Origin of the sequence: Winogradskyella sp. J14-2, assembly GCF_001971725.1 — a bacterium.
GTDB lineage: Bacteria > Bacteroidota > Bacteroidia > Flavobacteriales > Flavobacteriaceae > Winogradskyella.
Window position 1 is genome coordinate 576,714 of sequence record NZ_CP019388.1, and the last position, 230,686, is coordinate 807,399.

Annotated in this window: 222 protein-coding genes, 4 tRNA genes and 1 other RNA gene (1 of these 227 running past the window's edge); 96 read left to right on the plus strand and 131 right to left on the minus strand. The window is 33.9% G+C overall.

Going from position 1 to position 230,686, the window contains the following annotated elements; all coding sequences use genetic code 11:
- Nucleotides 1-584 carry the final stretch of an imidazolonepropionase gene (gene hutI / locus BWZ20_RS02680; protein WP_076615890.1) on the plus strand. 685 nt of this gene lie to the left of the window's left edge, so 584 of the gene's 1,269 nt are visible here — the last part of the coding sequence; the start codon falls outside the window, past its left edge; its stop codon occupies nucleotides 582-584.
- Between the two features lie 26 nt (nucleotides 585-610).
- On the opposite strand, the gene BWZ20_RS02685 is transcribed toward hutI, so the two are convergent.
- Nucleotides 611-1,498: a chromosome partitioning protein ParA gene (locus tag BWZ20_RS02685; protein WP_076615893.1), complete on the minus strand. Its 888-nt coding sequence runs from the start codon at nucleotides 1,496-1,498 to the stop codon at nucleotides 611-613.
- A gap of 111 nt (nucleotides 1,499-1,609) precedes the next feature.
- Here BWZ20_RS02685 and BWZ20_RS02690 point away from each other — a divergent pair, with 111 nt between their 5' ends.
- Complete coding sequence (locus BWZ20_RS02690; RefSeq protein ID WP_076615896.1) at nucleotides 1,610-2,623, plus strand: formimidoylglutamase; 1,014 nt, start codon at nucleotides 1,610-1,612, stop codon at nucleotides 2,621-2,623.
- Nucleotides 2,613-3,077 (plus strand): GNAT family N-acetyltransferase, encoded by a 465-nt coding sequence (locus BWZ20_RS02695; RefSeq protein WP_076615899.1) that lies wholly within the window; start codon nucleotides 2,613-2,615, stop codon nucleotides 3,075-3,077. Before BWZ20_RS02690 ends, BWZ20_RS02695 begins: the two co-directional genes overlap by 11 nt.
- On the opposite strand, the gene BWZ20_RS02700 is transcribed toward BWZ20_RS02695, so the two are convergent.
- The 12 genes from BWZ20_RS02700 to BWZ20_RS02760 all read right to left on the minus strand — a co-directional run bounded on the left by BWZ20_RS02700 (nucleotide 3,074) and on the right by BWZ20_RS02760 (nucleotide 16,116).
- Nucleotides 3,074-4,729: a SulP family inorganic anion transporter gene (locus BWZ20_RS02700; protein WP_076615902.1), complete on the minus strand. Its 1,656-nt coding sequence runs from the start codon at nucleotides 4,727-4,729 to the stop codon at nucleotides 3,074-3,076. The genes BWZ20_RS02695 and BWZ20_RS02700 overlap by 4 nt on opposite strands.
- A gap of 84 nt (nucleotides 4,730-4,813) precedes the next feature.
- A complete protein-coding gene (locus tag BWZ20_RS02705; RefSeq protein WP_157358305.1) occupies nucleotides 4,814-5,680 on the minus strand; it encodes a hypothetical protein in 867 nt (288 codons plus the stop codon).
- 24 nt (nucleotides 5,681-5,704) lie between these two features.
- Entirely contained in the window at nucleotides 5,705-7,402 is a 1,698-nt protein-coding gene (locus BWZ20_RS02710) for a hypothetical protein (protein ID WP_076615908.1), read from the minus strand.
- Between the two features lie 90 nt (nucleotides 7,403-7,492).
- Nucleotides 7,493-8,041 (minus strand): hypothetical protein, encoded by a 549-nt coding sequence (locus BWZ20_RS02715; protein WP_076615911.1) that lies wholly within the window; start codon nucleotides 8,039-8,041, stop codon nucleotides 7,493-7,495.
- 65 nt (nucleotides 8,042-8,106) lie between these two features.
- The gene (locus BWZ20_RS02720; protein ID WP_232217133.1) at nucleotides 8,107-8,418 is read right to left on the minus strand and encodes a four helix bundle protein; all 312 of its coding nucleotides are present in this window, start codon (nucleotides 8,416-8,418) and stop codon (nucleotides 8,107-8,109) included.
- Between the two features lie 122 nt (nucleotides 8,419-8,540).
- Nucleotides 8,541-9,776, minus strand: a complete 1,236-nt coding sequence (locus BWZ20_RS02725) for a DUF6638 family protein (protein WP_076615914.1) — start codon at nucleotides 9,774-9,776, stop codon at nucleotides 8,541-8,543.
- A gap of 49 nt (nucleotides 9,777-9,825) precedes the next feature.
- Nucleotides 9,826-10,416 carry an NUDIX domain-containing protein gene (locus BWZ20_RS02730; RefSeq protein ID WP_076615917.1) on the minus strand — a complete coding sequence of 197 codons (591 nt, stop codon included), beginning with the start codon at nucleotides 10,414-10,416 and terminating at the stop codon, nucleotides 9,826-9,828.
- Complete coding sequence (locus BWZ20_RS02735; protein ID WP_076615921.1) at nucleotides 10,409-11,053, minus strand: hypothetical protein; 645 nt, start codon at nucleotides 11,051-11,053, stop codon at nucleotides 10,409-10,411. The genes BWZ20_RS02730 and BWZ20_RS02735 overlap by 8 nt, the downstream gene beginning before the upstream one ends.
- 3 nt (nucleotides 11,054-11,056) lie before the next feature.
- Entirely contained in the window at nucleotides 11,057-13,018 is a 1,962-nt protein-coding gene (locus tag BWZ20_RS02740; protein WP_076615924.1) for an AAA family ATPase, read from the minus strand.
- Nucleotides 13,019-13,112: 94 nt separating this feature from the next.
- Complete coding sequence (locus BWZ20_RS02745; RefSeq protein WP_076615940.1) at nucleotides 13,113-13,475, minus strand: four helix bundle protein; 363 nt, start codon at nucleotides 13,473-13,475, stop codon at nucleotides 13,113-13,115.
- 62 nt (nucleotides 13,476-13,537) lie between these two features.
- On the minus strand, nucleotides 13,538-14,584 hold the full coding sequence (locus BWZ20_RS02750; protein ID WP_076615943.1) for a hypothetical protein: 1,047 nt from the start codon (nucleotides 14,582-14,584) through the stop codon (nucleotides 13,538-13,540).
- Nucleotides 14,585-14,775: 191 nt separating this feature from the next.
- Nucleotides 14,776-16,116, minus strand: a complete 1,341-nt coding sequence (locus tag BWZ20_RS02760) for a microtubule-binding protein (RefSeq protein ID WP_076615951.1) — start codon at nucleotides 16,114-16,116, stop codon at nucleotides 14,776-14,778.
- A 166-nt stretch (nucleotides 16,117-16,282) separates the two neighbouring features.
- Between BWZ20_RS02760 and BWZ20_RS02765 the strand changes: the two genes are divergently transcribed.
- Both BWZ20_RS02765 and BWZ20_RS15250 read left to right on the plus strand, forming a co-directional pair.
- Nucleotides 16,283-17,050: an MBL fold metallo-hydrolase gene (locus BWZ20_RS02765; RefSeq protein WP_076615954.1), complete on the plus strand. Its 768-nt coding sequence runs from the start codon at nucleotides 16,283-16,285 to the stop codon at nucleotides 17,048-17,050.
- A gap of 208 nt (nucleotides 17,051-17,258) precedes the next feature.
- A complete protein-coding gene (locus tag BWZ20_RS15250; protein ID WP_076615957.1) occupies nucleotides 17,259-17,486 on the plus strand; it encodes a hypothetical protein in 228 nt (75 codons plus the stop codon).
- Between the two features lie 74 nt (nucleotides 17,487-17,560).
- Here the strand turns inward: BWZ20_RS15250 and ettA are convergent, their stop codons facing one another.
- The 6 genes from ettA to BWZ20_RS02800 all read right to left on the minus strand — a co-directional run bounded on the left by ettA (nucleotide 17,561) and on the right by BWZ20_RS02800 (nucleotide 21,577).
- Nucleotides 17,561-19,252, minus strand: a complete 1,692-nt coding sequence (gene ettA / locus BWZ20_RS02775; RefSeq protein WP_076615960.1) for an energy-dependent translational throttle protein EttA — start codon at nucleotides 19,250-19,252, stop codon at nucleotides 17,561-17,563.
- 2 nt (nucleotides 19,253-19,254) lie between these two features.
- Entirely contained in the window at nucleotides 19,255-19,431 is a 177-nt protein-coding gene (locus tag BWZ20_RS02780; protein ID WP_171032479.1) for a CAL67264 family membrane protein, read from the minus strand.
- Between the two features lie 107 nt (nucleotides 19,432-19,538).
- Nucleotides 19,539-20,264, minus strand: coding sequence for a pirin family protein (locus BWZ20_RS02785; RefSeq protein ID WP_076615967.1), 726 nt, complete (start codon nucleotides 20,262-20,264; stop codon nucleotides 19,539-19,541).
- 24 nt (nucleotides 20,265-20,288) lie between these two features.
- Entirely contained in the window at nucleotides 20,289-20,726 is a 438-nt protein-coding gene (locus BWZ20_RS02790) for a MarR family winged helix-turn-helix transcriptional regulator (protein ID WP_076615970.1), read from the minus strand.
- A 35-nt stretch (nucleotides 20,727-20,761) separates the two neighbouring features.
- Nucleotides 20,762-21,043, minus strand: a complete 282-nt coding sequence (locus tag BWZ20_RS02795; RefSeq protein WP_076615973.1) for a GNAT family N-acetyltransferase — start codon at nucleotides 21,041-21,043, stop codon at nucleotides 20,762-20,764.
- Between the two features lie 3 nt (nucleotides 21,044-21,046).
- Complete coding sequence (locus tag BWZ20_RS02800; RefSeq protein WP_076615975.1) at nucleotides 21,047-21,577, minus strand: NADPH-dependent FMN reductase; 531 nt, start codon at nucleotides 21,575-21,577, stop codon at nucleotides 21,047-21,049.
- Between the two features lie 187 nt (nucleotides 21,578-21,764).
- On the opposite strand from BWZ20_RS02800, the gene BWZ20_RS02805 reads away from it, so the two are divergent.
- Entirely contained in the window at nucleotides 21,765-23,408 is a 1,644-nt protein-coding gene (locus tag BWZ20_RS02805) for an acyl-CoA carboxylase subunit beta (protein WP_076615978.1), read from the plus strand.
- Between the two features lie 71 nt (nucleotides 23,409-23,479).
- Here the strand turns inward: BWZ20_RS02805 and BWZ20_RS02810 are convergent, their stop codons facing one another.
- The 6 genes from BWZ20_RS02810 to BWZ20_RS02835 form a co-directional block, all read right to left on the minus strand.
- Nucleotides 23,480-23,662: a hypothetical protein gene (locus tag BWZ20_RS02810; protein ID WP_076615981.1), complete on the minus strand. Its 183-nt coding sequence runs from the start codon at nucleotides 23,660-23,662 to the stop codon at nucleotides 23,480-23,482.
- Between the two features lie 104 nt (nucleotides 23,663-23,766).
- Nucleotides 23,767-24,129: a methylglyoxal synthase gene (locus tag BWZ20_RS02815; protein WP_076615985.1), complete on the minus strand. Its 363-nt coding sequence runs from the start codon at nucleotides 24,127-24,129 to the stop codon at nucleotides 23,767-23,769.
- Complete coding sequence (locus tag BWZ20_RS02820; RefSeq protein WP_076615988.1) at nucleotides 24,130-24,993, minus strand: N-acetylglucosamine kinase; 864 nt, start codon at nucleotides 24,991-24,993, stop codon at nucleotides 24,130-24,132.
- Nucleotides 24,994-25,070: 77 nt separating this feature from the next.
- Nucleotides 25,071-26,072: a type I glyceraldehyde-3-phosphate dehydrogenase gene (gap, locus tag BWZ20_RS02825; RefSeq protein WP_076615991.1), complete on the minus strand. Its 1,002-nt coding sequence runs from the start codon at nucleotides 26,070-26,072 to the stop codon at nucleotides 25,071-25,073.
- 12 nt (nucleotides 26,073-26,084) lie between these two features.
- Nucleotides 26,085-27,071, minus strand: coding sequence for a 6-phosphofructokinase (gene pfkA, locus BWZ20_RS02830; protein ID WP_076615994.1), 987 nt, complete (start codon nucleotides 27,069-27,071; stop codon nucleotides 26,085-26,087).
- A 135-nt stretch (nucleotides 27,072-27,206) separates the two neighbouring features.
- Nucleotides 27,207-31,610 (minus strand): translocation/assembly module TamB domain-containing protein, encoded by a 4,404-nt coding sequence (locus BWZ20_RS02835; protein WP_232217134.1) that lies wholly within the window; start codon nucleotides 31,608-31,610, stop codon nucleotides 27,207-27,209.
- Between the two features lie 170 nt (nucleotides 31,611-31,780).
- Between BWZ20_RS02835 and tsaD the strand changes: the two genes are divergently transcribed.
- From tsaD to BWZ20_RS02870, 7 genes are all read left to right on the plus strand, one after another.
- A complete protein-coding gene (tsaD, locus tag BWZ20_RS02840) occupies nucleotides 31,781-32,803 on the plus strand; it encodes a tRNA (adenosine(37)-N6)-threonylcarbamoyltransferase complex transferase subunit TsaD (RefSeq protein WP_076616000.1) in 1,023 nt (340 codons plus the stop codon).
- A gap of 103 nt (nucleotides 32,804-32,906) precedes the next feature.
- Nucleotides 32,907-33,536: a peptidylprolyl isomerase gene (locus BWZ20_RS02845; RefSeq protein WP_076616003.1), complete on the plus strand. Its 630-nt coding sequence runs from the start codon at nucleotides 32,907-32,909 to the stop codon at nucleotides 33,534-33,536.
- Entirely contained in the window at nucleotides 33,536-34,240 is a 705-nt protein-coding gene (locus BWZ20_RS02850) for a 16S rRNA (uracil(1498)-N(3))-methyltransferase (protein WP_076616006.1), read from the plus strand. The genes BWZ20_RS02845 and BWZ20_RS02850 overlap by 1 nt, the downstream gene beginning before the upstream one ends.
- Before the next feature lies 1 nt (nucleotide 34,241).
- The gene (locus tag BWZ20_RS02855) at nucleotides 34,242-34,883 is read left to right on the plus strand and encodes a DUF4159 domain-containing protein (RefSeq protein WP_076621238.1); all 642 of its coding nucleotides are present in this window, start codon (nucleotides 34,242-34,244) and stop codon (nucleotides 34,881-34,883) included.
- A gap of 92 nt (nucleotides 34,884-34,975) precedes the next feature.
- Nucleotides 34,976-35,419, plus strand: coding sequence for a TrmH family RNA methyltransferase (locus tag BWZ20_RS02860; protein ID WP_317041690.1), 444 nt, complete (start codon nucleotides 34,976-34,978; stop codon nucleotides 35,417-35,419).
- 148 nt (nucleotides 35,420-35,567) lie between these two features.
- Complete coding sequence (locus BWZ20_RS02865; protein WP_076616012.1) at nucleotides 35,568-36,662, plus strand: AI-2E family transporter; 1,095 nt, start codon at nucleotides 35,568-35,570, stop codon at nucleotides 36,660-36,662.
- Between the two features lie 8 nt (nucleotides 36,663-36,670).
- Complete coding sequence (locus BWZ20_RS02870) at nucleotides 36,671-37,852, plus strand: THUMP-like domain-containing protein (protein ID WP_076616015.1); 1,182 nt, start codon at nucleotides 36,671-36,673, stop codon at nucleotides 37,850-37,852.
- Here the strand turns inward: BWZ20_RS02870 and BWZ20_RS02875 are convergent.
- The 8 genes from BWZ20_RS02875 to BWZ20_RS02910 all read right to left on the minus strand — a co-directional run bounded on the left by BWZ20_RS02875 (nucleotide 37,839) and on the right by BWZ20_RS02910 (nucleotide 45,580).
- The gene (locus BWZ20_RS02875; protein WP_076616018.1) at nucleotides 37,839-38,252 is read right to left on the minus strand and encodes a hypothetical protein; all 414 of its coding nucleotides are present in this window, start codon (nucleotides 38,250-38,252) and stop codon (nucleotides 37,839-37,841) included. The two genes, BWZ20_RS02870 and BWZ20_RS02875, sit on opposite strands and share 14 nt — an antisense overlap.
- A 121-nt stretch (nucleotides 38,253-38,373) precedes the next feature.
- Nucleotides 38,374-39,021: a ligase-associated DNA damage response endonuclease PdeM gene (gene pdeM / locus BWZ20_RS02880; RefSeq protein WP_076616021.1), complete on the minus strand. Its 648-nt coding sequence runs from the start codon at nucleotides 39,019-39,021 to the stop codon at nucleotides 38,374-38,376.
- Nucleotides 39,022-41,427, minus strand: coding sequence for a ligase-associated DNA damage response DEXH box helicase (locus BWZ20_RS02885; RefSeq protein ID WP_076621239.1), 2,406 nt, complete (start codon nucleotides 41,425-41,427; stop codon nucleotides 39,022-39,024).
- A gap of 190 nt (nucleotides 41,428-41,617) precedes the next feature.
- Nucleotides 41,618-41,905, minus strand: coding sequence for a type II toxin-antitoxin system RelE/ParE family toxin (locus BWZ20_RS02890; protein WP_076616023.1), 288 nt, complete (start codon nucleotides 41,903-41,905; stop codon nucleotides 41,618-41,620).
- Entirely contained in the window at nucleotides 41,898-42,137 is a 240-nt protein-coding gene (locus tag BWZ20_RS02895) for a type II toxin-antitoxin system ParD family antitoxin (RefSeq protein ID WP_076616026.1), read from the minus strand. The genes BWZ20_RS02890 and BWZ20_RS02895 overlap by 8 nt, the downstream gene beginning before the upstream one ends.
- Nucleotides 42,138-42,185: 48 nt before the next feature.
- Entirely contained in the window at nucleotides 42,186-43,775 is a 1,590-nt protein-coding gene (locus tag BWZ20_RS02900; protein ID WP_076616029.1) for an ATP-dependent DNA ligase, read from the minus strand.
- 121 nt (nucleotides 43,776-43,896) lie between these two features.
- A complete protein-coding gene (locus BWZ20_RS02905) occupies nucleotides 43,897-44,925 on the minus strand; it encodes a ligase-associated DNA damage response exonuclease (protein WP_076616032.1) in 1,029 nt (342 codons plus the stop codon).
- A gap of 61 nt (nucleotides 44,926-44,986) precedes the next feature.
- Nucleotides 44,987-45,580 (minus strand): hypothetical protein, encoded by a 594-nt coding sequence (locus tag BWZ20_RS02910; RefSeq protein ID WP_076616036.1) that lies wholly within the window; start codon nucleotides 45,578-45,580, stop codon nucleotides 44,987-44,989.
- A gap of 146 nt (nucleotides 45,581-45,726) precedes the next feature.
- On the opposite strand from BWZ20_RS02910, the gene BWZ20_RS02915 reads away from it, so the two are divergent.
- The 4 genes from BWZ20_RS02915 (at nucleotide 45,727) to BWZ20_RS02930 (ending at nucleotide 46,103) form a co-directional block, all read left to right on the plus strand.
- Nucleotides 45,727-45,810: transfer RNA gene (locus tag BWZ20_RS02915), tRNA-Ser, on the plus strand.
- A 17-nt stretch (nucleotides 45,811-45,827) separates the two neighbouring features.
- Nucleotides 45,828-45,902 (plus strand) — tRNA-Pro (locus tag BWZ20_RS02920).
- Nucleotides 45,903-45,908: 6 nt separating this feature from the next.
- Nucleotides 45,909-45,982, plus strand: a tRNA-Arg gene (locus BWZ20_RS02925).
- A 47-nt stretch (nucleotides 45,983-46,029) separates the two neighbouring features.
- Nucleotides 46,030-46,103 (plus strand) — tRNA-Pro (locus tag BWZ20_RS02930).
- A gap of 6 nt (nucleotides 46,104-46,109) precedes the next feature.
- Here the strand turns inward: BWZ20_RS02930 and BWZ20_RS02935 are convergent.
- On the minus strand, nucleotides 46,110-48,152 hold the full coding sequence (locus tag BWZ20_RS02935) for an HD family phosphohydrolase (protein WP_076616039.1): 2,043 nt from the start codon (nucleotides 48,150-48,152) through the stop codon (nucleotides 46,110-46,112).
- A 197-nt stretch (nucleotides 48,153-48,349) separates the two neighbouring features.
- Between BWZ20_RS02935 and BWZ20_RS02940 the strand changes: the two genes are divergently transcribed.
- Nucleotides 48,350-49,528, plus strand: coding sequence for an acetyl-CoA C-acyltransferase (locus BWZ20_RS02940; RefSeq protein ID WP_076616041.1), 1,179 nt, complete (start codon nucleotides 48,350-48,352; stop codon nucleotides 49,526-49,528).
- 9 nt (nucleotides 49,529-49,537) lie between these two features.
- Nucleotides 49,538-50,287 carry a C40 family peptidase gene (locus BWZ20_RS02945; RefSeq protein ID WP_076616043.1) on the plus strand — a complete coding sequence of 250 codons (750 nt, stop codon included), beginning with the start codon at nucleotides 49,538-49,540 and terminating at the stop codon, nucleotides 50,285-50,287.
- A gap of 59 nt (nucleotides 50,288-50,346) precedes the next feature.
- On the opposite strand, the gene BWZ20_RS02950 is transcribed toward BWZ20_RS02945, so the two are convergent.
- Together BWZ20_RS02950 and gyrA are read right to left on the minus strand one after the other, a co-directional pair.
- A complete protein-coding gene (locus tag BWZ20_RS02950; RefSeq protein ID WP_076616046.1) occupies nucleotides 50,347-51,633 on the minus strand; it encodes a tetratricopeptide repeat protein in 1,287 nt (428 codons plus the stop codon).
- Between the two features lie 29 nt (nucleotides 51,634-51,662).
- Nucleotides 51,663-54,200, minus strand: a complete 2,538-nt coding sequence (gene gyrA / locus BWZ20_RS02955) for a DNA gyrase subunit A (RefSeq protein WP_076616049.1) — start codon at nucleotides 54,198-54,200, stop codon at nucleotides 51,663-51,665.
- 261 nt (nucleotides 54,201-54,461) lie between these two features.
- Between gyrA and BWZ20_RS02960 the strand changes: the two genes are divergently transcribed.
- Both BWZ20_RS02960 and BWZ20_RS02965 read left to right on the plus strand, forming a co-directional pair.
- Nucleotides 54,462-57,014, plus strand: coding sequence for an ATP-dependent Clp protease ATP-binding subunit (locus BWZ20_RS02960; protein WP_076616052.1), 2,553 nt, complete (start codon nucleotides 54,462-54,464; stop codon nucleotides 57,012-57,014).
- A gap of 76 nt (nucleotides 57,015-57,090) precedes the next feature.
- Complete coding sequence (locus BWZ20_RS02965; protein WP_076616055.1) at nucleotides 57,091-57,462, plus strand: hypothetical protein; 372 nt, start codon at nucleotides 57,091-57,093, stop codon at nucleotides 57,460-57,462.
- Nucleotides 57,463-57,474: 12 nt separating this feature from the next.
- Here the strand turns inward: BWZ20_RS02965 and hutH are convergent, their stop codons facing one another.
- Together hutH and BWZ20_RS02975 are read right to left on the minus strand one after the other, a co-directional pair.
- Nucleotides 57,475-59,010 carry a histidine ammonia-lyase gene (hutH, locus tag BWZ20_RS02970; RefSeq protein WP_076616058.1) on the minus strand — a complete coding sequence of 512 codons (1,536 nt, stop codon included), beginning with the start codon at nucleotides 59,008-59,010 and terminating at the stop codon, nucleotides 57,475-57,477.
- A gap of 6 nt (nucleotides 59,011-59,016) precedes the next feature.
- Entirely contained in the window at nucleotides 59,017-60,576 is a 1,560-nt protein-coding gene (locus tag BWZ20_RS02975; RefSeq protein WP_076616061.1) for a bifunctional ADP-dependent NAD(P)H-hydrate dehydratase/NAD(P)H-hydrate epimerase, read from the minus strand.
- A 96-nt stretch (nucleotides 60,577-60,672) separates the two neighbouring features.
- On the opposite strand from BWZ20_RS02975, the gene BWZ20_RS02980 reads away from it, so the two are divergent.
- Nucleotides 60,673-61,185 carry a GNAT family N-acetyltransferase gene (locus tag BWZ20_RS02980; protein WP_076616064.1) on the plus strand — a complete coding sequence of 171 codons (513 nt, stop codon included), beginning with the start codon at nucleotides 60,673-60,675 and terminating at the stop codon, nucleotides 61,183-61,185.
- An 83-nt stretch (nucleotides 61,186-61,268) separates the two neighbouring features.
- Nucleotides 61,269-62,360, plus strand: coding sequence for a T9SS type A sorting domain-containing protein (locus BWZ20_RS02985; RefSeq protein ID WP_076616067.1), 1,092 nt, complete (start codon nucleotides 61,269-61,271; stop codon nucleotides 62,358-62,360).
- Here the strand turns inward: BWZ20_RS02985 and holA are convergent, their stop codons facing one another.
- A complete protein-coding gene (gene holA / locus BWZ20_RS02990) occupies nucleotides 62,361-63,368 on the minus strand; it encodes a DNA polymerase III subunit delta (RefSeq protein WP_076616070.1) in 1,008 nt (335 codons plus the stop codon).
- 48 nt (nucleotides 63,369-63,416) lie between these two features.
- On the opposite strand from holA, the gene BWZ20_RS02995 reads away from it, so the two are divergent.
- The 3 genes from BWZ20_RS02995 to BWZ20_RS03005 all read left to right on the plus strand — a co-directional run bounded on the left by BWZ20_RS02995 (nucleotide 63,417) and on the right by BWZ20_RS03005 (nucleotide 65,822).
- Nucleotides 63,417-63,866: a type I restriction enzyme HsdR N-terminal domain-containing protein gene (locus tag BWZ20_RS02995; RefSeq protein ID WP_076616073.1), complete on the plus strand. Its 450-nt coding sequence runs from the start codon at nucleotides 63,417-63,419 to the stop codon at nucleotides 63,864-63,866.
- Complete coding sequence (locus BWZ20_RS03000; RefSeq protein ID WP_076616076.1) at nucleotides 63,867-64,859, plus strand: glycosyltransferase family 2 protein; 993 nt, start codon at nucleotides 63,867-63,869, stop codon at nucleotides 64,857-64,859.
- 105 nt (nucleotides 64,860-64,964) lie between these two features.
- Nucleotides 64,965-65,822, plus strand: a complete 858-nt coding sequence (locus tag BWZ20_RS03005; protein ID WP_076616079.1) for a flagellar motor protein MotB — start codon at nucleotides 64,965-64,967, stop codon at nucleotides 65,820-65,822.
- Between the two features lie 93 nt (nucleotides 65,823-65,915).
- On the opposite strand, the gene BWZ20_RS03010 is transcribed toward BWZ20_RS03005, so the two are convergent.
- The 4 genes from BWZ20_RS03010 to BWZ20_RS03025 are packed head-to-tail and all read right to left on the minus strand — an operon-like array spanning nucleotide 65,916 to nucleotide 69,638.
- Nucleotides 65,916-66,998: an AMP-binding protein gene (locus BWZ20_RS03010; protein WP_076616083.1), complete on the minus strand. Its 1,083-nt coding sequence runs from the start codon at nucleotides 66,996-66,998 to the stop codon at nucleotides 65,916-65,918.
- Between the two features lie 3 nt (nucleotides 66,999-67,001).
- Nucleotides 67,002-67,940, minus strand: a complete 939-nt coding sequence (locus tag BWZ20_RS03015; RefSeq protein ID WP_076616085.1) for a CPBP family intramembrane glutamic endopeptidase — start codon at nucleotides 67,938-67,940, stop codon at nucleotides 67,002-67,004.
- Nucleotides 67,937-68,977: an o-succinylbenzoate synthase gene (locus tag BWZ20_RS03020; protein WP_076616088.1), complete on the minus strand. Its 1,041-nt coding sequence runs from the start codon at nucleotides 68,975-68,977 to the stop codon at nucleotides 67,937-67,939. The genes BWZ20_RS03015 and BWZ20_RS03020 overlap by 4 nt, the downstream gene beginning before the upstream one ends.
- Nucleotides 68,978-68,990: 13 nt before the next feature.
- Nucleotides 68,991-69,638, minus strand: coding sequence for a DUF2490 domain-containing protein (locus BWZ20_RS03025; protein ID WP_232217135.1), 648 nt, complete (start codon nucleotides 69,636-69,638; stop codon nucleotides 68,991-68,993).
- A 129-nt stretch (nucleotides 69,639-69,767) separates the two neighbouring features.
- Here BWZ20_RS03025 and BWZ20_RS03030 point away from each other — a divergent pair, with 129 nt between their 5' ends.
- The gene (locus BWZ20_RS03030; protein ID WP_076616095.1) at nucleotides 69,768-70,670 is read left to right on the plus strand and encodes a sterol desaturase family protein; all 903 of its coding nucleotides are present in this window, start codon (nucleotides 69,768-69,770) and stop codon (nucleotides 70,668-70,670) included.
- A 138-nt stretch (nucleotides 70,671-70,808) separates the two neighbouring features.
- Here BWZ20_RS03030 and BWZ20_RS03035 read toward each other — a convergent pair whose 3' ends face one another.
- From BWZ20_RS03035 to BWZ20_RS03045, 3 genes are read right to left on the minus strand one after another with little or no spacing between them, the layout of a single operon-like run.
- Complete coding sequence (locus BWZ20_RS03035) at nucleotides 70,809-71,405, minus strand: hypothetical protein (protein WP_076616098.1); 597 nt, start codon at nucleotides 71,403-71,405, stop codon at nucleotides 70,809-70,811.
- Nucleotides 71,406-71,408: 3 nt separating this feature from the next.
- Nucleotides 71,409-72,059, minus strand: a complete 651-nt coding sequence (locus BWZ20_RS03040) for a YceI family protein (protein WP_083677143.1) — start codon at nucleotides 72,057-72,059, stop codon at nucleotides 71,409-71,411.
- 12 nt (nucleotides 72,060-72,071) lie between these two features.
- Nucleotides 72,072-73,784 (minus strand): S41 family peptidase, encoded by a 1,713-nt coding sequence (locus BWZ20_RS03045; protein ID WP_076616102.1) that lies wholly within the window; start codon nucleotides 73,782-73,784, stop codon nucleotides 72,072-72,074.
- Between the two features lie 113 nt (nucleotides 73,785-73,897).
- Here BWZ20_RS03045 and BWZ20_RS03050 point away from each other — a divergent pair, with 113 nt between their 5' ends.
- Nucleotides 73,898-74,740: a winged helix-turn-helix domain-containing protein gene (locus BWZ20_RS03050; RefSeq protein WP_198034967.1), complete on the plus strand. Its 843-nt coding sequence runs from the start codon at nucleotides 73,898-73,900 to the stop codon at nucleotides 74,738-74,740.
- Here BWZ20_RS03050 and BWZ20_RS03055 read toward each other — a convergent pair whose 3' ends face one another.
- Genes BWZ20_RS03055 through BWZ20_RS03065 form a run of 3 tightly spaced genes read right to left on the minus strand, consistent with a single transcriptional unit; the run spans nucleotide 74,741 to nucleotide 77,213 of the window.
- Nucleotides 74,741-75,418: a metal-dependent hydrolase gene (locus BWZ20_RS03055; RefSeq protein ID WP_076616108.1), complete on the minus strand. Its 678-nt coding sequence runs from the start codon at nucleotides 75,416-75,418 to the stop codon at nucleotides 74,741-74,743. It abuts the gene before it with no gap.
- A gap of 35 nt (nucleotides 75,419-75,453) precedes the next feature.
- Complete coding sequence (gene menA / locus BWZ20_RS03060; RefSeq protein WP_076616110.1) at nucleotides 75,454-76,362, minus strand: 1,4-dihydroxy-2-naphthoate octaprenyltransferase; 909 nt, start codon at nucleotides 76,360-76,362, stop codon at nucleotides 75,454-75,456.
- Between the two features lie 11 nt (nucleotides 76,363-76,373).
- The gene (locus BWZ20_RS03065) at nucleotides 76,374-77,213 is read right to left on the minus strand and encodes a 1,4-dihydroxy-2-naphthoyl-CoA synthase (RefSeq protein ID WP_076616113.1); all 840 of its coding nucleotides are present in this window, start codon (nucleotides 77,211-77,213) and stop codon (nucleotides 76,374-76,376) included.
- A gap of 117 nt (nucleotides 77,214-77,330) precedes the next feature.
- Between BWZ20_RS03065 and BWZ20_RS03070 the strand changes: the two genes are divergently transcribed.
- Both BWZ20_RS03070 and BWZ20_RS03075 read left to right on the plus strand, forming a co-directional pair.
- Nucleotides 77,331-77,738 carry a hypothetical protein gene (locus BWZ20_RS03070; protein ID WP_157358306.1) on the plus strand — a complete coding sequence of 136 codons (408 nt, stop codon included), beginning with the start codon at nucleotides 77,331-77,333 and terminating at the stop codon, nucleotides 77,736-77,738.
- Nucleotides 77,739-77,887: 149 nt separating this feature from the next.
- Complete coding sequence (locus tag BWZ20_RS03075) at nucleotides 77,888-78,316, plus strand: hypothetical protein (RefSeq protein WP_076616119.1); 429 nt, start codon at nucleotides 77,888-77,890, stop codon at nucleotides 78,314-78,316.
- Here BWZ20_RS03075 and BWZ20_RS03080 read toward each other — a convergent pair.
- From BWZ20_RS03080 to BWZ20_RS03100, 5 genes are all read right to left on the minus strand, one after another.
- The gene (locus tag BWZ20_RS03080; protein WP_076616121.1) at nucleotides 78,308-79,138 is read right to left on the minus strand and encodes a S1 RNA-binding domain-containing protein; all 831 of its coding nucleotides are present in this window, start codon (nucleotides 79,136-79,138) and stop codon (nucleotides 78,308-78,310) included. The two genes, BWZ20_RS03075 and BWZ20_RS03080, sit on opposite strands and share 9 nt — an antisense overlap.
- 103 nt (nucleotides 79,139-79,241) lie before the next feature.
- Nucleotides 79,242-79,580, minus strand: a complete 339-nt coding sequence (locus BWZ20_RS03085; RefSeq protein ID WP_076616124.1) for a DUF2853 family protein — start codon at nucleotides 79,578-79,580, stop codon at nucleotides 79,242-79,244.
- Nucleotides 79,581-79,682: 102 nt separating this feature from the next.
- A complete protein-coding gene (menD, locus tag BWZ20_RS03090; protein ID WP_076616128.1) occupies nucleotides 79,683-81,443 on the minus strand; it encodes a 2-succinyl-5-enolpyruvyl-6-hydroxy-3-cyclohexene-1-carboxylate synthase in 1,761 nt (586 codons plus the stop codon).
- Between the two features lie 30 nt (nucleotides 81,444-81,473).
- Nucleotides 81,474-82,589, minus strand: a complete 1,116-nt coding sequence (locus tag BWZ20_RS03095; protein ID WP_076616131.1) for a chorismate-binding protein — start codon at nucleotides 82,587-82,589, stop codon at nucleotides 81,474-81,476.
- A 3-nt stretch (nucleotides 82,590-82,592) separates the two neighbouring features.
- Complete coding sequence (locus tag BWZ20_RS03100) at nucleotides 82,593-83,018, minus strand: PaaI family thioesterase (RefSeq protein WP_076616135.1); 426 nt, start codon at nucleotides 83,016-83,018, stop codon at nucleotides 82,593-82,595.
- A gap of 149 nt (nucleotides 83,019-83,167) precedes the next feature.
- On the opposite strand from BWZ20_RS03100, the gene BWZ20_RS03105 reads away from it, so the two are divergent.
- Nucleotides 83,168-83,806 (plus strand): alpha/beta hydrolase, encoded by a 639-nt coding sequence (locus BWZ20_RS03105; protein ID WP_076616139.1) that lies wholly within the window; start codon nucleotides 83,168-83,170, stop codon nucleotides 83,804-83,806.
- A gap of 273 nt (nucleotides 83,807-84,079) precedes the next feature.
- Here the strand turns inward: BWZ20_RS03105 and BWZ20_RS03110 are convergent, their stop codons facing one another.
- From BWZ20_RS03110 to BWZ20_RS03125, 4 genes are all read right to left on the minus strand, one after another.
- Nucleotides 84,080-84,403 carry a YtxH domain-containing protein gene (locus BWZ20_RS03110; protein WP_076616142.1) on the minus strand — a complete coding sequence of 108 codons (324 nt, stop codon included), beginning with the start codon at nucleotides 84,401-84,403 and terminating at the stop codon, nucleotides 84,080-84,082.
- Between the two features lie 92 nt (nucleotides 84,404-84,495).
- The gene (locus BWZ20_RS03115; protein ID WP_083677144.1) at nucleotides 84,496-85,029 is read right to left on the minus strand and encodes a RidA family protein; all 534 of its coding nucleotides are present in this window, start codon (nucleotides 85,027-85,029) and stop codon (nucleotides 84,496-84,498) included.
- A gap of 211 nt (nucleotides 85,030-85,240) precedes the next feature.
- The gene (locus BWZ20_RS03120; protein ID WP_076616147.1) at nucleotides 85,241-86,818 is read right to left on the minus strand and encodes a tetratricopeptide repeat protein; all 1,578 of its coding nucleotides are present in this window, start codon (nucleotides 86,816-86,818) and stop codon (nucleotides 85,241-85,243) included.
- Between the two features lie 133 nt (nucleotides 86,819-86,951).
- Nucleotides 86,952-87,593: a YiiX/YebB-like N1pC/P60 family cysteine hydrolase gene (locus BWZ20_RS03125; RefSeq protein WP_157358307.1), complete on the minus strand. Its 642-nt coding sequence runs from the start codon at nucleotides 87,591-87,593 to the stop codon at nucleotides 86,952-86,954.
- Nucleotides 87,594-87,722: 129 nt separating this feature from the next.
- On the opposite strand from BWZ20_RS03125, the gene BWZ20_RS03130 reads away from it, so the two are divergent.
- Nucleotides 87,723-88,091 carry a hypothetical protein gene (locus tag BWZ20_RS03130; protein WP_076616154.1) on the plus strand — a complete coding sequence of 123 codons (369 nt, stop codon included), beginning with the start codon at nucleotides 87,723-87,725 and terminating at the stop codon, nucleotides 88,089-88,091.
- Between the two features lie 90 nt (nucleotides 88,092-88,181).
- On the opposite strand, the gene BWZ20_RS03135 is transcribed toward BWZ20_RS03130, so the two are convergent.
- From BWZ20_RS03135 to dnaK, 4 genes are all read right to left on the minus strand, one after another.
- The gene (locus tag BWZ20_RS03135; protein WP_076616158.1) at nucleotides 88,182-89,129 is read right to left on the minus strand and encodes an NAD(P)H-dependent flavin oxidoreductase; all 948 of its coding nucleotides are present in this window, start codon (nucleotides 89,127-89,129) and stop codon (nucleotides 88,182-88,184) included.
- A 50-nt stretch (nucleotides 89,130-89,179) separates the two neighbouring features.
- Nucleotides 89,180-90,391, minus strand: coding sequence for a class I SAM-dependent rRNA methyltransferase (locus tag BWZ20_RS03140; protein ID WP_076616161.1), 1,212 nt, complete (start codon nucleotides 90,389-90,391; stop codon nucleotides 89,180-89,182).
- 224 nt (nucleotides 90,392-90,615) lie between these two features.
- A complete protein-coding gene (locus BWZ20_RS03145; RefSeq protein WP_076616163.1) occupies nucleotides 90,616-91,800 on the minus strand; it encodes a T9SS type A sorting domain-containing protein in 1,185 nt (394 codons plus the stop codon).
- Between the two features lie 172 nt (nucleotides 91,801-91,972).
- Entirely contained in the window at nucleotides 91,973-93,880 is a 1,908-nt protein-coding gene (dnaK, locus tag BWZ20_RS03150; RefSeq protein ID WP_076616166.1) for a molecular chaperone DnaK, read from the minus strand.
- 175 nt (nucleotides 93,881-94,055) lie between these two features.
- Here dnaK and BWZ20_RS03155 point away from each other — a divergent pair, with 175 nt between their 5' ends.
- Both BWZ20_RS03155 and BWZ20_RS03160 read left to right on the plus strand, forming a co-directional pair.
- Nucleotides 94,056-94,559: a hypothetical protein gene (locus tag BWZ20_RS03155; protein WP_076616169.1), complete on the plus strand. Its 504-nt coding sequence runs from the start codon at nucleotides 94,056-94,058 to the stop codon at nucleotides 94,557-94,559.
- Nucleotides 94,560-94,666: 107 nt separating this feature from the next.
- Complete coding sequence (locus BWZ20_RS03160; protein WP_076616172.1) at nucleotides 94,667-96,091, plus strand: L-serine ammonia-lyase; 1,425 nt, start codon at nucleotides 94,667-94,669, stop codon at nucleotides 96,089-96,091.
- A gap of 167 nt (nucleotides 96,092-96,258) precedes the next feature.
- Here the strand turns inward: BWZ20_RS03160 and BWZ20_RS03165 are convergent, their stop codons facing one another.
- Nucleotides 96,259-96,714, minus strand: a complete 456-nt coding sequence (locus BWZ20_RS03165) for a nuclear transport factor 2 family protein (RefSeq protein WP_076621242.1) — start codon at nucleotides 96,712-96,714, stop codon at nucleotides 96,259-96,261.
- Nucleotides 96,715-96,821: 107 nt separating this feature from the next.
- Here BWZ20_RS03165 and panB point away from each other — a divergent pair, with 107 nt between their 5' ends.
- A complete protein-coding gene (gene panB / locus BWZ20_RS03170; RefSeq protein WP_076616175.1) occupies nucleotides 96,822-97,640 on the plus strand; it encodes a 3-methyl-2-oxobutanoate hydroxymethyltransferase in 819 nt (272 codons plus the stop codon).
- A 39-nt stretch (nucleotides 97,641-97,679) separates the two neighbouring features.
- On the plus strand, nucleotides 97,680-98,378 hold the full coding sequence (locus tag BWZ20_RS03175; protein ID WP_076616177.1) for an RluA family pseudouridine synthase: 699 nt from the start codon (nucleotides 97,680-97,682) through the stop codon (nucleotides 98,376-98,378).
- On the opposite strand, the gene BWZ20_RS03180 is transcribed toward BWZ20_RS03175, so the two are convergent.
- The 13 genes from BWZ20_RS03180 to tilS form a co-directional block, all read right to left on the minus strand.
- Entirely contained in the window at nucleotides 98,375-99,043 is a 669-nt protein-coding gene (locus BWZ20_RS03180) for a sensor histidine kinase (RefSeq protein WP_232217136.1), read from the minus strand. The genes BWZ20_RS03175 and BWZ20_RS03180 overlap by 4 nt on opposite strands.
- 92 nt (nucleotides 99,044-99,135) lie before the next feature.
- On the minus strand, nucleotides 99,136-99,846 hold the full coding sequence (locus BWZ20_RS15365; protein ID WP_076616185.1) for a hypothetical protein: 711 nt from the start codon (nucleotides 99,844-99,846) through the stop codon (nucleotides 99,136-99,138).
- Complete coding sequence (locus tag BWZ20_RS03190; protein WP_076616188.1) at nucleotides 99,847-100,341, minus strand: hypothetical protein; 495 nt, start codon at nucleotides 100,339-100,341, stop codon at nucleotides 99,847-99,849.
- A gap of 85 nt (nucleotides 100,342-100,426) precedes the next feature.
- Entirely contained in the window at nucleotides 100,427-101,272 is an 846-nt protein-coding gene (locus BWZ20_RS03195; RefSeq protein WP_076616193.1) for a biotin-dependent carboxyltransferase family protein, read from the minus strand.
- Nucleotides 101,265-101,993 carry a 5-oxoprolinase subunit PxpB gene (gene pxpB, locus BWZ20_RS03200; protein WP_076616196.1) on the minus strand — a complete coding sequence of 243 codons (729 nt, stop codon included), beginning with the start codon at nucleotides 101,991-101,993 and terminating at the stop codon, nucleotides 101,265-101,267. The genes BWZ20_RS03195 and pxpB overlap by 8 nt, the downstream gene beginning before the upstream one ends.
- Nucleotides 101,994-101,998: 5 nt before the next feature.
- Nucleotides 101,999-102,739: a 5-oxoprolinase subunit PxpA gene (gene pxpA / locus BWZ20_RS03205; protein WP_076616199.1), complete on the minus strand. Its 741-nt coding sequence runs from the start codon at nucleotides 102,737-102,739 to the stop codon at nucleotides 101,999-102,001.
- Entirely contained in the window at nucleotides 102,736-103,959 is a 1,224-nt protein-coding gene (locus BWZ20_RS03210) for an Nramp family divalent metal transporter (RefSeq protein WP_076616202.1), read from the minus strand. The genes pxpA and BWZ20_RS03210 overlap by 4 nt, the downstream gene beginning before the upstream one ends.
- Nucleotides 103,959-105,068: a DUF2891 domain-containing protein gene (locus tag BWZ20_RS03215; RefSeq protein ID WP_076616205.1), complete on the minus strand. Its 1,110-nt coding sequence runs from the start codon at nucleotides 105,066-105,068 to the stop codon at nucleotides 103,959-103,961. Before BWZ20_RS03215 ends, BWZ20_RS03210 begins: the two co-directional genes overlap by 1 nt.
- A 46-nt stretch (nucleotides 105,069-105,114) precedes the next feature.
- Nucleotides 105,115-106,653, minus strand: coding sequence for a YifB family Mg chelatase-like AAA ATPase (locus tag BWZ20_RS03220; RefSeq protein ID WP_076616209.1), 1,539 nt, complete (start codon nucleotides 106,651-106,653; stop codon nucleotides 105,115-105,117).
- Between the two features lie 28 nt (nucleotides 106,654-106,681).
- Nucleotides 106,682-107,641 (minus strand): YheT family hydrolase, encoded by a 960-nt coding sequence (locus BWZ20_RS03225; protein WP_076616213.1) that lies wholly within the window; start codon nucleotides 107,639-107,641, stop codon nucleotides 106,682-106,684.
- A 139-nt stretch (nucleotides 107,642-107,780) separates the two neighbouring features.
- Entirely contained in the window at nucleotides 107,781-109,664 is a 1,884-nt protein-coding gene (locus BWZ20_RS03230; RefSeq protein WP_076616217.1) for a CocE/NonD family hydrolase, read from the minus strand.
- A gap of 89 nt (nucleotides 109,665-109,753) precedes the next feature.
- Complete coding sequence (gene ade / locus BWZ20_RS03235; RefSeq protein WP_076616220.1) at nucleotides 109,754-111,433, minus strand: adenine deaminase; 1,680 nt, start codon at nucleotides 111,431-111,433, stop codon at nucleotides 109,754-109,756.
- Nucleotides 111,434-111,477: 44 nt separating this feature from the next.
- A complete protein-coding gene (gene tilS / locus BWZ20_RS03240) occupies nucleotides 111,478-112,812 on the minus strand; it encodes a tRNA lysidine(34) synthetase TilS (protein WP_076616225.1) in 1,335 nt (444 codons plus the stop codon).
- Nucleotides 112,813-112,924: 112 nt separating this feature from the next.
- Between tilS and BWZ20_RS03245 the strand changes: the two genes are divergently transcribed.
- Nucleotides 112,925-113,614, plus strand: coding sequence for a hypothetical protein (locus BWZ20_RS03245; RefSeq protein WP_157358308.1), 690 nt, complete (start codon nucleotides 112,925-112,927; stop codon nucleotides 113,612-113,614).
- Between the two features lie 106 nt (nucleotides 113,615-113,720).
- Here the strand turns inward: BWZ20_RS03245 and BWZ20_RS03250 are convergent, their stop codons facing one another.
- The gene (locus BWZ20_RS03250) at nucleotides 113,721-115,022 is read right to left on the minus strand and encodes an anthranilate synthase component I family protein (protein WP_076616231.1); all 1,302 of its coding nucleotides are present in this window, start codon (nucleotides 115,020-115,022) and stop codon (nucleotides 113,721-113,723) included.
- Nucleotides 115,023-115,296: 274 nt separating this feature from the next.
- Between BWZ20_RS03250 and BWZ20_RS03255 the strand changes: the two genes are divergently transcribed.
- Nucleotides 115,297-116,187 (plus strand): aldose 1-epimerase family protein, encoded by an 891-nt coding sequence (locus BWZ20_RS03255; RefSeq protein WP_076621243.1) that lies wholly within the window; start codon nucleotides 115,297-115,299, stop codon nucleotides 116,185-116,187.
- A 40-nt stretch (nucleotides 116,188-116,227) separates the two neighbouring features.
- Nucleotides 116,228-117,583 (plus strand): DEAD/DEAH box helicase, encoded by a 1,356-nt coding sequence (locus BWZ20_RS03260; protein WP_076616233.1) that lies wholly within the window; start codon nucleotides 116,228-116,230, stop codon nucleotides 117,581-117,583.
- Nucleotides 117,584-117,680: 97 nt separating this feature from the next.
- Here the strand turns inward: BWZ20_RS03260 and BWZ20_RS03265 are convergent, their stop codons facing one another.
- The 4 genes from BWZ20_RS03265 to BWZ20_RS03275 all read right to left on the minus strand — a co-directional run bounded on the left by BWZ20_RS03265 (nucleotide 117,681) and on the right by BWZ20_RS03275 (nucleotide 119,787).
- A complete protein-coding gene (locus BWZ20_RS03265) occupies nucleotides 117,681-118,514 on the minus strand; it encodes a mechanosensitive ion channel family protein (protein WP_076616236.1) in 834 nt (277 codons plus the stop codon).
- A 29-nt stretch (nucleotides 118,515-118,543) separates the two neighbouring features.
- The gene (locus tag BWZ20_RS15370; protein WP_171032484.1) at nucleotides 118,544-118,717 is read right to left on the minus strand and encodes a hypothetical protein; all 174 of its coding nucleotides are present in this window, start codon (nucleotides 118,715-118,717) and stop codon (nucleotides 118,544-118,546) included.
- Complete coding sequence (locus BWZ20_RS03270; protein WP_076616239.1) at nucleotides 118,701-119,294, minus strand: RNA polymerase sigma factor; 594 nt, start codon at nucleotides 119,292-119,294, stop codon at nucleotides 118,701-118,703. The genes BWZ20_RS15370 and BWZ20_RS03270 overlap by 17 nt, the downstream gene beginning before the upstream one ends.
- An 88-nt stretch (nucleotides 119,295-119,382) precedes the next feature.
- Nucleotides 119,383-119,787: a DUF2721 domain-containing protein gene (locus BWZ20_RS03275; protein WP_076616242.1), complete on the minus strand. Its 405-nt coding sequence runs from the start codon at nucleotides 119,785-119,787 to the stop codon at nucleotides 119,383-119,385.
- 212 nt (nucleotides 119,788-119,999) lie between these two features.
- Between BWZ20_RS03275 and BWZ20_RS03280 the strand changes: the two genes are divergently transcribed.
- Nucleotides 120,000-120,590 (plus strand): hypothetical protein, encoded by a 591-nt coding sequence (locus tag BWZ20_RS03280; protein WP_076616245.1) that lies wholly within the window; start codon nucleotides 120,000-120,002, stop codon nucleotides 120,588-120,590.
- Here the strand turns inward: BWZ20_RS03280 and BWZ20_RS03285 are convergent.
- The 5 genes from BWZ20_RS03285 to BWZ20_RS03305 form a co-directional block, all read right to left on the minus strand.
- Nucleotides 120,587-121,423, minus strand: coding sequence for a hypothetical protein (locus BWZ20_RS03285; RefSeq protein ID WP_076616248.1), 837 nt, complete (start codon nucleotides 121,421-121,423; stop codon nucleotides 120,587-120,589). The genes BWZ20_RS03280 and BWZ20_RS03285 overlap by 4 nt on opposite strands.
- A gap of 78 nt (nucleotides 121,424-121,501) precedes the next feature.
- Nucleotides 121,502-122,902 carry a dihydrolipoyl dehydrogenase gene (gene lpdA / locus BWZ20_RS03290; protein ID WP_076616252.1) on the minus strand — a complete coding sequence of 467 codons (1,401 nt, stop codon included), beginning with the start codon at nucleotides 122,900-122,902 and terminating at the stop codon, nucleotides 121,502-121,504.
- A 4-nt stretch (nucleotides 122,903-122,906) separates the two neighbouring features.
- The gene (locus BWZ20_RS03295; protein ID WP_076616256.1) at nucleotides 122,907-123,461 is read right to left on the minus strand and encodes a porin family protein; all 555 of its coding nucleotides are present in this window, start codon (nucleotides 123,459-123,461) and stop codon (nucleotides 122,907-122,909) included.
- Between the two features lie 68 nt (nucleotides 123,462-123,529).
- Complete coding sequence (locus tag BWZ20_RS15440; RefSeq protein WP_232217137.1) at nucleotides 123,530-123,874, minus strand: CPBP family intramembrane glutamic endopeptidase; 345 nt, start codon at nucleotides 123,872-123,874, stop codon at nucleotides 123,530-123,532.
- A gap of 283 nt (nucleotides 123,875-124,157) precedes the next feature.
- On the minus strand, nucleotides 124,158-124,613 hold the full coding sequence (locus BWZ20_RS03305; protein ID WP_076616264.1) for an Lrp/AsnC family transcriptional regulator: 456 nt from the start codon (nucleotides 124,611-124,613) through the stop codon (nucleotides 124,158-124,160).
- Between the two features lie 162 nt (nucleotides 124,614-124,775).
- Between BWZ20_RS03305 and BWZ20_RS03310 the strand changes: the two genes are divergently transcribed.
- Complete coding sequence (locus BWZ20_RS03310; protein ID WP_076616267.1) at nucleotides 124,776-125,990, plus strand: aminotransferase class I/II-fold pyridoxal phosphate-dependent enzyme; 1,215 nt, start codon at nucleotides 124,776-124,778, stop codon at nucleotides 125,988-125,990.
- 40 nt (nucleotides 125,991-126,030) lie between these two features.
- Here BWZ20_RS03310 and BWZ20_RS03315 read toward each other — a convergent pair whose 3' ends face one another.
- Nucleotides 126,031-127,053: a metal-dependent hydrolase gene (locus BWZ20_RS03315; protein WP_076616271.1), complete on the minus strand. Its 1,023-nt coding sequence runs from the start codon at nucleotides 127,051-127,053 to the stop codon at nucleotides 126,031-126,033.
- A gap of 95 nt (nucleotides 127,054-127,148) precedes the next feature.
- Between BWZ20_RS03315 and BWZ20_RS03320 the strand changes: the two genes are divergently transcribed.
- The 4 genes from BWZ20_RS03320 (at nucleotide 127,149) to BWZ20_RS03335 (ending at nucleotide 130,244) form a co-directional block, all read left to right on the plus strand.
- The gene (locus BWZ20_RS03320; RefSeq protein WP_076616275.1) at nucleotides 127,149-128,810 is read left to right on the plus strand and encodes a Na+/H+ antiporter NhaC family protein; all 1,662 of its coding nucleotides are present in this window, start codon (nucleotides 127,149-127,151) and stop codon (nucleotides 128,808-128,810) included.
- A 211-nt stretch (nucleotides 128,811-129,021) separates the two neighbouring features.
- Nucleotides 129,022-129,666 (plus strand): peroxiredoxin, encoded by a 645-nt coding sequence (locus BWZ20_RS03325; RefSeq protein WP_076616278.1) that lies wholly within the window; start codon nucleotides 129,022-129,024, stop codon nucleotides 129,664-129,666.
- Between the two features lie 9 nt (nucleotides 129,667-129,675).
- Entirely contained in the window at nucleotides 129,676-129,984 is a 309-nt protein-coding gene (locus BWZ20_RS03330) for a thioredoxin family protein (RefSeq protein WP_076616282.1), read from the plus strand.
- A gap of 2 nt (nucleotides 129,985-129,986) precedes the next feature.
- Nucleotides 129,987-130,244 (plus strand): DUF6952 family protein, encoded by a 258-nt coding sequence (locus BWZ20_RS03335; RefSeq protein WP_076616286.1) that lies wholly within the window; start codon nucleotides 129,987-129,989, stop codon nucleotides 130,242-130,244.
- 62 nt (nucleotides 130,245-130,306) lie between these two features.
- Here the strand turns inward: BWZ20_RS03335 and BWZ20_RS03340 are convergent, their stop codons facing one another.
- Nucleotides 130,307-130,840 carry an ankyrin repeat domain-containing protein gene (locus BWZ20_RS03340; RefSeq protein WP_232217138.1) on the minus strand — a complete coding sequence of 178 codons (534 nt, stop codon included), beginning with the start codon at nucleotides 130,838-130,840 and terminating at the stop codon, nucleotides 130,307-130,309.
- Between the two features lie 15 nt (nucleotides 130,841-130,855).
- On the minus strand, nucleotides 130,856-133,081 hold the full coding sequence (gene katG, locus BWZ20_RS03345) for a catalase/peroxidase HPI (RefSeq protein WP_076616289.1): 2,226 nt from the start codon (nucleotides 133,079-133,081) through the stop codon (nucleotides 130,856-130,858).
- Between the two features lie 265 nt (nucleotides 133,082-133,346).
- Between katG and BWZ20_RS03350 the strand changes: the two genes are divergently transcribed.
- Nucleotides 133,347-134,066: a hypothetical protein gene (locus tag BWZ20_RS03350; RefSeq protein WP_076616292.1), complete on the plus strand. Its 720-nt coding sequence runs from the start codon at nucleotides 133,347-133,349 to the stop codon at nucleotides 134,064-134,066.
- A 57-nt stretch (nucleotides 134,067-134,123) separates the two neighbouring features.
- Complete coding sequence (locus BWZ20_RS03355) at nucleotides 134,124-134,366, plus strand: putative signal transducing protein (protein WP_076616295.1); 243 nt, start codon at nucleotides 134,124-134,126, stop codon at nucleotides 134,364-134,366.
- A 48-nt stretch (nucleotides 134,367-134,414) separates the two neighbouring features.
- On the opposite strand, the gene BWZ20_RS03360 is transcribed toward BWZ20_RS03355, so the two are convergent.
- On the minus strand, nucleotides 134,415-136,040 hold the full coding sequence (locus BWZ20_RS03360; RefSeq protein ID WP_076616298.1) for an ABC-F family ATP-binding cassette domain-containing protein: 1,626 nt from the start codon (nucleotides 136,038-136,040) through the stop codon (nucleotides 134,415-134,417).
- A gap of 181 nt (nucleotides 136,041-136,221) precedes the next feature.
- Between BWZ20_RS03360 and BWZ20_RS03365 the strand changes: the two genes are divergently transcribed.
- Nucleotides 136,222-137,670 (plus strand): TlpA family protein disulfide reductase, encoded by a 1,449-nt coding sequence (locus BWZ20_RS03365; RefSeq protein WP_083677145.1) that lies wholly within the window; start codon nucleotides 136,222-136,224, stop codon nucleotides 137,668-137,670.
- A 33-nt stretch (nucleotides 137,671-137,703) separates the two neighbouring features.
- Here BWZ20_RS03365 and fsa read toward each other — a convergent pair whose 3' ends face one another.
- The 4 genes from fsa to ffs all read right to left on the minus strand — a co-directional run bounded on the left by fsa (nucleotide 137,704) and on the right by ffs (nucleotide 139,907).
- Complete coding sequence (fsa, locus tag BWZ20_RS03370) at nucleotides 137,704-138,357, minus strand: fructose-6-phosphate aldolase (RefSeq protein WP_076616302.1); 654 nt, start codon at nucleotides 138,355-138,357, stop codon at nucleotides 137,704-137,706.
- A 117-nt stretch (nucleotides 138,358-138,474) separates the two neighbouring features.
- Nucleotides 138,475-138,876: a hypothetical protein gene (locus BWZ20_RS03375; RefSeq protein ID WP_076616305.1), complete on the minus strand. Its 402-nt coding sequence runs from the start codon at nucleotides 138,874-138,876 to the stop codon at nucleotides 138,475-138,477.
- Between the two features lie 45 nt (nucleotides 138,877-138,921).
- Nucleotides 138,922-139,725, minus strand: a complete 804-nt coding sequence (locus tag BWZ20_RS03380; RefSeq protein WP_076616308.1) for an SDR family oxidoreductase — start codon at nucleotides 139,723-139,725, stop codon at nucleotides 138,922-138,924.
- Between the two features lie 83 nt (nucleotides 139,726-139,808).
- An RNA gene (gene ffs, locus BWZ20_RS03385) (signal recognition particle sRNA small type) lies at nucleotides 139,809-139,907 on the minus strand.
- An 89-nt stretch (nucleotides 139,908-139,996) separates the two neighbouring features.
- Here ffs and BWZ20_RS03390 point away from each other — a divergent pair.
- The 4 genes from BWZ20_RS03390 to BWZ20_RS03405 all read left to right on the plus strand — a co-directional run bounded on the left by BWZ20_RS03390 (nucleotide 139,997) and on the right by BWZ20_RS03405 (nucleotide 144,023).
- On the plus strand, nucleotides 139,997-141,025 hold the full coding sequence (locus tag BWZ20_RS03390; RefSeq protein WP_076616310.1) for a glutaminyl-peptide cyclotransferase: 1,029 nt from the start codon (nucleotides 139,997-139,999) through the stop codon (nucleotides 141,023-141,025).
- Nucleotides 141,026-141,032: 7 nt separating this feature from the next.
- Complete coding sequence (locus BWZ20_RS03395) at nucleotides 141,033-141,422, plus strand: acyl-CoA thioesterase (protein WP_076616313.1); 390 nt, start codon at nucleotides 141,033-141,035, stop codon at nucleotides 141,420-141,422.
- A gap of 82 nt (nucleotides 141,423-141,504) precedes the next feature.
- Complete coding sequence (locus BWZ20_RS03400; protein WP_157358309.1) at nucleotides 141,505-142,266, plus strand: hypothetical protein; 762 nt, start codon at nucleotides 141,505-141,507, stop codon at nucleotides 142,264-142,266.
- A 182-nt stretch (nucleotides 142,267-142,448) separates the two neighbouring features.
- Nucleotides 142,449-144,023 carry a hypothetical protein gene (locus BWZ20_RS03405; RefSeq protein ID WP_076616319.1) on the plus strand — a complete coding sequence of 525 codons (1,575 nt, stop codon included), beginning with the start codon at nucleotides 142,449-142,451 and terminating at the stop codon, nucleotides 144,021-144,023.
- 163 nt (nucleotides 144,024-144,186) lie between these two features.
- On the opposite strand, the gene glyA is transcribed toward BWZ20_RS03405, so the two are convergent.
- On the minus strand, nucleotides 144,187-145,461 hold the full coding sequence (gene glyA, locus BWZ20_RS03410; protein ID WP_076616322.1) for a serine hydroxymethyltransferase: 1,275 nt from the start codon (nucleotides 145,459-145,461) through the stop codon (nucleotides 144,187-144,189).
- Between the two features lie 112 nt (nucleotides 145,462-145,573).
- Between glyA and fahA the strand changes: the two genes are divergently transcribed.
- Nucleotides 145,574-146,866: a fumarylacetoacetase gene (gene fahA / locus BWZ20_RS03415; RefSeq protein ID WP_076616326.1), complete on the plus strand. Its 1,293-nt coding sequence runs from the start codon at nucleotides 145,574-145,576 to the stop codon at nucleotides 146,864-146,866.
- Between the two features lie 170 nt (nucleotides 146,867-147,036).
- On the plus strand, nucleotides 147,037-148,218 hold the full coding sequence (locus BWZ20_RS03420) for a hypothetical protein (protein ID WP_076616329.1): 1,182 nt from the start codon (nucleotides 147,037-147,039) through the stop codon (nucleotides 148,216-148,218).
- 227 nt (nucleotides 148,219-148,445) lie between these two features.
- Here the strand turns inward: BWZ20_RS03420 and BWZ20_RS03425 are convergent, their stop codons facing one another.
- The 4 genes from BWZ20_RS03425 to ytxJ all read right to left on the minus strand — a co-directional run bounded on the left by BWZ20_RS03425 (nucleotide 148,446) and on the right by ytxJ (nucleotide 152,774).
- The gene (locus tag BWZ20_RS03425) at nucleotides 148,446-151,115 is read right to left on the minus strand and encodes a hypothetical protein (protein WP_076616333.1); all 2,670 of its coding nucleotides are present in this window, start codon (nucleotides 151,113-151,115) and stop codon (nucleotides 148,446-148,448) included.
- Nucleotides 151,078-151,800, minus strand: coding sequence for a GLPGLI family protein (locus BWZ20_RS03430; protein ID WP_076616336.1), 723 nt, complete (start codon nucleotides 151,798-151,800; stop codon nucleotides 151,078-151,080). Before BWZ20_RS03430 ends, BWZ20_RS03425 begins: the two co-directional genes overlap by 38 nt.
- A 74-nt stretch (nucleotides 151,801-151,874) precedes the next feature.
- Complete coding sequence (locus BWZ20_RS03435) at nucleotides 151,875-152,099, minus strand: hypothetical protein (protein ID WP_076616339.1); 225 nt, start codon at nucleotides 152,097-152,099, stop codon at nucleotides 151,875-151,877.
- 297 nt (nucleotides 152,100-152,396) lie between these two features.
- Nucleotides 152,397-152,774, minus strand: a complete 378-nt coding sequence (gene ytxJ / locus BWZ20_RS03440) for a bacillithiol system redox-active protein YtxJ (RefSeq protein WP_076616342.1) — start codon at nucleotides 152,772-152,774, stop codon at nucleotides 152,397-152,399.
- Between the two features lie 387 nt (nucleotides 152,775-153,161).
- Here ytxJ and clpB point away from each other — a divergent pair, with 387 nt between their 5' ends.
- Nucleotides 153,162-155,768: an ATP-dependent chaperone ClpB gene (gene clpB / locus BWZ20_RS03445; RefSeq protein WP_076616345.1), complete on the plus strand. Its 2,607-nt coding sequence runs from the start codon at nucleotides 153,162-153,164 to the stop codon at nucleotides 155,766-155,768.
- A gap of 230 nt (nucleotides 155,769-155,998) precedes the next feature.
- Here clpB and BWZ20_RS03450 read toward each other — a convergent pair whose 3' ends face one another.
- Complete coding sequence (locus BWZ20_RS03450; RefSeq protein WP_076616348.1) at nucleotides 155,999-156,619, minus strand: OmpW/AlkL family protein; 621 nt, start codon at nucleotides 156,617-156,619, stop codon at nucleotides 155,999-156,001.
- Nucleotides 156,620-156,949: 330 nt separating this feature from the next.
- Here BWZ20_RS03450 and deoC point away from each other — a divergent pair, with 330 nt between their 5' ends.
- The 8 genes from deoC (at nucleotide 156,950) to BWZ20_RS03490 (ending at nucleotide 164,410) form a co-directional block, all read left to right on the plus strand.
- A complete protein-coding gene (gene deoC / locus BWZ20_RS03455; protein ID WP_076616350.1) occupies nucleotides 156,950-157,612 on the plus strand; it encodes a deoxyribose-phosphate aldolase in 663 nt (220 codons plus the stop codon).
- A gap of 28 nt (nucleotides 157,613-157,640) precedes the next feature.
- Entirely contained in the window at nucleotides 157,641-158,339 is a 699-nt protein-coding gene (gene deoD, locus BWZ20_RS03460; protein WP_076616354.1) for a purine-nucleoside phosphorylase, read from the plus strand.
- Between the two features lie 80 nt (nucleotides 158,340-158,419).
- Nucleotides 158,420-159,310, plus strand: coding sequence for a histidine phosphatase family protein (locus BWZ20_RS03465; protein WP_083677146.1), 891 nt, complete (start codon nucleotides 158,420-158,422; stop codon nucleotides 159,308-159,310).
- Between the two features lie 143 nt (nucleotides 159,311-159,453).
- On the plus strand, nucleotides 159,454-160,200 hold the full coding sequence (locus BWZ20_RS03470) for an SDR family NAD(P)-dependent oxidoreductase (RefSeq protein ID WP_076616358.1): 747 nt from the start codon (nucleotides 159,454-159,456) through the stop codon (nucleotides 160,198-160,200).
- A gap of 10 nt (nucleotides 160,201-160,210) precedes the next feature.
- Complete coding sequence (locus BWZ20_RS03475; RefSeq protein ID WP_076616361.1) at nucleotides 160,211-161,038, plus strand: SMP-30/gluconolactonase/LRE family protein; 828 nt, start codon at nucleotides 160,211-160,213, stop codon at nucleotides 161,036-161,038.
- Between the two features lie 2 nt (nucleotides 161,039-161,040).
- Complete coding sequence (locus tag BWZ20_RS03480) at nucleotides 161,041-162,300, plus strand: glycosyltransferase family 2 protein (protein WP_076616363.1); 1,260 nt, start codon at nucleotides 161,041-161,043, stop codon at nucleotides 162,298-162,300.
- 17 nt (nucleotides 162,301-162,317) lie between these two features.
- Complete coding sequence (locus tag BWZ20_RS03485; protein WP_076616366.1) at nucleotides 162,318-163,607, plus strand: carbamoyl-phosphate-synthetase; 1,290 nt, start codon at nucleotides 162,318-162,320, stop codon at nucleotides 163,605-163,607.
- A gap of 29 nt (nucleotides 163,608-163,636) precedes the next feature.
- Nucleotides 163,637-164,410, plus strand: coding sequence for an SDR family oxidoreductase (locus BWZ20_RS03490; protein WP_076616369.1), 774 nt, complete (start codon nucleotides 163,637-163,639; stop codon nucleotides 164,408-164,410).
- Between the two features lie 156 nt (nucleotides 164,411-164,566).
- Here BWZ20_RS03490 and BWZ20_RS03495 read toward each other — a convergent pair whose 3' ends face one another.
- Entirely contained in the window at nucleotides 164,567-165,322 is a 756-nt protein-coding gene (locus BWZ20_RS03495) for a DUF6503 family protein (protein WP_076616372.1), read from the minus strand.
- Between the two features lie 111 nt (nucleotides 165,323-165,433).
- On the opposite strand from BWZ20_RS03495, the gene smpB reads away from it, so the two are divergent.
- The 4 genes from smpB (at nucleotide 165,434) to BWZ20_RS03520 (ending at nucleotide 171,502) form a co-directional block, all read left to right on the plus strand.
- Nucleotides 165,434-165,892, plus strand: a complete 459-nt coding sequence (smpB, locus tag BWZ20_RS03500) for an SsrA-binding protein SmpB (protein ID WP_076616374.1) — start codon at nucleotides 165,434-165,436, stop codon at nucleotides 165,890-165,892.
- Between the two features lie 154 nt (nucleotides 165,893-166,046).
- Nucleotides 166,047-168,509 carry a DUF5686 and carboxypeptidase regulatory-like domain-containing protein gene (locus BWZ20_RS03505; RefSeq protein WP_076621247.1) on the plus strand — a complete coding sequence of 821 codons (2,463 nt, stop codon included), beginning with the start codon at nucleotides 166,047-166,049 and terminating at the stop codon, nucleotides 168,507-168,509.
- A gap of 594 nt (nucleotides 168,510-169,103) precedes the next feature.
- Nucleotides 169,104-169,625 (plus strand): hypothetical protein, encoded by a 522-nt coding sequence (locus BWZ20_RS03515; protein WP_076616380.1) that lies wholly within the window; start codon nucleotides 169,104-169,106, stop codon nucleotides 169,623-169,625.
- A 32-nt stretch (nucleotides 169,626-169,657) separates the two neighbouring features.
- Nucleotides 169,658-171,502, plus strand: a complete 1,845-nt coding sequence (locus BWZ20_RS03520) for a Xaa-Pro dipeptidyl-peptidase (protein ID WP_076616383.1) — start codon at nucleotides 169,658-169,660, stop codon at nucleotides 171,500-171,502.
- Here the strand turns inward: BWZ20_RS03520 and BWZ20_RS03525 are convergent.
- Both BWZ20_RS03525 and BWZ20_RS03530 read right to left on the minus strand, forming a co-directional pair.
- Nucleotides 171,499-172,782, minus strand: a complete 1,284-nt coding sequence (locus BWZ20_RS03525; RefSeq protein WP_076616386.1) for a cyanophycinase — start codon at nucleotides 172,780-172,782, stop codon at nucleotides 171,499-171,501. The genes BWZ20_RS03520 and BWZ20_RS03525 overlap by 4 nt on opposite strands.
- A gap of 3 nt (nucleotides 172,783-172,785) precedes the next feature.
- Nucleotides 172,786-173,427 carry a protein-L-isoaspartate(D-aspartate) O-methyltransferase gene (locus BWZ20_RS03530; protein ID WP_076616389.1) on the minus strand — a complete coding sequence of 214 codons (642 nt, stop codon included), beginning with the start codon at nucleotides 173,425-173,427 and terminating at the stop codon, nucleotides 172,786-172,788.
- Nucleotides 173,428-173,570: 143 nt separating this feature from the next.
- On the opposite strand from BWZ20_RS03530, the gene BWZ20_RS03535 reads away from it, so the two are divergent.
- From BWZ20_RS03535 to miaA, 8 genes are all read left to right on the plus strand, one after another.
- Nucleotides 173,571-174,530, plus strand: coding sequence for a Gfo/Idh/MocA family protein (locus BWZ20_RS03535; RefSeq protein WP_076616392.1), 960 nt, complete (start codon nucleotides 173,571-173,573; stop codon nucleotides 174,528-174,530).
- A 158-nt stretch (nucleotides 174,531-174,688) separates the two neighbouring features.
- Nucleotides 174,689-175,576 (plus strand): 3-hydroxybutyryl-CoA dehydrogenase, encoded by an 888-nt coding sequence (locus BWZ20_RS03540; RefSeq protein WP_076621248.1) that lies wholly within the window; start codon nucleotides 174,689-174,691, stop codon nucleotides 175,574-175,576.
- Nucleotides 175,577-175,598: 22 nt separating this feature from the next.
- Nucleotides 175,599-175,973, plus strand: a complete 375-nt coding sequence (locus tag BWZ20_RS03545) for a four helix bundle protein (RefSeq protein ID WP_076616395.1) — start codon at nucleotides 175,599-175,601, stop codon at nucleotides 175,971-175,973.
- A gap of 73 nt (nucleotides 175,974-176,046) precedes the next feature.
- Complete coding sequence (locus BWZ20_RS03550) at nucleotides 176,047-177,285, plus strand: DUF1015 domain-containing protein (RefSeq protein WP_076616398.1); 1,239 nt, start codon at nucleotides 176,047-176,049, stop codon at nucleotides 177,283-177,285.
- A complete protein-coding gene (locus BWZ20_RS03555; RefSeq protein ID WP_076616401.1) occupies nucleotides 177,275-177,934 on the plus strand; it encodes a YggS family pyridoxal phosphate-dependent enzyme in 660 nt (219 codons plus the stop codon). Before BWZ20_RS03550 ends, BWZ20_RS03555 begins: the two co-directional genes overlap by 11 nt.
- A 99-nt stretch (nucleotides 177,935-178,033) precedes the next feature.
- Nucleotides 178,034-179,395 carry a 3'-5' exonuclease family protein gene (locus BWZ20_RS03560; RefSeq protein ID WP_076616404.1) on the plus strand — a complete coding sequence of 454 codons (1,362 nt, stop codon included), beginning with the start codon at nucleotides 178,034-178,036 and terminating at the stop codon, nucleotides 179,393-179,395.
- A 30-nt stretch (nucleotides 179,396-179,425) separates the two neighbouring features.
- Entirely contained in the window at nucleotides 179,426-180,310 is an 885-nt protein-coding gene (locus tag BWZ20_RS03565) for an ion transporter (RefSeq protein WP_076616407.1), read from the plus strand.
- On the plus strand, nucleotides 180,303-181,205 hold the full coding sequence (gene miaA, locus BWZ20_RS03570; protein WP_076616410.1) for a tRNA (adenosine(37)-N6)-dimethylallyltransferase MiaA: 903 nt from the start codon (nucleotides 180,303-180,305) through the stop codon (nucleotides 181,203-181,205). The genes BWZ20_RS03565 and miaA overlap by 8 nt, the downstream gene beginning before the upstream one ends.
- A 42-nt stretch (nucleotides 181,206-181,247) precedes the next feature.
- On the opposite strand, the gene BWZ20_RS03575 is transcribed toward miaA, so the two are convergent.
- From BWZ20_RS03575 to BWZ20_RS03645, 15 genes are all read right to left on the minus strand, one after another.
- Entirely contained in the window at nucleotides 181,248-181,961 is a 714-nt protein-coding gene (locus BWZ20_RS03575; protein WP_076616413.1) for a response regulator transcription factor, read from the minus strand.
- Nucleotides 181,962-181,970: 9 nt separating this feature from the next.
- Nucleotides 181,971-183,539, minus strand: coding sequence for a sensor histidine kinase (locus tag BWZ20_RS03580; protein WP_076616416.1), 1,569 nt, complete (start codon nucleotides 183,537-183,539; stop codon nucleotides 181,971-181,973).
- 66 nt (nucleotides 183,540-183,605) lie between these two features.
- Nucleotides 183,606-184,199, minus strand: a complete 594-nt coding sequence (coaE, locus tag BWZ20_RS03585) for a dephospho-CoA kinase (RefSeq protein WP_076616419.1) — start codon at nucleotides 184,197-184,199, stop codon at nucleotides 183,606-183,608.
- A 1-nt stretch (nucleotide 184,200) separates the two neighbouring features.
- Nucleotides 184,201-185,157: a hypothetical protein gene (locus BWZ20_RS03590; protein WP_076616422.1), complete on the minus strand. Its 957-nt coding sequence runs from the start codon at nucleotides 185,155-185,157 to the stop codon at nucleotides 184,201-184,203.
- A 1-nt stretch (nucleotide 185,158) separates the two neighbouring features.
- On the minus strand, nucleotides 185,159-186,163 hold the full coding sequence (locus tag BWZ20_RS03595) for a glycosyltransferase (RefSeq protein ID WP_076616425.1): 1,005 nt from the start codon (nucleotides 186,161-186,163) through the stop codon (nucleotides 185,159-185,161).
- 76 nt (nucleotides 186,164-186,239) lie between these two features.
- Nucleotides 186,240-189,194, minus strand: coding sequence for a T9SS type A sorting domain-containing protein (locus tag BWZ20_RS03600; RefSeq protein WP_076616429.1), 2,955 nt, complete (start codon nucleotides 189,192-189,194; stop codon nucleotides 186,240-186,242).
- 143 nt (nucleotides 189,195-189,337) lie between these two features.
- A complete protein-coding gene (locus tag BWZ20_RS03605; RefSeq protein ID WP_076616432.1) occupies nucleotides 189,338-191,041 on the minus strand; it encodes an FG-GAP-like repeat-containing protein in 1,704 nt (567 codons plus the stop codon).
- 132 nt (nucleotides 191,042-191,173) lie between these two features.
- Complete coding sequence (locus BWZ20_RS03610; RefSeq protein ID WP_076616436.1) at nucleotides 191,174-191,983, minus strand: enoyl-ACP reductase; 810 nt, start codon at nucleotides 191,981-191,983, stop codon at nucleotides 191,174-191,176.
- Between the two features lie 41 nt (nucleotides 191,984-192,024).
- Nucleotides 192,025-193,677 (minus strand): DNA repair protein RecN, encoded by a 1,653-nt coding sequence (recN, locus tag BWZ20_RS03615; protein ID WP_076616439.1) that lies wholly within the window; start codon nucleotides 193,675-193,677, stop codon nucleotides 192,025-192,027.
- 77 nt (nucleotides 193,678-193,754) lie between these two features.
- Nucleotides 193,755-194,642 (minus strand): DUF4835 family protein, encoded by an 888-nt coding sequence (locus BWZ20_RS03620; RefSeq protein WP_076616441.1) that lies wholly within the window; start codon nucleotides 194,640-194,642, stop codon nucleotides 193,755-193,757.
- Nucleotides 194,635-195,846: a bifunctional phosphopantothenoylcysteine decarboxylase/phosphopantothenate--cysteine ligase CoaBC gene (gene coaBC, locus BWZ20_RS03625; RefSeq protein ID WP_076616444.1), complete on the minus strand. Its 1,212-nt coding sequence runs from the start codon at nucleotides 195,844-195,846 to the stop codon at nucleotides 194,635-194,637. Before coaBC ends, BWZ20_RS03620 begins: the two co-directional genes overlap by 8 nt.
- Nucleotides 195,847-195,853: 7 nt before the next feature.
- Nucleotides 195,854-196,180 (minus strand): DNA-directed RNA polymerase subunit omega, encoded by a 327-nt coding sequence (locus tag BWZ20_RS03630; RefSeq protein ID WP_076616447.1) that lies wholly within the window; start codon nucleotides 196,178-196,180, stop codon nucleotides 195,854-195,856.
- Nucleotides 196,181-196,192: 12 nt separating this feature from the next.
- Nucleotides 196,193-196,990: an outer membrane protein assembly factor BamD gene (locus BWZ20_RS03635; RefSeq protein WP_076621249.1), complete on the minus strand. Its 798-nt coding sequence runs from the start codon at nucleotides 196,988-196,990 to the stop codon at nucleotides 196,193-196,195.
- Nucleotides 196,991-197,098: 108 nt separating this feature from the next.
- Nucleotides 197,099-197,983, minus strand: a complete 885-nt coding sequence (gene dapA / locus BWZ20_RS03640; protein ID WP_076616449.1) for a 4-hydroxy-tetrahydrodipicolinate synthase — start codon at nucleotides 197,981-197,983, stop codon at nucleotides 197,099-197,101.
- The gene (locus tag BWZ20_RS03645; RefSeq protein WP_076616452.1) at nucleotides 197,983-198,501 is read right to left on the minus strand and encodes a DUF6913 domain-containing protein; all 519 of its coding nucleotides are present in this window, start codon (nucleotides 198,499-198,501) and stop codon (nucleotides 197,983-197,985) included. Before BWZ20_RS03645 ends, dapA begins: the two co-directional genes overlap by 1 nt.
- A 63-nt stretch (nucleotides 198,502-198,564) precedes the next feature.
- Between BWZ20_RS03645 and BWZ20_RS03650 the strand changes: the two genes are divergently transcribed.
- From BWZ20_RS03650 to BWZ20_RS03660, 3 genes are read left to right on the plus strand one after another with little or no spacing between them, the layout of a single operon-like run.
- Nucleotides 198,565-199,323, plus strand: coding sequence for a 5'-nucleotidase C-terminal domain-containing protein (locus BWZ20_RS03650; protein ID WP_076616455.1), 759 nt, complete (start codon nucleotides 198,565-198,567; stop codon nucleotides 199,321-199,323).
- Nucleotides 199,323-200,234, plus strand: coding sequence for a bifunctional metallophosphatase/5'-nucleotidase (locus tag BWZ20_RS03655; RefSeq protein ID WP_076616458.1), 912 nt, complete (start codon nucleotides 199,323-199,325; stop codon nucleotides 200,232-200,234). The genes BWZ20_RS03650 and BWZ20_RS03655 overlap by 1 nt, the downstream gene beginning before the upstream one ends.
- A gap of 58 nt (nucleotides 200,235-200,292) precedes the next feature.
- A complete protein-coding gene (locus tag BWZ20_RS03660; RefSeq protein ID WP_076621250.1) occupies nucleotides 200,293-200,685 on the plus strand; it encodes a DoxX family membrane protein in 393 nt (130 codons plus the stop codon).
- Here BWZ20_RS03660 and BWZ20_RS03665 read toward each other — a convergent pair.
- The 6 genes from BWZ20_RS03665 to BWZ20_RS03690 all read right to left on the minus strand — a co-directional run bounded on the left by BWZ20_RS03665 (nucleotide 200,674) and on the right by BWZ20_RS03690 (nucleotide 205,924).
- Entirely contained in the window at nucleotides 200,674-201,417 is a 744-nt protein-coding gene (locus BWZ20_RS03665; RefSeq protein ID WP_076616460.1) for a hypothetical protein, read from the minus strand. The two genes, BWZ20_RS03660 and BWZ20_RS03665, sit on opposite strands and share 12 nt — an antisense overlap.
- Before the next feature lie 99 nt (nucleotides 201,418-201,516).
- Nucleotides 201,517-203,511 (minus strand): NAD-dependent DNA ligase LigA, encoded by a 1,995-nt coding sequence (gene ligA, locus BWZ20_RS03670; protein ID WP_076616463.1) that lies wholly within the window; start codon nucleotides 203,509-203,511, stop codon nucleotides 201,517-201,519.
- Between the two features lie 7 nt (nucleotides 203,512-203,518).
- Nucleotides 203,519-203,923, minus strand: a complete 405-nt coding sequence (locus tag BWZ20_RS03675; RefSeq protein ID WP_076616467.1) for a hypothetical protein — start codon at nucleotides 203,921-203,923, stop codon at nucleotides 203,519-203,521.
- Nucleotides 203,924-203,965: 42 nt separating this feature from the next.
- The gene (locus BWZ20_RS15375; RefSeq protein ID WP_076616472.1) at nucleotides 203,966-204,547 is read right to left on the minus strand and encodes a TIGR00730 family Rossman fold protein; all 582 of its coding nucleotides are present in this window, start codon (nucleotides 204,545-204,547) and stop codon (nucleotides 203,966-203,968) included.
- 1 nt (nucleotide 204,548) lies between these two features.
- The gene (gene prmC / locus BWZ20_RS15380) at nucleotides 204,549-205,430 is read right to left on the minus strand and encodes a peptide chain release factor N(5)-glutamine methyltransferase (protein WP_076616477.1); all 882 of its coding nucleotides are present in this window, start codon (nucleotides 205,428-205,430) and stop codon (nucleotides 204,549-204,551) included.
- Between the two features lie 2 nt (nucleotides 205,431-205,432).
- Nucleotides 205,433-205,924 carry a GNAT family N-acetyltransferase gene (locus tag BWZ20_RS03690; protein ID WP_076616480.1) on the minus strand — a complete coding sequence of 164 codons (492 nt, stop codon included), beginning with the start codon at nucleotides 205,922-205,924 and terminating at the stop codon, nucleotides 205,433-205,435.
- Between the two features lie 60 nt (nucleotides 205,925-205,984).
- On the opposite strand from BWZ20_RS03690, the gene BWZ20_RS03695 reads away from it, so the two are divergent.
- The 4 genes from BWZ20_RS03695 to BWZ20_RS03710 are packed head-to-tail and all read left to right on the plus strand — an operon-like array spanning nucleotide 205,985 to nucleotide 208,897.
- On the plus strand, nucleotides 205,985-206,443 hold the full coding sequence (locus tag BWZ20_RS03695) for an LEA type 2 family protein (protein WP_076616483.1): 459 nt from the start codon (nucleotides 205,985-205,987) through the stop codon (nucleotides 206,441-206,443).
- Entirely contained in the window at nucleotides 206,444-207,448 is a 1,005-nt protein-coding gene (ribD, locus tag BWZ20_RS03700) for a bifunctional diaminohydroxyphosphoribosylaminopyrimidine deaminase/5-amino-6-(5-phosphoribosylamino)uracil reductase RibD (RefSeq protein ID WP_076616486.1), read from the plus strand. It abuts the gene before it with no gap.
- On the plus strand, nucleotides 207,441-208,052 hold the full coding sequence (locus BWZ20_RS03705) for an HAD-IA family hydrolase (protein ID WP_076616489.1): 612 nt from the start codon (nucleotides 207,441-207,443) through the stop codon (nucleotides 208,050-208,052). Before ribD ends, BWZ20_RS03705 begins: the two co-directional genes overlap by 8 nt.
- Nucleotides 208,049-208,897: a hypothetical protein gene (locus BWZ20_RS03710; protein WP_076616492.1), complete on the plus strand. Its 849-nt coding sequence runs from the start codon at nucleotides 208,049-208,051 to the stop codon at nucleotides 208,895-208,897. The genes BWZ20_RS03705 and BWZ20_RS03710 overlap by 4 nt, the downstream gene beginning before the upstream one ends.
- A 55-nt stretch (nucleotides 208,898-208,952) precedes the next feature.
- Here the strand turns inward: BWZ20_RS03710 and BWZ20_RS03715 are convergent, their stop codons facing one another.
- The gene (locus BWZ20_RS03715; protein WP_076616496.1) at nucleotides 208,953-210,548 is read right to left on the minus strand and encodes an aryl-sulfate sulfotransferase; all 1,596 of its coding nucleotides are present in this window, start codon (nucleotides 210,546-210,548) and stop codon (nucleotides 208,953-208,955) included.
- A 169-nt stretch (nucleotides 210,549-210,717) separates the two neighbouring features.
- Here BWZ20_RS03715 and BWZ20_RS03720 point away from each other — a divergent pair, with 169 nt between their 5' ends.
- Nucleotides 210,718-211,326 carry an IMPACT family protein gene (locus tag BWZ20_RS03720; RefSeq protein WP_076616499.1) on the plus strand — a complete coding sequence of 203 codons (609 nt, stop codon included), beginning with the start codon at nucleotides 210,718-210,720 and terminating at the stop codon, nucleotides 211,324-211,326.
- Here BWZ20_RS03720 and BWZ20_RS03725 read toward each other — a convergent pair.
- Nucleotides 211,321-211,728, minus strand: a complete 408-nt coding sequence (locus BWZ20_RS03725) for an acyl-CoA thioesterase (protein WP_076616502.1) — start codon at nucleotides 211,726-211,728, stop codon at nucleotides 211,321-211,323. The two genes, BWZ20_RS03720 and BWZ20_RS03725, sit on opposite strands and share 6 nt — an antisense overlap.
- A gap of 199 nt (nucleotides 211,729-211,927) precedes the next feature.
- Between BWZ20_RS03725 and dnaA the strand changes: the two genes are divergently transcribed.
- The 4 genes from dnaA to BWZ20_RS03745 all read left to right on the plus strand — a co-directional run bounded on the left by dnaA (nucleotide 211,928) and on the right by BWZ20_RS03745 (nucleotide 216,004).
- Nucleotides 211,928-213,355: a chromosomal replication initiator protein DnaA gene (gene dnaA / locus BWZ20_RS03730; protein ID WP_076616506.1), complete on the plus strand. Its 1,428-nt coding sequence runs from the start codon at nucleotides 211,928-211,930 to the stop codon at nucleotides 213,353-213,355.
- A 12-nt stretch (nucleotides 213,356-213,367) separates the two neighbouring features.
- Complete coding sequence (locus BWZ20_RS03735) at nucleotides 213,368-213,829, plus strand: low molecular weight protein-tyrosine-phosphatase (protein ID WP_076616510.1); 462 nt, start codon at nucleotides 213,368-213,370, stop codon at nucleotides 213,827-213,829.
- Nucleotides 213,830-213,895: 66 nt separating this feature from the next.
- On the plus strand, nucleotides 213,896-215,287 hold the full coding sequence (locus BWZ20_RS03740; RefSeq protein ID WP_076616513.1) for a PQQ-dependent sugar dehydrogenase: 1,392 nt from the start codon (nucleotides 213,896-213,898) through the stop codon (nucleotides 215,285-215,287).
- Nucleotides 215,288-216,004, plus strand: coding sequence for an SAM-dependent methyltransferase (locus BWZ20_RS03745; RefSeq protein WP_076616517.1), 717 nt, complete (start codon nucleotides 215,288-215,290; stop codon nucleotides 216,002-216,004).
- On the opposite strand, the gene BWZ20_RS03750 is transcribed toward BWZ20_RS03745, so the two are convergent.
- The 5 genes from BWZ20_RS03750 to dapF form a co-directional block, all read right to left on the minus strand.
- A complete protein-coding gene (locus tag BWZ20_RS03750; RefSeq protein WP_076616520.1) occupies nucleotides 216,001-216,657 on the minus strand; it encodes a peptidoglycan-binding protein LysM in 657 nt (218 codons plus the stop codon). The two genes, BWZ20_RS03745 and BWZ20_RS03750, sit on opposite strands and share 4 nt — an antisense overlap.
- 117 nt (nucleotides 216,658-216,774) lie before the next feature.
- Entirely contained in the window at nucleotides 216,775-217,656 is an 882-nt protein-coding gene (locus tag BWZ20_RS03755) for a DUF2279 domain-containing protein (protein WP_076616524.1), read from the minus strand.
- Nucleotides 217,657-217,683: 27 nt separating this feature from the next.
- Nucleotides 217,684-218,727: an endolytic transglycosylase MltG gene (gene mltG / locus BWZ20_RS03760; protein ID WP_076616528.1), complete on the minus strand. Its 1,044-nt coding sequence runs from the start codon at nucleotides 218,725-218,727 to the stop codon at nucleotides 217,684-217,686.
- Nucleotides 218,728-218,730: 3 nt separating this feature from the next.
- Nucleotides 218,731-219,255, minus strand: coding sequence for a GNAT family N-acetyltransferase (locus BWZ20_RS03765; RefSeq protein ID WP_076616531.1), 525 nt, complete (start codon nucleotides 219,253-219,255; stop codon nucleotides 218,731-218,733).
- On the minus strand, nucleotides 219,249-220,028 hold the full coding sequence (gene dapF, locus BWZ20_RS03770; protein ID WP_076616534.1) for a diaminopimelate epimerase: 780 nt from the start codon (nucleotides 220,026-220,028) through the stop codon (nucleotides 219,249-219,251). The genes BWZ20_RS03765 and dapF overlap by 7 nt, the downstream gene beginning before the upstream one ends.
- Before the next feature lie 150 nt (nucleotides 220,029-220,178).
- On the opposite strand from dapF, the gene BWZ20_RS03775 reads away from it, so the two are divergent.
- From BWZ20_RS03775 to BWZ20_RS03815, 9 genes are all read left to right on the plus strand, one after another.
- Nucleotides 220,179-221,585: a S1C family serine protease gene (locus BWZ20_RS03775; protein ID WP_198034968.1), complete on the plus strand. Its 1,407-nt coding sequence runs from the start codon at nucleotides 220,179-220,181 to the stop codon at nucleotides 221,583-221,585.
- Between the two features lie 136 nt (nucleotides 221,586-221,721).
- Nucleotides 221,722-223,170: a glyceraldehyde-3-phosphate dehydrogenase gene (locus BWZ20_RS03780; RefSeq protein ID WP_076616539.1), complete on the plus strand. Its 1,449-nt coding sequence runs from the start codon at nucleotides 221,722-221,724 to the stop codon at nucleotides 223,168-223,170.
- Nucleotides 223,171-223,314: 144 nt separating this feature from the next.
- A complete protein-coding gene (locus BWZ20_RS03785) occupies nucleotides 223,315-223,836 on the plus strand; it encodes a hypothetical protein (protein WP_076616542.1) in 522 nt (173 codons plus the stop codon).
- A gap of 5 nt (nucleotides 223,837-223,841) precedes the next feature.
- The gene (locus tag BWZ20_RS03790) at nucleotides 223,842-224,585 is read left to right on the plus strand and encodes an LVIVD repeat-containing protein (protein WP_076621251.1); all 744 of its coding nucleotides are present in this window, start codon (nucleotides 223,842-223,844) and stop codon (nucleotides 224,583-224,585) included.
- A 136-nt stretch (nucleotides 224,586-224,721) separates the two neighbouring features.
- A complete protein-coding gene (locus tag BWZ20_RS03795; protein ID WP_076616545.1) occupies nucleotides 224,722-225,348 on the plus strand; it encodes a tRNA (guanine-N1)-methyltransferase in 627 nt (208 codons plus the stop codon).
- 121 nt (nucleotides 225,349-225,469) lie between these two features.
- On the plus strand, nucleotides 225,470-226,150 hold the full coding sequence (trmD, locus tag BWZ20_RS03800; protein WP_076616548.1) for a tRNA (guanosine(37)-N1)-methyltransferase TrmD: 681 nt from the start codon (nucleotides 225,470-225,472) through the stop codon (nucleotides 226,148-226,150).
- A gap of 182 nt (nucleotides 226,151-226,332) precedes the next feature.
- Entirely contained in the window at nucleotides 226,333-226,683 is a 351-nt protein-coding gene (rplS, locus tag BWZ20_RS03805; protein ID WP_076616552.1) for a 50S ribosomal protein L19, read from the plus strand.
- A 992-nt stretch (nucleotides 226,684-227,675) separates the two neighbouring features.
- The gene (locus tag BWZ20_RS03810) at nucleotides 227,676-228,248 is read left to right on the plus strand and encodes a pentapeptide repeat-containing protein (RefSeq protein ID WP_076616556.1); all 573 of its coding nucleotides are present in this window, start codon (nucleotides 227,676-227,678) and stop codon (nucleotides 228,246-228,248) included.
- Between the two features lie 151 nt (nucleotides 228,249-228,399).
- A complete protein-coding gene (locus BWZ20_RS03815; protein ID WP_076616559.1) occupies nucleotides 228,400-230,619 on the plus strand; it encodes an NADP-dependent isocitrate dehydrogenase in 2,220 nt (739 codons plus the stop codon).
- Nucleotides 230,620-230,686: the final 67 nt, after the last annotated feature.

Sequence of the window (230,686 nt, forward strand, 5' to 3'; positions counted from 1 at the left end):
ATGATACAGAAGCTATTCTTAAAACTGCTGCAAAATATAACATGCGACCAAAAATTCATGTCAACCAATTTAATATACTTGGTGGTGTTGGTCTTGGCGTAAAATACAATGCCTTGTCTGTAGATCATCTTGAAGAATTGAATGATGATGACATAAAAGTTCTAAAGAAATCTGAAACTATGCCTGTTGCATTACCTGGTTGTTCTTATTTTCTAAGTATTCCTTATACTCCTGCTCGACAAATTATTGATGCAGGTTTACCATTGGCAATAGCCACAGATTATAATCCTGGCTCTGCGCCTAGTGGAAATATGAATTTTATTGTGAGTGCTGCTTGTGTAAAGTTAAGAATGACTCCAGAAGAGGCTATCAATGCTGCAACCATTAATGGTGCTTATGCTATGGGAATAAGTAACATGTACGGTAGCATTACCAGAGGGAAAAAAGCAAATCTCATTATTACAAAACCATTAAGCGACTATAGCGAAATACCATATGCTTTTGCTCACGATCCTGTTGAGCAGGTCGTTATTAATGGGCAATTAAAGGATATAAAAAATCCGGAAGAAACCTTCCGGATTTAACTATCAATCAATCAATGTTTGAAATCTTATTTCAGAGTAAACTCTGATGTAGAAATCAATTCTTTATCGTTAAAAACGTTAACTTGGTAACGTCCTTTTTCAAATTTTTCATCTTCCGGTTGCGCAATATATTCACAAATGTTTAGATTTCTGTTTTCGTAATTAAAGCGGCTTATTAAGCTGTAATTTAGTACTTGATCCTCAAATTGTACTTGCTCATTAGTTCCTAAAACATTATTTTTTGGATCTATAACCTGTACGTATAACTCCTTGTCTCCTGATTCTGTTAATGTGTTCTTTGCAACAGTAAAACAGATTTTAATTTTATCGCTTCGTCCTGCTCTTTCTGTTGGAATTTGTCTTCCGCTACGTCTTTCAATAACTCCCATACCTTTTAAACCAACAGTCTGTAAAGCAGCTGCATCTTCAACAACGCTAGCTAATTCTGTATTTTGTACTAACAAAGAATCTGTAAATACTGTACGCTCCGCTAATTGCACTTGTGTACTATCTAATGAAGTTGCTAAATATTCGTTTTCCACTTTTAAACGATCATTTTCTGCTAACAACTCATCCATTTCTTCCTGTAGCGCCAAGAACTTCTTTTTGTATCTCCATAAAGAGTTAACACTATTTTGAGATACTTTTAAAGAGTCCATTAAGCCTTGTATACGCTCTCTTGCTTCAATTAAATCTTGATCTTTAATTTCACTAGCTGCAATGGCTTCGTCGTATTGTTTTGCCATATTACTTAAATCGTTCATTACTTGTTGTTTTTCAGTAATGAGCTCTTTTTCTTTTTCTTTTCCTTCTGAGTAATACTTAGAAGCAATAAAAGCTGAGCCTAAAAATAGAACTAAAAGGATTCCGATTCCTACTTTAAGACCAACATTTGATTTTTGTGAACCTTCCATAAAATTTTGTGTTTAAATAATTTGTTAATTCTTGTATTTTTTATCTAATGTAGAGATTAAATTTTTTAAATAAAGCTGTACTTTTATTACAAACTTTAATTAAACATCCTAATGCAAAATCTCGTTTTATTCACTTCAAAAGATCACGAAAAACTTTTAAAGCTTCGTAAAGGAGAATCGAAATTTGGAGAACATATTCAGTTAATATCTAACCTCACTAACATATACGATGACATTGTTAATTTAGACGTCGACTATGTCATTTTTGGTATTGTAGAAGATATTGGAGTCTACGCAAACTACGGTAAAACCGGGACTTACAAAGCCTGGGAGGCGACATTAAAAATTTTGTTAAATATTCAAAACAATAACTTTACCAACCCTAAACGTGTTTTAATTTTGGGGCATTTAGAATATGAGGAAGAAAGAAAAATGGTGAAAGAAAAACTATCAAAAAAGAATATTTCTAAAGCTAGAGATTTTGTTGAAGAGATTGATAAAGATGTGACATATTTAGTTTCTACAATTATAAAAGCAGGAAAAACACCAATAATAATAGGTGGCGGACACAATAACGCATACGGAAACATTAAAGGCTTGGCATTGGCAACAAATGATGCGGTGAATGTTATAAATTTTGATGCACATACAGATTTTAGAGCCGAGGAAGGACGACATAGCGGAAATGGTTTTAGCTATACCTACGCTGAAGGATTTTTGAAGAATTACTTTATTTTTGGTTTACACGAAAATTATACATCAGACAAGCTATATAAAACCTTAAATAAGGTAAAATCTATTAAGTACAATACATACGAATCGCTTGAAATTAGAAATGAATTAGACTATAAAGCTGAGTTAGAACGTGGTCTTGAGCATATTGCCTCTAGGCCTTACGGAATAGAAATAGACTGTGATGCTATAGAAAACATACCCAGTAGTGCTGCAACTCCAAGTGGGTTTAGTATAAAACAAACGAGACAATTTGTGAATTATTTTGCCAAGCATGAAAACGCAAGATATCTGCATATTTGTGAAGCTGCGCCAACAAAAAAAACTGAAACTAAAGTAGGTAAACTCATTGCATATTTAATTACTGACTTTATTAGAGCCAATGGACATTAGAATTGTTGCGTATAAATCTGATTATGCCAAGAGTTTTTACGATTTAAATATAGAATGGTTAAAAACCTTTTTTTATGTAGAGCCTTTTGACGAAGAAGTCCTTAGTAAACCAGAACAATATATTATTAATAAGGGTGGTTACATTTTCTTTGCGTTAAAAAACGAAACCATTTTGGGCACTGTGGCATTAATGCCGACAGAAGAATCTAATATTTTAGAATTGACAAAAATGGCAGTACTACCAGAAATGCGTGGCCATAAAATAGGGCAAAGACTTTTACAACATTGTATCGATTTTGCCAAACAGCAAAACCTAAAAGCACTACTACTCTACTCTAACACCAAGTTAGAAAATGCCATTTACCTTTATAAAAAATACGGATTTAAAGAACTAAAATTAGAATCTAATAGTCCTTATGCACGTTCGGATATAAAAATGTTATTAGAATTTTAAAGTTTAAAATGCGATTTCAAATAATCGAATGCACCACTAATGTTTCCAAAAATATGTTCTTCTGAAATTAAATCTGGTACTATGTCTATAGAGACTAATTTATCTTTTGGCTGCTCTTGGATAGCGGTTAATAAAACTTGCACTCCTCTTTGTTCTAAATCCAAAACGGCATTTTCCAACGCATACAGCCCAGACTGGTCTATGTATGGCACACGATCCATACGTATAATTAATGCTTTTATTTCCTTTGGTATTTTCTTTATTTCATCTTGAAAGTGAGATGTAAATCCAAAAAACAAAGGGCCATAAAGATGCTTTATATAAACTTTGTCCTTGTATTCTTCGTAGAATTCAACTTCGTCTTGCCAAGGTTTTTCACCATCAAAACCAGCAATAGTTCCAACTTCCATACCTTCTTCGCTAATGTCACCTGCTCGTTTCATAAACAACAAACAAGCTAAAAGTAGTCCCATACCTACAGCTTGAATAAGGCTCCCAAATGTAGTTACAAGTAGCACTACAACGAGAACAAACGCATCTGCTCTGGGTACAACTAACAAGTGCTTTAAGCCTTTGAGATCTATAATCTTAAAGGCTATAGGAATTAACAAACCTGCTAGAACAGACAGTGGTATATACGCTGCCAGCTTACCCAAACCTAATAAAACAGCTAATAAAAACAAGCCATGTATTGCGCCAGAAACTCTCGTGCGTCCACCAGAATTGATATTAATTACTGTACCTTTTGTTGCACCTGCGCCTGGAATTCCACCAAAAATTGCTGCAATAGAGTTTCCTATTCCTTGACCAATTAATTCTCTATTACTATTATGTTTAGTTTTGGTCATATTATCTGCAATTACTGAGGTTAATAAAGAATCGATAGATCCTAAAACAGCCAATACTGTAGCATATTCACCTATGAGGATATAAGTGCTAGAATCTACAGAAAAAATACCATCTAACTTTAGCGAAGGTAAACCCGACGGAATATCACCTATAATTGGTACATCCCATTTTAAAAAGAAACTCGCAACAGATGCTAAAACTAATGCTACTAAAGCACTCGGAATAGCCTTGGTTATATAGGGAAATACCAAATAAACAACGACCGTAAATATACCTAAAGTCATAGCTTGCCAATTAAACTCTGAAAATAATCGTGGTAAATCTTGCATCACCAACCAAGTTGATTTTTCTGAATCCAAGCCTACGAATGGGAAAATTTGAAGAATGATAATGATAAGCCCTACACCACTCATAAAACCAGAAACCACAGGATATGGAAAATATTTTACATAACCTGCAATATTTATAAGTCCAAATACAATTTGAAGAACACCACCCAATAAGAATGTAAGAATAATAATAGGCATAGCGGCTTCAAGACTGCCTGTAATTTCAATAGCTGCTGCAACCAATGCAGCAGATACAACAGTCATTGGTCCTGTTGGTCCACTGGCTTGTGTTGCTGTACCGCCAAAAATGGCAGCAAAAATACCAACAGCAATAGCACCATAAAGACCTGCAATGGCGCCTAAACCAGATTGCACACCAAATGCCAAGGCTAATGGCAAGGCTACAACACCAGCAACTAAGCCACCTGTTAAATCTCCTTTTAAATTTTTAAAATCGTAGAATTTTGAACTCATAGGTTGGGTTTACTTTGAATTATAAAGATAAAATAATCGAGTAATAATTAAAAAGAATGATAGAGTTAAAGTCAATAACACTAACTAACCTTTACTTTCATGTTTTTTATGCATTTGAGATCTATAAAACATAGAATTAAAAAAGTTTAAATCTTTAATTTCTGAGACTTTATATGATTTTGTTATTGTAGAATCCTTGAAATATATAAAGACATATTCACTAGTTCTTCCTACATACACAATATTTTTTTCTTTTGATGATAATTTTATTCCTTTATATACAAACTCTACAATTTCTAACTCTTCATAATACATACTCTTTCCAGCATCTAAAGTGGCTACAATACCTGAAATATAAAAGACTGTTAAAGCCAGTACATACAATTTCAATTTAGAGATACCTAGCTTAAGTTTTTTCAACAAATCAGAATATTTTTTGATAAGAATAAGATTCATTTTACAGCTTACTATGATAATAAATATCATCATGAACCGAGAAAAAAGTTCAATACCATTATAGAATTCGCCCCTAGGGTTTAAAGCAAATGGAAATGCATAAATCGTTGTATGAGTGTAAAATATTGAAAAAGGAATTAAGTTAATAATTATTACCTCTAAATGACTTACCTTTTTAGATTTAGAACTTTCTTCTTCTAATTGGTCATTGTTTTTCTTTTTAAATATCTCGGCAATTTTTCTAATTATATTAAAAACACCAAACATTAAAAAAAATATAAAAAAGAGAAATACAAAAAAATAAATAAGACTTGGAATTAAATCTATAAGCAGAACATATAAGTCAGAAATAGAGACAAAAGTTGTTATATCTACGTTGAAAGCTTTAAAGTACGCATAATTATATAATAAGACCAATGATACAAAGTATAATGCTAAATACGTAAAAGGGACTTTCCTGAACTCTTTTAATATCTCTACAATTTCCTTTATCAAACTATTAATTTTCTATTTAATGAATTAATCATTTCCAATAGCCTTCAAAGAATCTATTTGACGTTGCAAGGCATCAATCATTTCTGAGTTTTCATTAACCTGTGGAATGGTTTTTAGTGAGTCTATCTGCATTTGCATTACATCTTCATCTTTTGGTTGTTCTTTATAATAATAGCCAATACCTTCGCTAGATCTCCAGGCTTCGTTTAACTGATTATATACGGTTTCGTCCCAGGTACTTGGATGTTTTACATCTATCCAAATCACATCGCGATATTCGCTATCAATTAAAACTAAATCTGGTGTTGCAGAACCATCAAATTGTTGCGAATTTGTAGCACTTATCGATGAAATTGTTCCTAAAAAGAACATGCGTTTTCTACCAGCAATATCTTTTATATAAGGTCTAAACTCAACTGGTGTACTCGCATTCCAATCGTATTCTTTACGCGATTCTTTTACCTTTAATGGCATTGCAGAAACGCCTGCATACCCTTGCTTTTTAGTGGCATGGTCGTAATAATACAATTTGTCTGTACCATCTGCTGGCACAAACACACTATAGCTTAAACTGGTACGCTCCTCACCTACTGGTTCTAAACCAAACCAATGGTATAAGCCACTGTAAGCATCTGAGTTACTTCCTGCAAAATCAAAATCTGTTACATAAGGTTGCTGATTCTGATCTTTTGGCATCAATGGAATTTTTACCGCAGTTTCCATATTCCAAGGTAATGGATCGCTAAAGCCTCCTAAAAACTTTAAAGATTCTGCTTGTAATTGCGATACACTTTCGGCTAAGGTATTCTGTTTTTGTAAAAACTTGTAATTCTTAATTTTATCTGGACTCACAAATGTGCCTTTACCAATTGTAATTCGCTCTATATAGTCATTAAAATCGTGTTCACCACTTTCAATAATCATTACACCACCAAAGGTTGGATATGGGAAAAAGAAGCCTTTCCACTTTATTAAACTGACCACTTGCACCCAAGCTCCTTTATCGTTTTTCATGTAAAACGTGTCGCTAGGCTCGTAATTAAACAACATCCAAGGGTTAAAACGCTGTACAACCGCATTGTAAGTATTTCTACTAAACTTTAAAGATTCTCCTATTGAAAAGGTAACATCGATTCTATTTTCGTTTGAAAATCTTGGAAATGGTGTTGTGCTGCTTACAGAAAAAACCTCTTCCGTATTATCGCTAATGCGTTGCATAATGTACTTTTTACTAGGCTGAATGGCCATAGTCCATTTATTCTCTGTACCAATTCTTACCAAGTGTGGTAATGATACGTCCTTAGTTTCGCCAACACTTTCGTTAGCCATTGAGAATATGTTTCGTAATGGTTGAATGCGTTCGTTTTGTGTCAATGGTAATTCATCAATTTCAACCTTATTAAGACTGTTGAATACATTGTATGTCTTCATGTAATCGTAAAGGCCTTGATTCCAACCCAAAAAATACAGCAACCCAAAAAACACAATTAAAATGCCTAAAATTCCTAATCGGCCACCAATATTTGGGGTTTTTCTAAACTTTCTTAAACCAAAAATTAAAATGAAAATGCTTAATAGAACTACAAAAATGTATTTTCTAAAAAATAATAATACAGGTTGGTAATCGTCTCTAAAAAAGAACAATAAAATTAAGAGCAATAATCCTAAAAATACAGTAATTCGCTTTTGCTTTGCGCCTTTATTCCAATAGTTTTTTATCATGATTTTCCCATTCCTGCGAAAGCAGGAATCTCTTTTTTATTTATTCTACTTTATTCTTTTTATGAGATTCCTGCTTTTGCAGGAATACTGTTACATAAGACCCTTATCCTTCAATCGGTCACGTGCAGATTTTTGTTCTGCCTCTGGTTCTGGATCTTTTGCAATTTCTTTTTTGGCTTCTTCTACTACTTTATTGTCTTTGTTTTTTAAATCTTCGATAAGATCTTTACCCTTTTCCATGGCATCGTCTACAAAATCACTTAAAGAATCACTTTTTTCTTCTACCACTTCTGTGGTTTTAATTACAAAATTAGCGAGGTATGTACCTATTAAAGTTCCTGTTGCGAAGGTAGCAAAACCAGATAAAGCAAAGTAATTTGAAAAGATTTCGATTGGTGTTAAAAACTGTAATATCAATCCTACCACTAACATCGTAATAACTACAAATAGTAATCTTGGAATAAACGGTTGCTTATAAATAAATCCTTTTGGATTATCTGCACTCATTTGTAACTCTTTGCTGTTCATTACTTTATTAATGAAACGGTACGCACCATTTCCATTAGACTCTCTCCAATACAGAAAAATGCCAAATAAAATGGCTGAAACGAAAATGATGATGTCTATTCCTAGTCCCATGTTATAATTTAGTTTGAGCACGAAGTTAGAAGATTGAAGCTCTATCTTTATGCTATATTATTATATTATTTCACTTTATTTCTAAAAGCAATCGTCATATTCATTAAATCAAAACAATCTTTATAAAAACCGTCAAAAACTTCTTGACTAATATAACTTCTTCGTTTGGCTTTATGCAAACAAGTTACGACTTCTGCAATTGAACGAATTGAATATCCTAAAAACTTTCTGAATTCAGCACCAGATTGCAATATTGAACCTTCAGTAATATTTAGTGCTACTGAATCTGAAGCTCTTCGTATTTGAGATGATAAATTATAAATTTCTTTTTCAGGAAACAACTCTGTTAGCTTATCCATATTATCACCTAAGTCCATTGCCTTTTGTCAAATTAATAAGCTTTCAAATTTAAACTTCATGCTATTAGTCTATTTATATGTAAAATTGTTACTTCAAGCTTTTAACTCCGTACTTCCTGCTTCAAGCTTCCAACTTCCATCTATATATTGTTACTAATCGTCTCAATCACCCAGTCCTGAAAGGATGCATCCCAAGTCTCATAATTTTTGTAAAACTGCTCTTTATCGTACCAGTACAAAAACAGAATATCTTTTGGTGAAATATTTACTAATAATTTATGTATTAAATCACGGTGCTCTGCCGACAATGACGAATGTGGTTGATGCAATGCAAAATACATAGACTCATCTACCATATCTTCAATTTTATAAGCGTTGCTGCGTTCTAATTTTTCTAAATACAACTCAACTCCCATCACTTGTTTTCGAGCTGCTATATCGATCTTATTTAAGTAGCTTTTAAAAAGTGCTTTACTATCTAAAATCTCTTTTATTGCATGTTCAGTGTCTTTAAGTTTACTGAATAATTCAAACTTTTTAATACGATCGTAATTAGGTGTTTTTACCATGTATTCTAAATCACACTCAATAATGATATGACTTTTCAGTTTGTCGACCAATTCTGGCTGACTGATATGATAAATCAACACATCGTGAATGGTATCTTTAATAGCTTCTTTATAGGAATCCTCATTTTCGAAAACCAAAATGGTTTGAATAAAATCTCGCAACAAGTACACACCACCAAAGGCACGTGTATAAAATGAACCTGTGGTATAATGTAACGCATGAAGGTTTAAATCTCTACTTCGTAGATCTCCGTAAGTTTTTGCAGATTCTAGTAATGCGTTATGAATGTCTTCATCAATAAAGTTATTACCTGTTCTAAACTTGTCTACCAGTCGAAGTTGTTCTTTTTGTCGTTCTTCTAGGTTATCTATAAGTCTAAAACTAATACTTACATCGTCGTATTTTAAAATGTCTAAAGGCTCATAAAACACATCTATATCCTGATCAAAATCGATGCAAATCGCTGAATCTCTGGTGATATCGTTTATTTTGCTTCCATGTGTTCTAAAGATATGTTGCATCATATCTCTATCAAAAGAATGAAACGGCAAATACACTGGTTTTCCTTTTTGTAAAGGTGAAATAATGATACCATGCGGATTGGCATCACCATGATTTAGGTAATGTACATCGTTCTTTTCTTCTGCTACTTCTGGACTCCAGCCAACACCATCTATAGAAAAGGAAGTGAGTTTGGTTTCTTTAAAACCAAGTGTTTTTAAACATTTATTATAGCGCTCTACCAGTTTACCACTTACTGGTATAAGTTCGCTTCTGTATAGGTTTGCTTGTTTTAGTTTGTTCATAAAAGCCTATCCTAAATCCTTTCCAGAGAAAAGGACTTTTAATCGATTATTATTGTAATAGTTTTTTTATCTGCACATGTTGCAATAACATAATCGTTTTTGCATCGATTATATCTCCATTTACCATCATCGCAATGGCTTTTGTAAATGGTATTTCTAAAATTTCTATGTCTTCATTTTCGGTATCTAAACCTCCTCCGTCATTGGTTTTCATTTTATCACTATATTCACCAACAAAACACGAAAATCGTTCTGTACTACATCCTGGTGTGGCAAACGCACTATAAATCTCTGTTAGTTTTGGGATGTTATACCCTGTTTCTTCAAGCAACTCTCTTCTTATGGCTTCTGCTGCGGAAGAATCATCATCTTCTAACATTCCTGCTGGTACTTCTAATAAAAAACCACCTTCTACACCATTCATATAAGCTGGTAAACGAAATTGCTTAACCAAAATAACGGTTTGCTTTTCCGTATTGTACAGCAAGGCTGCTACTGCATTACCACGTTCTAAAACTTCCCATTTGTTTTCAACCCAATTTCCGTCTTTTAACTGATAATTGAATTTTACCTGAGATAAGGTAAAAAACTTATCTGAAAGAATGGTTCGGTTGATGTTTTTGATGCGTTTTTTAGTCATAAACAAAAGTTTCTTCTTGTTTTGACACCTTAAGGCTATATTCCTTCCATTCACTCATAGAAATAGGCAATAATTTTCTTGATTTTGAAAAATCAATAGCTTTCAAAATATCATCTCGCATATAATTATACTTATGCTTTGAAAATCTTTTTTTCTCATATAATTTGTATATGGAATCAATGAAAAATGTAGCTTTTTCTCTCTTCAAAGAGTTATTAAATACTTCATATTCATCTTTTCTAATCAATCTACCATAAGACATTGGGTTAAACAAAACTCTAAAGTAAAAATTAGGCCTCTTATCAAATTTACTCCACTCTATACCAACACAGATTATATAACCTCTAATGTTACCTACCAGTTCACTATCTTCCATAATAAACCCTTTTCTTCTAAAGTTACTAAAAGGACTAGAGTTAATCTTTTTCTTTATCCAAAAAGGTTTATAATACTCCTCAATAATATAATCTTTAGTTGAAAAAAATAAAACTCCTAATACGAAGAATAAGCTTATATATTTTATGGATAGAAACTCTTCCTCTGTCTTAGCTGAAATTGAAATAATAGAAATTAAAATCAGTAAAAAGACAAATGAAAACAAATAGTATTCTTTAAATATGTACCAAGCTTTTTTCAAAAATTATTCTTGTTTTCCAAAACGCTCTCTAGCTTCCGTTTCGATGTTTAACTGATTGATTCTGGCATCAACTTTACGTTTAAAGTCGGTATCTGCAATCGTTGCTACATTATCTAAATAACGTACCACTTCTTGTCGCCTAATGTCGCTAAAATCGAGACCTTTCATATTGGCTCGCATGAGTTCTTGAAGCATACCAAACTTGGTGTCGTAATCTTTTTTGAAATACACTTCTGGATTATTGAACCAATCCTCTTCTAAATCGAAATCCGTTAAACGTAACGACACTGCCTTTTGAATATTGCGCACATCACGCGATGAAAAGAATGGAAATATCTTCTGTATTTCTGTATATAAATGCGCATAGAACATATGCTCATTGTCCTTGTATTTGCTCGACACTTTATCGAACGTATCCAATACACGCTCTTCGGTTGGCTTATCTATTTTTTCTAAGATGTCGCCTAAATTCTTCGCTACTTTTTGTGCATCGAGATAGTTATAATCGTTAGGATTGCTCATGTTTATAAAATCTGGCATGGTATCTTCGAGCTTTTTCCACCAGAGATAATCCTGATCTACAAAGTCCTTTTCATTACGAGCTCCATCAATTTTAAAACGCCCTTGCACACGCGAAATCACAGCCTTGTCCAGCATTTCTGGTAAGTTGGTAAATAAGCCTATAGAACTGTTACCATAGTTGACCGCATAAGCACCTTCGGTATATCTTAGAAACACACCAATCACTTCCTTAACACCAGCGGACACACCTTGCGTTGTACGCTCTTGTAGGTTATTCTCTGCATCATCTATTGGTGCAAAAATGAGACGTGTTGGGTCTTGCAAAGGTTTCATCCACTCCACCATTTTCTCTGCAGAACCACCTTGAAATGTTGAAATCAACGTATCTGGCATGGGATGGAATAAAAATGGAATATTTAAGTTTTCGCTATGCTCTTTTAATCGTGTTGCTATTGCTGCGATAAGCATACTTTTTCCAGTGCCTGGTATTCCATAACCCATAAATACTGGCATAAAACCACCAAGCTCTTGAAATGGATTATTTTTTGCTTCAAAATCGTAGCTTAATAATCGTTCTGTTAATCTTCTGGCAAAGTGCTTAGCATCTTTGTTGCCTACAATTTGTTCAAACTGAATTTTATTAAACTCTACACTTACTGCTGTTCCTGCAAAAACATTGTTCCAGCCATCAATTACAAAGTCTGAGTTTTCTAGCTTATACGAACGGTCTTCAATCGTATCAGTATATTCTAATGTGCTTTTTCTGAGTTGAATTTCATCAATAAGGGCTTCAAAATAAACCACCGTAAAATCAATAACATCTTTGTCGGTTTTGATAATGTCCGGATGTCCTAAGTACTTATCATAGTAGAATAATTGACACGAAATTCCTTTTAAAGGCGATAAAAACGACACTTCTGGGATGCCTGCAAACTTCTGTTTCATTACCGATAAATCGTCGGATGCATGTGGTTTTAAATCGTGTAGAATTTTATAGGCAGTAGCAAATAGCATAAAGGCTGTTGCTGTAAGCATTTTGCTTTCGTACTCACGCTTTCCGGAGTTATCTAAAGCCGATTTGTTTTCACTTAACGTCGATAATCCCGAGGCATCATAGTAACTATCTTTAATCCAAATACCAAGTGTAATGCCTTCTTGAACCGCATATAATGTTTGATTAAGAAACAACGGAATTGCAACCGACTCTGGTAATAATTTCTTTTTTAAAGCTAAAATAGTTTTAGAAACTGAGGTTACAGATACATTACTGCCATTATTAGCTCGTGATAGATACAACAAAATGGATTCGTCCTTACCATCATTATCTCTATTTTTGGCGCGCTGACTTTGCTCCCACTGAATAGACTTTAGGTAAGACGTTGCTTCGTCTCGAAGCATATTGAGTTCATTTTGTTTTATAGGAAAAGTTGAGTTGTGTTGCATGGTTATAGTTTTCAGTAGGCAATTTTCAGTAGGCAGTCTTCAGTAGGCAGTCTTCAGTAGGCAGTTTTAGACATCGTGACTTATTTTTTAGTTTTTATAATCCAAATTTACTAGGATTGTTCATCATATAATTAATCAGTTTTCCAACTTCTTGACTTTTGTTCATTAGCTCGTTATACTTATTCTTTTCAATGTAAGCGCAAGCCAAAGCAAATTCCAGCCATAATTGAGTTTCGGAATTTTCACTATTAGCATCAGACATTTTACTTTTAAAATGCTTTTCATATTGACGTTTACGATAACCTTCAGAAATATTAGAGCATACAGACCTACTAGACCTAATTATTTGAGAGGTTAATCCAAACATTTCAATTTTTGGAGAACTCTTAGCTGAATGGAAAATTTCCATTGCCAAATCAAATCCTTTTTGATATGCTAGTAAAGTTTTAAAAGACATCTTTTATCTTCATTTATTCCTACTGCCTACTGCAGACTGCAGACTGTAGACTATTTACTTATTTATTTTTTAATTTTTAAATCAGAAACCTGAACTGGCGGAATTGCCAACTTATTCATTATTTCTGGTGTTTTGTTATATAGTAATTGTATGATGCGATGTGGTGCAAAAACATAACGCTGTCTAAACGGACTTGCCCATTTCTGAAAGGTTTGCTTGCTAAAAAAACTACCTTCCTTAAATTCACTTTTAGAGACAAGTTCATCTACTTTAAATGAAACTACAAATGATTCTAAGGGTATATTTTTCTTAGCAATACCATCTAAAATGGCATGTGTTATTTCGTTTTCATCTTTTGCAAACACGTTATGAATTGGCCCTAAATCGATACGTTTTATGAGTTTTGGTAATACCTTTGGCAAGCGCTTATCTATGGCATAAGCCATGGTATCTAAATTCATCTCGCGATCTGATGTATTCTTTAAAACAGAATAAATCTCATCTTTGTATGCATTAACATCTCTCCCATCGTAATTAAAATACATGTAGCAAATAAACGGTCTGTTGTGCGTTACATCATAAAAACTCCAGCTTACTAAATGTTCTGCTGGTGAGCCTTGCGGTGCAGCAATAATCTTACCTTGCACAAAACGATTGAAGATATACTCTTTCTTAGCAGATGTATAATACACAATAGATGCTGCCTGAAACAATTTACGTTTAGAAATAGGTTGTTTCTTTCGCATTAACGTGTCTAGAAATTCATCTTTTAGGATATCAATATCTGTGAGTTTGGTTAAAAACTCTTCACGCAATTCTAGATCGTTAAAGAGATATCTGAATTCTAAATAATTTGGAAAACTAGAATCTGTAAGATCTACCTTCATATTTTCTTCATCGTCATACATGTATTTTACACGCATGGCTTCAATAGAATACAACAGTAAATCCGTGTACTGCTTAAACAGCAATATTTCTTGTTGCTTAAGTATTTGCTTAGCTTGTACAGCTGTAATTAGTTCTTTGAGTGTAAAATCTATCATTTTGTGATAAAACACATACTGCTCTTTAGAATCTAATACTGCGGAATCTAATGGTGTAACTATCATCTATTTGAATCTTCTTTAGTTTCGTTAAATGATGCATGAATGGCGAATAATGCAATGCCTAAAATAAATCCAAATAAAATGGAACCTAAATAGTCATTGTTTCCATGAACAAAATAAATAACAATACTAAAAACCAAAGAGTAAGCTAGAAATATTTTTAGAGATTTAATTGTTAAGAACTTCTTCAAAACCTATCCTAATAAATCATCTTCATTAGCTTCTGGCTTTGGTTCTCCAGCTGGCTCTCCATCACCTGAAGGTGCATTAGGATCTGCGCTGTAGTATTCATCAAAAATTTCTTTCATATCAATACCATAACGGTCGGCAAAGTTTTTCTGAATTTCAGCATCTTTAGATCTAATGTCTTTTAGTGCCTCAGCGTAACTACCATAAATACCTTGCATCACTTTTTCGTGCACTGGAATATTATCCATCATTTCCTGACGTGCTTTAGCACTTGCTGTATGCATTGCTGCTAAAGTTTCTCCAATATGCTCATCGGTTTTAACACCTAAGTGCTCTAAAATCGCTGCGAACTCTTGGTCTGTACGTGCTTTTAATGCTACTACGTAACCATCGTAATACTTTAAACGCTCATCAGTATCTGATTTTAATTTCGCGCGATGCGTTTGTAGATTACTGCGTAAAGATGTTAATACTTTAATAGTTAAGTTATGCTTGTGCACAAAACTGTCTTTTGACGCTGCTAACGTAGTATAGGCATTTTTTAGACCTTCTAATTCTTCTACTTTTTGTTCGAGTTGGGTTACTTTTTCAAGAGCTTCTGAATATTCAGGTGACTGTTTGTCGGCCACTTCTTCTAACGCTTGTCTGGCTTGTTTGAGTAGAGCATATTGTTCTTCGAGCTGCGTTTCTACTTCTTTTTTCTTTTCTAGAGCTTTGGTATGGTTGTTACTTGCTTCTACAATTGCAGATTTTAAGCTCTCTTCAACCTCTTTAATTTCGAGTTCTCTGTCTTTTAATCGTTTTATAGCCGCTTGACTCTTAAATGATAATTCATTTAACAATGTCTGCACATCTGCAGTTTCTATACGTTGCTGAAACATTGCTTTAGCTTTATTGTCTGCACCATCGCGTTGTTTTTGAGCATTTTGAAGCTCTTGCTCAGCATCTTTAATTTTGCTTTTGCGTCCCCAAAGGTTATTCCACCACGTGTCTGGTTTTGCCTTTGCCTCTTCAAGCTCAACCTTTGCACGCTCTAATCGCTTTACAGCGTCATCAATGATTTTTTGTTCGGCAGCATTTAAGGCCGAAAAGCCTTCGAACATAATACCAACTTCATCCTGATAATCTGTTAAATCCTTAATAGCATCCAGAAGTGTACTTCTGTCCTTCTCTGCCATATCCACAACATTATCTAATGTGGCGTTTAATATTTTCTGACGACTTTCGGGATCATCCTCTTGCGCCAGTTTAGATTTCATCTGGTCTATGGCTTTTCCCCAGTTTACATCTACTTTTTCTGGTTTTTGTTGTGAATTGGTTTCTAATAAATCAAAATCATCAGACATATGGTAAGGTGTTATTAAGTTGAACAAATTTTAGGATAACAATTTCGGTAAATTTTTAAGACTATAAAAACTTTACCATCAAATTATAGGTAGTAAATATTATAAAAATGTTACAAAATTTTACTTAGCGCCATTTGTTGAATATCTTTATAAAAAAACAACTCTTATGAAACTTTTTAAAACTATAATTGCCTTAGCGCTAGTGTATACATTTACAAATTGTAAAGATCAAACCTCAAAGCTCACACAAGAAACAGCAATTAACACCAGTACAGAAGAAAACGTAAAAGTTATACCTATATCTCATGGAACATTGATTTTAGAAACGGAAGAAGAGGTCATTTATATAGATCCTACGGGTGGATCTGAAGCTTTTAAAAATCAGAAAACGCCAACTTTAGTATTAATTACAGATATTCATGGAGACCACTTAAGTACGGCGACGTTAGAAGCTTTGCAACTAAAAAATATAAAAATTATTGCCCCAAAGGCAGTTACTGATAAAATACCAAGTACAATAGGTGCTAATGTTATTACCTTAAGAAATGATAAAACATTAAAACATAATGCTATTAATATTAAAGCCATACCTATGTATAATCTAAGAGAGGAGGCCTTAAAGTTTCATCCTAAAGGCAGAGGAAACGGCTATGTATTAACTATTAATGATGAACGTATTTATATTTCTGGTGATACAGAAGATATTCCAGAAATGCGCAGCTTAAAAAATATAGACAAAGCCTTTGTCTGCATGAACCTTCCTTATACTATGCCAGTTGAAAGTGCTGCCAGTGCCGTTATAGACTTTGAGCCTAGGGTTGTTTACCCTTATCATTACAGAGGAACCTCAGAACTAAGTGATATAAATTTATTTAAAGAAATCGTGAATAAAGCAAATAATTCTATCGAAGTAAAGCTTTTGGATTGGTATTAGTGAAATTAAAATGTTAAATTTTTCACTTGTTAACAACTTACAAAATACTTAATTTCACCCGAAAACACTGTAGTTAGTCGAGTATTTATGTTGTTTTAACGATATATTTGTTAATAATAAAGGCGTAAAATATTTAATATTAGGTATTTGTAGAAGTTTTTTTTTCTATATTAGCACCATAGAACCCAAATCTAAACCATATTAACTCATGCTTAGCAAACTGATTTCCAAGTCTTTATTAGTTACCACGACGCAGCTCACAATGATTCTTATTGCTGTTGCCTCTATATTTATTGTTTTTATAATAATAGCAATAATTAAGATGTATAAGTTAAAAGCAGAAAACAGGAAATTGATGGAGACCAACGCATTTAAGGATATAGATGATGAATCTTATAAAGACTTTACCAGTGGACATCTTTATGGTGATAATTAAAACCACTAAGACACAGATAAACAAAAAGCCAGCAAATGCTGGCTTTTTTTTATTAATAATTTATTAGCAGAGCACTACCTTACTAGCTTTTTGTATTTAATTCGTTTTGGCATTAAATCACCACCAAGTCGCTTTTTCTTATTCTCTTCATAATCGCTAAATCCGCCCTCAAAGAAGTAAACTTGAGAATCTCCTTCAAAAGCTAAAATATGCGTACAAATACGGTCTAAGAACCATCTATCGTGACTAATAACTACTGCACAACCAGCAAAGTTTTCTAAACCTTCCTCTAGCGCTCGTAATGTATTAACATCAAGGTCGTTAGTTGGCTCATCTAAAAGTAAAACATTACCTTCCTCTTTTAATGTCATTGCTAAGTGAAGACGGTTTCTTTCTCCACCAGAAAGCAACTTAACTTTTTTATTTTGCTCACTTCCTGAGAAATTAAAACGACTTAAATATGCTCTAGAATTAACTTGGCGTCCTCCCATCATCACTAATTCTTGCTCATCACTAAAGTTTTGCCAGATTGTTTTTTCAGGATCTATATTAGAATGGCTTTGGTCTACGTAAGCTATTTTAGCAGTATCACCTACCTTAAATTCACCTTTATCTGGTGTTTCTTCTCCCATAATCATCCTAAAGATGGTGGTTTTACCAGCACCATTGGGTCCTATTACACCAACAATACCTGCTTGAGGTAAATTGAAGTTTAAATCTTCATAAAGTAATTTATCATCATATGCTTTACTTACTCCAACAGCTTCAATGACATTTGTACCTAGACGTGGACCGTTTGGTATGTAGATTTCTAGCTTTTCATCAAGCTGTTTTTGATCTTGACTTAAGAGTTTATCGTAATTCTTAAGACGCGCTTTTTGTTTTATTTGGCGTCCTTTAGCTCCTTGACGCACCCACTCTAATTCTCGCTCCAAAGTTTTTTGGCGCTTAGAGGCCGATTTGCTCTCTTGAGCTAGTCGTTTAGATTTTTGATCTAACCAAGAGGAGTAATTCCCTTTCCAAGGGATACCTTCACCTCTATCGAGTTCTAAAATCCAACCAGCAACGTTGTCTAAGAAATACCTATCGTGTGTTACAGCAATAACAGTACCTTTATATTGCGACAAGTGATGCTCTAACCAATGTACAGATTCGGCATCTAGGTGGTTGGTAGGCTCATCTAAGAGTAATACATCTGGTTCTTGTAAAAGTAGACGGCAAAGCGCAACTCTACGACGCTCACCACCAGATAGTACACCTATTTTTTTGTTTCCGTCTGGAGTACGTAAAGCATCCATTGCTATTTCTAATTTGGTATCTAGTTCCCAGGCATTTGTAGCATCGATTTGATCTTGTAACTCAGCCTGACGGTTCATGAGTTTTTCCATTTTATCAGGATTACTGTAAACCTCTTCTAAACCAAACTGATCATTGATACTGTTATACTCATCAAGGATTGCTACCACTTCTGCCGCTCCTTCCTTAACCACTTCCATAACGGTTTTTTCGTCGTCTAGTTGTGGCTCTTGTTCAAGATAACCAACGGTATAACCTGGTTTAAAAACCACATCTCCCTGGTAATTTTTATCTACACCTGCAATAATTTTTAACAATGTTGATTTACCAGAACCGTTAAGCCCTAGGATACCTATTTTGGCACCATAGAAAAAACTTAGATATATATTTTTTAAAACTGGTGTATTAGCAGACTGAAAGGTCTTTGTAACACCAGACATTGAGAAGATGATTTGTTTATCGTCGCTCATAATTATACTCTTCCTTTTAATGCATTAAACACCCAAGCAATTGCAAAGAAACCTACACCTACAGAGGCAAAGCCATAGCCAGCAACTTCCTGATATTTAAAAGCTCCCAGTGCAATTAAACCTAATCCAACAATAATCATAATAGTTGTGGCCCAAGCCAAAACCGTGTTTTTATTCATCGCCATAATCTTATTCTAAATTTTAGATAGTTAGTTAAAACAAATATCGTTATTTTAAAATAAAAAAACACCACAAATTGTGGTGCTTCTTCAATAACTTAAATACTTTATAAGCTAATCATTGGCACTTCAATGAATAATAATTCTGTGTTTTCAGTTGCATTAATTTGAAAATTTGAAGTTTCGGAAATACCCAAAGCATCTCTAGTATTTAAAGTAATATCTGAAATTGAAATACCTCCACTTATATTCATAACATAGACTCCATGATTTTCATTTTTTAAGTTATAAGTAAATGTGTCTCCTTCATTTAGATCAATACGAGATAACGTTGCATCTTGATGGATTTTTAAACTCTTCTCGTCATCATCGTTAAAAGAAGTTACTAAAGTTTGCAGCTTTCCTTTTCTATCCTCTTTATTAAATGTTTTTTGATCATATCGAGGTTTTACACTTCGCTCATTTGGAATAATCCAAATTTGAAACAAGCTTAAATATTCATCAACAGAACCATTAATTTCTGAATGCTGCACACCAGTACCTGCAGACATTACCTGAACTTCCTCTGGAAGTACTGGTATCCATTCATCGCTCATATTATCGCGATGCTTCAACACGCCTTTTAATGGAATAGTTATAATTTCCATATTATCATGTGGATGCGTACCAAAACCCATTTTTGGTGCAATAATATCATCATTTAAAACTCTTAAGGCCCCAAAATGAACTTTTTCGGGATTGTACCAACTTGCAAAACTAAAGGAATGATTAGCTTGTAACCATCCGTGATTGGCAAATCCTCTATCTTCTGCTTTGTGAATTATTGTTTTCATTTTTCCTTTCCTTTCTTAATTTAATTATCTTAATTTATCTAGTAAATCACTCAATTGAGCGGCTTCATCTTCCTTAATAGCTCCCATCCAATCTTCATTAAAATCATCCGAAATTTCTTTTAGTAGTTCTAAACCTTTTTTAGTAATTTGAATATTTACTACACGTCTATCATTCTTTGAAGGTATACGTTCTATCAACTCCTTAGCACATAACTTATCGGTAAGTCTGGTAGCATTGGGCGCACGTTCTATCATTCTACCCTTTACAATTTGCATAGACAACGGTTTATTTGCTCCTCGTAGAATTCTAAGAATGTTGTATTGTTGAGGAGAAATTCCAAATTCTGCAAAAAATGTATTTTGTTTTGCCGTAATCCAATTGGCTGTATATAAAATATTTATTAAGGCTTTGGTTTTATTATCCTTGAATTTTGAATTGACATCTTTTGCTATATCTCCCATGTTTATTGTCGCTTAGTTTTAAACAGTATTTTATTTTAATATAAAACGTCTTTGTATTCGGTCTTCTTCTTAAATACTGCATTAGCAAATGGACATAACGGCATAATCTTAAGACCTTGCTCTCTGGCAAAGACAACCGAGGCTTCAACCAATTTATAACCTACACCTTGACCCTTCAATGACGGATCAACTTCTGTATGGTCAATAATTATTTTATCATCACCAGCGTAACTATAAGTCATACTCGCCATTTTATTGCTATTAATCTCAAGGTAGAACTCACCTTTTTTACCATTATCTTTATGCTGAATTGTCACAACCTATATACTTTTTTTAAATTGTTCCACTTCTTCTAGTAGTTCGTTATTCATTTCGTCATTAATAATTTTTCCATCCGAAAAGTTATTATGAAAGCTAGGTAAAGAAAATTTCCCAACAATATTAGCGTCATGTCTAGGAAAACGATCAGATGCCATACCCAAAACTGAAAGTCCGCCTCTTTGGCCTGGAGAGGTTGCCATTAATAACATAGGTTTTCCAAAAAAAGTTTTTGGTTCTACTCGCGATGCCCAATCAAAAATATTTTTGAATGCGCCAGAGTATGCACCATTATATTCGGCTAATGAAATTATAATCCCATCTGAATTCTTTATTTGCTCAACAAAGTCAATGGCTTTTTGAGGATGACCAGATATGCTTTCTCTATCAGAACTATAAATTGGCATTTCATAATCATTAAGGTCTAAAATGTTTACTTGTACGTCTTCAACTAAACTAGACGCGTACGTTACCAACCGCTTATTTATAGATGTGCTGCTGTTACTTCCTGCAAAGGCTAATATTTTTTTCATTTTATTTGTTTTTATGGTACAAATTTAAAAATAATTATTTTATTTTCCAAGGAAAATATTTCCAAGGAAATTTAATTAACCTTTCTTTAAGAAAACTTAAATTATAATATAAAACATTATTGTTTTGTAAATTCGTAACATAAAAAATTAGAATACCTAAACTAAGTACAACTACATATTTCTATAAATGGATATAAAATTTAATAAAAACGAGGATCACAACAAACTTCTACTTTCAGATTTAAAAAAACGTCTAGCAAAAGTGAAGCTCGGTGGTGGTGAAAAAAGTATTACCAAACACCATAGCAAAGGAAAAATGACAGCTAGAGAACGTATAGATTATTTATTAGATCCGAAATCCAAGTCTATAGAAATCGGTGCATTTGCTGGTGAAGATATGTATCCCGAATATGGTGGTTGCCCATCTGGTGGAGTAGTTGTAAAAATTGGTTATGTAAAAGGAAAACAATGTATAGTTGTAGCGAATGATGCAACTGTTAAAGCAGGTGCTTGGTTTCCTATTACGGGAAAAAAGAATCTTAGAGCGCAAGAAATTGCTATAGAAAACAAACTACCTATTATATATCTTGTAGATAGTGCTGGTGTATTCTTACCTATGCAAGATGAAATATTCCCAGACAAAGAACATTTTGGTCGCATTTTTAGAAATAATGCTGTAATGAGTAGTATGGGAATTACTCAGATAGCTGCCGTTATGGGAAGCTGTGTAGCTGGTGGAGCTTATCTACCTATCATGAGTGATGAAGCACTTATTGTTGATAAAACTGGAAGTATTTTCTTAGCCGGAAGCTACTTGGTGAAAGCAGCCATTGGTGAAACAATAGACAACGAAACTTTAGGAGGCGCTACGACACACTGCGAAATATCTGGTGTTACAGATTATAAAGCTAAAGATGATAAAGATGCTCTAGACACCATAAAAAATATTGTAGATAAAATAGGTGATTTTGATAAAGCCGGTTTTAATAGAGCCAAACCTGCCAAACCTGCTGAAAACCCAGATGATATCTATGGCATACTACCTAAAAGCAGATCAGATCAATATGATATGAACGAGATTATTAAACGCTTGGTTGATAATTCAGAATTTGAAGAATATAAAGCAGGTTATGGTCAAACCATAATTACAGGTTATGCTCGCATAGATGGTTGGGCAGTTGGTATTGTTGCCAACCAAAGACAAATTGTAAAGACTAAAGGAGCAAAAACAAAACCAAGCGAAATGCAGTTTGGAGGTGTTATATACAACGATTCTGCAGATAAGGCAACTCGTTTTATTGCCAATTGCAATCAGAAGAAAATTCCACTTGTCTTTTTACAAGATGTTACTGGCTTTATGGTTGGCAGTAAATCTGAACATGGTGGCATTATTAAAGACGGTGCAAAAATGGTAAATGCTGTTAGTAATTCTGTCGTACCAAAATTTACCATTGTCATTGGCAATAGTTATGGAGCAGGCAACTACGCCATGTGCGGAAAGGCCTACGACCCAAGACTTATTGTGGCTTGGCCTAGTGCAGAGTTGGCTGTGATGAGCGGTAAATCTGCTGCTAAAGTTTTACTTCAAATCGAAACCGCATCTTTAAAAAAGAAAGGAGAAACCATAACAAAGGAAAAAGAAGAAGAACTGTTTAACAAAATAAAATCGAGATACGATAACCAAGTATCACCATATTACGCTGCCGCAAGATTATGGACAGATGCTATTATAGACCCTTTAGATACTAGGACTTGGATTAGCATGGGCATAGAAGCCGCTAACCACGCTCCTATTGAGAAACCTTTTAATTTAGGTGTGTTGCAGGTTTAAGGAATTCATAAAATATTATAAATAAAAAAGAGCGCCATTAGCGCTCTTTTTTTATTTATATAATTAACTGATTAGTGAGTTAAACTCTCTCTTTCAGCCTTCTTTTCTTCTCTAATTTCTTTTAAACGCTCAATTGCTGAACCAAATACCCAGTAAGGAATTACAAATGTTAAAAGGAAAATCATTAACCAAAATCCTATTGTTAAAATGGTTAAAAAAGCTAAAAATCCTAAATATTGGTCAAATTCAAACATAATTGCGTTTTGTTTATTTTAAAGATATTACAAAGATATAACCAAAATATAAGTTTTACAATAGACATCTTTAGATTTATTAACACAAAATGAACAACTAAAAGTTAAACAGCCTTTATTAATAACTCTGCAGTTGCTGGGTTTGTGGCCAAGGGTACATCATGGACATCGCACAAACGCATTAGCATAAGAATATCTGGTTCATGTGGGTGCTTATCTAAAGGATCTCTAAAAAACAATACCATGTGGCATTTACCTTCTGCAACCCTAGCTGCAATTTGAGCATCACCTCCTAGAGGCCCAGATAAAAGTGCATGGACTTCAAACCCAGCTTTTTTAACCTTTTCTCCAGTTGTGCCTGTAGAAACCAGGTTTATTTTTTTTTGATGTAAAATCGCTTTATGCTCATTTAAAAATTGTACCATTTCGGCTTTTTTTCCATCATGAGCAATTATTGCTATCTCCATTTAAATATTTTTAACGTGATAATCTACCAAACCTTCAATTGGTCTTCTTACAAAATTACCAACATTAAACCCAAGTTCTTCTGCAACTTGTTTAATTTCATCTTTTCCGAAAAAAGCTATAGATCCTGCAAAATGAACCGGAATGCCTTTGCTTAATTCTTCTTTATATTGAAGGATCATATTCTCAGCAAATAAACGAATACCCTTAATAATTAAATTTTTAATATATTTTGAATCTTTATTGATGAATATAAACTCTGCATGATCTGCCAGATAAGCGCTAGGATTTGTTTGTTTGTATAAATTATATTTTATGAAATCAGCATCGAGATTATGCTTGTGAGCAAATGCTACCCTAATGGTATCTGGCATCTTATTAAAGTAATAATCTCTTATTAATTGTTTGCCAAAATAATTTCCGCTAGCATCATCCATTAAAATGAAACCAAGACTAGAAACACGCTGATGTAGGTTTTTGCCATCGTAATAACTACAGTTAGACCCAGTGCCCAAAATACAAACCACTGCAGCTTCACTATTAGTATTTATACAAGCCCTTACAGCGGCATAAGTATCTTCTTTTACTTCTACTAAAGCATTAGGAAAGTATAATTCTAGAATTTCCTTTAATAGAAGTCTAGGTTTTTCAGTACCGCAACCGGCTCCATAAAAGTAAACATGCGTAACTTTATCGGCGATTGCCATAAGTTCTTCACTTCCGCTAATTGTCTTTTTTAATTTCTTTTCTGCAACGATTGCAGGATTTAAACCTTTGGTTCTTATTTTGTCTGCAGCTTGCTTACCGCTATTATCTATAGCAATCCAATCGCATTTAGTAGAACCTCCATCTGTTATTAAAATCATGGTGATATTTATATACAAAAATTCCGTAGCCTATGCATAAACATAATCCTACGGAATCTAGAATTTATGTTATAAAACTAAAGGCTATTTACCTTTTGTGCTAAGTCTACTAATTTATTAGAGTACCCAAACTCATTATCGTACCAAGATACTAATTTAAAAAATGTGGAGTTTAGCTCAATTGCAGCTTCTGCATCAAAAATACTTGTGCGTTCATCGCTAACAAAGTCTTGAGAAACCACTAATTCTTCTGTATAGCCTAGTACGCCTTTCATAGCTCCTTCTGAGGCTTTTTTAAAGGCTGCTTTTATTTCTTCTAAAGATGTTTCTTTTTTGGTTTTTACAGTTAAATCTACAACAGAGACGTCTGCAGTTGGCACTCTAAACGCCATACCTGTTAATTTTCCATCTAGTTTTGGAATTACTTTTCCGACAGCTTTTGCGGCACCTGTTGATGCAGGTATAATATTTAGTAATGCACTACGACCTCCTCTAAAGTCTTTCTTTGAAGGTCCATCTACTGTTAACTGCGTCGCTGTAGTGGCGTGGACTGTAGTCATTAAAGCTTCCTCTATTCCAAAATTATCGTCTACAACTTTAGCAAGTGGAGCCAAACAGTTGGTAGTACAAGACGCATTTGAAACAATCTTATGGTCTGCATTCAACTCATTATCATTAACACCCATTACAAACATTGGTGCATCTTTACTGGGTGCAGAAATCACTACTTTTTTGGCACCAGCATCAATATGGTATTGTGCTGTTTCTAAAGTTGTAAAAATACCTGTACACTCTGCAACTACATCTGTGCCTACCTCATCCCATTTTAAGTTTTTTGGGTCGCGTTCTGCAGTAACCCTAACGGTTTTGCCATCCACTACTAAATGACCATCTTTTACTTCTACGGTACCATCAAAACGGCCATGTACAGAATCGTATTTTAATAAATATGCTAAATGCTCTACATCTAATAAATCATTAATTGCAACGACATCAACGTCTGGACGCTTTACTGTTGCTCTAAATACTATTCTTCCTATTCTACCGAATCCGTTTATTCCTAATTTTAAGTTTGACATTTTTCCTTGTTTTTAAATTGTCATTATATCTGAAACTCGAAGGAGTTCCATGTTAATTTTTGATTTTCCTTTTACTGCTTGGTCAAATGGTGTTAAGTCCATGATATCATTTTTTAGACCAACCATATAATTACTTTTCCCTGTGATAAGACTTTCTACAGCTTTTACGCCCATTCTGCTTGCTAAAACACGGTCAAAACACGATGGACTTCCTCCACGTTGCATATGTCCTAAAACGGATACACGCACTTCATATTCTGACATATGCTCATCTACATAATCTTTAAGCTCAAAAACATTTTTACCTATTTTATCACCTTCTGCAACAACCACTACACTCGAAGACTTACCCGATTGTTTGCTTCGTCGTAAAGATTCTAATAATCGATCTAGACCTAGATCTTCTTCTGGGATTAAAATTTCTTCTGCACCTGCTCCAACACCAACATTGAGCGCTATATGACCGACATCTCTTCCCATAACCTCAACAAAAAACAATCTGTTATGAGAACTGGCTGTATCTCTAATTTTATCGATAGCTTCAACAACTGTATTTAAAGCTGTATCGTATCCTAAAGTATGCGTTGTACCAAAAATATCATTATCAATAGTGCCTGGAATTCCCATTACAGGGAAACCAAATTCTTGGTTAAAAACCATGGCTCCAGTAAAGCTACCATCGCCACCAATAACCACAAAAGCATCTATTTCAGCCTTTCTTAGAGCATCATAAGCTTTTTGCCTGCCTTCTTTAGTTCTAAACTCTTCAGAACGTGCGGACTTTAGCATGGTTCCACCTTTATTAATAATGCCCTTTACACTACGAGCATCCATTTTCTCAAAGTCACCCTCTATCATTCCTTGGTAACCTCTATAAACGCCATAACATTCTAGGCCATGAAACACACAAGTTCTAACTACGGATCTAATGGCAGCATTCATCCCTGGAGAATCTCCACCAGATGTTAAAACGGCAACTTTTTTTATAGTATGTAGCATATATATCTTATTGAATACAGTAAAATTAATAAACAATAGACGGAATAATGTGACTATTGTCATAAAAAAATGTTACGAAAATCAATTCAAACGTTTTCGTTAATAAGTATTTTAATAAAATATAAAAAAGTGAGGTTAGGACTTCGATTTGGTCTTCGTTTTCTTCATCGTCATGTAGTCTGGCATGAAGTCATTTTGGTCTTTTTTTTCGCTGTCTTTATTGGGAGTATTCTTTTTGTCTTTTCGGTTTTTGCCAGAAAATATAATATCTAGTAATTCTTTAAAAGTGTCGAACTCTACACTGTAAGACATACCGATACCTTGAGTATATCCAATTTCTTCACCAAAGTTTCTAATTGTATTTTCTCTATTAAATACTTTAGCACGGAGTGTTCCATCCTCATTGAGCAACCAATCTATTTGAACATCGCCAGTTATGGTGGTTTGTTGTGCACTGCCAAACGGTACGCCAACCTTACCATTAACCAAGACCTTTTCTGATATTTTTGTTTGAAGCGTTAATCCAAACCTATTGTCTGTCTGTAGATCTGGTGTATTTTCGCCTAATTCTACGTCTATACCTACATTTAAATTTTCATTACCACCACCAAGTATGTTATTTACAATGCCTGACAGACGCTCTGAAATGGTACCCGTAAAATTAATACCTCTTATTCCGTTTGAAAAACCGCCAGTTCCCAATAGTGTTAGTGCTTGATTATTTCTTTCATCTTTTGATGATAATCTATAATCTAGTTCTGATTTAACGGTTGAGGATACATTTGGAAAGCGTAAATCGAAATCTGGTTGCGGTTGCTCTAAATCTCCTGTTAAATAAATATCTACCTCAACAGGAATTCTTTGAGTTATAGGGTTATCTAAAAGTACTGATGGGTTTGCTGTAGTTTTATAAATGGCTTTAAGGTTAATTTCGGCACCCATGGGATCTCCTTCCCAAACGATGGTTCCGCCTTGTTCTACCTCAAACTTTTTTTCAACCAATCCACTATATTTAAAATTATACACTCCTTCATAAACTGTAAAATCTCCCCACATATTAAAAGTTCCGTTAGTATTAATAAAAAACCCTAAGTATCCCTTCCCTTTTCCTTTTATAGTGCTACCTGCTTCTTTGTCTATAACTATTTCTATAGTGGCGTTGGTATTAACATCTAAATCAAAATTAAGTTCTAACCCTTTTACTTCGATTGCTTCGGTAACTTCGCCATTAAGCCTGGCTTGTTTTTCTTCTGGACTTAAAAAATGAATAAACGAGTTATCTCCAAAACTCTCAGAATCATTTAACGGAATATTAAAAACTGTTCCTGAGGCTGTACTCCCTTCTACATCTATAATTAACTGGTCTGTTGGTCCACTGATTTTAGCTTCTCCAGAGACAAAAGCCGTACCGTAGTATAGTTCGTCTTCGGACTCTTCTGTATTTAGCACCAACAAACGGTCTGTGCTTAAATCTAGACCTAATTCCCAATCAGAAAAATTATTATGTTCTATGTAACCATTTAAATACCCTTGAGAAAAATACTTTGAGTCTGTCATTGCTACATTGTTAAAGATAAATCGTTGGTTGCGCAAGGATACCTTTGAGTCGAAATCGAAACCATAATCTACATTGAGATATGGAATAGACAGACCTGCTCTATCTAGCAATAGTTCTCCGTCAATTCTCGGTTTGTTAAGGCTTCCCGTTACTCTGGCTTCACCAGAAACCAAACCTCTAATGTTACTAATAACACCTTCACCAAGAGGGTTTAATGGGTCTATTAAAAATTCTTCAAAGCTTACGTCTAAATCTATAGTAGGTCTCCTTTCTGCTACGTCTATAGTACCTTTCGCTAAAAATGAGGTAAGGTTATCATTAACTAAAGCTATGTCAACTTTATAATTGGTAATGGAGTTATTTCCTTCTACATCTGCTGTTAGGTTTCCTAAGTCATAATCATTTACAAAAAGATTGTTTATTTCTAAATTAGATTTAGGGAGGTATGTGCCGTCTTGCTGCACGAGGTCTAGTTTTCCGTTTACCACACCTGCCAGATCTAAACTATCTATTCTTGGTGTAATTTTAACCAGTTCTACATCTTTAAAGTCTACCCTCAGATTTTTATTAATACTATCACTAATAATTCCTGAAACTTCTATAATCTCGTTACCTTGGTTTATGGTAATAGGAAAAATATCAAAAGCAGATAGTGTTCTATCAAACCTTATTTTATTGAAATTGTTTTTTTCAGAATTGATAAACCACTCGTAACCTTTAAATATGATATCAGACTTTCTAAAACCAACAACAGACTTATTAGCGTCGTCTATGGTGTAAAAAAGATTTAGATTAAATTCATCATTATTATTTTTACCACCTTTAAATTCGGTTTTTACTAAAAGTGTATCGCGTTTGGTAACATTTATCAATGTGAAATCTGAGGCATTATAAACACCAGCACTGAGCGAATCTATTTCAATAAAGGTATTGTAAAGTGGGTTACTGTTATCTACACTAAGGTTAATATTATTTGCAAAATAATCTTTAAACTTAATTTCTGGTGAATTAAAAGTAAGTTCAAATCCTTTTGCATCAGTTTCTATTCTTCCCTCAATAAAGGTGTTTTTACCTAGATATAAATCCTTAAAAAAGACAGCTGCAATTTTAGAATAGATATTAAATTTAAAGTCTAGATACTGCCCTTTGTTAATTTTAAAAGGCACGTAATTGGTGTATATGCTACCAATTGAGTTCTCAACCAGTTTTAAAATGTCGTCAGTTTTAAATTTACCTTTAATACTTCCGGTAATGATGTCTGGGGAATTTACAACGATGTTACGCTCATCTCCTTCAAAGGACGATACGATAGCAAAATCTTCAAACCTGTATCTACTATCTTGGTTTTTGTAGCTTGTATTTTTAATATTTATCTCACCGGAAATATCATCAAAAGTAGATCCTGTTGCCGTCATGTTTACAAGTCCTCTAAATTCTGATATACTATCTCTATTTACGAAATTGAGCACCTTAAGATTAGCGTAGCCAACATTGGCATCAAAGTCGAACTTCTTTTTTTCTTCTACAAAGTCTACTAACCCATTAAAATTTAATTGAAGGTTAGGATCGTCTACCACTAGCTTTCCGTTAAAGATTTTGTTACCAAGATTTCCCAAAACCGTAATGCCATTATAAGCGTAGTTGTTATATTCTAAGCTAAAAACATCGCCTTTTATGTCTGAACGCAAATTATCTAGCGTAAAACCTTTACCATCTACATCGAGATTTGCTGATACAAGTTTGGCATTAGGGTCGTTAATGAGCTTTCCTATATCAAACGCGTCAAAAACAATATTACCAATGTAACTCGCTCTATCAATATCGTCAATCTCCGTAAGCTCTAAATCAGATTTTATAAATCCTAAATCCGTATCTATTGCAATATTTGCATTGATGCGTTTAGTGGTAATTTGCGATGTGCCTGTAACTTTAAAATTACCAACTTTTGAAAGAACGGTCGGTATGGCGTTGCCCAAAATTCTCGGCAAAAGCGCTGTTAAATCGTTATAATTAGATGCTAAATTTTTAAATTTACCGTCTAGAGCAAACGAATCGTCTTCGTTAGAAAAGAGGTTGTTAAAAGTAATATCGCCAATAATCCGCGTGTTTCTGGTAGTGCTAACGTTAAGGTTTTTGGCTTCTAGGTTGTTTAATGTTCCTGTTAAATCTGCATTAAAATCTGCCCGTTGATCAACACCAAACTCATCAAAAAACACATTCAATTCTGTTAATGATATTTCAGAATCTCTAAAACTGGCTGTAACATTAACTTTGTTTGTAAAATCTTTTAGGTCCTCTCGTTTGTAATCAAACCTTAGATCTCCTTTTAATTCAGACTTTTCGGTTTCAATACTCAAGCCAGCAAAATTCATATGGTCTAAGGTGTATTCAAAATTAGCTTTTAAGTTCTCTACCATTATACCTCTACTATCCTTAAAACTAAATTTGTTTATACGAGAGCTAACCTCTGGGCCGTTAATTAAAAAATTGGTTGTATTGGCATTAAGTTGTGTTAGCTCAAAAACTCTTGGTGCCTCAAGATTTTCGTCTGTTAATCTAAACAAACCATTTTCTATAGATAAATCGCTTGATGAAAACAAAAATTCACTCGGACCTTGCCTAGGGTTATCGTCTTCAAACTTATCTACAAAAACATCGAGATTTGTGTCTTCTTCTCCTTTGTAAGTTTTTAGATTAAACACTAAATCCTGAATGTCTATATCTCCTAAATTAAATTTGCTGTCATACAGGTTTTTAAAACTAATAATAGAACTATTTAACTCACCGATGCTAACAAGTGTGTCTTTTTTGTAATCTCTAATCAAAATTTCTTTTAACTCTATATCACCATTGAGCTGAAGACCAATTTTACCAATATTAATATTGGTTTTAAATTCTTCATTTAATTTTTTTGTAGCGTATTTTCCTAATTTGGTTTGTACAGCAGGAATACCCAAAATTAAAAATACAATAAGAAACAAGAGCAGAATGATACCTGCTATTTTACCTATTATTTTGAATATTCTTTTGATACAGCGTATTAATTACTTGTTGATGAAATCTTCACTACATTTGCACTAACAATACGTTGGCAAGTGGAGTCTTAGACTATATTTGGTAAAATTAACAATTATTGTGCCCTTTTTAGTTAATGAAAAAAGAAAATATTTATATCCTAGGCATTGAATCTTCTTGTGATGATACATCTGCTGCGGTACTATGTAACGATACCATTTTAAGCAATGTTGTGGCTGACCAAAAAATACATGCCGAATATGGTGGAGTTGTGCCAGAATTAGCCTCTAGAGCACACCAGCAAAACATTGTTCCGGTAGTGAATCAGGCCATTGAGCACGCTGGTATTTCTAAAGAACAGTTAAGTGCTATTGCCTTTACACGCGGACCAGGTTTAATGGGCTCTTTGCTCGTTGGCACCTCTTTTGCAAAGTCTCTGGCTTTTGGTTTAAATATCCCTCTCATTGATGTTAACCACATGCAAGCGCATATTTTAGCGCATTTTATTGAAGAAGAAGGACACCATAAACCACCTTTTCCATTTTTGGCGATGACCATCTCTGGTGGTCATACACAAATAGTAAAAGTTACTAAGTATTTTGAAATGGAAGTCCTTGGCGAAACAATTGATGATGCTGTTGGTGAGGCCTACGATAAAAGTGGTAAAATTTTAGGACTAGGCTATCCTGCTGGTTCAGAAATAGACAAGCGTGCACAATTAGGAAACCCTAAAGCTTATAAATTTACCAAACCAAAAGTAGATGGACTTAATTTTAGTTTCTCTGGCTTAAAAACAGCTATTCTTTACTTTGTACAACGCGAAACTAAAGCCAACCCAAATTTTGTTGAAGAGCACTTAAACGACATCTGTGCTTCTATTCAATATACTATTATTGGTATTTTGATGGATAAACTGAAACTTGCTGTAAAACAAACAGGCATAAAACACATTGCTATTGGTGGTGGAGTTTCTGCAAATTCTGGCATTAGAAAAGCTCTTAAAGATGCTGAAAAAAAACATGGTTGGGCAACTTACATCCCTAAGTTTGAATATACAACAGACAATGCTGCTATGATTGCTATTGTTGGGTATTTAAAATATTTGGAAAAAGACTTTTCAGATTTTGATGTTATGGCTTCTGCTAGGTTGAAGATATAAATTGTTAAAACATCTGTTGATAACAGATAGTGTAGAGCTTTAAATACATTTTAAAATTTAGTTGTTTTGTAAATACCCTAAATCAAACGAAATCAATTACACAATGAAACAGCTATTTCTTCTATTTCTCAGTATTCCTTTTTTAAGTTTTTCACAAGACGCTTTAGAAACCGAACTCGATTCTATTAGTTCTATTGAAGATGCTAAAACCTTTGCTAAAACACATAAAAAATCTAATAAAAGTAAAGTCTTCACGTTCAATAAGGAAAAGCACAAAACACGCTTGGCAGATGATCTTTTCAAACTCTCTAAAGGTGGAAAAAAAGTTGTGCAAGGCGAATATAAAAAGACCTATTATAAAGTAATTGAAAAAGAAAAAACCTTGCATTATAGAGCGAGCTATATCTTTTTTGATGGAAGTAAAATGAGCTTAGAAGAGATTAATGAAAAGCGCGACAAAATTGTCTCTCAATACCAACAAGGTTATAAATTTGATAAGTTAGCACAATTACACTCTATGGATTTAAATGCCAAAAGAGGTGGTGACTTAGGGTGGTTTCCTGAAGGACAAATGCATCAAATATTTGAAGACGCAGTAAAAGACCACGATACTAATGAAATTTTCACTTTAGACATTGAAGATAGAAACTGGTATTATGTTGTTCTAAAAACGCACAACTCTAAAACCATTGAAGAAATTACGGTTTTGCAATACTCAGAAGCCATAGATTAATGCAATTATTCTACAATCCAAATATCTCAGAAGGAGATGCAACGTTTAATTTTAACAAAGACGAAAGCAGACACATCGTAAAAGTGCTTCGTAAAAAAGTTGGTGACCAATTGCATATAACCAACGGCAAAGGTTGGTTATTTACTGCAGAACTCACCTTATCAGATGCTAAGCATTGTGCGGTAAAAGTTTTATCTCAAAACCTACAACCAAAACGTCCTTTTAACTTGCATCTTGCTGTTGCGCCAACTAAAATGAACGACAGATACGAGTGGTTCTTAGAGAAAGCTACAGAAATTGGCATTGAAGAAATTACACCAATTATATGTGAAAACAGCGAGCGTAAAGTGGTAAAACTAGAGCGTTTTGAAAAAATCCTACAGTCTGCTATGAAACAATCTCTGCAATGCCATTTACCAAAGCTAAATGAACCGGTTTTTTATAAAGATTTTGTAGACACTTCTTTTTCCGCAACAAAGTTTATAGCACATTGTGAAGAAACCGATAAAAAATCTTTAAAGTCTCAGTTAAAGAATAACGATGATACTTTGATACTTATTGGACCTGAAGGTGATTTTAGCGTTAAAGAAATCGAAATGGCTTTGGCTGCTGATTTTATTGCTGTAACTTTGGGTAACACACGTTTGCGTACTGAAACTGCTGCTATTGCGGCATGTCATTCAGTGGCTTTTGTAAATGAATAACATGAAAAAATTAATAGTTCTATTCCTTTCACTCTTTGCGTTTTCACTTTTTGCTCAAGATGTTGCTGTATTAAAGTATAAAGGCGGTGGCGATTGGTATAGCAATCCTACAGCGCTTCCTAATTTAGTAAAGTTTTGTAACGATAATATTGACACTAATATCAATGAAAACATACAAACTGTAGAAGTTGGTAGCACAGACATTTTTCAGTATCCGTTTTTACACATGACAGGTCATGGCAATGTGTTCTTTAGTGAAGATGATGCAGAAAACTTAAGAAAATATCTCATCTCTGGTGGTTTTCTACATATTGATGATAACTATGGTATGGAGCCATACATTACCAAAGAACTAAAAAAGGTTTTTCCTAATAGCGCTTTGAAAGAAATACCAAAAGATCACAAAATATTTAGTACTGCTTTTGAGTTTTCTAATGGTTTACCAAAAATCCATGAGCATGATGGTAATGCACCACAAGCTTTCGGTATTTTTCATGAAGATAGATTAGTTTTACTCTTTACCTTTGAAAGCGATTTGGGTGATGGCTGGGAAGACCCTGAAGTGCACAATGATCCGGAGGAGGTACGTGAAAAAGCTCTAAAAATGGGAGCAAATATTTTGAAATATGCTTTTGAGAATTAACTAATTACTATTTACTAACGACTAATTACTAATTCTTGCAGCTCACCCACTACACATCAAACTTCAAAAAACAAAAACATCCTATAATTCTTGTGTGCGACAATATAACCAATGCACCAAATATTGGAAGCTTATTTCGTATTGCAGATGCGTTTAATATTGAAGAACTTATTTTTTGTGGAAATAATATTCCTATTGGGAGACGTATGACCAAAACATCCCGTTCTACCGAAAAGTATGTAAATTATAAAATTGAGGAAAAGATTGATGATATTATTCTAAAGCTAAAAGAAACATATCAAATCATCGCTTTAGAAATCACCGAAAGTAGCACAGAGCTAAGCACCTTTAAACTTGAAGCTAACAAACCAATAGTTCTAATCCTTGGTGATGAAAACTTTGGAGTTTCAGAATTTATTTTAAAACAGTGCGATGCTATTATTCATATTAACATGTACGGAAATAATAGTAGTATGAATGTTGCTCAATCTACTAGCATTGCACTTTATGAGTTTACCAAACAACTCAACTCTTAAATTTCGCCTTTAAGAAATTACAAAATTTAGTCTCATATCTGTAACCATTTCATTTATACATGTATTTTTATATTTAATTTTTGATGATTATGAATCATAAAATTGATATACTTTTGTCTTGCTTAATTTATTTCAACATCTTTGAGATATGAATCAGAACTCTAAAATTATAGCAAACGGTATATTAAGGGCTTTAGGTATTCTTTTGGGAATCGCCTTGGTTTTGTTCTTTCTGTACAAAATACAATCTGTAATAGTTTACATAGCCATTGCTGCTGTAATATCTTTAGTGGGCAGACCTATTGTACTATTTCTTAGGAGAAAATTAAAGTTTAAAAATACTTTTGCTGTTGTAGCAACCATGTTGTTATTTATTGGATTGTTGGGCGGATTAATAGGTATGTTTATTCCTTTAATTACCGACCAAGGTAAAAATCTTGCACTTTTAGATTTTGATCAATTAGAAAAAAATCTTAATAATCTATATCAGCAAATTGTTACTTATTTTGAATTTAATAATATCGATGTACAAGAATCAATTAAAGAGTCTAATATCTTATCTAAGCTCGATTTTTCTTTAATCCCTAACTTCTTTAATAGTTTAGTCAGTGGATTGGGTAGCTTTAGTGTAGGCTTGTTTTCTGTATTATTTATATCATTCTTCTTTTTAAAAGACAGTAAACTTTTAGAAGACGGTATGATGATTTTTATACCAGAAGGTAACGAAAAACGCTCTCTGCGTTCTTGGACAAAGATTAAAGATTTATTATCGAGATACTTTGTAGGCTTAATTTTTCAGATTATAATTCTATTTGTTATATATACCGTTGTATTGCTCGTTTTTAATATAGAAAATGCTGTTGTTATTGCTTTTCTCTGTGCACTTTTAAATTTGGTTCCTTATGTAGGTCCGCTAGTTGGTGGTTTTTTAATGTTAATACTTAGCATGTCGAGTAATCTTGGTGAGAGTTTTAGCGAGGTCATTTTACCAAAAACTATGTATGTAATGATTGGCTTTATTGTTGCACAGCTCGTAGATAATTTTTTTAGTCAACCGTTTATTTTCTCTAAAAGTGTAAAATCGCATCCTTTAGAAATATTCTTAATCATTATAATTGCTGGTATTTTGTTTGGTATTATAGGAATGATCGTAGCTGTACCGGCTTACACCGCTATTAAAGTTATTCTAAAAGAGTTTTTGTCTGGCCATAAATTCGTAGAGAAACTTACAAAAGGCCTTTAGGCACTGGTTTGAATTTAGTTATACTACATACTATAGTACAAGATTATATAAACTCTAATTTAGACGCTAACACTTCAGACCTGCTACTCAAAGGAATACCTTTAAAAGATATAAGCCAAAAGCTTGTAATAGAACAAATTGAAGCTAAAAAACGATGCAAAAAGAAACTTCCAACATGGTTTGGCTCTAAAAATATTTATTACCCAAATAAACTTAATATTGAGCAAACATCCTCTGAATTTACAGCTAGTTATAAAGCAACTTTAGTTTCTGGTAAATCTTTAATAGATCTTACAGGTGGCTTTGGCGTTGATGCCTACTATTTTTCAAAAAAGGTTGAAACAGTGATGTACTGTGAAATAAACTCAGAACTTTCTGAAATTGTAAAACATAATTATAAGGTTCTTCAATCAAAAAATATTGATTGTCTTAATGAAAACGGAATTGACACTTTAAAATCTATTGACAAACCTTTTGACTGGATTTACATAGATCCATCTCGACGAGACCATACTAAAAACAAAGTTTTTTTACTTTCAGATTGCACACCCAATGTCAAAACCTTTCAAGGGTTGTTTTTTAAATATGCCAAAAATGTGATGGTAAAAACATCTCCTTTATTAGATATATCTGCCACAAAAAAAGATTTAAAATATGTAAAACAACTTCATATCGTTGCTGTAAATAACGAAGTTAAAGAACTTCTTTGGATTTTAGAACGGAATTTTAATGGCAAACTAGAGATTAAAACCGTCAATCTTAAAACGGATAAAAATGAGATTTTTCAGTTTATCTATAATGATGAGTCTACGGCACTAGCTACCCATTCTGAACCGCTCACCTATTTATACGAGCCCAATTCTGCAATATTAAAAGCCGGAGCGTTCAACATTGTTGCTCATACGCTTAAAGTAAATAAACTACACAAACATTCTCATTTATATACCTCTAATGAATTGATAACGTTTCCTGGAAGACGATTTAAGGTAGAAAAAGTCATCCCTTTCAACAAAAAGGAATTTGCTAAACTAGGTATAAAAAAGGCTAATGTTACCACACGTAATTTTCCACTTTCTGTAGGTGATATTAGAAAAAAATTAAAAATAAAAGATGGTGGCACCGCATATCTGTTCTTTACTACAGATAAAAATGGTACTAAAATTATAATCTTATGTTCTAAAGAAAAGTAGGTAAATAAGATATAATCTCATTATTGTTGTTAATCTCAATCTCGTAAGCCATACAAGACTCCATCGTTAGTATAATCTTATCGTCACTAACTAAGGTTGCATTACTATCTATTGAAAATAACACGTCTCCCTCCTGAAAACTAGCCCATGATGTTGTTGTATTAGCTGGTATATTCGGAATATCAACTAACACCACACCATCGGTATCAATAACTTTAAAGTCAACAGCAACAGTGCCATTGTTTATAACCCTTGTAATAGGATTTTGTGCTACACAAGGATCATTAAGCTGATTAGATGTTAAATCGTCGGAAAGATCATTTTCGCTTGGGTCTGCAGTACATGTAAATAGCAGCAAAGCTGTACACGCTAAAAGTGTACTTTTAAGTAGGTTTTTCATTGGTTAATAGTTTCGCTGCTAAAGCATTGAGCCTTAACAGTCAATTTGGGACTACAAACATAGAAAAGATTTTTGATTTATCGACAAAAAGCGTAATTTATTCGATGAAATACACTTATTCTTAAAATTTAAATATTGATGTGTCTGTAAACGCATAGCAAACAGCACCCTTTGGTAAGGCTTTAGTATTAAGGCCTGTAAAGCGACTAAAGGCTGGTAAGACCAGTTCCCAAGGGGTAACTTGATAGCATGGCAACTTTAAGCGTTGTCGGCCTTTGCCTTTTAGTAATACACCAGGATGCGTATGCCCAGATATTATAAACCCTACAGAATTTTGCCCTAAGTTATCATGTATAAAAGTAAACATATCTAAAGTAAGACTAGATGTAACTTTTATATTTAATTCTTCCATTAAATGACCGGACTGTCTATCGTGGTTACCTTGTACAAGGATCCACTCCAAATCTAAGAACTGCCTTAACCATATTTTAAAGATTTCTACATCAGTATTTCTTTCGGCATGAAACAAGTCTCCGACTACAATTATTTTTTTTGCATTAAAATGCTGTATTAATTGTTTTAATCGGTTTAAATCATTGTGAAGTATATCATCTGGCACTGCAATGCCGTGCTTTCGAAAATGTGCAGTTTTACCAATGTGGATGTCGGACAAAATTAAAGCTCCTTGTGCCTTCCAGAAGATCGCCCGTTGGTTAGTTAAGATTAAGTCCACATTTTTTATTTCGATATTTTGGATTGCTATTGTCAATTAATCGATTTTAAAAGTTTGTTCTTTTATTCGTTGTATACGTTTGTCTAAATTCTCATTACTCATTGTACCTCTTAAGCTATCTACTTTTAAGGGAAAACTTAAAGGTGTAAATGATTTAGCACGTTTTATAATTATTTTACTTTTTGAAATTCGCTCAAAAGCCTCTTGCAACCTAGCTTCTTCTAGTTGGTGATTAAACACCTCAGTATAGGCCTGTCTTAATAATAAATTATCTGGTTCGTAATCCTCTAGTACTCTAAATATTAAACCAGATGACGACTGTAAACTCTTATTGTTTTTCCGTGTTCCTGGTTGCGATTGTACTACCAATCCTGCTATAACAGCAATATCTCTAAACTTGCGTGATGCCATTTCTGAAGCGTTTATGCTTGCAACAACATCATCCATCAAGTTTTCTTTGCTCAATAAATCCTCTATATTATTGGCATCTAAAGGAATTGGTTGATCGCTAAGTAGCTCAAAACCATAATCGTTCATAGCAATTGTAAAGGTCATCTGCTTTAACTGGCTAATGCGATAAGCTATTAATGCAGAAAATACTTCGTGTACTAAACGTCCTTCAAAAGGATACATGAATAAATGATAACCATCTTTAGTGTCTATTAACTCTACCAAAAACTCATCAGATTTAGGTATGTGCGAATGTTGATGCTGACGACTTACCAAGGGGTTTAAAAACCGTAACTCTTTTTCTAATCGTCCTGGTTGCAGGGCATCAGACAATTTTAAACGTAAATAATGACTTAAGTGAGATGTTAAAGGCAAACGACCACCCAACCAACTCGGCGACACTGCTTTTTTCGCCTTGCTTTTTCTAACCAAAACGGTCATGTCTTTAATCTGCACCAGCTCTAAAACACGACCTGCTAAAATGAAGCTATCGCCAGGTTTTAATTTTGAAATAAAAAATTCTTCAATCATGCCAATATAGCCTCCGGAGATAAACTTTACCATCATATTCACTTCACTTACAATAGCACCAATATTCATACGATGCAGCATACTTATTCTTCGGCTTTTAACCCTGTAATTGCCGTCTTCATCTAAAATAACTTTATGGAATTCTTCATAAGAAGTTAATGTTTTTCCACCTTTAGTAATAAAGTTTATGCACCAATGCCAGTCGTCTTTTGTGATATATTGAAAAGCATGTATGTTTTGAATACGTTGCAATAAGTCTTTTGAGTTAAACCCCTCTCCAACAGCCAGCGTTACCATAAATTGTACTAACACATCGAATGTTAATACCATAGGATCTCGTGTTTCTACCTGTTTATCTTTCACGGCTTCTTTCAACGCTGAAACTTCAACAAGCTCTAATGAGTGTGTGGGTACAAAATATATTTTAGACCTCTCAAATGGCGAATGCCCACTTCTACCAGCACGTTGCATAAATCTGGCTACGCCTTTAACCGAGCCAATTTGAATAACACAATCTACAGGCTTAAAGTCTACACCTAAATCCAAAGACGACGTACAAACCACAGCCTTTAAATAACCAGAAGCGATATTATCTTCTATCCAATTACGTAGTTTTTTATCTATAGATCCGTGATGTATGGCTAAAAGGCCTGCTAAATCTGGTTGTGCATTTAGCAATAGCTGATACCATAATTCTGCTTGCCCTCTTGTGTTGGTAAATATTAAAGTTGTGGTATTAGAATTAATAATTGGCAAAATTTTATTGACCATTTTGGCTCCTAGGTGACCTGCCCAAGGCAATACTTCAATTTCATCTGGTAGTACAGATATAATGTCTAACTTCTTTTTTTGCCTTGCTGTTACTTGTGTAACTTTTAAGTTGGTATAAGGTAAGAGTACATTTTTGGCTTCATTAAGATTTCCTACGGTTGCCGTAATTCCCCAAATACGCAGTTTTGGTGAATAATGTCTCAATTGAGATATTGCTAGTTCTGTTAATACACCACGTTTGTTTCCAATAAGTTCGTGCCACTCGTCAATAGCTACGCACTTTACATTTTTAAACCATCTCGCATTCTTTTTTTGCGAAAACAAAAGGTGCATCGTTTCTGGTGTCGTCAATAGTACGTCTGGCATTAAACGTTCTTGCTTACGTCTTACTGCAGTTGGAGTATCACCATTTCTTACCTGTACAGACCAGTCTAAACCAATATCATCCACAGCTTCTGTCATGGCCTTAGCTAAGTCCTTAGCCAAAGAGCGTAATGGACTAATCCAAAGTAATTTTAAGCCTTTTGGATACTTATCTGGATGATTCAAATAATCAATTACTACCCCTAAAAAAACAGAAAAGGTTTTTCCAAAACCAGTTGGTGCGACCACCATACCAGAATAACCGTTGGCATAGCGTTGCCAAGTCTGTAATTGAAAGGGAAAAGGTGCATGACCTTTTTCTGCCATCCAGTTATTTATTATGCGTAGGCCTTCGCTTTCTTTGAAATTCAAATTACTTTTTTGTTTCTTTAATTTCACCTCGGCATTACTTGTAAGCAAAATACATTTTGATAAAAGTACTTTGCGAAGCAAAACGAGAGGTAAATGATTTTATTTTTCAAATAGGTCTCGACTGCGCTCGACCTGCCAGGGTTCATTACAAAATATTTTCCAAATCCTGCCTTCCAATAATTGCCATGATTTCAACCTGATGATTTTTAATCCTGAAAAATATGCTGTCTACACCACAAACGCAACGTCTGTAGCCTTTTCGGATATAGTCTACAGACTCAAATGAAAATGGATTCTTTGCAATTAATTCGAAATACTCAAAAAAAGCATCGAAATATTCATCTGCTTGGGTTACACCAAACTTTTTAATGCCATAATGATGAATGCGAATTAAATCTTCTTTGGCTTGCTCGCTTAATTTATAATTAGCCATTGTAACGCTCTTTGGACTCAGCTAAAATATCGGCTTTACTTTTATTAGTGAAACCGCTTTTTTCAGCTTTTTTCAGCTTTTCAGCTATCCAATCTATTCGAGCTTGTTGCTGTCGCGCTTGACGAATAAGGTCATTGACCAATTCACTTTTACTTGAATATTCTTCGCTTTCAACCTGGGCTTTTAACCATTCGTCATTCGGTTTTGTAAATGATATACTTTGCCTTCCCATAATTATTCTTTTGATGTAAATATACATCAATTCAACACCATCTTCAAGTTAATTCGTATTTATTAGCGCTTTCACCGATTCAATGGTATCGATGTCATCCACAGGCTTATCTTTTCTCCATCTGGCAATTCGTGGGAATCTTAAGGCAACACCTGATTTATGGCGATTACTTAGCGCAATGCCTTCAAAAGCTATTTCAAAAACTAATTCTGGTTTTACTGTTCTTACAGGTCCAAATTTTTCTATTGCATTTTTGTTAACCCACTGCGAGATTTCGGTGATTTCCTTATCTGTTAATCCAGAATATGCTTTTGCTACTGTAACTAGAGCATCATCTTTTTTAACGGCAAAGGTATAATCTGTATATTTTGAACTACGGCGACCACTGCCCTTTTGAGCATATATCATAACAGCATCTATAGTTAGTGGATCTACTTTCCATTTCCACCAATCTCCTTTTTTTCTACCTGTATGGTATGGGGAATGTTTTTGCTTTAACATTAATCCTTCGCTATTTAAGGTCCTGGAATTATTTCTGATTTGGTGTAATTCTTCCCATTTATTAAATTTAACTAAAAAGGATAATTTAATATGTTCTGGCAAAGCAACAGAATTAAAAATGAATTCTAGTTGTCTTCTTCTTTCTATAAATGGTTTTTCTCTAATATCTACTCCTTCAAACTCCAATAGATCGTATGCAAAAAAACCTATTGGCACCTCTTTTAATAGTTTTTTGGTAACATTTTTACGGTTAAGTCGTTTTTGCAGATCGTTAAAAAGTAAAACATCATTGTCCTTCATGGCTAGTATTTCGCCGTCTAAAACAATATCTTCTTTAAAATTTTGCATCGCTTCTACAAGTTCTGGAAACTGTTTTGTCACCAATTCTTCGCCTCGAGACCAAATGTAAATTTCATTGTTTCGCTTTACGATCTGCCCTCGTATACCATCCCATTTTTGCTCAACCGTCCATTCTTTAGAGTCTCCAAGTTCTGCCAAATCTTTCTCTAGGGCGTACGCTAAACAAAAAGGGTATGGTTTAGAATTATCGTAATTTATATGACTTCCGCGTATTAAGTCTTCAAATGAAATTGAATCCACCTCCCAATTACCTATTATACTATGCATCAATTTATTAGGATCTATATTGGTGAGCTTAGCCAATGCGTTTACTAAGGTTTTTTTTGAAACGCCAATTCTAAAACTCCCACCTATTAATTTATTAAAAATGAGACGTTCTTGCTTGTCTAGTCCAGACCAAGCGTTTAGTACAAAATTTTTTTTCTCTACTTCAGGTTTTGGTTTTAATGCTTTTAACTCAGTCATCCATTCATGTAAGGATAAGTCTAATTTATAGCTCGGTTGTGGAAGTAATAATGCCATGGTTTCGCCTAGATCTCCTACCGTACTATAGCTTTCTAAAAACAACCATTCTGGTAAATCTACAATCTCGATGCACCATGCTTTCATCAGTGATGTTTTTACTGGTCTCGACGGTCTTTTTCCTGTAAATAAAGCGATTAGCCAAAGTTTGTCTTTGTCTGGTGCTGTTTTAAAATATTGGACTAATGCTTCAATCTTAGCATTAGTTTTATTTGTAATTTCTATGGCACTTATTAATTCTGAAAACAACTTCATCTTATTGTAATAATAGTGGGAGTCTTTTTTCTTTTGCTTTAAAATTTGTATTGTTTAAATTAAATACAATTAGCATTAAAATTTCTTTAAGCTAATCTCATCAATTATCTTTCATTTTATTTTAAGTTTCGATATTATCTTTTTCGGCTTTTGCCAAGGCCTCATCGCCGTATTCGGTTTTAAGTTCATTTGCTTTAATACCTATTTCATTTAAATATTTTGAAAACACAGCCTGAGAACCATGAGTAACATAAACTTGCTCTGCTTCTGAGGCTTTTACAGCTGCAATTAAACCATTCCAATCTGCATGATCGCTTACTGCAAAACCGGCATCAACGGCTTGCCAACGTCTATTGCCTCTTATTTGCATCCAACCAGAACAAATGGCGGTGGCAGGGTTTGGCAGCCGCTTTAACATACGAGAACCCAATAATGCAGGCGGCGCGATAACAATTTTGTTTTGAAGTATTTTCTTATTTAATTCTGCTGACCATAATTTAGCTTCAGGTAGTTTAATTCCAGAAGTTGATATGGCTTGATTGATATTATATATAGAGCGATGTGCATATATATCATCGCATCCATCTAAAAGAGACAATAATCGCTGTGCTTTACCTAAAGAATAACCCAAAAACACAGAAGTTCTATTGTTAGACTGATTAGTTTTTACCCAATTCCATAGTTCTTTTTGTAAAATCGTTTCTTTTTTCCAATTGTAAATGGGCAAACCAAAAGTACTTTCTGTAATTAGAGTATTACATTTTATAGGTTCATATGGTGTAGTAATAAAGTCTGGTTGGGTTTTATAATCTCCAGTAAAAACAACAATATAACCTTTGTATTCTAACCTGATTTGGGCAGAGCCTATGACATGACCAGCCGGATGAAAACTAACTTTTACACCATTTATGTCTATATGCTTGTTATAAGGAATACTTTTAACATTAATATCAGCCCCTAACCGATGTTTTAATATAGCTTTAGAATTATCCGTACATAGATAATTCTTCATTCCCCATCGCGCATGATCTGCATGACCATGAGAAATAACAGCATAATCAACAGGATACCAAGGGTCTAGATAAAATTTTCCTTGAGGGCAATATATTCCTTTTTTGGTAAATTTAATGAGTCGTTTTTCGGCTAGCATAGCCTAACGAAGCTATTGAAAAAGTTAGAGTTTTTATAGTAAAATTTCGTTAAATTTAGTTTTACAGAAAACCATCTTGAGCTATAAGCATATCTGTTCCCCATAATTTTACTAAATACGAAATATCTATTGGAAAAAAAGATGATGAGCCATCTGAATTATACTTTACAGGACATTCTATACGATTGCCGTCAATTATTTTACATTTGTTTCTGCCGTTGTCTGAAATATATATTTTCTTTTCATCTAACTTTTGGTACACTTTTTTTAAATCGATAATAGCATACTTAATAAATGATGAAGCTTTTTCTGTCTCGTCTTTAGCACTATCAATTATTCCATAAGTGAAATAGTGCGCTTTCATTTTGTAATATTCTGACTCATGCCTATCGCTTATTTTATTTGAGTCTCTTCGGTATCTAATTGTAAAATCTGTGAAATCTTTATATCGTTTTTCTCTAAAGCGTTCTTGGACACTCATAATGGAGTTACCGTTTCTAAACACATAATCTATACCGTCCATCATATCTATATATTTTAAATAATCCTTTCTTAGCTGTACTTCGGACCAATTTAACGGATTATAAATTAGAGGTATGGCCAAATTTGTATGGACATAATTAGTAAAGGCTCTATCTTTATAATATTTAGACATGTAACCATAAAAGTAAATATATTCTATACGCTTTCAAAGTATTAGACGATTTGAATTAAAAAACTCAAAAAAATTGTTGCGATAATTAATATGATAAGTTACATTTGCATCCGCATTTTTAAGGAATGTTCTTAATTTAATTAATTGGAGAGGTGCCAGAGTGGTAATGGAGCAGATTGCTAATCTGTCAACGCGTAAGTGTTGCCCGGGTTCGAATCCCGGTCTCTCCGCAAAAGATAATCGTTTTCGGGGTGTAGCGTAGCCCGGTTATCGCGCCGCGTTTGGGACGCGGAGGTCGCAGGTTCGAATCCTGCCACCCCGACTTAATGGTCGCGTAGCTCAGCTGGATAGAGCATCTGCCTTCTAAGCAGACGGTCACAGGTTCGAATCCTGTCGCGATCACAAAGAGCCATTTCTTAGCCGAAGTGGCTTTTTTGTTTGCAAAAGTGCGGGATGTAGCGCAGCCTGGTAGCGTACTAGCATGGGGTGCTAGGGGTCGCTGGTTCAAATCCAGTCATCCCGACTTTTTTTATTCTGGGTACTCTATCCTTAAGTGATAGATATTGGCAAGTTTGTGTTTTATTACCTTTTTTATAGCTTGTATTTCTTTAAAGGTAATATTGGCGTTTAAGAATTGACCGCTTTCCATTTGCTTGTTAATGATGTTTTCAACAAAATCATTAATCTTAGTTGTTGTTGGCTCCTTTAAACTTTTTGATGCGGCTTCAACACTATCGCACATCATTAAAATAGCAGTTTCTTTACTAAACGGTTTTGGCCCAGAGTAAGAAAAATCTTCAATATCTAAAGTATCATTTTCTGCCTTCTCTTTCATGTAAAAATAATATACAACACTTGTACCGTGATGGGTTCTAATAAAGTCAATAACACGATCTGGTAAATTGTATTTTTTTGCTATTTCAATACCATGTAATACGTGATCTACGATAATCATAGCGCTTTCTCTACTCGACAATTCATCGTGAGGATTAATACCATTACTTTGATTTTCTGTAAAATAGGTAGGATTCTTCATTTTGCCTATATCGTGATACAATGCTCCTACCCTAACCAACATAGCATTTGCACCAATCTCATTTGCTGAGGCTTCGGCCAAATTGGCAACATTTAATGAATGATGAAATGTCCCTGGTGCTTTGTTAGATAATTTTTTTAAAAGCTTTGTATTGGTGTCTGATAACTCTAAAAGCGACACGTCCGAAACTAGACCAAAAATCTTCTCATAAATATAGATAAGTGGCTGAACGAAAAGTGTTGCTAAACCACACAGAATAAATAGTCCGAATGTATCCCACTTTAAAGTAGTTATTTGTCCTTCGTGGATTACAAAAAAGGCGAAATAAGCGATTATGTATATTAATGTTATCTGGCCTACTGATATAAAAAGGTTAGCACGTTTATATAATTCTGAAACTGTTAATATCGTTACGATTCCGGCTATAATTTGAAGAAACATGTATTCGTAACTGTTGGGTACAATAAAGCCTAAAAGAAGTACAGTCAGTACATGAGCAAACAATCCTAATCTGGCATCAAAAAAGGCTTTTAAAACTAAAGGCAAAATACACAGAGGGACTACATAGATGTACTGTGAATTATAGTTAATTACCAAAGTAGTTAGCAATATCATCAACGCAATGTTAAAAAATATAAAGGTTACTTTGGTATTGTTCTGAAACACTTCAAATCTGTATTTCTGTAAAAACAGTAGCAACATTAAAAGTGCTAATGCGACTAATAATGTATAGGCTACGAGAACCCAATTGTAATTAGCAGTATTCCAAACCTGAGATTCATATTCAGACTTTAGTGACTTTAAAATATTGTATTCCTCATCTTCAACTACTTGCCCTTTAGAAATAATCAACTGATCTTTATCTACGCTACCACGAGTTAATGAAATTTTGGACAGTGCTTCTTCTAAGGTTGTCTTTGTTAGGGTTTCATTTAAAGTTACATTAGGTTTAATAATATCAAAAAATAGAGATATCATCCTATTTTTATTCTCAGAAGAAGTTGAATTAGCTAAATAACTCTCTAATCGATCTCGAAGTTGATTTATTTCAATTAGTCCTTTGTACTCTAAACGCTTTTCAACCGTATTAGAAGCTACTAAAACAACAGGTTTGTCATTTGCATACGGATAGTCAGTATCTAAAATTCCTTTTTCATACAAAGTCTCAATTATGTTGGCACCTTTCTTGAATAAATCCTTTTTAGACGCTGTAGAGTCACTAAAAACTTCATTAAATTTTGTTAGATAATTCAGCTTTACGGTCTCAGGAATTTCTAGATCAATATCGAAATAAACGGAAGCGTTATTTTCAATTTCCAGCTGTTCTTCATTAATTTCTTCTTGAGTTTTTTGAATCGCAAAATTAAAAGGAGCATATAAATTTTCTGACTGCCAAGGTTTACCTTTTTCAAAGGAATATTTAAACTTACCTGTCTTAGGAAATAAATAAACTATAAACAAGGTAGTCAATAAAAACAGTAGTATTTTGTATACTAATGCATGATTTTTATACCATTTATTCAGAAGTTCCTTCATATAAAATCAAAAATACATTAAATTTTTGTTTGTAAATTCATTTAAATCAATCAAAAATTAATGACACAAGGCAGTTCTTAATAACAAAAAAATGAATTTTTATCAATTAAATTTAAAACATCTATAATCTTTAATACATTCCTAAATATCTTAAAAAATCATTAATTTCGCAGGAATTAACTATAAACAAAATAATAATGAACAAGGACGTAGTAATTGTATCTGCCGTTAGAACACCTATAGGAAGTTTTTTAGGAAATTTATCTAGTGTACCAGCCCCTAAACTCGGAGCTGCAGCTATTAAAGGAGCATTAGAAAAGATAAATCTAAAACCAGAAATGGTAGATGAAGTACTAATGGGTAATGTAGTGCAAGCTGGTACAGGACAAGCACCAGCAAGACAAGCGGCTATTTTTGCTGGTATTCCAAATACCGTTCCTTGTACAACGATAAATAAAGTGTGTTCTTCTGGTATGAAAGCTGTAATGCAAGCTGCCCAAGCCATTAGTCTTGGCGATGCTGATGTTATAGTTGCTGGGGGAATGGAAAATATGAGTGCTATACCACACTATTATCATGCTCGTAGTGCTACAAAGTTTGGTCCTGCCACTTTAGTAGATGGCATGCAAAAAGATGGATTAGTTGATGCATACGATAACAATGCTATGGGTGTTTGTGCTGACGCTTGTGCTGTAGAGTACAGCTTTAGCAGAGAGGACCAAGATAAATTTGCAATACAGTCTTATGAGCGCTCTAAAGCTGCTTGGGATGCTGGTAAGTTTAATGATGAAGTTATTCCTGTTGAAGTTCCTCAACGTCGAGGTGATGCTATAGTTGTTGATAAAGATGAAGAATATACTAACGTGAAAATGGAAAAAATTCCAGCCTTGCGTCCTGCCTTTACTAAAGATGGTACAGTAACGGCTGCTAATGCTTCAACTATTAATGATGGTGCAGCGGCTTTAGTACTTATGAGTAAAGATAAAGCTGAAGAATTAGGTTTAAAACCGCTTGCGACTATAAAAAGTTATGCAGACGCAGCCCAAGAACCAGAGTGGTTTACTACTGCTCCTGCAAAAGCATTACCAAAAGCATTAGCAAAAGCCAATGTAGAATTAAGTGATGTAGATTTCTTTGAATTTAATGAAGCGTTTTCTGTTGTTGGCTTAGCTAATATGAAAATTTTAGGGTTATCTGACGATAAAGTTAACGTAAATGGTGGTGCAGTTTCTTTAGGCCATCCACTTGGCTGTTCTGGCGCCCGAATCTTAGTAACATTATTAAATGTCTTACAACAAAACGATGCAAAAATTGGTGCAGCTGCTATTTGTAATGGTGGTGGTGGTGCTTCGGCTATGGTATTAGAACGTTCTTAAATTTCTTCTATGCAATACGGAGTTTGCAATCTAGGTATTGTACCTATTCGATTAGAGCCTACTGATACTAGTGAAATGGTAACTCAGGCATTGTATGGTGACTTTTTTAAAGTGCTAGAACAGCGTAAAAAATGGAGTCGTATTCGTTTTGCATATGATAAATATGAGGGTTGGATTGATAATAAGCAATATGTTGAAATAGAAGAAGAGCAATACAACCAATTGGATAATTCTGATGTTTTTCTATCAAAAGATTTAATACAATATGTCTCAGACACATCAAATAGTTTATATCCTATTCCATTAGGCTCTGACCTAAACTGCCTGAGTCTATTAAATCAAAAGTTTGAAGGCAATAAAATTTCTGGTAAAAGCAAAAAAACTAATATTATAGAGACCGCTTTCTTGTATCTCAATGCGCCGTATCTGTGGGGAGGAAAATCTCCATTTGGCATCGATTGTTCTGGCTTTACCCAGATGGTCTATAAACTCAATGGGTATCATTTACTGCGAGATGCATCACAACAATCGACACAAGGAACTGCATTGAGTTTTATAGAAGAAAGTGAACCGGGAGATTTAGCCTTTTTTGATAATGCCGAAGGAGATATTATTCATGTAGGAATTATTATGAAAGATAACTATATTATACATGCTCATGGTAAAGTTAGAATTGATCGTTTAGACCACAGTGGTATTTATAATATTGACAAAAACACGCATACACACAGACTACGTGTCATCAAAAAAATCATTTAAAAAAAACGCGACTCTTAAAATTAAAAGTCGCGTTTTGTAATGTATTAATAAGAATTGACTTAATTATCTGATCCGTTAGATTTAGCCATCTCTTTATAAGTTTTGTACTTATCCATTTCACCCAATGCGCTATAGATATTTGCCAGTTGGTTATATATATCAGCATTGTTTAGGTTGGGATTATTTGCTACAAATTTCTCTAAAATCTCTGCACCTGCTTTAAACAAATCATTTTTTTGTGATTTAAGTTCATCGTAACGTTTATTGTCTGCAGCAGAATTCCCTAAAGTATTCATTTCGTCATTCATAGCATTACCCTTATTAACCTCTAAAAATGAAAGATTTAATGCTGCGTTAGCATAATCTGGTTTAAGTTTAAGGGTTTGTTCAAATGCAGATTTTGCAACATCATACTGCTCAACTTCCATAGCGGTAATACCAACGTTGTAGTTAAGGTCTGGATTGTCTGGTTCTTTTTTCAATGCCTCTCTAAATAGCTCAAAAGCTTTTTCGTTATTTCCAACCTTAATCTGAATTGTAGCTTCAGTTAAAATTAAGTTATTATCCTCAGGAAACTCGTCTCTGGCATCTTTAATTGCACCAAGTGCTTTTTCGTTATTTCCTTGAGATACATAGATGAACGCTATATTCTTTACAATATTAGCGCGTTTAGATTCTTCTAATCTGTCCTCTGGCTTAATATGAGTTTTCAATGTCTTTACAGCGAAGTCTCTATTGGATTTTTCAGGGAAAAATTCTTCGCCACCAGTCTCTTTGTTTGTAGCTACATAATTCATTTTTATACCTGTAAACCCTAAATTTTTTAGCTCAATAAAATATTCTAAAGATGTGTTGTAATCGTTATTCTGAGCTGCTAATAAAGCCGCATTGTATAGGTAAACAGTATCTTTTGGAGATATTTTATAAATATTGGCATATGCTTTTGACGCTACTCCTAAATCTTTACTGTTAAAGGCTTCGTTGGCTTTTTTTAGAAAAGAATTATAAATTTCGGTCTTCATTTCATTGGCATCTTCTGTGTAACGCAACTTTCCAATAGAGGATTCATGGCTTTTTAGTTCGCCTAAAGTAGATATTGCTTTATCTATATCGCTATCTGATGCAGCTCCATTTGCATAAAGTGCCTGCGCCTTTAGGAATAAAAACTTAGCTTTCATCTTGTCATCCATGTTACTCATCAATCCTTCTGCTGCTGCTACAGCAGATTTGGCATCAGCAAAATTTGAATTTTTTAGTGCTTTCTCTATAGCCTTTACCTCATCCTTTTGGGCAAAAGACATAGTAGTAACAGTAAAAATCAGCACTAATGTCATTAATTTTTTCATTTGTTATAAATAGTTTATGTTGTTAATTTTTAGTTTTCGGTTTCATTAGTATCAATAGCCGTGCCATCTTCGTTTGTTGTTTGGTCTTCTGGGTTTTCTATCTCTAATTCACCAGCAGTTTCGTCTTCATCATCCTTCATAACTTTTGCTACTGCCGCTATGGAGTCGTTGCCCTTTAAATTAATGAGTTTTACACCTTGTGTAGCTCTTCCCATTACGCGTAAATCGGCAACTTCCATACGAATTGCAATTCCAGATTTATTAATAATCATTAAATCATCCTCGTCTGAAACATTTTTTATGGCTACTAAATTACCTGTTTTTTCTGTGATAGAAATGGTTTTCACACCCTTTCCGCCTCTGTTGGTAATTCTATAATCGTCTAAGCTAGAGCGTTTGCCATATCCGTTTTCTGAGACTACTAAGATATTGCTTTCAAAATCATCTACAGCGATCATACCTATTACCTCATCGTTATCATTTGCTAAAGTGATACCTCTAACACCTGATGCATTACGGCCCATTGGTCTTGTTTTTGCTTCTTCAAAACGAATGGCTTTACCAGACCTTAGCGCTAGCATTACCTGACTTTCGCCTGTGGTTAGCTTAGCTTCTAGCAATTCATCATCTTCTTTAATGGTAATAGCGTTAATACCATTGGTACGTGGTCTAGAGTATTGTTCTAAGGATGTTTTCTTAACCTGACCTTTTTTCGTAGCCATTATGACATAATGACTGTTTATATATTCTTCATCTTTAAGATCTTGAGTACAGATAAACGCCATTACTTTATCGTCTTGTTCTATATTGATGAGGTTTTGAATTGCTCTACCTTTTGAAGTTTTAGAGCCCTCTGGTATTTCATAAACACGCATCCAGAAACACTTCCCTTTTTGGGTGAAGAACAGCATATACTGATGATTAGTGCCAACAAATAGATGCTCTAAAAAATCTTCATTACGCGTCGTTGAAGCTTTCTGACCTACACCGCCTCTATGTTGTGTTTTGTATTCAGTAAGTGAGGTACGTTTAATGTATCCGGCATGAGATATGGTAATTACAACTTTTTCATCTGGAATCATATCTTCAATACTCAAATCCCCTCCAGCATATTCTATTATAGATCGACGCTCGTCACCATACTTATCTCTTATAACTTCTAGTTCTTGCTTAATAATATCCATTCGACGCTCTTTTTTATCTAGGATATCTTTAAGGTCTTCTATGGTTTTCATTAACTCTTCATACTCTGCTCTTAACTTGTCTTGTTCTAGACCCGTTAACTGACGTAATCGCATTTCTACGATAGCCTTAGCTTGTATTTCGGTAAGCTCAAAACGAGCTATCAATTTTTCTCTAGCTTCTTCAGCATTTGCAGATGCTCTTATAAGTGCAATAACTTCATCGATATTATCTGAAGCTATAATTAACCCTTCTAAAATGTGGGCTCGCTCTTCTGCTTTACGCAATTCGTATCTTGTGCGCCTTACTACTACCTCGTGTCTGTGTTCTACGAAATAGTGAATTAAATCCTTAAGATTTAAAAGTTGAGGGCGACCTTTTACTAAGGCAATATTATTTACACTAAAAGAAGACTGTAACGCTGTGTACTTGTATAACTTGTTAAGTACTATATTTGGAATAGCATCGCGTTTTAAAACGTAAACGATACGCATTCCCTTCCTGTCAGACTCATCTCTTATGGTAGAAATACCTTCTAGTTTTTTATCATTAATTAAATCGGCAGTTTTCTTAATCATGTCTGCCTTGTTGACTTGATATGGTATCTCATTAACAATGATGCATTCTCTACCGTTTACTTCCTCGATGTTGGCTTTACCTCGCATTACTATTCTACCACGACCAGTGTGAAATGCTTCCTTTACTCCATCATAACCATAGATAGTCCCACCAGTAGGAAAATCTGGTGCTTTAATATGCTGCATCAATTCATCAACGTCAATATCTGTGTTATCTATATAAGCAATAGTACCATTTACAACTTCGGTTAGGTTGTGAGGTGGCATATTGGTTGCCATACCAACGGCTATACCAGAAGCACCATTAACTAATAAACCAGGTATACGTGTAGGCAACACTGTTGGTTCTTCTAAGGTATCATCAAAATTTAGTTTATGGTCAACTGTTTCCTTATCTATATCTGCCAACATTTCTTCAGATATTTTCTGCATTCTGGCCTCAGTGTAACGCATTGCTGCCGGACTATCACCATCTACAGACCCAAAGTTACCTTGACCATCTATTAGCATGTATCGCAAACTCCATTCCTGAGCCATACGTACCATTGTATCGTAAACCGAAGTATCGCCATGTGGATGGTATTTACCCAATACCTCACCTACAATTCTTGCTGATTTTTTGTGGGCTGTGTTTGCTCTAACACCTAGCTCGTGCATACCGTAAAGTACACGTCTATGAACAGGTTTTAAGCCATCTCTTACATCTGGTAACGCACGTGACACAATGACCGACATTGAATAATCAATGTAGGCTGATTTCATTTCATCTTCAATGTTAATCGGAATGAGTTTTTCTCCTTCTGCCATATATAAAATTATTAGATTTTTTATAAGTTTTCAAAACGTGCTAATATAAGCATTTTAGCAGTGTTTGAAGTGTTTTTGAAAGCTATTTTTAGCAGTTTTTATTAACAATTTTTGATATCTTTTTCGTTAATAAGTATCGTAAAATTTGCTTTGATTTAAAATGCTTTTTTAGTCTATTCGTTAAACCATTTTATTTAAGGTATGGTTTTTGCCTTATACATAATATGTTTTTACTATTTTTAATGCAGAAAGGAATTTACTATGGATGATAATTTTTCCCCAAGAGTTAAAGATGTTATAGCGTTTAGCAAAGAAGAAGCTTTGCGGTTAGGACACGATTTTATTGGTACGGAGCACTTAATGCTAGGCCTTCTTAGGGATGGTAACGGAAAAGCTATTGATATTTTGAGCGCCTTAGATGTTGACCTAAACCACCTGAGACGTAAAGTCGAAATCTTAAGTCCGGCTAACCCTAATATTGCGGCAACCTCTAACGAAAAGAAAAACTTGCACCTCACAAGGCAAGCTGAACGTGCCTTAAAAACAACATTTTTAGAAGCAAAGTTGTTTCAAAGCACCTCAATAAACACAGCACATTTATTATTGTGTATACTAAGAAATGAAAATGACCCAACTACTAAGTTATTAAATAAACTTAAAGTTGATTATGATAATGTAAAAGACGAATTTAAATCTATGATTACAAGTGAAGATGATTACCTAGATGAACCAAAAGCAGAATCATACTCTGATGACGATATTAATGAAGAAGACGATGCCAAACAAACCCCTTTTGGCGGAAGTCAATCTAACAAAACAAATAAAAAATCTAAAACCCCTGTTTTAGATAACTTTGGTAGAGACCTAACCATCCTTGCAGAAGAAGGGAAATTAGACCCTGTAGTAGGTCGTGAAAAAGAAATACAACGTGTGTCACAAATATTAAGCAGACGTAAAAAAAATAATCCGCTTTTAATTGGTGAACCTGGTGTTGGTAAATCTGCCATTGCCGAAGGATTAGCACTACGAATTGTTAAGCGTAAAGTATCCAGAACACTATTTAATAAACGTGTTGTTACATTAGACCTTGCAAGTTTAGTCGCTGGCACAAAGTACAGAGGACAATTTGAAGAGCGTATGAAAGCCGTAATGAATGAACTTGAAAAAAACGATGATATTATTCTGTTTATTGATGAGATTCATACTATTGTAGGTGCAGGTGGAGCTACAGGAAGTTTAGATGCTTCTAATATGTTTAAACCTGCTCTAGCAAGAGGCGAAATTCAATGCATAGGTGCAACCACCTTAGATGAGTACAGACAATATATTGAAAAAGATGGTGCTCTAGAACGTCGTTTTCAAAAAGTAATTGTGGAACCTACCTCGGTAGAAGAAACCATAGAAATACTCAATAATATTAAAGGCAAATACGAAGAGCATCATAATGTAGACTATACTCCTGAAGCTATTGAGGCTTGTGTAAAGTTAACAAATAGATACATGACAGAGCGTTTCTTACCAGATAAGGCTATCGATGCTTTGGATGAAGCAGGTTCTAGAGTGCACATAACAAATATTGATGTTCCAAAACAAATTATTGAATTAGAAAAACAACTTGAAGAGGTCAAGGAAACTAAAAACAGTGTTGTTAAGAAGCAAAAGTACGAAGAAGCTGCTAAACTAAGAGATGACGAAAAACGACTTGAAAAAGAGTTAGCAACCGCTCAAGAAAAATGGGAAGAAGAAACTAAACAACATAGAGAAATAGTAACAGAAGACAATGTTGCCGACGTTATTTCTATGATGACAGGTATACCTGTAAATAAGATAGCGCAAACTGAACTAAATAAATTAGCAAAACTCCCCGAACTCATCAAAGGACGTGTCATTGGGCAAGATACCGCTGTTGCTAAGATAGTAAAAGCAATTCAGCGCAACAGGGCTGGTCTTAAAGATCCAAATAAACCTATCGGTTCTTTTATCTTTTTAGGGCAGACTGGTGTTGGTAAAACTCAACTAGCCAAAGTTTTAGCCAGCGAATTATTTGACAGTAATGATGCTCTTGTACGCATAGATATGAGTGAATATATGGAAAAATTTGCTGTATCTAGACTTATTGGTGCACCTCCTGGATATGTTGGTTACGAAGAAGGCGGTCAGCTTACAGAAAAGATTAGACGCAAGCCTTACGCTGTTGTCCTCTTGGATGAAATTGAAAAAGCACATCCAGATGTTTTCAATATGCTTTTACAAGTTTTAGATGATGGTTATTTGACTGACAGCCTTGGTCGCAAAATCGATTTTAGAAATACCATAATTATTATGACATCTAATATAGGTGCCCGTAAGCTTAAAGATTTTGGTACTGGTGTTGGTTTTGGTACTTCTGCCAGAGAAGCCCAAGAGTCAGAATATGCTAAAGGTGTTATAGAAAACGCTCTTAAAAAAGCCTTTGCGCCCGAGTTTTTAAACAGAATTGACGATGTTATTGTATTTAATGCTCTAGAAAAAGAAGACATTAATAAAATCATTGATATAGAGCTTATTAAGCTTGTAAAACGTATTAAAGAGATAGGCTATAATTTAGTGCTTACTGATAAAGCAAAGGACTATATTGCTGACAAAGGTTTTGATAAACAATATGGTGCAAGACCATTGAACAGAGCAATTCAAAAGTATGTTGAAGACGCATTGGCTGAAGAAATCATTAATTCTAAAATACAAGAAGGTGATACAATAACAATGGATTTAGATACCAAAAAAGATGAGCTAAAAATTAAAGTTAAGAGCTCTAGTAAACCTACCGAATCTTAATCGTTTTTCAATATTTTAAAGTAAAACTCCCCAAAATTTGGGGAGTTTTTTTATATTAAAGGGAAATGTATGAAGCATGCAAGAAATTGTTGTAAAATTAAGATTTTGTACACTTTCTTTTTACGATGAATACGTTATAGCAAAAATTAACGAAGGTGTACACTTAGATCATGACCATAATGAAGTCTTAATTAAGGTCATAGAAGATCATTATAGCAAACCATTTGTATACATTACACATAGAGAAAATTCATATTCTGTTGACCCCAATGTATACCCTAGAGCTACTAAAGTTGAATATTTAAAAGGGTTCGCCGTAGTGTCTAACAAATATCAGGCAAAAATTAATGCACAAATTGAAAAGATGTTTTTTGGAAAACCTTTTGAAATCTTTGCCAACATTAATGATGCTGTTAATTGGGCAAAAGAACTAATTGCTAAGGGTTAATTGTAATAATCTTTAATGTTTTTCAACATCATAATTATTTAAAAACAGTTCTTCTACCTCAATATCTACATCCTTTAAAAATTGAATAGAGGCTTCTATATCGTCATGTAATACTTCGTCTTCTTTTATAAAAGGCACTACTTTTCTATAATGCTCTAAAAAAGACTCGAGTAATGGAGACGTTTTCATGGGTCTTCTAAACTCTAATGCTTGCGAAGCATTCATCAACTCTATAGCAATAACACGCTCTACATTTCTAATAAGATTATAAGCTTGAGTTGCTGCATTGGCTCCCATACTTACATGGTCCTCTTGCCCATTACTAGACACTATACTATCTATACTTGCCGGTGATGCTAATTGCTTATTAGCACTTACAATACTTGCCGCTGTATATTGCGGAATCATAAAGCCTGAATTTAATCCTGGATTGTCTACTAAAAATGCTGGTAAACCTCGTAAACCCGATACCAATTGAAATATTCTACGTTCAGAAATATTGCCTATTTCTGCCATAGCTATTTTTAAATAATCTAGAGCTAAAGCCAAAGGTTGCCCGTGAAAATTTCCTCCCGAAATAATTAAATCTTCATCTGAAAAAATATTTGGATTATCGGTTACCGCATTAATTTCAGTCAAAATTACTTTTTCCACAAAATCTAAAGTATCTTTTGTTGCACCATGAACTTGCGGAATACATCTAAACGAGTATGGATCTTGAACGTGTTCTTTCTCTCTATTAATTAATTCACTGCCTTTTAGAAGCTCGTTAAAACGTTTGGCTACTTTACGCTGACCTGGATGTGGTCTTACATCGTGTACCAAATCATGAAAAGGATCTAATCTACCATCAAACGCATCTAAAGATATTGCTGAGATTATATCTGCCAAATAAGAGGTTTTATGAGACATTAAGAGCAAATACACACCATAAGCACTCATAAACTGCGTTCCATTCAATAAAGCCAAGCCTTCTTTAGCTTCCAATTTTATCGGTTGCCAATTAAATTTTTCTAACAATTCTGAAGCTTCATAATTCTCACCTCCATGGACAACACTTCCTTTTCCTAAAAGTGGTAATGCCAGATGTGCCAAAGGTGCTAAATCACCAGAAGCTCCTAAAGAGCCCTGTGTAAATACAAATGGAAAAATATCATTATTAAAAAAGTCTATTAATCGCTCAACAGTTTTTAGCTGCACACCACTATGACCATAGCTTAAGGATTGTATTTTTAACAATAACATTACTTTAACTATAGACTCTGGAACACGATCGCCTGTTCCGCAAGCATGAGACATTACCAAATTTTCTTGCAACTTGGTTAAGTCCTTATCTGAAATCTTAACATTGTATAACGAGCCAAAACCTGTATTGATTCCATACATCGGTTTTTTGTTGTTGGCCAATTTGTTATCTAAATAAGATTTACAGGCCTTAATTTTTGTTATAGAGTCTTCTGAAAGTTTTAACTTTTTGTTATCCTTAAAAATGTTGTATATCGTCACAATGTCTAGTGCATCAGACGAAATAATATGATAGTTATTCATAATTACCTATTGCGCTTCTTGTTGTTCTTGTTGCTGCTGTTCTTGTTCTGGTTGTTTAAATAAATCTATGTAAGCTTCGCCTAAAGTTTCAATAATATGGCTCGCTATTAAACTCTGATATCCATAATCTTCTAAAGAAATATCGGCAGATTTTCCGTGTAAATACACTCCAAAAATAGTTGCTGCCAAAGGCTCATAACCCTGAGCAATTAAACCCGTTATTATTCCTGTTAAAACATCACCAGTTCCTGCTGTTGCCATGCCTGGATTACCTGTTGTATTTATATAAAGCTTGTCGCCAAAAACTGTTATTGTATTTGCGCCTTTTATAACGACGATGACTTTATATGCTTTTGAAAATTCTTTCGTTTTACTAAGCTTATCAAAATCATCTGTCCACTCACCTACTAATCGTTCAAGTTCTTTTGGGTGCGGTGTTAAAACTGTTTGTTCTGGTAATACCTTTAGTAGTTCTTTATTTTTAGACAAGATATTTAGTCCATCTGCATCTATAACAAGCGATGTTTTATTAGCATTCAAAAACAGCTCTAAAGCTTTGATTGTTTTATCAGCCGTTCCTAATCCCACACCAATACCAACGCCACTAGGTTCTATATCAAAAGAAATATTAGTGATTTGCTCTTCATCTTTATCAGTAATTACCATGGCCTCCGGAAAAGAAGCTTGCATACTATGGTATCCACATTTAGGAATATACGCAGTAACTAAACCTGCTCCTGCACTTAATGCTGCCCTACTTGCCAAATTAACTGCACCTATTTTACCGTAACTACCACCTACTATTAAGGCATGCCCAAAATCTCCTTTGTGCGAAAACTTTTCTCTTGGTTTGTATAAGGGTAAAACTTCATGTTTTGAAATCAATTCAGCTTCGGTTTGCGTTTGCATTAAATAATCGCGGTCTATACCTATATCTAAAACTTCCCATTGTACAGTAAATTTTGAGGTTTCTGGCAAGAAGAAAACTAACTTTGGTGACTGAAAACTAATCGTGTAATTAGCATGGACTACAGCATTTTCGTCTTCTACGGCTTTGTCAGTATATAAACCCGAAGGTATATCTACAGACAAGGTAAATGCTTTAGATGCTCTCCAGTTCTGAAACAATTCTTGCACCCATTTGTTCGGTGGTCTGTTAAGACCTATACCAAACACAGCATCTACGATAATATCTCTCTCTTCTATAGCAATATCAGAAAAATCAGCACCACAACTTAGCATTACTGGCCAGTCTTTGGTGACTGTTTTAATTCTGTCGTAATTAATTAAAAAATCTTTAGAACGCTTATCACTACAGTTTACTATATATGTGACCACATTATATCCATGAGTTAATAAATGTCTTGCTAACACCAATCCGTCGCCACCATTATTGCCAATACCACAAAACACGTGAATTGGTACTTGTGCGCCTTGCATACGCATATGAATCCAATTAAAAATCTGGGTTCCTGCGCGCTCCATAAGATCAGTAGAGGAAATATTTTGACGTTCGGTTGTGAGTTTATCGCCTTCGTATATTTGTTCTTTAGAGAATAACTTCATGTATAAATTCTGTATATTGAAAAAACTTTATTAAGGAAGTAAAAATAAGATTTTCCAAGCCAATAGAATAATAATGTATTTAGTATTAATCTTATTGTGAAAAATTCATTCGAAACACAAAGACTTCGTGTTAGACCAATAACTCTAGAAGACGCACCATTTATTTTAGAATTAATGAATACTCCAAAATGGGTAAAATTTATTGGCGACAGAAATGTAAAAAGCATTGAAGCTGCAGAAGCTTATATTACAGAAAAAGCATTACCGCAAATAGCTACTCACGGTTATGGCAACAATGTTATTATTAGAAAATCTGATAACGTAAAACTCGGTACTTGCGGAGTTTACCATAGAGAAGGTATAGAAATACCAGATATTGGCTTTGCGTTTTTACCATCTAACGAAGGAAAAGATTACGCGTTCGAAGCAGCATCAAAACTTGTAGAAATAATTAAAGACAATTATAGTCTGGCAGAACTAAGTGCCTATACTTTAGAAGAAAATCTATCCTCAAGAAAACTGCTAGAGCGTTTAGGCTTTACACTAAAAGGCATCGGAACATTGCCTACTTCTGATGAAGAATTGTTGCATTATTACAGGAAACTATAGTTTTAACCCAAATAAAGGTGAATCATATGTTTTTTTGCACACAAAACTTTTAGTTATGTACATTTAAATTTTAAATATCAAATATGAGACGTTCGCGCTGTTTTATTCTGCTTTTGGCTTTATCTTTTTTAGGTATCAATGCGCAACAGTTTACTTTAGAAACTTCATTAGACGCAACCGTCAATGAAACCTCAGGATTATTGTACATTAACAATATATTGATTACGCATAACGACAGTGCAAATACCAATCAACTTTTTGATATAGATATTTCTACAGGAAATGTAACCCGAACAGTAACCATTACCAATGCTACGAATGTTGATTGGGAAGATCTTACGCAAGATGGTACCTACATTTATATTGGCGATTTTGGTAATTACCAAGGGGACAGAGCTGATTTGAAGGTATACAGAATTGCTATTTCAGATTATTTGAATAACACGTCTATTACTGCAGATGTCATTAACTTTAGCTATGCAGACCAAACAGATTTTACAACAAGTCCGTTTGCTACCAATTTTGATGCAGAAAGTTTAATACATTATAATAACAGTCTTTATGTATTTACCAGAAATTGGCTAGATGGCAACACCAACATTTACCAATTACCTAAAACACCTGGCTCACATAGCATTTCTATGGTTGATAGTATTACAGCTGGCGGTTTGGTATCTGGTGCAACATTCAACGCAACAAGTAACGAAATTATTATGACTGGATTTGATGGTAATGGCGCATTTTTAATTGAATTAAGCGGATTTAACTCTGGGCTATTTTCTAACGGAACAGTTACAAAAACATCTATTGCTGTACCAGAAAATTATTCGTTTCAGATTGAAGGTATATATCCTCTTAACGCAAACGAGTATTTCATAACAGCTGAAGAAACTGGTGCACTTCAATCAGCTTTGTATAGTTTTAATACCTCTACCCTTTCTTTAGATGAAACTGAATTAACACCAATTTCATTTTATCCAAATCCGGCTAGAACACAAATTACATTGAGCGAGGATAGTCTTCAAACTAAAATTTATAATATAACTGGTCAATTGGTAAAAACATCAAACAAAAAAAACATTGATGTTTCAGATTTAACTTCTGGAATATATCTTATAACTATTGAAGCTGCTTTTGAAAAAAATACAATAAGAAGCCGTTTGCTAATAGAGTAATTAACCCATTATTCTTACCAATAACTCTTTAAGTAAGTCGCCTTGTGGTACTGCATTGGCACCAACACCTTTGCCTTTAACGTCAAATTCCCTAAGTAAAGCAACCACTGCACTTACTTTTTTCATTGGGTAATTGCGAGCTGCTGTAAGGTACTCATTAACAAAATAAGGATTAACCCTTAATGCCGAAGCTACACTTCTTGGATTTTTGTCTGTCATGCCGTGAAGATGTAACAACTGTGAAAAGAAATTAAACAACAGCCCTACAGTTACCACCATAGGATTGTCCTTAGGATTATCACCAAAATACTTTGCAATACGCTGTGCTTTAACAATATCTCTGGCACCCACAGCTTTCCGAAGTTCAAAATTATTATAATCTTTACTTATTCCTATATTTTCTTCAATATGCTCTGGTGTAATCTGTGTGCCTTTTGGTAAAACAATTTTTAGCTTATTGAGCTCATTATTTACTTTACTTAAATCGGTTCCTAAAAACTCAACCAGCATTTGCGCTGCTTTTGGCGAAATATCATAACCTTGTCCTTTTAGAACACGTCTTATCCAATCCGGAACCTGATTATCATAGAGTTTTTTGCTTTCAAAAACTACACTACCGTTTTTGTTTATTGCCTTGTATAACGCTTTGCGTTTATCAATTTTTTTATACTTATAATTAATAACCAAAACCGTTGTTGGTTGTGGGTTTTCGGCATACGATGCTAGCTTTTCTATGGTACGACTAAGGTCTTGCGCTTCTTTAACAATAACTACTTGACGCTCTGCCATCATAGGATAACGCTTGGCATTACTTACGATATCGTCTATAGTAACATCTCTTCCATAAAGCACCATTTGGTTAAACCCTTTTTCGGCTTCATCCAAAAGATTATCTTCAATAAAATCTGAAATCTTATCAATGTAGTATGCCTCCTCACCCATTAAAAAATAGATGGGTTTAATTTGTCCTTTTTTTATGTCTGCTACTAATGCTTTTACCTCGTCCAATCTCTTATTTTGTTTGTGTGATTGCTATTATAATTTTAATTTTGTGAAGTGCAAAAACTCAACTTTCCACAGTTTGAATACCGATTCAAAAGTACAGAAAATAAAATTTCTATTTTTGATGTCATTCGGAAAAAATTTATCATTCTTCAACCAGAAGAATGGGTAAGGCAGCATTGTGTACATTATCTCATCAACGAAAAGAAATACCCTAAATCTTTGATTAATGTTGAAAAGGAGTTAAACATTAATGGCTTAAAGAAACGCTACGATATTGTAATTTTTAATCCCGATGGTAGTATTCTTCTTATTGTTGAATGCAAATCGCACGACATTACCATAAATCAAAATACTTTTGACCAAATTGCACGTTATAATTTAGCGTTAAATGCCGAATTCCTCATGGTAACAAATGGCATAAATCATTATTATTGCCAAATGGATACTGAAGCGGAGCGTTATCAGTTTTTAAGAGATATTCCTAACTATAAAAAGGCATAAATGTACAGCGACAAGGATATAGCAATTGTTATTTTAAACTGGAATGGAAAAGCGCTACTAGAGCAATTTTTACCTTCGGTTTTGAAATATTCTGAAGATGCTAAAATTTATGTTGCAGATAATGCCTCTACCGATAATTCTGTTGAATTTTTAAAAACGTCTTTTCCAGAGGTTAGTATTATTCAAAATTCTGAAAATAGCGGTTATGCCAAAGGTTATAACGACGCTTTAAAACATGTTTCTGAACCACTACTCTGCCTTCTAAATAGCGATATCGAAGTTACTGAGAATTGGCTCAATGGAATTCTAACAGCTTTCAATTCTGAAGTAAAACCAGACATCCTTCAACCAAAAATATTAGACTACAAAAACAAGTCTAAATTTGAATATGCTGGTGCTGCAGGTGGCTTCATAGACAAATATGGTTATCCGTTTTGTAGAGGTCGCATATTTAACAGCATCGAGGAAGATAAAGGACAATACAATGATATCACAGATATTTTTTGGGCTTCTGGCGCTTGTTTTTTTATAAAGAACGAAGTTTTTAAAACTTTAAACGGTTTTGACGAAAGCTATTTTGCACACATGGAAGAAATAGATTTGTGCTGGCGCGCATTCAATAGTAATTTTAAAACAAAATATGTTGGTACATCCACAGTGTATCATGTTGGTGGCGCAACCTTAAATAATTCCAACCCTAAAAAGACATACCTCAACTTTAGAAACAGTCTTATAACGCTAGTTAAAAACACTAACAGTAATGTGTTTTCTAAGGCTATAATGAGAATGCTTTTAGATGGTGTTGCAGGTGTTATGTTTTTACTGCGATTAAAACCTGCTCACTTCATTGCTATCTTAAAAGCTCATGGTTCTTTTTATCTCAATTTGAGTAATGTTTTAAAGAAACGTAAAACACTCAAAAAACGTCCTAATTATTACCAAACCTCTTCAATTGTTTGGTCTTATTTTGTAAAGAGAAAACAAACGTTTTAACTGTTTATAAAACTGTTAAAATTTTTGTTAATCTGTGTACAAGCCTATTTTCTTTTGTATAATTTTGATATGTTAAAATTAACAATTTAAACTATAGTGAAAATTATGAAAAAACTAATGTTATTAAGTGTTTGCTCAATGGTGTTGCTTGCATCTTGCGTATCGAAGAAAGAATATGCAGCGCTTGAGGCAAAACAACAAGAAACACAAGATTTACTTAACAGTGCTACTGTAAAATTAAATAAATGTCTATCTGATGCTGCTGCTGCAAACGCCAGAGTGGAAACCATGAAAGACCAGTTGGCAGATTTACGTAAAGCTAACCAAGATTTAATAGATACTAAAGGGAACCTAACAACCTTAACTCAAAAAGGCGCTGAAAACCTTGAGAAATCTTTAGAAAGCTTAAAAGAAAAAGATTTAAAGATTTCTCGCTTACAAGATGCCTTAACTAAAAAGGATAGTGTGACACTAGCAATAGTTACCAGCTTAAAGAAAGAGGTTGGTATTAACGATCCAGACATTGAAATTAATGTAGAGAAAGGTGTTGTTTTTATCTCTATTGCTGATAAATTATTATTTAAAAGCGGTAGCTACAATGTAACTGACAGAGCCAAAGAAATTTTAGGTAAAGTTGCTAAAGTTATTAAGAGCAAGCCAAATTTTGAAGCTATGGTAGAATCGCATACCGATAACGTACCTTACAATAAACCTCCACTATTAGATAACTGGGATCTTAGTGTAAAACGTGCAACATCTGTAGTACGTGTATTAGAAAGCTTAGATGTAAATCCACAAAAATTAATTGCGGCTGGTCGTAGTTATCACGTACCGTTAGTAGAAAATGATACTGCTGAAAACAGAGCTAAAAATAGAAGAACCCGAATAATCGTTCTTCCAAAAATTGATGAATTCTACGAAATGATTGAAGAAGAAATGAAAAATCTTTCTGCAGGAAATTAATTTTTAAACTCAAATAACCTTAAACTAAAAACCCAATGCGTTTGCATTGGGTTTTTGTTTTAATCTTGGGTGTAAATAGTTAAATGAGAAGACCTATCCTAAAACAGACTCTATAGTTTTGGCGCGTTGTATTTTTCCATTAACAGTTTCTACAAATTTGTCAGTTGTATATATATGTTTAGGGACTTCAAACTTAGTTAAGCCTTTAATAAAACGTATTCTGTTGGCTATACTATCAGCAGAATCTCTTGGGTTTTCTACTATTAAAACTAAACGTTCACCTAAAGTTTCATCTTCTTCCCCTGCAACAATAAAACGCTCATCAATAGCAGGCTGTAACTTATCTTCTATCTGTTCTGGGAATAATTTAACTCCACCAGAGTTGATAACATTATCAAAACGGCCCAATAACTGAAAACTAGTTTCAGATTTTAAATCTACAATATCATTAGTCACTAATGATTCTTCAACTAAATTAGAGGCATTAATTACCAAACACTGCCTCTCATCTTGAGAGAACGTTACATTAGGAATTGCACTAAAGTATTTCTCGCCTTTAGACGCTTTAGACGGAAGTTGCCTCACCGCAACATGTGTTACTGTCTCAGTCATGCCATAAGTTTCAAAAAACTTTGAATTACACGTTTTAATACGTTCTATTAAAGGACGCGTAACTTTAGAGCCACCAATAATTAGTGTTTCAATATTGTTTGTGTATTTTAAGGTATGTTTTAACTGTAAGGGAATCATAGCACAAAAATTATAATGTTTTTCATAATCAAACATTGGATGTGCACTTGGTTCTACATGATCTAACTCTAGACCTAAAATCATAGCTCTAACTAGCATCATTTTACCTGCTATATAGTGACTTGGCAAACAGTCTATAGCTGTATTACCTGGTTCTAGACCAAAGAAATCGCCTGTAGCAATAGCAGAATTTACCATAGCTTGTTTTTTTAATTTTATAAGCTTTGGTATGCCTGTAGATCCCGAAGTTTTTACTTCTATGAAATCTTTATCATTGAGCCAGTCTATTAAGAAGTTTCCTGTAGCTTTTTCGTATGGCGCTCCCTCTTTTATAAAACTGTAAGCTACCTCTTTTAACGCTTCGTGATCATAATGTAATCCGTTTAGCTTAAAACGATTATGAACTTTATCGTAATTTGGTGTCATAACTTATTCTCCAATAATTTTATAATCTTCCTTTGGTGGCTCTAAAACTTTTCCGAACAGGCGTTCTTGCCAGTTTTTCCAACCATATCGTTTCGATAAAATTAATAACATAATTGGATATACAACCAATACTGGTATTAAGATTTCGCCAATAATACTCATCGATGGTTCTGCAGTACTTTTAAAGATGGCGTCTGTCTGTAAGGCTGTCCAATCTGCCGTAACTAAAAGCGATGCCAACAAGTTGTTACCTAAGTGAAACCCTAGAGCGAGTTCTAAACCATCATCCATTAAGGTCATAATGCCTAAAAGCAGACCTGTGCCGATGTAGAATATCATCATTTTCCAGAAACCAATATTAGCTACCTCAGGATTAGCGCTATGTGCAATACCAAATAAAACAGATGTTAGAATTAACGGAAACCACTTATTCTTGGCTATAATTCCAATATGCTGCATTAAATACCCTCTAAACAGATACTCTTCTAATCCAATCTGAAACGGAAATAGAATAATACTTACAACAAACAAAATTGAAAATTTTCTAAAATCGAACTGATATATAATTTCGGATGAATCTATGTTGTAACTTATAATAAATGAAACAATTGTAAAGGTTGCAATCATCATAAAAGCAAAGAATACCCTACCATAATCTACCTTAGGTCGTGCTGTAGTTAACGATAAAATACTGCGCTGATGAACGTACTTTACCAAAATAAAAAGTAAGCCTAGTAAAAATGCAAATGGAATAAGATTTATTGCTAAATTAAGGCTAGATGGTATGCTTTTCATCATTTGGTAAGCGGCCTCTAAATCTGCAGGATCTGTATATAAGTAGGCAATAAAATTACCTATAAAAATACCAGCTACTAGTATAGTAGTTAAGATAAACATCCATAATTCTCTTTGTCCTTTGTAAGCTTGTTGTATATAATTCATTCGTTTAATTTAAATTTCCAATCTTTATTAATATCGTATTGCAAAGTACCATTTTTTACCGTTAATGGCGAAGCAAAATTGTTAGTAAATAAGCTTCCTGTGCCAAGACCTTGAGGCATGGTGTTATTTAATGTATAGGTCCATTGTGCAATAGCATTTAATCCCACATTACTTTCTAATGCACTTGTAATCCACCATTTTATATTTAAGTCTTCTGCATTTCTAATCCATTGTAAACTTCCGCTGTAACCACCAATTAAACTTGGTTTAAGAATAATATATTGTGGCTTTATAGTTTGAAGTATATCTAGTTTTTTTTCTTCTAAAAAAACACCAATCAACTCTTCATCTAAAGCTATAGGCAAAGGTGTAACTTCGCATAATTTTGCCATATCTTCGTATTGCTTTGGTTTTATGGGTTGCTCTATAGAATGCAATTGATATTCTGAAAGACGTTTTAACTTTTCTAAAGCCTCTTTTGGCTGAAACGCTCCGTTGGCATCGACTCGCAATTCTATGTCTGAAATTGAAAACTCTTTTCTTATGGATTTTAAAATGTCTAACTCGGTCTGAAAATTAATAGCACCAATTTTTAGTTTAATACAATTAAAACCAGCTTCAATTTTTTCTTTAACTTGTTGGCGCATAAAGTCTTCGTCTCCCATCCAAACCAAGCCATTAATTGGTATTGTATCTTGTCCTTGAGTAAATTGCGACGGAAACAAATTGAATTGAGCTTCGCTTTCTAAAGACTTAAAAGCCATCTCAATACCAAACTGAATACTTGGAAGTTCAACAAGCTCACTGACCAAAGTTTCTAAACCCAAATTGATGTTCTTACATACCCATTTCAATTTTTCTTCATAATCTGGTCTATCATCAACAGAAAGTCCTCTTAAAATACCACACTCACCTACTCCGGTTTTGTTTTCACTTTTAACAATAATAAACCATGTTTCCTTAGTAGTCATAACACCTCTAGAGGTACCACTTGGTCGTTTAAAATTAAGCGTATACTTATGGTATGTTGCTTGCATATTATCTATTCTTTTATAAGTTGTGATGCATACTAATCTGCCATTGTCCTTTTCCCCAAGCATCTGTTTTTTGATTCATCCAACCTAACTGAAATCTAATTTTTGGATTTAAAACATACCCTAAGCCCAAATAAGTTCGGTTTCTGTCAAAGAGTTCTACTGATCTACCATCGCCAATATCTTGTTGGCCATTAATGAACAATTCATTGTAAAAAGCTACATAAAAAATTTTAGGAGCCAATTCTTTTCCTTGTATTGGAATATTTAGAAATATATTATAACGATAACGTGTTCTAAAATCTTGATGCTCTACAAAACGTTGCTCGTACCTAAATCTATGGGTAAGGTAAAATCTTCCTCCTAATTTTTGGGAAATTAGTGCTTCTTGATAAATTCGGTTTTCTGAGAATGTATTATTACTATCTCCATATTCACCAGTGGTTACATTTCCGTACCCTAATGTAAATTTTACACCTGCATCTTTTGGAGAAAAAGTTACACCAGAGCGCAGTAACAACTGCTCCATATCGTTTAACCCTTGCCAATCTCTATACTGAAAATCCCCTTGAAATCCCCATTGACTATCTTTAAACTGATGACTAAAAAAATACATATACCACGCACCAGTTTTAGATTCTTCAACTTGAGAAAATACTTCCATGTTTGTAATTAGCAAAAGAAAAAACAATAGCTTTAATTTCATAAATTTTATTCATAAATTGAAACTATAAAAATAAGCATCTTCTATTAGCTATAAGTTAATGTTTTTCAAAAAAAATCCTTTTAAATAATGCCAGAATTCCCTAACATTATTCACTTTGCAATACCTGTTTTTGTATTTTCTATGCTGCTAGAGTTATATGTAACAACAAGGGAAAAATTCAGTGAAACCAAAGGTTATGAACCCAAAGATGCCTTTGCTTCTATTGCAATGGGTTTAGGAAATGTGTTTTTAGGATTTGCTAGTAAAGGCTTGGTATGGCTAGCTTTATTTTGGGTATATAATAATTTAAGATTATTTACTATTCCGCCTACTTGGTGGTCTTTTGTTTTGTTGTTTTTCGCTGATGATTTAGCTTATTATTGGTTTCATAGAATTTCACACCAATGTCGTTTATTTTGGGCATCGCATGTGGTTCATCATTCTTCTCAACACTACAATTTAAGTACAGCTTTGAGGCAAACATGGTCAGGTGGGTTTTATAGTTTTGTTTTTTGGCTATGGTTACCACTTTTAGGGTTTCATCCTGCCATGATATTATTACAAATGTCCGTTAGTTTGTTGTATCAATTTTGGATTCATACTGAAGCCATTAGCAAAATGCCTCGTTGGTTTGAAGCTATATTTAACACCCCTTCGCATCACAGAGTTCATCATGGAAGTAACCCTATTTATCTAGACCGAAATCATGCTGGTATTCTGATTATCTGGGATAAACTCTTTGGAACTTTTCAACCCGAATTGGAGGATGAAAAAGTAACATACGGTTTGGTAACCAATATAAAAACTTACAATCCCGTAAAGATAGCCTTCATTGAATGGTGGCAATTGTTAAAAGACATATTTACCGGACATAAATCCTTAAAAAATCGTTTTAATTATCTTATAAAGCCACCTGGCTGGAAACATGATGGCACAGGAAAACTAAGTAATGATCTGAGGCAAGAATGGTTGAATTCTAAAAAGAAATAATAACATTTAAAAAACACTTTTATTTTAAACTGCTCGCGCATATATTGCTGTTGCATTGGCAAAACCAAAGGTATTTATTTAATTTTTTTTTCGAAGTTATAGTGAAAATTAAGATGTAAAGCCTACTAAGACACTATATTAATTATCACTAATGTCTGATGCACAAGCACTGGTATTATATTTTATTCGCTTTAAGGTACTCCAGATTTTATCTTCAAAACTACTTGGAGAAAACCTAAATAATACTATAGTTCTATCTTGCTCTGTACAACTAAATGTGCTTACCAAAACATTGAGTATCATAATTTCTTTTGTATGAAATGCGTTATACAACCTTATTTTTCCTCTAAAATTATTTTTACTTGTTGGTAAGAATACTGCAAAGGTTTCTGGAATTTCAATAGTTTTGTCTTTATTAACAACATTCATTAATCCATCAAAATATAATTTTAAATCGCGTTCTAAAGTAGTTTCATTAATTACGGTATTGCCATTTATGCTCCAAGCGAACGCATAAGACCAATACTCTAAACTGTCTTGGTTAGACCAATCGTTGGGAAAATACGCTTCTTCAAATCCGTTATAGTCTATTTTAGGGGCAAAATGAATGGGAAATTTAAACACTTCCTTTGTCCACAAACTATCTACTATTAAGAGGTTTTCACTTTTATCAGTTTGCGAAAGACTAAACGAAAAACAAAAAACCGCAGATATTAAAACGAAGTCTCTTCTCATATGTTAGTGGTTTAAAAATAACTCTACTTCAAATTCTATGGCGTCTGAAATAGCATAATCCTTAATTTTTGCAACTCCTTTTGAGCTGTAGTTTATACCAAAATCAGTTCTGTCAATTTTAAATTTGGTATAAATCTTTTTTTCATTAGGTAAAACCTCAACATTGTATAATGTTATAACATTGGTAATATCTTTAATAGTGAGATTGGCTTCAATTTTAAACCTATTGTCTTCAACTTTTTCAAAATTTATAAATTCTAATTTTGATACAGGATAATTATCTACTTCAAAAAAGTCTTCATTTTTTAAGTGGTTTATTAAATCCTCACTGTATTCTCCATCTGTGTTTACAATGGTATTCATGTCTACTACAAAATTTCCGCTTGTAATTTCATTGTTTTTAAATTCCACAGAGCCTTCTTTAAATTTTACCGTTCCATAATGATTGCCAAAGCTAAACAGCATTGACCCTTTCCAGTTTACAATACTGGTTTCTAGATTAATTTCTGTATTTTCATTTAGATTGGCTTCAACAACCTCTGGCTTCTCTTCATTTGCCAGAAGTAAATTATCATTATCTGGCTCTGATGTGTTTTTACAGCTGTTTAAAGCACATGCTAAGATAAAAGCTAATAGAATAATTGTTCGTTTCATAATTGATGTATTTTATTGATTTTTAATGAGTTTAAAAGTAAATTCCTTAACAGAATCATGGTTGTTTAGGTAGTCATCTATAGGTTGTACTACTTCATAATCTGGAAGTATACCTCTAGATGGATCAAGCCCTGTAAGAGGTAACTGAGAAGTTGCGTTAGCTACATAATATTCGAACCTTGTGTTTTTTAATCTCAGTACCGTTTGGCCGGCCGTACAGAAGTGGTTAGAGCCTAACTCCTCGCCAAGGATGGTGCCTAAATTGTGGTATTTTACCATAGCCATAAAATGACCCGTCGTAGAATTACCGTTACCGTCTATTAAAAAGTAAAGCTTTCCTTTATAAGTATTCTTTATTGGTCTGTATATTATGTTTTCTTTTTCATTATCTGAATTTAAGAAATAGGAAAATGGTTTATCCATTATATGCCTTAAAAGATAAATGCTAGATTGGGGTGAGCCACCACCGTTAAATCTGAGATCTACAATGAGGTTTTTTATATTTTTTTCATTAATCTTCTTAAAGCTTTGGTTTATAAAATTTTCAAATTCATTAAGATTATTCCAAGGGTAATAGTTAAAACTCGAAATGGTTAAGACTGCTGTTTCAGCATCCTTAAAATCGAGACACAAATTGTCTGCGCAAGATTTTGTAAAAGACGCTTTAAAACTTGGATAAGCATCTAATGGTTTCAATACAATTGGTGCTTGCTGTCCTTTTATTTGAATTGTGTAGGTTTTAGGAAAATTAAGTGCATACGAAATCATCGCTATTGCCCAATAATTAAACTGATGGCGTTTATAGGATTCTATGTGGCCTTGAGATGGAATATGTTTATAGATCTCAGTAATAATAGCCGCAACAGGCAAGCCATTAATCTTAACGATTTCATCTTTTATAGAAACCTTATTATTATTGGTACCAGCTTCTATTACATACAACCTGTCATTGAGCCATCTTACATCTAAAGGAAATAATAAAGGTATGGGCAATGCATCCCAATCTACCGAAAAATTATTGGAAGTATGAGAACAGTTAATATTTGAAATAATCTCACGGCAATACCAAGAGAACTCGGCATAAGTGGTGTTTTGGTTTATAGATGCTTTCTTAGCTTCTACCGTTTTTAAGAAATCTTCTTTAGAAATAAACTTTAATGCATTAGGATGAACTTCTAATAATTTGTTGGCCAGCTCATCTAAATCAGCTTTGTAAGCTTTAACATTATAGGTTTTTGTGAATTTTTCGGCAGGTGTTAAGGGTTTTTTATTAGGAAATTTAATGCGCTCTATCATATCCTCTGCATTAAAATTGTCTGGATTCATCGCTAAGGATTTTTTATAATTTTTTAAGGCCAAATCCATTTTGTTGAGATTAAAATAGGCTTCACCCAAACTATCATAAGCATTATACCAATTAGGAAATTGCTCTACGATCAACTTAAAAATCTCTAAAGCTTCTCTAGGATTATTTTCCCATAGCAAACCATAGCCATACATTGTAATTTCATCCTTGTTTTCAAAATTATATGTATTAGGTTCTTTGCGTTTTAATTGGTTGTACAACGCTATTCTTTCTTTAATCGTTTTATGCCCATTAGCTTTTAAAACTTGGCTTATTGAGTTTTTGGTTTTAACTGAATGCGTATTGGGTTGCGCATCACTTTGGTGATTTTGGCAGCCAAAAAGAAAGGATAATAAAAAGATAAAGCGTACTTTTTTCATTTCTATGATTTTATCCAAAACTACTTTTACAGCACTTAGAAAGTGTCAAAAAAGTGTAAAAGAAATGTGAAGCCTTGTAAAAAGTTATTAAAATGCTGTTCTTTACATTGCTTATGAAAAATTATTATTCCTTTGGCCTTTTTTATCTCATCATTGTTTCACTCTTTTCGTGTGCTCAAAATGTACGAGAAATTAATCCAGATAAAGTAAAAGTGGCCATTAGAGCTGTTGGTCATGAATTGCTATTGGATGAAAAAGACTTCACTTCTTTGGTTTTACCCATTGAAGAAATCAACTCAAAAACGTATAAACTAAAATTTGAAAACCATTTGTCCATTGATCCTGGTCGTCTGGTAGATATTATTGAAAAACGTTTTAAAAAAGCAGATTTACCTTCTAATTACATTATTGAAGTGTTGAAATGTAATGCTGTGGATATTGCTTATAGCTACCAAATGAAAAACAAAAAAGACACGGATCTAGTGCCTTGTAGTGGCAGAGTTTTACCAAAGTCTTGCTACTTTCTTTATATCAAATTTCAGCAAGATGAGGCAGGTTTTAATTTTTGGCTCTTATCCATACCTATAGTTTTAATTGGGTTAACTGCATTCTTAATATTAAGAAGAAAAGCGTCTTTAAAACCTCAAAAAGATGAGAATGATCGCATACAACTTGGAAGTTTTATATTTTATCCTGAACAACATAAATTAATAAAACAAGCTACCGAAATAAGCCTTTCTAAAAAAGAATGCGAAATCCTTGAAATACTTTCTGAAAAACCTAATGAAATTGTTTCTAGAGAGGAACTCACTAAGCGTATATGGGAAGATAACGGTGTGGTAGTGGGTAGAAGTTTAGATACCTACATATCTAAACTTAGAAAAAAACTACAAGACGACCCCAAAATAAAGCTCACAAATGCACACGGTATTGGTTATAAGTTAGAAATAGAGTAACTAAACATCCATACTAGCGCCTATATCTAACAACTTAAGTGTTTTCAATTTAGAGTCAAATTTGGCTTTGGCTTTTACTTTATCTATTTCAATAAAACCAAATGTGTCGTAATGATACCCTAAAACTCTATCGCACTTTAAAAATCTGGTGGCAATAATTGCATCCTCAACACCCATTGTAAAGTTATCGCCAATTGGTAAAACGGCAAGATCTAAATCATAATTTTGCCCTATAATTTTCATATCATAATGTAGTGCTGTATCTCCCGCTATATACAAAGTTTTTTTGTCTGTTTGTATTATAAATCCACCAGGTTGTCCACCATATTTACCATCTGGAAATGAAGATGTATGGACTGCATTAACATACTTTACCTTACCAAAATCAAAATTCCATGAGCCACCATGATTCATCGGGTGACCTTTGAACCCTAAATTTTGATAATGTACTACTATTTCGTAGTTAGAGACAATAGTTGCATCTGTTCGTTTTGCAATGCTTTCCACATCTAAAATATGATCTTGGTGCGCGTGCGTTATTAAAATATAATCTGCTTTAATGCTGTTAATATCAATATTTGATGCTTTTTCGTTACCAGATATAAATGGATCTACCAAAATGTGAATATCTTTTATTTGTAGACCTAAACATGCATGACCGTAAAATGTAATTTTCATTTTTAGATGGATTTAAATGTAATGTTATATTAAAATTAATACAAAATATATCCAACACCTAATAACAGGGCAAAAAGAAATGTAGACATTGCCAAAACTTTTAACTGAATGTCAAATTCGTTGGGCGCTTTTGCTGCTTTAATCTTTTTTAAATGAATTACGAGGGGAATAAAAGCAGCGAGATACAAAAAGTTGTAAGATTCTTCTACATAGTATAAAATTGAAAAAACCACAGCAGTTAACATTGCACCCGTTATAAGAACATAATGATACTGTTTAGCCCTCTTAATACCTAACTTTACGGCAATTGTGATTTTACCAACTTTAGCATCTGCTTCTAAATCTCTCATATTATTTAGATTTAAAACACCTACACTGAGTAAACCGAGAGCTATTGCAGGTAGAACAACCACGTGGTCTATGGTATGTACATAGAGTAAATAACTACCTATGGTACTTATTAGACCAAAAAAAATAAATACAAAAATATCGCCCAAGGCCTTGTAACCGTAAGGAGAATCGCCCATTGTATAGTTTAAAGCGGCATAAACTGATAGTCCACCCAAAAACATAAAAAGCAATAAGAACAAGAAATTTGCTGGTCCAAAAGCAGCCATAATTAGCGATAACGTGAGGATGATAACTACTATTATATTAAATTTTATGGCCTCTAACATTTCGTCTGGTGTAATAATACCACTTTGTATAGCCCTTTGTGGGCCAACTCTATCCTCGTTATCAGTACCTTTTACACCATCACCATAATCATTGGCTAAATTAGATAGAACCTGAAGACTTATGGTTGTTAAAATAGCTAATACTAAGACCCACCAACTAAAACGACCGTTGTATATAGCAAAGCAGGTTCCTAAGATGATTCCAGAAACAGAAAGCGGTAAAGTTCTCAGTCTCATGGCAGAAAGCCACGGTTTCATTTTTTTCATTACCCTTATTTTTATGGAATCCACTTTTTTGGAAAGTTAGGCTTTCTTTTTTCTAAGAATGCATCACGACCTTCCTTGGCCTCGTCCGTCATGTAAGCCAATCTAGTAGCTTCTCCGGCAAAAACTTGTTGACCAACCATACCATCATCAGTTAAGTTCATAGCAAATTTTAGCATTTTTATTGATGTTGGCGATTTTGCTAATATTTCTTGAGCCCATTCATAGGCAGTAGTCTCTAAATCATTGTGTGGCACAACAGCATTTACCATACCCATCTCAAAAGCCTCTTGGGCAGAGTAGTTTCTGCCTAAAAAGAATATTTCTCTCGCCTTTTTTTGTCCTACCATTTTGGCTAAATAGGCTGAACCATAGCCACCATCAAAACTTGTAACATCAGCATCGGTTTGCTTAAATATTGCATGCTCCTTGCTGGCAAGTGTAAGATCGCATACTACGTGCAAACTATGTCCTCCACCTACTGCCCAACCAGGTACCACCGCTATAACAGCCTTAGGCATAAAACGTATAAGGCGCTGAACTTCTAAAATATTCAACCTATGATAACCATCTTCGCCAACATAGCCTTGGTGACCTCTTGCTTTTTGGTCTCCACCAGAGCAAAAACTCCAAATACCATCTTTTGATGATGGGCCTTCTGCACTTAGTAAAACGACACCAATATTTACATCTTCGTTTGCATCATAAAATGCATCATAAAGTTCTGAAGTTGTCTTTGGACGAAAGGCATTTCGTACATCTGGACGATTAAAGGCTATTCTTGCCGCTCCATTGCATTTGTGATAGGTAATATCTTCATAAGATTTGGCAACTTTCCAATCTATATGGCTCATATCTTTCAAAAATTTGAGAACAAAAATAAGGAATTAATAATAATGCTTAAAGACTAAATTTTGTTTGAATTTACTATGCATGCATACTATATTTGCGGCTTAATTTTTTACAATGTAATGATTACGTCCCTTATGATTGATAATGAAGATTATACATTTAAAGAAGTAAATATAGGTAAGCTACAATATAATGAAAAGTATATAATTGCGATATTTAACGAAGGTGTAGACATAAATTTTAAAAACTTTAGTGAAGTAGCAACTATCATTAAATCACAATTTGAAAACAGACCTTTTGGCTTTATTGCCAATAGGGTTAATTCTTATTCTATAAATCTTTCTGATGCTGATAGATTTAATAAAACGTTTCCTAACGTAAAAGCTTATGCTGTTGTGGCACATAACTCAATAACCGAGAGGGTCTTTGAAATTGAAGAACGCTTTTTTAAGTTCAACAGAAAATCTTTTAGAGATCTCGGTGGAGCTATTGATTGGGTTGAAAATACACTTTCTTGTATTGAATAAGCTGTGTTTATTAAGGCCTAATCTCCTGTCTAAAACATATAATATTCTGTTTTTCATTTATTTATGTGACCAACCTTTAAAACATGTGTCTAATTATAGCTTTATGATGTCATAATTTAAAGTTTAGCTATAATTAAAATTTAAAGATCATGGGAATTGAACACACAGAGTTTGCGTCAGAAATCATAGACCAAAATTCAACAGATTTTGGGGTTACTCATTTTTTTAAAGACATTGCAGTCATTGAGTTTAACGAAGGTGCGCATATTGATTTAAATGCCGTAAACCCTACACTTAAATCTATAAAAAAGCATTATGGTAATTTTAGACCGTTTGGGATTATTGCCAATAGAATAAACTCATATTCTATTTCAATATTAGATCTAAAAAAAGCCAGACAAAAACTACCAAACTTAGCTGCTTATGGCATAGTTAGTTATACTAATGCTACACGGATGAATGCTGAAATTGAAAGTAGCTTTTGCGAATGGAAAGACATTTGTTTTAACAACTTGTACGAGAGCCTAAACACCATACAACAACGATTAGGAAATGATTTTAGCGATCAATTAAATTAATCTAATGCCGTTGTCCTCTATGGTTATTAATCTGTCTTTGTAAAGTGAGCCTACAGCCTTCTTAAAGCTTTTTTTACTCATTTGCAAGTGTTCTTTTATATCCTCTGGGCTAGATTTATCATGTAATGGTAAAAATCCACTATTATCCTTTAGTTCATTGAGAATAAATTCTGCATTGGGCTCTATATTTCTATAACCTATTTGGCTGAGAGATATATCCAACTTATTATCGTCTCGCACTTTCTTAACGATGCCCTTAAGTCTGTCTCCGACACTAATATCTTTATAAATATCAACTTTAAACACTAAACCTAGGTGTTTTTTGTTAACGATAACATTCATACCTATTTCTGAAGGATGAGATACAATTAAATCAACCTCATCAAATTGTTTTACTGTGAGTTCCTTATTATCTAAAAAACGATTGGTTTTACTAGACGCCACTAAACGTTCTGTTTCTTCATCGAGATAACAATATACTAGGTACCAACCACCAGATTTCATCTTAAAGGCTTGTTCTTTAAACGGGCAGAATAATTCTTTGACCAAGCCCCAATCTAAAAAAGCCCCAAAATTAGTTACTTGGTTGCATCGTAATAATGCAAAATCCCCTTTTTTAATAAAAGGTTTATCTGTTGTAGCCACAGGACGTTCTTCGTTGTCCAAGTACACAAACACCTCAATTTTATCGCCAATCTCAAATGCTTCTGGCACATATCTGTTTGGTAATAAAACTTCGTCATTTTCGCCATCACCAAGAAATAGACCTGGTTCAGTATCTCGTAGTATTTCTAAAGTATTGTATTCTCCTAAATGTATCATGCTGCAAAGTTAGAAATAAGTTGGTTGAGAAAAGTAGAAAATTATAGAAATAAAAAAGCCTCTCTCAATAGAAAGGCTTAAATATTTTATATTACAGGGTCTACTAGTAAACCGAAGCTTTGTTAAAATGAGTACATAACAAGTAATATACAACAGCTCTGTATTTGTTTCTGTTAGACTGACCATACTTGTCCATTACAGATGCAATTGCACCATCTAGATCATCACTTTCACTAAGACCTAATTTTTTAATTAAGTAATTATTCTTAACAGTAGCTAACTCAGCTTCATCAGAACCAGATACTGTTGAAGAATCTGCATTATAAATTGAAGGGCCTAATCCTACAGTTACTTTGGTTAGTAAATCCATATCTGGATTAACACCGCATTTTTCTTTTAAATCAGCTGCATACTTTGCAATTAATTCGTCTCTTTTACTCATTTTACTTTGTTTTAGGTTAAATAATTGTCTCTTTAAAGGTAAGCATTTTTTAGACACCTAAAAAGTAAAGAAGTCACATAATATTGATAATTAATGATTTGATTACTTTACAAATTTAAAATACTCTAAAAGTACCTCATCATTAACGGTAGATGGTGTAAAAATCTCTAATAGTTTTGGTTTTTTAGAGAGGTTATAAAACGTATCTAGTACAACACTTAAAGAGGATTCGTCAGTGGTTTTATAATAATCAAACCCATACATCTCGCATAGTTGCTTGGCGGTTAAATGGTGTTTGGTTTCAAAGTAAGTATCAAAATTTTCGGTATTCTTATGACCTGGTAAAATCCTAAAAATACCACCGCCTTCATTATTTATAACAATGATTCTAAAGGTCTTAGGAATATAATTGTTCCAAAGTGCATTGCTATCGTAAAAAAAACTTAAATCACCCGATATAAATGTTGTGCGTTGTTTATTAGCCACTGCAGATCCTATGGCCGTACTTGTACAGCCATCTATACCACTTGTACCTCTATTGCAAAAAACAGTGATATCTTTTCTTAATTGAAATAATTGTGTGTAACGTATCGCAGAACTATTACCTACTTGCAGTTGACTCTGCTTCGGAATACTCTTTAGCAACATATTAAAAACCGTAAAATCCGAATACGGAATAGTCTTTAAATAATCATCATGAAGCTTTCTGCGCTTTTGTCTCACTTTTAACCAATTGACCTTGTAATCACTTTTTGTATGGTGTGTTACTTGTGGTAAAAAGGTTTTTAGAAATGTATTGGGAGTTAATTTAATATGTTTATCTAAACAGAAAAAGGTGTCATTTGCATTAAATAAATCTACATGCCAATGATCTTCTGGCTTGTATTGTCTTAAAAAAGCTTTAATCTTTTTAGACACAATCATACTACCAAATGTTAAAAGGATATCTGGTTGTAATGATTGAAACGCTTCCTCATCAAGTGGAGCTATCATTTTATCAATTCCAGGGAAAAAATCAGGATGATGTAAATTTGATGTGGTCTCAGTAAAAACCAAAACACTATCATCATCTGCTAACTCTTGTAGCCATTGCTCCTCTATAGAATTTGGTTGCAATACACCTACCAGAATCATTTTTCGTTTTGCCGAATGCCAGACATCCAATAAGCTTTTTATTTCAAACTCGTCTATTTTCTCTGTTCGGTCAGCTATATTGAATGGTTTAGGATTTATGCTTAATTCATCTACTGTTTCATAAAGTGGTTCATCAAAAGGAATATTAATATGAACTGGACCTGACTTTAATCTTGCCACTGTTATGGCATCATGTACTTCAGATTCGTTATAGGTTTGAATGTCTTTTTGAAGACCCAGAAAGCGTTCAAGCTTATTCTCAATACTTCGCATTATTGGCAGCTCATCATCTGAGGATTTTTGCTCTTTGTCTTTTAAATCTAGTTTTAGGTTGGTACTATATAATACGTGCTCGCCATAAACATTTTTCTGTTTTATGGTTTGTCCGTCGCCTATATCTATTAAGTGTTTTGGTCTATCTGCTGACAACACTAATAATGGAATATTACTGTAATACGCCTCGGAAATCGCAGGATAATAATTAAGCAAAGCACTACCAGAGGTACAAACCAAAGCTACAGGTTCTTGTATTTGCTGTGCAATACCAAGCGCAAAAAAAGCAGCACAACGTTCATCTACAATACTATAGCAGCTAAAAAATTCATCGTGGGTAAAACCTATGGTTAATGGTGCATTTCGGCTTCCTGGCGAAATAATTATATGCTTAACATTATGCGTTTTGCATAGTGTAACAACCGTTTGGGATAAGGGAATTTTAGAGTATTTCATCAAAAAACAAAGATAAGGATTCTCTTAGTTTTAACTTAAAACGTTAACGATTGTTTTAGTTTTATTTACGGTTTCTTCCCATTCGTTTTGCGGAACTGAATCCTTAGTAATACCACCACCTACATAAATTACTGCTTTTTTATCCTTTAATTGCATACAACGCAGGTTGACATAAAAATTAGAATGCTTTCTTACTACAGCATAAGCATTGTTTTCAACATTACGTCTGTTGGTATTTCTGGTTTTTGAAGTTTTTAAATTCAATTCGCCTAAAAACCCTGTGTAATACTCGCGTTTATAATTTTCATTTTTTAGAATAAACTGTCTGGATGTTTCCTTCGGAAAACCACAAACGGCTGGTGTAGGATGTAAGGCTTCTATAACAGATTTTAAGTTACTATCGCTTTTTATCTGACTATGTATGTATGTTTTAAGATGTAAGAGGTTTCCTGCTCTTACCGTTTCAACATCAGAAACTTTAATATCCTTGGTATGAGGTTCAATTTGCTGAACTATATAATCGGTTACAATTTGCTGCTCCTCATACTCTTTGTTTGTCCATGAGACGTCTTCTGTTTCTACATAAGGCTGTGTTCCTGCTAATGAAATTGTTGTGAGTTGTTTGCCTTCAACCTTGAACAATAACTCTGGTGTTGCACCTAACCATAAGCCTACTTTTGGATGATACCAACAATATACCATCGCATTTTTGTAGGTATTAAAAAGACGCCTAAAAATGGTAAGTGGATTTGTACTTTCTATATCTTTTTCAACCTTACGAGACAGCACAACCTTAGACAACTCTCCTTGCTTTATAGCATCTATCCCTTTTGTAACAAGCTGCATATGCTGTTCTTCACCATAGTTCTCAATAGTTGTAGTTTTAAAATCCTCTTCTAAATCTAAATTAGAGATTTCTAAAGTAAGGTGCTCACATTCAGTTTCAGGAAGTAATATGCTTTTGTCACTTAAATCAAAAGGTGCAAACACAAAACCGCTTTCTGTAAAGTCTGATGTGGTATACAGGGAATCGTCATTTTGTAGCCAGCACTTAATAATAGAATTAATGGCTCTGCTGTATACAACAAAAGGTAGTTGGTTTTGGTGTTGACGCTCTAAAGTTTCAAAAAAAGAATTTTGAGTCATCTATTACTTTTTAAGTGGTAATGAAATGGTAGACAAACGACAAATGGATATTAAATTATCCTGCTCATCCGTAACTCTAATATCTAATAATTGAGTGGTACGACCTTTGTGTAAAAATGTGGCTTTGGCATACACATAACCTTCCTTTACGCTTTTTAGATGGTTAGCAGTAATCTCTAAACCTCTAACAAAATATTCCTCTAAATCTATAAATATGTGCGATGCAAAACTCCCAACGCTCTCTGCCAATGCTGCAGTTGCGCCACCATGCAACACTCCATCTGGTTGATGTACTTTTGGAGTCACTGGCATCCTGGCCACCAAAAAATCTTCGCCATAGTCTATCATCTCTATATTTAGCGTTTCCATTAAGGTGTTTTTTGAGACTTCATTGGCCTTTGCCAAGATCATTTCCTTAGATAATTGCATATAAAAAGTTTAATTTTACTCGATAATCGAGTTTTAAATTCTCCGATACTCACGTCGGAATGTTTAAAATTGTATTCTTTGAATACCTCTTAGGCTTGCCGAGAGGAAGTTAATCATTAATCACAAAAATACTGAAACTACCAAGAATAATGAATTCAGTAGAAAAAGAAATAACATATACAACGCGTAACTCCTACTCTACTCTAAACACGCTTACCAAACACACTAAAAATGTGTGGTTTGTGTGTCATGGTATGGGTTACCTAAGCCGTTACTTTTTACGCTATTTTAAACACCTAAATGCTGAAGAAAACTATATTATAGCTCCTCAAGCACCCAGCAAATATTACATTCAACCAAAAATGCATGTTGGTGCCAATTGGTTAACAAGAGACAATACCGAAAGCGGCATGCAGAACATTCTTAATTATTTTGATGCTGTTTTTGAAGCTGAAAATATTCCTGAAAATAAAAACCTTATTGTTTTAGGGTATTCCCAAGGCGTGAGTGTGGCTATGCGTTATTTGGCTAAACGACAACTGCAATGTTCGCAATTGGTGCTGCATTCTGGTGGCATTCCAAAGGAACTCACCGCTAAAGACTTTGAGTATCTCTCTAAAGACACTAAAGTAAAACTCATTTATGGCACCGAAGACGAATATTTAGATGCAGAACGAATAGCGCAAGAGTCGCAACGTGCGGAAGAACTCTTTGGTAAAAGGTTGAAGATTCTTCCTTTTGAAGGCAAGCATGTGGTCAATGTAGACTATATTAATGATTTGGTTTAGATTTAAAAAGAATCGTCATTACGAGGAACGTAGTGACGTGGTAATCTCTTGAATAAAACTTCTTTTTATAAGATTGCCACGCTACGCTCGCAATGACGGAAGTAAAATAGGATAAAGCTGTCAATCTGAACGCGTTTCAGATTCTGAAATAATTTGAAAATCAGTTTAATGAGATTCTGAAATAAATTCAGAATGACAAATTCAATTAAAAGATTGCCACGCTAAGCTGACAATGACATAAAAAAAGCCACAACTACATTGTGGCTTTTATTACTAACTTGTTTGCTGTAAGGTCTTATTCTTTTCTTTAAGAATAGCCAATTGCTTTTCTAAAAAGGTAATGGCTTCTTCTGTTTTGTAACTGGCTTTAGAAGCAAAGTCTTTCATATCTTCTTTAAACTTGTCTTTACCAGATTTTGCAGCTTTAGACAAATCTTCTTTTACTTCTGTAAAGTCATCTACAAGTTTGTCTTTTATCTCCTTGCCTTCTTTTTTTAGGTGATCTCTCGTAGTACTGCCTTTATCAGGTGCTAATAACACACCTGCGGCTGCACCAATTAATGCTCCTAATACTAATGCTCCTTTATACTGAATCATAATTTTTCTTTTTTAAGTTAAACCTCATTTTACGTATTGGTAGTAAAATATTATGTTTTGTTACAAACAAATTCAGTGCCAAAGGCTTAAATCTAAAAATTAGTAACACTACTCCGATTATAGACTTCCAATTCAATTTCTACCATAAACTCAGGAAGTGCCAATCCTTTGACTTCTAGCCAAGAACCTGTAGGAAAACCGTTTTTGTATACTTCGGCTCTGTGGGCAGATTTTTCGAGCATAGAAGCCATGTCAGTAGTAAAAATATCTTCTTTAACGACATCATCAAAGGTACAGCCAAAGTGCTTTAATATTTTTTCTAAGTCGGCATAACAGTTTTTCATTTGTTGCTCAATATCACCAACAGCTGTTGGGTTACCTTTATCATCCATACTAACCGCACCAGATATTTTAATGTTATTTCCAATTTTTACGGCGTGAGAATAACCATAGGCTTTTTCTACATCTGGTCGTAACAGAAAATACTCAGGCTTTTCAGCTTTAATGATAACCTCTTTTTCTACGTCTTTAATGTCTTCTTGAGGTTGTTGTTTACAACTTTGAAACCCTAGAACTAATGCAAAAAGCATTACGAACAAATTTTTTTGGTTGGTTAGCTGTTTCATAATCTTGATGGTTTAGTGATTAATTAATTGGTTTCGTTCTATGGCATTTTTAGGGAGAGCGTTTTGTGTGGCGCTTATCGGTCTCGGCTATGAGTAGTTGCGTGGTTTAGCACTTAAATTTGCAAGTACACACCAAGCTGAAAATCCGCGAGGATTTTCAGAAGTAGGCGAGAACAAGCAATTACTTATAGCCAATGTTGTGTTTAGTACTTTATTTTTCATAGATGTTTAAATCAATTATTTCATTTTCAAATTCAAAGATGAAAGCCATTTTTTTGCCTGATATCAAATATCCAAACCCTTTTAAATCTTTATAAGTATATTTATTTGCCTCACTATAGCTGTAAATATTCTTTTTAGGTTTTTTATATGTAGCGGTAATCGAATTGTTTATTAAAATACCACTAATTATATGCTTTTCTTCTCCAACTTCCCAAGTTAATTCAATTATCTGGTCTTTTTTTGAAACAACAACTTGGTTTTCATTATAAATCCAATTGTTAGATGTTTTTACATCGATTATTTTTGAGGTGAAAGCAGCGCTACCAAAGTGATTAAAAAATCTTAGCTTTTTGTTTGCTCTTTTTATAATCTTTTCTTCTTCTGCTTTTTCTTTAGTGATTTTTGTTTTTATTGATGAAATTGCTTCAAAAACATTTTCGTGAGGATTTTCAAATTCCTCTGCTTTTTTCAAATATTCTTCTGCTTCTTGCACAAAGCCTAAATGAATTAATTGATAAGCAATATTTGAAGCTGCTAAACTATTTTTCAATTCAAATGCCTTTTTGTAATATTCGGTTGATTTTATTTCTAGGCCTAAATTCCTATAAGCTACACCAAGATTATTTAAAGAACCTTGGGCTTTAGGGTCAAAACCCAAAAGCTTTTTATAAAATAAAAGACCTAAATCTTTTAATTTATATTCAGTTTCGCTGTAATTATAAGCAGCATCAAATAATAAATTAGTATTATTTGGTGTCAACTCGTGTGCTTTTTGGTACGCTATTGACTCCAATAATTTATTTTCAGTTTTCTTATAGTAATTTGCTAATGCTCTATATAACGTTACTTTTGGCTCATTTTCATCAATTTTATCTATATTTTTTATAATTATTTCTAAAGATTTTTCAGAATTTTCATTCTCTAAATGGTAATCCGAAATTTTTGAAATACAATAAGCCTTTTGCTGGTTGTTATTTGTTAACTCCAAAGCCTGTTTAGCCAAATTGACTGCTTTGGAATAATTATTTGCCTGATTATAAATTAAACTTAAATAATAAAAACCGTGAGATTTCTTCTCATTATCGTTTTCAATTTTGTTTGTATATCCTTCAAGTTCTTTGAATGCCGATGTATCACCATATTGATGACGTAAATAGAAAATTCTAACAACTTCTTCCTTTTTCCGATTTGGGTCTTCTATTTCTAATAAAACTTTATCCAATAATTCTTTTGCTTCTTTAAATTTTTTCTCACGTAAAGCTTCGTGATATTGAATAAAAACATTTCCGTTATCCTTTACTTCTTCTAATTCCTCATTATCATCTTCTAATGATTCTTCCTTAGGTTTAGCTTTTTCTTGATTACCCACTTCATCCTCTTCTTTGTCTTCTTTTCGGTGTAATTCAAATTCAGTTTCCCCTCGTTTTACTCTGACCTGTGTAAAATTGCTTATAAATGACCAAATTGTTTTCCATTTGATAATGAAAATGACAATAAAAAATACGACTAATAAAAACTTCCATTGACTTCCAATGGTTTTGATTATTTCAATTGTTTTCTCTTCCATTTATTTTCTTTGGTTGCTAGGTTCGTGTTACACACAACGATTTGGATATGAATCTGTTTCAATGATTTATATCCACCGATAAGCGAAGTTTGCATTTTTAACTCAAAAAGTCAATACGTAGAACTACGTAATTTCAGCCTTTATTTATTTTTTTCACAAAATCTAAAGTTTCAGAGGCTGCCATACCATTTGGGTTACAACCCAATTTGCCTTCTGGTATTTCTATCCCTAAATCTTTGTAGTGCGTAATCCAACCATTGTGGAAGCTATCGGTTTCAGCATTTTTAAAGGTCATAGGTTCTAGGGTAAACACACCGTCTTCTTTAAACAATTCGTAGATATACTCTGAGCAGTAATAGCCTTTGTCTTCTAATATGTAAGTAACGTTGTAAGGCTCACCAAGTAATTTAATGGCTTTAGAAATGGCATTTTCTATTTGTGGTTGGGTACTATTTTTAATGCGGTATATATCTGCTGTATAATTTGAAGAATCGTCTGGCTTTAAAAATAACTCTAAGGGCTCTTTTACCACACCTTTGCCTAAATCTGAGTGGTAGACAAAAACTTTTTCATCCTCTACACTACACATGCCCATGTGCGTATAGTTTGTAGCTTTTTCGGTTTGTGTTACCTCATTAATGGCTTCAGACAAATCACTTTGCGAGGCACCTCTAAAGACAATATCACCAGACTTAATAGTGGTTGCTGTTGTGCAAGACATTATTAAAATTAAAACAATGAGTAATGCTGTTTTTGATAATATGCTAATCTTCAAACTTTTGTCAATTTACGTGTATAATACGACGAAATTAGAGCTTTTATCGTAAAAATATAAGTCCTACCGAGAATTTTAAGCATTCCATAGCTAAACGGCTATTTTACGCTCAACCAATCTATTATACCTATGAAAACTATCGTTTTATGCTTTATGTTGTTCTGTTTTAGTGTCAGTTCTGCACAGATTACCTTAGAAGATGACGGCTTACATTTTGCAGTTGGTGCTGCTATCTCTAGCGGAACGTATGCTTATGTGTATTCTAAAACCCAAAATAAGAGTAAAGCCTTTTGGTTTAGTTTCGGTTTGTCGTCGTTAGCCGGTTTTGCAAAAGAATTCTACGATGGTAATATTATTTCAGGAAAGTTTGATAACAGCGAAATGCTCTCAACCATGTTGGGTGGCCTTTCGGCAAGTTATACCTTTAATATTTTTACTGGTAAGCGTAAAAAGAAAAAACGAGAAGAAGAACTGGCTGTTTTACGTTATAAGCCTTAATATATTTTCATCAGATGTCAGTTCAAATAAAACTCTAAACATATTTTCTATCGAGAACTGTTGAGAAAAAATTAGACTAACTTCTGAAACTTAATTGACAAGCTTAGCCACAATATCTTTTACTGGTAATATTTCTTTGGTATGCTCAATACTTGGCCCAGCAACCCAAACTGTTTTGTAAGTGGCTTTTTTCGCAGCTTTTTCAGTAGCTTTCATACCTATTGAAAAACGAATCATTTTAACCCACTTCTTAAGCTTTCGATTTTTGTTGAGGAGGTTTTCTATCCAAGTAGCTTTAGTACCAATTTTTTGAACGTAAGGTGTATTAATCACAGTACAAGGAGTACCTGAGATGCGCTCTGTCATTACAATATCTTCAGCACCATAATCTACACAAGCTTGCTTATACTCATCTGTAACTCCTGCTTCTTCTGATGCGATAAACGGACTACCAACCGATACTCCAGAAGCACCATAACTCAACATTTTATCTATATCTGCTTTGCAACCTACTCCACCAGCAGAAATCACAGGAATAGATAATTCTTTGTTCAATAAACTCGTAAGCTCCTCTGGTGACATATTACCTCTATGACCACCAGCTTCGTTGTTTACTGCAATAGCAGCATCAGCCCCTAAACTTTCCACTTTTTTAGCAAACCTTAAATCGGTAACATCACAAAACACTTTAATGCCTGCTTTATGTGCTTGTTTTATGGTTTCTTCCGGACTTCCTAATGAGGTAATTATAAAATCGCAACCTTCTTCACAAAGTACCTCAAGCTGTCCTTTGTATTTAATATTAGACTTGTTTACAATAAGGTTAAAACCAAACGAACCTCCTTCTACTTTATTAGCCTTTAGGGCTTTAATGGCTGCTCTTAACTCTTCTAAGGTTCTGTAGTTGAGCGCAGGTATACAACCAGCTATACCAGCTTTCATGGCTTCTGTTACCATAGCCACGTTAGACACCAAAAACATTGGTGCTTGTATTATAGGATAATTTATATTGAGTAGTTCGGTTAGTTTAGTTTGCATCTTAATTTAATTTATTCAAATATAAAAAATATTATGCATGCATAACACTTTTATTCCAAAAAGCGATAATAGCCACATTTTAAGTAAGCCCCTTCAGGAAAAGTAACAGGATGATCGACATCGTGCTTTGTTTTTAAAAGGGTTTCAAACAGTCGACCTTGAGCGTTTAATGCATTTTTATTTAAGTCAAAAAACGATTGTGCTGTAACTCTAGATGAGCACGAAGCCAGCACCAACAAGCCTTGTTTTGCCGTAAGCTTTTCGCCTAATTCTGCTAACTGTTTGTATTTCTTCTTTGCCAGTTCAATCTCACTTTGTTGCTTGGCAAAACTTGGTGGATCTATAACAACGACATCAAACGTCTTTTTTTGTTTAATGAGGTTTTCCATTTCTACGAACGCATCACCTGAAATCGTTTTATGCACACCAGAATAGTCATTTAACTTTCCGTTTTCTCTGGCAACGTCGAGTGCTTGCTTACTAATGTCTAAACCGGTGACTTCTGTAGCTCCGTTAGCTAATGCATGTACCGAAAATCCGCCAGCGTAAGAGAATACATCGAGCATCGTTTTGCCTTTACTCCACTCACCAACGCGCCTTCTATTGTCTCTATGGTCTAAAAAATAGCCTGTTTTATGACCTTTTAAAACATTTGCAGAAAAATGAACTCCATGCTCTATAAATTTAACTACTTCATTTTCTAATGTACCATAAATCACTTCGCCATCTGTAAAATTATGATGACTACTGTTCTCTAATTGTCTGCTTAGCCTTAACACTATGGTTTTAGCATTAGAGACCTTTTGAAGACTTTCTAAAATCCATTCTAAATATGGTAACCATATTTCGGAATACAATTTCACAACCAAAACGGTATCATAAACATCTGCTATTAAACCTGGAAATCCGTCATTTTCACCAAACAATAAACGATAGCTGTTGGTTTGGGTTTTAAGTAGTTCTTCACGCTTATGATATGCAGTTTTTATTTTTTGTTGAAAAAATTCTGCATTGATAACCACTTTGGTCTGCGCGTTATGAATCATCTTAATACGAATTGGCGATTTGGCATCATACAATCCAATGCCAATAACCTTGTTTTTATTCTTACTGAAAATAATAGCTAAATCCCCAGTCTTGGCATCGTCATTTATCTTAACAATACTATTAGAAAACACCCATGGATGCCCTTTAACAACGGATTGTTCGCCTATTGAACTGAGTTTAACTGCTAACCGCTTGGGTTGATAAGTAGGTTTCATTTTTAAAAAATTATACTTGTGCAAGTTACTAATTAAAGACCTCACAGATTTTAAAAACCTGTGAGGTCTAATAATTTAGTTCTGAGAAACTTCAAATTATGATAAGCTCAATTTGATAATAACAAACGTAATCATGTTCAATGAGCGTATGCGTGTCGCTGAATCTTTAGCGTCAATACAGTCGAAGTGTGATTGCGTTTTAATGTTAAGCTGACTAAATTTAATTACAATTTTACAATTCTTTTAATATATGTTCCTCTTTCACTTTTAAACTTAACAAATAATACACCACTATTAATCCTAGTTAAGTCTAAAGTGTTTGTTACACTTGAATATTCAATATTCATTTTTTTACCTAAAGCATCGTAAACTTCTATATCTAAACCATCTAATTCACCATCAAAATACAGAATGTTTTGAGTAGGATTGGGATATATATTGATTTTATATAATTCTTCATCTTCAACACTTAAAGGACTATTTATAAAAACCCTACTTTCCCCAAGAGGCGAAAAATTAAAATCCAACAATTCATTCCATATAAAAGCATTGATATTTTGATAGTTATTAGCAACAGTACTATGAACAGTATTTGGTACAATAAAAGAATCTGGTGCAGGTGATTGAAAAATCGCAGCATAAGTAATCATTGCTGCCAAAAAATAAATTGTAGGCCTTCCATGAGGTGCATCATCCTCATATAATTCGCTGATAGGAATTTGATCGTAAGGTGCCTGACTCAATAGTTTACTAATTATTGGCCCAACAGGAATCATCTTAATGATTTCGTTTGGTCGTTCTGCAACTAAAAAATCTTGATATTCTATCCACCAATCATGAAAATCACCCTCAGTATAATCATTATAAGCTTGAAACTCTGAAGCAGATGCAGGAAAACCATTATTTAAAAAGCCTGCCATATCTGGCCAATTTTCATAAATATAGGTTACCATATCTGGGTTTTGGTTATTAACCCAATCCACTATGGTTAATGTTGCGGAAAGTGGTGTTGTATTAGGGTCGTTGTAATATGGCTGATTAGAAGATTGATATTGTATAAAATTACCAGCTGTAATTAGTACCGTATCAAAATTTGCTACAGAAAAAGGTTCAGAATCAGAATCCCAAGCCGATGCAACACTGTCAAAACCCCATTGTGATATCGGAGGCAAATCATCATGCTGTTGTAAAAAACCGTACTGACCATTAACAGCAATATCTAAATTAGCTTCTTCGGCCAAAAAATGAAGCCAGTGTGGTACAGTGGTCTCATCACTTGGTGTTGGTATTAGTGGAGGATCGTGTACAACTAAACTATGACCAAATATAAACACGATCTTGTCCTGCTGGGCATGGTGAAAAAAAGATGTGAAAAAGATTATAGAAATACAGAGTAATATTCTTTTCATAATACAATACAAGATGGTTATTTGTAGAACGGTTAAGTTAATAAATTTCCTACTCTGAGTCAAAATTTTATAACAAAAAACGCAATCAAATTAATGATTGCGTTTTTGTTTTATGAGATTCTGAAACAACACTTCGACTGCGCTCAGTGTGACGGTTCAGAATGACAAGTTGTTATTTAACTTCTTCAAAATCCACATCTTCTACATCGCTAGCTTCATCAGTTGGCTGACCTTGCGCTCCTGCATCAGGACCTGCTGCTCCACCTTGCTGAGCTTCTGCTTGTGCTTTGTACATTTCTTCGCTAGCTACTTTCCAAGCTTCGTTTATTTTCTCTAAAGCTGGTTCTATAACTGCGATATCTTTAGACTCATAAGCTGTTTTTAATTCCGCTAAAGCATCTTCAATTGGCTTTTTCTTATCATCAGATAATTTATCGCCAAATTCTTCTAACTGCTTTTCAGTTTGGAAAATCATGCCATCTGCCTGATTTAATTTATCAGCAGTTTCTTTTGCTTTAGCATCTGCTTCTGCATTAGCTTCAGCTTCAGCTTTCATCTTTTGGATTTCTTCTTCAGTTAATCCAGAAGAGGCTTCAATTCTAATATCTTGTTTCTTACCAGTAGCTTTATCTTCTGCAGATACTTTAATGATACCATTGGCATCAATATCAAACGTTACTTCAATCTGAGGTGTTCCTCGTCTTGCTGGTGGAATTCCATCTAAGTGGAAACGACCAATTGTTTTATTATCTGCTGCCATTGGACGTTCACCTTGTAATACGTGAATCTCTACCGATGGCTGATTGTCTGCTGCTGTTGAGAATACTTGCGATTTCTTTGTAGGAATCGTCGTATTCGCTTCAATCAATTTAGTCATTACATTACCCATAGTTTCGATACCAAGAGATAATGGAGTGACGTCCAATAAAAGAACGTCTTTTACATCACCAGTTAATACACCACCTTGGATACCTGCTCCTAGTGATACTACCTCGTCTGGGTTGACACCTTTACTTGGTGCTTTTCCGAAAAACTTTTCAACTGCTGCTTGTACAGCTGGTATACGTGTAGAACCACCTACTAAAATAACTTCATCAATATCAGATTTAGATAAACCTGCTGCTTTTAATGCAGTTTCACAAGGCTCAATAGTACGCTTAATTAAATCGTCGATTAACTGTTCAAATTTAGAACGTGTTAAGGTACGTACCAAGTGCTTTGGTCCACTTGCGGTAGCTGTTACATAAGGTAAGTTAATCTCTGTTTGCGCAGAAGATGATAACTCTATTTTAGCTTTTTCAGCTGCTTCTTTAAGACGTTGTAAAGCCATTGGATCTGTACGTAAGTCCATATCTTCGTCAGCAATAAACTCTTCTGCTAACCAATCAATGATTCTTTCATCTACATCGTCACCACCTAAGTGTGTATCTCCATCTGTGGATAATACTTCAAATACTCCATCACCTAACTCTAGGATAGACACATCGTGCGTACCACCACCAAAATCGAATACTACTATTTTTTGGTCTGTAGATTTTTTATCTAAACCGTAAGCTAATGCTGCTGCTGTAGGCTCGTTAATAATTCTACGAACTTTTAAACCTGCAATTTCACCAGCTTCTTTAGTTGCTTGTCTTTGTGCATCGTTAAAGTAAGCAGGTACTGTAATAACAGCTTCAGATACATCTTGTCCTAAGTAATCTTCAGCAGTTTTCTTCATTTTTTGAAGAATCATAGCTGATAATTCTTGAGGTGTGTACAAACGACCATCAATATCTACTCTTGGTGTATCGTTGTCACCTTTTACCACTTTATAAGGTACACGTTCTGCTTCGTTTTTAGACTCAGAATATTTGTTACCCATAAAACGCTTAATAGAATAAACCGTTTTTGTTGGGTTAGTTACTGCTTGTCTTTTTGCCGGATCACCAACTTTAATTTCACCACCTTCTACGAAAGCGATAACCGAAGGTGTAGTTCTCTTACCTTCAGCGTTTGGGATTACAACTGGCTCGTTACCTTCCATTACAGAAACGCAAGAGTTTGTTGTTCCTAAATCAATTCCAATAATCTTACTCATAATATTAGTGTATATATGTTTTGTGTATTTAATTTTTAAACTCGTTTACTAATAGTCAATGATTATGCCATGACAAAAAATGTGACATGATGTCAGATTACTTTTCTAAAAAGATTTTTTAATTACACTTACTTTGGAATACGATTTGATGTATTATTGAAAAAACTTAGTTATTATGAAGCATATTTTATCCTTAATTACCGTATTTACTTTATTATTTACTGCCTGTGAAGGCGATCCAGGACCTCCTGGCCCTCCTGGCTTACCTGGTCAGAATGGTGTCAACTTTGTAGGGCAATCCTTTGAAAGAACTATAAATTTTACTTCTACAAACGATTATGGTGTCGGTTTAGAAATTCCTCTCGATATAGAGCTCTTAGAAACAGATATGGTTTTAGTTTATAGATTTCTTGGTCAAGTAGATGGGTTTGATGTTTGGAGACCTCTTCCTGAAACTATTTACACAAGTGGTGGTGGAGAATTTCAATACAATTTTGAACATAATTATGATTTTGTAACCATTTATCTTGATGCTGCACCTGAATTTAATTTTGACCTTCTATTGGACGAAGACCGATTAGATCAAACCTTTAGAATAGTAATTTTACCTGTTGATTTTATAAATAGTAATGACATTAATGTAAACAGTTTTTATGATGTTGCACAATACATTCAGTAGAAAAAAAATTTAGATTAATAAGAAAAGTGATGATTAAGATCATCGCTTTTTTTATGCTATAAATGAATAAACAATGGAGTATATTTGTTTAAATTAATTTTACTTTTATGGAATGTATTTCTGTCTTTGATATGCTAAAAATTGGTGTAGGACCGTCAAGTTCTCACACTTTAGGACCTTGGCGTGCAGCCGAACGTTGGATCAAAGAACTCAAAGAGAAAAATCGCTTTCAAAAGGTGGAAAAAATAACCGTAGATCTTTATGGTTCTTTATCTTTAACAGGTAAAGGTCATGCCACAGATCTTGCTGTTTTACTTGGTTTAACAGGTGCTGATCCAGAGCGCATTGCTATTGATACTATAGATATCATTATATCTTCAATAAAAAACACTAATACCTTAATGTTTAACAACGAAAGAGCCATTGCTTTTGATGTTAGTACAGACATAAAATTCAATCGAAAATTCCTACCATTCCATGCAAACGGCATGACATTTTCAGCATTAATCAACGGTAGAAATTATAAGTCTACCTACTACTCTATTGGTGGTGGATTTGTGGTACAGGAAGAACGTAAAGTTTCAAAAGCTAACAAAATAGTCTTTTACTGTACGTTTCCCTATCCTACATCTTATGGAGATGAATTATTAAAATTTTGTCATCAGCTTAATTTACCTATTTCTAGTGTTGTTTTAGAAAATGAAAAGTCCATAAGAGAGATAGAAACTATCGATTTTGAATTGCAACGCATTTGGGATACCATGCTAGAGTGTATGTATGTTGGTTGCCATACCGAAGGAACGCTTCCTGGTGGACTTAATGTGCGCAGACGTGCATATGATATGCATAAAAATTTGATTGGTGATTTTACTTATGAAAGTCCTCAAGAATGGCTAAAAACCATCAGAAAAACCGAAGTAAAGTTTAGACAAATCCTTAAATGGGTGAGCTGTTTTGCTTTGGCAGTTAATGAAGTTAATGCATCGCTTGGACGTGTGGTTACAGCACCAACAAATGGTAGTGCTGGTGTTATACCTGCTGTATTAATGTACTACATGGTAATTGAAAACCATGATGCCGATTTTGAGCATGTTAAAAAATTCTTACTCGTCGCTGGTGAGATTGGCAGTATCTTTAAAAAAGGAGCTACCATAAGTGCTGCAATGGGAGGTTGCCAAGCCGAAATTGGTGTATCTTCTGCGATGGCAGCTGGTGCATTATGTGAATTACTTGGCGGAACACCTCAGCAGGTTTTAGTGGCTGCTGAAATTGCTATGGAACATCACCTAGGCCTTACCTGCGACCCTATTGGAGGATTGGTACAAATACCATGTATTGAACGTAATTCTATGGGAGCTATAAAAGCTATCAATGCTGCTGAATTAGCCCTAGAAACAGACCCTAATAATGTGAAAGTACCTCTCGACAAGGTCGTAAATACCATGTGGGAAACTGCTAAGGATATGAACACCAAATACAAAGAAACCTCTGAAGGTGGACTAGCAGTAGGTGTACATTTGAGTGATTGTTAAGAAGCCTTAAGCCCATCTAAATCTTCCCCGAAGGAAGACTTCTTTCTCAACTGAACACTTATGAATTTACGACTCATATTTTACGAATTACTGATAATTATGCATTACTGATAATTATGCGCTGATATCTGAGTTCCTTCCCTTTGGGAAGGCTAGGATGGGCTTTTTTATTTACACCCTTCTCTCCGTCTGGTATCTACCAAATAAATAATTTTCCACTCGTCATCTTCTTTTATTAGTTGGAAGGAATTAACACCACAATGACTGAAATGACCATTGTACCAAAATTCGTAAGGTGTCCAAGCATTGGCCATTGCTCCATCCACTTGAATGTTGAAATCCAATAGCTTTTCCTCAAAGGTTCTATCCTTTGGAATACTGGCTATGCTTTTTACAAACTGGCTATAATCGCTTTCCTGTAAAATGGTTTTCCCTTCCTTATTGACCGAAATAGACTGCAATTTTATATCACCTTTTGTCATAGTTTTTAAAGCTACAGTATCTTGTTTATGAAAAGCTTCAAAAAATTGATTTATAGTAGTTTTTACGTCTTCAGAATCTGAGTTTTGTGCATAGATGTTAATTGATAAACATAAAGCAATAAGGATGGATATTTTTTTCATCTTGTTATGGTTTTCACTGAAATTAAATATTTCGTCGGTATTTCTAAGTTCTAATAAACAAAAGTTTAACAAAACTCATTACTTTTACAATTACTAATTTAATCAATATGTCAGTAGCCAAAAAAGAATATAAAAGAATTACCGTAAAAACCCTTGTGGACATGAAGTCTAAAGGTGAAAAAATTTCAATGCTCACTGCTTACGATTATACCATGGCAAAAATTGTAGATGGTGCTGGTGTCGATGTTATTTTAGTTGGTGATTCGGCTAGTAATGTTATGGCAGGTCATGAAACTACATTACCCATAACATTAGACCAAATGATATACCATGCCTCATCTGTAGTAAGAGCTATTGACAGGGCTTTAGTTGTTGTAGATTTACCTTTTGGAACCTATCAAAGCGACCCAAAAGAAGCATTACGCTCCGCTATTAGAATTATGAAAGAATCTGGTGGACATGCCGTAAAGCTTGAAGGCGGCAAAGAAATTAAAGATTCTATAAAACGTATACTAAATGCTGGTATTCCTGTGATGGGCCATTTAGGTCTTACACCTCAATCCATATACAAATTCGGCACCTACACTGTACGAGCAAAAGAAGAACAAGAAGCAGATCGCTTAAGAGAAGATGCTAAAATGCTAGAAAAAGCAGGTTGCTTTGCCATTGTTTTAGAAAAAATTCCTGCTGCTTTGGCTAGAGAAGTTGCAGAGAGCGTAAGTATTCCGGTCATTGGTATTGGTGCTGGAGATGGTGTTGATGGACAGGTTTTAGTATTACATGATATGATTGGTATGACCCACGAATTTAATCCTAGGTTTTTGCGTCGATATATGAATCTGTTTGAAGACATGACTAATGCTATTGGGCAATATGTTGAAGATGTAAAGCGTCAGGATTTCCCCAATGAGAAAGAGCAGTATTAAAAGCCCCTTTTATTCCCCAAAGGGGAAAATTAACAAGTAGTGTCAAAGATTTTATCAAATAAGAACAATCTTCAAATTCTATATGAAGACAACCACATTATTGTGGTAAACAAACGCGCTGGCGATATTGTACAAGGTGATAAAACTGGCGACAAACCGCTAAGCGATGTTGTAAAAGACTTTTTAAAAGACAAATACAATAAACCTGGAAATGTTTACTTAGGTGTTGTACACCGTTTAGACAGACCAACTACTGGTATTGTGCTGTTTGCTAAAACAAGTAAAGCTTTACCTAGATTAAACAAATTATTTGCAGAAAAAAAAACTAATAAAACCTATTGGGCTTTGGTAAAAAACAAACCGCCTAAAGCACAAGACCGCCTTATTAATTGGCTAAAGAAAAATCCAAAAAACAATAAATCTACTGCTTTTGACAATGAAATTGAAGGTAGTAAAAAAGCTATTTTAAATTATCGCGTTATTAAAACACTAGATAATTTCTACTTACTTGAGATTGATTTAGAAACGGGAAGACATCACCAAATCCGCTGTCAGTTAGCAAAAATTGGTTGTCCTATTAAAGGAGATTTAAAATACGGTTTTCCGAGAAGCAACAAGGATGCTAGTATAAGTTTACATGCAAGAAAACTAGAATTTACACATCCTGTAAAGAAAGAAAAACTCAGTATTGTTGCACCTTTACCAGATGATGCGTTATGGAAAGCTTGTGAAATTTAAACTCTTCGGTAAGGGTAGACAATTGTAAGCACAGTACCATTATCTGGTTCTGACTCTAAGTTAAAATCTGCCTCTAAAAGGTCAGCACGTTTTTTCATATTTGTCATTCCAGAACCTTGCTCAGCACTTGCAACATCAAATCCTATTCCATCATCTTTAACCTTAATTTTGAGTTTGTCGGTAGTATATTCTAAATAAACTTTTAAGGTGTCAGCTTCGGCATATTTTAAGGTGTTGGAAAGAAACTCTTGTACTATTCTGAACAAAATAATCTCATCCTTTTTATTCTCAAGAACATGATTTTCGCCTTCGATATTTAGGGTCGCCTCTATTAACCCAGATTTATTCAAACGATTTATCTCATTTTCTACAATCGCTTTAAAACCTAGGTTTTGTATAACATCGCTGTTTAACGATTTTGATAAGGTTCTCACTGCTGCTAAACTCTCTTTTAAAGCAGATGAAGCGTTGTCTACTTTAGGCTTAAGATCTTGGTTCATGTTACGTGAGACACTATTCATTTGCATGGTTGCAAAAGCTAATAACTGACCTACATTGTCATGCAAATCGCGTCCAACACTCTTTAGCGTTTCTTCTTGTATTTCTTGTTGGGTTTTAAAAAGCTCTTCATCAAATTGTCTTTGCTGTTCAATGTTTTTTTGCAATAATGTATTTTTTTTCTTCTGAAAAGTTAAAAAGAACACCACAAAGACAACAACAATGGTTAAAACAAAAAAAACGACATAGATAATTAAAGCTATCTCCTCTTCGCTAATTCTTTTTTGAATTGAATTGTATATAAAAAAGCAAAAATAAAGCATGAATATAAGAAGATATTAATAATGAACATGTATATATGTCTAAATTGTATAAACCCTTTATTTACTTCATAAAAATAACCATCAAAAGTAAAAAGTGGTGCTGCACATAAATAAAATAGAAGCAATCCAGAACTTATATAAAAAACAGGCAACTTCCTAAAAAACAAAATTTCATCACCTCCAAGTAATTGTTTGTAATATAACATAACAAAAACGAACACTATAAATGTTTCTACAAAAAGATCATAAGGTAGCGATTTTTGGAAAAATGTACCACTGATTAAGAAATATAAAACTGTAAAAATTGTGTAAAAAACAACCGCTGCCACTATTATAATTTTTGATGACTTTCTATGAATGATTTTTAGAAAAAACTTTCCGAAAATAAATATGGTAACAAATGAATATATGTTATACAACCAAGTGTTAGAACAAAAAACACTGTTTTTTAGCCATATAAACCAATCATAATCATAATTATTTAATAATAAATAACCATACATTCCTACTGTTTCAATAAAAACTACAAACCAAAGGTACCAAATGAAAATTTTCATTTGGTCATCTTTGGTTTTTAAATAATAGTAAGTACCCGAGAGAGCAGCAATGAGTTCTACAATATGAATAGCTACTATGTAGTAAGACATTTATTGAGGATAATTGGCACTCGGCGGATCTCCTTTACCTCCCTTATTAAGTCCATCTGCACCTCCAATATCATTACCTCCACCTTGTGCTGTAGTTAACATAGAACCTTCAGATACATTTTTAGAACCTGTTGGCACAAAAAACATGGTCATTAAACCTGGTCCCTCTTTAGTATCTGGATGTGCACCAGCATATATCCTTAATCCGTCTAAGGTGTATCCCAAAGTGTTTGCCTGTTTCTTCGCATAGGTCAAATAAGACTCTATCTCATCTATTGAGTACCAAGACGATCTGTTGTCTGGCGTTTTAATTAACGAGTCGCTAATTATAGTGTGTCTACTATTATATGCCTGGTCTAGCGCTTCGATTTCGGTTGGAGTTATTAGTCCATTTGGTTTTGTCATTTCTTCTAAATTTTGATTGGTCGATAAATAATAATAGGTTACTGCAATACCAATAACCAAGCCTATTAAAAGCAATAATAGTTTTTTCATAATGTTGAGTTTTAATTAATAGTGAAATCTAATGTATTGAAATTATGAAACATATAAAACTATTATTAATTCTTTTCTTACAAATTTATTCTTTTTGTCTAAATTTTATTGAGTTTCCCAAAGTTTTTTGGGCAATTGTATTAATCGCCTTTTCTGTTAATTGTAAAATTCTAGGATAACCTCCAGTAGTTTGGCAATCTCGCATTAAAACAATTAAATTACCATGAGGCGTTAACTGTATTGTACCGGGTAAAACCGGCGAACTTAATATAGGTTTTAAGTTATTATCTAGTACAGGCTCTAACTGATATGCCATACGATTGTTATTCTTTGAAACCAAAAAATCCTTTGAAAACAATTGTTGTTTTTGATTTTCTGAAAGCATATCAAACTCTACACCTTTAAAAACATCTAAAACATTAGACTCTAAATGCGTGTCATCATATTTTACTTTAGAGAATGCTTTTTCTACACCTTGATAAGGTTCGTAAATAATATGGTCGTCCTTTTTTATAACACTTTGATTTGTAACAGATGAGTACATACTTCTACTACCTAAAATAGTTTCGGTTTTAAAACCGCCTTTTACAGCCAAGTACGTCCTGAAACCCTTCTCTGCACCGCCAAAATGCAATACATCATTCGGTTGAATTTTAATTAACCTATTCTGAAGTAGAGCCTCATCATTGAGCATTGGCCTCATAAAAGCACCTGAAATCGCAACTACTGTTGAATCAAAAAACTGAAATTTACCACCAAGCATTGTCATTTCAATAAGTGCAGCATCTTTGGCATTACCTAACAACGCATTTGCAAACTGTGCCGAATACAAATCCATAGCACCAGAAACAGGAACACCCTTATCTCTGTAACCAACTCTACCAAGATCTTGTACGGTTGAAAAAAATCCTGCGTGCAAAATTCTAAGCATACAATTCTGGTGTTAGTTGAAATTGATTGTTTTTAATATCTTGTTCTAAGTCTGAAAATTCCGTTTTTGAAATTGCAAAAAACTGAAGTCTATCACCTGCATTAAAAACACATGGAGGACTACTTTTTGCATTGAAAAAAACAACAGGAGTTCTTCCAATTATATGCCAGCCACCAGGACTATTTTCTGGGTAGATTCCAGTTTGATTTCCACCGATACCAACAGACCCTTTTTTTATATCTAACTTAGGTGTGGATTTTCGGTCTAAATGAAGCTTCTCTTCAAGACCTCCTAAGTATAAAAAACCAGGCAAAAAACCAATAAAAAAAATAGTGTATATTGCAGAAGAATGAAGCTCAATAACCTTATTTTTTGAAAGCTGTTTTTCTTTAGAAAAGGCTTCCAAATCTATACCAAAGTCATCATGATAGCAGACAGGTATTCGCCATAATCTAGATGATGCATCTTCAATAGTATCTGCTTTAATTTTTAGCGATTTTAATCGTGATATTTCATCATTGAAATTATCAATAGTCGAACTATAAATTATTAATAATGAATTATATGTGTTGATTACCTCAACAACTAATTCAATATTTGAATTTTGAATCGATTTTTTAAAACCCAATATATTTTTCAATATATTTTCATCCATTTCAGCAGGCCATTCTATTAAAATAGAATACGCATTATAACGCAAAAACTTCAACTCGTAACCCATAAAAACTATTGAATTTTTACATTATATTTTGGTAATTCTTTGATTAAAAAATCCAAAATTTCGAATGCGTTTTTAGTGTCTCCATGCACACAAAATGTTGATGCTTTTATCGGTACTTCCACCCCATTAATTGCAGTTACCTTTTCGCGATGAATTATTCCTAAAACATGGTTCAAAATTTTTGAATTTTCATGCAAAATTGCATCCTCTTTTTTACGCGAAACAAGGCTTAAATTCTCTTCATAATTTCGGTCTGCAAAAGCTTCCAAAGTGACGCTGATTTTTTCCTGTTCAGCAAGCTTAGAAATTACAGAATTATAGGGTACATAAAGTTGAATTGGCATAGCTATACTTTTTACAATTTCGATAATTATTCTGGCAGTTTTTTCGTCCTTAGCTGCTAAATTATAAAGCGCACCATGTGGTTTTATATGATGTAATTGTGCATTTTCGTTATGCAGAATTTGTTGCAAACTTCGGATTTGCAATTTTAAACTACTGTACAAATCTGCCGCAGAGATATCCATAACTGCTCTTCCAAAATTCAGTTTATCCGGAAATGAAGGATGCGCACCAATCTTCACTTTATAATTTTTGGCTAAACGAACTACCTCAGTCATGGTTTTGGCATCGCCTGCATGACCACCACAAGCTATGTTACACGATGATAAATAAGGCATCAGTAATGCTTCGTTACCCAAACCTTCGCCTACATCGGCATTAATATCTACAGTTTTAAAACTCATATAAGATTAAAAACACTTAGAATTACTTTTAGCCCTAATAAGATAGTGATTACCAAGATAATTAAACCCAAAACGTTTTGAAATTTTGAGTTTTTATAAACGCCTAAAACCGATGTTTTATTCATAACCCACAATAAAAAGCCTGCAATTACAGGCAATAGCAAACCATTAGCAACTTGAGCAAATTTTATAATTTCTATGGATTTAAAGCCTATCGAAGAAAATACAACACCAAGACCTAATATAAACATCCAAACTGCTCTAAAACGCTTCGATTTTAAGTCTGTTTGCCATCCCAAACAACCACTTGCTACATAAGCTGCAGCCAAGGGCGCTGTAATAGCACTTGTAATGCCAGCTGCAAATAAACCAACCGACAAAAAATATTTGGCATTAACACCAAATAATGGCTCTAAAGCCAAAGCCAAATCTGCTGCATTACTTACATCTTTTATATTGATCGCTGCTGCCGAAATAATAATACTCATGGAAACAATACCGCCTAAAACTACAGCCAGAACAGTATCTTTTCTGGCTAATTTAATATCCGATTTTTTGCTCCATTTCGTTTTTGCCAACGACGCATGCAAAAACAGATTGTAAGGCACTACAGTTGTTCCAATAAGCGCAACAATAGTTAATATACCTTCATCCGGAAATTGCGGTACCAGCATATTTTTCACAATACTAATAATATCTGGCTTGGTAAGAATTGCGGTTGAAAGAAACGCCAAACTCATTAAAATAACGAGACTGACTAAAACTTTTTCAAGCACTTTATAAGTTCCTAAGTACAATAATATAAAGGCTAGCAAACCCAATATCCATGGAATAACAGACAACTCTTCATTAAACACACCAACGGTTGGATGCCCTAAAAGTGTTTCTAAACCCAATGCACCACCACTGATGTTTCCTGCTTCGTAAGCCGCATTACCAACAACAATAGCAGATAATACTAAAACAACACTAAAACCTCTTAAAACAGGACTTTTCACCTCTTCTCTAATGACTTGTGACAATCCTTTTTGGGCAATAATTCCCAATCTTGCTGCCATCTCTTGCAAAACTATGGTTGCAAAAACCGACAATACCATTGCCCAAAGTAAGGCATATCCAAAGTTAACACCTGATAAAGTACAAACGGTTACAGTTCCTGGACCAATAAATGCAGCAGCTACCAAAGGTCCTGGCCCAATATTTTTGAACCAGTTTTTCATTAGTTACTTACTGAGTTTAGTGCATAAATAGCAAAGCTACCCAACCAATGACCACCTTCATAACTATCTCCAACAATGCTTGGCAAAGAATAGTTGATGTGTTTGTTTGCTAAATTTTGAAGATGATTAAACTCTGGTAAATCCTTCGCAATGTAGTTTAGACTCCATGCTCTTGAAAAATTTACTCCATCGAGATGCACCAACTTACCATCGGTTCTGTCTGATACTTTACCAACGTCGATATCAAAATCTTCATTGTTTAATTCTGGAAGAAAATCATTAATCCATGATAAAAATTCTTCTTTTGGCAGTATACGCTTCATTAATGCTGCTTCTTCCAAACAAGGTGATAAAAAATCGAAACCACTCGGCTCCCATTCTAACGGACAATCTTGATCGTCTGAATAAAATTCCTTTGCTCTGGTTTTTATCAAAGTTTGTAATTGTACATTCTCTGTAGCCAAAGCATAATCATAAGCAAAACTCAAACCAAAGGCAGTATTAGGATGCTCACCTACTCTAATTGGATAATTCAATTTTGGTAAAAATTCCAAAAAACGCTCAATGATTAAATCGGTTAAAGGCTGAAGATTTTCTTCTAAGGTTTTAGCTTCAGCATGATTCCAAGTATGCAATTCTTCAGCCAACTTTAGCAACCAAGCCCAACCATATGTGCGCTCGTAGGATGTGTTGTGTTTTCCTTTAAAATACAACACCTCTTGCGCTATATTATCTTTTGAAATGTTAGTTAATAGCTTTTGAATAATAGCTTCATGATTATTCAACTCCGGAAATTCTTTCAACAGTTTTACTAGACTCCAATGGCCATGCACAGCAGAATGCCAATCGAAACAGCCATAAAACGCAGGATGCAGTTCTTGTGGAGATTTTAAATCTTCATTACCTCCTAAAACCTGTCCTAGCTTATTAGGGTATTCGGTATTGATGCAATGAACTGGTAATGCTGCTAAGCGATTCGCCTGCTCTAGGTTTAACGTAGGAACCTCAACGATTTTTACTTTTTCTTCAATTGTATTTTTTTTAGTTGTGTCTTCAGAATTCTGACAATTGACTAACAGAAGAAGAAGTAGTATGATGTTGTATTTCATAGTTTACTTTGAAAATTTATGATGTTGTTAAGGTACATTAGAAAAATTAACCCAACCAACCTTCTCTATCCAAACTTCTATATTGAATAGCTTCGCTAATATGTGCACCCATTACATCATTAGAACCCTCTAAATCCGCAATGGTTCTTGATACTTTTAAGATTCTATCGTAAGCTCTAGCAGAAAGATTTAAGCGTTCCATAGCAGATTTTAGCAATTCTAAAGAGCCTTCGTCGAGCTTGCAGTATTCTCGTATTTGCTTGGTGTTCATCTGTGCGTTATAATGCACATTCTCTAAATTGGCAAAGCGTTTGGTTTGTAATTCTCTTGCAGCAGTAACGCGTTTTCTAATATCGACTGAGGCCTCTCCTTTTCGGTCATCGGATAACTTTTCAAAAGGCACTGGAGTGACTTCAATATGTATATCAATTCGATCTAACAAAGGCCCTGAAATCTTACTCATATAGCGTTGCATTTCGGCAGGACTTGAGGTTACTGGCGCATCAGGATCATTAAAATAACCACCTGGACTTGGGTTCATACTGGCCACCAACATAAACGAACTTGGATAGGTCACTGTAAATTTTGCTCTGGAAATCGTGACTTCTCTATCCTCAAGAGGTTGACGCATCACTTCTAAAACTTCACGCTTAAATTCTGGCAACTCATCTAAAAACAAAACTCCATTATGCGATAATGAAATTTCACCAGGTTGTGGATAACTACCACCTCCGACTAAAGCGACGTTTGAAATGGTATGATGAGGACTACGAAACGGTCGTTGCGCCATCAATCCTGTATGGTCTTTTACGCGACCAACGACAGAATGTATCTTGGTAGTTTCCAATGCTTCATGCAATGTCATTGGTGGCAGAATACTTGGCAAACGCTTTGCCAACATCGTTTTACCAGAACCTGGTGGACCAATAAGGATAATATTATGACCACCTGCTGCTGCAATTTCCATACAGCGTTTTATACTTTCTTGGCCTTTAACATCTGCAAAATCAAATTCAGGGAAATCCAGGTTTTTATAAAATTCCTCTCGTGTATTGATGATGGTTTGTTTTAAGGTTTCATTTTTATCAAAATGATTAATGACTTGCTTTATATTGTCGACACCGTAAACCTTAAGATCATTTACGATTGCTGCTTCTTTGGCATTTTGACTTGGCAAAATAAATCCTTTAAAACCTTCTTCTCTAGCCTTTACAGCAATTGGTAATGCACCTTTAATAGGCTGCAAACTGCCATCTAAAGACAACTCTCCCATAATGAGATAGTCGTCTAAATTTTCAGCTTTAATTTGATTAGATGCTGTTAAAATTCCAACGGCCAAAGTTAAATCGTAAGCCGAGCCTTCTTTACGCAAATCGGCTGGTGCCATGTTAATGGTAATCTTCTTTCCTGGAATTCTATAACCGTTATTTTGCAAGGCTGCCGCGATACGGTAATTGCTCTCCTTTATGGCATTATCTGGAAGTCCGACCAAATGGTAACCTACACCTTTATCTACATTGACTTCTACAGTAATCGTTGTGGCTTCCACACCAAAAACGGCACTTCCAAAAACTTTTTTGAGCATAAATGATTGATTTGGATAAATCTACAAATTAAAGTTGATTTACAAAATCCAAAGCACGTTTCTCATTATAATACACATTCCCTTTGTTAATAAAACCTACATGCCCACCATATTTTGGCATTTCTAAATAAAGATTAGGGTTTTGTTTTGCTTCTTTTACAGGATAGCATTCTGCAGATAAAAACGAATCGTTAAGCGAGTTGATAATTAGGGTTGGAATGGTAATGTTTGGTAAATATTGCAAACTGCTAGCTTGTTCATAATAATCTAAGGCATTTTTAAATCCATGTGCTTTAGAAGTATAGGCATCATCAAAATCGATTAAGGTTTTAATAGCATTAAAATCGGTAACTGAAATATCTTGCGGAAACTGCTCTAGCTTGGGTTTTAACTTATCCTTAAGATGTGCCAAAAACCTGATGGCATAGTGTTTATTTTTTAAACTCATCAACGCATCGCAAGAGCCTTTTAGATGACATGGTGACGACACAGCAACAATGGCTTTTAATTCTTTTGGTAATTGTTCACGCTCACCCGAATACTTTAAAGCCATGTTAGCGCCAAGACTGATGCCTTTGATATAGATTTCAGAATATTGGCCTTTTGTTAAAATATGCTGAATAACAGCTTCGAGATCTTCTGTCGCTCCCGAATGGTAACTTCTAAACAAGCGATTAGGTTCACCACTACAACCTCTAAAATTCACCGCGCAGGCATCAATATCTTTTTCATTAAATAATTTTGCCGTTCCCGTAATGTAAGGTCTTTGGGCATGGCCTTCCAAACCATGTAATAAAACGATGACTTTATGCGATGGTTTTTCGGAATAGCTCCAATCTAAATCCAAGAAGTCTCCATCTTCTAAAGTGATGCGTTCTCTGGTTTGCATTACTCCATTAACGCGTCTTGCTAATCCAGAAAATACCGTGGACACAAAACTTTTCTTTGCCCAAAATGGTGGTTTATATGTGGATTCTATTATTGGCATTTTTTAGTAATCAGCGATTATTTCTAATAGTCACTTCGAGTGATTCCGAAGTATGAGGAATTGTATCGAGAAGTCAAGAAATTAAGTTCTCGATACAAAATTGCCAAAAGCAATTTCACTTGAACTGACGTTTATTATTTTACTTAAGTATATTAAACTCAATAGACGAGTCATTAAATACCTTGTGCGTCTGCACTTTAAAGTCTGATTCTTTCGCTTCAAAAATATTATCTACATACGTCTGAGGATTAGCATCTATGTAAGGGAAGAATGTACTTTGCACTTGCACCTGAATCTTATGTCCTTTTTTAAACGTATGAAACACATCTTGCAACTTAATATTGACTGCTGTCTTTTTATTTGGCACAAAAGGTTCTGGTGTTTCCATACTATTTCTAAAACGACCTCGTAACACTTCGCTGCGTACCATCATGTGGTAATTGCTCAATTTTAAATGATCTTGCACATCGTCAGTGTTCTCAGTATCTGCAGGAAACACGTCGATTACTTTTACAATCCAGTCAGCTGCAGTTCCTGTGGTTGACACATTCAACTTTGCTAAAATATCACCTGCAAGCGTCATATCATTTTCTAAAACTTCGGTTTCAAACGTCAATACATCAGGACGTCTTGATGCAAAACGTTGATCGTCAGTCATGAATTTTCGTGGTGTGAATCCAACCTTGATGTCTTCAGTGTATGGCACTGGTTTCTTTGGATCGCTTATAAAATCTGAAGTTGCGATATTTCTTGTAGCTCGCTGAGTTAAGCGCTCGTAAGGCTGTAAAAAGTAACTTTCTTTAGCTGTGTTTTGTGGTGGCCAAGTTTCAAAAGATTGCCAAGTTTTTGTACCAGTGTTAAACATGTGTGCTTCTGGCAATCCCGTGTTGCCATCGCCTTCACCTTTTAAGAAATGATTAAAGAATTTTGTTTCGATTTCTTTTTGAAAATAGTCTGAAATACCATCTCCAAAATGAATATTACCCACAACTTGACGTTCTTTAGTTCTTGCCCAATCTCCATGACTCCAAGGTCCGAAAACTAGTGTGTTATAATTATCGCTATTGTTTTCAATGCTTTCATAGGTATTATAAGGACCATACAAATCTTCAGCATCAAATTGTCCGCCCACAATCATTGTTGCAGGTTTTATATCCTTTAAATGCTGAATAATACCTCTACTTTTCCAAAAATCATCGTAAGTAACATGTGTTTTTAATTGTTCCATAAACACATTGGTGCTGTCGTAAAATTTATTCAACTTGCTTAATGGCATATGATCTAAGAAAAACTGATGTTGATCTTCTGTACCTAAATCTGGAAATTTGTACCATGATTCTGTTGTTGGTGTATCCTTCATATAACCAAAAACCGACGTTGCCCTCCAGTAACTCAATAAATAGGCTCCATTATGAATAAAATCATCAAAAAAGAAATCGCCAATACAGGCTTGTGGTGATGCTGCTTTTAAAGCTGGATGCGCATCTAAAAGCGAATACGTGGTATAAAATCCAGGATATGAAATACCGTAAGTTCCAACCTTGCCATTATTATTTTCAACATTATTGACTAACCATTCAATAGTATCGTAGGTGTCACTAGCCTCATCGGTTTCATTACCTGTTTTATTTGGTATGTAAGCACGCATATTATCGTAAACTCCTTCACTATTCCAGCGACCACGAACATCTTGATACACCATGATGTTACCTTCTTCCATTAGGTATTTATTTGGTCCTATTTTATTCCTAAACTCATCTTCTCCGTAAGGTCGGCAACTGTAAGGAGTACGCATCATTAAGATTGGGTAGGTCTTAGATGTATCTTTAGGTGAATAGATTGTTGTATGTAATTTAATACCATCTCTCATGGTAATCATCACCTCTTTTTTGATGTAATTATCCTTTACAAAAGTATCTTCTGCTTTTTCAGTTTCAGGATTTTCGAGTGCTTGGTGTTTTTCGTCTTTGCAATTAACTAAAACTAAAAAGAGTAATAAAACAAGGGTGAAATTCTTAATCATATTTAGGCTGGTTTTTTTGAAAGGTTTAAAGATAGTGAGATTGTTAGACTTTTAGATGATTAGATTTATTAGACGTAGATGTTTATGATTTAATTAACACTCAAATCTGTAAACTTAAACGTACCACCATCAAACAGACCTTTATCACTCAGTTTTAAAGACGGAATCACCAACAAAGCCATAAACGACAAACTCATATATGGCGCATGAAGTGTGGCGCCTAATTGTTTTGCCATTTGATCTAATTCTGAATACTGTTTTCCAATGGTCTCAGCGTCTTTATCGCTCATAATACCAGCAACAGGCAATGCCACTACTTTTTGCTCTGTATTACTTACAGCACAAATACCACCTTCATTTTCAATTATAAGATTAACTGCTTTGCAAATGGCATCATCAGAGACTCCAACTGCAATGATATTGTGGGAATCGTGACCAACAGAACTTGCAATTGCACCTTCTTTTAGTCCAAAATTTTTGATGAAGGCTATTGCTGGTTTTTCGTTTTGGTAACGGTTAACCACAGTCATTTTTAAGATGTCATTTTCTGTGTTTGAAACTAGATTACCTTCTTTAATAGTAGCATCTTCAATGATTTGATTGGTAACCAATTCTCCATCTAGACATTCTATGACTCTTATTTTTGGATGTTTAGATGACTTAGACACTTCGACTGCGCTCAGTGTGACATCGCCTGATGACTCTTTATTAGTTTCAACCTTAAAATCTTCAACTGTTTTTTTGCTCGTATTAAAATTGTTTAGGTTTTCGAAATTGACATGTTGTATTTTAGATTCTCCATGATCGTAAACCAATTCGCCATTGATATAGGTTTGAAGGGTTTTAAAATTGGTTAAGTCTTCAACCACAATACAATCTGCTGTATCACCAACTTGCAACAAACCAACATCTAAATTATAATGCTTAACAGGATTAACACAAGCAGCCTGAAGGACTTTAAAAATGTCATTGTCTTTATCTACTGCTCTTGCACAAAGTTGATTAATGTGTCCGACCAGCAAATCATCTGGATGCTTATCATCACTGCAAAACATCATGTTTTGATAATGCTCGTCTAGCAAGCCTATTAATGCTTCAAAATTTTTGGCTGCACTACCTTCTCTTATGATGACTTTCATACCTTTTTGAAGTTTTTCCAAACCTTCCTCATAGGTAAAACACTCATGATCTGTAGAAATACCTGCAAAAATGTATTTGGTTAAATCTTCACCTCGTAAACCTGGTGCATGACCATCGATTGGCTTGTTGTAGTGTTTTGCCCATTCTATTTTCTTAAGTACTTCAGCATCATCGTAAATGACGCCAGGATAATTCATTAGCTCTGCCAAATACTTAATATCTGGATTTGACATTAATCTTTTTATGTGATCAGAATCTATAACAGCTCCAGCCGATTCAAAACTTGTAGCTGGCACGCAAGAGGGAGCACCAAAATTGAATTTAAAAAGCGTTTGCTTTCCGTTTTCTATCATAAATTCCACACCTTTTACACCAAGCACATTGGCTATTTCGTGAGGATCGGAAACTGTGGCTACTGTACCATGTTTTACAGCGACTTTGGCAAATTCTGATGGTACTAACATTGAGCTTTCTATGTGAATATGTGCATCTACAAAACCTGGTAAGATGTAGTGGTTTTCTATACAGTCGTTTTTTTCAATGGATTTAATCTTACCATTTTCTATGGTGATTTCTCCTTTGTAGATACTGCGGTTTTGGATATCTACGATGTTTCCTTTTAGTGTCATAAATAATAATGAGACTTCTCGACTGCGCTCGAAGTGACAGCAGATTAATCTTTTAGTTCTATTTTTAAAATTTTCTTGGTTTGGCCTGTCACTTTAAAGCGCTCATCTGCTCTTCTTCCGACAATCCAAACGATTTTATTTTCAGACGTTAAAACCCAAGTATTCTCTTTTTCTATTGGTGTTAACTTTTCATCTTTTAGGTATTTACTTACTTTCTTTTTTCCTTTCATACCAATAGGATAAAAAACATCTCCTGTTTGCCATGGTCTGAGTTCTAACGGATATTTTAGCTTTTCTAAATCCACATAAACTGTGGTTTGAGTATTATCTTTTAAAGCATCCGACTCATCAAAAAACAAAATACCTCTTGGTGTTTGCACTTGTCCTGCTTTGATATCTGACTTAGTCAAGGACAACCCGCTTTGAGATTCTGAAACAAGTTCAGAATGACAATTTGTTAGGATTAGAAATTCGCGATGTTTGGTAAGTTTATGTGTGCTTGAAGTTACATACTTTCCTGTTTCAGCATCAAGCAAATTAACAACATCATTCCATGCTGAAAACCCATAATCCTTAAACATTTCAAACAAGTAAGCCTTAGGATTATTTACTTTTTTAAACTCTGAAACTTTAAACGTTATATGATTTTCATCTATATCTGTTATGGCTCTTTTAGCCACAGCATTTAGACTTTCTTCAACGATATCTGCAGTATCATTTAAATACTTTAATGTATTCTGAAAACTATCTAATAATTGCGGATTAATTTCCTTAAGAATCGGCACTACATCGTGACGCAATTTGTTTCTTAGATATTTTCGGGATGTATTACTTAGATCTTCTCGCCATGTAATGTGTTCTGCTTTTGCATAAGCTTCAATAATTGCTCTAGAAAATGGCAATAAAGGCCTTGCAATATTGTCATTTAGTGCTGGGATTCCTGTTAAACCGTTAAGTCCTGTACCTCTGGTGAAGTTGATTAAAAACGTTTCGAGATTATCATCTGCGTGATGCGCTGTTAAGATGTAATCGAAGTTTAGCTGTTGCGCTAATTCAGAAAACCAATCATATCGCAACTCACGCGCTGCCATCTGAATAGAACATTTGTTTTCTTCAGCATAGACTTCCGTATCAAAATTCTGAATAAAAACTTCAACATTTAACTGCTCACCTAGTTCCAAAACAAAAGCTTCGTCTACGTCACTTTCCTTTCCTCTTAAATTAAAATTGCAGTGTGCTAAGGCAAAATTAAAATTGAGTTTGTGGCACAAATACGCAAGCACCACACTGTCTATTCCGCCAGAAATAGCAATGACATTACGAGCGTTTTTAAGGAAAGGGAAATGCTCCTCAATATGGCTTTTGAAAGACTCTAGCATAGTGTAAAGATACAATAATGTACTACTCTAACAATTACGTTAAAATGATAAAAATCATGTGGAAATACTTTCTTTATTGGTAACTTTAAAGAACTAATATAAAACTATGGTTATGAGCACTTTTAAAGAACTGTCATCAAAATCTGCACAAACCGCTTTTGATAAAAAAGTACTTTCTGCAGTGCCGCATCTACATCCTTATGTAAAGCATAGAATTTACATCGCAGAATCTACAGGTATTTTGCCTAAAAATATGTACTCGTCTAATGGCATTATAGACGAATGCATCATAGAATTATATACCAATGGTTTTAATATTGAAGCTGAGCGTATGGCTGTTAGGTTAGAGCTTTTTAAATTGGTGGATAATTACATGAACGAACTTTTTAAAAAAGAAGTATTTCATAAAAACACTATTAGCACAGATGAGATTAGAAAGCGAGAAATTGCCAAACTTGGTGAAGACTATACTATTGATGCTGATTTAGATTTAATCTTAAATACAGAACTCAATGATATTTCTTACAGGCAAGATATGGATAACGAATTATACTTGTACGAGGACAAAGAAACTTCTATCCTAAGAGCTTTTGAACTTGAAAATCTAACCAAAACCCAATCTCCAAAAGTATTTGGTCGTTTTTACAGTTGGCTACCAATCAATATTTCCAACATCGTGGATTTATATATTTTTGGAAATCTTGATTTTGAGGATATTGCTAAAATTAAAAATATAGCAACCTCTCGCGTTGAGCTCATTTTTGATAGAGTAAAAAAGAGTTTTAGAAGTCATTTGGAATAAGTTTTTTAAAGCTGATAGATTGTTAGACGCTTAGATTTGTTAGACAATGTTGCAATTAGAACTTATCTAAAGATCTAAGAGCCTAACTTTCTAGTTGTCTAAATATTTAATTTTCCAACACCTCTCGCATTGCTTTTGCTTTTATCAAGCATTCTTCATATTCTTTTAAAGGTAGGCTTTTTGCCGTAATAGCACTACCTACAGAATAAGAAAGATATTTTTTTGAAGCATTGTAAAGTATACTTCTAATGATAACATTAAAATCAAAGTCTCCTTTGGGTGTAAAATAACCTACTGCACCAGAATATAATCCTCGTTTAGTTTCCTCTAGGTTTTCAATAATTTTCATTGCTGAAATTTTGGGAGCTCCTGTCATACTTCCCATAGGAAACGTCGTTTTTATAATATCCACAGGATGAACATCTTCTGAAACTTTAGATGTTACAGTTGATATCATTTGATGCACTTGCAAAAACGAATAGACCTTGCACAACGCTTCCACCTTCACACTACCTTTTTCAGCGGTTTGAGACAAATCGTTTCGGACTAAATCTACAATCATAATATTTTCACTACGCTCTTTTGGGTCATTTGCTAATGCATCTGCTAACAGCTTGTCTTCTTCTTTATTTAATGAGCGTTGTGCAGTACCTTTTATAGGCTGCGAAATTACTTTATTACCAGTCTTTTTTATGTAACGTTCGGGTGATGCAGATAACAAATATTTATCAAAAGACTTTAAGTACGTTGCAAAAGGTGGTTTGGAGATTTTGTTTAGTTTTTTATACGTCTCTATTGGATTTATGGTAGAATCTTCGGCATAAAACTCTTGACAAAAATTAGCTTCATAAATATCGCCTCTGTGAATATGTGCTAACATTGTATTGACTTTTTCAAAGTATTCGTCTTTGTGAATTCTGAGTTTTATTTTAATTGGGTTATGGGAGATTGCCACGTCACTTTGTTCCTCGCAATGACAATTCGTTATATTATTAAAATCATCTTCTATTTCATCATCAACCATTTTTAGATATTGAAACTCTACAACGTTATCTTTAATTAAAATTAGTTTTTTGGGTTGAAAAAAATACAAATCCGGAAATCCTAAGCCATCATAATTATTAGACTTTAAATCTTCTGTTGCATTTTTTAAATCATAAGTTAAATAGCCAAAAATCCAGTCGTTAACAGTTTGCTGGTATTCTTTTAAGCGCTCAAAAGCTTCAGTAAAATCGGTTTGTAAACTTGTAAAGGCATCAACTGCTAATACAGCATCATAACTACTATATTGTGCCTTGTAATCATTAGAATCTAACCAAACAACATCATCAAATTGTTGTGCCCAATGCAACAAACGCTGTTTAAAAACTTTAGGATTTTTTATTGTTTGATTATATAATGTTCTCAACGGAGTAAAATAATTTTGTAAAATTCGTCACTTCGAGTGAATTTTCGACTTAAAATGAGAAAATTTGTACTTCGACCTAGCTCAGCAGAACTATCGAGAAGCAAAATTTTACCTACAAATAGTTCTCGATACAATTTTTCGTACCTCAAAATCACTCGAACTGGCTATATATTTTATTTTTCACCTATAAATGCACTACAGATTTTGTAAAAATAATGAGAATACCTTTTCTAGCGTAGAAGAATTGTATCTTTCAATAAAAATAAAAAAACTCATGCCATTTTTAGAAAACGACCTACTGAAAGTTGAAATAAAATCAAAAGGTGCTGAATTGTGCAGCATTAATTCTGTAAAATACAATATTGAGTTTATTTGGGAAGCTAATCCAGATGTTTGGGGAAGTCATGCACCCAATTTGTTTCCAATTATTGGAGCAATGAAAAATGACAGCTATTACTTTGATGGAAACAAGTACAACATGCCTAAGCATGGTTTTATAAGGCATAGTGAAGATTTTAAGATAATCTCTAGTTCAGATTCTGAAATTATTTTCAAACTAAAATCAAACGATCAACTAAGATCAATTTACCCTTTTGAATTTGAATTTTTAATTACGTATGAGCTTAAGGGTAATGAACTTTTAATACATCATAAGGTAAAAAACAGAGACGATAAGACGATGTATTTTTCATTAGGAGGGCATCCTGCTTTTACTTGCCCTTTATTTAAAGATGAATTATATACCGATTATTTTTTGGAATTTGAATGCGAAGAATCTAGCCAATCCTATCTTTTAAACATGGAAAACGGATTGGTTACAGAAAAAACTAAAGCAGTTTTTGATACACCAAAACGTATTAATCTTCATGGAGATTTATTCAACGAAGACGCCTTAATCTTCAAAGATTTAAAATCGAGACAAGTAGCATTAAAACACAAAGAAAAAGGTGAAATTTTTAATGTAAAGTTTGAAGGGTTTCCTTTTCTAGGTATTTGGGCAAAACCAAATGCACCGTACGTTTGTATTGAGCCTTGGATTGGTATTGCAGATGCAGAAAACACTAATCAACACATTGAAGATAAGGAAGGTATTGTGACTTTACATCCAAAAAAATCTTTTGAGGCAACGTATAGCATAACGCTTAATCGCGATTTGTTAAACTGATATAGATTATTAATAGTAGCTTTGCACAAAATCTATAGCTGTGACTTTTCAAGATTTAAATCTAAATACCCCTTTATACAATGCTATTGAAGACTTAGGCTTTGAGAGTCCTACTCCAATACAAGCCGAAGCTTTTAATGTTGTTGCTTCTGGAAAAGATATGGTAGGTATCGCTCAGACAGGTACTGGCAAAACCTTTGCTTATATGTTACCTATTCTGCGTCATCTTAAATACTCAAGACAAGACAATCCAAGAGTATTGGTTTTGGTACCAACACGCGAACTCGTTGTACAGGTTGTAAGCGAAATAGAAAAAATGTCTAAATACATAAATAACCGTGTTTTAGGTGTTTATGGAGGTACTAATATCAATACGCAAAAACAAGCTGTAGCTCAAGGCTTGGATATACTTGTGGCCACACCAAGACGTTTATACGATCTTGCAGTTAGTAGAGTATTACAACTCAAATCTATTCAGAAGTTGGTAATCGACGAGGTTGACGTGATGCTAGATTTAGGTTTTAGACATCAACTAATGAATATTTTTGACATCCTGCCAGAGCGAAGACAAAACATTATGTTTTCTGCTACCATGACTGCAGATGTAGATGAATTAATTACTGATTTTTTTATAAATCCTACAAAAATTCAAATTGCTGTTTCGGGTACTCCTCTGGAAAATATTAAGCAAGAGCGCTACAATGTTCCAAATTTTTATACTAAAGTTAATTTGTTAGAGCACCTTTTACGTGATAAAGATGATTTCTCAAGAGTATTAATCTTTGTGGCTTATAAAAAAATGGCAGACCGTCTTTTTGATAAGCTAGAGGAACTGTTCCCTGGTCAAAGTTGTGTCATTCATTCTAATAAAACACAGAATTACAGACTTCGTAGTATTGAGCAATTTAGTGAAGGTGAGCACAGATTGTTGGTAGCTACTGATGTTATGGCAAGAGGGTTAGATATCGATGACGTAACACATGTTATTAATTTTGATACGCCAGATTATCCTGAAAACTACATGCATCGCATAGGTAGAACTGGTCGTGCTGAGAAGCTAGGCCACGCATTACTATTCTCTACTGAGAAAGAACAAGAAGCCAGAGCGCGTATTGAAGCATTGATGCAGCTAAAAATAGAAACGATTGAAATCCCTGAAACTGTGGATATTTCAACCGAGCTTATTGAAGAAGAGCGTCCTCAAATAAGAGAACGTAACAACCCAACAAAACGTACTGGAGAGGCTATACCTGGACCTGCTTTTCATGAGAAAAAAGAGAAAAACAAAAAGGTAAACCTAGGTGGTTCTTACAGAAGAGAAATTGCAAAAAAATATAAGAAACCTAAGACGAGAGGTGATAAAAATTTTAACAAGCGCAATAAGAAAAAACGATAATAAAAAGAAAAACCTCTTCAAAAACTGAAGAGGTCATCTTTAAGCATCAAGCACTGCAGGATCGCATTTTATGTAAATAAAATCTATAACCCTAACCTTATAGTTGATCCTGCATTTGTACTTGATTTTCCATTATATCATTAATTGGTACAATTAATTTTCCTTTAGAATTCTTTAAGATTACCGAAATACTTTTAACTTCATCTATTTCATAGATTTCACCATTAAATGTAATTTTGTGACCTGCTTCAAACATCTTTCTGGCATAGAATGTTTGCATTAACTTACCAACTACCAACCTTGCGCCTAAACCAAAAGCAATTGCAAATGCTAATAAGAATGCCGCAATAATCATATTGATGTTGTTTGTAATGATTTCAGTGTCTATACCTGCCTGATTTAGAGCTGTTACACCAATAAAAGTGAGCATTAAAAAAAATACCACTTGGCTAATCATTTTGCCGCCAGATAGATCCATAGACTCAAAAAGAGACTTTAATCCATTCTTTACAAAATTTGCAAATAACAAGCCAACTACAAAGATGACTATTGCAGATAGCAACTGCGGAATATAAGAAAGCAGGTTACTAATCTGTTCAGTTATAATATCTAAGCCCATAATATCTGAAGCAGTGACAAATATTATAATATACATTAAGTACTTAACAATGTTAGAAACTACTTTTACTGTATCGAAATTTAGCTTCTTGCCTTCAATAATTTCAATATCATTAAGCTTATCATCTAGTTTATTTGCTTTAACGACTTTAAGCAATTTTTTAATAATCTTAACTACCAACTTGGTTGCAACCCAACCGATAACCAAGACAATAAAAGCGCCTATTATATTTGGAAATATTTTAGTAATCTCAAACCAAATATTGGTTAGGGACTTTAATGCAACATCCGAAAATTCGTTTACCTTATCCACTCGTATTTGTTTTTTTGGGTTTTAAATATTTATTCTTTTCTGCTTGCCGTTACACTATCTATAATGTGGCCAATATTATACGAAAACAACTCAGCCAGCTCCATAAACAGCTTCGCCATGGCAATGTCATGCATGACCTTGCTTTTGAGCTCTGCCGGAACCTCTTTTAAAGGCTGATTTATTTGCTTAAATGGATTCTCCATCTTTCGTATAATTTTCGTACTTGTGTACGAGTTTTTCTTTTGCTCTTTTTAAGCGCATTTTTACAGCACTTTCGCCAATATCTAAAGCTTCCGATAACTCTTTTATGGTTAAATTATCTTCGTACTTTAGTAATAATATCATTTTTTCTTCTGGTGAAATCAGCTCCATCACTTTCTTTAATTGATCTACGCGCATACTTTCAAATTCGCGCGTAGAATCAATATCCTCACCTATGTTTTGAATATCAAAATTTTCTGAACTTACGGATTGTTTTTCAATCTTTTTAGCTGTATTTCTGGTTACGTAATTTACACAATGGTTATACGTAAACGCGTAAAGCCAAGTTGAAAATTTAGATTTTCCCTTAAAGCTAGCTAATTTAATAAACACTCTTAAAAAAACATCTTGTGTTAAATCTTTAGCTTCATCGACTCCATTGGCAAAACCATAGCATTTATTGTACACCATAGTAGCGTATCTATCATAAAGTACCTCAAACAACATTGTGTCGTTGGTTTTTACGATTGCTTCTACGAGCGCTTCATCGGTCAGGCTATGAATTGCGTCTTCAGTCAATTTTGGTTGTAAACTCTTTTTTAACTTGGTTAGTTATTTATATAAGACACATGATTTTTTAACAGGTCACTATTAAAGTTAAGAAATTTCAGTCATTAATCTGATTTTCTATATCCATGAGATGATGTTCTAGGGCTAATGTTGAAATCTGAATTTCTCGTATTAAAAATGCCAAGGATAAAATGAGAAGTAATAATGCAATACCAAAAACCCAAACAGCTGCATTGTGTAGGTCTACATAAATTAAAAACATGGTTAATACACATAGCAACAGACTCGAAATACCTAGAATCTGCATCCATCGGGTAAGGTTTAACCTTAATTTTAAGTTGTTAATTTGCCTCATTAAAACTGCTTCTTTTCGTTCTAGATATTTATCAGTAAGGTTTCTTATTATTGCCGCATATGCCAAAAATCTATTGGTATAAGCCAACATTATTAAAGATATTGCTGAAAATAAAAGTGCTGGTGTTGTTAATGTGAGCTCCTCCATAATTTTTTTATAAAATTACAGAATTTGAAAGCTTTACACAGAAATTTTAGGTGTATTATTATAAAAGTGATGTATTTAGTCGAGATGAGCCATCGATTAGTCGAACATAAACCATAGATGTTTTAAATCATCTCGAAAATTATTAACTTTAGATAAATAAAAGTCCAAATCTGTCGTTATTATAATCTCTAGATTATATTGCTAACCGCTTAATGAATACATATTTACACAATACCATACCTAACTTAATACCGTTTGATTACGCACTCCATCACGATTCTCATTTTATAAATCAGCAATGGGTTTTGGTAAATGGTATTTCTAAAAAGAAAGCGATTTATACTTTTAGGGATGATAATATCTTAGAGATAAGAAGAAAAGACGCTACCGTAAAAACATCTTGGACCATAAGCATACAAAACATCTTTACCATAGAAACCGAAGATGGTATTATTAACGTAAAGGCTTATTTTAAAGATGATGATATACTCGTTTTAAACCATCAGGATAAAGATGAATTTGCTATGTATATTAATACATCAAATTATTCTGAAGAGTTAAATTCTATTGAAGATATCCAGGAGTACTTAAGGATAAAATATAAAAAGAAAGTTAATAAGATTATACATAAACACAAATTCTATTACATTTCAAAATCTAAAGAATTTGGGCCGTGTACGGTTAAAGAGCTTAAAGTAAAAGTAGATAACGAAGACATTAGCGCCTATTGTTTTGTTCGCGATGTAAATGAAGAGAGTTATGCCAAGCGCTTACGTGTTATTGACCTATTGCAGGAACTTTAGTTACTTTTATAAAATTCGTATTTAGCTAGCTCTAATTTAACAACAGCCTCCCAATGCTCTTGGGTTTCTCTCTTATCACCTCGCTGCGTCTCTTGGTCATATCTTTGTTGCCTCAATTCCATTTCGCTAAAAATACGGTTAAAAATGGGTTTGGCTTTTTCTGCATTTTTACTGGTTATATTAGCATCGGCAAGTTCTTTTCGTAATTTTCTGGAATAAATTTCAGTAATATCGAAATGAATTTGTTCATGACGAAGCACATAGTCGTTTCTACCCTCTACAACCACCCAACTTTTGTTAGTATTAAAAACACTTTGTATAAATACTTTTCCTTCTTTTAACATGTTTACACCAGATTCGTATCCAAAACCAGAGTTAGTCATAGCGAGCGTATTTGGATAATTTAGCGTATCTGGCACACCTTTAAAATCATCCCAAGTTAGTTTTCTGTCAGCACTCCAATTTATTTTCGCTTCATATTTTTTTGCGTTTTTAACACTAAAAATTTTAGCTTGGAGTCTATGGCAGGTATTGGTGGTACCAGGTAATTTATGCTCTGTTATTTTTATAAGATTGGCACCTGCCTTTCTTGCTAGTTCCTTCAGATTAAGAATATTCTGGTAATAGGTACAATTTCCGTTTAAACCACCATGATTTGCCTCCAATACTCCGACGACATCCCCTTCTATAGATTGCACATCTGCAATATCTAAAACAACAACTAAAGCATCTTTTGGCAATGGAGGAAATGTTTTGGTTATTGTACTTTTTAACTTTGGTGCACAAGCTGCAACAACTATAAGAACCAATATGTATATTAATCTTTTAATCATAAAAGCTAAAATAAAAAAAGCGAACTAAAAAAGTTCGCTTTTATTGGTTTAGATTACTGATTTTTAATAGTTGTATTTTTAAACATGCAACGCTCTATCATCAGTAGCAGCTAAAGCGGCTTCTTTAACAGCCTCAGCAAATGTTGGATGCGCATGTGAGTATCTCGATATATCTTCTGCAGAGGCTCTAAACTCCATCGCTGTTACGGCTTCAGCAATTAAATCTGCACAACGTGCACCAATCATATGCACACCTAAAACTTCGTCTGTAGTTTTATCTGCTAAGATTTTTACAAAACCATCAATATCTCCACTTGCTCTAGCTCTACCTAAAGCTCTAAACGGAAACTGACCTACTTTATATTCAGTGCCCACTTCTTTAAGCTCCTCTTCTGTTTTGCCAACTGCTGCAACTTCTGGCCAGGTATAAACCACTCCCGGAATAAGGTTATAATCGATATGTGGTTTTTGACCTGCTAAAGTTTCAGCAACAAATACACCTTCTTCTTCTGCTTTATGAGCTAACATTGCGCCTTTAATTACATCTCCAATAGCGTAGATATTAGAAATATTGGTTTGTAAGTGCTTGTTAACCTCTACTTGTCCTCTATCATTCAATTTTACTCCAGCAGCTTCTACATTTAATCCATCTGTGTATGGACGACGGCCAACTGATACTAAACAATAGTCACCTTTAAATTCAACAACCTCACCTTTTTTGTTTTCGGCTTTGACGATAACCTCATCTCCTTTGCGCTCTACCGATTGAACTTTGTGAGATACCATCATATTACATTTCGCTTTCTTAAAGACTTTATTAAGCTCTTTTGATAAGCCTGCATCCATGGTTGGCAAGATTCTGTCCATGTATTCTATAACAGTAACCTCTGCTCCCAAACGACGGTATACTTGCCCAAGTTCTAAGCCAATAACTCCTCCGCCAATAATCATTAAGTGTTTTGGTACTTCTTTTAATTTTAAAGCTTCAGTAGAGGTTATAATTCGTTCTTTATCGATATTAATAAATGGCAGGTTTGAAGGCTTAGAACCTGTTGCTATAATAATATGTTTAGCTTCAATTTCGCCTGCATCTTTTCCTTCAATTTTAATATGTGTAGCATCTTTAAAAGATCCTAAGCCTTCGTAAACATCAATTTTATTCTTCTTCATTAAGAAATCTATACCACCTGTAGTTTGGTCTACAACGGCTTGTTTGCGTGCAATCATCTTTTCGAGATTCACTTTAATTTCACCTGGTATTTCTATACCGTGTTCTTCAAAATGCTTTGTAGCCTCCTCGTAGTGGTGAGATGAACTTAATAAGGCCTTACTTGGAATACAGCCCACGTTAAGACATGTGCCACCAAGCGTTGAATATTTTTCTATAATTGCAGTTTTCATGCCTAGTTGCGCACAACGTATTGCTGCTACATATCCTCCAGGTCCAGATCCTATTACTGCTACATCGTAAGAATTCATATTTTTATTTTATTTTAAATTGTAATGATAATTGAAATGCTCTGTTTTGATTTTTGGTTTCTACTCTGGTTACGTCTGTTAAACCAATATAGTAACGTAAGGATGCACTAACTTTATTAGAAATTGCATAACTGGTTCCTAGGTTAATACCAAAATCTCTATCAAAAAAATCTGTTTTTACATCTGCTAAAGAACCTGTTCCATTTTTTGCGGTAACGAGTAATCCCACTTGTGGGCCAGCATCTAGACTAAATGTTTGTGATAAAAAATACTTTACCATTACCGGCAAAGCAACATAATTTAGTCTTACTCTTTTATTGTCTCCCTCGCTCAACTCAAAACCATAAACTGTAAACATCAATTCTGGCTGTATGTTAACATCTTTAGCTATATCAATCTCCATAAAAAATCCTGCATGAAAATTAACTAAAGATGATAAATCTGATGTACCATCACCTGCTAGACTCGCAAGGTTACCACCTATTTTTATACCAACTGGATGCTGCTGTGCACTAAGATTGCCACAAACAAAAAACAATACAACAAAAAGTAGTCTCATCTATTCTTTAGTGAGTCACAAAAATACAATATAGTTTATTGAAATACTACTAAATACCTATTAAAGCCTTAGGAGGGAAATCCTAACATTTCTCCCATTCCTACTGTAAATAACCAAGAACCATAAATAGCGTGCTCTATAGAAACTAAAAGTGTAGATTTTGTTTTCTTAAACGTTAGCGCAAATAAAATGCCACCTACAAAGGTTAGCAGCATTACTAAAGTATTTTTAAAGAAGAGGTGTGCCAAAGAAAACAAGGCAGCGTTTACTAAAATAAACAAGGAGTTATTTCTAAATAAAGATTCGTAACGCTGAAAGAAAAACGTTCTGTACAGTAATTCTTGAGGGTATACTGAAAAAATGGAGTATACAAACAAAATGGCAACCCATAAAAGCGGTTTGGTCTTTATCACAACAAATAGATTTTTAGAGTCAACCAAATATATATATGCAGAGGTAGCGGCAACTATGATAAAAAGCTTTATGAAAGTGCGTTGCCAAAACTGTGTCCAATTAATATGTTGCCTTATTTTAAACTTATTGTTTTCAACCTTTAAGAGAACGAAAACGACGTAGCTAAAGCCAAGTAAACCTAAAACTAATTTGAGCCATAGCTGAAACTTTAGTACCAAACTGATTGGTATTAAAATAAAGACAATAAAAAACTCAACAAGTCTATACCTTACGCTTTGCATGCTACAATGTTATTGCTGTGGTGTGCTTTACTTCGTTAATCATAAACATACTATGTGTACTTCCAATATGATCTATATTTGTTAGCTTTTTTACCATAAAATCCCTAAAAGTTTCCATGTCGTCAACTAATACTTTTAACAAATAATCATAATCTCCACTTAGATGATAACACTCTAAAACCTCGTCTAATTTACAAACTTCTCGTTCAAATTTCATAACATAGTCTTGAGAATGCTGAACAAGCTTAACATGGCAGAAAGCAACAAAAGCTTTGTTAACTTTCATTTTATCTATTAACGCCACATAGTTTTTAATGACTCCCCTTTTCTCTAACTTTCTAATGCGCTCATACACTGCTGTAACCGAAAGCCCTAAGATATTGGAAAGCGCTTTATTAGTCTGCTTACTATCGTTCTGAAGAATTTTAAGTAATTGTTTATCTATTTTATCTAACATCTAATTAATATTTATCTAAAAAACTAATACATAGATTATAAATATAGATTATTTGCCTAATAATACTACTTAATAACAAATAATTTTCTATAAAATATAGTAACTATTGATTTTTGTTCTAAAAATAATCACATTTGTTTAAAGCAATATAAAAATATAGATATGGAATTTAAACCTGCAAACAACATACAAGATTTACAATATTTTGGAGAATTTGGTGGAGTAAATCCGTCAATTTCAGATTCTTCTACCTACACTTTTTTATCTGCAAAAACCATGTTTGACACCTTTGAAGGTAATGCAGATGGTTGTTACTTATATTCACGTCATTCCTCTCCATCAAATTTATATTTAGGTGAAGCCCTTGCTGCTATGGAAGGCACAGAAACTGCAACAGTTACCGCTTCTGGTATGGGAGCAATTACACCTGTATTAATGCAATTGTGCGAAGCTGGAGAACATATTGTAAGCAGTAGAACCATTTACGGAGGAACTTATGCTTTCTTAAAAAACTTTGCTCCAAGACTAGGTATTAATACTTCATTTGTAGACATTACTAAATTAAATGTTGTTGAAGCTGCAATTACACCAAAAACTAAAGTACTTTATTGCGAATCTGTAAGTAATCCATTGCTTGAAGTTGCTGATATTAAAGGATTGGCTGAATTGGCAAAAAAACACAATCTGAAACTAGTTGTAGACAATACATTTTCACCTTTATCTATTTCACCTGCAAAATTAGGTGCAGATATTGTAATCCATAGTTTAACAAAATTCATCAATGGTTCATCAGATACTGTTGGTGGTGTTGTTTGTGGCACCCAAGAATTTATAGACCAGCTGAGAAATGTCAATGATGGTGCAGCAATGTTATTAGGCTCAACAATGGATAGTTTGCGCTCTGCATCTGTGTTAAAAAACCTTAGAACATTACACATAAGAATGCAACAGCACAGCCATAATGCAAGCTACCTAGCTAGCAAATTTGAAAAAGATGGTCTAAAAACTGTTTATCCTGGGTTGGTCTCACATCCTTCTCATATATTGTTTAAATCCATGATGAATGATAAATATGGTTTTGGTGGCATGCTAACTATTGATGTTGGTTCATTAGACAAAGCCAATGCTTTGATGGAATTAATGCAAGAACGTAACTTAGGTTATTTGGCTGTAAGCCTAGGATTTTACAAAACCCTATTTAGTGCACCTGGTAGTTCTACATCCTCTGAAATACCAGAGGAAGAACAAGCTGAAATGGGCTTGAGCGATGGACTTATTCGTTTTTCTATAGGTTTAGACGCAGACATAGAGCGTACCTATAAAATGATGAAGGCATGTATGATTGAACTGAATATTCTTGAAGCTGAATTAGCTTAAAACTAATAAAAAAGCCCGAATTTTTATAATCGGGCTTTTTTTATTTTCCTTTTAGACGCATCCAAAGTGCTGACATTGTAAAACTAAAATCTTCTATTTCTGGCTTAAAAGGCAACATATTTAAGCGGTTATTTTCTTTAAATAATTTTAGATTAAAAATTGCTTTGTACCCCTCTTTGGTTTGCACTAACGGATATCTTAAATCTCTATACATGTATTCTTCATTCTCTAAAAATTCAACATTATAGTAATTATTGCTAAACCAAGCTAAATCCTTTACATCCTTATACTCTAAAGATGTAAGTGCTCTAATTTTTGGAATGGTTTTCCAATCCGAAAAACTTTTAGATGTATCCAATAACGAATAGAAACCTACATGATAATCATTTTCAGATTCTGCAATACCATACCAAAGAATGTTATTTAAAATTGCAGGTTGCGTACTAAATCTTGTATGGCTTATACCATTTTCTTTCAATGAAGCCTTAAAAAGATCATCAATGTAGAGCTTATTAAAAATTGTAAATAGCATATAAACAGAACTAATTCCTATACCAGCTTTCAACCAAAATCGTCGCTTTTCATTTTTACGGTTGTAAAACATCAAAACAACCATACTAAATAAAAATGGTATGGTATAAAGAGGGTCTGCTACTGCAATGTTATTAAAGGCTACTCTATAATTAGAAAATGGCGCAAACAATTGCGTACCATATGGTGTAAAACTATCTAAAACTGGATGTGTAAATAATGACCAAAAGAATAATTTTACCCAATCATAAAGATTTGTATTGTTAATTCGTTTGCCTGTGTTAAAGAGATTATAGACAAGCCACCCTAATGTAAAAGCTCCAATAATTGAAAAGAAAATGGAGTGCATAAACCCTCTATGAAAGAGCATAATATCAATCTCATTTTTGAAGAAAATGGCACCAACAAAAACATCAAGATCTGGAATTGTACCACCAATTGCACCAAAAAGTAAAGCTTTATTGCCTATTTTTTTGCCTAGAACAGCTTCACCACAAGCGGCACCTAAAACGATTTGAGTTAATGAATCCATAATTTTTAAAATACAGACGCACAAATGTACGCAAGAATTGCTATTTGCATAGCATTGATGAAAATCGTAACATTACGCAAATAAAGAATAAATACATGCAAGATAAAGACCCTGCAAATATTAAGGCTAAAGATCAAAATATTATTAATAATAAAGAGCTTAGTTTATCTGAAGCCATTATCCCTGTTGTAGTTTTAATGTGCTTATTAGCATATAACATCTTTTTTGCTGATGGAGAGATGTTTGGTGGCTATTCCAATCAATTTATTCTCTTAATAGGTGGTTTTGTAGCTTTTATTGTTGGTTTGCTAAATAAGGTTAATACGGCGACAATGGTGCAAGAAGTTTGGGAAAACCTAAAAAGTGTTTTTGTGCCTATAATGATTTTACTCTTGGTGGGAGCACTAGCAGGAACTTGGCTAATAAGCGGAGTCATTCCTGCCATGGTGTACTACGGCTTAAAAGTATTAAGCCCAGAGATCTTCTTACCAGCATCTGTAGTAATTGCTGCAGTTATCTCTATTGCAACAGGAAGTTCTTGGACAACTTCTGCAACGGTTGGTATTGCACTAATTGGTATAGGCACAGCACTAGGTATTAATCCAGGAATTATTGCAGGAGCAGTAATCTCTGGCGCTTACTTTGGCGATAAAATGTCGCCATTAAGCGACACTACAAACTTAGCTCCTGCAATGGCAGGAACTGATTTGTTTACGCACATTAAATATATGACTTACACCACAGTACCAACCATACTTATTACTTTAGCCGTTTTTTCTGTAATTAGTTTTTCCATTGAAACTTCTGGAAGCTCAGATACAGAATTTCTACTTGGCACAATAAAACAATATTTTAATATTACACCTTGGTTATTCTTGGTTCCTATCGCTGTAGTTGGTTTAATATTACTAAAAACTAAACCGCTAGTAGCTCTAGGATCAGGCGTAGTTTTAGCCATTATTTTTGCCTCTATTTTTCAACAAAACCTTATATCAGAAATCAGTACGTCCGCTTCAGAAACTTTAGTCAATTCTGTTTTTACTGATACCAATATTACCATTTCAAATAAAGACTATAAAGCTGCATTATCTGCGTCTGATATTGATAAAATCAAAAATGACAAAACATTAAGCAACCTATTCACAGACGATGACTTAAAAGGTGTATTTACCAAAGAAAAGTTAGAAATATTTTTTTCTACCGATTATAAAGATACTCCTACGATAAAACATAAAGCTGAAAGTTTAGATAAACTCATAACGATCAAAAGACTCCAAAAACTTTTTAGTGCTGGCGGTATGAAAGGTATGCTTTGGACCATATATCTTATTATTTGCGCCATGGTTTTTGGCGGCATAATGGATGGTATAGGCGCATTGTCTAGAATAACAAAAAAATTATTATCTGTTGCCAATACAATTTTTGGATTATTTGCAAGTACAGTGGTCAGTTGTCTAGGTTTAAATGTAATAGCCTCAGATCAATACCTCGCACTTGTTATTCCCGGAAAAATGTTCAAAAAGGCCTATGAAGACAAAGGACTTGCACCAGAAAACCTCAGCAGAACACTTGAGGATTCTGGTACAGTAACTTCTGTTTTAATCCCTTGGAATACATGTGGCGCATATCAAAGTGGTGTTTTAGGCGTAGGCGTTGGCGAGTATTTCGTATATGCTATTTTTAATTGGTTAAGCCCTTTTACTACTTTACTATTTGCTGCATTCAGAATTAAGATTAAATATTTATTAAAAAAGTAAAAATTTATTATTCAAGTAAAATCGAACTATTTTAATAAGTTCGTATTTTATACACTTCTATTTTATCATTATTACAAATTTAGAGGCACTTTTTTGAAGCCATATACTTACACTATAACCTTATTGATTTATAATAAATAATTACTATAAAAACTTACTTGCCTATTGGGTATTTTTGTGTTAAATCAATAATAAACTAAATAAAAATACAATGGCATTTGTAGGAAAACAATTCCCAGATTTAAACGTAAACGCAATGAACGAAATGGGTGATACTTTTAAACTCAACGTTCTTGAAGAAGCAAAAAACAACAATAAAAAAGTAGTATTATTCTGGTATCCAAAAGATTTCACTTTTGTTTGTCCAACAGAATTACATGCATTTCAAGCTGCATTAGGTGAATTTGAAAAACGCAACACAATAGTTATTGGAGCATCTTGTGACACTGCAGAAGTTCATTTTGCATGGTTAAGCACTGCTAGAGATAATGGTGGAATCGAAGGAGTAACATATCCGCTTTTGGCCGATTCTAACAGAAACTTAGCCTCTACGCTTGGTATTTTAGATATCTCTAACGAAATTTATAATGAAAAAACTGGTGTGGTAACTGTAGATGGAGACAACGTTACTTACAGAGCAACTTACATTATTGATGAAGAAGGTATCGTACAACACGAAAGCATAAATAACATGCCTCTTGGTAGAAATGTAAATGAGTACTTAAGAATCATCGATGCTTTAACTCACGTACAAGAAAAAGGAGAAGTTTGTCCTGCAAATTGGGAAGAAGGCAAAGAAGCTATGCAAGCTAATGCTCAAGGTACAAAAGAGTATTTAAAAGCACACTTAAACTAATTATTAGATATGATTCAAGAATTAGATCAAGACAATTTACAAAGTTTAGTTTCCGAAAATGATACTGTTGTTGTACAATACTCAGCAACATGGTGTGGAAACTGCCGAATAATGAAGCCAAAGTTCAAGAAATTAGCAACAGAGAACGAAAACGTAAAATTTATTGTCGCTGATGCTGAAAAATTTCCTGAAAGTAGAAAGTTAGCAACAGTAGATAACTTACCTACATTTGCTACTTTTAAAAATGGTGAGTTCAAAAATCAAGTACAAACTAACAAGTTCGATGTTTTAAAAGAACTTGTTAATGAAGTTATTTAATTATGAAATTACCAGTAATAAAACAATTAACCCAGTTTATCGAAGATAACGATGAAGACTACGTAGTAGAAACAATAGAAACCTTAGAAAACCTAACCGAAGTTCCGTCTTTAAAAGATGAAGAGTTAGATGTTATAGGTGAATTAATTTCTAATATGTATGGTGCAATTGAAGTGCATAAAATGGTAAAAGATGGCACACCAAAAAAGGAAGCTTTAAATACTTTTATGTCTCGTGTTCTTGGATCTATCGATAAATAGAACTGTTAATTGAAAAAGAAAAATATAAAAACCACTTCAGTTGAAGTGGTTTTTTTTTACCTCTATTTTAATATTTCTATTATATCATTTAAGCTTTTTTCCTCAGCATAATCTAAAGCATTTTTACCATCACTATCTTTAATAGCTTTATCAGCATCATGCTTTAGTAAAGTTTCTACAATAATTTTTTGATTGTACTGCGTAGCAAAGGATAATGCAGTTGTTCCGTTCTTATTCTGAATATTTACATTAGCATTATGAGCTAATAGTAAATCTACCAAATCTTTATTTCCCTTAAAACTTACACCAATCAGGGCTGTATTTCCAGAGGCATCTTGTGCGTCAATATTCGATCCCTTTTCAATCAGTAGTTTTGCAATCTCTTCTTGACCAAAATAGGTTGCAAATATTAACGGAGTAAATCCTCTTGCATCTTTAATATTGGCCAAATCTGGATTTCTATTTAACTGAAGTCCTAAATTTTCAATATTGCCTATTTGTATCGTTCTAAAAAATAGTTCTTGCTCGTTCATTTTTATGTTTTCATTAAAAAAGGAATGTGCTAGATTATAGCACATTCCTTCTTTTAGTTGCATTTTGCTATTAATCGATTATTTCTTTAAATCAAATCTATCAGCGTTCATAACTTTAGTCCAAGCTGCTACAAAATCGTTTACAAACTTTTCTTCTGCATCATCGGCAGCATAAACTTCACAAACTGCTCTTAATTCTGTATTAGAACCAAATATTAGGTCTGCACGAGTTCCTGTAAATTTCACTTCGCCTGTTCTACGATCTCTACCTTCAAAGTGTGTTTCATCTTCTGATGTTGCACTCCATGTGTAAGTCATGTCAACTAAGTTCTTAAAGAAGTCATTAGTTAGATGACCTACATTATCAGTAAACACTCCATGTTTAGAAGAATCATAGTTTGCGCCAAGCACACGCATACCACCAACAAGAACAGTCATTTCTGGAATAGATAATGCCATTAAGTTAGCTTTATCCACTAATAAGTCTTCAGCCTTAACATCTAGGTTAGCATTCATATAGTTTCTAAATCCATCACCAAGAGGTTTTAAATAATTGAATTGCTCAATATCGGTTTGTTCTTGTGTGGCATCACCTCTACCTTGCGCAAATGGTACTGACACATTATGACCTGCTTTACTCGCAGCTTCTTCAATTGCAGCATTACCAGCCAATACAATTAAATCTGCCATAGAAACCGTACCTTTAAATTCGTTCTGAATACCTTCAAGAACATTTAAAACTTTATCTAATTCTTTAGGATTATTTACTTTCCAACTTCTTTGAGGCTCTAGTCTTACACGTGCGCCATTTGCACCACCACGCTTATCTGTATCTCTATACGTTGAAGCTGAAGCCCAAGCCGTTCTTACCAGTTCTGGTATACTCAATCCAGATGCTAAAATCATTTTCTTTAATGATTCAATATCTGAATCACTTAATGTATAATCCACTTTAGGTATTGGGTCTTGCCATAGCAATTGTTCTTTAGGCACTTCTGGACCGAGGTAACGATCAATAGGTCCCATATCTCTATGTGTAAGTTTGTACCATGCACGAGCAAAAGCATCCTCAAATGCTTTGTGATCTTTATGAAACTTTTGAGATATTTTTAAGTACTCTGGATCCATCTTTAAAGCAATATCAGCAGTAGTCATCATTAAGGCTTGTTTTCCATTCGGGTCACCAGCTTTTGGCGCCATACGCGCTTTAGATTCTGCTGTTGGTGTCCATTGATGCGCACCTGCAGGGCTTTTTGTTAACTCCCAATCGTAATTTAAAAGTACATCAAAATAATCGGCATCCCATTGTGTTGGGTTTGGTGTCCAAGCACCTTCAATTCCGCTTGTTATCGCATCCTCTAAGACACCACTCTTATAAGTGTTTTTCCAACCTTGACTCATTTCTGCCATTGGTGCACCATGAGGCTCTGCGCCAACATATTGCCCAGGATCCGCCGCACCATGTGCTTTTCCAAAAGTATGTCCTCCTGCAACTAATGCCACAGTTTCTTCATCATTCATAGCCATACGCCCAAAAGTTTCTCTTACATCGTGAGCTGAACCTATAGGATCTGGTTTACCGTCTGGACCTTCAGGGTTAACGTAAATCCAACCCATCATCACTGCTGCAAGAGGGTCTTCTAAATCGCGCTCGGCATAATTATCGTTATTACCATAACGATCATTGTTGGCTCCCCATTCTGTTTCGCTTCCCCAATATATATCCTGTTCTGGCTCCCAAATATCTTCTCTACCACCTGCAAAACCAAAGGTTGGGAATCCCATTGATTCTAAAGCTACATTACCAGCTAAAATCATTAAATCTGCCCAAGAGATTTTGTTACCATATTTCTTTTTTATTGGCCATAACAACAACCTTGCTTTATCCAAATTTCCGTTGTCTGGCCAGCTATTAATTGGCGCAAATCGTTGATTACCTGTACCTGCACCACCTCGTCCATCACCAACTCTGTATGTACCTGCACTATGCCAAGCCATTCTAATCATAAAACCTCCATAATGCCCATAATCTGCAGGCCACCAGTCTTGTGAATCGGTCATTAGTTTTGTTAAATCTTGTTTTAATTCCTCGTAGTTAATACTGTTAAATGCTTTTGCGTAATCAAAATCTTCACCTAATGGATTAGACTTAGAGGCGTGTTGTCTTAAAATATTTAGTTTTAATTCGTTAGGCCACCAATCTCTGTTTCTTACTCCGCCTCCTCCGACAGTATTTTGTTTACCACTTAAAAAAGGGCACTTGCTAGCATCGCTTTCATTAAGCCCTGTCTTATTGTTATCCATTTTTTTTATTTTTTAATTAATTTTTCCTTTATAAAATTATGAAATTAAGTAGTGCCAACTCGTTAAAAACATATTATCTATTTATTTTTTTATAGACATTATCTATAATATAATTATTTGGAATTATTTTAAACAATAGAAATCCATCTTCTTTTGTTTAATTTATAAGACGTTTTAATGAACTTTATACATAAAATGCTAAACACAAGTGTTAAAGACTTGGATTGAAAAAGAATGATTATTAATTTTAGAAATAAAAGCGCTTATGTTATTGAAAAACGTAAACCTTGAAGAAAAAATCCAAAAGCTTAAAAACAAAAGCTTTTCCGAAGATGATATCTTAACTGCTGTAAAGGATATATTAAAAGAAGATGGCAAAAAAGACGATGAAGTTTTGAAAACGTTATCTGGTCGTAACACGGCTTCTACAAACGCTTTTAATGTAGACTTATTAGAAACTAACAACATCTATCACATTGATCAAATTAAAAAAATGTGTGTAGATTATAGATTACGTTTTTTAGACAGCAGGTTTTTTAAAGCCAAATTGCCTTACGAAGCCATTTCTAAGATTAAGCAGCTAGAAAAAGAACATGGCACAGTATTAAATGGATTTAAAATAATGGCTCCCTCTAAGTTGTTTAAGCTAGAAAATTACGATGACCCTTTACTGTTTGCTCCCATAGGTAATGGCTACTATTATCTTATCCACAAATGGGGAAATGATTTAAGTCCATTTAGAAAATTATTAGCTTGGCCATTTAAACATTTTGAAAATTTTGTTTTTTGCGTCTTTATTTTAAGTATGCTTTTAACAGGATTAGTACCCGATGGTACTTTTCATGGTGAAAAAACCTCTGAAAATGCTGGCGTTATATTTTTGTTTATGTTTAAATCTCTAGTTGCTGTAACACTATACTATGGGTATTTATCCGGAAAAAACTTTAGTGTTTCAGTTTGGGACAGTAAATATTACAACAATTAATTGGTGTAACTTTTTGAAGTTTTTTGTAACTTATTAAAATATAAAATTTGGTTTGGTATGAACACTTCAGAATACAGTAAAATATACGAGGGTAATTTTGTTTTAATTACCAGAATTAAAAGCGAACTAGAAAGCAATGGTATTAATCCTATCATTAAAGATGAAGGCGAGTCTCAACGGCTAGCTGGTTACGGCTCGCTTAATCAAGGTTTCCAAGAGATCTATGTTAATAATGAAGAATTAGACAAGGCACTTGCTATCGTAGAAGTAGTTAAAGCTGAGATGGAGGCTGATTCTTAGTATGCAGTACTAAGTACTAAGTAAATCAGTCGTTCAGTTACTAAACTATTAAGCCTCAACAGCATACATTTTCTCACGCTGTTCCTTTATCTTTTTGTCGCTCATGTATTCATCAAATGTCATGTAACGATCTATAACTCCATTTGGTGTAAGCTCTATAATTCTGTTTCCTACCGTTTGTGCAAACTCGTGATCGTGCGTGGTTAGCAATACAGTGCCTTTAAAGTTTTTAAGCGCATTGTTAAATGCGGTAATACTCTCAAGATCTAAGTGGTTTGTTGGTTCATCTACCATAACAACGTTAGCTCTCATCATCATCATTCGGCTAAGCATACAACGTACTTTTTCACCACCAGATAATACATCTGCAGTTTTTAGGGCTTCTTCACCACTAAATATCATTTTCCCCAAGAAACCTCTTATGTAGACTTCTTCCCGCTCTTCTTCAGTAGTTGCCCATTGACGTAACCAATCAACTAAAGTTAACTTGTTATCAAAATACTCACTGTTATCTAGTGGCAAGTACGATTGTGTTGTTGTAACTCCCCAAGAAAATTTTCCTTCATCTGGGTTTTGCTTGCCGTTTATAATTTCATAAAACGCAGTAGAGGCTCTGGAGTCTTTAGAACAAATAACAACCTTATCGCCTTTTGCAAGGTTAATGTCTATATCTTTAAATAACACTTCGCCATCAATACTTGCTGCTAAACCCTCTACATTTAAAATCTGATCACCAGCTTCACGCTCACGCTCAAAAATTATTGCAGGATATCGACGACTGCTAGGCTTAATGTCTGCAATATTTAGTTTATCAATCATCTTCTTTCTACTTGTTGCTTGCTTGGATTTCGCAACATTTGCAGAAAAACGACGTATAAATTCTTCTAATTCTTTCTTCTTTTCTTCAGCCTTTTTGTTTTGTTGTGCACGCTGTTTGGCAGCTAACTGAGACGACTCGTACCAAAAGGTATAGTTACCGGAATAGTGATTTATTTTTCCGAAATCTATGTCCGAGATATGCGTACAAACGGCATCCAAGAAGTGACGGTCGTGAGACACTACAATAACACAATTGTCATAATGAGCTAAGAAATTCTCTAACCAAGAGATAGTTTCATAATCCAAATCGTTGGTAGGCTCATCCATAATCAATACGTCAGGATTTCCAAATAAAGCCTGTGCTAATAACACACGTACTTTTTGCTTACCATCTAAGTCTCCCATTAAGGAATAATGTAAGTCTTCCTTAATCCCTAGGTTAGATAGCATGGCAGCGGCATCACTATCAGCATTCCAGCCGTTCATTTCTTCAAACTCCACTTGGAGCTCTCCAATTTTCTCAGCATTTTCATCTGAGTAATCTGCATATAAGGCGTCTATTTGGGTTTTTAACTTATACAATGGTTTATTACCCTTAAGAACCGTTTCTAAAACAGTATCCTCGTCGTGCTTATTATGATTTTGCTCCAGTACAGACATACGCTTGCCTGGCTCTAAATGTACATGACCTGAAGTTGGATCCATTTTTCCTGCTAAAATCTTCAAAAAAGTAGATTTTCCTGCACCATTAGCACCAATAATTCCATAACAATTACCATTATTAAAAGTGGTGTTTACTTCATCAAAAAGGATACGTTTTCCAAATTGAACAGATAGATTAGAAACTGATAACATAACTTACAATTTTAGTCTTTTTAGCCTTTTGTTAATTAAAGGCATTTTTTGAGAGTGCAAAAGTAGAAAAATTAAGCGATTGAGCGAAATAAATGGTTGCTATAACAAGATTTAACTAGGTATTAACAAGACTTCATGTTATCATCATATATTTTTGTTTGCAAACTGTAGTAAAATCCCCATGCTATTTAGATTTATTGTACTTTCACTCTTTATGCTTATCACTGTTGGTTGCAAGGTAAACACTAACAATAGTGATGAATATGCCTATATTGGAGGTGAAATTATTAATCCTAAAAACAACAACGTTATCTTGTACAACACTAAAGGAAAAGTTGTTGATTCTGTAACACTAGATAGTAATAATAGGTTTATTTACAAAATTGAAAATCTAGATCCTGGATTACACTCTTTTACACATGGTGGTGAATATCAACTTATTCTTTTAGAACCTAATGATAGTGTTATGTTTAGATTAAACACGTACGATTTTGACGAATCTCTCGTGTTTACTGGCGAAGGAGCTCGAAAAAACAATTATCTTATTGACACGTATTTAGCTAACGAACAACACGCTAAAAAATTGGTACATTATGCCAAAATGGATCCTGAGGAATTTAACGCATTTATAGATGAAAGACGCAACAAAGAACTAACAAAATTTCAAAACTTCTTATTAGACAAGGACGAATCTGAATTATTTAAGTCTATTATTGAAACCAATATTAACTACAATTCTTACGCGGATAAGGAGATATATCCATTTGCGTACTTCGGAAACAATAAGCTTATACATATAAAGGATTTACCAGAAGATTTCTATACACACAGAAAATCTGTTGATTACAATGCTACCCATCTCAGTCACTTATATGCTTACAATCGATTTTTATTTTCTCATATCGATAATCTAGCAGCGCAGAACTATTATAAGAAGCATAATTTTCATAGTGCCTTTGATAGACATGCTATGGAATACAATAAGTCTAAGTTAGATTTAATTGACAGTATTATTTCTGATGAAACGATTAAGAATAATCTTTTAAAATATAAAACCAGAGATTTTGTAAGCTACAACCATACTGAAGCCGAAGCTGATGAAATCTTGAACTATTATCTACCAAAAAGCACCAACGAAGAGGATAAGGAAAGTATTAAAGAGCTTGTTTGTTCGCTCAAGCTTTTAAGGCAAGGTAACCCTATTCCTAATCTAGAAATTGTAAATTATGACAATACTGAACACAACCTTAATTCGATAATAGAAAAGCCTACTATTATTTATTTTTGGTCATCTAATTCTAAAATGCAGTACAGAAACAGTCATTATAAAGTTAAGAGTTTAAAAAACGTATTCCCTCAGGTGGAATTTGTTTCAATTAATCTTAATGCTAACGACGATAAATCTTGGAAAAGCATTATAAATAATTACGATTTTCCAACTGAAAATGAGTATAAATTTAAATATCCTGTAAAAGCAAGAAAAGTACTGGCGGTTAATTATCTTAATAAAGCCATTATAGTTAACGAGAACGGAATGATTTTACACCCTAATGTTAATATTTTTAAATCTGATTTTACAGAAATGCTTGGAGATATGTTGCAAAAAAAACACCTCATTGCTAAACAATAAGGTGTCTGCGATTATTTTTAAGCATTTACTTTATTAATTTCCTTTTTTATAGTCCGCTAAGAATTTTTCTAAACCAATGTCAGTTAATGGATGCTTTAATAATCCAGTGATTGAACTTAAAGGTCCTGTCATAACATCTGCACCTAATTTTGCACAATCTATAACATGCATAGTATGACGTACAGAGGCTGCTAATATCTCTGTATCAAAAGCATAGTTATCAAAAATATGTCGGATTTCTGCAATAAGATTTAAACCATCAGTAGAAATATCATCTAAACGACCAATAAATGGAGACACATAGGTAGCACCAGCTTTTGCTGCTAATAATGCTTGACCTGGAGAAAATACCAACGTTACGTTTGTTTTAATTCCTCTATCAGAAAAGTATTTACAAGCCTTTACACCATCCTTAATCATAGGAAGCTTAATAACAATCTGGTCGTGCAACTCAGCTAAGGCCTCTCCTTCTCTTACCATACCTTCAAAATCTGTAGAAATAACTTCTGCTGAAACGTCTCCATCTACGATATTACAAATATCTACATAGTGCTTCATAATGTTATCTACACCTGTAATGCCTTCCTTAGCCATTAACGATGGATTCGTTGTTACACCATCTAAAATACCCATATCCTGAGCTTCTTTAATCTGGTCTAAATTGGCTGTGTCAATAAAAAATTTCATTTAAGTAAATTTATTTTGTTGTGTTTTTTAGTTGCCGCGAATTTACAACTATTACGACTGATGACTTTAAAGATTTTAATAAAATATATTAACAAGTTGTAAAATACAAAATGTAGTCTATTCTATAATAAGTGTATAGGTTTTAGAAGTTCTATAACTACACAAGTCATCAACATTATCATCAAAATCATTTCTAAATGGACCATCTACTTCGAGAAAAATAGTAATTTCAAAAATCCCTGCTTCTTCTGGTGTACCTTCTAAACTAATGGTTCTAAAGTTTACAAAGTAGTCCATTCCCAAAGGCAAACCCTCTACATCAAAATAATAGTCATAATCGTTATCTCTAGGTTCGTTATTTATCTCTGCGTCTAAATCTACATAGTAATAATCTTCTGTATTACCAATAGGAAATTGTTTATTAGGCAGCTCTGGCTCTTTAGGAAAAATACATAGTGGCTCTTCGCAACCCAAAAGCGTACTTAAGGATAAAATAGCGAGTAGTAGCGTTCTTTTCATGATAGGTATTTTAGATGTACATATCAAATAGTGTACCAAAACCTTTTAAATATTGTAATGGTTCATCAATAGTTTCTCGTAGATTTTATCTGGCAAAACGCGTTTAAGCACAATAGAAAACTTCTGCATAAATGCACCAACTTTGTAATGAATTTTAGGAGATTTAGTTTCAATAATTCTAAAAATAGCCTCTGCCATTTCTTTAGGATCTCCACCTTCATCAACATGTTCATCCATTGTTTTTAAAGAATGTCCATACTTTTCTTTGTATGGTGAATCTTCTAAAACGGGTGCATGATATCTGCCTGCGGCAATGTTTGTGGCAAAATCTCCTGGAGCAACATTGGTCATTTCTATATTAAAATCCTTAAGCTCCATCCTAAATGCTTCAGTTATAATTTCTAAAGCTCCTTTACTGGCACTGTAAATTCCTCTAAACGGTAAACCCATATAACCTGCAATTGAGGTGATGTTAATAATTAAGCCCGAGTTTTGAGCTCTCATAGCAGGCAATGTAGCCTTTATAACATTGATAGGTCCAAAAAAATTAGTCTCAAAGTTTCGTTTTATCTCTGCATCCGGAATTTCTTCCACAGGACCCGTAATACCAGCACCAGCATTATTTATAAGGACATCTATTCTGCTTTCTTGTTTTAAAACTTCAGCAATACACGACCAAATCGTTTCAGGTTTTGTAACATCTAAAGCCACAATAGGAAATTTACTGTTTGGATAATGCTTTGGATTTCTGCTGGTTCCATAAACCTTAAACCCTTTTTGCTGCAAAAATTCGCCTACTGATTTACCTATTCCTGAAGACCCTCCAGTTATTAAAACAACTTTAGACATTTTATTAAGTTAGAAGTTGGAAGTTAAAAGTACAAAGTTTTAGATAGTTCTAAAACATTCAATACTTCATTTTAGCGCATAAAAAAAGGCAAGCTACCTACATCACACCGCTACGACCGCGTACCTTTGCTACGTTCCCGTCCTGGAGGATTAAGCAGGAGCTGGTTGTGTAGGACTTGCCTGGTGGCAAAGATACAACCTTTTAATACTTTAACAATGATTTTTAAACTGAATTTTATTTAATACCTTTCCTGAAAATTCTAAGACATTCATGCAATTTTACAAGTACCTCATTATCTTTTGCTTAAGCCTGGCTTTAATTAATTGTGGAGAAACCAATACCGCAAGTCAAACAGGATTATCTATTGATCTAAACACAAAGTCGTTATTATTGGGCGATAGGTTAAACCTTAGCATCAGCAACCCTAAAAAGTTAAATATTACAAATATTAGTTACCAACTAGAGGGTAAATCCATTGCTAAAGATGCTGTGCTAGAAAATATAACCTTAGGGGAAAAATCTCTAGTTGCTACCATTACATATGATGATAAAACCGAAACCATTAGTAAAACCATTACTATTTACAACAACAGCATCCCTTCTATTTACAATTACGACATTGTAAACACTTACCCTCACGACATTACATCTTACACGCAAGGCCTAGAGTTTTACAATGGTGAGTTGTACGAAAGTACTGGTCAGTACAACGAATCAAAGCTTAGAAAAGTAAATTTTGAAACTGGTGAAGTTTTAAAAAACATTAACCTTGATAACAATTTTTTTGGTGAAGGTTTAACAATTTTAGATGAAAAACTTTACCAATTAACATGGAGAGCAAAGCGTGGCTTTGTATACGATGTAAACACGTTTGAAAAACTAAAAACCTTCAATTACGGCACAAGTAAAGAAGGTTGGGGAATTTGTAACGACGGTAAACAACTGTATAAATCTGATGGTACCGAAAAAATCTGGATTCTTAATCCCGATAATTTATCTGAAGTCAGCCATATCGAAGTATATACTGAAAAAGGCAAAATTCCAGCTTTAAATGAGCTCGAGTGGATTGATGGTAAAATATTTGCCAATATCTATCAAAAAAATGGCGTGGTAATTATTAATCCTAAAACAGGAGGCGTAGAAGGTGTTATTAATTTTACTCCTCTTAGAAAATTAGTAACCCAACACAACGAGTTAGATGTTTTAAATGGTATTGCTTACCACCCTGAGCGCAAAACCATTTTTGTGACTGGTAAAAACTGGGACAAACTTTTTGAAGTAAAAATTAAAAAGCAATAAGCCTACTTTGCAAACCTTTGAAAAAACCATCATTGTTTCTAAAGACGACCTAGATCAACTTAACCACGTTAACAATGTGCGCTATGTGCAATGGGTACAGGATATTGCGGAAGCACACTGGTTAAAAAATGCGCCCAAAACCATTTTAGAGAACTACTTTTGGGTAATGCTAAGTCATAATATTCAGTATAAAGGCGAAGCATTATTAGGAGATAAATTAACTGTAAAAACCTATGTTTCAAAATCAGAAGGCCTCACTTCTATTCGTCATGTAGAAATTACTAATAAAACCAATGATAAGATCATTGTCACCTCTGAAACAAAGTGGTGTTTTATGAATATGGCCACCAAAAAGCCTGCAAGAATCCCAGCAGAAGTCGCCAAACTGTTTGATTAACATTTCTTTAGGTTAAAGTTTTTTTAATCCTAACTTCGGTTTAACCGATAAAGTGTTTCTTTAAAGCACTAATCAACTACTAATGCGGTTTTCACTAATCTTTTTGCTCTTCTTGTCCTTCTATTTCAACCTATCTGCACAAACTTTAAAAGGAAAAGTTTACGACACTAAGACGGTTGTTAAGGATATGAAAGTCATCAACAAAACACAGAATATACTTACCATCACCAATAATGACGGAGATTTTAGCATTCAAGCTAAGGTCAATGACACGATTATATTTCAATCCATTTTTTACCATCCTTTAGAAGTTGTACTAAAGCAATCTCATTTTGATGATGTTACTATTTTTGAAGTCGATGAAATTATCAGTGAGTTAAATGAAGTTAAGATCACTAATGAAAAAAAGAATAAGTTTGACTCTATATCTTATTACGCTACCATAAAGACTGAACAAAAACATCTATCAAAGAAACCGTTGGTAAAAAGTGGAGATAATTTAATGCCTACCTTAGATCTTAAACAACTATATAAAGGTATTTCAAAACTTCTTAGAAAACGGAAAAATGAAAATATAGAAAACAAAATTCCCCTAGACTATCAAGAATTAGAATCATTTTTTGCAACAGATGATTTTTTTAATAAAGAGCTACTTACTTTAGATTTAAAAATTCCTGAAAACAACATCAATCTTTTTATTGATTATTGTGCCAAGAAAGGTGTTAGAAAAGAATTGTTAAAAGACAAAAACAAGATGCAACTTTTAGAAGAATTGGTAGTTCACAGTCAATTATTTCTTATTCTTCTTGAAGAATATGGTGAAGAGGCTACGGTAAAGGATTAATCTGTGTCATTCAGAGCGAGGTACGAGTGAAGAATCTCTTAATTGTTAATACAAAGATTTTTATAAATAGATTCTTCGGTCAGGCTTCCCTCTGAATGATATGATATGTATTAATTATACCATTGCATACTAAATCATAACTTCAAAAGTTATATTTTTAAGCCAAATTATATTTATCTCTTATGAAGCGATTGTTATCCTTCCTTATTTGTTTTATTGTTTTGTTATTCTGGAGTTCTTGCCGCAAAGACTTCGAATTCGCACCAAGCACAGGCAACTTAGAATTTGAACGTGACACAGTTTACCTAGATACCGTATTTACAAATATTGGCTCTAGCACGTACAATCTAAAAGTATACAACAGAAGTGACGATGATATTGTAATACCTACCATTCAATTAGAAAATGGAGTCAATTCATTTTATAGAATGAATGTTGACGGTACCACAGGATTAGAAGGCGCACAGCAAGGAAAATTCTTTGAGAACGTAGAGCTTTTAGCCAATGATAGTTTATTCATTTTTATTGAAACAACTATTGACATTTCAACGCTATCCACCTTGGAAAATCAATTTTTATACACCGATAAAATACTGTTCGATTCAGGCAGCAACCAGCAAGATGTCGACCTCGTAACTTTGGTAAAAGATGCGGTTTTCATTTTTGCAAATAGAGATGAAGATACTGGCATTATAGAAACGCTAACCTTTGATGTTGATGGTGACGGCACACCAGACGAAACTACATTACAAGGACGCTATTTAGAAAACGACGAACTCACCTTTACCAACGAAAAGCCTTATGTAATTTATGGTTATGCTGGTGTTGGAGCAGGACAAACCTTAACGATGGAACCTGGTGCACGTGTGCATTTTCACGCAGATTCTGGCATCATTGTTACCGAAGGAGGAACACTGAGTATAAATGGAGATTTAAGTACAGACCAAGAGGTATTAGAGAATGAGGTTATTCTCGAAGGAGATCGTTTAGAACCACTATTTAGTGATGTACCAGGACAATGGGGAACGATTTGGTTATTTAATGGTAGTGAAAATAACACCATGAATTATGCAACTATTAAAAATGCTACCATTGGTGTATTGTCAGAATTTGGGCAGACTGACACTAACAACAAATTAACCATTACCAACAGTCAAATATACAATTCTAGTGCTTTTGGATTATTAGGACGTGCAACCTCCATTGCTGCAGAAAATCTAGTAATTAACAACTCAGGGCAGTCCTCTTTTGCTGGCACCTTGGGTGGAAAATACAATTTTACCCACTGTACCATTGCTAATTATTGGAATAGCAGTTTTAGACAGTTTCCAGCGCTATTGCTAAACGATTTTATTGTGGATGAAAACAACACTGTTTTTACAAATACAACAGAAGCTGAATTTATAAATTGTATTATTTATGGAAACGACAACCCTGAAATTCTTCTAGAAAATGAAGGTGATGCCTTTGACTTTAAATTCACCAATTGTCTTATTCGCTTTAACAATGAAAATCTTGAAGGTACAGGAAATTATATCTTTAGCGATGCAACACGTTACGAAGGTATAATCCGAAACATAGATCCAGATTTCGAAGATCCTTTTGAAAACCTAATGCGTATTGGAGAAGATTCTGGTGCTAATGGTGAAGCACTACTATTAAATCCTAGTGGAAATGATTTATTAGGAAATCAAAGAGGTTTAACCAACGGACTTCCTGATATTGGCGCTTATGAGAGTACTCCTTTCGAAGATTAAAATTTATTTAGATTATAGAAAAAAGCCTTTCAATTTTTTGTTTGAAAGGCTTAAATTTTATTATTGTCATGCTGAACTGTCAAACTGAGCTTGTCCAAGTGTTGTTTCAGTATCTCACTTACACAATTGATTCTCAAACAAATTCAGAATGACCCAGCTTCTATTAAGCATTAAACAAAGGTCTGCCACCCATAAGTTCATTTACCTTTTCAGCAACACCTTCTAATACAGTTTCATTTTCATAATTATTGATGACTTCATCAATTAGATCCACTACGTAAGCCATGTCAGTTTCTTTTAAACCTCTTGTTGTAATGGCTGGTGTACCAACTCTAATACCAGAAGTCACAAAAGGAGATTCTGTGTCAAATGGCACCATGTTTTTATTAACTGTAATATCTGCTTTTACCAAAGCATTTTCAGCATCTTTACCTGTTATATTTTTATTTCTAAGATCTATAAGCATCATATGGTTATCAGTACCTCCAGAAATTAAGTTATAATCTTTAGCCACAAAAGCCTGTGCCATAGCATCAGCATTCTTTTTAACTTGTAGCATATAATGTAAAAACTCGTCTGTTAGTGCTTCGCCAAAAGCAATCGCTTTAGCTGCAATAATATGCTCTAAAGGTCCACCTTGGTTTCCAGGGAATACACCAGAATCCAACAATCCTGACATTTTACGAAGTTTGCCATTCTTTAAAGTAATACCAAATGGGTTATCAATATTTTCGCCCATCATAATCATTCCTCCTCTTGGTCCACGTAACGTTTTGTGTGTCGTTGTAGTTACCACGTGGCAATGTGGCATTGGATCGCTTAAAATACCTTTGGCAATTAAACCCGAAGGATGCGAAATATCTGCTAATAAAACAGCACCAACGTTATCGGCCACTTCTCTAAATTTGGCAAAATCCATATCACGAGAATATGCCGAAGCGCCTGCTATAATTAATTTTGGACGTTCTTTCTCTGCAACATCAGATAGCATGTCATAGTCAATATAACCTGTATCTTTCTTTACACCATAAAATGTAGGTCTATATAATTTACCTGAAAAGTTTACTGGCGAACCGTGGGTTAAATGACCTCCATGAGATAAATCGAACCCTAAAATAGTGTCACCTGGATTTAAACACGCATGAAAAACCGCTGTATTGGCCTGGCTGCCAGAATGTGGCTGCACATTGGCATAAGCAGCACCAAATAAGGTTTTAGCCCTTTCTATAGCAATTTGTTCTACTTCATCTACGACTTCGCAACCACCATAGTAGCGTTTTCCAGGATAGCCTTCGGCATATTTATTGGTTAGTACAGAACCTGCAGCTTCCATAACCTGGTCACTTACAAAATTCTCCGAGGCAATGAGTTCTATACCATCTGTTTGGCGTTCTTTTTCGGCTTGTATTAACTCAAATATCTGTTCGTCGCGTTGCATAATTAATGTCTTTGTTAAATGAATACAAAAATAAGCATTACATTAGTTTTAATATTAAAATTTATGTAGGTTTGAATAGAAAATAATGAACATTTAATCAACAAAATATATTATGTCAATTTCAGCCAACGACCCAAACAGAACATCGTGGTTATACGTTAATAAATACTCTGATTTTCCAATACAAAATATCCCGTTTGGTGTATTTTTAACTAGAGAAGATATTATTACCATAGGAACACGTATTGGAGATACAGCGATAGACCTGGGTGCACTGCATCAGTTGGGTTATTTTGAGGGTATTCCGCTTACTGATGATATTTTTCTTCAAGATTCTCTAAATGACTTTATAGCAGACGGCCGTAAAACATGGCGCGCAGTCCGCAATCGTGTTGCTGAAATTTTCGACTCTAATAACAACGAATTAAAAAACAACACCAAGCACAAGGAGATTATATGTTTTAGATTAGATGAAATAGAAATGCAAATGCCTGTGCATGTTGGTGACTATACGGATTTTTATTCTAGTAAAGAGCATGCCACCAATGTAGGTGCTATGTTTAGAGATCCAGATAATGCACTTTTACCTAACTGGCTTCATATTCCAGTTGGCTATCATGGTCGTAGTTCTTCAATTGTAACAACACATATTCCAATTCACAGACCTCAAGGACAAACCTTACCAGAAGGTGCAGACAAACCTGTATTTGGCCCGAGCCAATTGGTAGATTTTGAACTGGAAATGGCATTCATTACTACAGATGCTAATGATCTTGGTGAACCAATTCCTGTTGAGGAAGCTGAAGAATATATCTTCGGATTAGTGGTGTTTAACGACTGGTCGGCTAGAGATATTCAAAAATGGGAATACGTGCCATTAGGCCCTTTCTTAGGAAAGAATTTTGCATCGTCTATGTCTCCATGGATTGTAACCCTAGATGCCTTAGAGCCATTTAGAGTAGCAAGCCCTGAGCAAAATCCTAAGCCTTTAGAGTATTTACAAACAAAAGGAAAGCACAGCTTTGACATTCATTTAGAAGCCGGAATTATCCCTAAAGGAGGTAAAGAAACTACAGTTTGTAAAACAAACTTTAAATACATGTACTGGAATATGGCTCAGCAATTAGCGCATCATACGGTTAATGGGTGCCCTGTAAATGCTGGCGATATGATGGGTAGTGGCACCATTTCTGGCCCAACACCAGATTCCTATGGCTCAATGCTAGAGTTAACATGGAAAGGTACTAAGCCCGTGAAGCTAAAAGATGGTACCGAGCGTAAGTTCATTAACGATTACGATACTGTGGTAATGCGTGGCTATTGCGAAAATGATGATGTACGCATTGGCTTCGGACAGGTAAAAACACAATTATTGCCTGTTTTTAATCCAAAGAAGAAAAAGTAAATATAAAGCGCCTCGTTAAAACGCTTAGCTCGAAATTGTTTATCAATTCCGAGCTTTTTTTTAACCCTCCCACTATACCCAAAACCCAAAACCCAACTCCCAAAACCCCTAAACAAAAAACTGGCACAATGATTGGTTTATACTATACATAAACCATAAAATACAAGATTATGAAGCGATTATTACTTATTACAGTACTTGTTTCGGCACTCGTATCTTGTAGTGCCAAAAAACAAATTGAAGAAGCCATCAGTCATGGCAATTACGACCATGCCATTTCTGAAGCACTTAGAAATTTAGAAAACAACAAAGACAAAAAGCGTAAGCAAGCTTATGTGATCATGCTAAAGGATGCTTATGATAAAGTTTTAGTAGAAGATTTGGCACAAATTGCGCATCTCAAAAAAGATGGCAATCCTGAGTTATACAAAACAATCTATGAAAGCTATGCGGATTTAGAAGCTCGACAAAATGCCATTAAGCGCATATTGCCACTTCAAGTAAATGGTAGAGAGATCTCTTTTGTTTTTAGCGATTACTCAAGTGAATTAGTTGATTACAGATATAAGACTTCAGACTATTTAATGGACAAAGGTTTGGACTTGTTGGATACTGAAGATAAGTTCAATGCACGTGAAGCGTATAACCTTTTTGATTATGTAAATAGCATTAACCCAAATTTTGAAGATGTTACAACATATATGCTAGAAGCACACAGAAAAGGTATGGACTATGTACATGTGTCTATTTTAAACCAAACACATCAAATTATACCGCAACGTTTAGAATCTGAGCTTTTAGATTTTAACACCTATGGTCTTAACCAATTCTGGACAACATACCACGCTGTTGCAGACAACAAAATAGATTATGATTTTGCTATGGAACTGCAATTAAAGCGCATTAACATTTCTCCAGAGCGTATTAACGAGAGACAGCTATTAAGAGAAAGGCAAATTGTTGATGGTTGGGAATACCTTTTAGATGATAACGGTAATGTAGCCAAAGATAGCTTAGGCAACGATATTAAAGTAGATAAGATTGTAAATGTTAGAGCAAGATTTTTTGAAGTATTACAAACCAAATCCTCACAGGTAATTGCAGACGTGGTGTATAAAGACTTAAAACAAAACCAGGTTATTGATGCCTTTACCATAGACAGCGGATTTACCTTTGAAAATGTTTTCGGTCGCTTTAAAGGAGACCGAAGAGCACTGAATAGAGACGATATTAATATCTTAAGGCAAAGACAAGTACGTTTTCCTACGGATGAGAAAATGGTCTATGACTCTGGAGAAGATCTAAAACTGAAATTAAAAAATATTATCAGTTCATATCGTTTGAATAGTTAGTAATTATAAAACCTCTCATGTTCATTGAGCTTGTCGAAATGTGAGAGGTTTTTTTATTGGTTACGCTTATCGGTTTTGTATATGAAAAGTAGCGGATTTCACACACTAACTTTTCGGATTATAACTGACCTTTAATTTGTTCATTTTCTTTCGATTAAGCGAATAAACCGCTATTTTTTATATGCGGTGTTGGTAGCCGTTTTTATTCCATCTTTTTTAGAATTCAACTAAAAATTCCAAGTTAAATTTAGCAAAAAGTATCGTGGTAATAAATTACTTCTAAATACTGTCGTTGATATGTCAGAGGTTTGAATTTGCTCAAAATTATTTTCATTAGTAATATTTTGCATTTCTAAACGTGCCTCCCAATTTTTGCTTTTTGGTCTATGTCTTAAAGTTGCATCAAAAAAGAAGAATTGATTATCGGATTTTTCTGTATCTGGCAAGTAATAGTCGGTAGAAACAATTAAAAACCAACGTTTATTTGGTTTAAAAATGAGCTTGAGATTATTTTGCCAAGAAGCGTTTGTAAATGCTGACTGGTTTTCATTCTTTGACTTGGAATACTCATATGTAAAAGTGTTTTCAAAATTTATTGGAATTTCAAAAGCTGTTTTCCAAAAAAACGAATTACTCAAAAAATCATCTTGATTTAGCCTTAAATTCGAATTGTTAACAATATTTTTGAAGTTAGAAATGGAATAATTACTTGTTAACTTTATAGTAGATTCAATAAAAGAAAAATATTTTGAAACTTGAACATTCATATTCCAATTGCTATTATTTTGTGGCAAAAAAAAGTATTCTATTTGAGTAGTATTTTCTGTAATATTTTGATTGGTAAAAAAGTTTCCTTTGGACTTTTGGTAACTAATGTTTGCGTTAAGTTGAAATTGATTATACAAATCATTATTAAAATACAACAAACTATATCTTTGACTGTTTTGTAATTTTAAACTTGGTAAATTATTAATGGTAGTTCGGTTGTTAATCAATACTTGGTTTAAAAAGAAATATTGTTCTGCGTTAGTGTTTTGATTGTAGCCTGCATTGGCGGTTATAAAAGAGACTGAATTTAGAACATATTTAACTTTTAAAGCAGGTTCAAAAATGAAATTATTTTGAGTTTCTTCATCATTTACTAAGTTCTGTTCTAAGCTTTGATTTAAAACTCTAATTGAATATGATGGCGAAATATGCCATTTTCCTCGATTAAAATTATATACTCCTGTGTTAAAAATGTTGCTTTTTGAATAATCAAAATTATTTTCTGAAATGTTTTCTTCTGAATTAAACAACCTCGAAATGAAAGGCGAATAGTTGAAATTTCCACCTAAGGTAAACGTGTATTTATCTTTTTTTCCTGAACCAAGATAAGTTGCTTTTCCCTCTAAAAATGTTCGTTTAAACACACTTTCTTGGGTGTTATTTAATGCATCTACGTCAAATAATGATGGTGTAATGTTAAAGGTTTGTGGCAAATCATTAAATGAATGAAAAAGTGAAAGTTGCAAAGCCTTTTTATCAGAAAGCTTTTTTGTCCAAAGTAAATCTTGTTTTAAGTAAAAATCTTCCGTTTTTAAAAAGGTTGAAAACTCATCGGTTTGGTTTTGAATTATTGTTGTGGGTGTCTCTATGTTCTCTTGACGTAATCTTAAGTTATATTCTAATAAGGAAGTTTTTGAAGTATTGTATTTTATTTCTAAATCGCCACGATATTGCTGTGGTCTTTTTGTTATAAATGTATTATCTATTGTTGTAAACACATCATTGTTTATCTGAAAATCATTTTGAAAAAGTTGATTAGTAGTTATTCTATCTTGCAAATAATACAAATTTGTTTTAACACTCAACCTAGGATTAATTTTAAAAATAGCATTATTATTACCAAAAAACTGATTGTTGATGTTTGCTCTTCTATTTTCTAATAGATTTGAGAAACGAGTTTCGGGTATTATTTTGTTTGCAAAATAATTTTGTTCTTTTTGTTGTTCAAGATTAAAACTAAATCCAAAATAATCAAAAGGTGAGCGGTTGACACCTATATTATTATAACCTAAAGTAGCAAATGATTTATAGGACTTTGTGATGCCTAAGACATTTGAACTTATATCATAAGAAATACTGCCATTTTCAAAGAGACCTGAGGCAAAATCTGCATTTCCCGAAAAATCAATTCTCCCTTTTTTTAATTTTAAATTTAATGATACTTTACCACCTTGTTCTATGCCTTTTAAAAGTGGATTTTCTGCATAATTATCTATGGCTTCTATTTGTTCCACCATATCTACATTGATGTTCTTTGTGCCTAATGTATAGTTGAATCCAAATAAATTATCGCCATCCAATGTAACTGTCTCTATGGATTTGCCTTTGTATTTAATTTCGCCTGTGTTACTGTTTACGTCTATACCAGGTAATTTTTTTATAACTTCTTCAATTTTATTTTCTGAACCATCTAAAAACCTCGATACATTGAAAGAAATAGTATCCTTTTTAATTTTGAATGCTTTCTTTTTCGCCAAAATTACTACTTCATCTAGTAGAGTATTGTTGTCTCTATTTAAAAAAATATCTAAATTATATGTCCTGTTTTTTTGAATATTGGATATAACAATAGTATCAGATATGTAGCCATTACTTTTTGTAATTAACAAAATACTCTTATAATTGTTTTTTAGATTATAAGAGAAACTTCCTTTCCTTACAACGTAAAACTCTTTTTTTTTTAGTGAGTCGTTCAGTTCTCCGATTATAATTGTGGAAGTTAAATACTCATTAGATTCAATATTTCTGACATTACCATTTATTGTTTGAGATTGTACAGATGTTGCTAATAGAAATAGAGCTAGAAAAATATTAAAATTCAATACCGTCGCCAGTCTGTGCTTTCTCATATATAATTTCGGGCTTATTAACTTTATAATAATCTGAATAACCAGTTTCTTCTTTTTCGGATTTAAAGTATTTAATTAAATTATCAATGTATGTAACGTATAGTTCTTTAAATGATTTCCAATCATATAATTTTTCGTTTTGGAAATTAATTTCTTTCTCTTTAAAGTCTGGTATTTTTCTAACTTCTATTACTTGATAATGATAATCTCCATCCGTAGTATAGATTTCCATAATAAGTCCCGGTAATCCCTGAAATTTCCAAGGTCCATCTTGAACATTAATTTCAGGCGAATAATACGCTATATAGTCACGACCTCTAAAATTCATTTTAGCTTTTAGACATTTCATTCCGATAACCTCTTTATGTTCATCAATTAATTCCCAGTCTATTATGTTTAATGAATCTTTGATAATAATCCGCTTTTTTCCTAAAAAATCAGTTGATATTAATACATTGTCCTCGATGTTTTTAAGTACAAAAAACCTTTCTTTTGATGAAGAAATAAGTACGCTTTCTTCTTTGCTTTTTTCTGATTTTATATTTATAAATTCCGAATAATTTCCATTAGTGGTAAGTTCATAATGGATTTTTGTACCACTGGGTATTTGATATTCATATTTTACTTGATAACTCTGAGAAAATATAGTTAATGGAAAAAAAAATAATATTAATAATGATTTCATAATTTATAATTAAGGTTTATTTTGTGGTAAATAAAAATAGGTTTGGGCAACTGCCCCAACCTATTTCTTTTAAATTACTCTTCAATTGCAACTAAGGCTTTTGCGTAAGCTGCATCACAAGCCTCTTCGATTGTAGTTCTACAAGCTCTTACAGTTACAGAATCTCCAGTAGATTCTTGTTCAAGTGTAACTTTACAGCATTCTGAAAAAGCATCAACTTTTTCTGATTTATTAACTTCTGTATTAGCAAAAGCCAATGAGCCTATCATGAAGGCTAAAGTAAAAAAAACATTTTTCATTTTTTTAGTATTTAAAGGTTAAGTTGCAGAACTATACATATTTAAGGTCTTTGTAATTCGGCAAGCGGACTATTCCGCACTTTTTTAGACCATAGTATTCAAATCACACTTTTCAGAGAGTCAATTTACGTTTTTTCTTTCAAATTCCGTAAGTCGGATGGTCTTTAAATTGCTCTGTTTAGGTGTTCAAATGGTTACCAAAGGTTAGATAAGGTCAGTTAATAATTGACTTTATCGGATGATAAGCGAAGTTCACTATTTTAGGTCAAAAAGTCAATACGTAGAACTACGTAATTTTTAGATATACTTTACTAAATCCATAGCATTAATACCACCATGGCTCGCATGCGCTACCACTACTCCATTTTTTATCACCAAAAGCTGTGGCGACTCGTGCAGCACCTGAAATTTATAACCAACCGCATTAGAGACATCTCTATAACTTAATAAATCTAAATAGTATAAATCTGCATTAAGGTTTAGGTCGTAAGCGGCAACAAACTGGTTCATCACCATTCTGCTAATACCGCAACGTGTAGAGTGTTTAAAAATAACCTGTGTTTTCCCTGTAGACCGTTCTTCTATCTCATTAAGCTGCTCAATACCATTGAGAGCAATCCACGGTAATATCTTTTCTTCTTTAGGCTCTGATGAGCCAAATAATTTTTTAAACATATTTAAAATTTAATTTTAACGTCAGTTCAAGTGAAATATACCAGCATTTCGTATCGAGAACCTAATAACCCCAAACTTCAGATTCACAAGTAGCTCCTTCGGGTTTCCTTCAGGTCTAATTCAGGTCTAATTCGGGTAAGCCCACTACGATAACCATGGGCTGTCCACTACAAAACACAGACAAAAAGTCATTCTAATCCTAATAAAATCAGTCATTTTGTCGTTTTTACCTTATCAAATTGAATTGGTAAGATAATTGCCTAAAGATAATCAAACACAAATAAAATAAAATAAAATAATAAAGATGTCATTCAGAGCGTAAGCGAAGAATCTCTTAATAGATTACAACGTCCTACGCATCGTAATAACACTAAAACAAAATAGTATATGAACTTTAATAATTACACCATAAAATCGCAAGAAGCCATACAGCAGGCACAACAGCTTGCACAAGGCTTTGGGCATCAACAAATAGAAAATGAGCACATTTTTAAAGCGCTCTTCGAGGTTGATGAAAACGTACTACCATTCATCCTTAAAAAGCTGAATGTTAATGTATCTTTATTACAACAAATATTAGACAGAGAACTACAGACCTTCGCTAAAGTCTCTGGTGCAGAGCTAATGATTTCTAGAGAAGCCAGTAAAGCGTTAAACGAAGCGTCTATCATCGCTAAAAAAATGAACGATGACTACGTCTCTATAGAACATTTAATCTTGGCGATTTTTAAGTCCAAGAGCAAAATTGCACAGATTCTAAAAGACCAAGGCGTTACAGAAAAAGGTCTTAATGCAGCCATAGAAGAACTGCGTAAAGGAGACAGAGTAACGTCTCAAAGTCAAGAGGAAACTTATAATTCCTTAAACAAATACGCTAAAAACCTCAACCAATTAGCACAAGATGGTAAGTTAGACCCAGTTATTGGTCGGGATGAAGAGATCCGTAGAATACTTCAAATACTATCACGTCGTACCAAAAACAACCCAATCTTGGTTGGTGAACCTGGTACTGGTAAAACAGCTATTGCTGAGGGTTTAGCGCACAGAATCATAGATGGTGACGTTCCAGAGAACCTAAAAGACAAACAAATCTTTGCGTTGGATATGGGAGCGTTAATTGCTGGTGCAAAATACAAAGGTGAGTTTGAAGAACGATTAAAAGCGGTTATCAAGGAAGTCACCACTAGTGAAGGTGATATCGTACTCTTCATTGACGAAATCCACACCCTTGTTGGTGCAGGTGGTGGTCAAGGCGCTATGGATGCAGCAAACATCCTTAAACCTGCTTTAGCACGTGGTGAACTGAGAGCTATTGGTGCAACCACTTTAGATGAATACCAAAAGTATTTTGAGCAAGACAAAGCATTAGAACGTCGTTTCCAAAAGGTAACGGTTAATGAGCCAGACACAGAGAGTGCCATTTCCATCCTACGTGGTATTAAAGAAAAGTACGAAGCACACCACAAAGTGCGTATTAAAGATGAAGCGATTATTGGTGCTGTAGAATTATCAAACCGATACATTACCAATCGTTTCTTACCAGACAAGGCTATTGACCTTATGGACGAAGCTGCCTCTAAATTACGTATGGAAATCAACTCTAAACCAGAGGAATTAGATGTTCTAGATCGTAAGATTATGCAGCTCGAAATTGAGCACGAGGCTCTTAAACGTGAAAAGGACGAAACCAAATTAAAGTCTTTAAAAGCTGAATTGGCTAACCTTAAAGAAGAGCGTAACGAACTTAATGCCAAATGGAAGTCTGAAAAAGAAACGGTTGAAAACGTTCAGAATATAAAACAAGAAATAGAAAATTATAAGCTTGAAGCTGAGCGTGCAGAGCGTGAAGGTGATTATGGCAAGGTTGCTGAAATCCGTTATGGAAAGATAAAGGAAGCCACTGAAAAGCTTGAAGCATATCAAAAACAATTAGCAGAACAACAAGAAACGGCCTTAATTAAAGAGGAAGTTACTTACGAAGATGTCGCTGATGTTGTGGCAAAATGGACAGGAATTCCTGTAACCAAAATGATACAAAGCGAGCGCGAGAAGCTTTTAAAACTTGAAGACGAACTGCACAAACGCGTGGTTGGCCAAGAAGAAGCTATAGAAGCTGTTAGTGATGCCGTGCGCAGATCCAGAGCTGGTTTACAGAATCCACAAAAACCAATTGGAACCTTCTTGTTCCTAGGTACAACTGGTGTGGGTAAAACAGAGCTAGCAAAAGCCTTGGCAGAATATCTATTTGATGACGAAAATGCCATGACGCGCATTGATATGAGTGAATATCAAGAACGACATGCGGTGAGTAGATTAGTCGGTGCACCTCCAGGATACGTAGGTTATGACGAAGGTGGGCAATTGACAGAAGCTGTAAGACGTAAACCGTATTCTGTAGTATTGTTAGATGAGATTGAAAAAGCGCATCCAGATACCTTCAATATTTTGTTACAAGTATTAGATGAAGGACGTTTAACGGATAACAAAGGTCGAATTGCTGATTTTAAAAACACTATAATCATCATGACTTCAAATATGGGAAGCCATATTATACAAGAGCGTTTTGAAGCTACCAAGGATATTGAATCTGCAATGGAAGCAGCTAAAATTGACGTGTTAGGCATATTAAAACAAAGCGTAAGACCAGAATTTTTAAACCGTATCGACGATACAATAATGTTTACACCATTAACTAAAGATAACATTGTAGCCATTGTAGACCTTCAATTAAAAGGCATAACAAAAATGATTGGGCAACAAGGTATAACCTTTGATGCTACACCAGAAGCAAAAGCGTATTTAGCAGATAAGGGCTACAATCCAGAATATGGTGCAAGACCTGTAAAACGCGTGATACAAAAAGAAGTTCTGAATCAGTTGAGTAAGGAAATTTTAGCCGGAAGAGTTACTACAGACAGTATTATTCTTCTTGATGAGTTTGATGGACAATTGGTTTTTAGAAACCAAGGAGATTTAGTTGTAGAAGAGTTATAGACTGCTTGTTCTAAGATTATACAAGTGTAACATAATAGCCTCTAAAGAGTCTTTATATTGATTGGTTGGTTAAAGCAACACTGAAATAAATTCGAAAAGCTATCGAATTTTGGATGTGTTGCTTTCCTTTTCTTAAAGTATTTTAGGATTCAAAACAAACTAAGCGTATAGATTAAACAAAAAAGAGCCTCAATGAAGAGGCTCTTTTCGTATGAATATTTGTTTTCAACTCAAAACTTCATGCCAACACCAAGACCAATAATTAAGGGATCGATATTAACTTCTGAAGTATCGGGATCACCATTTACAGTAACATCTGTTTTAAGAAATAATTTCTTTACGTCAAAATTTAAAAACCACTTGTCATTTAAATTGTAATCTAAACCGGCTTGTAGAGAAAAACCAAATGAATTTTCATACTCTATATCATCTAATTCACCTTCGTCAATACCATAGAATATAGTATAGTTTACACCTGCACCAACATAAGGTTTAAAATCATTAGCATAAAAATGGTATTGTAAATTTAAAGTTGGAGGCAATAACCAAACATGACCTAAATCTAAAGATCCACCACCATCGATATCTAAATCTACATCGTGCTTTGCAGTACCAAGTATTAACTCTGCTGCCCAATTTTTAGAGAAAAAATAAGTAAAATCTAGTTCTGGTACAAACGCTGTGCTTAAATCTACATCAGCGCCATCAATATCATCACCAGGAGAAGGTATTACAGAAATTAATCTTAAACGTGCTTGCCACTTATTATAATCCTCAGCAGCCTCAGAATCTTGTGCGTTTAGGTTAAATGTTAATCCTATTAGTAAAGTAAATAATAATAAATTTTTCATGTTAAAATATTTAAGTTTCCTACAAAAATAAAGGCTTAAAAAACCTTAAATACTGACAATTATCATGTAAAACAAAGTTTCACTTCCTTAACTAAAAAATCGGTATCTGTTAAGCTGTTCAACGGTAACCAATTGTAAACAGAATTTTTTTTCGATGAAATGCACAATTAATTTTAATTTATTTAATGCATTTTAACGGATTAATGTTTAATTTTGTCGAGCTATTTAATTCCAACTTATCTTAAGAAACAATAAAACTTGTTGCGGTTTTCCCTCTAAATCAAAGGGATTACTTTAGTTAATTATTTTATAAACCCTACTTATTTTTACATGGAATTAAACAGATATATAGATCACACCTTATTAAGCCCTTCAGCAACTGAAACAGACATCCTTAAACTCTGCGAAGAAGCTTTAAAATATAATTTTTACGCTGTTTGTGTAAACAGTTGTTACGTCCCAATAGCAAAACAAGCCTTGGGACGCTCTGAGGTTAAAGTTTGTACAGTTGTTGGTTTCCCTTTAGGCGCAATGTCTACAGAGGCTAAGATTTTTGAAGCTAAAAAAGCTATTGAAGATGGTGCTTCTGAAATAGATATGGTAATGAATATTGGACGTTTAAAAAGCAAAAACTATGTTGCTGTTTTAAAGGATATTACAGATGTTAAGCGTGCTATTGGTCTTACACCGCTAAAAGTCATTTTAGAAATAAGTGAACTCTCTAAAAATGAAATTGTAAAGGCTTGCGAAATTTGTATTGATGCAAATGCAGATTTTGTAAAAACATCTACTGGTTTTTCTAAGAGTGGAGCTACACTTACAGCCGTAAAAATTATGAAGAAGACCGTAAAAGACCAATTGAAAATTAAAGCCTCAGGTGGCATTAGAGATGCTGAAACAGCCTTAAAATACTTAGAAATTGGCGTCCATAGAATTGGTGCGTCGTCTGGTGTGGCCATGATGAATAATCAAACATCTAATTCCACTTACTAGTTTAATACGCTTTGCTTAACTTTGCGGCATGAGTGTACACATTGGTGCCAATAAAGGCGATATTGCAGAAACTATTTTATTACCAGGTGATCCATTAAGAGCAAAATGGATTGCGGAAACATTTTTTGAAGATCCTGTTTGCTTTAATGAAGTAAGAGGCATGTATGGATATACTGGCACTTACAAGGGTAAGCGTGTATCTGCAATGGGTTCTGGCATGGGTATCCCAAGTATTTCTATTTATGCTAATGAACTCATTAAAGACTTTGGCGTAAAAAACTTAATAAGAGTTGGTAGTGCAGGTTCTTATCAAAAAAATGTAAAAATTAGAGATGTCGTTTTAGCAATGGCAGCATCCTCTACATCTGGTGTTAACGAATTGCGTTTTGGTGGTGCAGATTATGCACCTACAGCAGATTTTGGTTTATTCCTAAAGGCTGTAAAGGCTGCCGAAGCTAAAAACATACCTATACATGCTGGTAATGTTCTGTCTTCTGACGAATTTTATGAAGACAACATAGAATCCTACAAAAAGTGGTCTAAATTTGGTGTACTCTGTGTAGAAATGGAAGCTGCTGGTCTTTATACTGTTGCTGCAAAACACAACGTAAACGCACTTGCAATTTTAACGATTTCAGATTCTTTGGTTACAGGAGAAAAAACTACAAGTAAAGAGCGTGAGACCACATTCAAGAACATGATTGAGATAGCTTTAGAGTTAGCTTAAAAGGCATTTAACATACTTTTTCAAAGAAAATCAGATTTTCTAGTCTATTTTTGAGAGGTTTAATCAATCATCTTTCAAAAATGAAATCTCTATTCTTTACACTATCGTTTTTACTATTTATCAGTTTATCTGCACAAGAAAACACTGATGTAGAGCAAATCGAAACCACCCTTAACAATTACATTGATGGCTTTTATCAAGGAGATACCCTTAAACTAAAAGCAGCATTAAAACCAAGACTCTACAAGTTTGGCTATTGGAAAAATAAAGATACAGGTGAGTACGAGTTCTACGAGCAATTGACATATGAGAATGCTCTCAAAATGGCTCAAAACATCAAAGAAAAAGGCAGAATAACTACCGAAACAAAGATGCGAAGTGTTAAGGTATTAGAGATAAGTAATCATATTGCTTCGGCAAAAGTTACAGGATTTTGGGGTTTGGACTATATACTTTTATCAAAAGATGAAGGTAAATGGATGATAGAACAAGTAATTTGGGAAGGCCCTTTTGAAGAAAAATTTAAAGAAGAGCAAAAATCCACAACCTACTACCTTATTAGACATGCAGAGAAAGACCAATCTGATAAAACAAATAAAGACCCACACTTGACGGAAGAAGGTAAACAGCGTGCCGAAAACTGGACTACAACCTTTGGTGATGTTAAATTCGATATGGTATACTCCACCAAATATAACAGAACCAAGGAAACTGCAGAGCCTACAGCCAAAGCAAATAATATAGGTATTACCTTTTACGATCCTAGAAATTTAAAACTTGAGGATTTCATTAAAGAAACTAAAGGAAAAACGGTTTTAGTTGTTGGCCATAGCAATACTACACCTATGCTAACCAATGCTCTACTCAGCGAAAAGAAATATAATCAGATTGACGAAAGCAACAATGCCAATCTTTATATTGTAACCATAACAGATAATGCGAGGACGTCCACACTTCTAAAAATTGAATAAAAAAGCAACTCTATTTAACCCATATTTTTGCATTTAACCTATTTACCGTAAATAGTATCAATACACAGATAAAAAAATTTATTTCTAAAAATAAATAACTAGTTTTGAGAACATTAATTAGAAAAGATTGATTTAAACCATTTATGAAAACTGTAATGTTATTAGGTGGCACCAAAGGTGTTGGAAAAGAAATACTTAAGGCCAGCTTAAAAAAAGGATATAATGTAGCCTTTTGTGGAAGAAATACTGAAGAAGGTAACGACATCATAAAATCCTCTAATAATCAAGACAACTTGTACTTTCATAAACTTGATCTTACATCTATTAATGGTATTGAAGATTATTACAAAGCGACCATAAAACGTTTCAAAAAAATAGATGCGCTAATTATATATGCTGGCATTACACCTGTTGCGTCTTTGATTGACACAGACGAAGACACCTATGATAATGTATTCAATATCAATCTTAAAGCCCCATATTTTTTATTGAAACATGTTTTACGATCTATGATAGAACAAAAAGGTGGTTCTGTTGTGTTTTTTGGTTCAGCTCATATGGATTATGGTCAAGAAGATCGCACTGCATATGCATTAACCAAAGGAACATTATACACACTTTCTACCCATATTGCACACCATTATGCCAAATATGGAATTAGATCAAACTATTTAGTAATGGGCTGGACCAGTACCGAAGGAGAACTTCAACTTAGGGAGCAAGAAGGTATAAGCGAAGATCAATTAAAAAGTAATGCAAGTGAAATTATTCCTATGGGACGCATGCTTAATCCAAATGATCCTGTGCCAGCAGTTATGTATTTTATCTCAGATGATTCTGCAATGACAACAGGCTCAATTATGAGAGTAACAGGGGGAGAATTTATTTAAGAAATATGTAATGACAAAACACTTAATTTACTTCTCCCAATCTGCCGAACTATTTGAAGGTCCAATTTTCGACTCAAAACATCAACTGCTATATTTTGTTTCAATCCTAGATGCTTTGGTATATTGTTATAATCCTAATACTAAAGAAATTTTAAGCCTAAAACTAGACTCACCAGCAAGTAACGTTTATGTTCTATCTAAAAAAGTTGTTTTGGTCGCTTCAAAAAATGGATTTTACGAAATAGATTTTAATACGCTAAAATCTACTTTCAAATTTCAGATAGATATTGGAAATAATGTGCGCTACAATGATGGTATAGAAGATGCTGTTGGTAGATACATTATCGGCACCATGGGTTACCCAAAAGTCATTAACGGAATAGGAAATGTGTATTCTTACTATAACGGTGAATCTAAAGTGATTATAGAGAACACTACTATTTCAAACGGATTAGCATTCACAGAAGACAATAAAACACTCTATTTTATTGACACGCCAACAAAAAAAGTTGCTAAGTACAACTATGACCTCGAAACAGGAAAAGTTGAGTTTGTTGATTATGTCATAGCGTTTAGCAAAAGCGGTAGTCCTGACGGAATGTGCATAGACAAAAACGGCATGCTATGGATTGCAGAATGGGGAGGTTCTTGCGTCTCCCAATGGAATCCTTCAACCGGAAAAAAAATTAGTGAAATAGCACTTCCATATACAAACGTTACGTCTTGTTGTTTTGATGATCAATCAAATTTATACATAACAACAGCAAAGGATGATAAAGAATCAACCCATAATAATGGTAGTGGATTATTTTATGTAGAAATAAATCAAAATATATAAGTATGAACTCTATAAAAATTAGTGTCATTGTCCCTATTTATGGTATAGAAAAATACTTATCGCAATGTATTGAAAGCCTCTTAGAACAATCATTTAAAGACTTTGAATTAATATTGGTAGATGATGGCAGTCCCGACAATTGTCCTCAAATTTGCGATAACTATGCAAAGACCGATAGCAGAATAAAAGTAATACATAAACCAAATGGCGGATTATTATCCGCTAGAAAAGCTGGTTTAGAAGCCGCGTCAGGATCGCATATTGCTTATGTAGATGGTGATGATTGGGTGGATCATTTTTATTTAGACACACTCTATAAGCTTGCTATTTCAAACGATGCTGATTTAGTTGTAACAGGTCATTTTAGAGAGTTTGACGGTAAAATTGAAACTATAAAACCAAAAAACCCTGGCTTTTACGACGAGGACCAAGTAAAATCTGATATTTTAACAAATGCTATATATAATGGCAAGTTTTGTGAGCATGGCATGTCTACCTATGTGTGGAACAAACTCTTTAAAAAAGCGCTTTTAGAAAAGGTTCTTTACGATGTTCCTAATGATGTGGTAATGGGAGAAGACGCTGCTATTACATACTCGTACTTAGCATTTACAAAACGATTGGTTATAAGTAAAATACCACTTTATTATTACAGACAGCGACACGACTCTATAGTAAAATCGATTGAAAACCCAAAGACAGAGTACTACAGACTAGGGCTTTTAATGAATTTCCTTAAAACTAAATTAAGCGGAGTTTTAGATGAAGAAAATCTAAATACCCAAATTACCTACTATCTCTATTCTCAAATTTTAGTAAGATCAGGTGGGCTTATTTACAATGATTTGAAGGATACTTGGTTCAATCCGTTTTTAAATACCGAAAAAGATTCAAAAATAGTAGTATATAGCTCTGGCTCCTTTGGTCAGCACATACTATCTACCAATCTTAAAACAAATTATTTTAAGATTATAAAATGGATAGATGTAGATTATCACGATTTAAAAATTGGGGAAAACACTGTTCATCCCATCAGTAGTATTAACAATGATGAATTTGATTATTTGATAATAGCGACTATTAACCCTTCAACCCATAAATCTCTAAAAGAAGAATTAGAATTGATGGGTATAGACAAGTCTAAAATTATTAAAATCAATACAGACGAAACAAAAATCAAAAGCCTTCTGAAAGATTTGGGCTATGATAAAAATTTTATATTCCCTAAAAAAACTAAAAATTCCCTCACCCCTAAAATTTAAAACCCTTAAAATTAATAATGATGAAAAAAATAATAATACTTGGCGGTAATCCAGAAACCGGAGTTTTAGTAGAATTTGCCAATAATATGGGATTACACACTATTGTAATCGATCCAAATCCAGAGGCACCTGCTAAAAAATTCGCTGCTGAGACATATGACATCGATGGTTTTGACATCGATGGTATTGTAAAAGTTGCTAAAGAAAAAAACGTAGATGCAGTACTTGTCGGTGTTGCAGATATTTTAGTTAAGCCCTATAAAGAAATTTGCGAAAGACTAGGACTACCTTGCTATGCTACAGATGGTACAATTGAAGCTTTCTGCAGTAAGGATGGCTATAAACGTTATTGTGAAGCGCACGACGTACAAGATATACCAGGTATTTATCTTAAAAAAGACGAACCCATAAGAAAGCCTAAAAAAGTTGACCTTCCATTAATGGTAAAACCAGTTGATAGTGGCGGAGGTGTTGGTATGAAAATATGCAGAGATGAGGAAGACTATAACCAAACCGTAAAAAATGTTCTTAAATTCTCTAAAAAAGGCATCGTCCTGGTAGAAAAGTATATGGACTCTAGTTGTCACGATATGGCCGCATATTACACGTTTAAAAATGGAGTTCCGTATTTATCTGCCATATACGACAGAACCTTAACCAGACTACAAGGCAACTCTAGTCCTATAGGCTTGGCAACCTTGTATCCTTCGAGGTTTACAAAGAAATTTGTAGAAACTGTACATCCAAAATTATCTGAATTATTTAAAGCCACAGGAGTGCAAAATGGTGTTTTAAATATTCAGTTTTTCGTTGAAAATGGTGAGTTTTACAGTTATGATCCTGGTTTTAGATTACAAGGAGAGGCACCACACATTCCTCTGGCACACATTAACGGTTTTGATCACAGAAAAATGCTTATCAACTTTGCTTTAACTGGTGTTTTTGGTGATGAAAATTTTGCAAAACAAAATGATTACATGCTTGGTGGTAAGAAGGCATGCTCCATTTGGGTTCTTTTAAAAGCCGGAAAAATTGAATCAATAAAAGGTTTAGATAAAATTAAAAATCATAAAAATGTAATTTTTGTAGTAGAACGATTTAATGAAGGAGACGAAGTAACACCAGCAATGGTGGGTACAGAAAGACAAGTGCTCTACAGAATCTATACGGTTACAGATTCTGTTGCAGAAACAAATCAGACCATTTTAGACATTAAAAGCACATTAGATGTTAGAAATGAAAACGGTGAAAACATGGTACTAGAATGGACTAAACTATGGAACGCAGATGACTACAGTCATCATTAACAATAACAACCCTAACCTATAAACCAAAAATGAATGTTAGTATTTTAGAACAATTTAAATTAGACAACAAAAAAGCAATAGTTGTCGGTGGTGCTGGAGACCTTGGCAAAGCTATGGTAGAAGCATTAGCAGAAGCAGGTGCACAAGTGGTCATCATAGACATTGATGAGAGAATGTTTGATGTTTGTACAAAGCTAAAACAGCGTCAATTTAATGTGGAAGGCGTAAAGGCAGATATTAGTAAAATCGATGAAGTACAAAGCTCTTACAAAAAAGCATTAGACATTCTTGGTGGCAAACTCGATATTTTAGTGAATTCTGCTGGCATACAACGCAGATACCCAAGTGAGCAATTTCCAGAAGAAGAATGGAGCAAAGTTATGGCCATTAACTTAGATGCAACTTTTTATTTCTGCAAGTATGCTGCCAACACCATGCTACAAAACAATGGTGGTAAAATCATCAATGTTGCCTCCTTAATGAGCTTTCTCGGCGGAATTACCATTCCTGCGTATGCCGCATCAAAAGGTGGTGTTGGTCAATTAACAAAAGCTTTATCTAATGACTTAGCAGCTAGAGGCATATGTGTCAATGCAATAGCACCAGGCTATATGGATACGCAATTAAATGCCGCAATTATAAATGACAAAAAACGAACCGACGAAATCTTTGTGCGAGTACCTATGAAACGTTGGGGAACTGGTAAAGACTTAAAGGGTTTAACTGTGTTTTTAGCTTCTGCTGCTAGCGATTATGTAAGTGGTACCATTATACCTGTTGATGGTGGCTATCTCGGTAGATAGAGCATATTTATTGGTAAAAAAAGAAGCAGTTGTCTAAAATAAACTCAAAACTGCCATTCTGAATTTATTTCAGAATCTTGTTGAATTAATTTACAAGAATCTGAAACGAGTTCAGATTGACAAAAAGCATACAGTTTGAGATAACAGCTTCTTTTTTTATTGATTGAGTAATTCAACTTCTATATTTTTTAGTTCAATTTTAGATACTAGTTTTAGCTTATTTTCTTCAAAAGCTTTACCAAAATCAAACAATCTCAATTCGTTGCTTTCAGTCTTATAATTGTTGTAATCTACAAAACGAACATTTTTAATATATCTTTCATTAAACGCTTCTCTAAAACGCATCCCTACACCATCTTCTTCATTATACGAGTACGCTAAATAATCAACTTTAAAGTTCTCTTTATCAAACCAATACACAAAAACATCTTCGTAGTCTTCACCTCCACCATCTGCATTAAATGTTACTTTAATTTTATAATAGTTTTTTTCCTTAATTTGCTCTTTACCCACTAAAGTTTTGTTAACAGCCTCAGCATTTAATCCGTGTGGTAAAACAGAAAAATAATGCACCGAGTTTACAGATGCTGAAAACTTAGCCTCCAGACTATCATTTAATATAACACGATTATTATTTACAAAGCGTTCAAAATTACTGTTTGTAAGTAAATCGAAAACAGAATCGTTACCATCTTTAAACATACGTATTAAGGAAAACTTACCATTATCGCGTCTCGCCACATAGTACTTATCTCTAAAATTAAATCTTATAACGGAATTTTCAAACAAGTTACCTCCTGCATTCTCAATAGATTTAGTAACTATTTCATCTGCTGAGAGCTGTATTGCCTTTTTTTCTTCTTTGCAATTAAACAGCATTAATCCAAATAGCAAAAGATAAAAATATTTCATATCAATTATTTAAAGATTTGAAGTCGTAAAACTAAATAATACTTTACAATAAAACATACTTGAGGCTTTTGTACTTTGTACTTCTTACTTTAACAACTATCTTTGTCAATCATGCAAAAAACCGTTAACATACTTAACAAAAAAGCTAAGTTTCAGTACGAGATACTAGATAAGTATACTGCAGGAATTGTATTAACTGGCACCGAAATAAAATCTATAAGAGCCAGCAAAGCTTCTATTGCCGAAAGTTTTTGCGAATTTAACGATCATGGAGAACTCTTTGTAATTAACATGACCATACAAGAATACGCTTTTGGCAACTACTACAATCATAAACCAAAGGCCGAACGTAAATTACTACTTAATAAACGCGAGCTAAAAAAACTTGAAAAAGAAGTTAATATTAAAGGAAATGCTATAATCCCGACGCGATTATTTATCAATGAAAAAGGACTAGCAAAGCTAGAAATAGCTCTAGGAAAAGGTAAAAAACTTTACGATAAGCGCGAGACCATAAAAGATCGTGATAACAAGCGTAATTTAGACCGCATTAAGAAAAGTTTTCGATAACTTTAGGATTGCTATAACTTTTACATATTTCATTTTACTCTAAGTTTGATGCAATTGCAGCCAACCATTAATGGTAAAATAGCGTCTGTAATTATAAAGGCATGTTTTTTGTGCGATAAAATCCATGTCTAAGTTTAACCATCAATCAACATCTATGAAACTAAAACTACACGCTCTTTTTTTACTTTTTGTTTGCACTTTTGCATCTGCCCAAATTACAGGAACCATTACAAACACTAAAGGCGAACCACTACCCTTTGTAAATATTCTCATTGAAAACACATACAAAGGCACTACAAGTAATGATGATGGTTATTATGAACTATCCGTTTCAGAGAAAAAATCATACACCATAGTTTATACGTATTTAGGCTATAAAACAGTTAAGAAAACTATTGATGTAACCTCACTTCCTTTTAAAGTTGATGTTACTTTAGAAGAGGAATCTGTTTCTCTAAATGAAGTCGTGGTAGCATCAGAAGACAATCCTGCAAACGTAATAATTAGGCAATCGATAGCCAAACGGAAAGAGAATCTTGAGAAAATTGAATCCTTTAAAGCCGACTTTTATTCGCGCGGATTGATAAGAATTAAAGATGCACCAGAAAAAATATTAGGTCAAGAAGTTGGAGATCTTGGTGGTGGTTTAGACTCTACCAGAAGTGGTATTATTTATCTATCTGAAACCATTTCAAAAATTCAATATTTACGACCAAATCAGCTCAAAGAAAAAATTACAGCATCTAAAGTAAGTGGAGACGATAATGGTTTTAGTTTTAATAATGCACAAGATGTAGATTATAATTTTTACAATAATACGGTTGAGTTTGGTAATCAAATCGTGTCACCAATAGCTAACAATGCTTTTGGGTATTACCGCTATAAATTAGAAGGTATCTTTTATGATGAACATGGCAACCTCATCAATAAAATAAATGTGATTCCTAAGCGCGAAAATGATCCTGTGTTTTCAGGCACCATTTATATAGTTGAAGACCAATGGACGCTTTACGCTATTGAACTAGACATTACTGGAACGCAAGCCAGAATTCCTGCCGCAGATATTATCTCATTAAAGCAAAGTTTTTCATATTCCAAAACTGATGATTTATGGGCTTTAATATCGCAAAGTATTGACTTTAAATACGGCATTTTTGGCATTAAAGGAGATGGACGCTTTACTGCTGTTTACAGCAACTACGAATTCAATTCTAACCTTACTCAAAAAGATTTTGGAGCAGAGCTTGTATCCTTTGAAAATGAGGCTAACAAAAAAGATTCTTTGTTCTGGAAACAAATACGACCTGTACCTCTAACTGAAGAAGAACGTACAGATTATGTAAAGAAAGATAGTATACAAATTGTTCGCGAATCTAAAACGTACTTAGATTCTGTAGATCGCGAAAAAAACAAATTTAAACTTGGTGATGTTTTAGGTTACACTTATAATAACTCTTATAAAAAGTATAGTTTAGGTTTTGATATTCCTGTTGGAGGAGTTCAGTTTAATACTGTACAAGGATTTACCACGCAACTCAATTTGTTTTACAATAAACAGTTAGACGAATTTAGACGCTATTTTAGTGCCAATGCAAGCGTACAATATGGTTTTTCGGACGAACGCTTACGTGCAACTGCGTCATTAAGATATAAGTTTAATAATACTAACAGGCGTTTCTTAACGCTTTCTGGTGGAACCAAGGTAGAACAGTTTAATTCTTCGGAACCAATAACACCTTTTGGAAACTCTATTGCAACATTATTTTTTGAAGAAAACTACATGAAGTTGTACGAACGTCGTTTTATTCAACTTAATTACTCAGAGGAGTTATTCAACGGCTTTTATCTGTATTCTAACATTTCTTACGAAAACAGATCAGCACTTTTCAACACAACAGATCAGGCATTCTACCCAAGGGCAGACCAAGTTTACTTAACAAACAACCCTATAGATCCTACAAGCACAGATGCACCTTTTGAAAACCATAATATTGTAAAATTTAATGTGACTGGTCAGATTAACTTTGGTCAAAAATATTTGAGTTATCCAGATAGTAAATTCAATATTAGATCAGAGAAGTATCCAACTTTGGTATTGAGTTACGAAAAAGGTCTGGGAGCTACAAATAGCGATTATAATTTTGACCAGATAAAAGCAAGACTCTATCAAAGCTTTACAATAGCAGACAAAGGTCGCTTTAGCTACAACCTAAGAGGAGGTAAATTTTTTAATGCAGACGATATTGCGTTTATGGACTACCAACATTTTAATGGCAACCAAATTAACGTAAGCAGACGCGGTAATTATACAAACGTATTTAACAACTTAGGCTATTACGACTTAAGCACCAATGACAGTTATCTAGAAATGCATGCCGAACATGATTTTAATGGCTTTATTTTGGGAAAAATTCCAGGTTTAAACAAGTTAAATTTCAACCTTATAGTAGGTGCGCACAACTTAACAACACCAGACAACAAACCGTATCAAGAATTTACAATTGGTATTGATAATATTGGCTGGGGAAAATGGCGTTTCTTAAGGTTTGATTATATTCGCTCTTACCAAGGAGGATTTCAAGGAGATGCTATTTTATTTGGCTTGAAATTCTTTTAATTTTAAATAATTGTCATTTCTGCGAAGGCAGGAATCTATTAAACCGTTGTAAAATATTTAATATAAGAAACTAAATTAGAATTCGATTGACAAAAATACCTGATTATATTTTTTACAGATTATACAAAAATTCTAATTTGACAAATAAATCTATTCCCGAATGGTCTAGCATTTTTGTTATTTCAATAATTCTGACTTTTAATATATTCTCAATATTAGTTTTACTAGATTATGATCTTAAATCAATTGGAGAAAAAGGAATAAAAATTATTCCTCTTATTCTCATTGGGCTTAGTTATTTTTTATTTATATACAGAAAGAGATATATTAACATTATTAAATATTTTGACCAAACTGAAAACAAACTGATTTATGACTTTTTGGTTTTAATTTATATCATTGGTTCAATTCTATTTTTCTTTTATCTAGCTGATGTTGGAATAAAATATTGGATTTATATAATTGTATTTGTTTTAATAATGTCTCAAATTCCTAAAATCATTGAATTCATAAAATGATAAAAAGGTGTCAGGACATTCTATATAAAAATATTATTTTGTACCTAAGCAAAGTAAGTTACCAATAACACTAATCATGAAGAAATTACTTTTACTTATTACGCTTTTTTCTTTTTGCATAAATGCCCAAGAAGAAACAAAAGATTACAGCAAAAATGTGGCTACATTAGATAGCACCATTGAAACTCTATATACCGTCATTTCTGGCGACAAAGGTTTTGAACGCGATTGGGCTTTGTTTAAACATTTGTTTCACAAAAATGCAAAGCTAATACCAACAGGAAAAGATAAAGAAGGCAAACAAATTGCACGCTATATGACGCCTGATGATTACATTAACAGTTCAGGAAAATGGTTAGTGGAAAACGGATTTCATGAAGTTGAAATCAACAGAGAGGTACAAACATATGGAAACATCACGCAAGTGTTTAGTACTTATGAGTCCTTTAAAAATAAAGATGATGATAAACCATTTATGCGAGGCATTAATAGTATTCAATTACTAAATGATGGCGAACGTTGGTGGATTATCAATATTTACTGGATGCAAGAAACTAAAGACAACCCTATTCCTGATGACTATTTACCAAAGAATTAATCTTATTTTTATCAAAAAGTAAAAACAACACCATGCTAAAAACACGCAAAATCAATTTCATTCTAGCGCTTGCAATTACTCTTTCTTTCCAAAGCTTTGCACAAGACACAACAGAAAAAGTAACACCTATTTTCAAAGATGGTGAAGCTCAAATTGTTGAAGCCTTTAACAATCCAGACAAATGGATACATCACGATCTTTGGGTAGAAACGGAGTTTGATACAGATGGTGATGGTGATTTAGACAGAATGCATGTTTCTGTTACCAGACCAGAACAAACTGATACAGAAGACTTAAAATTACCTATTATCTATGTTACGAGTCCATATTTTGCAGGTGTTGCTGGTGATACACCAGGTATTATGTGGAATGTAGAAAGAGAACTCGGAGGCAAATCTGAAGAGCGCACACATCCCGAAGTAAAACGACGTGCTGCACCGAGACCAATGATTTCATATTCTCACATCAAAAAATGGGTTCCTCGTGGTTATGTTGTTGTTCACTCATCTTCGCCTGGAACTGGTTACTCTGACGGTGCACCAACTTGTGGTGGTAAAAATGAATCTTTAGCACCAAAAGCTGTTATCGATTGGTTGTGTGGCAGAGCAAAAGGTTACACAGAACGCGATGGCAAAAAAGAAGTAAAAGCCTATTGGTCTACCGGAAAAGTAGGTATGACAGGTACATCGTATAATGGTACTTTACCTTTAGCAGCAGCAACAACTGGTGTTGATGGTTTAGAAGTTATTATCCCAATTGCTCCAAACACATCGTATTATCATTATTACCGTTCCAACGGCTTAGTACGTTCTCCTGGAGGTTATTTAGGTGAAGACATCGATGTGCTTTATGATTTTATTCACAGTGGTGATGAAGAAAACAGAGCCCACAACAACAAAGTGGTTAGAGATACTGATATGATGAACAATATGGATCGTCAGACTGGCGATTATAGCGATTGGTGGGCAGCCAGAGATTACCTTAACCAAATGGATAATATGAAAGCTGCACTACTAATGTCTCATGGCTTTAACGACTGGAATGTAATGCCAGAGCATAGTTACAGAATATATAAGGCTGCAAAAGAGAAAGGACTTCCTGCTCAGATTTATTATCATCAGAATGGTCATGGTGGACCACCTCCAATTTCAATAATGAACAAATGGTTTACTAAATATCTTCATGGTGTAGACAATGGAGTTGATAAAGAAGAAAACAAGGCTTATATCGTAAGAGAATATGATGACCCTTCAAATCCAACGGCTTACAAAGATTATCCTAACCCAAATACGCAGGATGTTGTTTTACACCTTACAGAAGGAGGAAATACAGCAGGTGGATTAACACTAAATAAAAATGTTATAGAAACTGGAGAAATACTTATAGATGATGTTTCATTCTCTGGTGCTGATCTCGCAAAAGCGGAGCGCTCAGAACATAGATTACTATATGTAACACCTAAGTTAAATGGAGATATCCATATTTCTGGAGTACCAAAAGTGAGTATTACACTATCTACTAACAAGCCAGCGGCAAACCTGAGTGTATGGCTAGTATCCTTACCTTGGGATGATAGCGCATCAAAAATTACCGACAATATTATTACTCGTGGTTGGGCAGATCCTAAAAATTATAAATCATTAACTAACGAAGAAGACCTAATACCTGGTCGTTCATACACGGTGAATTTTGATCTACAACCAGATGACCAAGTTATAAAAGCAGGACAGCAAATTGGATTAATGATTTTTTCTAGTGATAAAGAATATACTATCCATCCCAAACCCGGAACCGAATTAACCATCGAACTAGACAAAACAACCTTAACACTACCAATTGTTAATGGTAAAGAATCCTATAAAAAATACGTTAATTAACGCTTAATAAGTTTAAACGTTTGTTTATAATCTTCATTTTCTATGATTATAAAATAGATACCATTGGCTAATGCTTTGGTATCTATTTTGTTTTCATACAACTCTACTCCAACTTGTTTCCCAGAAACATCAAACATTTTAATATTTAAGTTTTCGATTTCTGTTTTAATTGATACATAATCTGAAAATGGATTTGGCAGTACTTTCAGATCCGTATTGGCAATATCCTCTATACTCAAGGCATCGTTACAATTTGGGTTTATTGATGATGATGTTGCAAACGTACCGTTGTTAACATACCAATTTTGCCACTCACCACCACTCCCACTTTGCCAGTCGGAAAGATCAAAATAATTTTGTCCGTTTAGTGTACCTGGTACTTTATAAACTTTTAAAGCTTCATCATTTCTTACCCAATGTAATGGATTTCCATTAGTACAAGTTTCTGGTAAAAATTCATCCGTACAATTAGATTGCAAGAAGAAGGCATACTCAGGATATGTTGGGTATTCGCCATAAACATTAGCCATTCCATTTTCATCAACACAAACAGCAGTATATTCATTACATGCTATACCAAAGGCTCTTGAAGTGTTATCATTTGCATAACGTGCCAGAAAAACACTGTGTCTTCCTCTTCGGTCTGGATCATCGTAATGCGTATCTGTAATCACTTGGTCTAAATAAGGGATCTCTAAAAAATCATTATATCCTAAAGTCATTCTGTTATGGTAAGGATCGCCAAGTGCTTGTGCATTTGTTACTGTTCCGTTTTCTGCGGAAAAATAACCACCACCTAAGATGGCCATTCCTGCACTTGTTCCTCCTATGGCACCACCTTTTATATTCACAAAATCGTTAATCGCATCTTCCATGGCATTATTCTTAAAGAAGCTTACATAATCGTACTGATCGCCACCTGCAAACCAAATCGCCTCTGCTTTTTCTATTTTGTCTAAAACATAGCTATTGGTGGCTCCTTCCGCATTTGAAATAACAAAAGTTCTTACCGAATTTATGGTTACGCCTAGTTGAGAATAGAAGTAGTTGTTATAACCATCACTACCCGAAGCTCTAAGTACAACCACATCGCCTCCGTTGGCTCTATTTAAAAACCAAATCATCGCCTCATCATTCTCGCTTGCACCACCCATCATACAAATTCCAAAATCTGGTGAAACAATAAAATCGTTAGGGTTACCGGTTAAGAATTCTGTGTAGCCCTGACAAATAGCCAGCTTAAAAAATATGCTTAACATAAATGCTAGATAATATCTCATAACTTAATTTTTATCCTCTAATAAAGGTACAAATCTAAATTCGCCAAACTCTTGTTTTTCAAACTCTTTTTGCCCTTGTCTTATAAAAAGTGTCATTATCTGTACATCCTCACCAACCGGTATTACTAATCTGCCTCCAATTTCTAACTGACTCAATAAAGGTTTGGGTACAAAGGGTGCTCCCGCAGTTACAATAATACTATTAAAAGGTGCTTCTTCCTTTAGGCCTTTGTAACCGTCTCCAAAAATTAACTTTTTAGCGCGATAGCCTATTTTTGGCAAAAACTTAGACGTCTTTTTAAATAATTCTTGTTGGCGCTCTATGCTGTAAACCTTAGCGCCAAGTTCTATTAATACGGCACATTGGTAACCGCTACCTGTACCAATCTCAAGCACTTTGTCACCAGGTTTTATTTGTAATAATTCAGATTGAAATGCTACAGTGTAAGGTTGAGAAATCGTCTGATCTGCCGCAATCGGAAAAGCCTTATCTACATAGGCATGATCTATAAAGCCAGAGTCCATAAATAAATGTCTCGGTATTTTACCAATGGCATTCAGTACCGCTTTATCTTTAATTCCCTTTTCAATAAGGGTATCAACAAGTTGTTGACGCATCCCTTTGTGCTTAAATGTATCTTTCAAATCTTAGTTTAGTTTCAGGCTAAATTACTTCAAACAAAAGCAAAATGCAATTTCAATTTTCAATTATTAAATTCTCATTATTTTAGATTTTCTTTCTTAAATATCTCGTTCAAATCAATTATTTTTGAAAAAAACAGAAAAACATGCTAAAAGCTGGTGTTTTGGGTGCTGGTCACCTAGGAAAAATACATTTGAGACTACTCAATCAATCCAAAAAATATGAGCTTGTTGGGTTTTATGATGCAGATGCTGAAAATGCAAAACGTGTTGTAGAAGAGTTTGGTTACACATATTTCGATTCTATTGAGGCTTTAATTGACGCTGTAGATGCTGTAGACATTGTAACTCCTACGCTTTCTCACTACGACTGTGCCAAGCAAGCCATTAAAAAAGGTAAACATATTTTTATAGAAAAGCCAATTACCAATACTGTTGAAGAAGCTGAGGCCATAAGAACTTTAGTTGCAGAACATGGTGTAAAAGGACAAGTTGGTCATGTGGAGCGTTTTAACCCTGCATTTATAGCAGTGAAGGATAAAATAGAAAATCCTATGTTTATAGAAACGCACCGTTTGGCAGAGTTTAATCCTCGTGGTACAGATGTTCCTGTGGTATTAGATTTAATGATTCACGATATCGACATTATTCTTAGCGTGGTGCAATCGCCTGTAAAACATGTTTCTGCAAGTGGAGTTTCTGTCGTTAGTGACACTCCAGATATTGCAAATGCGCGTATTGAATTTAAAAACGGATGTGTAGCCAACCTTACTGCAAGTCGTATTTCATTAAAGAATATGCGAAAAACACGTTTCTTTCAAAAGGATGCTTACATCTCTGTAGATTTTCTAGAAAAGAAATGTGAGGTCGTAAAAATGAAAGACGCACCAGAAAACCCTGGTGACTTTGATATGATTCTTCAAAATGCTGAAGGTGTAAAAAAGCAAATCTATTTTGACAACCCTGAAGTTTCTGGTAACAACGCCATTTTAGACGAACTCGAAACATTTGCAGATGCCATTAACAACAACACAAAGCCAGTTGTAACATTGCATGATGGTACAGAAGCGCTAAGTGTTGCAACAATGATAATTAATCAGTTTTAAAAAAGCCTTCCCTAACCCTTCCAAAGGAAGGGAATTCGAAGCGCTCTTTAAATACATATTACTAACAAAATTCTTACCAGCCCGAGTAAGAATTCCTTCCTAAAGCCTGTGCTGAGCGCAGTCGAAGTAGGAAGGCTAGGATGGGCTCTTTATTAATTATGAAAAATATAGCAGTTATAGGAGCAGGAACAATGGGAAACGGAATTGCCCACACCTTTGCTCAATCAGGATTTAAAGTAAACCTTATAGATATTAGTGAAGCGTCTCTAGAACGCGGCTTGGCTACAATTTCTAAGAATTTAGACAGAATGGTAGCTAAAGAAAAAATCACTGAAAATGATAAAGTAGAAACCTTAGGAAACATTACGACCTATACAAACACGGTTGATGGTGTTAAAAACACTGATCTTGTCGTTGAAGCAGCTACAGAAAATGTAGATTTAAAACTAAAGATTTTTAATCAGCTAGACGACGCTTGTGATGACGCTACAATTTTGGCTACAAACACATCTTCAATCTCAATAACACAAATTGCAGCTGCAACATCGCGCCCTGAAAAAGTGATTGGTATGCATTTTATGAATCCTGTGCCAATCATGAAATTGGTAGAGATTATTCGTGGATACAATACTAGCGACGATGTTACTAATACCATTATGGAGTTATCTAAAACGCTCGGTAAAGTACCAACTGAGGTTAATGATTATCCTGGTTTTGTAGCCAATCGTATTTTAATGCCAATGATTAACGAGTCTATCGAGACTTTATATAACGGTGTTGCTGGTGTTCAAGAAATTGATACCGTAATGAAACTAGGTATGGCACATCCAATGGGACCATTACAATTAGCAGATTTTATTGGTTTGGATGTATGCCTTTCTATCTTAAATGTAATGTATGACGGCTTTAAAAACCCTAAGTATGCACCTTGCCCTTTGCTTGTTAACATGGTACAAGCTGGTAAATTGGGAGTGAAATCTGGAGAAGGTTTCTACGATTATTCAGAAAGCAGAAAAGCAGAAAACGTATCTAAGCAGTTTTTATAGTATGAAGTACAAAGTGTAAAGTATGAAAGTTCAGGATTTAATAGCTTATCGAAAGGGTTTTAAACTAGCGATGGATATTTATGAAATTTCAAAATCTTTTCCTAAAGAAGAAACTTATTCACTTACAGATCAAATAAGGCGTTCTTCAAGAAGTATTTGTGCCAATTTATCTGAAGCTTATCGCAAAAGACGATACCCTAAACACTTTATCAGCAAGCTTACCGACTGTGATGCCGAAAATGGAGAAACTCAAACTTGGTTAGAGTTTGCAGCTGCTTGCAAATACATTTCTTTAGAACAATTCGAGTTATTAAACGAAGAATCTTTAGAAGTTGCTAAACTGTTAAATTATATGATACTTAACCCTGAAAAATTTGGTTCAAAAAAAGGATACTAAAAATATAGTAATAAGTATCTTAAATTTGTTACTTCATACTAATTACTTATTACTTTACACTTTAAACTAAAGCATGGCTAAAATAATTCCATTTAAGGCGGTTAAACCAACCAGAGCCATTGTTGGTCTTGTAGCAGCACGCCCTTATCAAAGTTATACTTTAGATGAACGTGAATCTAGAATGGGATACAATCCGTACAGCTTTCTCCATATTGTTAATCCAGGATACAAATACGACCAAGAAGTCACTGGAGAAGAGCGTTACCGACTGGTAAAAAGCCGTTACGAAGAATTTAAGGAAGATGGCATTTTTGTTACCGAAAACAAACCGTCATTATATGTCTATAAAATTGTAAACAGACATGGACAGGAATTTAACGGTATCATTGCCGCAACAAGCGCTGAAGATTACGAAAAAGATGTTATAAAAAAACACGAGGATACTATTGCAAAACGCGAACAAACGTTTAAAACCTATCTGCAAACGGTAGGTTTTAATGCAGAGCCTGTGCTACTCACCTATCCTGATAATGCCATTGTATCAGACATTATAAAAGAAACTCAAAAAGGCTATGCTGAATTTGAGTTTACTATGACCTATAGAGACACACACTATTTGTGGAAAATAGATAATGATGAGACCATTAATAAAATTCAAAATGAATTTAAAAAAATGGAAACCATTTACATAGCAGATGGTCACCACAGATCGGCTTCATCATATCTGTTGTATAAAGATGAAAAAGAGAAAAACCCAAACCACAACGGTTCTGAATCTTACAACTTTTTTATGTCGTATTTAATCCCAGAATCTGATTTAGTGATTCAAGAATTTAACCGATTGGTAAAAGATTTAAACGGATTAACAAAAGAAGAATTTTTAATAAAACTAGATGCACTTTATAGAATTGAAAATAGAGGTTTAACACCATACAGTCCTTCTAAACCACATCATTTTAGCATGTATTTAGATGGAGAATTCTATTCACTTTATTTAAGAAAGACGAATTATAATTTTGAAACTGCGCTCGATAAACTTGATGCTCAACTCTTGTACAGCACAATTTTAGACCCTATACTTAGTATTAAAGATTTGAGAAACGATAATAGGATTGAATACGTACACGGCAAACACGAAATGATAACCATTAAAAGTAGTGTGGATAGTGGAAAGTTTAAAGTTGGTTTTGGCATGTGCCCTGCAACTGTGAAACAAATGAAAGAAATTGCAGACGAAGGCCTTACAATGCCTCCAAAAAGCACTTATATTTTACCAAAATTAAGAAGCGGAATTACGATTTATGAGTATTAAAGACAACCTTCAAAACATAAAATCTAGCATACCAGAACATGTTACTCTAGTTGCGGTTTCTAAAACCAAACCTGTTAGTGATTTAATGGAAGCTTATGATGCTGGTCAACGAATTTTTGGCGAAAACAAAATTCAGGAAATGGCTGAAAAGTATGAACAAATGCCAAAAGATGTACAATGGCATATGATTGGCCATGTACAACGTAACAAAGTGAAATACATGGCTGAGTTTGTCAGCTTAATTCACGGTATTGACAGCTTTAAACTTCTAAAAGAAATTAATAAACAGGCTAAAAAGTACGATAGAGTCATCGACTGTTTGCTTCAAATAAAAATTGCTGATGAGGATAGTAAATTCGGCATGTCTGCAAATGATGCTACTACCCTTTTATATTCAGATGAATTTTCAGAATTAAAAAACATTAAAATTGTTGGTCTCATGGGAATGGCAACATTTACAGATAATATGACACAAGTAGAAAACGAATTTAGATTTCTAAAAACTACTTTTGACCAGCTTAAAACTCAGAACTCAAAACTCAAAATTTTAAGTATGGGCATGAGTGGCGATTATAAACTGGCAATAGAATGTGGCAGTACTATGATACGCGTAGGAAGTAGTATCTTTGGCGCAAGAAATTATCAGTAAACAGTAAACAGTAGACAGTAGACAAAGCTTACACTTTTAACTTTTAACTTTTAACTTTTAACTTTTAACTTTTAACTTTTAACTTTTAACTTTTAACAAATTTACGCAATACTAGACATAGAAACTACTGGCGGAAAGTATAATGAAGAAGGCATTACTGAGATTGCTATTTACCGTTATGATGGTCATAAAGTAACCGATCAGTTCATTTCTCTTGTAAACCCTGAGCGCGAAATTCAACCTTTTGTGGTTAATCTTACTGGTATTAATTCTAACATGCTCAAAAATGCGCCTAAATTCTATGAGGTAGCAAAACGTATTGTTGAAATTACAGAAGATTGTATTATTGTAGCACATAATTCAGATTTTGATTATCGCATCTTAAAAACTGAATTTAGGCGTTTAGGCTTTCCCTTTAAGCGTAAAACATTATGTACAGTAGAATTGTCTCAACAGCTTATTCCAAATATGGAATCTTATAGCTTGGGTAAATTAACCAGAGCTTTAGGAATTCCTGTAAGTGACAGACATAGAGCTAATGGTGATGCTTTAGCAACTGTAAAATTGTTTAAAATGTTGCTTAGTAAAGACTCTGATAAAAAGATTATTAAGCAAGCTGTAAAAGTTGAACAAAAATCTAAGTTAGCACCAAACCTAAAAGAGATTATCGAAGCGTTACCGAGTGAGACAGGTGTTTACTACATTCATGATGCCAATGGTGATATTATTTATATTGGCAAGAGTAATAACATAAGAAAACGTATAACACAACATTTTACTAATAAAAATTCAAAATCAAAAAAAATTCAGGTTAATGTCGTTGCCGTTAGCTATGAAAGAACAGGAAGTGAACTTGTAGCACTCCTCAAGGAAAGTGAGGAAATAAAAGCTAATAAACCTATGTTAAACAGAGCACTAAAGCGCAATCAATTTACGCAAGGACTTTATAGCTTTACAGATGATAACGGTTATGTAAACCTTCGCATTTTTCCCATTAGGAAAAACGAAAAGCCTATAACCACCTTTGCGAATAGAAAAAGTGGTATTTCGTTTATAAACAAAATGGTTGAAACTTACCAGCTATGCACTAAACTTTGTGGTTTAGAAAAAACTAAATCTAGTTGCTTTAATTATGGTATAGAAGAATGCGAAGGTGCGTGCATACAAAAAGAATCACCAGAAGATTATAATAAAAGAGTTAATGTTGTAATTGCAAAAAACACCTACGACAATAAAGACATGGCTATTATCGATAGAGGAAGGTACATTGATGAAAAAAGTGTCATCTTAATAGAAAATGGTGTGTTTAAAGGTCTTGGGTTTTTTGATTTGAATCATCAAATTAATAATAGAGAAATATTAAAATCGATAATAACACCAATGCAGAATAACAGAGATACGCAGCATATAATTCAAAGTTACATGCGCAAAAATAAGCGCCTTAAAGTTATAGAATTATAAGAGTGTATTTACTTTTTGTATTTTTAAATTGTGGAACATAAGAACAAACATACCTGGAAAACCAGACTTCACGAAATAATTTATGAAGCAGACACACCTGCCGGAAAATTATTTGATGTTATACTACTCATAGCAATACTTGCCAGTATTATATTCGTTATGCTAGAGAGTGTAAGTAGTATTGATGCTAAATACCATACTATCTTAAATGTTGGCGAGTGGATAATTACTATTCTATTTACTGTAGAATATATTGTAAGAATTATCACCGTAAATAAACCCCTTAAATATATAACCAGTTTTTATGGTATTATAGATTTACTCTCAACCATACCAAAATATTTATCATTTTTCTTTGTTGGTTCTCAAGCCTTAATAACCTTACGTGCATTACGTCTATTAAGAGTGTTTAGGATCTTAAAATTGGCGCGCTACCTAGGAGCTTCAAATCAGCTTAAAGATTCTATTATTGCAAGTCGTGTAAAAATATTGGTTTTTCTTTTTGCGGTGTTAGTCTCCTCAGTAATATTTGGTACAATTATGTATTTGGTAGAGGGTGAAGAAAACGGTTTCAGTAATATCCCTAAGAGTGTATATTGGTGTATTGTAACACTAACTACAGTTGGTTTTGGTGATATTGCTCCGCAGACCGCTTTGGGACAATTTATTACAACCATAATAATGATTTTAGGTTATGGCATTATCGCTGTACCAACAGGTATTGTATCTGCAGAATATGCAAGAAGCGTCAACAAATCTGCCAAGAATGAAGAAGAAAAAGAACTCAATAGTCCTTACAAAGCCCAACAAGCTGTGCATACAAACTCACAATGCTGCATTAATTGCTTAGCCCAAAAGCATCAGGATGATGCTGTTTTTTGCCATAAATGTGGATGCAAACTTCATCATGACTAAAATCCTTATTTCTATAGTTGGCCCTACTGCCATTGGTAAAACAGCACTTAGTATAAAGCTAGCACAGCATTTTAATACAGAAATTATATCAGCTGATTCTCGTCAGTTTTTTAAAGAAATGACTGTTGGAACTGCTGTACCTTCTACTGAGGAGTTAAATACGACAAAACATCATTTTATTCAACATATATCAATAAAAGACAATTACAGTGTTGGGGATTTTGAACGTGATGCAATCTCAAAAATTGAATCCATTCATAAAAATAATGATATAGCGATAATGGTTGGTGGCTCTGGTCTTTACGTAAAAGCTGTAACCAAAGGACTAGATCACTTTCCTGATGTAGACAAACATATTCGTACTGAGTTAAACAAACGATTGATAAATGAGGGTATTGAAACACTTCAAAAGCAATTAAAGTCATTAGATTTTAAGGCTTATCAATCAATTGCTATAGATAATCCACAACGCATAATTCGTGCTTTAGAAGTTTGTATAGGTTCTGGTCAGCCCTATTCTTCGTTTTTAACAAAAACTGAAAAAACGAGACCTTTTAAGGTTGTTACTATTGGGTTAAGCGCTGTCCGATCTATTATCTATGATAGAATTAACCAGCGTGTAGATATAATGGTAAATGAAGGATTAATTGAAGAAGCAAAAGAACTTTTACCAAATAAGCACCTAAATGCTCTTAATACGGTTGGTTACAAAGAACTTTTTAATTATTTTGAAGGAGAATGGACGCTAGATTTTGCAATTTCAGAAATAAAGAAAAACACCAGACGATTTGCAAAGCGCCAGCTCACTTGGTTTAAAAAAGATGAGACAATACAATGGTTTGATTACACTACAGATATAAATAATATCATCAACTATTTAGAAAAACAATCATAAAAAAAATCCGATGTGTTTACATCGGATTTTTTGAAATTATAATTAACTCTCTTTGTCATTAACTACGAGTCTAAAGCCTTCACCATGAATGTTAAGAATTTCAACTTTAGGATCTGGTTTTAAGTATTTACGTAACTTCGCAATGTATACATCCATACTGCGAGAGGTAAAGTAATTATCATCTCTCCATATTTTGGTTAATGCCAGTTCTCTTGGCATTAAATCATTTTCATGCAATGCCAATAAGCGCAATAATTCGTTTTCTTTTGGCGATAATTTTGTTGGTTCGCCTCCATCAAACTTTAAGAAACGAAGTTTAGAATTGAGATCAAAACGTCCAATCTTAAACTCAAACTGCTTGCTATCTGCAACAGAGTCTGTTGCTTTGCGTTGCATTATGGCTTTAATTTTCATTAAAAGCACCTCGCTATCAAAAGGTTTATTGAGATAGTCGTCTGCGCCTACCTTGTAACCCTTAAGCACATCTTCTTTCATTGCTTTAGCCGTTAAAAATATTATTGGCACATCTGTATTTTTTTCTCTAATTTCTTTTGCTAGTGTAAAGCCGTCCTTGTATGGCATCATTACATCTAAGATGCAAAGATCGAAATCGTCTTTTTTGAACTTTTCAAAACCTTCCATTCCATTTTTGGCATGGACAACGTCGTAATCGTTCATCATTAAATAATCTTTTAAAACAGTTCCAAAGTTTGGATCGTCTTCTACCAAAAGAATTTTTTTGTTTTGTTCTTCCATGATTCGTTTTTATGATATTAACGGCAGCTTTATTATAAAAGTACTGCCTTTTCCTTTTTCACTTTCTACTGATATATGACCTTGATGATCATCTACTATTCGTTTTACGTAGGCTAAACCTAACCCATGTCCTTTTACATTATGTACATTTCCTGTATGCTCTCTGTAAAATTTTTCAAACACACGCTTGGCCACTTGCTTAGACATCCCATTACCTTGATCGGCAATTTTTAGAATAACGTTATTACCAGCATTTTCTGTGTAGACGTCTATTTTTGGCTCATCATCTGAATACTTAACAGCATTATCTAGAATATTAACTATAACATTTGTAAAGTGCGACTCGTTTGCTAAAACCGAAGTTTTATCTGCATTAAGGTGGGTTTTTACGTAGCCTTGCCTATCTTCTACAATTAACTCAATGTGTGTAATTGCATCTTCAACTAAGTCGTGTAACTCTAATCGTTCCTTACTTATGTTAAGTTCGTTCTTTTCTAATTTAGATATACGCAATACATTTTCTACTTGCGCATGCATACGTTTATTTTCGTCCTTTATCATTCCTAAATAACGCTTCACTTTATCTTGATCAGCAATTATTTTTGGATTTTTAATAGCATCTAAAGCTAAATTTATTGTAGCTATTGGTGTTTTAAACTCGTGCGTCATGTTATTGATAAAATCTGTTTTTATCTGCGATATCTGACGTTGTCTTATTAATTGATAGATGGCACTAGAATAGGCAAGAATTATAACACCTGTAAATATTATTGATAATACAATCATCTTTAATATTGAAGATAATAAAAACCGCTTTCTTTCTGGGAAATCTACATAGAGCCTGTAACTACTTTCATTGTTAGTGTCTAAAAAAATGGGCACTCCTAAAAAGGCATTATTTTTTTCAAAGTTTCTGGTTTGCACTTTTGTTGCTAAATCGTCATCATATATGGCAAATTCAAAATCTATATCTATGCCTTCATCCTTAAGGTGTCTTTTTAGCAACGTTTCAACTTGTAAGGCTGTTACTCTTTTATAAATTGGCACCTCTCTTAGAAACGTTTTAAAAGTGTCTTCATAGGCCTTTTTATCAATATCTGGAAGGTGAGAAAACTCTACCAGAGTTTTAGTAGGTTTTATACCAAGATTGCCGTCTAATATGGTCCTATCAAAATATTCGGTTGTACGTTCGCTAGTAAAGTTACTTATATCTATACTGTCTGTATCAATTTCAAAGAACAAAGAAGGCACTTTAAAGCGTTCTTCTAAAATGGTATTACGGTGAATTATAGTTTGGTCATTTACTATATCCTCGGTCGTAATATAGAGTTGTCTTATGGCGGTAGAATCTGGCGCTCTATTATTTGCAATATAAGGCTGAATTAGACCATAAAACTTTCTAATTTCGTAATCTTGAATGTCTCTAGACACAAAACTTAGTGCTCTTGTTACACTTCGCGAAAAGTTATCTTTTTCGTTTTCTAAACTATTGTTTATGAAAAAAGATTGAACAAAAATTATACCTATGAGCGATAGGCTCATTAAAACCACCAATAAGATGAATAGTTTTTTACTCATCAGCCAAATTTAACATTTTAACATTTAGCACAAATTATGTTTAACCTTACATTAACAATCATAAGATCATTGCTGCTTAGTTTTTTGAAGTAATGTTTGGTGTATATCCTGTGCTTGTTTCTGGGCCTCCTCCAAATTATTATTTTTAATGACAAAATGAGATTTTTTAATCTTGTCTTCATCAGAGAGTTGATTACGAATAATAGATTCCACCTTCTCTTTTGAAGTGTTATCGCGTTGCATAACGCGTTCTATTCTCAAATTTTTATCTGCAATTACGGTAATAATATAATCGTATTGGTGTTCTAAGCTATTTTCAAAAATTATTGCAGCTTCTTTAATTACGTATGGTGTATCTTGTTTTTTTAACCAACGTTTAAAATGTGAAGCTACCTTTGGGTGAACAACAGCATTCATTTGAGACAGCAAGGTTTTATCACTAAAAATCTTTGACGCTAAATATTCTCTATTTAAAATCCCATTTTCATATGCATTTTCACCAAAAAGTGCTGTAAGCTTTCGTTTTATAACTTTAGACCTGTTCATTAAAGCTTTAGCTTCTTTATCTGCAATATACACAGGTACTCCTTGAGATTGAAACCATTTAGCTATGGTTGTTTTACCACTTCCTACACCACCTGTTATACCAACTATAATCATATTATAACCTTATAAAATCTATACGCTTCTGCTTAATATTAATACGCTTTACAAATTCTGGCAGTTTTGTAACTCTAGGTATAAAATAAGTTTGCCCCTCGTTTATTTCATTATAATCACATTCAACAACAAAATCGGAAGCTTTAATTTCATTATAACTTTCTAAATCTACATAATAGGAAAGTGTAACCGTTTTAGGAAAGTAATTAATAAGAATGTCTTTAGGCTTATTTATTATTGTCAATGGTACTTCAATCTTACCTTCAGTGAAACGTTTCACTTCCGCTTTTACAGTAATCCTTTTAGGAAAAATTTCAACACTATTTATTTCAGATACTGCAACACTAGTACTAATATCATCGTTAACATTGCTTAATTTCAAATCGTTTGTCAAAACCGAACTTATATTTGATATAATTTCATTAGGACCTATAATTTTAGCGCTATCTACACTAAGGGTAAAATATCCTTTTATGTCAAATCCTGTGGCGTAATCAATCTTGGTTTTTAAAACAATAGGAACAGTCTTAGATGCTCTTTTAGAATAAGGTATGTGCAATATATCTGGTTTTAAGGAGCGTATTTTGTAGGATGCGCCTAATTGTTTTTCTAAAAGAAAACTATTCTCTTGGACTTTAAAAACGAACTCATTCTTTTTAATCTCTATATCTTCATCAGCATCTAAGATTATCGTTTTGGTATTATTAAAAGCATAGGGTATTAGCGCAAAACCTTTTGCCTCTACCATTGCTAAAATAATGCTAGATGTATCATCTTTAATTATTATCTCTTCTTGTAATTTAGAAAGTTTAATCTTTAGTTTAATGGGCTGAATGTAATCACTTGAGAATTTAGAAAAAACTAAAAACACAAATGCTATGCCTAAAAAGATTCCAAAACGATTAATGTTTGGTTTTTTAAGCCAATCTAATATGTTAGACTTTTTATTAGCAGACATATTAATTAAAGAATAAATCAGGAAAAGCTTTCTCTGGCTTCCGTCTTAGTATTACAATATTGAAAGTAGACTTTATAAAGCCGTAACCATAACCAAAAAATTGAACTAGAATGGCCACTAAGGACAATGCGGCAACACTTAAACTTTTACTATTTGCAAAAGCTAATATAAAAACTAGAGCAAAATAAATCCCATAAGCATATATAGGTAATATAAAGTTAAATAAACCAGAGCAGATAGCTAATACTAAGCCAATTGAAAATAAGGTTGGCAGCCAGTATGCTAAACTTTTAGACTCTGGATGCCATTGATTAAGTATTGGCCGTACCAATCCAAATTTATTAACCTGCTTGTAAAATTTAGACCATGATATTCGACGTTTATGATAAACGTAAGCTGTATTAATTAAAGCTGTTTTATATCCTAATTTCAATAATCTTAAAGACAGATCTGGATCCTCGCCAGGATGTATTTTACCAAATCCACCTGTTTCTAAAAATGCTCTTTTAGACAAGCCCATATTAAAGCTACGCGGTTGAAAGTCTTCAATCTGCCGTTTTCCTCCTCTAATACCGCCTGTTGTAATAAAAGAGGTCATGGTGAAATTAATTGCTTTTTGAAGGTTTGAAAACGATATGTGTGCCGCATCTGGCCCACCAAAACAATCATAAAAGGTGTTTGACAGAAAACTATTTACTTCTATCAAATAATTTGAAGGAAGTATTACATCAGAATCTAGAATAATATAGTAGTTCCCCTCAGCATTATGCATACCAAAGTTTCTAGAATCTCCCGGCCCTGAGTTCTCTTTGTAGAAATAGGATATTTTCAACTGACTACCAAAACTCTGAACAACGTCTTCAGACTTTAAAGAAGAGCCGTCTTCAACAATCACAATTTCATAGTCAATGTTACCTTCTAAACGTGTAAAACTTTCTAAAAGTTCTTTAGTTTCGTCAGGTCTATTATACACAGGCACTATAAAAGAAAAATACAATCTCTTCATAGCTACAAAAGTAACTAAAGAAAATACAAAAGCCACCTTAAACGGTGGCTTTTGATTATAAATAAAGACTATTGAGTTAGTTCTTAACTACTCTTACAGTTTTAGTGGTGTTAGCAATTGTTACTTTTACAAAGTAAGTACCATCTTGTAAGTTAGACATGTCTAATTCACTATTAACAGCGTTTGGCGTAGCTCTTAATACTTCTTGTCCTAGCATATTATACATTGTAACATTCTCAATGGCGTTTTGAGCGTTTAATGTTAATGTATTTTGTACTGGGTTTGGATAGTAAGTAAATGCCGCTTCGTTTTCAAAACTGCCTGTAGAAAGTGTTTGCTCTACACTTATATCTAACTGAAAATCACCTGTATTAGCTGCATGACCATCAACATAGATAAAGTAATCTACTGTTCCGCCACCAGTTGCTGAACTTTCCCAACAGAATGTAGATAGTGCAGCGTTAGCTCCACCGTCATCATCACCACCAACACAAACAAGAGCACCACAAGATCCTTCAAAAACTTGTATTTCAGTATCAAATGGTGATGGACTGTTGTCCGTAGTTGCAGTTACAACCTCACCTTCGGAAGTTGTAATAACATACCATATACCAGCACCAAAGTTCATTGTACCTGTACCACCTGCGCAACCTGTTTCAGCACTTCCGCCTCCACCGTTGCAAGCCGTTAAAGCTTCAACATTGGTAGCAGCAACAGTTGAACCAGTAACTGAACTCCCATCAGAAACCGCTATGGCTCCAGCACAATCATTGTTTACAGGAGGACAAGCAGCTTGTGTCAAAGCGGAACTTGATTGTGTACAACTTGCATCATTATCATCTACAACAGTAATGATAACATCAGTTGCATTTACATAAGGTCCAAATGTTAAAGTCGTAACACCAGTAGCTGCTTGCGTAGGGCTACCTTGGTCATCACTTACAGTTAAATCTGTTGCAGAACCCATATCTGTAATATCAACCTCGATATTAAAACCACCTGAAACATCACAATCGTTAACCACTGCATAAGCAACTGTAGCATTTGTACAAGTATTTTCAGTAATATCTAAAGTGTAAGCTGTAGTTTGTGGTGCTGGCCAAGTAGAAATTACAAAATAATATGTTGTGCCATTGGTAACCGCAATATCATCTAATGCAATATCGCCACCAGCAAATCCATTCACACCACCATCCGCACAAGCTGTACCAATATCAGCACAATCTGTGTACATAAAAATACCCGTATATGTGCCTACACCAGATAATAAAACATTTATTGAACCATCAAAAGTAGCAGTATAAGAATAAACTACATCATTACCACCTAAGTAGCCAGAAGTACTTCCACATCCTGAAGCTCCAGGTGAACCAGTATAAACATCACTAAAATTAGCTGTATCATTTGTATCACTGTACGGTAATGCACCTACTATAAATGGATTAGCACAATCGTCTCCCGGCGGTGGATTACCCGTTGTAAAACTCCATTCAAAACATGGCCCTGCAGCAGGTGTAATTCCATTGTAAGGTAAAACAGACCAATAATATGTAGTGTTAAATCCTACACCTGTAACATCAACATTTGTATCTGTTGACCCTAACAGCCCTAAAGATGTTAAGGATCCTGAAGTTTCACCAAAGAAAACTTCATAATCGGTAGGCGCTGGACCAGTAGAAGGAGCTGTCCAACTTAGATTTACAGTACCACCTGCAACATCTGTTGCCATGTCTACTGGAGAAATTGGTGCTTCTGCACAGTTTGGTGCCGCTGGAGGTGTAAATTCTTGAATACAAAAATCATCTGTAGTTAATGTTTGAAAGCTATCTTTCCAAATTGCCATTCTGTAGTTAGTAGAAGGCATTAAAACTAAATCAACACTAGCTGGCATTGCCGCACAAACAATCTCAGTTCCTCCACATGAGTCTAAGATGACATACTCATTATTAGAACCAGAATTTGAAATAGTTATACCACCAGATGCTGTAGTTGTAAATTCATACCAAAAACCTCTATTATCACCTGTTGGATCACAAGAACCAGTACCACCAATATTTGGTGCTGAAGAAAAATCAATAGTAAATGGAGTGGCAGTACTACAATCAGCCTCAACTGTAGCCGAAATTGGAGAGATACATGATTCCCCAAGATTCGGTTGAGTCCATTGTACAGTTACATAACCACTATCTCCTGCTCCACCACCACAATTGGATTGAACATATATATCATATGTTTCACCTGGAGTTAATCCCATTAGTGTTAAAGAAGGAGTTGTCATTACTGTACCAGAAGTACCACCGCCACCTTGAGCATAAGGCGAAACACCATACTCATAAGTCCATTCTGATTCAGAACCACCAACCATCCAAGTAATATCTACATCTGTAGTACTGGTAGTTGTGGCCATAAGAGAAGCTGGTTCAGGGCATGAAGGTGGAGTTGCAGAAGTTATTGTCGGTGATTGAAAACAAAAGCCATAATTCCAATCATCACCAGCTGGATCATCATCATAAGATATACGATATCTAAAGCCAGAAAGTTGAGTTGCAGTAAATGATGCGATATTCAATATATCCGAAGTGTAAGTTACAGGTGTGCCAGAACAAAAATCATTAGTGACTGCTGTTGTTGTTCCTAGTGCATCAAAATTACTTCCCCAATTAACCCAAGCAGATCCATCAGCATCCCAATATTGAAAAACAAGTTCGTCATTAGCTAAATAATAGTAAACATAATCAGCAGTAACAGTCAACCAAGTTTCACCTGCTGCAAATGCAGCCGATAAATCAATTATTGGTGATTCCGCCGCAATGTCATCATCATTACCATTACCTGCATCATCATCATCAAAGGCAAAGTTTGAAGTTACTGTTGGATCCGCTTCAAAGGCCAAAGGATCCGCGTTGTATGTTCCCGTAACAGTCCAAGCTGCATTAGGCCAACCAGCATTTTGGTTAAGAGTTTGTGCAAAACCCACAAACGCGCCAAGCATTAACATTATTACAAGAACATTAATTGTAATTTTTTTCATATAAACATAAATTTTAAGTTAGTATTATGTTAAAAATATGTCAATATTTTACATTAAACATGATCATTACTTACAAATCGATAAAACGCGAAAAACATCGCTGAAGAACAAGCGATGTTTTTAACAATTCCTATAAAAAAGATTTAGTTTTTGACGAATCTTTTTATTAAGCTCTTATTTGAATTTTTTAGTTTAATAACATATTGTCCCACCGACAAATCCTTAATATCTAAATATTCTGAATTACGCATAGTACCTAGCATAATTAGCCTACCAGAAATATCTAAAATTTCGTAAGTAACGTTAATCCAATGAGAACAATCTACATATAAGAAGTCTTTTGTTGGATTGGGGTAAATATTTATATCAAACCTATCAAAATCTTCTATATTTAAGGGGCTTGATCCTTCAACAAGGTTTAAGGTTTGATTTACCTCGATGTTATATAAGATGTCCACTACACCACTAAGCCAAGTTACTTTAACATAATCAATCACAGTATGATGCTGTGTACCAAAAAACTCAGTTCCAGAATTTTGAGATAAGTAACCCTCACCACAATGCGTATATCTGTATTGTTTTTCACCATTAATAGAAATCTCTATCCTAGAACCGATACCTTGTCTGTTACTTTCGGTACCTTCTAACTTTACTTTTAACCAATTGTTTGTATTTGGAGTATTATTTTTCCATAGAAAAATATTGCTATGATTAATATTATTGACTATTATTTCTGGATATCCATCATTATCAGTATCGCCAATAGCATTACCATAGCTGTATGCAAAATCATTGGGTACCGCTGCATTATTTAAATTATAAGTGCCGTCATTGTTGTTTTCGTAAAATGCAGAAGATAACTGACTGGTTATGTTGCCGTTGTTTTCACTACTTACGTATAGGTCTAAATCTTTGTCATTGTCGGCATCTAAAAAAACAGCGCCCCAACCAGTACTATTAAAAGTTACACCATACAACTGTGCTGCGTCTGTAAAAGTACCATTTCCATTATTAATAAAAAGCACGCTATCACTAGGGTCGTTGGTTATGTACATATCTAACCAACCGTCATTATTAACATCTCCTACGGTAACAGTCATTGCATCAATACTGATGTCTGTTCCTGTTTCTTCAGCAACTTCTGTAAAGGTACCGTCTCCATTATTTTTGTACATTAAATTTTGGTTGGTGTATTTATCGTTAGATACATAAATATCCTGATCACCATCGTTATCATAATCTAAAAAAGCAGAGCAGAACGACATAAAGCCCGTGGAGAGTAAATCAGCCTCCGAGTTTGCGAGTGTAAAAGTGTTGTCGCCATTATTTTTGTAAAGAATATTCGGAATTGCAACATCTCTTATACTAACAAAAACATCTAAATATCCATCATTATTATAATCTCCCCAAGAAGCGCCATAGTAAGGAAATTGGTCTTGTAGCATCCCTGAGGATTCCGAAATATCTTGCATTATCATGTTTCCCAAATTCTCATAAAGCTTAACACCAGAATTGGTACTAGTCACAAACAAATCATTATCACCATCATTATCGATATCTACCCAATTAATTTGTTTTGCACTCAGGTTACTTGTTACTATATTAAGATTTTGAAGTACAAAATTTCCGTTAATATTTTTGAAAAAGTATAAAGGATCACCGTTAGACGAAGCTATTGAAATATCATCCCAGCCATCATTGTCGTAATCATAAAAACTTATACCATTACCTAAAAATGTAAGTCCACAGTTTGCAAAAACACCTAGTTGCTGCGAACTTTCTGTGAAAGAAATTTGTGCAGAAGTAAAATTACACAGTATTAAAGCCGTAATGCAATATTTTCTCATAATCTGCTAAACGTATTTTAAAAAATAAAATACCTACAAGCAAAATATAAGATTCATATATATTTAACAAAAAAAGTGCAACTTTTTTGAAGTCACACTTTAATTATTACATTTTATTTATAAAAAAGGGTTTTATTCTGTGAATTTATCCATAACAGCATCACTAACTCCCATGTTACTAAACCCTCCATCGTTATAAAGATTTTGAAGTGTAACACGACGTGTTAAATCGCTAAAAAGGGTTACAGTATAGTTTGCACAATCCATGGCAGTGGCATTACCTAATGGTGACATTTTTTCTGCATAAGATATAAAACCGTCAAACCCTTTTACACCACTGCCAGCGGTTGTTGGAGTTGGTGACTGCGAGATTGTATTAACTCTAACTTTTTTGTCTCTTCCAAAGAAGTAACCAAAGCTACGCGCAATACTTTCTAAATATGCTTTATTATCTGCCATATCATTATAATCTGGAAAGACACGTTGTGCAGCCATGTAAGTTAACGCAACAATACTTCCCCATTCGTTCATGGCATCTGCTTTATAAAGTGTTTGCATCACCTTATGAAATGACATTGCAGAAACATCCGTTCCCTTTTGGGTCCAATCGTATTTTTGGTCTGTATAATGCCTTCCTTTTCTAACGTTAATAGACATGCCTATAGAGTGCAAAACAAAATCAATTTTTCCTCCTAAAATCTCCATGGACTTTTCTACAAGGTTTTGTAAATCTTCTTCTGATGTAGCATCTGCAGGAATAATTTGTGAGCCTGTTTTTTCTGCCAGGGCATTAATTTGGCCCATACGCATGGCCACTGGTGCATTTGTTAGCACAAATTCACCACCCTCTTCATGTACACGTTCTGCTGTTTTCCATGCGATTGAATTTTCGTCAAGAGCTCCAAAAATGATTCCTTTTTTTCCTTTTAGTAAGTTATACATAGTGTATTATTTTAGTCAGTTTTAATGCTGTAAATATAGTATTAATTCAACAATTGCTTGGCATGAGCCATAGCAGATTCTGTTATATTCATTCCTCCTAACATTTGTGCTATTTCTACGACGCGTTCGTCTTCGCCTAATCTTTTTAATTGTGTTTCTGTAGTCGTATTGTTATCTATTTTAAAGACCTTAAAATGCGAATTTCCTTTTGCCGCAATTTGAGGCAAATGCGTTATTGCAAATACTTGCATTCTAGTACTCATCTGCTTCATAATGTCTCCCATCTTATTTGAAATTTCGCCTGAAACACCTGTATCAATCTCATCAAACATTATTGATGGAAGTTGTATATACTCTGATAGTATTGATTTTATTGCCAACATTATTCTAGACAACTCGCCACCAGATGCAGACTTCTTTAACTCATTAAAACTAGAGCCTTTATTTGCCATAAATAAAAACTGTAGATTATCTTTTCCGTTTAGTAAAAATCGCTCTCCTTCGGTTAATTCTATTTTAAACTTCGCGTTTGGCATTCCTAAATCTGAGAGTAAACCTTCGAGCTTTTGAGTTAATATTGGCAGTATAGTTTTTCGCTTTTTTGAAATTTGACCTGCTATGTTATTGAGCTCTTTCTTTAGGTTGGTTATTTCTTCTTCCTTTTTTTTAATAGCATCATCTAATCCTTCTGTATCAGAAACCTTAGATTCTAATTCATTTTTTATCGAAATTAAATCTTCAATTTGAGATACGGAATGCTTTTGAAATAGGTTATTGAGAATTTGAAGTTGAGAATTTATACGCTCTAGCTCTTGAGGATCTGTTGATAATGCATCTTCTAAATCGTCTAATTCTACCAGTAAATCATTGAGCTCTATATGAACACTAGCTACGCGCTCTGCAATAGCTCCGTAAACTTTACCAAAACCAGAAATTTTATTGAGCTCTTGTTTTATGGCATTAAGTTGATCAATAACTCCTTGGTCTTCCATATTTAGAATACCCTTTGCACTAGCAAGCTTCTCTCCTATTACTTCAACATTATTGAGCTGCTCGTACTGCGCTTCTAAATCTTCAAGATTGATAGATTCTAGCTTAATTTCGCTCAACTCATTCATCAAAAAGAGATTGTAATCATACTCTTTTATTAATTCTGCTTTAGAATCGATTAATGCCTTCAAAGATTTTTGTAGCATTTTGTACTCAGCGCGTTTTTGAGCGTATACTTCTAAATTTTCTTTGTTATCAGCAAGCGCATCTATTACCCTAAACTGATAATCGTTCTCGGTTAACTGCTGGGTTTGGTGCTGAGAATGAATATCTATAAGATGCAAACTTAACATCGACAAACTATCTAAAGTGGCTGGTGTATCATTGATAAATGCGCGCGACTTGCCCGAAGGCAAAATTTCTCGTCTAATAATAGTTTGCACATCGTAGTCTATATCTAAGTTTGAAAATAATGGTTTTAGGTTGTAATTAGCAATATCAAAACTTGCTTCTATGATGCATTTCTTATCCTTGGTCTTTACCTGGCTTAGGTCTGCACGTTTTCCTAACACCAAAGATAAACCTCCCAGTAAAATAGATTTACCTGCGCCTGTTTCGCCAGTAATAATGGTTAGCCCATTATTAAACTGAACGTTAAGTTCGTCAATGAGCGCATAATTTTTTATGTAAAGTGATGTTAACAAAAATCTATAGTTTGTTTTTACAAAAATATAGAATCTGAGTGAAGTTGAGAATGGCTAATGAAAAAATAAGCAGAAAATTAAAACTTAATTTTTCGCCATTTTTGAGAGTGCATTGGAGCTATTTTATTGAGTATATCTACAGCTTCTGCAATATTAACACTGGGACCACCTGAGAGTATATCCATAATTTCGTCTGATTTTGCATCAAAAAAGACACGCAGTAGATAAGAATTTGGTCGTCTTTTATGGATCTTCTGTAACTCTGACAAAACTGAAATAATTTTGGACTTTCCTGCTTTTGTATCTTCCGCCATTATGTCCATGCCCTCTATATGGTAATTATACATTGTAGATCTTATCTCCTTAAATGTTGGCGATAATAAATTATCAATTAATGCAAAGCGTGATTGTAAGCCGTCCTCAAGTTTCCAGCCTTGTCCATTTAATTGCTGTGAGTAATTGGCTATGGTTTGTGCCTGGGCAAAATATTCATCTCCGCCGTTTAGCGTAAACGAATCGGCATCCATACCTAATATCATAAAAACATGGAAGGATAATACAGAAACCAAATTAGATTCAAACTGCAGTGGATTAAACACCATGTTTTGAAATTCTATATATTGAAAATTGAAATCTTTATCGTTATAATTATATACTGGCGAGCTATAGGTAGAATTAAAAACTGGTCTTGAGGAAGATACCTGCAATGTTGCGCTAAAACTATCGTTTTCGTATGCAGTTACGTTTATAACCATACTACAATTGATGCGCTCTTCTGCACCAAAATTTTTTTCTGTCCATTTGGTATTGTTTATAAACTCATTAAGTTGCTTTTCTAATGTCTTAAATACAACATTATTATCATTTCCTGTTTGCTGGGCAATAACATTAACAGTGCAGTTTAACTCTTGCGATAACACAACGGCTGAAGACAAAAAGGCCAATAAAACTAATAATTTACGCATTTAGCTGTTTTAAGATCTGTTGCATTAAATCTTTAGCAACTTCGGCTTTAGATTTAAGCGGGTTTTCAATACTATTGTTAGATGATGTTATAAATGTAACTTTATTTGTTGATACCCCAAAGCCTGCACCTTTATCTTGTAAAGAATTAAGCACAATTAAATCTAAATTTTTAGATTTTAATTTTGCTTTAGCATGCTCTAGTTCGTTATTGGTTTCTAATGCAAAACCAACCAAAAATTGGTTTTCTTTTATCTCACCTAAAGATTTTAGAATATCTTTTGTTTTTTCTAACTCTATACTAAACGTGGCATCTTTCTTTTTTATTTTTTGATCTGCTACATTTTTTGGTCTATAATCAGCCACTGCTGCAGAAAGAATTGCGATATCTGTACTATGAAAATGTTTATGTACTTCATTGTACATATCGTCTGCACTAACCACTGGCTTTACAGAAATCAAATTGTGGGTTATGGTTTGATGTGTAGGTCCAGTCACTAGTATTACCTCGGCTCCAAGATTAGCAGCTGCCTTGGCAATTTCAAAACCCATTTTTCCGCTAGAGTGATTTCCAATAAACCGAACAGGATCTATAGCTTCATAAGTTGGTCCTGCTGTAATTAAGATTTTTTTTCCATGAAAAGACAACTGACCTAAGACATCTTTTTCGATAAAACTTACAATCTCTTCTGGTTCTGCCATACGGCCTTCTCCTACCAAACCACTAGCCAATTCTCCAGTTGCGGCAGGAATCATCTTATTACCATAAGATGTTAATTTTTCGAAAGATGTTTTTGTAGACTCGTGTTTATACATGTCCAAGTCCATTGCCGGAGCAAAATATACAGGACACTTGGCAGATAGATAGGTTGCTAAAAGTATGTTATCACAAACTCCATTTGTCATTTTTGCCAGAGTATTGGCAGTTGCTGGTGCAATTATAAAAAGATCTGCCCATAATGCTAGGTCTACATGATTGTTCCAAACGGCATTATCATCATCTTCATCTACAAATGAAGAGAATACGGGATTTTTTGATAAGGTTGAAAGTGTTAGTGGAGTAACAAACTCTTTTGAAGCAGGCGTCATAACAACTTTTACGTTAGCGCCTGCTTTGATAAGTAATCTTACTAAAAAAGTAGATTTATATGCGGCAATACCTGCAGTTATGCCTAATAAAATATTTTTGTCTCTTAGAATAGACATCTAAGGGTTATTGTTGAGTATCCTCAGTATTTCTGTGATAAATTTTACCATCTAACCACTCTTTTACTGCTAACGCATGAGGCTTGGGCAATTTTTCGTAAAACTTAGAAACTTCTATTTGTTCTTTGTTTTCAAAAATTTCTTCGAGACTATCGTTATATGTCGCAAACTCTTCAAGTTTGTCTATTAATTCGCGTCTAATGTCTGTGTTGATTTGTTCAGCACGTTTTGAGATAACAGATATTGCTTCGTAAATATTATCTGTTGCTGCATCGACTTCGTTTCTATTATATGTTACTGTAGAAACTGGCGCATCGGTCTTTTTTAAATCCATCATTATAATTGATTAACTTTTAGTAAATGTACTTAATTCTTGTTCTAATTCTTGCTTCATTGTATTTGCATCTTCCATAAATTCAGAATCTGGATATGCTTTTTTAAAAACGTCATAGTAGCCTATGGCATCTTTTAATCGTTCTTCTTTTAACTGGTCAATACTTAAAATCGCTAAGTTGTATGCGGCATCAAATCTATAAAACATAGCCTCTTTTCTTAATGAGGTACCAGGGAATTCTAGTAGAAAATTGTTGAATGATTTTATGGATGCTTTATAATCTGTGATTAGATCGTACTGCTTTGCAATTTCAAATGCTTTTTTTTCTAGTTTATAGTCTAATTCTTTAACCAATGTATTGGCTTCTGCTAAGTATTGAGAATTAGGGTATTGATTAACAAATAACTGAAGTTTTTCAATAGCCTCAAAAGTTTCTTTTTGATGCTTTGAGTAAACAGGCGAGTTAAAGTAATATCCTTTTGCAGACTTAAAAGCTGCTTCTTCAGCTTTTTCACTTTGTGGATAAATATCAGTAAACTTATCAAAATGATAGCTTGCAATGTAATAGTCTCCCATCTGGTAAGAGCAGTTGGCATGCATATATGTAAGCTTTTCTGCCTGAGGTTTCCCTCTATACTTTGGTAAGATTTGATCTAAAAGTCTCTTAGACTTACTCCACTTTTCAGCCTCATACAATTCATCAGCCATAGAAAATTTCTCTGCAACGTCTTCAGATTTTAATGCTTTCTGAAAATCGCTACACGATACCAATAAAATGGTTGCTAAAAGTATGTAAAATGCTTGCTTCATAAATTTTAAACAAGTTGCAAAAATACGCATTATTAACGGATTTTAAAAACAAAAATTATACGCTAAAGTAATGGTTGTTTTAAATGTGCTCCGTAATTTAAACTAAGTTTAACTTTTACCTAAATCTTTTAAGGCACTTTTAATATCATTTTTTAGCTTATCTGTTGCCTCTACAAGTGGTAAACGCACATGGGATTTAGAAATTTCTAGTGCTTCTAAAACTGCTTTTATACCAGCTGGATTATTTTCAGAAAAAATTAAACGTGTAATTGGCATTAAATCGAAATGTATTTTGTAGGCCTCCTTGGCCTTACCGTCAATACCCAAACGGATCATTTCAGAAAACTTTTTTGGTAATGCCTGACCAATAACAGAAATTACGCCTGAGCCACCAGCCAACGCTATACTCAACGCCAAATCATCATCACCAGAAATGATCAAAAAATCTTTAGGTTTGTTTCTTAATAGTTCTAAATACTGATGAATGTTGTTACCAGCTTCTTTAACCGCAATGATGTTCTCGAAATCGTTTGCCAGTCGTATTGTTGTTTCTGGCAACATATTAGAGGAGGTTCTACCTGGAACATTATATAAAATTATTGGTTTTGGTGACACCTCAGCAATGGCTTTAAAATGTTGGTAAATGCCTTCTTGTGTTGGCTTACTGTAATAAGGAGATACTGATAAAATAGCATCTATCTTTGATAAATCTGTTGTGTTTAATTCGTTTATAACCGATGTTGTATTATTCCCACCAACTCCAAGTACCAGTGGAAGCTTTTTATTGTTCACTTTGGCAATAAATGAAATTAACTCTTGCTTTTCTTGAGCAGTGACCGTGACACTCTCGCCTGTGGTACCACTAATTACCAAATAGTCTGTACCATTGTTTATATTGTACTCTACCAATCGCTCTAGCGCTTCAAAATGTATACTTAAATCTGCTTTAAATGGTGTAATAAGCGCTACTCCCGTTCCTATAAATTTGGTCATTATAATTTGTTTAAAATGTTTAAATATTTTTTTAATTCGTTTTTAAAGGTTTTTACGTCTTTAGGATCTACATCTATGATTAAATCATACAGCCGTTCATCTTTTCGGCTTAATCCAACTTTTAAATTTGCCTTTGATGCAGCTGTTATTAAATCTAACTCTGGTGTATCATTCTTGTAATAACTTACCAACACATCAAAAGGTTCTTCTATAAACGCTTGTAAGTCGATATTATTTATTTTTCCTTTCCACCCAAAATGTTTTGGAGAAAAATACGTTTCCCACTGGCTGCCTTCATACTTATCATCTTTTGTAAAAGCAACGACTTTATGCTTAGGAGATGTTAAGTTTAGCGCTTTAAAATAATTCCTAAAGACCTCAAAATCTTTGAATTCGCTAGCATTAAACAAAACCGCAATAACTTTAACCTTATCGTTGTTTACAGCAGCTTTACGCGCAGACAACAATTTGTTTACATATTTTTGATTTGATTTTTCCTTAAATGCTTTTAAAATCATTTACCTTTAGCCTTTGATGCAAATTTAACAAAAGCATAGCCATTTTTTACTACTACTAAAACAATGATTAAAAAATCACTTTTTATTGTTCTTTTTCTGAGCCTTGTACTTTCTTGTAAAAAACTGCCCAATAGAATTGAAGGTAATCGTCTAGAAATTAACGAAAATATTACACCAAATAAGGAGATAGAAGATTTTATAAGCCCTTACAGAGACAATGTAAATAAGAATTTAGACAGTATCATCTCATTTGCACCTGAAACCTATTCTAAAACCGATGGAGAATTAAATACTGCCATTGGCAACTTAATGGCTGATGCTGTGTTTAGTGAAAGTAACCCTATATTTAATAAGCGTACAGGCAAGACTATAGATTTTGTTTTACTAAATCATGGTGGTATTAGAGCTATAATTTCGCAAGGAAATATTACAACAAGAACAGCTTACGAAGTAATGCCTTTTGAAAATTCTGTTGTAGTTGTTGCATTAAAAGGAAAACAAATCATGGCACTATTTGACTATCTTTCTAAAGCCAAACGTGCTCATCCTGTCTCTAAACACGTTGAATTATTATTAGATAGGGATTACAACATTAAAAAAGTACTTGTTAACGGCAAGCCTGTTTCGGAAGACGAAACATATTACGTAGCTACCAATGACTATTTATACAACGGAGGAGATCGTATGACGTTTTTTCATCCAAACGATAGTTTATACACACTAGATTATAAAATTAGAAATGTGTTAATCGATTATTTTAAAAAAGAAGATACCATCAACCCTAAAATTGACAATCGCTTCACAAGGTTAACTGCAGAATAATGAAAAGAAGACAATTTATACAACAAACAACGGCAGCGACAGCTATGGTTAGTTTAGGTGCTTTAAGCCTGCGGTCTTGCGTTCAGAAGAGAAAGCATATTACAATTCTGCACACTAACGATGTCCATAGCCATATAGATCCTTTTGGACCTAACGACAAAAGAAATGCAAACAAAGGTGGTGTTGCAAGACGTGCTACTCTGGTTGAAAATATTAGAAAAGAAAACCCTAATACATTATTATTAGATGCTGGTGATATTTTTCAAGGCACTCCATATTTCAATTATTATGGAGGTGAACTAGAGTTTAAACTAATGAGTATGCTTAATTACGATTTAGCAACTATTGGAAACCACGATTTTGACAATGGTATAGACGGACTTTATGCACAGCTACCACATGCAAAGTTTGAGTTTGTTTCTGCAAACTATGACTTTTCGAACACAGTAATGGATACGCATGTAAAGCCATACAAAGTTCTTGTAAAAGATGGCGTTAGAATTGGCGTATTTGGTGTGGGCATTCAACTTGAAGGTTTGGTCGATAAAAAAATGTATAAAGAAACTGTTTATCATAATCCTATTGAAGTTGCGCAAGATATGTCGCGTATTCTTAAAGAAGAAGAATCTTGTGATTTAGTGATTTGCCTTTCTCATATTGGCTATTATTACGAGAAGCACCCTAATCGCGTTTGTGATTTAAATTTGGCTAAAGCCACAAAAGATATCGATTTAATTATTGGTGGACACACACATACGTTTTTACCAAAACCAACGATAACTCAAAATAGCGAAGGCAAGAATGTATTGGTTAATCAGGTTGGTGCATACGGATTATACTTAGGTAGAATTGACTTTTATTTTGAACAAGGCAAGCCACTTTATTCAGATAGCACCACAATAATCGTTTAATAAATTTTGTAAGTTTCTAAAATTGAAGCGTCTAAGATTTCAACTAAACCCAGACAATATGAAATCTGACAAAATCATTTTAGTACTTAGAATTGCTGTAGCTGTTATATTAATTCAAACGCTTCGTTTTAAGTTTACAGCGCATCCAGATAGTGTCTATATTTTTGAAACTGTAGGCCTTGAGCCTTATGGACGAATAGGAGTTGGACTATTAGAGCTAGTCGCTGGAATTTTACTGTTAATACCAAAAACTGTTTGGGCAGGTGCACTTTTAACTTTAGGTCTTATAGGTGGTGCAATAGTAATGCATTTAACACAACTAGGTATTGAGGTAAACGGAGATGGCGGAGTCCTATTTTACACAGCAATAATAACATTTATACTTAGTGCTATAATTCTTTATTATTTTAGAAAATATATACCAATTTTAGGCAAGAAATTAAGCTTCTAATTGCTCGTCCATATCTAAATATGTGGGCTGCGGACCAGTATGGCTAATTTGTGATTGTAGATAGAAAAAAACAAACGCTACAACTAAGAAAAACGAATAAATAAATCCTAAATTTTTGTCGTCTATAATATAGTAGTAGGCTAATTGTATTATTTCTGAGAAAACAACACAGATAGACCCTATTAAAAATAACATCGCTTTATTGTCATTTCTATACATGTAATCGATTAATGCAACTGATAATAATGCCATAGTAACACCGTTGTAGACAAACTCTAAAATATATTCGTATGTACTAAGTATACCACCAGTGGCATCAGTAACAATTACAACACAAAAAACGTCAAGCACTATAAGAATAATAATAGGAATTGATAATTCTCTAAAAGCTTTACCAATATTAATAGAAGATAATACTTTAATAATTAAACATAAATATGCAACGATAAATAGTATATTAGAACAGTAATAGTAGTAATCTATTTCACCTTCCTCTATTAGTGGTACATACCAAGAAGCATAGCTCAAAAGATGACCTATTGTGAATATAACCAAAAACCAAAAGAAATATTTAGACTTGTCTTTGGTCCAACGACAATAGAGAATAGTTAAAAGTACAAACATTACAGCACTTACTGCGGCACCTTGAGCTTCATAAGCAAAGCCTTGTAATACAACAAAAACACCACCTAATAGTAGTAATAATATTTTTAAAATCTTATTTACTAACATCAATTAACCCCTTATTAATGAAACGAATATACGAAAAATTAACAATTAAACGATAAAAAATACTTTTTATCGATAAAATGCACTGATTTGTGTAAGAATTTATTTCAAAATAGACAAAAACTCTTGTTCTGAGAGCATGGTAACACCCAAACTTTCTGCTTTTAAGCGTTTACTCGGACCCATTTTATCACCTGCAACTAGATAACTTGTTTTTGACGATATTGAGGACGATACTTTTCCACCATTATCTTCAATGAGTTTTTTAAGCTCATTTCTAGAAACAGATTCAAATACACCTGAAACTACAAATGTTTGTCCTTTTAACTTTTCAGTTTGGTTAGCTAATTTCTCTGCAGAGATTTCTAATTGTACGCCGTAGTCTTTTAGTCGCTCTACAATTATTTTATTTTCTTCTGAAGAAAAGAACTCTACAACACTTTCTGCGATACGCTCGCCTATTTCATCTACAGTTACCAAATCCAAGACTGAAGCAAACATTAAAGCATCTATAGATTTATAATGCTTTGCTAATTTTTTAGCAACAGTTTCTCCAACATACCTAATACCTAAAGCAAACAAAACACGCTCAAACGGAATTTGTTTAGAGGCCTCAATCCCTTTTACCAAATTCTCAGCACTTTTCGCTGCCATCCGTTCTAACGGTATAACTTGCTCTACTGTTAATTCATATAAATCAGCATAGTTTGAAATTAAGCCTTCTTTGACCAAAAGTGCAACGGTTTCTCCACCAAGTCCCTCAATATCCATTGCCTTTCTTGAAATATAATGTTGAATACGACCTACAATCTGTGGTGGACAACCATTATAATTAGGACAATAATGTTTCGCTTCTCCTTCTGGTCTTATCAATTCGGTTTGACATTCCGGACAATGTGTAACGTAGATTGTTGGTTTAGAATCTTCAGGACGTTTTGCAAGGTCTACAGCAATAATCTTTGGAATAATTTCACCTCCTTTTTCTACAAACACCTCGTCTCTTTCTCTAATGTCTAACTTTTCAATCTGATCGGCATTATGCAACGATGCACGTTTTACTATTGTCCCAGCTAATTGTACTGGCTCTAAATTAGCCACAGGTGTTATAGCTCCTGTACGACCAACTTGATAGGTAATTTCATTTAATCTCGTTGAAACTTGTTCGGCTTTAAATTTATAAGCCATTGCCCAGCGTGGTGCTTTGGCTGTATAACCTAATTCGTCTTGCTGATATAAACTATTTACCTTTACCACTACTCCATCAATTTCGTATGGTAGATTATGTCTGTGCTCATCCCAATAATTTACATACTCTAAAACCTCATCAATGGAACTGACCAATTTCGCCTCTTGCGGTACCTTAAAACCCCATTCTCTGGCTTTTTCTAATCCCTCAAACTGTGTAGAAATATTTAGATTATTACCTTTTATACTATAGAGAAAACATTCTAAAGGTCGCTTTGCCACCTCAGCACTATCTTGTAACTTTAAACTTCCTGATGCTGTATTTCTTGGATTTCGATACGGTTCTTCATCATTAGCTATACGCTCTTCGTTCATTTTTAAAAAACCTTCGATAGGCAGAATGATTTCACCTCTTATATCAAAACGCTCAGGATAATCTCCTTTTAACTGCAGTGGTACCGTATTAATAGTTTTTACGTTAGCCGTAACTTCATCACCTTGCACTCCATCACCTCTGGTAACTGCTCTCACGAGTTTTCCGTTTTCGTAGGTTAAGTTCATGGATGCACCATCGTACTTTAACTCACACGTGTATTGCACATCTCCATCTACCATTTTTTTGATGCGCTTTTCCCAATCCATTAAATCTTCTTTAGAATAAGAATTGTCTAAAGAATACATTCTAAAGTCGTGCACAACCGTATTAAAATTCTTGGTAACAGTACCACCTACACGTTTTGTCGGCGAATTTTCATCATAAAATTCTGGATGTGCTTCTTCTAAAGCTTGAAGTTCTTTCAATTTCATATCAAACTCATAATCGCTAATAGTAGGATTATCGAGTATGTAGTAATTATAATTGTGTTGACGTAATTCGTCTCTTAAGGATTGTATTTTTTGTTGTGTGTTCATTTAACTATTAATTTCTCCTATGATAATTAGCTAATAATGATAAACCGCCAAGAAGAATACTCACAGCAATTCCTATAAAAAAAATATGATTTATTTCTCCCGATTTAATTGTACGATTAACAAACATATAGACCGCAGATATTGATATCACCATTGACATAAATCCAAAAATAAACTTGAAAAGTCCACCAAAAAAAGGCCAAGCTAAATTCCCTTTGCCTTTATAATTTTCAATTATCTTAAAGAAAAAGTAAAACATAATAAAGCAAATATTAATACTAATAAAACCAAAAATCTTTTCTGCCAACCCAGCGTCTCCTAGAAACAAAAAGAAAACACTCAATATAAAGTTTAAAACACCAAATATTTTATATAATCTATTAATGTAATCTTTGGATACTTCTCTAAACATAAAACGCTGTGTATATAGTAAGATTTCTAGTTAAATGCCTTCCTATAATCCTTCTTTATTCAACCACTTTGGAGCTGGCAATGGTTTGTAATTATTCATTTTATCTAAAAGTCCTTCAATGGTTGTATCTATAACAACAGCATCTAAATTTTCTTGTTTTAAAAACCCACGTTCCACCATCACTTTGCATTGTTCTATCAAAGCATCATAATAACCATTGATATTTAAAATACCAATAGGTTTGGTGTGTAAGCCTAATTGTCCCCAAGTTGTGATTTCAAAAAACTCGTCCATTGTACCAAACCCACCAGGAATAATAATGAAGCCATCACTTTTTTCATACATAATAACTTTTCTATCATGCATGTTGTCTGTGGTAATCAATTCCGTTAATTCTGTATGAACAATTTCTTTGGTTTTAAGAAATGATGGGATAATACCAACTGTTTTACCTCCGTTTTTTATAACGCCTTCTGCCACCTTTCCCATAATACCAATCTTTGCTGCACCATAAACAAGTGTTATATTTTTTTGAGCAAATTCGTTACCCAAAGCATAGGCTGTTGTAATAATTTCGTTGTCATTTCCGTCGCTACTTCCGCAAAAAACTGATATACTTTTCATGTTACTGTTTTATTCCTTTTAGCATTCTGTCATTACCGTTTAAATCCTTTCTCAATTCAACCGCTTTAAATTCGGCATCCACTAAAAGTTGCTTAGTTTCTTGTCCAAGATACTGGTTAATTTCAAAATAAAGTGAGCCATTAGACTTCAACTTATCAACAGCAAAATCAGTTATCGCTTTATAAAAAAGTAGTGGATTTTCGTTTTCTACGAAAAGCGCCAAATGAGGCTCGTTATCGAGAACATTTGGCTTTATTTCTTGCTTTTCGAGTTCACGAACGTAAGGCGGATTTGAAACGATGATATCGAAAAAGCCCTTCTGCCGTAAAGCGACATCTTCCCAAAGGGAAAATTCTAAAATATTAGTTTTAATAAACTTAACTTCAACACCATTTCTATCCGCATTCTCTTTAGCTATCTCTAAAGCAGACTCTGATATATCAACTGCAAAAACCTGAGCTTCTGGCAAGTGCTTTGCCAACGAAATTGCAATACAACCAGAACCTGTTCCTATATCTAAAATCTTTATTGTTTCAGAATTTTGAATTTTAGATTTTGCATCATTTATAATCCAATCTACAAGCTCTTCGGTTTCTGGTCTTGGAATGAGTACATTTTCATTCACTTTAAATTGTAATCCATAAAACTCAATTTCACCCAACAAATATTGAATGGGTTTTTGCTGTTTTAAGCCTTCTAAAAGTTCAAAAAAGACATCAGTTTCAGATTTAGACAAAGTAAACTCAGGCTCTAATTGCAACTTTATTCTAGCCACATTAAGATGATGCTCTAAGCCTAGATGAAAAAAGCTCGCCACTTCATCCTTACCATAAACTTGATCTAATTCTTTATGAAATATGTCTTTTAAATCCTTTGCTTTCAAAATTAAAATGTTTTAAGCATCCATACGGTACACGAATAATGGCCTGTATTGCCAAGTGGTTTTTCTAAAAATTCGAAACCAACTTTTTTGTACAATTTTCTGGCATCATCCATATAAGGCATGGTTTCTAAATAACAACTTTCAAAACCAGCGTTTTTAGCAAATTCTAAACATGTATTCATCATTTTAGTCCCTAACCCTTTTCCTCTGGCTTCTGGCATAAAATACATTTTTTGCAACTCGCAAACATTGCCTTCGAAGTTATCTAATGGTGCAATGCCAGCACCTCCGAGAATCGCTTCATTCTGAGCTAAAACAAAATATCGGGTTTTAGGATAACTATACGTTTCTGTCATACAATCTAACGACGCATCTTCGTATGCAGTACCAACCTTTGGCACACCCATTTCTATCAGAACACTTCGTATAGCCTTGGCAATTTTAGGATTATCCTTTTGTTCTATTTCTCGAATAACTATGGTATCTTTACTCACTTAATTAAAACCTTTAACACCGATTTTTTACGGCATGAAGATAATTATAAATACCTTTTTATGATTAAAAGAATATTATTCATTTTGATGATTTGTTCACTTCTTTTCAACTGCACCGTTAGAGAAAAACCTCAATTTATTGGCATTGATAATATCAAGGTTTTAGATTCTAATATTGAGACTATTACCATTAGTGCAGATGCAGAGTTTAGCAACCCAAATGATGTTGGTGGCACACTTCAAACAGACGCATTAAAAGTGCTTGTTAACGATAGAGAAATAGCCACGTTTACATCAAAAGAATTTAAAGTACCTTCTAAAGACAAGTTCAAAATTCCGCTTACGGTTTCTATTGCTACAGATAGCATTATAAATAAAGGTAATCTTGGTGATTTGTTGGGTAGTTTGCTATCTAAAAAACTAAAAGTGCAATACAAAGGCGATATTAAGTATAAGGTTTTAGGCTATTCCTCTACCTATAATATTGATAAAACTGAAGACGTAAAAATTAAGTTATAGGTGCAAAAACACGAGCATTACATAAAACGCTGCTTACAAATTGCCAAAAACGGATTAGGAACCACAAGACCAAATCCCATGGTAGGAGCTGTTATTGTGCATAACGACAGTATTATTGGAGAAGGTTTTACCAGCGCTTATGGAGGGCCACATGCTGAAGTTAATGCAGTAAATTCTGTTAAAAACAAATCCATGCTAAAAGACAGCACAATGTATGTGCTTTTAGAGCCCTGCAGCCATTTCGGAAAAACACCTCCTTGTAGCGACCTCATTATACATCACAACATCCCAAATGTGGTAATTGGTTGCATAGATGATAATCTTGAAGTTGCAGGCAAAGGCATTGCCAAATTAAAGGCTCATGGTTGCAATGTTATTGTTGGTGTTTTAGAAGCAGAGTGCAAAGCGCATTTAAAGCGTTTTTTTGCCTATCACAATAAAAAACGACCATATATAATTTTGAAATGGGCCGAAACCGAAGATGGTTTTATGGCACCAGAAACTAAGGATGAACAAAAACCAGTTTGGATTACAAACACTTATTCAAGACAATTGGTACACAAATGGCGCGCTGAAGAACAAGCCATTTTAGTAGGAACAAATACAGTTATGGAAGACAACCCAAGTCTTACCGTTAGAGATTATGCTGGTGAAAATCCTATTAGAATCGTTATAGACAAGACTAATAAACTTGATGAGAGTTATAAAATTTTTGACTCCTCAGCTAAAACCATCAGACTCACTAAAACTGAGCTTAATTTTGATAAACCTTTGGCTTTACAGATTTGCAATTACCTACACCAACATAATATAAACTCTGTGATTATTGAAGGTGGTGCTAAAACACTTCAAACCTTTATTGATGAAAATTTATGGGACGAAGCTCGGATTTTTATTGGTAAAACGGAATTTAAATCAGGTACCAAAGCACCACAACTAAACGGTAAGTTGATTTCAGAGAAAAAATTAAAAGAAGATCAATTTAAATTCTACATTAATGATTGATACCCTTATTTTCGATTTTGGTGATGTTTTTATCAACCTAGACAAGCAAGGTGCTATGAAAAACGCGCTTCATTTGTTTAAGATAGATACGTTTGAAGACGACATGATTAAAACAAATATCCTATATGAAATTGGTAAAATTTCAACTGAAGAATTTATAGACTTTTATATATCTAAATTTTCACATTTAAATGAAAACCAAGTCATCGATGCCTGGAATTACATCTTAAAAGATTTTCCTAAATATCGCTTAGAATTTCTTCAACAACTTGTAAAAGAACAACGGTATAGTCTCATATTATTGAGCAATACTAATGACATGCACATCGACTTTATAAAAACTAACGTTAGTTTTTATGAGAACTTTAAAAGTTGTTTTGACCAATTTTACCTTTCACAAGAGATTCATTTAAGAAAACCAAATAGAGATATATTTGATTTTGTTATAGAAAGCAATAATCTTAAAGCTGAAAACTGCTTTTTTGTAGACGACACCAAAGAAAACACCGATATGGCAAGCTCATTGGGCATAAAGACTTGGAATATTGACGAAGCGAGCGAAGATGTGATAAATTTATTTAAACTTAATAATACGTTGTTTTGATTTTTCTTTTACTAAGTATTCTGTCCTCAACGGCTATTTTTGTATTGTTTAAACTCTTCAAAAATTATAATATTAATACACTGCAGGCCATCGTATTTAATTACATTACGGCAAGCTCTTGTGGAATTCTATTTTATAATAAAAATATTGAAATTTTAGACTTTATTTATGAACTCTGGTTTTATGTGGCACTTGCATTAGGCTTTTTATTTATAAGTATTTTTAATGTTATGGCTCTAACAGCGCAGAAAAATGGATTATCTGTAGCGTCTGTTGCTAGTAAAATGAGCGTTATAATTCCTGTTCTATTCGGTATAATGGTTTATAAAGAAAGTGCTGGCTTTTATAAAGTTTTAGGGATATTTTTAGCTTTAGTGGCTGTTCTGTTAGCCTCTATAAAACCAAAAAGCAACATTAAATTAACTAAAACTATATACCTTCCTATCATTTTATTCTTTGGATCTGGTATTATTGAGACCAGTGTTAATCATTTTGCACCAGACGGAGATATGCCCTTATTCTTGGCCATTATTTTTGCTAGCGCAGGTATAATTGGTTTAGTGTCTGTATGGATTAAAAGTATGAAAGCTAAACAGCCTTTTAAAACAAAAACTATTCCCTTTGGTTTTGCTTTAGGAGTTGTAAACTATTGCTCTATGTATTTTTTATTAAAAGCTCTACGAGTAGAGGGTTTTGAAAGCTCTGCTGTTTTTACAATAAATAATGTTGCTATTGTGGCTTTATCTTGCTTAATAGGATTAATAATTTTTAAAGAGGCTATTTCATATAAAAACTGGATTGGTATTGGTTTAGCAATGGTTTCTATAATCTTAGTAACACTTTAAAAAAAACCACCACTAGTCATAGGTGGTGGCTTTTTTATCTAATTTGTTGACACTGCTAGTTTTCTTTGAGCACTTTTGTATACTTTATAGAATTGCCTGAAGAAGTCTTTACCATGTACATGCCATTTGAAAACGGACTCAAGTCAATTGTACTGGTATTTGTGGTTGTGAGTACTTTTTGACCAGCAAAATTATACACTTCAATTACATCTATAGTTTGACTAAACTCAATATTAAGAATTCCGTTTGTTGGATTAGGGTAAACCTTAAACGCTGATGATTCTAGATCATCAATTGATAACCTATTTACACAATCGTCAGTTAAAGCGTTTACATCCTCTATTTTACCTGTATTGTTAAAAGTAACACCATTAAATCCTGGATAATCCGTCGGATATTTATGAGCCCTAAAAGATCCATTACCTACTGGTTCTGAAAATTGAGCGAACTCTGAACCTGCACCAACAGGAATTCTATAAACCCAAATAACATCACCAGCACTATTAATTTCCGTGATTCTACCTATATCAGACTCGCAAATTAAACCATTTCCATTTGGCAATACCTGAAAACCACTTTGCGCGCCAGCGTGCATAACAGTAGACATTATTGTACCATCCCACGACCAATCGTAAGTTGTTGGTAGAAATTTACCCGAATCTAATGCGTAAACGCCGTTAATATCATTTGGATCTAAGATGTGTACCGAAGACGCAGTAAAGTTACTACCATAGCCATCATTACTAAAAACGGATAGTTTGCCTTGATCCGGACCATCAGTAATCCACTTAATATCGTGTTGTCTACCAAGTGTTCTATCTGCTGCGGTACCCCTATCGTATGCCTCTGGATTTCCCCATCTCCATAAAAAATCGCCACCTTTACCATACATACCGCCAGAACTTGTTGCGGCTTCTGCAGTAGTAGTACTATGATCTATGATAAAAACTTCGCTGAGGTGTCTTGAAGAAACAGCAATTTGATCTAAGTTTTCATTGTAATCTATGGCATTGGCATGTATAGGATTAGAACCGTTACCGTTATCATAGTTAATGTTGTAACGCCCTTGGTTATCTGCAATGACTCCAAAATTTGGTTTAGAACTATCAAAGTCTTGAATAAGGTGATCGATAAGTTTCCATTCCCAAACGATATTAGCAGAGTCTGTACCAACAGGTTCAATTTCTAGGATACGCTCTAGCACTACTACAGCATTGGCATAAGCTGAAGCCATGCCTAGGGCAAAAATATCAACATCATTAACAATATCTCTTACCATTACTAGGAAATTACCATTGGGTAATGGCTCAATGTCATGATGAATTCTCCATCCAAAAACATCTTCAAACGATATGCTCCAAAGGATATTATTGTCCCAATCCCTAATCTCTGCTAGTTGGTCATTAGTTTGCAATAAATTTCCGTTTTCCAATAAATAAACATTTCTGGCGTTGCTACCAGTAAAAGTCCATTGGTTAAGAACCTCTCCACAATTGTTAATTAAAAAAACACGTTGATCTGAAGTTGGTTTAAAAAGTGTGTAACCGTCTGCTTTTTCTTCATTGATATCATCAAAAATGAGACCAATGGTTTCTTGCCCAAATGTTATATTAATTAGGAGCAAAAAAACTAGATAAGTAATTTTTTTCATTGCTTTTATTTTTCTTGCTAATATAAATAATGAATCTCAAAAAAATAAATAAATCAATATGTATATAGGCTTAATACTATTAAAAGGCCCATTTTCTCATGGTATTTTTTTACCACTAATCAAATTTAGGCAGATACAATAATATAATATATTAGTTTCGTTATTTATTATGGACTCAAAAGATATATATAAAACCATTTCTAAGCCCGCAGTTGGGGAAGTATTTAAAGATAAAAACAGTAAGTTTATGGGCTACGCCTTTCCTGTTGAAAACGAAGACCAAATAAAAATCCATTTAGATAGTTTAAAAAAAGAGCATCATTCTGCAAGACATTGGTGCTACGCATATCAGTTGGGTGCAGAGACACCAACCTTTAGAACCAACGATGATGGCGAACCCAACAATAGTGCTGGTATGCCAATATATGGACAAATACAATCATTTGAGCTCACAAATATTTTAATTGTTGTAATACGATATTATGGTGGAGTAAAGCTTGGTGTAGGAGGATTAATTAATGCTTACAAAACTAGTGCTCAATTAACTCTTGAGGCTTCTGAAATAAGAGAAAAGACAATTAACAAAAATTATTTACTCAATTTTGAATACAAAAATATGAGTAAAGTGATGCGACTTCTAAAAGAAAATAAGGCAGAGATTACAAAACAAACTTTAAATCTCAATTGTTTGTTGGAAATATCTGTCAGAAAAGGTAACGCTTCAAAAATATTTGAGCTTTTTAATCAATTTTATGGAGTAGAAATTGATGAATTATAACGAATAATTTTGCAGTTTATCTAAAAGATATTTCGGACACCTTGTAGGTCTGTTACGTTTTGCATCTATAAATGCTAAAACTGTGTTACCAGTGGCAAGTAATTCACCGTTCTCCTTTATTAATTCGTAATCAAACTCTATAGATGCTGTCGGTATTTTTTTCAACTTAGTTTTTACTTTAAGCACATCATCATAACGTGCTGAATTTTTGTAGTTTATCTGCAATGAAATTACTGGAAGCATAACGCCCTCCGACTCCATAGCACTGTAGCTAAGGCCAAACTCACGTAACCACTCTGTTCTGCCGACTTCAAAATATACAGCATAGTTAGCATGGTACACCACACCCATCTGATCTGTTTCGCCATAGCGAACTCGTATTTTTGTTTCGTTATAATTCAAAATTTAAGGACGTTTTTAAATAAAAATTTGTAGTTTTAAAGGATTTTAAACATGAGAAAAAAAATATTAAAATTCAACCTGAAACGATTTTTTTTTTAAATATTTTGTTCACATATTTGTCATGTTCAAAACGCTAAGAGAATTCTATTTCTCTTTTTTTTTGCTAAGCTAACTAACAATTAAAAATCTAATTTAACTAATGGAGATCACAGCGGAATCTGTATGGAATAATTGTCTCGATTTTATTAAAGATAACATACAACCTCAAGCCTATAAAACATGGTTTGAACCCATACAAGCCGTTAAACTTGCTGCCAACGCACTAAGCATTCAGGTACCCAGTAAATTTTTTTATGAATGGTTAGAGGAGCATTACGTAAAGATCCTTAAGGTTGCCCTCACAAAAGAGTTGGGTAATGATGCCAAATTGGTTTACGTTATTAAAATGGAAAATACCTATGGCAACAAGCAACCTTTTACAGAAAAGATTCCTAGTGCTAACAGAACACCAGTAAAGTCGCAAGATGTTGATGTTCCATTTAATAATAAAAGTCCTGAGTTAAAAAATCCATTCATAATTCCTGGCATAAGAAATGTAAAAATTGAGTCTCAACTCAATCCAAGCTACACGTTTGAAAACTTTTTAGAGGGTGACTCTAATCGTTTGGCAAGAAATGCAGGAATTGCTGTTGCCAATAAACCAGGTGGAACGTCTTTTAATCCACTTTTAATTTTTGGTGGAGTTGGTTTAGGAAAAACACACCTAGCTCACGCTATTGGTGTAGATATAAAAGATAAATATCCAGAAAAAACAGTCCTTTATATTTCGGCTGAAAAATTTACGCAGCAGTATATAGATTCTGTTAAGAAAAACAATAGAAACGACTTTATTCATTTTTATCAAATTATTGATGTTCTAATAATTGACGACGTACAATTCTTATCTGGTAAAACAGGTACACAAGATGTATTCTTCCATATCTTTAACCACTTACACCAAAATGGTAAACAAGTCGTTTTAACAAGTGATAAAGCACCTGTAGATATGCAAGATATTGAGCAGCGTTTATTATCTCGTTTTAAATGGGGACTTTCTGCTGAGTTACAAACTCCAGATTTTGAAACCAGAGTCTCTATTCTTAAAAACAAACTCTACAGAGATGGTGTAGAAATGCCAGATGAAATTGTAGAGTATGTTGCTAAGCACATAAAAACAAATGTTAGAGAACTTGAAGGTGCCATAATCTCTTTAATAGCACAATCATCTTTCAATAAAAAAGAAATTACAATAAACCTTGCGAAGGATATTGTAGACAAATTTGTTAAAAACACAAAACGCGAAGTATCTATAGACTATATCCAAAAAGTCGTTTCAGATTATTTTCAGATGGATGTAAGTACACTTCAATCTAAAACGCGTAAACGACATATTGTACAAGCGCGTCAGTTGGCTATGTTTTTTGCAAAAAAATACACTAAAGCGTCTTTGGCAAGTATTGGCTCTCAAATTGGGCAGCGCGATCATGCTACGGTATTACATGCTTGTAAAACTGTTGATAACTTATCGTCTACTGACAAACAGTTTAGAAAATACGTTGAGGATTTAGCCAAAAAATTATCGCTTTAAACATTTAACGCCATGACTAAAATTCTAATGGTGTGTCTTGGCAACATTTGTCGTTCGCCATTAGCTCATGGTATCTTAGAATCCAAACTTAACACTTCTAAATTTTATGTTGACTCTGCTGGTACAGCAGCATATCATGTAGGTCTTCAACCAGATCAGAGGTCCATTAAAGTAGCCAAAAACAATGGTGTAGATATAAGTCACCAAACAGCCAGGCAATTTAAAGCTTCAGATTTTGATAAATTTGATTACATCTATGCTATGGATGCTTCAAACTACACCAACATTATTAGCTTGGCAAGAAATAATTCGGATATAGGAAAGGTGAAACTATTTCTTGAAGAAAATCCAAATGTTTCAAATAAAAATGTACCTGATCCTTATTACGGAGATATGAGTGATTTTGAATATGTTTTTGATTTGATTGAAACCACTTCTGCGATAATAGCAAAAAAGTTGCTTGAAGATTTATAGAACATAAAATCAATTATTTGATTTTTCGTAACTTAGAAACGTTTAAATTTTCTAAAAACACACGCTATGAGAATACTATTTTCAATTATTGGTATCATTTATCTAAATATTACCTTTGCCCAAGATATAGAACTAGAGTCTTTTGCCTCAGGTTTTAACCGTCCTGTAAACATAAAACACGCTGGTGATGATAGGTTGTTTGTAGTTGAACAAGATGGTATAATTAAAATTGTTAATTCTGATGGAACAATTGAAACTACAAATTTTTTAGACATAGATGATCGTGTTAGGAGCATTGGGAATGAACAAGGCTTATTAGGTTTGGCATTTCACCCAGATTTTTCTACTAACGGTTACTTTTTTGTTTATTACACCAATAACTCAGGAGACACCGTAATCTCACGATTCTCAAGGATTGGAACTAATCCTACAATTGCAGATCCTAATTCAGAATTAGAAATACTTACTTACCCGCAACCCTTTAGCAATCATAATGGTGGTGAATTACAGTTTGGACCAGATGGATATTTATACATTTCGAGCGGAGATGGTGGCTCTGGTGGAGACCCTCAAAATAACGGTCAAAATATGAACAGCTTACTTGGCAAGCTTTTACGAATTGATGTAAACAACTCAACAGTCTCAAATCCTTACGCTATTCCTTCAGATAACCCTTTTGTAGGTAATCCGAGCGCCAGGGACGAAATATGGGCATATGGGTTGCGAAATGCTTGGAAATTTTCTTTTGACAGTATGAATAACGATTTATGGATTGCAGATGTTGGGCAAAATGCTAGAGAGGAAATTAATCAGGCGGCTTCTACTGATGCTGGACTCAATTATGGGTGGAGATGCTATGAAGGTAATAATAGCTTCAACCTAACTGGCTGCCCAAGCAGTAGCACACTAACTTTTCCTGTAGCGGAATACTCACATTCTGGCGGAAGATGCTCTATCACTGGCGGATATGTCTACAGAGGCTCAACTTACCCAAATTTAGTTGGTACTTATTTATTTGGAGATGTATGTACGCAAGAAATTGGGTATTTAAAATTTGAAAACGGTAGTTGGAATTCAACTTTTGAAAGTTTCTCTGGTAATTGGGTAGCTTTTGGTGAAGATATAAACGGAGAGCTTTATGTTTCTAGTCTTGGAGGTAGTATTTTTAAAGTTACGGATTCCCTTCTTAGTATCGATGAGAATACTCAAAATTCAATATCTATATATCCTAACCCAGCTAACACTACTTTGAATATAGACTTTCCGAATGGCACATCTGGTGATTCAACAAATATTGATATTTATGACATACAAGGAAAGTTAATAAAGTCTATTTTAAAAGATAATAATGATACTTTTACAAGCATAAATATTTCAGAACTAAAAAGTGGTTTTTATATCATAAAACTTAAATCTGAAAACGGTAAAAAACTCACTAAAAAATTTGTTATAAATTAAATGACAAGCTCAAAAGGCCAGCTATATCTTATCCCAACACGATTAGGAGATAATCCACCTTTGGAGGTTCTACCAATCTCTATTAAAAAAGTAATTGAAGACATTGATTATTATATTGTTGAAAATGAAAAAACAGCACGTCGTTTTATCAAACGTATTTCGCCTAACAAATCTCAGCCTTCACTTAAGCTAAGTGTACTTAATAAATATACAACAGAAGAAGAGCGTAATACTTTTTTAAATCCTTGCTTAGAAGGTCGTACTATTGGGTTACTTTCTGAGGCAGGTTGTCCTGCTATCGCAGATCCAGGTTCTGATATTGTTAGCTTAGCACATAATATGAATATAAAAGTTGTACCTTTAGTTGGACCTTCTTCAATACTATTGGCTTTAATGGCTTCTGGTATGAATGGGCAGAGTTTTTGTTTTAACGGTTATTTACCAATAGAAAAAGCTGAAAGAAAATCTAAATTAAAAAGCTTAGAGCGTCTATCATCGGAGCACAATCAAGCTCAAATTTTTATTGAAACTCCTTACAGAAACATGAAAATGCTTGATGACCTGGCGAATGTATTACATCCTGAAACCAGAGTTTGTGTAGCTTGCGATCTTACATTACCTAGTGAATTTATAAAAACACAACCCGCCAAAGACTGGAAACTCAATAAAGAGGACCTACATAAAAGGCCTGCTATATTTATTATTCAAAAAAGTTAAATTCTTGCTTTGGCCTTTTTGTTTGGCTTAATGATAGTTGTATCGTAACCAGAAAACTTTTTCATGTAGTATTTTACAGTAGAGCCATACGCATCAGAAAGGTTGTAGTCTCCATAGCTGCGTAAAAACTTTTTAACCGTTCCAGGACCAGCGAGATGTGCCGCAGCTAAAATACCAGATTCGGTTACCTTAACACCACCGATAAACTTACCATCAAAACGCTTAATATCCTTTCTTAAAATCCATTTGTTTCGTGATGCATTTGCCATAAATGCTTTTTCCTGAAGTTCTGGATTGTAAAGAAACTGATTAGGATTATAAATGCCAATTAACTTTAAAGTTTCAGCACCAAACTGATATTTCCCCAAATAACCTAATGTATTTACAGTAAAATAATCTCCTCTAGATTCTTTAAATGCAAGTGCTTCTTTAAAACCTTCGAAGGACTTACCTAGATGCGGTGTAAAAATATCTGATTTAGCAACATCATTACCTTGGGACATGGCTAAATCTGACTTGATATTGTAGTTTAAATCCAAACCTTCTGTTGAATACATCTCTGTATTTAAGGAGGAATTTGGATAAAGTGCCAACGCAATTACTAAGCAAATTGAAAATGGCATCAAATAATTCTTAACGCTATTTTTTATCATAACAGCCAATTTTTAACTGATAAAACTTTCCCCATAAGCATTTATCAAAATCGCGTGCAAATATACGAATTATATTTAAATATTGAAAATCAACATGTTAAGGTTTGTTAAAAGTTATTAATAGTAGATATAATGCATCTTTAAACGTCCTTTACTATTTAATTCCAATGCTGGGAAAGGCACCTTAATTACGTTTAAAACATCAAAAATGGATTTTAGAAAATGAGATTTTGTTTTAATTCTGCTTAAATCTATATCTAGGCTTAGGTAATATTGCCGTGTTCTATTTTGATTTATAAACAAAGGGTCATTAGGTTCGCCTGTTAGCATACCATCTGCACCATAGCCAAAGGCAATATTTAGCCAATTTGGTAGATAATCCGTTTTTAAAAACGAATTAAGATTTGCACTCAACCAATAGGTCTGACCATTATAATCTTTTAAAAACTCTTCAGTTAATCCATTTCCTAGCTTATCTGGTCGTTGCTTTGCAAATCTGGTTTGATGGAACGAATACTTTAAAAGTATGCGTTGTTCTTGCCACAATAACTCCTGACCAACAAAAAGTCCTGTACCAAGCGTATTAGCAGCCATATCGCTCCATGAAAAACCCCATTCTTCTGAAAAGCCATCCATGACCTCAACAGTAGTTAAAAACCCAAGACCTAATGCTGAACCATAGATGATTTGATTTTTTTTACTCACACCTGCCCAATTAAGTGTATTTGCTCCCAATCTACCAATCTGATAGGAAGAAAATACATGTCCTAACTTATCCATCTGCAACCACTCACCACTATCATCTAGTGTCTTAAATTTTGATCTTGGATAATCGGCATACCATAATTGATTTAGACCTATCAACGTAGTCGTAGCTAAAGAAATTTCGGAAATAAGAACAGTATTTCTTCGTGACTTGTTTAGAGAATCACTTGGTTTTAAAAACTGATTAAGTCTGGATTGTGCAAAAATAGAGCCACTAACACAAAGCAGAAACATTGTATGTGTTATAACAAACCTCAAGCCTTACCTATTGATCCCTTGCGAAGACAAATATCTCTGATATTCTCTGGCATTATTATTATGCTGCGCCAAAGTTTTGGCAAACTTATGATAACCTAGGCGTTTCGCATCAGCTGCAAAATAGAGATAGTTATGCTTTTCAGGATTCAATACAGCTTTTATAGCAGATAAGTCTGGCATTGCTATAAGTCCTGGTGGTAAACCTAAATTCTTATAAGTGTTGTAAGGCGAATCTATTTCTTTATGAATATTTAAAACGCGACGTATCACTGTATTCTTATATTTTGGCAACTGATAAGCCGCAAACTTTAAGGTTGGGTCTGCTTGCAATGGCATACCTATTCGTAATCTATTGAGGTAAACTCCTGCAACTCTTGGCTGCTCATCGGCTTGTTTAGATTCTTCGTGAACTATAGAAGCCAAGGTCATTACCTCATCTGGAGATAAGTTTAATTCCTTAGCTTTTGCTAGCCTAGATTCATTCCAAAAACGATTGTATCTAGCTAACATTTTATCTCTAAAACCCTCAGCAGACGTATTCCAAAAAAACTCATAGGTATCTGGCAAATACATACCTAATGCTGTTGCTTTGGTAAATCTATTCTTATTCAAAAAATCCTTATCAGTCATAGCTTTAAGCAGCGACAAACTATCCGCTTCAATCTGTCTACTAATTCTTCCTGCTAAATCCTCTAAGGTGTGTTGATTATTGAATGCTATTTTTAAAGGTATGTTTTTACTTCGTATAGTATTAATAATCTCATTATTATTCATTCCTTTTGAAATGGCAAATCGACCAGCTTTTATGTTAGATGTGTACTTTTTCTGTTTAGCCAAGGCGTCAAAAGAACCTATATCTTTTAACAACGGTTCTAACTGCTGTCTTACTTGCATATAATTAGCATCAGTAGGCACAAAAATATATTCTTTTTCTGTTTCAAAATTTGTATTAGGTTGAAACATAGCGCTGTAAATGTAGTAAGCAATAGCACCGAAAATTACTAAACCAATTACGGCAACTGCCCAAAGTATCTTCTTTATATACATAGATTATCTGTTAATACGCTGTAATAAAAATTCATTACAATAGTGTTTCCCATCAAAACTCCAATCTTCTTTTAATCCTATTTTTTTAAATCCACGATGTTCAAATAACTTTAAACTATTAACATTAGATTCTAAAATATTGGCATACACTTGATGCAAGTGAAGGGTTTTAAAGCAATAATTTACCAATAGGTCCAAGGCCTCACTACCATAACCTTTATAACGATGGGCTTCATCTTTAATTAAAATACCTATACCAGCACGTTTGTTTTTTATATCAAAATCAAAAACATCAATTAACCCAATGGTAGCTCCACTATTGATACAAATAGCTAATCGCAATTGTTTAGCTTCAAAAATATCTTGCTGCGCATTTTCTAAATATTGTTTTAACGTAAATCTTGAATATGGTGTCAGTGTATCACTTAAGGACCACAGCGCTGTATCATTCTCAATCTCGTAGACAAAATCTAAGTCTTCTGGCTCTAGGGCGCGTAAGAAAACATGTTCACCTTTTAAACTTACCATTCTATTTCACCTTTAAATACTTGCTCCGCAGGACCAACCAGCCAAATATCTTTATAACCTTCCGGGCTTTTAGAAAAGTGTACCTTAAGTTCGCCACCTTCAACTTTAAGCTCAACTTCATTTCTTGTGGTCTTATTATTATGATGCATGGCTAGTGCAACAGCTGTAACACCAGTACCGCAAGACAAGGTTTCATCCTCTACTCCGCGCTCATAAGTTCTAACAGCAAATCGGTTATCTGCCAATTGTTCAACAAAATTAACGTTGCTTCCTATCTTATTATACGGAGCGCCATATCTGATTTTAGATCCTTTTGATTTTACATCTAATGTTTCGATATTAGATACCATTTCTACATGATGCGGAGATCCTGTATCTAGAAATAAATGATTGTCATAAACTTCAATAGTTTCTACATCTTGCATATGCAAATGCACAATATCATTCTTAATTTTAGCTTTATGTAAACCATCAATAGCTAAAAATTCAGTGTCGTTTTCAATAATACCAAGAAACTTTGCGAAAGCGACGATACAACGTCCACCATTGCCACACATAGTGCTTTGGTTACCATCAGAATTATAATACACCATCTTAAAATCTGAAGATGTGTCATTTTCTAACAGTATAAAACCATCTGCACCAATGCCAAAACGTCTGTCGCACAATTCTGCTATGCGTTTGGTATTGTTTTTGTCTATACGTAGTAGACGATTATCAACAACTATAAAGTCGTTTCCTGTACCTTGATATTTATAAAATGTTATTGTCATAATTCTGAGCAAATATAAGAATTAAAGACCGTATTTAGCGATGTTAAAGGGCAGTTAAAGTTGACGTTAAATAGTCGTTAAAATGAATATTAAAATTCAATATATATCTAAATTTAAACGTTAAAAAGAAAAACTTAAATCCTGAAAATTATGAAGAAGATTTTAACTTTAGTTGGTGTTTCGGTATTAGGTGGTTTACTAACCTTAGGCGGTTACAAGCTTTTTATTGAAAAACAACATTCAGAGCAATTAGCTACAGAACAAGTTTCTGATCTACCAATATTTGTCCCAACAAACAACACAATTAATAACGTTGCTGCAATAACACCAAACTTTGTTGAAGCCGCAGAAAAATCTTTAGACGCAGTAGTGCACGTTAAAAATACTGCAATTGTTTCTGCACCTGTCACAATGAGTGATTACTTTTTCGGTCGATCGCAACCTCGCGCACAAGTTGGTACAGGTAGTGGTGTAATTATTTCACCAACAGGTTACATTGTAACCAATAACCACGTGATACAAAATGCAAATGAAATTAGCATCACATTAAACAATAATAAAACCTACATGGCAGAATTAGTTGGTACTGATGAAGCCACAGACATTGCACTCATAAAAATTGAAGCAGATGAAGATTTACCATTTTTGGCCTTTGGTGACTCGGATAACGCTAAAATTGGAGAATGGGTTTTGGCTGTTGGAAATCCGTTTAACCTCAACTCTACTGTAACAGCTGGTATTATAAGTGCAAAATCGAGAGATTTAAGCGGTAGAAATACGCAGTCTTTTATTCAAACCGATGCTGCTGTCAATCCAGGAAATTCTGGTGGTGCCTTAGTAAATACTAATGGAGATTTAATTGGTATAAATACGGCCATTTCATCTCGAGATGGTTCTTATATAGGCTATTCCTTTGCGGTACCTAGTAATATTGCTCGCAAAATTGTAAACGATATTATGGAGTACGGAAATGTGCAAAATGGTATTCTTGGCGTTATCGGAAGCGCTCTAAACAGTCAAACGGCAGAACAAATAGGTATTGACATGACGGAAGGTTTTTACGTGAGTAATGTTACAGAAGACACTGGTGCAGAAAAAGCAGGAATTAAAACAGGCGACATTATTAAAAAACTAGATAATGTTGAAATTAATAAGTTTTCAGATTTAGCTGGTTACTTAAAAACTAAAAGTCCAAACGATGTTGTAAATGTAACACTAATAAGAGATGGAGATGAAGAAGTGGTCCCTGTGACCTTATTAAAAAATCCAATTTTTGAACTTCAAACTATCGGTATTATAAGAAATGCTTCAAAGAATGACTTGAAGAAATTCAAAACTGATTATGGCGTGAAGATTTCGCGCTTTGATGAGCGCTACCAAGCCTATTGGAACAGAGAAGGCATAGAGGAAGGTAGCATCGTTACACGCATTAACGGCAAAAAATTATACACCATAGATGATGCGCAAAACGCAATGAAAACGAGAAGCATGAATGACCCTCTTCAGATTGAGGTGATAAATAAACAAGGTGAAAAAGTAGTCTATAACTTTAGATAAAATACCTTAAAAACAGATTAATATTACCCTTCAAGGTACAATTCTTTGAAGGGTTTTTATTTTCGGTAAAAAGTGTTACGAAAACGTTTGAAATATGTATTTTTGCGCCAAATTAAAAATACTAAACCAATAAAAAATGGGTTTTAACGACACTTACGAAAAAGAGTTAGCGTTTCAGGCAGACCGTCGCAGAGCAACGGTTGAATTTATTAAAACAGTAAGCGACCTTTGGTACGACAATTCCATTGAGCTTGTGTTATTCAGAAATCAATTAATTGATAGAAAAGTAAGCGAAATTTTAAACTTGCATGAGTATGCAGGTGAATTTGTTCAAAAACCTATTTCTATTTTTGATTCGGTAGAAATTGCACAGGCCATCAAAAAATTGAATCTACCGCCTGCTAAATTAGATATTGGCAAATTAACCTACGAATACCACCTAGAAGACCAAAAGTATAACAATGCTACTGCGTTTGTTGCAGCTAAATTAAAAGATGCCAACAAATCTAGAGATTTAGAGCCTAAAGATGTTGTTCTTTATGGTTTTGGCCGAATTGGCAGACTAGTGGCTCGTGAGCTTATGACGCGCACTGGTAAAGGCAACCAACTACGACTAAGAGCCATTGTAACTCGTGGTGAAGTAAACCAAACTGTTTTAGAAAAACGTGCATCACTACTAAGAAACGACTCAGTACACGGAGATTTCTCTGGTATGGTAAGTGTTGATGTTAAAAATAGCGCCTTAATTATTAATGGTACCACAGTAAATATTATTTCTGCAAACGCGCCAGAAGATATAGATTATACCAAATACGGAATCCATAAGGCTTTAGTAATAGATAATACAGGTGCATTTAGAGATGATAAAGCGCTTTCTCGCCATCTAAAATCTAAAGGTGTAGAAAAAGTATTACTTACTGCACCAGGAAAAGGTGTACCAAATATTGTACATGGTGTTAATCATTTAGAGCACAATCCGGATGAGGTTAAAATTTTCTCTGCTGCTTCTTGCACAACCAATGCTATAACGCCAGTTTTAAAAGCTGTTGAAGATTCCTTTGGTGTAAAATCTGGCCACTTAGAAACCATTCATGCTTACACAAACGACCAAAACTTGGTAGATAACTTCCACAAAAAATACAGACGCGGTAGAGCTGCCGGTCTTAATATGGTAATTACAGAAACTGGTGCCGGACAAGCAGTAAGCAAGGCACTACCTTCTTTAGATGGTAAATTAACCTCTAACGCCATCAGAGTTCCTGTACCAAATGGTTCATTAGCCATATTAAACTTAGAGCTAAGTAAAAAAACTACTGTTGACAGCATAAATGCTATTATGAAGAAATACGCTCTAGAAGGTGACTTAGTAGAGCAAATTAAATACGAAATGAGTGACGAGCTCGTATCTAGCGATATTGTTGGTAGCTCTGCGCCTTCAATCTATGATAGTAAAGCTACCATTGTTAGAGCAGACGGTAAAAATGTTATCTTATATATCTGGTACGATAATGAATACGGCTACAGCCATCAAGTTATTAGACTTGCAAAATATATTTCTAAGGTAAGACGCTATACTTATTATTAGAATCTTCTGAAAAGGGAAAAAGAAAAAATCTTGTCGTTTGGCAAGATTTTTTTGTTTTAAATGTTGTTTGTTGAAAACTTCCTCAATTTACAACGCAACTCTTATTTCTTTTTTTCATCTACAAAGCAACTAAATTAATCAATCATGAAAAATTATTTTTTGCTATTTGTAATAATAGCACCCTTATGTCTTCAATCCTGTATTGGATGGGGAAATCAGGATGATGATATTCCCAATGATTTTCCAGCGGACTTACCCTACGAACCCATAATCATGGAGCGGAGTGAATTTGAAAACTCAACCACTTTGGTCGATACAGCACATCCAATCGAAAACTCTGGAAAGATCTATGTTAAAGGAAACTTTATTTATGTTAATGAAGTAAATCAAGGGTTTCACATTATTGACAATTCAGATCCAGCAAATCCAATAAACATTGGTTTTATTAAAGTTTTAGGATCATCGGATTTGAGCTTAAAGAATGATATCTTTTATGTAAATAACGCAAGGGACCTTATAGCTTTTAAAATCGACGAAGTGTCAAGAAATTTGATTATCACTAAACGTTTAGAAAATGTTTTTCCACAGATATGGTCACCTTTGGGCCCAATTTATTATCCTGTGGAGGAAAATGAAATTGTAGTCGATTGGCAACTAATAAATTAATAATTATGAAAAAAGCTCACTTTTATATAATCTTCGTATTTATGCTACTAAGTTGCAGTTCAGATAACGCAACCAATGACACTTCATCTTCCTTTACAGATACAGGACAAGGCGGCTCCTTAGCAAGATTTTCTCTTTATCTCAATTATTTATACGTTGTTGATGATAGCAATCTTAATGTATTTAGTATAATAGACAACGAACAACCAGTTTTAGTAAATACAATTCCAATCGGTTTTAATATTGAGACCCTTTTTAATTACAAAAACTATCTCTACATTGGCTCTAGAAACGGCATGTTCATATACAGTATATCAAACCCAGAAACACCCACTTACCTTTCTGATGTGCAACATTTTACGGCATGCGACCCTGTTGTAGCAAATGATACACATGCCTTTGTAACCTTACATACAAATATTGGATGTGGCATTGACCTAAACGTTCTGGAAATCTATGATGTTACTGAAGTTACAAATCCAATACTGATTTCCTCAAGAAATCTTACACAACCTATTGGATTAGGGCTTTATGGCAACTACTTGTTTGTTTGTGATGATGAAGTTAAAGTTTTTGATGTCTCTAATCCTGAAAATTCAACATTAGTAACCTCAATAGATGTTAATGCCTTTGACGTAATTATTAACAACGACATCATTGTACTTATAGGCGACAACGGGCTATACCAATACAGTTTAGACTATAATGATATTAATAATATTAGTCATTTAAGTACAATAAACATCTAAATCAACTTCTTATATCGTATATAAAAATAGCCTCTCTTTATAGAGGCTATTTGCTTTGTCAATTTTATTTATTAAATGCTCATAAAATCATTATCTTGGCACCTAATTAATCGAACACAACCAAAATCATTATAATATGAAGTTTTTAGCTAAAGTCGCTGTAATTCTTATAGTTACCTTTAACCTACAAACCTTAACCGCACAAACTCAGCAAGACGATGCTGAAGAACAGTACTCATTAAACAGTGGTACTATTGATAGCCAATTTGAGTACGTTTTTAGAAAATCTGGAAACTTTAAAGGCACCAATGGTCAACCTTACGAAGCTGTAAAACAAGCTTGGTTATTAAAATTAAAGGCCAACGTTTTAGATTCGCTCAAAACAACATATAAAGATTTAGCCAATTCTGAAGCAACTGTTGCCAACCAAGTTAAAGAAATCGATGATCTAAAAGCAAAACTTGGAAACACACAAACCACTTTAGACCAAACCAACGAAGAAAAAAACAACATGGCATTATTGGGTATGCAAACCAGCAAAACCAATTATAATGTTATTATGTGGAGTATCATCGCTGCACTTACAGCATTGTTATTGTTCTTTATTTATAAGTTTAAAAACAGTAACTCGTTAACCAAAGAAGCAAAACATAAACTTGAAGAAGTAGAAACTGAGTTTGAAGAACACAGACGCAACGCTTTAGAGCGCGAGCAAAAAGTAAGACGTCAGCTTCAAGATGAGATTAATAAGAATAAGGCTTAGCAATTACCTTTTATAAATATTGAAAAATCCGCAATTAGTATTGCGGATTTTTTTGCTTTACTCGCTCTTTAATGAAAGTAATACTATTTTAAATTACCTTTGCATTCCATTTAGAAAGACCATGCGCATAGACATCATAACCGTTTTACCAGAACTTTTAAAAAGTCCGTTTGAAGCATCTATTCTTAAACGTGCCATAGAAGCAGATTTGGTAGAAGTACATTTTCATAACCTTAGAGATTATACTACAGATAATTATAAATCTGTGGACGACTACCAATTTGGTGGTGGAGCAGGTATGGTTATGATGATAGAGCCTATAGATAAATGTATATCTGGTTTGCAAGCAGAGCGTAACTACGACGAGATTATATACATGACACCAGATGGCGAGCGTCTTAACCAAAGTATAGCCAACCAAGTATCGTTAAAAGAAAACATCATTATACTTTGCGGTCATTATAAAGGTGTAGACCAACGTGTGCGCGATAAGTTTATTACCAGAGAAATATCAATTGGAGATTATGTGTTGTCCGGTGGAGAATTGGGTGCAGCTGTGCTCTGCGATGCCGTTATTAGATTAATACCAGGTGTTTTGGGCAATGAGACTTCTGCCCTAACTGATTCGTTTCAAGATAATCTGTTGGCACCACCAATTTACACAAGACCGAGAGACTATAAAGGCATGAAAGTCCCTGAAGTATTGTTTAGTGGTAATTTTGGTGAAATAGAAAAATGGCGCGAAGAGCAAGCCTACCAACGTACCAAAGAAAGACGACCAGATCTTTTGAATGAAGAATGATTATCGCCTAACGGCCTACAAATAAACAACTACACGATTAAACGATTAAATATCGAGCAAAAAACTTTTCACTTTCTACTTTCTACTTTTAACTTTTTAATTATCTTTGCAGCCACTTTTGGATTAACCTCTGGCGAAAATCGTGAATGTTGATTTGAAACAACCATTATAAAAGAGAAAACATGGATTCTTTAGTAAAATTTGTACAAGACGAATTTGTAACCAAAAAAGACTTACCAGAGTTTAGTGCTGGTGATACGATCACAGTATACTACGAAATTAAAGAAGGCAGCAAAACGCGTACACAGTTCTTTAAAGGTGTTGTATTACAACGTAAAGGTAGCGGAGCTTCAGAAACGTTTACAATCCGTAAAATGTCTGGTACTATTGGTGTAGAGCGTATCTTCCCAATTAACTTACCAGCTTTACAAAAAATTGAAGTGAACAAACGTGGTAAAGTACGTAGAGCACGTATATTCTACTTTAGAGGTCTTACTGGTAAAAAAGCAAGAATTAAAGAAGTTAGAAGATAATCTAACACACATAACATTAGAAAAGCCTTCTTTACTGAAGGCTTTTTTATTGCCAATTATTTGTTGGATTCTTTATGAAAGAAAATGAAGATTTTTTCTTTTAGACGAAAAAGAAAATTAAAGCCTAGCCATAGTTAAGCTTTAATTTTATTCTGAAGTATAAATGGAAAAAGAACATTTTATTTCAATTAATTTAATAAATAGTTGGCAACTTTATTAACTTTTGTTGATAAGTACGGTTTATAAATTGTGTATATCTAAATCGTTAAAAAATTTGCATATTCGGAATATAAATCTACTTTAGCTAAACAATTAATAACAAACAGTGTTTGGTTTTAAAAGAAATTTTAAATTTATGTTAATTGTTTAAAGTAACGTTCTTTAAAATAATAAGATTGTTTTTTGAGGTTGACGAACCGCTTGTGTAGGCAAGTGTTGGATAGCCAACCATGAAGTTTAAATTTTATAGTATGCTTGCAGATTATAAAACGTAAACGGAAAGCTTTGAAAAAGTAACGGAAACGAAAGTGAACGTGAAAAGGATGAGCAATGTTTTTGGACGTGTAGGACACGCAAGTGAAGAACAAAGAAGAAATCATCAAGAAAAACAAATCTTATGAAACTTAGTAGTATCAGGTCAATACATTTTGAAAGATATGAAACGTTTCACTTGAAGTAGGAACACTTGAACCGAAAAGGATGATGATGAAAATCATACAGCTGAGTTAGTGGAAGCTAAATAGGTCACGTTAGTACTGTTTCAAAAAAAAGCCATGTCAGAACAGTTTCACTGTAGTGATATGGCTTTTTACTTTTATATACCTAAAGATTAACGCTCGTCACTTCGAGTGAAATTCTTATGGAATTTTGTATTGAGAAATAAACTAGTATCATGAATTTCCTTGTTTTCGATACAAATTTTACGCTCTGTAAGCGTAAGACTTAGTCTAACTTACGAAAATCCATATTCTACTTTCTTCTATATTTATTTTATGAATTTACAAAGCATATCTGACCAAAACTACAGTAATAAAAACTACACCACTAATCTACTTCCAAAAGCAGAATACAGCTATTGCACCTTTACCAACTGCAATTTTGAAAATTCAGATATTTCTAATAACGTCTTTTTAGAATGTGAATTTGTAGATTGCAACTTTAGCAATGTCAACGTAAAACATACAACATTTAATGATGTAAGTTTTAATTCCTGTAAGCTCGTTGGTATTAATTTTAAAGATTGTAGTGAGTTTCTACTCGACTTCAACTTTCGAAATTGCAACCTCAATCTTAGTTCGTTTTCTAGTATGAACGTCAACAAAACATGCTTCAGTAATTGTAAAATGCATCAAGTTGATTTTACATTTACTGAAGCAGAAGAATCAAAATTTTCTCGGTGCGACTTAATGAATTCTATATTTAATAACACCAATCTTGAAAAAGCAGATTTTTCAACAGCTTTTAATTTCAATATTAATCCTGCTGAAAACAATCTTAAAGACGCGCAATTTTCAAAAAATAATATTGAAGGGCTATTAAATATCTTCAAAATAAAGATTAAATAAAAAATCCATTTAATTAAGTATTTCACTCAAGAAATTCTTAAAATTTACCATCAATTACTAGCAATCTCGCAATCGCTAAACCCTATCTATTTTGTATATTTGCACAGCTTAAAAATAAGCTTAAGCATATTCACATTATATTTAACAACCTATGACCAAAACAGCAAAGATTGTTTATACAAAAACAGACGAAGCACCAGCTTTAGCAACACGTTCTTTTTTACCCATTGTTCAATCATTTACTAAATCTTCAGGTATAACTATTGAAACTAAAGACATTTCGTTAGCAGCAAGGGTTTTAGCGGTGTTTCCTGATTATTTAACTGAAGAACAAAGAGTAGCAGATGCCCTTAGTGAGTTGGGTGAATTAGCAAAAAAGCCAGAAGCTAATATTATAAAGTTACCAAACATTAGTGCTTCTATTCCTCAGCTAAGAGATACTATAGAAGAGCTTCAGGCAAAAGGGTATAAACTTCCTGATTATCCAGACGAGCCCAAAAACGATATTGAAAAAGAAATCAAGTCTCGCTACGATAAAGTTAAAGGTAGTGCTGTAAACCCAGTTTTAAGAGAAGGAAACTCAGACAGACGTGCACCAAAAGCTGTTAAGAATTACGCTAAGAAAAACCCACACAGCATGGGAGCTTGGTGCTCAGATTCTAAAACACATGTAGCTACAATGAGCGAAGGGGATTTTGCACACAACGAGAAATCATATACCACAACTGAAGCTACTACAGTAAAAATAGTACACACAGACACAAATGGTAATACTACTGTTTTAAAAGATAATTTAGCATTACAAGCAGAAGAAATTATAGATGCGACTGTAATGAGTAAAAAAGCACTTTTAAGTTTCTTAGAAAGAGAGATAAAAGATGCTAAAGCTCAAGATATTTTAATGTCTTTGCACATGAAAGCTACGATGATGAAGGTTTCTGACCCTATCATTTTTGGTCATGCTGTAAGAACATATTTTAAACCTGTTTTTGAAAAACATGCTGACACTTTTAAAGAAATTGGTGTTGATGTTAATAACGGTTTAGGTAACTTATTAGATAATCTTGAAGAATTACCAGAAGCTAAGCGCAAGGAAATTAAAGCAGATATTGATGCTGCCTTCAATGAAGGGCCTGATTTAGCAATGGTTAACTCTGATAAAGGTATTACCAACTTACACGTGCCGAGCGATGTTATTATTGACGCCTCTATGCCAGCAATGATCCGTACATCTGGACAAATGTGGAATAAAGATGGCAAGCAACAAGATACAAAAGCTATTATTCCAGATAGCAGTTATGCTGGTGTGTATACAGCTACCATAGACTTTTGTAAAAAACATGGAGCTTTTGATCCAACAACTATGGGTACCGTACCAAATGTTGGTCTTATGGCTCAAAAAGCGGAAGAATATGGTTCTCACGATAAAACCTTTGAAATATCATCAAACGGAAAGGTTGAAGTTATTGACGCTAACGGAACTATTTTAACAAGTCATAACGTTGAAACTGGTGATATTTGGAGAATGTGCCAGGTTAAAGACGCACCAGTGCAAGATTGGATTAAATTAGCAGTTACAAGAGCAAGAGCATCGCAAACACCTGCTGTGTTTTGGTTAAATAAAGATAGAGCTCATGATGCAGAATTAATCAAAAAGGTAAATAAATATCTTCCTAATCACAATACTGAAGGTTTAGATATTAGAATTCTTGCACCTATTGAAGCTACTAATTTTACTCTAGAACGTATTAAAGAAGGTAAAGACACTATTTCTGTAACCGGAAATGTTTTAAGAGATTACCTTACAGATTTATTCCCAATATTAGAATTAGGAACCAGTGCAAAAATGTTGTCTATTGTGCCTTTAATGAATGGTGGTGGTTTATTTGAAACTGGTGCTGGTGGCTCTGCTCCAAAGCACGTACAGCAGTTTGTTGAAGAGAATCACTTAAGATGGGATTCTCTTGGTGAATTTTTAGCACTTGCGGTTTCTTTAGACCATTATGCTGAAGTTAATAACAATGCTAAAGCACGTGTTTTAGGAGAAGCTTTAGATGATGCCACCGAGAAACTTTTAGAAAATAAAAAAGGGCCTTCTCGTAAAGTAAACGAAATAGATAACAGAGGTAGCCACTTCTATTTAGCATTATATTGGGCAGAAGCTTTAGCTAACCAAGATACAGATGCTGATTTAAAAGAAGAGTTTACCGCAATTTATAATACACTTTCTTCTAAAGAAGAGCAAATTGTTGCAGAACTTATAGATTGCCAAGGTGAACCAGTAGAAATAGAAGGCTATTATTTTCCCAATGAAACTTTAACAAGCAGTGCTATGCGACCTAGCAAAACACTCAATTCCATATTAAATTAAACTTTTGTTAAAAAGAGCTTCATTAAAAAATGAAGCTTTTTTTATATCCGTAAATTTGTGTTACAAA

Bases quoted from the DNA above. Each gene is read 5' to 3' on its own strand.
- BWZ20_RS02900 (WP_076616029.1), bottom strand. From the start codon at position 43,775: ATGAAGTTGTTTTCAGAATTAATAAGTGCCATAGAAATTACAAATAAA.
- BWZ20_RS03280 (WP_076616245.1), top strand. From the start codon at position 120,000: ATGAATACATATTTACACAATACCATACCTAACTTAATACCGTTTGAT.
- BWZ20_RS03655 (WP_076616458.1), top strand. From the start codon at position 199,323: ATGAAAAGAAGACAATTTATACAACAAACAACGGCAGCGACAGCTATG.
- BWZ20_RS03665 (WP_076616460.1), bottom strand. From the start codon at position 201,417: ATGTTAGTAAATAAGATTTTAAAAATATTATTACTACTATTAGGTGGT.
- BWZ20_RS03540 (WP_076621248.1), top strand. From the start codon at position 174,689: ATGAAAAATATAGCAGTTATAGGAGCAGGAACAATGGGAAACGGAATT.
- BWZ20_RS03535 (WP_076616392.1), top strand. From the start codon at position 173,571: ATGCTAAAAGCTGGTGTTTTGGGTGCTGGTCACCTAGGAAAAATACAT.
- BWZ20_RS02890 (WP_076616023.1), bottom strand. From the start codon at position 41,905: ATGGCTAATTATAAATTAAGCGAGCAAGCCAAAGAAGATTTAATTCGC.
- coaE (WP_076616419.1), bottom strand. From the start codon at position 184,199: ATGATTATAGTTGGTATAACAGGTGGTGTAGGAAGTGGTAAAACAACC.
- fsa (WP_076616302.1), bottom strand. From the start codon at position 138,357: ATGAAATTTTTTATTGACACAGCCAATTTAGACCAGATTAAAGAAGCT.
- BWZ20_RS03275 (WP_076616242.1), bottom strand. From the start codon at position 119,787: ATGGAGGAGCTCACATTAACAACACCAGCACTTTTATTTTCAGCAATA.
- BWZ20_RS03160 (WP_076616172.1), top strand. From the start codon at position 94,667: ATGGAATGTATTTCTGTCTTTGATATGCTAAAAATTGGTGTAGGACCG.
- BWZ20_RS03405 (WP_076616319.1), top strand. From the start codon at position 142,449: ATGAAGCGATTGTTATCCTTCCTTATTTGTTTTATTGTTTTGTTATTC.
- menA (WP_076616110.1), bottom strand. From the start codon at position 76,362: ATGAAAAAAATGAAACCGTGGCTTTCTGCCATGAGACTGAGAACTTTA.
- BWZ20_RS03110 (WP_076616142.1), bottom strand. From the start codon at position 84,403: ATGATTCAGTATAAAGGAGCATTAGTATTAGGAGCATTAATTGGTGCA.
- mltG (WP_076616528.1), bottom strand. From the start codon at position 218,727: ATGTATATAAAGAAGATACTTTGGGCAGTTGCCGTAATTGGTTTAGTA.
- BWZ20_RS03590 (WP_076616422.1), bottom strand. From the start codon at position 185,157: ATGTCTGCTAATAAAAAGTCTAACATATTAGATTGGCTTAAAAAACCA.
- BWZ20_RS02790 (WP_076615970.1), bottom strand. From the start codon at position 20,726: ATGGGAGATATAGCAAAAGATGTCAATTCAAAATTCAAGGATAATAAA.
- BWZ20_RS03285 (WP_076616248.1), bottom strand. From the start codon at position 121,423: ATGATTAAAAGATTAATATACATATTGGTTCTTATAGTTGTTGCAGCT.
- BWZ20_RS03470 (WP_076616358.1), top strand. From the start codon at position 159,454: ATGAAAACTGTAATGTTATTAGGTGGCACCAAAGGTGTTGGAAAAGAA.
- BWZ20_RS03425 (WP_076616333.1), bottom strand. From the start codon at position 151,115: ATGAGAAAGCACAGACTGGCGACGGTATTGAATTTTAATATTTTTCTA.
- BWZ20_RS02750 (WP_076615943.1), bottom strand. From the start codon at position 14,584: ATGATAGTTACACCATTAGATTCCGCAGTATTAGATTCTAAAGAGCAG.
- BWZ20_RS02960 (WP_076616052.1), top strand. From the start codon at position 54,462: ATGGATGATAATTTTTCCCCAAGAGTTAAAGATGTTATAGCGTTTAGC.
- dapA (WP_076616449.1), bottom strand. From the start codon at position 197,983: ATGACCAAATTTATAGGAACGGGAGTAGCGCTTATTACACCATTTAAA.
- BWZ20_RS03005 (WP_076616079.1), top strand. From the start codon at position 64,965: ATGAAAAAACTAATGTTATTAAGTGTTTGCTCAATGGTGTTGCTTGCA.
- miaA (WP_076616410.1), top strand. From the start codon at position 180,303: ATGACTAAAATCCTTATTTCTATAGTTGGCCCTACTGCCATTGGTAAA.
- BWZ20_RS03810 (WP_076616556.1), top strand. From the start codon at position 227,676: ATGAATTTACAAAGCATATCTGACCAAAACTACAGTAATAAAAACTAC.
- BWZ20_RS03140 (WP_076616161.1), bottom strand. From the start codon at position 90,391: ATGAAACCTACTTATCAACCCAAGCGGTTAGCAGTTAAACTCAGTTCA.
- pxpA (WP_076616199.1), bottom strand. From the start codon at position 102,739: ATGAGTTTTAAAACTGTAGATATTAATGCCGATGTAGGCGAAGGTTTG.
- ligA (WP_076616463.1), bottom strand. From the start codon at position 203,511: ATGAACACACAACAAAAAATACAATCCTTAAGAGACGAATTACGTCAA.
- BWZ20_RS02965 (WP_076616055.1), top strand. From the start codon at position 57,091: ATGCAAGAAATTGTTGTAAAATTAAGATTTTGTACACTTTCTTTTTAC.
- BWZ20_RS02820 (WP_076615988.1), bottom strand. From the start codon at position 24,993: ATGATTTTAATAACAGATGGAGGTTCTACTAAATGCGATTGGATTGCT.
- BWZ20_RS03230 (WP_076616217.1), bottom strand. From the start codon at position 109,664: ATGATTAAGAATTTCACCCTTGTTTTATTACTCTTTTTAGTTTTAGTT.
- BWZ20_RS02730 (WP_076615917.1), bottom strand. From the start codon at position 10,416: ATGACTAAAAAACGCATCAAAAACATCAACCGAACCATTCTTTCAGAT.
- BWZ20_RS02740 (WP_076615924.1), bottom strand. From the start codon at position 13,018: ATGCAACACAACTCAACTTTTCCTATAAAACAAAATGAACTCAATATG.
- BWZ20_RS02715 (WP_076615911.1), bottom strand. From the start codon at position 8,041: ATGGGACTAGGAATAGACATCATCATTTTCGTTTCAGCCATTTTATTT.
- BWZ20_RS02720 (WP_232217133.1), bottom strand. From the start codon at position 8,418: ATGGACTTAGGTGATAATATGGATAAGCTAACAGAGTTGTTTCCTGAA.
- BWZ20_RS03000 (WP_076616076.1), top strand. From the start codon at position 63,867: ATGTACAGCGACAAGGATATAGCAATTGTTATTTTAAACTGGAATGGA.
- BWZ20_RS03105 (WP_076616139.1), top strand. From the start codon at position 83,168: ATGAATTCAGTAGAAAAAGAAATAACATATACAACGCGTAACTCCTAC.
- BWZ20_RS03430 (WP_076616336.1), bottom strand. From the start codon at position 151,800: ATGAAATCATTATTAATATTATTTTTTTTTCCATTAACTATATTTTCT.
- BWZ20_RS03030 (WP_076616095.1), top strand. From the start codon at position 69,768: ATGCCAGAATTCCCTAACATTATTCACTTTGCAATACCTGTTTTTGTA.
- BWZ20_RS03065 (WP_076616113.1), bottom strand. From the start codon at position 77,213: ATGAGCCATATAGATTGGAAAGTTGCCAAATCTTATGAAGATATTACC.
- fahA (WP_076616326.1), top strand. From the start codon at position 145,574: ATGTCAATTTCAGCCAACGACCCAAACAGAACATCGTGGTTATACGTT.
- deoD (WP_076616354.1), top strand. From the start codon at position 157,641: ATGAGTGTACACATTGGTGCCAATAAAGGCGATATTGCAGAAACTATT.
- BWZ20_RS03580 (WP_076616416.1), bottom strand. From the start codon at position 183,539: ATGAGTAAAAAACTATTCATCTTATTGGTGGTTTTAATGAGCCTATCG.
- BWZ20_RS02780 (WP_171032479.1), bottom strand. From the start codon at position 19,431: ATGAATAAAAACACGGTTTTGGCTTGGGCCACAACTATTATGATTATT.
- BWZ20_RS03595 (WP_076616425.1), bottom strand. From the start codon at position 186,163: ATGAAGAGATTGTATTTTTCTTTTATAGTGCCTGTGTATAATAGACCT.
- BWZ20_RS03815 (WP_076616559.1), top strand. From the start codon at position 228,400: ATGACCAAAACAGCAAAGATTGTTTATACAAAAACAGACGAAGCACCA.
- BWZ20_RS02685 (WP_076615893.1), bottom strand. From the start codon at position 1,498: ATGGAAGGTTCACAAAAATCAAATGTTGGTCTTAAAGTAGGAATCGGA.
- BWZ20_RS02765 (WP_076615954.1), top strand. From the start codon at position 16,283: ATGAAACTTTTTAAAACTATAATTGCCTTAGCGCTAGTGTATACATTT.
- BWZ20_RS03675 (WP_076616467.1), bottom strand. From the start codon at position 203,923: ATGTTTAGAGAAGTATCCAAAGATTACATTAATAGATTATATAAAATA.
- BWZ20_RS03080 (WP_076616121.1), bottom strand. From the start codon at position 79,138: ATGATACATTTAGGAGAATACAATACTTTAGAAATACTACGAGATACT.
- BWZ20_RS02945 (WP_076616043.1), top strand. From the start codon at position 49,538: ATGCAATACGGAGTTTGCAATCTAGGTATTGTACCTATTCGATTAGAG.
- BWZ20_RS03695 (WP_076616483.1), top strand. From the start codon at position 205,985: ATGATTAAAAGAATATTATTCATTTTGATGATTTGTTCACTTCTTTTC.
- BWZ20_RS02800 (WP_076615975.1), bottom strand. From the start codon at position 21,577: ATGAAAAAAATATTAGCCTTTGCAGGAAGTAACAGCAGCACATCTATA.
- BWZ20_RS02695 (WP_076615899.1), top strand. From the start codon at position 2,613: ATGGACATTAGAATTGTTGCGTATAAATCTGATTATGCCAAGAGTTTT.
- BWZ20_RS03525 (WP_076616386.1), bottom strand. From the start codon at position 172,782: ATGAGATATTATCTAGCATTTATGTTAAGCATATTTTTTAAGCTGGCT.
- BWZ20_RS03790 (WP_076621251.1), top strand. From the start codon at position 223,842: ATGAAAAAAGCTCACTTTTATATAATCTTCGTATTTATGCTACTAAGT.
- BWZ20_RS03735 (WP_076616510.1), top strand. From the start codon at position 213,368: ATGACTAAAATTCTAATGGTGTGTCTTGGCAACATTTGTCGTTCGCCA.
- BWZ20_RS02785 (WP_076615967.1), bottom strand. From the start codon at position 20,264: ATGAAAACAATAATTCACAAAGCAGAAGATAGAGGATTTGCCAATCAC.
- BWZ20_RS03750 (WP_076616520.1), bottom strand. From the start codon at position 216,657: ATGATAAAAAATAGCGTTAAGAATTATTTGATGCCATTTTCAATTTGC.
- pxpB (WP_076616196.1), bottom strand. From the start codon at position 101,993: ATGGGTTACGAGTTGAAGTTTTTGCGTTATAATGCGTATTCTATTTTA.
- hutH (WP_076616058.1), bottom strand. From the start codon at position 59,010: ATGAATAACTATCATATTATTTCGTCTGATGCACTAGACATTGTGACG.
- BWZ20_RS03720 (WP_076616499.1), top strand. From the start codon at position 210,718: ATGGACTCAAAAGATATATATAAAACCATTTCTAAGCCCGCAGTTGGG.
- dapF (WP_076616534.1), bottom strand. From the start codon at position 220,028: ATGACAATAACATTTTATAAATATCAAGGTACAGGAAACGACTTTATA.
- tsaD (WP_076616000.1), top strand. From the start codon at position 31,781: ATGAAAAAAGAAAATATTTATATCCTAGGCATTGAATCTTCTTGTGAT.
- BWZ20_RS03420 (WP_076616329.1), top strand. From the start codon at position 147,037: ATGAAGCGATTATTACTTATTACAGTACTTGTTTCGGCACTCGTATCT.
- BWZ20_RS03480 (WP_076616363.1), top strand. From the start codon at position 161,041: ATGAACTCTATAAAAATTAGTGTCATTGTCCCTATTTATGGTATAGAA.
- BWZ20_RS03490 (WP_076616369.1), top strand. From the start codon at position 163,637: ATGAATGTTAGTATTTTAGAACAATTTAAATTAGACAACAAAAAAGCA.
- BWZ20_RS03225 (WP_076616213.1), bottom strand. From the start codon at position 107,641: ATGCCAATAATAGAATCCACATATAAACCACCATTTTGGGCAAAGAAA.
- BWZ20_RS03130 (WP_076616154.1), top strand. From the start codon at position 87,723: ATGAAAACTATCGTTTTATGCTTTATGTTGTTCTGTTTTAGTGTCAGT.
- BWZ20_RS03465 (WP_083677146.1), top strand. From the start codon at position 158,420: ATGAAATCTCTATTCTTTACACTATCGTTTTTACTATTTATCAGTTTA.
- BWZ20_RS03785 (WP_076616542.1), top strand. From the start codon at position 223,315: ATGAAAAATTATTTTTTGCTATTTGTAATAATAGCACCCTTATGTCTT.
- BWZ20_RS03635 (WP_076621249.1), bottom strand. From the start codon at position 196,990: ATGAAGCAAGCATTTTACATACTTTTAGCAACCATTTTATTGGTATCG.
- dnaK (WP_076616166.1), bottom strand. From the start codon at position 93,880: ATGAGTAAGATTATTGGAATTGATTTAGGAACAACAAACTCTTGCGTT.
- deoC (WP_076616350.1), top strand. From the start codon at position 156,950: ATGGAATTAAACAGATATATAGATCACACCTTATTAAGCCCTTCAGCA.
- BWZ20_RS03740 (WP_076616513.1), top strand. From the start codon at position 213,896: ATGAGAATACTATTTTCAATTATTGGTATCATTTATCTAAATATTACC.
- BWZ20_RS03215 (WP_076616205.1), bottom strand. From the start codon at position 105,068: ATGAAATACAACATCATACTACTTCTTCTTCTGTTAGTCAATTGTCAG.
- BWZ20_RS02805 (WP_076615978.1), top strand. From the start codon at position 21,765: ATGGATATAAAATTTAATAAAAACGAGGATCACAACAAACTTCTACTT.
- BWZ20_RS03350 (WP_076616292.1), top strand. From the start codon at position 133,347: ATGTTATTGAAAAACGTAAACCTTGAAGAAAAAATCCAAAAGCTTAAA.
- BWZ20_RS03515 (WP_076616380.1), top strand. From the start codon at position 169,104: ATGAAGAAATTACTTTTACTTATTACGCTTTTTTCTTTTTGCATAAAT.
- BWZ20_RS03070 (WP_157358306.1), top strand. From the start codon at position 77,331: ATGATTACGTCCCTTATGATTGATAATGAAGATTATACATTTAAAGAA.
- BWZ20_RS03330 (WP_076616282.1), top strand. From the start codon at position 129,676: ATGATTCAAGAATTAGATCAAGACAATTTACAAAGTTTAGTTTCCGAA.
- BWZ20_RS15375 (WP_076616472.1), bottom strand. From the start codon at position 204,547: ATGAAAAGTATATCAGTTTTTTGCGGAAGTAGCGACGGAAATGACAAC.
- BWZ20_RS03485 (WP_076616366.1), top strand. From the start codon at position 162,318: ATGATGAAAAAAATAATAATACTTGGCGGTAATCCAGAAACCGGAGTT.
- BWZ20_RS03045 (WP_076616102.1), bottom strand. From the start codon at position 73,784: ATGAAAAAAGTACGCTTTATCTTTTTATTATCCTTTCTTTTTGGCTGC.
- BWZ20_RS02710 (WP_076615908.1), bottom strand. From the start codon at position 7,402: ATGATAAAAAACTATTGGAATAAAGGCGCAAAGCAAAAGCGAATTACT.
- BWZ20_RS02910 (WP_076616036.1), bottom strand. From the start codon at position 45,580: ATGTCTAAATATTATAAAGATAGAGCCTTTACTAATTATGTCCATACA.
- BWZ20_RS02875 (WP_076616018.1), bottom strand. From the start codon at position 38,252: ATGAAAAACCTACTTAAAAGTACACTTTTAGCGTGTACAGCTTTGCTG.
- BWZ20_RS03365 (WP_083677145.1), top strand. From the start codon at position 136,222: ATGCTATTTAGATTTATTGTACTTTCACTCTTTATGCTTATCACTGTT.
- BWZ20_RS03295 (WP_076616256.1), bottom strand. From the start codon at position 123,461: ATGAGACTACTTTTTGTTGTATTGTTTTTTGTTTGTGGCAATCTTAGT.
- BWZ20_RS02950 (WP_076616046.1), bottom strand. From the start codon at position 51,633: ATGAAAAAATTAATGACATTAGTGCTGATTTTTACTGTTACTACTATG.
- BWZ20_RS02985 (WP_076616067.1), top strand. From the start codon at position 61,269: ATGAGACGTTCGCGCTGTTTTATTCTGCTTTTGGCTTTATCTTTTTTA.
- BWZ20_RS03650 (WP_076616455.1), top strand. From the start codon at position 198,565: ATGATTAAAAAATCACTTTTTATTGTTCTTTTTCTGAGCCTTGTACTT.
- BWZ20_RS03135 (WP_076616158.1), bottom strand. From the start codon at position 89,129: ATGCAAACTAAACTAACCGAACTACTCAATATAAATTATCCTATAATA.
- BWZ20_RS03155 (WP_076616169.1), top strand. From the start codon at position 94,056: ATGAAGCATATTTTATCCTTAATTACCGTATTTACTTTATTATTTACT.
- BWZ20_RS03355 (WP_076616295.1), top strand. From the start codon at position 134,124: ATGAACACTTCAGAATACAGTAAAATATACGAGGGTAATTTTGTTTTA.
- BWZ20_RS03495 (WP_076616372.1), bottom strand. From the start codon at position 165,322: ATGAAATATTTTTATCTTTTGCTATTTGGATTAATGCTGTTTAATTGC.
- BWZ20_RS03120 (WP_076616147.1), bottom strand. From the start codon at position 86,818: ATGGAAGAGAAAACAATTGAAATAATCAAAACCATTGGAAGTCAATGG.
- BWZ20_RS03310 (WP_076616267.1), top strand. From the start codon at position 124,776: ATGGAATTTAAACCTGCAAACAACATACAAGATTTACAATATTTTGGA.
- gyrA (WP_076616049.1), bottom strand. From the start codon at position 54,200: ATGGCAGAAGGAGAAAAACTCATTCCGATTAACATTGAAGATGAAATG.
- BWZ20_RS03145 (WP_076616163.1), bottom strand. From the start codon at position 91,800: ATGAAAAGAATATTACTCTGTATTTCTATAATCTTTTTCACATCTTTT.
- pfkA (WP_076615994.1), bottom strand. From the start codon at position 27,071: ATGCTACATACTATAAAAAAAGTTGCCGTTTTAACATCTGGTGGAGAT.
- BWZ20_RS03605 (WP_076616432.1), bottom strand. From the start codon at position 191,041: ATGAGAAAATATTGCATTACGGCTTTAATACTGTGTAATTTTACTTCT.
- BWZ20_RS03035 (WP_076616098.1), bottom strand. From the start codon at position 71,405: ATGAGAAGAGACTTCGTTTTAATATCTGCGGTTTTTTGTTTTTCGTTT.
- BWZ20_RS03375 (WP_076616305.1), bottom strand. From the start codon at position 138,876: ATGAAAAGAACGCTACTACTCGCTATTTTATCCTTAAGTACGCTTTTG.
- BWZ20_RS03315 (WP_076616271.1), bottom strand. From the start codon at position 127,053: ATGGATTCATTAACTCAAATCGTTTTAGGTGCCGCTTGTGGTGAAGCT.
- BWZ20_RS02895 (WP_076616026.1), bottom strand. From the start codon at position 42,137: ATGGGAAGGCAAAGTATATCATTTACAAAACCGAATGACGAATGGTTA.
- BWZ20_RS03645 (WP_076616452.1), bottom strand. From the start codon at position 198,501: ATGATTTTAAAAGCATTTAAGGAAAAATCAAATCAAAAATATGTAAAC.
- BWZ20_RS03165 (WP_076621242.1), bottom strand. From the start codon at position 96,714: ATGAAAAAAATATCCATCCTTATTGCTTTATGTTTATCAATTAACATC.
- BWZ20_RS03775 (WP_198034968.1), top strand. From the start codon at position 220,179: ATGAAGAAGATTTTAACTTTAGTTGGTGTTTCGGTATTAGGTGGTTTA.
- BWZ20_RS03305 (WP_076616264.1), bottom strand. From the start codon at position 124,613: ATGTTAGATAAAATAGATAAACAATTACTTAAAATTCTTCAGAACGAT.
- BWZ20_RS03325 (WP_076616278.1), top strand. From the start codon at position 129,022: ATGGCATTTGTAGGAAAACAATTCCCAGATTTAAACGTAAACGCAATG.
- BWZ20_RS02940 (WP_076616041.1), top strand. From the start codon at position 48,350: ATGAACAAGGACGTAGTAATTGTATCTGCCGTTAGAACACCTATAGGA.
- smpB (WP_076616374.1), top strand. From the start codon at position 165,434: ATGCAAAAAACCGTTAACATACTTAACAAAAAAGCTAAGTTTCAGTAC.
- BWZ20_RS03040 (WP_083677143.1), bottom strand. From the start codon at position 72,059: ATGAAACGAACAATTATTCTATTAGCTTTTATCTTAGCATGTGCTTTA.
- BWZ20_RS03550 (WP_076616398.1), top strand. From the start codon at position 176,047: ATGGCTAAAATAATTCCATTTAAGGCGGTTAAACCAACCAGAGCCATT.
- dnaA (WP_076616506.1), top strand. From the start codon at position 211,928: ATGGAGATCACAGCGGAATCTGTATGGAATAATTGTCTCGATTTTATT.
- BWZ20_RS03435 (WP_076616339.1), bottom strand. From the start codon at position 152,099: ATGAAAAATGTTTTTTTTACTTTAGCCTTCATGATAGGCTCATTGGCT.
- BWZ20_RS03015 (WP_076616085.1), bottom strand. From the start codon at position 67,940: ATGAATTATATACAACAAGCTTACAAAGGACAAAGAGAATTATGGATG.
- BWZ20_RS02815 (WP_076615985.1), bottom strand. From the start codon at position 24,129: ATGGAGATAGCAATAATTGCTCATGATGGAAAAAAAGCCGAAATGGTA.
- BWZ20_RS03780 (WP_076616539.1), top strand. From the start codon at position 221,722: ATGGGTTTTAACGACACTTACGAAAAAGAGTTAGCGTTTCAGGCAGAC.
- BWZ20_RS03210 (WP_076616202.1), bottom strand. From the start codon at position 103,959: ATGAAAAACTGGTTCAAAAATATTGGGCCAGGACCTTTGGTAGCTGCT.
- BWZ20_RS03755 (WP_076616524.1), bottom strand. From the start codon at position 217,656: ATGTTTCTGCTTTGTGTTAGTGGCTCTATTTTTGCACAATCCAGACTT.
- BWZ20_RS03660 (WP_076621250.1), top strand. From the start codon at position 200,293: ATGAAATCTGACAAAATCATTTTAGTACTTAGAATTGCTGTAGCTGTT.
- trmD (WP_076616548.1), top strand. From the start codon at position 225,470: ATGCGCATAGACATCATAACCGTTTTACCAGAACTTTTAAAAAGTCCG.
- BWZ20_RS02905 (WP_076616032.1), bottom strand. From the start codon at position 44,925: ATGCTAGCCGAAAAACGACTCATTAAATTTACCAAAAAAGGAATATAT.
- BWZ20_RS03010 (WP_076616083.1), bottom strand. From the start codon at position 66,998: ATGACACCAAATTACGATAAAGTTCATAATCGTTTTAAGCTAAACGGA.
- BWZ20_RS03100 (WP_076616135.1), bottom strand. From the start codon at position 83,018: ATGCAATTATCTAAGGAAATGATCTTGGCAAAGGCCAATGAAGTCTCA.
- BWZ20_RS03715 (WP_076616496.1), bottom strand. From the start codon at position 210,548: ATGAAAAAAATTACTTATCTAGTTTTTTTGCTCCTAATTAATATAACA.
- BWZ20_RS02760 (WP_076615951.1), bottom strand. From the start codon at position 16,116: ATGTCTGATGATTTTGATTTATTAGAAACCAATTCACAACAAAAACCA.
- gap (WP_076615991.1), bottom strand. From the start codon at position 26,072: ATGTCAAACTTAAAATTAGGAATAAACGGATTCGGTAGAATAGGAAGA.
- BWZ20_RS15370 (WP_171032484.1), bottom strand. From the start codon at position 118,717: ATGGAGAATCCATTTAAGCAAATAAATCAGCCTTTAAAAGAGGTTCCG.
- BWZ20_RS03765 (WP_076616531.1), bottom strand. From the start codon at position 219,255: ATGGTAAGTTTAAAAGGTGAACATGTTTTCTTACGCGCCCTAGAGCCA.
- BWZ20_RS03520 (WP_076616383.1), top strand. From the start codon at position 169,658: ATGCTAAAAACACGCAAAATCAATTTCATTCTAGCGCTTGCAATTACT.
- BWZ20_RS03555 (WP_076616401.1), top strand. From the start codon at position 177,275: ATGAGTATTAAAGACAACCTTCAAAACATAAAATCTAGCATACCAGAA.
- BWZ20_RS03245 (WP_157358308.1), top strand. From the start codon at position 112,925: ATGAGCACTTTTAAAGAACTGTCATCAAAATCTGCACAAACCGCTTTT.
- BWZ20_RS03220 (WP_076616209.1), bottom strand. From the start codon at position 106,653: ATGCTCAAAAAAGTTTTTGGAAGTGCCGTTTTTGGTGTGGAAGCCACA.
- BWZ20_RS02745 (WP_076615940.1), bottom strand. From the start codon at position 13,475: ATGTCTTTTAAAACTTTACTAGCATATCAAAAAGGATTTGATTTGGCA.
- BWZ20_RS03795 (WP_076616545.1), top strand. From the start codon at position 224,722: ATGAAGTTTTTAGCTAAAGTCGCTGTAATTCTTATAGTTACCTTTAAC.
- BWZ20_RS03620 (WP_076616441.1), bottom strand. From the start codon at position 194,642: ATGCGTAAATTATTAGTTTTATTGGCCTTTTTGTCTTCAGCCGTTGTG.
- BWZ20_RS02885 (WP_076621239.1), bottom strand. From the start codon at position 41,427: ATGGCAGAAAAAGGTCATGCACCTTTTCCCTTTCAATTACAGACTTGG.
- BWZ20_RS03190 (WP_076616188.1), bottom strand. From the start codon at position 100,341: ATGAAAAAACTATTATTGCTTTTAATAGGCTTGGTTATTGGTATTGCA.
- BWZ20_RS03505 (WP_076621247.1), top strand. From the start codon at position 166,047: ATGAAACTAAAACTACACGCTCTTTTTTTACTTTTTGTTTGCACTTTT.
- BWZ20_RS02975 (WP_076616061.1), bottom strand. From the start codon at position 60,576: ATGAAGTTATTCTCTAAAGAACAAATATACGAAGGCGATAAACTCACA.
- BWZ20_RS02690 (WP_076615896.1), top strand. From the start codon at position 1,610: ATGCAAAATCTCGTTTTATTCACTTCAAAAGATCACGAAAAACTTTTA.
- BWZ20_RS03335 (WP_076616286.1), top strand. From the start codon at position 129,987: ATGAAATTACCAGTAATAAAACAATTAACCCAGTTTATCGAAGATAAC.
- BWZ20_RS03475 (WP_076616361.1), top strand. From the start codon at position 160,211: ATGACAAAACACTTAATTTACTTCTCCCAATCTGCCGAACTATTTGAA.
- BWZ20_RS03255 (WP_076621243.1), top strand. From the start codon at position 115,297: ATGCCATTTTTAGAAAACGACCTACTGAAAGTTGAAATAAAATCAAAA.
- BWZ20_RS03095 (WP_076616131.1), bottom strand. From the start codon at position 82,589: ATGACTCAAAATTCTTTTTTTGAAACTTTAGAGCGTCAACACCAAAAC.
- BWZ20_RS02855 (WP_076621238.1), top strand. From the start codon at position 34,242: ATGAAAAAATTAATAGTTCTATTCCTTTCACTCTTTGCGTTTTCACTT.
- glyA (WP_076616322.1), bottom strand. From the start codon at position 145,461: ATGCAACGCGACGAACAGATATTTGAGTTAATACAAGCCGAAAAAGAA.
- BWZ20_RS03195 (WP_076616193.1), bottom strand. From the start codon at position 101,272: ATGCTTAGAATTTTGCACGCAGGATTTTTTTCAACCGTACAAGATCTT.
- BWZ20_RS03340 (WP_232217138.1), bottom strand. From the start codon at position 130,840: ATGCAACTAAAAGAAGGAATGTGCTATAATCTAGCACATTCCTTTTTT.
- BWZ20_RS03320 (WP_076616275.1), top strand. From the start codon at position 127,149: ATGCAAGATAAAGACCCTGCAAATATTAAGGCTAAAGATCAAAATATT.
- BWZ20_RS02845 (WP_076616003.1), top strand. From the start codon at position 32,907: ATGAAACAGCTATTTCTTCTATTTCTCAGTATTCCTTTTTTAAGTTTT.
- lpdA (WP_076616252.1), bottom strand. From the start codon at position 122,902: ATGAATTCTTACGATGTAGCAGTAATAGGATCTGGACCTGGAGGATAT.
- clpB (WP_076616345.1), top strand. From the start codon at position 153,162: ATGAACTTTAATAATTACACCATAAAATCGCAAGAAGCCATACAGCAG.
- BWZ20_RS03055 (WP_076616108.1), bottom strand. From the start codon at position 75,418: ATGAAAATTACATTTTACGGTCATGCATGTTTAGGTCTACAAATAAAA.
- BWZ20_RS03380 (WP_076616308.1), bottom strand. From the start codon at position 139,725: ATGTCTAAAGTTGTTTTAATAACTGGAGGGTCTTCAGGAATAGGTAAA.
- BWZ20_RS03075 (WP_076616119.1), top strand. From the start codon at position 77,888: ATGGGAATTGAACACACAGAGTTTGCGTCAGAAATCATAGACCAAAAT.
- coaBC (WP_076616444.1), bottom strand. From the start codon at position 195,846: ATGTCTATTCTAAGAGACAAAAATATTTTATTAGGCATAACTGCAGGT.
- BWZ20_RS03050 (WP_198034967.1), top strand. From the start codon at position 73,898: ATGAAAAATTATTATTCCTTTGGCCTTTTTTATCTCATCATTGTTTCA.
- BWZ20_RS03705 (WP_076616489.1), top strand. From the start codon at position 207,441: ATGATTGATACCCTTATTTTCGATTTTGGTGATGTTTTTATCAACCTA.
- BWZ20_RS03600 (WP_076616429.1), bottom strand. From the start codon at position 189,194: ATGAAAAAAATTACAATTAATGTTCTTGTAATAATGTTAATGCTTGGC.
- rplS (WP_076616552.1), top strand. From the start codon at position 226,333: ATGGATTCTTTAGTAAAATTTGTACAAGACGAATTTGTAACCAAAAAA.
- BWZ20_RS03085 (WP_076616124.1), bottom strand. From the start codon at position 79,580: ATGAGTAAAAGAGACGAATTAATTGCAAAGTATGCAGCTGATTTAAAA.
- ettA (WP_076615960.1), bottom strand. From the start codon at position 19,252: ATGAGCGACGATAAACAAATCATCTTCTCAATGTCTGGTGTTACAAAG.
- BWZ20_RS03360 (WP_076616298.1), bottom strand. From the start codon at position 136,040: ATGTTATCAGTTTCTAATCTATCTGTTCAATTTGGAAAACGTATCCTT.
- BWZ20_RS03020 (WP_076616088.1), bottom strand. From the start codon at position 68,977: ATGCAAGCAACATACCATAAGTATACGCTTAATTTTAAACGACCAAGT.
- BWZ20_RS02935 (WP_076616039.1), bottom strand. From the start codon at position 48,152: ATGAAGGAACTTCTGAATAAATGGTATAAAAATCATGCATTAGTATAC.
- BWZ20_RS02850 (WP_076616006.1), top strand. From the start codon at position 33,536: ATGCAATTATTCTACAATCCAAATATCTCAGAAGGAGATGCAACGTTT.
- BWZ20_RS02865 (WP_076616012.1), top strand. From the start codon at position 35,568: ATGAATCAGAACTCTAAAATTATAGCAAACGGTATATTAAGGGCTTTA.
- katG (WP_076616289.1), bottom strand. From the start codon at position 133,081: ATGGATAACAATAAGACAGGGCTTAATGAAAGCGATGCTAGCAAGTGC.
- BWZ20_RS03115 (WP_083677144.1), bottom strand. From the start codon at position 85,029: ATGAAACAGCTAACCAACCAAAAAAATTTGTTCGTAATGCTTTTTGCA.
- BWZ20_RS02725 (WP_076615914.1), bottom strand. From the start codon at position 9,776: ATGAACAAACTAAAACAAGCAAACCTATACAGAAGCGAACTTATACCA.
- ade (WP_076616220.1), bottom strand. From the start codon at position 111,433: ATGACACTAAAAGGAAACATCGTAGATATCCAAAACCGCAGTATCTAC.
- tilS (WP_076616225.1), bottom strand. From the start codon at position 112,812: ATGCTAGAGTCTTTCAAAAGCCATATTGAGGAGCATTTCCCTTTCCTT.
- BWZ20_RS15365 (WP_076616185.1), bottom strand. From the start codon at position 99,846: ATGTCTTACTACATAGTAGCTATTCATATTGTAGAACTCATTGCTGCT.
- BWZ20_RS03630 (WP_076616447.1), bottom strand. From the start codon at position 196,180: ATGGATTTAAAAAAGACCGATGCGCCAGTTTCTACAGTAACATATAAT.
- ytxJ (WP_076616342.1), bottom strand. From the start codon at position 152,774: ATGTTTAAAAAATTATTTGGCTCATCAGAGCCTAAAGAAGAAAAGATA.
- BWZ20_RS02810 (WP_076615981.1), bottom strand. From the start codon at position 23,662: ATGTTTGAATTTGACCAATATTTAGGATTTTTAGCTTTTTTAACCATT.
- BWZ20_RS02700 (WP_076615902.1), bottom strand. From the start codon at position 4,729: ATGAGTTCAAAATTCTACGATTTTAAAAATTTAAAAGGAGATTTAACA.
- panB (WP_076616175.1), top strand. From the start codon at position 96,822: ATGTCAGTAGCCAAAAAAGAATATAAAAGAATTACCGTAAAAACCCTT.
- BWZ20_RS03390 (WP_076616310.1), top strand. From the start codon at position 139,997: ATGCAATTTTACAAGTACCTCATTATCTTTTGCTTAAGCCTGGCTTTA.
- BWZ20_RS03545 (WP_076616395.1), top strand. From the start codon at position 175,599: ATGAAAGTTCAGGATTTAATAGCTTATCGAAAGGGTTTTAAACTAGCG.
- BWZ20_RS03400 (WP_157358309.1), top strand. From the start codon at position 141,505: ATGCGGTTTTCACTAATCTTTTTGCTCTTCTTGTCCTTCTATTTCAAC.
- BWZ20_RS03575 (WP_076616413.1), bottom strand. From the start codon at position 181,961: ATGGAAGAACAAAACAAAAAAATTCTTTTGGTAGAAGACGATCCAAAC.
- BWZ20_RS03610 (WP_076616436.1), bottom strand. From the start codon at position 191,983: ATGTATAACTTACTAAAAGGAAAAAAAGGAATCATTTTTGGAGCTCTT.
- BWZ20_RS15250 (WP_076615957.1), top strand. From the start codon at position 17,259: ATGCTTAGCAAACTGATTTCCAAGTCTTTATTAGTTACCACGACGCAG.
- BWZ20_RS03025 (WP_232217135.1), bottom strand. From the start codon at position 69,638: ATGGAAGTATTTTCTCAAGTTGAAGAATCTAAAACTGGTGCGTGGTAT.
- menD (WP_076616128.1), bottom strand. From the start codon at position 81,443: ATGAAATACTCTAAAATTCCCTTATCCCAAACGGTTGTTACACTATGC.
- BWZ20_RS03450 (WP_076616348.1), bottom strand. From the start codon at position 156,619: ATGAAAAATTTATTATTATTTACTTTACTAATAGGATTAACATTTAAC.
- BWZ20_RS03745 (WP_076616517.1), top strand. From the start codon at position 215,288: ATGACAAGCTCAAAAGGCCAGCTATATCTTATCCCAACACGATTAGGA.